Origin of the sequence: Marinobacter sp. CH_CUG1437-1, from assembly GCF_037029655.1 — a bacterium.
Taxonomy (GTDB): Bacteria; Pseudomonadota; Gammaproteobacteria; order Pseudomonadales; family Oleiphilaceae; genus Marinobacter; species Marinobacter salsuginis.
Genome location: NZ_JAYMEW010000001.1, coordinates 57,672 through 283,411, shown reverse-complemented (window position 1 = coordinate 283,411; position 225,740 = coordinate 57,672). Strand labels below are relative to the sequence as shown.

Here is a 225,740-nt window from a genome sequence, read left to right as displayed (position 1 = left end):
TTGAGCGCCGTGATATCAGAGAACGCTGCCACGTGGTAATACTGCCCCGGTTCCTCCAGATGGACACGGCTGATGGAAAGCAGTTCAACATACTCTTCACCGTTTTTCCGCCGGTTCCAGATTTCGCCCCGCCAGTGGTCGGTTTTCTCGATGGTGCGCCACATGGAGCGGTAGTACTCACCGGAGTGGCGGCCAGAGCTGAGGATCGCCGGGTTCAGTCCCAGAACCTCCTGCCGGCTGTAGCCGGTGATCCGTGAAAACGCGGGATTCACATCCAGGATCCGATTGGACTGGTCGGTGATCAGGATGGCTTCGTGGCTACGATCGAACACGCTGGCCGCGATGCGCAGGCCCCGTTCGCCGTGCTTCCGGTCCGAGATATTGTTCTGAATGGCGATAAAGCCGGGTGCGACGCCCTGTTCGTTACCGATTGGAACGCAATAGGTATGCACCCAGTAAGGCTCGCCGGCCCGGGTGTAATGGAGGATGTCTTCCTCAATGACCTCGGCCTTGTGCAGCTTCTGGTTGATGCGTTTGATGGTGTCAGGGTCTGTGTCCGGCCCGTACAGCACTTCCTTTGGCAGACGTCCGCGCACCTCCTCAAGCTGATACCCCGTGTGCTCCTCAAAACTGGGGTTTACCCATTCAATGCGACCGGCATCATCCAGCATCACCAGAAAATTGGGTGTGACCGACGCAATCATTGCCAGGCGATTGGGGTCGATGTCTGCGGGCGGTGCAATCGTGGTGGGGGATCTGGGCATGAGAGTCAGTAATGTGTGCGCCGGTGTGTCAATTTACGAACTCCCCTCCCTGTGAGACCTGTCGTAAGTGTCAGGGCATGCTACCGGAATAGACCTGAAAAGCCATGGGTAAATGGTCTGGATGAGTTGATAGATGTCAGTTTTGCGCCAATTACCTATCGGTCAGCGCCAGCGCGAGTGTTTCTGGAGTTTGCGTTGCAGGGTGCGGCGGTGCATGTTCAGAGCCCGGGCCGTGGCAGAGACGTTGCCCTCGTTCTCGTTGAGAACCCGCTGGATATGCTCCCACTCCATTTCCTCGACTGAAGGCGGCTCCGCCCGGAGATCGGGTGGTGCATCGATCGGCTCGAATCCGGCCAGCAACTGGCTGACCGTGACCGGCTTGCAGAGGTAGTTTACCGCGCCCCGGCGCATGGCCTCGACCGCTGTGGCGATGCTGCCGTAGCCGGTGAGCACCAGTATTTCCAGATCCGGATGCATATCCAGGAGCTCTGGCAGAAGCTGGAGCCCGCTTTCGCCTGCAAGGTTCAGATCAAGAACGCACCGATGGAAATGTCCTTCCGACAGGAGAGTTTTCGCCTCCTGGTGCCCATGCGCCAGCCGGGCCTCAATGCCCTGGCGACCCAGGGACCGCTGAAGCACCTGCAAAAAGGCGTCATCGTCATCAATCAGCAGCCAGACCCGTTGTTCGCTCACGCTTGACCTCCCGTTGCGATGTTGGTCTCTGCCGCAACCGGCAGATCGATGATGATAGTCGTGCCTTCCGCGCTGCCCCGGGCTTTCATGTTACCCCCAAGGCGCTGGATGGTGGCATTGGACAGAAACAGCCCAACGCCGAGACCATTTTCCGAACTGACCACCTGGTCACCGAGAGTACCTTCAGGTGTGGACTCCAGGCCATCGCCATGGTCTTCCACAACCAGCTCCACCCGGTCCCCGTCGCCCTCGCGGGCAGCCACAGCGACCCAGGCCGGGCTGGCGGTAACTGCGTTGGCGAGTACGTTCAGCACCGCCTGATCCAGGGTGGCGTCCACGGCCACCGGGCAGTCCGGCACCGGCTGTCGCCATTGAATGGCTGCACCCGGCCATAGCAGAGTCGCAGATTCCCGGAGTCGGGCAACCCAGTCCCGGGCGCTCAGGGTCTCCAGTTGTGCGGTTTTGGCCTGCATGGCGGCGGTGGACAGCTGTTGCAGGTGGCCGCTGCACAGCCCCAGTTGCGTTTCCATCAGGGTAAGGTCGTCCGCCAAGGGGTCGTTGCCGGCAACTGCCGATTTCATTTCCTCCACCAGCAGGGTCATGGTGTTCAGTGGTGTGCCCAGACGATGGGCGACGGCAGCGGCGGACAGCCCCAGGGCGATGATCTGTTCATCCCGAAGCCGAGTCTCCCGTATCTGGGCAAGCTGGGCCTGTTGCTGACGCAGACGACGGGCCAGCGCGCCGACAACCAGGAGCAGGATAGCGGCAGTGGTGGCGAAGGTGACCCACATGCCAACAAGATGCAGTTGGGCGAGGTTGGCACTGTGATGTTCGTGGGTTATCGGGGTATGCCAGATCACCAGGCCGGTGTAGACCGCCACCCCTGCGACGGTGACGGCAATACTCTGGCCCAGAGGCACCAGCACAATGGCAACGGCGATGGGCAGCAGTAACAGGGAAACCAGAGGGTTGGTGTAGCCCCCGGTCAGGTAAAGCCAGGCTCCGATCAGAAGCAAATCGACGATCAGCGCCAGGCTGACGGCCTTGGTCGAGCGCGGCGGGCGCCGGGTGAACCAGAGCCAGGCCAGGGTCGCCAGAACGCTATAGGCAAGAGGCAGGATAACCGCTTCGGCCCGATGTGCCAGGGTTACCATGGTTTCCGCCACGGCAATAGAAATCAGCTGCAGCGCAACAATAGTCAAACGCATGCCCAGCAGATAGCGGGCAGTCTGTTGAAAACCCGTCTGTGAGTGGGTTAGCCATTCCATGCATCGGATTCTATCAGCAGTGCCGCCAGAGCGGCGGGAAATCGCATCCCAGATTGCCTGGCGTCAATCGGCGAAGAAACAGGCCAGCTGCTGACGCACAACATCACCTCGCAACTGCAGCGGTCGGTTGCCGACATCATAAACCCTCACGGCAGCGGCTGGTGCTGTGGAGCGTGTTCCGATTTCGGGAGATTCGCCAAGAATGTCCGGAGAGTACCGGCACTGATCGGCCTCCGGGAACAGAGCAGCAAAGGCAATGCCTGTCTCGACCAGATCCTGGAAAAAATGCGAGCCATAGGAAAGGTCTGGCACCATGTGCCCGGCGTTCTCCGATACTTCCACCAGAGCGGCTACCCCGGCAATGTCCGAGAAGCGCACGGGAACGCCCAGTTCTGGGCTGGACGTGCCCCAGCGCCCGGGCCCGATCAGCAGGGTCGGAGCATGTGTTGACCGAACCTGCTCGCCAACAAGGCGGGCTACCTCGAAGCGTTCGCTGGTTGAGAGCTGGCTGTAAATGCCTGCATCCACGCGGATGACCCTGTTCAGGGTCAGGTTGATGTTGCCTCCCATGAAGTGCCCCTCGGTGCGGAAAAGCAGATTCTTCCCGGGAATGTTGTCTGGCAGGTTGACCGGTCCGGTTTCCCCCACGGTAGCCAGGGGGCGGCACTGAACCAGATTGAACGACGGATCGCCACCTTGATCGAGATGCAGCGTGAATTCCACATCGACCGGGTGCCGGTAACCTGCTTCCAGGGTTTTCAGCAGGCAGGAAAGTCTTTTGATAAAGGCGCCCTGCTGTACCAGCGGCCGGAATGTCAGGCGCCAGACCGGGCCTTGCAGGCCTATTCGTTCGGCCCGGTTGGTGGCCTCCCGGTCCACTTCCGCCAGGTGTGACATGGGCAGCTCCACGGCGCTTTCCAGCACCTGGCTGAGTGGCCGGGTATCGAGTGCGCCGTCCTGCAGGTCTAGAAGGTCCACCAGATGTTGGGAGAACCGGTAGGACTCATCCTGGTTGCGAAAAGGTTGGCGCAGGGGATGGTCCAGTGCCATGACACAGGCATGGTCGCCTTCGATGCGGTCCACCGCCCGGGTTCCCAAGCCCATCACCAGCCGAACCATGCCCGCTTTCGGGTCCATGTTGCTGTCCCAGGCAAAGGTGTTGCGGGAGACGCCAACGCCGGCTGCATCGGGGAGATAGTAGCGGCCGTGGAAACGGCCGTTTACCCGTTGGATCAGCAGTGCCATGGGCTCTTCCCGCTGATCCAGGCCTCGCTGCTTGCGGTAATGCAGAGCGTCTTCACTCATGGACGATGCATACACCTGTCGGATGGCATCTTCCAGAGAGGCCAGACGATCTTCCGGTGAGCCCTGGTTGACCAGGAACACGCTCTCGTACTTGCCGGCGAAGGCGTTACCGAAACCATCTTCCTGCAAGCTCGATGAACGCACCAGAATCGGATACTGGCCGTAATGATCCAGGAGCCGTTCCAGCTCGGGCCTGATCTCATCGGGAAACTGGCCAGCAAGAATAGCCTCCTGCAATGCCGGCGCCTCTGCCAGGTAACCGGCTTCCGAACGCTGGCGCATGATTGCCGGCCACAAACCGTTGTGCACCAGGAATGCGTAGTAGGCATCGGTGCCGAGGTAACTTGAATCGTGAGGCTCCAGGTAGTGTTGCCACAGCGCCGGTTCTTCCTTCTGCAAAATATTTCGCGCGATCAGCATGCCGGTTGCCTTGCCCCCGATGGAGCCACTGCCGACCAGACGGCTTCGAATCCCGAGCAGGTCTTCCAGCGACAGATAACGTCTGGCCAGCTCCAGAATTTGCGGATCGCGGCTGATCAGCACTTGCAGAACCTGGGTCTGTAACTCGGCAATGCCGTTTTCGTCCTGTTCAGACAGCGCCCGGCTTGCGTCCTGAAACAGGCGGTCCCAGTAGTCGAGCAGAGGCTGGCGGTGCAGGTGCTCCCGTTCCAGGCTGGCCTGCAACCGGGTTGCATCGCTGCTGTCGGTGATTGGCTGGAAACGACCATTTTCCTCGCGGTGAGGCAGGAACATGGTGGGCGATTGCCGGCGCCACGCCTTGATGGGGTGAATCTGGACGTTGTCGCCATGGCGATGGACGTCGATCATTACCTGGGTGGTTTCGCGAATGCGGTCCAGAGTCATTCGGGAGTGCCGGTCCGGGTGCAGGGCAAACCAGGCAACGGTATCCAGTTCAAACAGGAACGGGCAGATTACCCGGAAGAAGTTGCCCACCATGGCATCTGTGGCCCAGGCATTGAGCAGTTCGCTGAGGCTGTCGCACACGTAAAATGCGCCCCGGCCATGCTGCTCGATCAAATGCCAGACCCGGCTGGTAAAGCTCTCGAAGCCTCCGAGCGCGTCGATCTTGATGGTCCGAACCGCGTCGTGCTCTTCGATGATGGGAGGGTGCTCGCCAAAGCGCAGATAAATGATCTGCCTTCCGGCATCCGCGGCGGCGTTCAGAAAGGGCAGTACGAACCGGCGATAATCTTCAAGGTCGGAGACCCGCCAGACCACGTTATCGCCGATTCGCAAACGATCGAGAACCTCATCCAGCCCGGCCAGGCCGGTGGAGACCTTATCGGCAGGCTGGAGAGGTTCTTTGTTGCTCATGGACAGATCAGATCACGCCCATGGCGTTCATCGCCCTGGCCACACGGAGGAAACCGGTGATGTTGGCGCCCAGCACATAGTTGCCCTCGGAGCCGAACTCGGCGGCGGTTTCAAAACAGTTCTTGTGGATATCGATCATGATTTCCTCAAGGCGCTTCTGGGTGTAGTCGAAGGTCCAGGAGTCGCGGCTGGCGTTCTGCTGCATTTCCAGGGCAGAGGTGGCAACCCCGCCGGCGTTGGCGGCCTTGCCCGGGCCATAGGCCAGCTTTGCGCTCTGGAAGATGTCGATGCCCTCCGGTGTAGTGGGCATGTTGGCACCTTCGGCAACGGCAATGCATCCGTTCTCAACCAGTGTCTTGGCATCTTTGCCGTTGAGTTCGTTCTGAGTGGCGCATGGCAGGGCTACGTCACAGGGCACACTCCAGATATTGCCGCCTTCAACGTATTTTGCGTCTTTGTGAAACTCAGTGTAGGCGCTGATACGACGACGCTCTACCTCTTTGATCCGTCTGAGCGTCTGCAGGTCAATGCCTTTTTCGTGCACGATCATGCCGCCCGAATCGGAGCATGCAACAACCCTGGCGCCCAGTTCGTGGGCCTTTTCGATGGCGTAGATAGCCACGTTGCCGGAGCCTGAAACCACCACGGTTTTTCCGTCCAGGGAGTCGCCACGGGCTTTCAGCATTTCCTGGGTGAAGAACACCGTGCCATAGCCGGTTGCTTCGGTACGGGCGCGGCTGCCGCCCCATTCCAACCCCTTGCCAGTGAACACCCCGGATTCATAGCGGTTGGTGATGCGCTTGTACTGGCCGAAGAGATAGCCAATCTCGCGGCCACCCACGCCGATATCGCCGGCTGGAACGTCGGTATACTCGCCGAGATGACGATAGAGCTCGGTCATCAGGCTCTGGCAGAAACGCATGATTTCATCGTCGGATTTGCCCTTGGGATCAAAATCGCTGCCGCCCTTGCCGCCCCCGATGGGCAGGCCGGTCAGGGCGTTCTTGAAGATCTGCTCGAAGCCCAGGAACTTGATAATGCCCAGATAAACGGAGGGGTGAAAGCGCATGCCGCCTTTGTAGGGGCCCAGGGCACTATTGAACTCGACGCGGAACGCACGGTTGATGTGGATCTCGCCATTGTCGTCCTGCCAGGGCACACGGAAGATGATCTGGCGCTCGGGCTCGCAGATACGCTGGATGATTTTTTTCTCGGCGAACTCGGGGTATTTCACGAGAACAGGGCCGAGGGTCTCAAGAACCTCATGGACAGCCTGGTGAAACTCGCTCTCCCCCGGGTTGCGGTGCAGTACATCCTGGAAAATGGGTTCCAGTTTTTCGTCGAGTTTTGCGGTCATGTCTATTCGGCCCTCGGAATACGCGTATTGAATGCCACGAAAAAGTGGCGTCATCAGAAAAGGGCAAAGATTGCACCACAGAGGTGCATATTTTGGCAAGCAGGTTCGTGGGAAGGCCTGTTCCTCATATGGAGTACCTCCAAGAGGGTGCGGCATTGTGTCTCAAGCCAGGAGTAGCAAAGCGTCATACACTTTCGTCGTCAACGTTCTCCCGTTAATCGAACCGAACGATCACAAGGATTTCCTTAAGATGCATACCAGACACATGGCTCGTTGTATCGGCTTCGCCCTGGCCGGTTGTGCCTTGTCCCCGCTTGTTCAGGCCGAGTTGGAACAAGCGGATCAGATGCTTATCCGGGTGACGGAGGGGCAATCTTCGGAAATCGCCCGGCTGAATGAATCGGCATTAAGCCGGGAGCCGATAGCGCGTCTTTCCGGCGACCCCTCTGTGTCGCTGTCCCGTATGGGCGGCAGAGGGCTTGATCCCGTGGTACGGGGACAAAGCCAGGAGCGGGTGGATGTGCTTCTGGACGGTATTCGCGTTGAAGGGGCCTGCCCGAATCGCATGGATCCGCCAACCAGCCGCCTGAGCACGGCGCTGGCGCCCCTGCTGGAAGTGCGGACCAGCAACCAGACCCTGCGCTGGGGCCCTATTACCGGTGGGCAGGTGGTGGCCACTACGGCAGCGCCGGTTTTCGATGGCTCCATAACCGCAGGCCATCTGAGCGTTGGTGGTGCTGACAACGGCAATGGCAAGCTGGTCAATGGCAGTGCCGCAGTGGGCAGCGACAGTGCCTGGCTTCGCCTCGCAGGGGGATACGACGAGGCGGACGATTACGAGGACGGCGACGGCAACGAGGTCCGCAGCGCCTACAAGAACTCCGAGGCTCGCCTGGATGCGGCGTGGAAGGCGGATAATGGTTTCTTCATCAAGGGTCTGGTGAGCCGGCAGGAAGAGCGGGATGTCAAATACGCCGGCTCCGGCATGGATGCGCCGAAAACCGATACCGACATCATGCGCCTGGAGCTTGGTTCTCCGGTGGCGAACGGCAACTGGAACCTGCTGGCCTGGCAGGCGGATGTCGACCACATCATGGATAACTTCAGTCTCCGTGAATCCATGATGAAAATGCTGACGGATTCCGAGACCGAAACCCGGGGTTTGCGTCTGACCCTGGATCAGAGCCCGGATGCCCGAACAGACTGGGCCATTGGCGCCGATGTTGAGACCAATAACTGGTACGCCGAACGGTTCGGCGGAGCCAATCTTGATGTGCTCACCTCCGTACTCTGGCCCGACGTGGATCGAGACCGCTTCGGCCTCTTTGCCGAGCGCTTCTACCGGGTAACTCCCGAATTGAAGCTTGGCGGTGGCGTGCGCTACGACCGCGTGGAAATGTCTGCAGCGGCAGCCGATGATGTGTTCGGCAGTGGCATGATGGCCATGTCCGCGGCCGACGCCTACGAGTCGATCTACGGCACCACGAACACCGATGTTGCCGATGATAATTTCAGCGGTTTTGTCAGCAGCGATTGGCGATTCTCTTCGGTCCAGTCGATGGTGGTTACGGCCAGCCACAGCGTCCGCAGCCCGGGCGTGACGGAGCGTTACATTGCCAGCTGGAACAACATGGACCCGTCCAGGCGCTGGGTGGGCAACCCTGCACTGGACCCTGAGACCCACCGCAAGCTGGAACTCGCGATGCCCGGCCAGAGTAACGGCTGGAACTGGCGCCCGGCCGTGTGGGTGGATCAGGTGAATGATTTTGTCCTGCGTACTCGTAATGCTGACCAGGTCAGCGTCTACCGCAATATTGATGCGCGCCTGATGGGCGTTGAAGCAGAGCTTGGGTGGAGCAATGGCACCTGGAACACCAACAGCAGCCTGGCATCGGTTCGGGGTGAAAATCGCGACGATAACCAACCGCTGCCGCAGATTCCGCCGGTGCAGTTTGTTCAGACCCTTGGCTGGCAGCGCATGGGCCATGCCCTTGAACTGGAGTGGGTGCTGGCCCGCCGCCAGGATCGGGTGGATCTGGAATCCGGTCAGGATCCCGGCACGTCTCCGGGTTATGGCGTGCTGAACCTGTCCGGCAGTCACCCTCTTGCAGACTATCTGAGTGTTACCTGGGCCGTGGATAACCTGTTCGACAATACCTGGGCACCCCATGTCAGTCGGGCCAACACTGATCCATTTAATCCCGAAGCCGTAAGAGTTAATGAGCCTGGCCGGACCCTGCGTGCCGCACTGACAGCCAGGTGGTAAGACCATGTATGGCGGTTACCCGTTTCTCATAGCTGGCGGGTGACATTGATGCCCCGGGTGGATCCAACTCCTCCACCCGGGGCTTTTTTGTTCCTGCTCAATGTAAGCCCTGCCTCAGCCTGTTAAACTTCTTGTTAATTAAAGAATATGCTTATAACCAAAACAAGGTGGCTGTATGCATCCGGCGGGACGCTTTTTCAATGTGATTGTGTTGGCGCTCATGCCTGCGTGGGCAACGGCTCAACCGGATTACGAGGTTGTGGAACGAGTCACTCTCCGTGAAACGATCCATCTCGATGGCGTCATTGAGGCCGTACAGCAAAGTACCGTCTCTGCCCAGACCAGTGGCACTGTCCAGAGCCTTCCCTTCGATGTGGATGATTCCGTGACCGCCGGTGAGCTGATTGTCCAGCTGGAGGACAGTGAGCAGCGATCCCGTTTGCGCCAGGCACAAGCCGGGCTGGAAGAGGCCGAGGCAGCACTGGTGGACGCACGCCAGCGGTTTAACCGGATTGAGACAGTCCACGAACGGGGGCTGGTATCCCGGCAGGAGTTCGATCAGGCCCGCAACAACCTGGCCGCTGCCCGGGCCCGGGTAGAGCGCGCCAGTGCCGCCGTTTCCGAGGCGCAGGAGCAGCTTTCCTATACCCGTGTGGTGGCGCCCTATGGCGGCATCCTGACCGAACGCCACGTTGAGGTTGGCGAAGCGGTCAATCCCGGCCAGCCGCTGCTCAGTGGCTTGTCTCTGGAACAGCTTCGGGTTGTCGTCGATCTGCCCCAGAAATACGCCGAACTGGCGCGTACGGAGCGTCAGGCCCAGGTTACCCTGGCCGACGGCCGGGTGCTGGAAACCGGTGAAATGACTTTCTATCCCTATGCGAATCCGCAAACCCATACTTTCCGCCTGCGCATGCGCCTGAGTGAGCCCAACGGTTCCCTGTTTCCCGGCATGCTGGTGAAAGTCAGCGTGCCGGTTGCCACCCGGGAGGCCCTGCGGGTGCCGGCCAGCAGCCTGATTCAGCGCAGTGAACTCAGGGCGGTATTTGTGCTCGATGATCAGGATCAGCCCAGGCTGAGGCAGGTTCGCACCGGGGCGCGGGACAATGGCAGGCTGGAGATTCTTGCGGGCCTGAGCGAGGGCGAGCGAGTAGTCACAAACCCGTCTGTACTGGTGGGCAGCGAGCGCCTGAATCCGCTTGAAAGAACGGGCGAGGAGTCGAACCCGTGAGCCGTGATCTGCCGCCCGTTGGTCCATCTGGTGCCATCGCCCGGGTTTTTCAGAACAACCATCTGACACCGCTGCTGGCCATTCTGGCAATTATTCTGGGCATCCTGGCCGTGGTGTTCACGCCCAAAGAAGAAGAGCCCCAGATTGACGTCACCATGGCCGATATCATGGTGGCCTTTCCCGGCGCCAGCACCCGGGAGGTGGAAAGCGCGATTGCCACGCCCGCCGAACAGGTGATGAGTGAGATCCAGGGCGTCGAACACGTCTATTCGGTATCCCGCCAGGGCCAGGCCGTGATCACGGTGCAGTTCGAGGTGGGTATTCCACGGCAGGAAGCCCTGGTGCGGCTCTACAACCAGGTGTACTCCAACCAGGACTGGTTGCCGCCCAACCTGGGCGCGACCCAGCCGGTGATCAAGCCCAAGGGCATCGATGATGTGCCGGTGATGACCCTGACCCTCTACGATCCGGTCAACGGCCATACGGGTGAGGAACTGACCCGCCTGGCGCACATGCTGGAAGTCGCCCTGAAACGGGTTCCCGGCACCCGGGATGTCTATACCACCGGTGGCATTCCGGATCGCGTGGATATCCGCTTCGATCCGGCGTTGCTGGCGGGGTTCAATCTCACCATCGACGATATCCGTAACGCCCTGGCGGCGGCCAACACCAGCAGCCAGGAGGCCCGGATTACCCAGGATAACCTGTCGATACCTGTCCAGGCCGGAACGCTTCTGGAAACCGTGGAGGATGTCCGGCGCCTGGTGGTGGGTATGTACAACGGCGCAGCGGTGTACCTGGAAGATGTGGCGGATGTCAGCCGCGGTGGCACCGTGGTGGACCAGAGCGTGATGACCGGATTCGGGCCGGCCCACGAGGCCGGCCAGGCCGGCCGGCCCGGTGAGGTTTACCCGGCGGTGACCCTGGCCATCGCCAAGAAGCCGGGCGAGAACGCCATCAACATTACCACGGCCATTGAAGAGCGTCTGGCGCAGCTGCGCAACCGGGCCCTGCCGGAATCCGTGGAGGTTCTGGTGACCCGGGACTATGGTGTGACCGCTTCCCAGAAAGCCCGCAAACTGATAACCGATCTGATCTCCGCCACCCTCTGCGTTGTGTTGCTGGTGCTGGCGGCCATGGGCTGGCGCCAGGCGCTGATTGTCGGCATTGCGGTGCTGATCACCCTGCTTCTGACCCTGGTGTTCTCCTGGGCCTGGGGTTTCACCCTGAACCGCGTCTCCCTGTTTGCGCTGATCTTCTCCATCGGCATTCTGGTGGACGACGGCATCGTTATCACCGAGAACATCAACCGGCGCATCCAGAACTCCCGGCGGGCGGTGAAGGACATTATTCCCGTTGCCGTGGACGAGGTAGGCACCCCCACCATTATGGCCAGCCTCACCATCATGGCGGCGCTGATTCCGATGGCCTTTGTCAGTGGCTTGATGGGCCCTTACATGAGCCCGATTCCGATCAACGCCTCGGCCGGCATGGTGCTGTCCCAGATCGTTGCTTTCGTGGTGGCGCCCTGGCTGGCCTTCCGGTTGCTCAAGCACAAGAAGGGTGAGCAGGCCGCCGAAGCCGAGGAGGCTTCCAGCTCGGCGGATGGCGTCAGTCCAGTGTCCCTGCGAATTTTCCGGACGGTGCTCGGGCCCTTCCTGGGCGATCATCCCTGGCGGCGTCGTGTGCTGGCCCTGGGCGTGGTGGGGCTGACCCTGGCGGCCACGTCGCTGCCGGTATTCCAGGCGGTGATCCTGAAGATGCTGCCCTTCGACAACAAGTCCGAGCTGCAGGTGGTGGTGGATATGCCCGAGCGCACGCCCATGGAGCAGACCCAGCGGGTGTTGATGGAAATGGGCAGCTACCTGGAAACGGTGGATGAAGTGGCCAACTGGCAGACCTACGCCGGTACCGCGTCGCCGATCAATTTCAACGGTCTGGTCAGGCAATACTACCTGCGTGGCGACCCTTACCACGGCGATATCCAGGTCAATCTGGTTCATGAGGAGTACCGGGAACGGCAGTCCCACGCAATTGCCCAGTCCCTCCGGGGTCCGCTGACTGAGATCGGCAAGCAGTACGGTGCCAGCGTCAAGATTGTGGAGGTTCCGCCTGGTCCGCCAGTGCTGTCACCCTTGGTGGCGGAAATCTACACGGTGGATGAAACCCGCCGGGCGGAACTGGCCCGGCAGGTGGCCGAGGGCATGACCGAGGTGGATGGCCTGGTGGATATCGATACCACGATGGAAGCGCCCACTCGGCAATGGGAAGTGGTTGTGGATCGGGCCCGCGCGGCAAGGCTTGGCGTGTCCCAGGCCCAGGTGGTCGGTGCCCTCCAGACGGCCCTGGGCGGTACCAGTGTCAGCTTCCTGCACGATGACCATGCCAAGTACCCGGTTCCGATCCGGGTGATCCTGGGTGAGGGCGACAAGGCCCAGCCTTCGGTCCTGCTGTCCCTGAACGTGCGCAGTCGTGATGGCAACCTGGTTCCTTTGGCGAGTATTGCCGAGGTTCGCGAGGCGGACTGGATGGGCGCGATCTACCACAAGGATCTGCTGCCGGTGACCTACGTGACCGCCGACATGGCGGGCGAGGTCGATTCACCGCTGTACGGCATGTTTGCCATGGTGGAGCGCCTGAACCAGCAGGAGGGGGCGCCGGAGCAGTACTTCATTGATCAGCCGCCGTTGCCGGAAAAAGGCACCCTGAAATGGGACGGTGAATGGCAGATTACCTACGAAACCTTCCGGGATATGGGCGCGGCCTACAGCGTGGGGGTCTTCATGATCTTTGTGTTGCTGGTGGCCCAGTTCCGCTCCTACATCCTGCCGCTGGTGATCATGGCCCCCATTCCCCTGACGATGATCGGGATCATGCCCGGCCATGCCCTTCTGGGGCGGGAATTTACCGCGACCAGCATGATCGGCATGATTGCCCTGGCCGGAATCATCGTGCGCAATTCCATCCTGCTGGTGGTGTTTATCCGGCAGTTGATCGAGGAAGGTGTCGAACTGGACGAAGCGGTGGTCCTAGCCGGTGCGGTGCGCATCAAGCCCATTGCCCTGACGGCGATTTCGGCGATGGTTGGTGCTTACTTCATCCTGAATGATCCGATTTTTAACGGCCTGGCGATATCCCTGGTCTTCGGCCTGGCCATGTCCACGTTACTGACCGTGCTGGTGGTGCCGCTGCTTTATTACACCCTGGCGCGCTGCAAGTGGGTGTGATTCGGGGCGTTTACGCCTGGCATGGCACCAGGACGCTGTCGGAACTGATGATCCGGTTCCGCCCCGCGTCCTTGGCGTTATAGAGGTACTCGTCGGCACGGCCGATCAGGCTGCGAAGGTCGGCGCCGTCCGGACCAAACTGGGCAATGCCGCCGCTGATGGTGAGCCTGATGGCCTGGTCCTGATAGGACACGGGGTTTGACTCGATCTCATTCCGGATCTTTTCGGCCACCCGATGAGCCTGGTCTGCGGTGGTGTTGGTGAGCAGAATGGCGAACTCTTCACCGCCCAGTCGTGTGGCAAGATCGGTCGCTCTCAGCGATGCCCGCAGTGTGCCGGCAACATGCCTGAGCGCCCGGTCGCCCGCCTCGTGACCATGTTGATCATTGACCTGTTTGAAGTGGTCCAGGTCCAGCACCAGCATGGACAGCGGGGTTCCGTTGCGGAGGCTGCGCTTGCGCTCCTGCTCGAAAACGTCGCTCAGGCGTGCGCGGTTGGCGAGACCTGTCAGCGCATCGGTCTGGGCCATTTTCAGCAGGCGCGATTCGGATTGCTCCCGGGTGATCTCGTAAATATGGGAGAAGGCCAGAATGGTCAGGGACATCAGCCCCATGTTGGCAATCGGAAGCGGCTGCATCAGCTCCGGCGCATCGTGGAATTTGAAGAAGAAAATCACTGCCGCCGTAACCATGAACACGGCTGATACCAGAAGACCCAACCGCCGCCCCATCAGAAGATGGGAAAGGATGGGGATCAACAGGACCCAGGCGAATACGGTGGTTGTGGCGCGGGGCGATGTGAGTGCGAACATCATGGTGATGCAAAAGGGCAGGATGAACGCCAGGATCCAGCGTTCAAGGTGCTTGGTGTTTCGGATCGCCCAGAAAATGACAACCGAGTAGCACGCCATGCCAATCTCGGCAAAGGCCAGGGGGTAGTTCCCTCTCTGCATGTTGAGCATAAAGAAAAGCAGGCCACTGACGGCGGTCAGTATTAGCAGCGTTTTTAACACCGCTTTGCGGTACGGACGGGCAAGGTGCTTCTGTGATTCCGTATAGCTTTCCATGGGTCTGGTCTGGGCATCCGGTGCACTGGAGTGATGTGTACAAAGTGGTTGCACATGCTGCAAGCTCCGGCCATTAGATCAGAAATCCGGCAATGTAGCCGTCTGCCTTAGACTAAAGTCTAGGGTGCAGGGGTTCCTCAACGAGTCGGCCAGTAGCGCTGCATTTCCACGAACAGGAACGAGGCGCTCCAGGTGATCAGAACCAGTCCGGCCAGCGCCTCTATGCCGGTGAGAAAGCGCAGAATACCGAAAGGTTCGATATCGCCGTAGCCAAGAGTCGTGAAGGTGGTGAAGGAAAAGTAGGCGCAGTCCAGGATGCTGCCGCTGAAATTACCGGTTAAATGGCCCCAGCCCTCGGCGTGGTGCATGAAATAGAAGGCACTGGCAAAGATCCACACCTGGAGGGTGTGCGCGGCAAGAATGCCGAAGACGGCAGCGATCAGTCGGAAACGGTGACTCTGGCGCATTCTCGACAGAAGACTGCTTAGATTCAGGAGCACTTCGTGATGGATCAGCACCACAACGGCAACGATCAGCCCGTTAATGAGCGTTGCGTTGAGGAGATTGACATGATGTTCTGCTGCCAACAATGATGCTCTCCGTTGCCATGACTGAAAAAGCACTGCGTAAAATTGACGCAGGAATTCGGCTTGTCCGATCCGAAAACGAGCCCTGATTGTATAGTAGTCTGAACCCGACAGCCCAATGGGCTTTATTTACCTTAGCTGGCCTGCAAGTAATGTCCAAAAGACTGATTCCCCTGTTGATTCTCGCCGTCGGTATCGCCGGTTTCATGATTCTCAAAATGACCCGCCCGGAGCCTGCAGAGGTCAGTGCCACCGAGCGCAGTTGGCGTGTCCAGGTTCAGGAAATTGAGCCGGGCACGCATACCCCGGTGCTGCCCCTGTATGGCGAAGTACTGGCCCCGGAGCAACTGACGGTGACAGCAACCCTGGCCGGTCGAATCGGTACGCGGCCCGTGACCGAGGGGCGGCGGGTCAAGGAGGGCGAGCTTCTGGTGGCACTGGACGATGCCGATATCCAGCCTGCGCTGGCCCAGGCCGAAGCACAGGTCAAAGACCTTGAAGCCCAGATCCGGTCGGAGCAGGTCCGGTACCGGAATGATCAGACGGCGCTGGCCAGCGAACAGGCCATTCTGGAAAACGCCCGGCGGCAGCTGGAGCGTACCCGGTCGTTGGTGAATCGCAACCTGGCTTCCCGCGAGGCACTGGAAGCGGCCACGGACGCCGCGGCCAGAGCAGAGCTGACGGTAAATGCCAGGCAACGGGCAATCGAAGAGCATCCGGCGCGGCTGCAGAGCCTTCAGGCGAAACTCGCCCAGGCAGAGGCAAACCTGCTCAGCACCCGACGGGATGCCGAACGGGCCCGGATGACGGCGCCCTTTGACGGCATGGTGACCGACATCCGGGTGGCCGAAGGTGACCAGGTCAGCCGCAATGAACCTCTGTTATCGCTGTACCCCGTAGATGGTCTGGAACTCAGGGCCAGGGTGCCGGAGATGTTCCGGGACGAACTTCTGGATGCCCTGCAGCGGGGGGAAACACTGATTGCCACCAGTGCCGGAGATCAGCACCGGTTTCGTCTTGCCCGCTTTGCCGGAACCAGTGATCCGTCCGGAACCGAAGCCATTCTCGAACTGCAGGGGGATCCCCGTGGGATCCGTCCGGGCGGTTTAATGCCCGTCACGCTTGAACGGGCGGCACGGAGCAATACCGTGTCGATTCCGTTCAGTGCTCTTTATGGCGCCGACAGCGTTTACCTGATGTCTTCAGACGGCCGGATGCAGCGCGCCCGAATAGAACGTATTGGCGAGGCCCGGGGCAGCAATGGTGAGCGCCGTCTGCTGGTATCCGGTGAAGCGCTGGTATCTGGCGCGCAACTGATTACGACGCATCTGCCCAACGCTGTCACCGGCCTCAAGGTGGATGCGGCAGATTCCGGAGTGGCATCGCAATGAGGCGGAAAAAGGGCGTCATCGGCTTTTTCGTTCATCACCGGGTTGCTGCCAACCTGGTCATGCTGGTGATGCTGCTCGGTGGCGTGCTGGCTCTGACCCGCATGAACATCCAGTTCTTCCCCACCTTTGCCCTGGACGTGGTCAGTGTCCGGGTGGTCTGGAGTGGTGCTTCCGCCGAAGACGTGGAGCAGGGCATTACCAACCCTCTGGAGCAGCGCTTGCGCAGCGTCGATGGCCTGAAAAAAATGACCTCCACCTCGGCCCAGGGGGTTTCCTCCATAACCCTCGAATTCGAGGAAGGCACCAATCCGATCCAGGCCCTGGACGACGTACGCCAGCAGGTGGATGAATTCACCAATTTCCCGGCCGAGGCGGAGGAACCCCAGGTAACCCGCATTGAACGCTACGAGCCGGTGGCCCGGTTGCTTGTGTTCGGCGATGTGGATCGCAGTGAGCTGCGGCAGATGGCCTACCGTTTTGAAGATGAACTGCTCCAGCGTGGTATTGACCGGGTTTCGATCCGCGGCCTGCCGGAGCAGCAGATCAGCATTGATGTGCCGGTTGAGCGGCTGGAAGCACTGGGGCTGTCACTGGAGCAGATTGCCGAGCGCGTGGCCGCCATCTCCCGGGATCTGCCTGCCGGCATGATGGCGCAGCAGGATGCCACCCGGGAACTGCGGGCCGTGGAACAGCGCCGAAGCCCCCAGGAATTCGAGAACATTCCGGTGCTCAGTGGTGAGCGGATCCAGCTCAACCTGGGCGATGTGGCGATTATCCGGCAGGAAGCCCGAGAGAGCCAGGTGACTCTTGAGAAGGACGGCAAGCCGGCGGTTGAGCTGCAGCTGCAGCGATCGGAAAACGGCAATTCGCTGGCAGCGGCCCAGGTACTGGAAACCTGGCTGGCGGATACCCGGCCGGTGCTGCCGCCGACGGTAAAGCTGGAGGTGTACGACGAGACCTGGCAGCTTCTGGATGATCGTATCTCGCTGCTGGTGAACAATGGCCTGGGCGGTCTGGTGCTTGTGGTGTGCCTGCTTTACCTGTTTCTCCCCGGTCGGGTTGCCATGTGGGTGGCTGTGGGTATTCCGACGGCGTTTCTGGCGGCCATGGCGGTTCTCTGGCTGATTGGGGGTTCCATCAACATGATTTCCCTGTTCGCCCTGATCATGGCGTTGGGGGTGATCGTCGACGATGCCATTGTGGTGGGCGAGGATGCCGACGCCCACTCCCGCATGGGCGAGGAGTCCATTTACGCCTCGGAAGGGGCAGCCAAGCGTATGGTGTGGCCCGTGCTGGCCTCGTCTCTCACGACGGTTGCGGCCTTCATGCCCCTGCTCGTGGTGGGCGGTGTCATTGGCAATATCCTGGGCGATATTCCGCTGGTGATGATCTGTGTTCTGGTCGCGTCCCTGCTTGAGTGTTTCATCGTATTGCCGGCGCACTTGCGTCATGCCTTCGTGCCCAGACGCAAGAAAAAAGCGGGAGAGACAGAACCCGAGCCAAAAGCACCGGGTCCCGTGGAGCGCTTCCGGCGGGGTTTCGAGCAGCGTTTCGACCGTTTCCGGGAAGGCCGGTTTCGCCGGTTCTCACGGTATAGCCTGGAACACCGGGGCGCTACCGTGGCGAGCGCGGTTGCCCTGGCGATCGTAACGGTCGGTCTGCTGGCTGGTAGCCGGCTCGGATTCAACTTTTTCCCAACACCGGAGCCTTCGGTCTTCTACGCCAATGCCAGCTTTGTGGCCGGCACGGATCGCGGCACCGTTGAGGAGTTCCTGACCCAGATGCAGCGAACGCTCAACGAGACCGAAGAGGCGCTTGGCGGTGATTTCATTTTGCATGCAGTGACCACCCGGGGCGCAACCCAGGGTGCCGAGGGCAGTTCCCGTAGCGGCGATGAACTGGGTTCGATGATGATCGAACTGGTGCCCTCCGACCGCCGCTCGGTTCGTAACCCGGAGTTCATCACGGAGTGGCGCAGCCGGCTGGAGACACCGGCCGGGCTGGACAATCTGACGATTTCCGAACGTCAGGCCGGGCCGCCGGGCCGGGATGTGAATGTGCGTTTGACCGGCGACAATGCGGAGAATCTGAAGCGTGCCGCGGATGAACTGGGGCAGGCGCTCTCGACGCTGCCCGGTGTGCTGGACGTTGAGGATGACATGCCCTGGGGCAGGGAACAGCTGCTTTACCAGGTCAGCGCTTATGGCGAGGCACTGGGATTGACCACCTCCGATCTCGGGCGCCAGCTCAGGGCTGCCTTCGACGGCCGGATCGCCCAGATCTACCAGGATGGCCGGGATGAAGTCGAAGTTCGCGTGCAACTGCCCAAGGATCAGCGGGAGCGCTTGTCGACGCTTTCTCGTATCACCGTGCGGGTGCCGGACGGTCGCTTTGTTCCCCTGACCCAGGTCATGAACCTGGACCACCGTCAGGGCTTCCAGGCCCTGCGACACGCCGAGGGCCGGTTGGCGGTTGAAGTCACCTCTGGGCTGAACACCCGGGTCAGCACCACCGACCAGATTCTGACCAGCCTTGAAGCAGACGCACTGCCGGATATCGCCAGTCGCTACAATGTGCGTTACAGCTTCGAGGGCCGTGCGGCCGACCAGAGGGAGACCCTGGGAGACATGCAAACCGGACTGGTTATCGGGCTGGCGCTGATGTACGTGGTACTTGCGTGGGTGTTTGCCTCCTGGAGCCTTCCGCTGATCGTTATGGCCATCATCCCGTTCGCCCTCGTGGGCGCGTTGCTGGGGCACTGGCTGATGGGGCTGCAACTGACCATTCTTTCCCTCTTCGGGTTGTTTGGTCTTTCCGGGATTGTGGTCAATAACGCCATCATCCTCGTAGCTTTCTACAACCAGCAGCGGAAAAAGGGCCTGGGAATCGCCGATGCGCTTAACGAGGCCGCGGTACAGCGGGTTCGTGCGGTTATGTTGACTTCCCTGACCACCATCGGCGGGCTATTGCCGCTGATGTTCGAAACGTCCCTGCAGGCCCAGTTCCTGATCCCCATGGCCACCTCAATTGCCTTTGGCCTCGGGCTATCGACTTTGCTGGTCCTGTTGGTCATACCGGCGTTGCTGTCCTGGCTGGAGCAGTTCCGCGAGTGGCGTGCGCGCCGGCACGGAACCTATGCTGATCCTATCGGGGCGGCGGATTGACCACCTGGTTCTGATTGACCCGGGCAAAGCCGTCGCCTCAACTCGTCAGACAAGGAAACTATGGTGGACTCTCTGCTTTCGGCTCGTGGCCTGAACAAGCAATTCCGCAGCGGTAATGAACCGGTGCCCGTGCTCAGGGGGCTCTCTCTGGATCTGGAACGGGGTCAGTCACTGGCGCTGACCGGTCGATCCGGATCCGGCAAGAGTACCTTGCTGAACATACTCTGTGGTCTGGAGAAACCGGATTCAGGGGTGGTTCAGGTGCTTGGCGAGACGTTTGATGCCCGGTCAACGGAGGCCGAGAGCAAGTCTGAACGTCGCTGGGGGACGCTTCGCCGACAGCAGATCGGGGTAGTCTTTCAGGAAGCCAACCTGATGCCGGCCCTGTCTTTGCTGGACAACGTCCGTTTTCGCGCCCGGCTTGCCGGCCAATCCGAGGATGGATGTCAGGACTGGCTCGAGCGCCTGGGGATCGGCGAGCTTGCCGACCGATACCCGGATCAGGTGTCCGGGGGACAACGCCAGCGCGCGGCACTGGCCATGGTGTTTGCCATGAAGCCGGCCCTGATTCTTGCTGACGAACCCACAGGCAGCCTGGACCGGCACACGGCAGAGGCCGTGATCGGGCAGCTTTTCGAATTGCAGGCCCGCCATGGCTGCGGACTGATCCTCGCCACCCACGATCCGGAACTGGCTGCCCGCTGCAGCCAGCATCTGGATCTTGGCCACGTGCCGCAAACCTGAGCCCGCCATGACCCTGTTGGCCGCCCTGTTCAGTCATTACCGCCGCCATCCGCTTCAGCTGCTGGCCCTGGCAGCCATGATTGTGCTCGCCACCATGCTCTGGACGGGCGTGCACCATCTCACCAGCCAGGCCCGGGCCAGTCTTGATCAGAGCGAATCGGCGGTGGCCGAACGCCAGCAGATTGCCCGCCAGGACGGTAAACCCCTGACTGTGGACGATTTTGTCGAGCTGCGCCGAGCAGGGCTCTGCGTGATGCCCTGGTGGGAAGTGCCCTCGCCGCAAGGCGGTCGGGTGGTGGGTATCGACCCGTTGGCGGCCGGATGCTTTGAGAGTCCCAACAGCGAAGAGGCGCCCTGGCAGGGTGAACTGGATGGTCGTCCCTTTGTTGATATCAGTGAAGCGGCTGAACTCGACGGGAAGAACGAAGGTGGATTGTCGTTGCTGATCTCCGATGCCCACAGTGACGGGTCACTTCCTGACGGGTATCGATTGGCGCCGTTTCGGGTTGGCCCGGATACCGGAGAGCTGGGCGACAGTTTTCTGCTGAATCTTGACGCGCTGGGCGTGCTGGTTTTGCTGATTACCGCCTTGCTGGTTCGCAGCGTGTATCTGCTGGGGATGGCGCAACGTCGAGACAGCTTCGCTTTGCTACACCGGTTTGGCGTTCCTCAAGCCCGAATCAACCGGCTGCTGGTCGTGGAAATTCTGTTGTTGGCCCTGCTGTGTATTGTGCCTGGTATCTGGCTGGGTCGCTGGCTGGCGACCGGGCTGGGTAGCGGATTCGGGCGGGCCCTCGAGGGGCTGTTCGATCAGCCGTTGTACGCGGGTCAGGGTGGCAACTGGCTGGTTCCTCTTGCAACCATGCTGGCAGTGGTTCTGGTGGCTTGCCTGGCCGATTTACTCCGTCCATGGGCCCGAGCGTTTGCGGGAAGTAGCCGCCGGTCCGGCGTTTTGGTGGTGTTGGTGCTTATCGCTGGCCTGGCCTTGTCAGCCTGGGTTACGGATCTGCTCTGGCTTTTTATCGCCGTGGCCCTGGTGTTTGTGGCTGCCGGGATCCTTGCGCCGAGACTGATTGCCTGGCTTGCGGATTGGCGGTCCGGGCACGACCGGAATCTGCAGGCCCGTTGGCGCCATCGGGAGGTATCAGTGCTGGCGCGGCGTCTGGCACTGCCATTGGTCGCTCTGCAGTTCGCCATGGCCATGGTTCTGGCGGTTCAGGCTCTGGTGACGACCTTTGAAAGTACATTTGATCGATGGCTCGCGCAGAGACTGGAGGCGGATTATTACATTGAAGTTCCTGAGTCAGCGGATGCGACCCTCGCGGTGGACTGGCTCGCTGAGCAACCGGAACTCGCAGCGTCTGGCCTGTGGCACCGGGTGATTCGCGGCCGTGCAACTTTGCCGGGCAACGGGGATGAGGCAGGCACAGAGGTGGACGTCTTTGCCATCGGCCCTGTAGGCCCACTGGTGACCGATTGGCAGTTGCTTGAGTCAGCGTCACGGCCCTGGCAGCGACTGCAGCAGGGCCAGGGCGTGATGGTGAATGAACAGCTGGCGCGCAGGCAGAATGTACAGGTCGGCCAGTCCCTGGAGGTAACCCTCGGAAGCGGTTCGTTCGAGTTTCCCGTGCTGGCCACCTACCCGGACTACGGTCGCCCCGCCGGCGAAATCCTGATTCATCCTTCGGTGCTTCCTGAAGACTTCGCAACCGGTTTCCAGAGCCTGTCGGTATCGCCCGGAAATCTCGACATCGAGGAAGTGACCGGTGGATTAAAGCGGGTATGGCAGGTGGATGAGCTGACGGTCCGGGACAATCGGGCTATTGAAGAACTCGCCACTGCCATCTTTGACCAGACCTTCCTGCTGACCCGGGCCATGACTACCCTGACCCTGATACTGGCGGCCATTGCCCTGTTGATGATGGGCTGGGTCTTCTTCTCCACCCGGGCCTGGTATTTCCGGCTTTTGGTCGTCTGGGGACTATCCGTGCGACAAGCGTCGGCCCAACTGATCCGGCTGTCAGTGTCGTTGACCGCTGCAATTACCCTGCTGGCCCTGCCGCTTGGCATCTGGCTGACGTGGGTTCTGGTGCATCGCATTAATCCTATCGCGTTTGGCTGGTCCCTGCCCATGGCGGTCTATCCCCGGTTCTGGCTGGAGCTTGGGGTGTTGAGTCTGCTGATTGGCCTTAGCATCGGCCTGCTGATGATGCGCCAGTTGAAATCACCGACGGTTGCCCCTGTGAACGCCAACGCGCTGGCGGGAGGTGAGCGATGAGACGCTGGATACTGATGTTGTCCATCGTGGCTCTGGCCGGTTGTTCGGAGTCACAACAAGAAGCAGGGTTCGCCGGACTGGCGGGTGTCGCAGAAAACGACGCCGAAGTGCCCTTCCTTCAGCCCGGGCCGGGCGACCGCCTGATATTTCCCGATGATTTCGGCCCGCACCCGCAACACCGGATCGAATGGTGGTATCTGACCGCCAATTTGAGGACTGAAGAAGGTGAGCCGTTGGGCCTGCAATGGACCCAGTTCCGCCAGGCAATTACGCCCAGGCCGGCAGATGCTGAACCTCCGGAGGCAGCCGACTGGCCCCTGGAAGCGGCCTGGATGGCCCATGCCGCGGTGAGCTTTGATACCCGGCACTACTTTGCAGAGAAGTTGGCCCGGGGTGATGTCGGTCATGCCGGCGCACAGGCGCAGCCACTGGCCGTCTGGCTGGACGACTGGCAGCTTGAGGCAACATCCGAAAGCGAGTCATTGCTCTTGCAGGTGGCGGCGGATGGCTGGTCCTACGATTTGTCCCTCTCGATCAATGGCAAGCCTGTTGCGCACGGTGATAACGGCTTCAGTGCCAAATCCGCTGATGGTGAGGGTTCGATGTATTTCAGTCTGGTGGACCTGCACATCGAGGGTACGGTCACGCTGGGTAATGAGACACTTGAGGTTGCGGGCAAGGGCTGGTTCGACCGGGAGTGGAGCAGTCAGTTTCTCAAATCTGGCCAGCAGGGCTGGGACTGGTTTGCGCTGCACCTGGAGTCGGGTGACAAATTGATGGCTTTCCAGCTTCGGGAAGAAGGCGGAGGTTTTCGTTCCGGAACCTGGATTCCGGAGGATGGCGAGCCCGTAGCGCTTCAGCCCAGTCAGCTTCGCATTCGCCCGGAGGAACCAGACGCCCGGGGCTTTCCCCGCCTTTGGCGTCTGGAGGTTCCGGATTATGGGGTGAGCCTTGAAATTTCGGCTCCCCCTGGAAACTACCTGAATGACGGGCTTTACCCTTATTGGGAAAGCCCTGTCACCGTCGCCGGCAGCCACTCTGGCGAGGGCTACATGGAATTGACCGGCTACGGCGACTGAACACTCAGTGCTTATTCGACCGCGGTTGCACCGATCCGGTGGATGCTCAGGTCCGCCCCGTTGAACTCTTCCTCTTCAGTCAGACGCAGTCCGGAAATGGCGTTGATAACCCCATAGACAATCAGACCGCCCACAAAGGCCACAACCACGCCGGCCACCGAGCCGATGATCTGGGACATCAGGCTGACGCCGCCGAGACCACCAAGCGCTTCCTGACCAAAGATGCCGCAGGCAATCGCGCCCCAGACACCACAGACACCGTGCAGGGGCCAGACACCCAGGACATCGTCCAGGCGTTCGATCTTGGCCTGGGCCCATTCGAACAGATACACGAAGATGGCGCCGGCGACACCGCCGGTTACCAGGGCACCCACCGGGTGCATCAGATCAGAGCCGGCACAGACGGCTACCAGTCCTGCTAGCGGACCGTTGTGGATAAAGCCCGGGTCCTTGCGGCCCAGCAGCATGGAGACGAGGATACCGCCGACCATGGCCATCAGGCTGTTCACGGCCACCAGGCCGCTGATGCCGTCCAGGGTCTGAGCCGACATGACGTTGAAGCCGAACCAGCCGACGGTCAGGATCCAGGCGCCCAGGGCGAGGAACGGAATGTTGGAGGGAGCAAAAGCCACCACCTTGCCATTGCGGTAGCGCCCATTTCGTGCGCCCAGAACCAGTACGGCCGCCAGAGCGATCCAGCCGCCCACAGCGTGCACTACAACGGAGCCGGCAAAGTCGTGGAAGGATGCACCAAACTGGTTCTCCAGCCAGCCCTGGAAGCCATAGTTGCCGTTCCAGATCAGCCCCTCAAAGAAGGGGTAGATAAAGGCGACAATCAGGCCAGAGGCAATCAGCATCGGATAGAACTTTGCCCGTTCAGCGATACCACCGGAGACAATCGCGGGAATGGCTGCGGCGAAGGTCATCAGGAAGAAAAACTTCACCAGATCATAGCCGTTGGCGGCGGTGAGCTCGGCGGCACCGCTCATGAAATGGCTGCCGTAGGCAATGTAGTAGCCGATGAAAAAATACGCCACGGCAGAGATGCCAAAGTCGGTCATGATCTTCACCAGGGCGTTGACCTGGTTCTTGTGGCGAACGGTGCCTACTTCCAGAAAAGCAAAGCCGGCATGCATGGCCAGCACCATAATGGCGCCGATGAGGATGAACAGCGTGTTGGCGCTTTCAGTCAGGGTGTGTACTGCACTCGTGATGTCCACGGGTTTTCGCTCCTGATGTTGTGTGTCCGGCCTCTAGCGGGCCGCTTTACGTTAAGTTGTGCATTGATGAGGTGCAGCTAAAGCAAGAGCTGTTCCAAAATAATGCATTTCAAGAGCGGAAGGGCAGTTGGGTGGTTCTGGAAAGATGTGAGAGACGTGTTTTAGAGCCAAAGTGCACTAGAATTGTGCGTTTTGGTGTCTCTCGCACCAAAATAGAGTGCGTTTACCAGCTGATTTCGTTTGATGTCGAGCTGTCGGATTCGATCCCGAGGGCGGACTGGTCATCGTCCGATTCGGACTGGATCAGTTCCCGGAGGCGAACCTCCTGTTCCTGCATCGGGCTGGAGAGATCAATGATGATTTCCACGCGCCGGTTCTTGGCCCGGTTTTCTGCTGAGCTGTTCGGAACTCTGGGTTCGGTATCCGCCAGTCCGGTGACGGAAAGCCGGGTGGGTTCAACCTGGTCCCGGGCGACCAGCACGTTGGCTACCGCCGCGGCCCGGGCAGCCGACAGATCCCAGTTGCTGTAGAAGCGGTCGGTACGGATAGGCACGTTGTCAGTGTGGCCCTCAATGGTCAGGTCGCCGGGGATGCCCTCAATAACCTCGGCCATGTCCAGCAACAGGCCCTCAAACTCCCAGGTCAACTGAGCCGAACCCGAGGGAAACGAGCCTTTTTCCTCCACCCGGATTACGATCCGCCGCTGATCCTCGCTCACATTGATGCGCCCATCGGCGATCGCCGGCTCCAGCACCCTGAGGATTTCGTCCATGGTTTCCTGCAGTTGCTCTTCCATGGCAGCCTCCACTGCCATGTCGGTGGGGCTTTTCAGGGTCTGCAGCTCGGGGGCTTCCTCTGTGGTGGTCTGTTTGACCTCGTTGACCACGGTGGGCTCGGGCGGTGCGGGAGAAAACTTGTCGAAAATGGGGCTGGTACCCTTGGGTATTTCCAGGGCCGGCACGTCCCGCTGAACGCCGAAGGCTTTGGAGAGTTCACCGGCGATCTGCTTGAACTTCTGGGCATCAATCTCCGAGAAGGACAGCAGCAACACGAAGAAGCACATCAGCAGGGACATGAGATCGGCGAAGGTAACTACCCACGCCGGAATCCCCGGTTTTTCCTCTTCAGGCAATTCATCCATGGTCAGGCGCCTTCAGCTGCAGCCGCTTTCTCGCGTTCCTTGGGGGGCAGGTAGCTCGACAGCATCTGCTCGATGATCCGGGGATTGGTGCCTTCCTGAATGGCCACCAGGGCATCAATGTACAGCGACTGCATGCGCGCTTCCTCGGTCATCCGCAGGGAGAGCTTGTCGGCAATCGGAGTCGCGATCATGGTGGCAATCATGGCGCCATACAGTGTGGTCAACAGTGCGACCGCCATGGCAGGGCCGATGGACTTCGGGTCTTCCATGTTCGACAGCATCTGAACCAGACCAATCAGCGTGCCGATCATGCCCATGGCCGGCGCCACATCGGCCATGGCCGTGAATACCTTGGCGCCAGAACGGTTGTGGTCGAGGGTCATCAGGCGCTCCTTGTTCAGGAGCTCCTTGATGGTCTTGCCGTCCTGACCGTCCACCAGCATCTGTATACCCTGGGCCAGGAACGGGCTGCTGATCTCTCTATCCTCCAGCCCAAGAACGCCCTCTTTGCGGGCCACGTTGGCGATATCCACCAACTCTTCAATGCTGGCCTGGGTTTCGGGCAGCTTGAACTTGAAGGCCCGGGCGGCCGCTTTGAAGGCGCCAAGAAACTGGGCGACGCTGAACTTGGCCAACACCACGAACATGGTGCCACCCACGACAATCAGCAATGAGGCAGGGTTGATAAATACAGAAGGTGAAACACCAAGAATAACGGCGGATGCAATCAGCAGAATAGCGCCGGCAAGACCGATGAGAGTGGCTAAATCCACGACAACTCCAGATTTGATTCAGGTGTTCCTACAGCAGGGGCGGGAGAATACCGTCAGTTCAGAAATTAATCAATTCGCACTGACCCGGTTTTCAGATTCTTCCTGATGTTCCTTCCACGCAGCGTAGCGGAGCAGATCGGATTCTACCAGTTTCAGACACAGGGCCACGACGCCGGCATCGTCGATAAATCCGAAGCCGAACAGAAGGTCGGGAATGACATCCAGCGGATTCAGCACGTACAGGAGTGCCCCTGCCACTGCCGCGATTGTCTTCCAGGGTACGCTCCGGTAATTGCCGTACCAGTAGTCGCGGATCATGGAAAACATCAGCTTGATGTCGCCGCTGAAGCGTGCCAGCTTGCCGCTACCCTTCACCTTTTCTTCAATCGCGCGTTGTCTTTCAAGCAGAGTCTCAAGGTCGGACCGGTGTACCTTGCTGGCCTCGGCATCGAGTTGTTCCCGGGCATCTTTCTGGTTGAACACTGCCATTGCGTAGGTTCCTTGCTTGTTACCTGAGTGTTCATGATCGCGCAGCCATGCCTGCAATGCCAATGGTGCGACGCTTACCGATGCTTGTACTGGGTCGGGCAATAGCCCCGGCTCACCCCTTCGGGCCGCAACTGGCGGTGTTTGGTGCTGCGTCCGGTTACCCGCTTGCGCCAGAGCCGGAAGCTTGAAGGCTTCAGCTCACGTCGCATCAGGCGGATGACGTCTTTCTCCTGAAGGCCATAGAGGGCTTCGATGGCCTCGAAGGGTGTGCGATCTTCCCAGGCCATCTCGATAATGCGGGAGAGGTCTGCAGAGTCGAATTGCGCGGACATGGGGTGCTCTCGGTTTGTTCAGGTCTCCGGAGATTACGTCCGCATCGGCTGCTCGTCTCACCCGCATCGGTTTATTGATAATGCTTGTGCAGCCGGGCCGGAATCTGGGCGAGCTGTTTGTCCACCAGTGAGCGCATGGCCCGGGAAATGGGCCGGGTATCCAGGCCCGGCTCGACCACGTTCAGCAGATAGGCAACCGCCTCTGCTGAGGCCAGGTGTTGCTTGCCCGGGGCCTTTCGGATGGCGTAGGCAGACGCTGGAGGTTCCGCCAAATGGAAGCGTGGCAGCGCCGCCAGGGCAGGATTCTGATGCAGGATCTTTGCGGCCTTACGCCAGGTGCCGTCCAGAATGATCCAGTGATGGATGTCATGGAGGTTTGCGCATTCGAGCGTGTCGCTGCCGGGACCGGGGAACAGCAGTGCGGAATGTCCGGCTTCTTTGTGTGGATTGAAGCCGGCCTGGTCAAAATCGTCTGGCGTCTCGCCCTGGAACACGTCGACTCTGGCGAGGCATTGGGCCAGTATGCGCACCGTACCCTTGGGGTGACCAACCTCGGTTGGGTGTTGAAGGACTGAAACCCGGGTGCGGTTCGGCACCGGGGCACAGGCTTCACAGACACAGATATTCAGGTGCATGCCGCAATCGGCACAGATCGGCCTGGGCAACGCCTGTTACCCCACAAAAATACGTTTTGCCAGCCCGGCGCCGCGCCAGCCCTGGATGGCCAGGGTGCTGACAAGCCCACCAATCATCGCGCCCACCACGCCGCAGGTCAGGATGTCCTGGCCGGTGAGATAGAGCCCGGGAATGTCGGTTTTCGGTTTCAGCCAGTCCTGTTCGAAGCGCTCAGGGTTGTGGTCCAGACCGTAGAGCTCGCCCCGACCATAGCGGCAGAACCAGGCGGTAGACAGCGGCGTGGAGGTCTCCACGTAATCCACTTTGCCCCGAAGCTGCGGGAGTTTCTCGTACATCACTTCCAGCAATTGGTCGGTAATTTTCTGCTTAAGGATCTCATAGTCTTCCCCGCGCTTGCCCCAGGTAGTGTCCTGCCAGGGCTCGAACATCTCCCAGGTGGTTGGTGCGACAATCTCTATGGTGGAGGTGCCAGGCCAGCGGTTCTGGTAGTCCGGGTCCTTGGCTGCCGGGAAGGAAATATACACCACCGGAAACTCGGTGTTTTCCGGATCATCCAGGAACTGTTGCACGTTGCTGTCGTGATCGGCGCTCGGGTAGATCCAGAAATTGGTGCGCGGCAGCCCGAGCGCTTCCGGAGTTCCTTTCAGGCCGATGTAGAGCCCGATATGGGGCATGGAGGGAATAATGTGCCGGCGTTTGCGCTTGTAGCCGATTTTTTCTGCGGCCTCTGCCGGCAGCAATTTTTCAAAGGTGTTGATCACCCCGGCGTTGCTGATGACCATCGGTGCCCGGATTTCCTCACCGTCGGCCATGCGCACGCCGGTTGCCTTGCCCTTCTCGACCAGGATGTCAGTCACATCGGCGTAGGTGAATACCTCACCACCGGGCTGCTGGATGACGGGGATGATGGTTTTTGCGATCTCCGACGCGCCGCCAACCGGATAGAAGCCACCGTAAAGGTAGTGCTTGGCGATCAGCGCATGAACCAAAAAGCTGGATTGCTTCGGTGTGACGCCGCAATCGCCCCACTGGCCGGTGATCGCACCGATCAGTTCCTGGTTGTCGGTCAGTTCGCTCAAAACGTCCCAGGTGGTCTTGTTGAAGTAATCCGGTAAGGCCATATCCAGGCCTTTATGAACGAGCGGGCTCAGAAGTCCGGGCGTGAGCTTGGAAAGCGTATACCACTGCATGCCGTCGGCTACCTTCCCCAGCAGTTTTACATACTGGTCGATGGCTCCCTGTTCATCCGGGAAGGCATCCAGCAAGGAGAGCCGAAGGCCCTCCTTGCCGGCACGCAGATTGACGACCTTGTCTCCCAGAAAGAAACGGTCGTAATTCTCATCCATGGGTGCCCATTCCAGTTTGCCGTCGGTAATGTAATCGAACAGTCGCCGGCCCAGGGTATGGGGTGAGCCCATATCGCCGATATAGTGAACACCCACGTCCCATTCGTAACCGTTGCGGGCGTAGCTGTGGGTGTAGCCGCCGGCGGTGTAATGCTGTTCGAGTACCAGCACCTTCTTGCCGGCCTTGGCCAGGCAAGCGGCCGTTGTCAGGCCGCCAATGCCGGAGCCGATTACAATGGCGTCGTAAGGGCCTTTCAGTCGGTTGGCCCGGTAACGGGTACCGATCCGGATCGTACTGGGTTTGAGTTTTCGGGAAGACGGACTGCTCACTTCTGCGCTTTCTACCACCATGCTTTGCCCCACATTTCCGGATTGGCCCAGTTCTCTGGATTGTTCCAGGCCCGCTTGTGGTTGTAAGTATCCAGATTGTAGGTGTACAGCGTCAGTGCACCGTTATCATTTTCCAGTTCGGCATGGCGACGGAAGCCAAGGCCGATGAAGTCCGTAAACGCCCAGTCGGGAGCCTCTCCCACAAGAACCGCAATCTGATGGGTGCCATAGTTCCTGAGTTGTCCCAGCAGAAGGGCGCCTTCGTCATGGGGCAGGTGTTCGAGGGTTTCGGTAACGAGGGCCAGGTCTGCCACCCGGTCCAGGAACAGGTGGGCATTGGGGTCGATGGTGTCCAGTGTGTGAACGTCAACGCCCTTCTGATGTTTCTGCCAGATCCGTGAGACTTCGGTCGCGAGGTTGCCGCAACTCAGCAAGGTAGAGGGAGAGCTGGTATCGATGATGCGAGCCAGGGTCTCACGTGCCGTATTGCCGTTATCCTTCCTATCCGTCATGGCGGTTCGCCTTATTGCTACAAGGGCCAGTCTGCCGCATCCACTGTGTGTAGACCTACGGGCTGTTCCGCGTGTCCGCCCCAGCGGTCTGTAAAGGTGCCGGTGGGATCGTACTGCTGCGTCTGTTTTTCCAGATTGAATTGCCGCAGGCCTCTCGGGTCCGCCCCCACGCCAGCCAGGTACTGCCAGTTGCCGTAGTTGCTCCCTACATCATAGTCGATCAACTGCTCTTCAAACCATGCCGCTCCGTATCGCCAGTCGAGGCCCAGTTCGTTGATGAAACAGCTTGCCACCAGTTGCCGGGCCCGGTTGCTCATGTAACCGGTTTCACGCAGCTGATTCATGGCCGCGTTTACGATTGGGTATTCGGTGTTGCCCTGGCACCAGGCCTTGAAACGGTGGCCATAGAAGGTGCCGTGTCGACGCTTGCGCTGGACGCCATCCCGGCGGAACAGGTTGGCGCCGTGTTTCAGGGCGTACCAGTAGAAGTATTCCCGCCAGAGCAGTTCGAACCAGAGCCAATAGGTGGATTCGTTTTTGGTCTCACTGGCTTCGTACTCTGTGATGGTTTCCGCCACTTCGCGAACCGAGAGACTGCCGTTGGCCAGCCAGGGCGAGAATTTTGAGGAGGCGTCCCAGGAGTCCAGGGCGTTGCGGGTCTCCTTGTAGCGGTCAATGCTGTGGTTGCCGTACAGGAATTCCCGAAGCCGCTCCACGCCGGCTGTTTCACCCCCCATAAACTGCAATGGATGCATCGGCTCTGGTATCGGCGGGCAGTCGCCGCGATTGTCCTCCGGGAACCCTGGTGGCGGAGGCAGGGCTGTCAGAGTGCGGATACGCAAACGCTCGGTACAGCGTTCTCCGGTTTTCTCAACCTGCTTGCGGAACTGGGAAAAGGTGTCCGGCAGATCCTGCAGGGTCATGGGCAGGGAGCCCTCGGTAAACAGGCTCAGGGTTTCGAATTGCTGGAACAGGGTCTGTGGCAGTTTGTCCTTGATCGCGCGCCACTGGCCAGCTTCCCGGGTGCCCGGCAACCGCGACCGGACAACCCGGGCAATACGGTGGGCATGCACCAGCTCGGGGACCACGGCTTCCGGCTCGCCATAGGCAATATGCAGGCGCTGGCCAAGCGTCCGCAGGGTTCGCTCCAGCGCCATCAGGCTCTGCCAGAGGAAGCGCCAGCGATGATCGCCCATGGCTTTGCTTTGCAGTGGCCCCGGTGCGAACCAGCGGGGATCAACAACGTAGACACATAAAAGCACGTCGGACTTCGAGGCCGCCAGCAACGCGGCGTTGTCGTGCAGGCGAAGATCCCGGGTAAACCAGTAAAGCGTATGCAAGGTTGATGCTCCTTGGCCTTTTGATTCAACCCTTCAGATACGTACCAGATTCGGAAAAGTTTTTGGGGGCGCAACAATGATATGTGATGTGCGTGGGAACTTCGCAGGTAGGTGGTGATCTTTCGAGGATTTTGATGAGACTGGCCGTGGATCTCTTGCACCAACGCTGCCCTTGCGGGGCAGCATGGTGCAGGGTTCGAGGATCGAGAGAAGTTCTACAGCTCCTGAGCCGTCGGCCGCAGGATGATTTCATTGATATCGACATCCGCCGGCTGCTCGATGGCATAGACAACTGCCCGGGCCACGGCATCGGAATCAATGGCGACTTCGTAGAGCTCATCCGCCGCCTTTTTCGCGTCGGGATCAGTGATGGTGCTGGTGAGCTCGGTGGCGACGGCACCCGGCGAGATGTTGGTGCTGCGGATCTCGTCGCCGCCTTCCATACGAACGCCTTCGGACAGCGCCTTCACCGCATATTTGGTGGCGCAGTAGACGGCGGCACCGGGGAAGACCTTGTGCCCGGCGACCGACGACAGGTTGAGGATGTGCCCGCTGTGCTGTTCCCGCATGGTCGGCAGTACAGCGGCGATACCATACATCACGCCCTTGATGTTGACGTCTACCATCTGTTCCCACTCATCAACCTTGAGGGCGTCCAGCGGTGCCAGGGGCATCAGCCCGGCGTTGTTGACCAGCACATCGATCCTGCCAAACGCCTCTTTTGCCGCAGCGGCCAGAGACTCAACCTGATTGCGGTCGGTCACGTCGGTGACCTGCCAGATGGCTTCGGCGCCCCGGGATTTGAGATCTTCCGTCAGGTCTTTCAGGCGGTCCTCCCGGCGTGCTGCGAGTACCAGCTTGGCGCCCCGGTCTGCCAGGCGGCGGGCCGTGGCTTCACCGAGACCACTGCTGGCGCCGGTAATAATCACTACTTTGCTGTTGATCGGGTCATTGGTGTTGCTCATGGTTTGTCTCCTTTGGGAATGAAAGCGCTGTTCAGGCGCTTTTTTCGAGTTCTATCAGTGTCGGGTAGTCGGTGTAACCGTGTTCATCACCGCCATAGAAGGTGCTGTCGTCCCAGTCGTTCAGGGGCGCGTTCTGGCGGAAGCGCTCCGGCAGATCCGGGTTGGCGATAAACGGGCGGCCGAAGGTGACCAGATCGCACCGGCCTTCGTCGATACGCTTTCGGGCCTCGTCGGCGGTGTAGGCGCCATTGGCAATGTAGGTGCCCTTGAAGCCGGCGCGGATCGCGTCGATGACTTCTTCCGGGCGGCCGTTCGCGTGATTGCCCTGGAAGGAGTCTTCCACCACTTCGATGTAGGCAATGCCCAGGTCGTTCAGGTGCCGGGCGAAGGTACCGAAGGTTTCGGCCGGGTTGTCGTCGTCCATGGCATTGAAACTACCCGTGGGGCTGACGCGGACGCCGACCTTGTCCTTGCCCCAGACGTCGATAACCGCTTCGACGACCATCAATGGCAGGCGCAGACGGTTTTCCACCGAGCCACCGTATTCGTCAGTGCGATGGTTACTGCCGCTCTTGATGAACTGGTCCAGCAGATAGCCGTTGGCCGCATGGACTTCAACGCCGTCAAAGCCGGCTTCTTTTGCGTTCAGTGCACCCTGGCGGTACTGCTCGACAATGTCGGTCATTTCCGCGGTTTCCAGGGCCCGGGGCTCCGGGATATCCACCATGCCGGAGTCGGCACTGATGAAGGTCTTGGCACCTTCGGGCTTGATGGCAGAAGGCGCAACGGGCTTTTCACCGTTCGGTTGCAGGTCAGGATGGGAAATCCGGCCCACGTGCCACAGTTGCATGTGAATTCGGCCGCCGGCCATGTGCACCGCCCCGGTTACCTTCTTCCAGCCTTCAATCTGTTCCTGCGAATGAATGCCGGGGGTAAAGGCATAGCCCTTGCCTTGCGGCGAAACCTGGGTGGCTTCACTGAGAATCAGGCCAGCGCTGGCCCGCTGCTGATAGTAGCGGGCGTTCATGTCGTTGGGGATATCCCCGGGCTGGCTTGAGCGGGAACGTGTCAGTGGTGACATCAGAATCCGGTTGGGCAGGGCCAGTTCGCCCAGATGGTGCGGTTGAAAAAGTGGATCGTTTTGGTTGCTCATCGGGCATCCTCCTTCAGGATCAAATGATATTAATTAGACCAGTCTACTAGTCGGCAATCGAAAAAAATTTCAGCCGATGTTCAGGCAGTGTTTGAAAAAGACTCGCACGAACCTCTCCATGGGTTCGGTGGACTTGAGGACCTTCGAACGCAGGATGGCGCCTTCCCAGCCGGACAGAAGAAAACTGGCGGCGTCTGCCGCGTCGATGTCGGCGCTGATGTCTCCGGCCTGCTGGGCAGCACGGATGCAATGCTCAAAGCGTCTTTCCCAGCTGGCGAAGACCGAGTCCAGCCTCTGCCGGAAGGCTTCGTTCTGTCCCGCCAGTTCCTGGCCCAGGTTGCCGATCAGACAGCCCCGGGTGTACTCGCAGCTGGTCATGGTTTCAAAGCCGGTGTCGAAGTAGGCGCGCAGCCGGTCGACGCAGGAGCGGCTGGTGTCATTGAGAATCCGTTCCAGTTTGGCGTCGTATTCCTCCGCGAAGGTATCAATGACCGCCAGGCCGAAATCATTCTTGCTGCTAAAGTAGTGGTAGAACGACCCCTTGGGTACGCCAGCTGCGGTCAGCACGGCGTTGATGCCTGTCGCACCAAAGCCTTTATGGCCGATCAGGTCGGCGCCGGTGTGAATAATGTGAGTGCGGGTGTCGGTTGACGTCATATTTGCTATAGTAGACCAGTCGTCTAGTAATCGTCAAACCGTCAATCTGTCAATTCATCATACAAAGGGAATCAGCAATGCCCGAGATTCCTGACAGAACCAGAGGAGCATGCCAGTGATCAAATCCCGTGCCGCGGTGGCCTTTGAAGCCAACAAGCCGCTGGAAATCGTTGAAGTGGATGTCGCCCCGCCGCAAAAAGGTGAAGTGCTGGTGCGCATCGTTGCCACCGGCGTCTGCCATACTGATGCCTACACCCTGTCGGGCGCCGACCCGGAAGGCCTGTTCCCGACCATCCTCGGCCACGAAGGCGGTGGTATTGTGGAGGCCGTGGGCCCGGGCGTGAAAAACCTGGAAGTGGGTGACCACGTGATTCCGCTTTACACCGCCGAGTGTGGCGAGTGCAAGTTCTGCACCTCCGGCAAGACCAACCTGTGCGGCGCGGTTCGGGCTACCCAGGGCAAGGGCGTGATGCCGGACGGCACCTCCCGCTTCTCCTACCAGGGCAAGCCGCTGTACCACTACATGGGTTGCTCCACCTTCTCCGAGTACACCGTGTTGCCCGAGATCTCCCTGGCCAAGATTCCCAAGGAAGCGCCCCTTGAGAAGGTGTGTCTGCTCGGTTGCGGCGTGACCACCGGCATCGGTGCGGTGATGAACACGGCCAAGGTGGAAGAAGGGGCAACGGTAGCCATCTTCGGCCTGGGTGGTATCGGCCTGGCGGCTATCATCGGTGCCACCATGGCCAAGGCCAGTCGCATCATTGCCATCGACATCAACCCGGGAAAGTTCGACATCGCCAAACAGCTGGGTGCGACCGATGTGGTCAATCCCAACGACTACGACAAGCCGATCCAGGAAGTGATCGTTGAAATGACCGACGGCGGCGTGGACTATTCCTTCGAGTGTATCGGTAACGTCAAGGTGATGCGCGCCGCCCTGGAGTGTTGCCACAAGGGGTGGGGCGAATCCGTCATCATCGGCGTCGCCGGCGCCGGCGAGGAAATCAGCACCCGTCCGTTCCAGCTGGTCACCGGCCGGGTCTGGAAAGGCTCAGCGTTTGGCGGCGTGAAAGGCCGTACCGAGTTGCCGGGCTACGTGGAAAAAGCCGAAAAGGGCGAGATTCCGCTGGATGTGTTCATTACCCACAACATGCCGCTGGAAGACATTAACAAGGCGTTTGACTTGATGCACGAGGGTAAGAGCATCCGGTCGGTTATTCATTTCTGAGTCGGTCGGGAGCGGGTCAGCGCGGCCTGGCTTGCTCCCTGACTTTGCTCTTGTCAGGCATCCATGAATCGTTCGCTCAACGGGAGGGTCCCTTCTGTCGGGGAAACAACCAGAAGGCGAACCATTTTGTCATTCTGGGCATCAACACATAACTCATTAACCCCATCACCACGATTGTGACGATCATCGTCCGCAGCAAGAGTGGCACCTGGGCCAGCAGGTCCCCGAAAATCACGAATACGAGCGTCACCGCTGGATAGAGTGCCAGCCAACTGACAATGGTCATCTTCCATTTGGGTGGCGGTTGCACCGGGTTCTGGCCGGGCAGGGTGAACCAGGTCACGATGCCGGAGGTGACTTCCCGTTCGCTGGGCTGCACCAGCAGGCTTTCGATCTGTTCCAGCAGCTCGGCGCGTTCTTCCGATTCCTCCCAGGCGGTCAGGGTTTCCCGGTCCCGGAACTTGAAGACAATCCGGTACTCGGGATCGTCAGGGGAAGCTGGCCGGAACATGGCCGTGCCCAGGTAACCTGGAAAACGGGATGCCCGCTCGGTCATCTGGCTACTTAACGCTTCAAACGCTTCTTGCTGGCCCTTCCTGACCCTCCGCGAAACAACTACGGTGAGGGGCGCCGTTGAATCCTGTTCGCCAATGGCAGACTGATTATCGGTCATGTTCGATATCCTCCATAGTCCAAAAAAGGGGCCCGCCGAAGCGGGCCCGAAAGAGGAGCAACAATGATGCCCGGTTAACTGCCCGTGGCGCGCAGGTACTGAACGTTGAACATGTTGGGCGGCGACATTTCAGGATCCACCTGGCCCTTGAACTGGCCGGTGGTGCAGTGGCTGGCCTGAACGTCGATCATGCTGAAGCTGTCGTCGATGGAAACACCGGTGCCCTTGTTCTTGGCCAGGTGATGGTCCGGATGGGCCTGGCCAATGGTGAAGGTCTTCCAGAGGCTGCCTTTACGGTCATAGGAGACGGTGCGGGGAATGGTGAAGGTCTGCGCGTCCATGAAGTGCACGCGCTTGGACAGCGGATGGCTCTCATCGACCGGCACAGACTCGACCTCATAGACCTTGCGAAGCTGCCAGGTGATATCCGGGAAGCATCCGCCTTGGCCACTGAAGGCAACCACCTGGTAACCGTCGCTGTCACTGTGGGTTTCAGAGTCCAGCTTGAGCTCATTGTGGTTGTAGAACGGCATCAGCATGTAACGGGTACCCTTGTAGGTCCAGTTCATGTCTGAAATACGGCCGTTGTAGCCTTCAAAGTCCTCAATCATCAGGTCGGAGCCCAGGAACGCATCAGTGACCTGGCCGGTGGCCAGACGACGTACCCGGCGCTGGAAACCCAGATAAAGCCAGCTGTTGTCACGCTTCAGGTCGTCTGCGGCACGATGGATCAGCAGCTGGGTGTCGCGCACATCGGCAGGGTCCAGCACCTGCACGTAGATGGCCCGGAACAGGTCGGAGGGGTTCGGAGTGATTTCCGGCGTGGGTTCCTGGTTCACCCGACCCTTGTAGTTGAGGAAGTGGAAGTTGAACTTGATGGTCCGCTCCACGTCGCCCGAATTCATGTCACGGTACTTCCAGTAGAACGGCGAGATAGCGGCGCTGTCGCCCCAGTTGTAGCCGTACTTGTAGTTCCAGGCGAGCTTCTCACCGGCACGAGGATCTTCGGCACTCGGCTCTTCCGGGAAGGGCCGGCCGGCCTGCCAGCCGTTGATCTCACCCACCTGATCACCGAGGGTTACCTGATCCATGGCCACCCGGGTAGCCTCCACGTAGCTCGGGTGCAGGTCGAATGAGGTGGTTTCGCCTACAACGATGGTGGTCCAGCCCTGTTCGATAAAGCCGTAGAAGGCCGGATCGATAATGTCCTTGAATTGGGCGACATTGGTCTGGTTGATGACCATGCCCGGCTCAAGACCTTCGAAGCTTGGGGTTTCGGTCTTGTAGGGATAAAAAGACTCGGTAATCACCGCCTCGTCCGCGAACGCGGTGGTGGCTAGGAAGCTCACGGTGCAGCCCGCGAGCAGTGTGCGTTTGAAGGTGTTCATTGTTCTGTTTCTCATGATGGTACCTCGTGATCAGAAGCTGTAGCGAACGGTCAGTTGGACTTCGTCTTCTTCCTGCGCCATACCGATCGGACCGGACTTGAAGCGGCCGAGGGGCTCAAAGCCACCAAGGCCCGCGGACTCACCTGGTTGGTGATTGACCACACCCGGTGTTTGGGTGAACGGATCCCAAGGGTTACAGGATCGGCAGTCGTCGAATTTGCGGGCACCGTCCCCGACTTTCACGTTCGCGCCGGCGGTAACCTTGAACCGGTCGGTCACGATCCAGTCCACGCTGGGCGCAAGGGTGGTGGCCTGGGCGCGGAAGTCGTGGGCGGTGATCAGTTTCGGAATCAGACGGTTGTTCATATAGAAGCCCTGAATCAGCAGGGTGCCAATCCAGTTGTGCTCCCAGTCCGGAATGCCGGCCTCACCATAGGTTCTCTGCTCACGCTCATGATCAAGAATGTGCTGGCCGAAAATCTGGCCGGAGAACAGGAACGACTGGTTTTCGTTCAGGAAGGGAATGAACACGTTCTTGTCTGCGCCAATAACGTAACGTGCCACGTCAGACTCGGAGTAGAGCCTCTCGCGCAGGGTGTTGGCAAACTCCTCGCCAGAGGTGTAGGCGGTCTCGAACCGGAACACGGTATCGATGCCTTGGGAGTAGTAGTCCAGGGAGCCACCCACCAGGTTGACCCGCGGGAAGTGGATATCAAAGGCGATCAGAGACGGATAAACGTCTGTTGTACCGTCAAACGGGTTCTGGGCTGGAATGCCGCCACGAAGCGAGGGCAACTGGGAACGGTAGGTCAGGGCGTTCAGGGAGAATCCGAAATCGCCATAGACACCTTCCAGTTTCAGGCCCAGCTGGGTATTGGACAGCTTCCAGCTCGGCATATTGGCGCGGCGGATACCGATCTGCCCGGGGCCGAAGTCGGTGGCCAGACCACCATCAGGTGTCGCGCCTGCAAAGTTGGCCACGGTGCTGCCATTTTCCCAGAGGTTGTTCATGCCCCGGAAGAAACAGCCGGCGTCGAGGATCACGTTAGGCTGGCCGCACTGGCCGATGTCGTGGGGACGGAACTCGTCGAAGTTCCACACCACCTGGAAGTTCAGGTCGTCAAAGGCAAAGCCTTCGAACACTTCCGTCGGGCCCATACGGTAGTCCGTTTTCAGGATCCACATGGGAATCCGGATATCTTCCAGCTCGTCGTAGATGTTGTTGCGGGAATAGTCCACCGGGTTGATCACATCCAGGACCCGGAACAGATCGGTGCGGCCCCAGATGACCTGCTGTTTACCCAGACGGGTGCTGAGTACGTTGCCACTGTCGAAGTTAAGATCGAAATCAACATAGAGTTCCCGGATGAAATCCAGACGGTCATTGAACTCCTGGAAACGCAGCTCATCTTCGTCCTTGTCGAGGTAGTCATCGATACAGCCGCGGCTGTCGACGTCACAGGGACGTACGGGTACGCCAAAAGCAACGCCGTTGTCCTGATCATGCAGGTGCTCGCCGAGAACTACCATGCCGTCGTTGGGGTTCTCATTGATGTCGAAACCGAAGAGCGGTGTGGGCGCAATACCGCCTCCGTGAGGAACCGAGCCCTGGGCAATGTCCTGGAGCTGAATCGGCCCGCCGGCTTCACTGCCGTATTCGTCATCATTGAGGTCGTAGACACCGTCGTAAGTACCGCGAAGCGTGCCGTTTACGGAGACATTGCTGAAAATGCCCACGTTCCCTATCCGTTTTTCCCCCTCGAGCTGAATGGTGTTCCGGAATTTGGAGAGCCCCACTCCGTCACGTGCGTAGGTTGCGTTCTCATAGAAGCCATTGATCCTGGTGTCCTCCGCGGCAACAGTGCCGGGCAGCGCAGCCAGGGTGAGTGCAGTGGTGCTGGAGAATACAGCGCACCACAGACTCAGGCCTTTTATTTTTGTTTGCATGGCAGATCCTCGTTTGGGTTGTTATGGAGGCTTGCCCCGGGTCAGGCCCGGGACGTTGCTCCGGCTACGTATCCTTCACCGTCCTGACGGTTGCTGGCCGGTGATGGAGTCGGTTCGGGACGTTGACGGTCGGCATGGAGAATGCCGTCTTCGTCTGCGTAGACGTTGGTAATGAAGCGGGGTTTGAACACCAGCACCCAGGAGGGCACCAGCAGCATGGCGGCGATGCCGTTGATCACGATCATCACGCACAGCAGCATGGCGGCGTCGGACTGGAAGCGCAGGTCAGAGAAAATTACCCACATGATGATGCCGGCCATCAGGGTGAGCGCGGTGAAACTGATGGCCATGCCGGTAGTGGCGATGGCCCGGCGTACCGCTTCGCGCAGCTCGCCACACTTGGCCATCTCCTCGCGTATGCGATCCATCATGTAGATGGAGTAATCAATGCCGACGCCTATGCCGACGGCAATCACGGGCACGGTATTGATGTCGATACTGAGTCCGTACAGGCCCATGTAGGCATAGGTCAGGGTGGTGGCGAACAGCATTGCCAACAGCATCATCAGGCCGGCGTGCCAGGAGGTATAAAACAGCATCACGAAGGCGAAAATGAGCAGGAACACTAGCGGCAGCACGATCATGTTGGTGTCGAACGCCGATTCGTTCATGGCTGCGGCAACGCCGAGCGTTCCGCCGGCCAGCCGGATGGTCAGTCCCTCGACGCTGTCACCGTTTTCGGCGATCCATTCCTTGGCCATGTGAATGGCCCGGCGGATGGTTTCGCCCTGGCGGTCCTTGTAGAAGAACACCAGATTGGCGACACGGTCGTCGGTGTCATTGAACTCATCCAGGGCGCCGGGAATCGGGCTTGAGGCCATGTAGGTAAACATCAGGCCGCCCACATAGCGCTGATCGTGGGGAATCTGATACCAGCGTGGATCGTCGTTATGCATCAGCCGGTTTACCTGCTTTACCAGGTCGGGCAGACCCTTGGATCCGCCAACACCGGGATCGGTGAGCATGTGGGCCTGGAAATCTGACAGTGCCTTGAGGACTTCCGGCCGCTTGAGGCCGCCTTTCTCGTCGGTTTCGGCGATCACATACAGCTCCTCGGAACCGGGGAAGCGGTCATTCACCACGCGGGAGGAGATGTTGTAATCGTGGTCCGGGTACAGGATCGGAGAACCGGGTTCGGAGTCGCCGATCTGGACGTTGGACGCCGCAAGGACGCCGGCACCCATCAAGACTGCCGCCGCTGCCAGTACAATTTTTGCCCGTCCGGGGCGAGTCACGGTTCGTGAGCAGCTGCTGCCGATATAGCGCAGGGCGGTCTCGCGCATCTCGGCATTCTTTGGTGTGGGCAGGATCGAAAGCAGCAGGGGAACACCGATCAGAACCGTGAAGACAACGGTGATGGCCCAGAGAGAGGCATAGATCCCCAGGTGGGTGTTCAGGGGAATCGAGCCAATGGCGATCAGTGACAGGCCGATGGCGTCAGACACCACGCCTAGGGAGCCGGGGCGGAACAGGCTGTCAAAGGTAGCCTTGGCGGCCTTTGGGCCCTCGCCCAGCTCGCGGGTTTCTGCGTAATAACGTTCTACCAGCTGAACACCGTGGCTCATGGCCCGGGCAGCAATCAAAAAGGGGATGACCAGCCCGAGCGGGTCCAGGTTGTACCCGAGCAGGCTGATGATCCCAAGGCCCCAGATCGTGGAGATCAGAACGCCGCCCAGGGGAATCAGCACCCCATAGGCTTTGCGGAAATGGAAAACCAGCAGTGCCAGCATGGCCAGAACGGTGAAGATGAAGATCTGCAGAATCTGGTCCATGTAGGTGTAGGCCCAGCCAACAAGTACGGGCTGGCCTGTGGCGTAGATGGTGACGTCGTCACCGGCCTCCTGCTCGCGGAGCTGCTGCAGTTGCGCGAATGTCTTCTCGTAGTCGAGCTTGCCTTCGATCAATTGTGCTTTGACTAGAGCCATTCTGAAATCCGGAGACACCAGAGGCCCATAGACTCTTGGGTTTGCGGCCACTGCAGCCTTCATTTCACTCAGGGCCTGTTCGGAATACTCGCCTCGGGTGGAGTCGTAGTAGGGCTCGGAGTTAATGCTGCCTACTTCAGTCAGCCAGATCTCCCGGGAATTGCGGTGCGTAACGCTCGCAACCAGGTTGTGGTTCACGCCGGGCAGGTTATCGACCGCCTGTGTTACTCGGTCGATGGTTGCCAGGTTCTCATTGGAAAAGATGTCGCCTTCGGCGAATTCAACACCGACCACCAGAACGTTGGCGCCGCCAAAATCGTCCTTGATGCTGTTGTGCAGCTCGATGTAAGGATGCTGCTGGGGCAACAGATCGGCGAAGTCCGTGAAGATTTTCAGCCCCGGAATCCGTAGCGCGAAAAACAGCGTCAGGATGGCGATCAGCGACAGGACCTTCCGAGGATTCCTGAAAATCCAGAGTTCCAGCTGGTGCAGGAAGTGCGTGAATCTGTGCAGTCCGGCCATGATCAGTTACCTCGGTTGTTGCTGGCCACTGAGGCCACGGGAATGTCGAGTTGAAGGAGCAGACCGCGGCCTCCGGCTACCAGGAGCTGGTTGTCTGCGAGAACCACGCCGTCGCGCAGGTAAAGGGGCTGGTTGGGTGTTTCAAGACCTGTCCAGCTGCCTCCGGACAACGCCAGAACCGTGGCGTTATCACCCAGGGCAAACAGGGCATTGCCGGCCTTGACGAAGCCAAACACCGGCATGCTGGTGTCGGTAGGCTGGCGGTCCCAGGTTTCTCCGCCGTCGGTGGTGTGGTAGATAAAACCGTTCAGGCCACCAACCCAGCCTTCGTCTGCTGATTCGAAGTAAGCTGCATGGGGATAGAATTCGTCCGGTAGATAGCCGGCGTAATCCCAGGTCTCGCCACCATCCAGGGTTTTCAGAACCAGGCCATATTCTCCGGTCGCAAGTGCCGTTTCCGGATCGAGGAACTGGAGGTTGGTCAGAATGGCGTCCTCATTCAGGGAAGTTTCCTGCCAGGTCGTACCCTGATCCGATGAGCTCTGCAGCGTGGTGAAACTGCCGCCCGCCCACCAGGTGCCGTCGGGCGCGCAATCGGCGGTCATCATCTGCTCCTGGCTCGGAAGCTCATGGGCAGTCCACTGGGTACCGGCAGGGTTCCCGTGCCAGAGCTGATTGTTGAAGGTCAGGGCGATGAAACTGCCGTCCGGGCAGGCATCAAGGGAAAGAAAACTCTCGGTGGTTTGCACCGGGACCCGTTGCCAGTCCGAACCGCCGTTCTCGCTCACAAGCAACGCGCCGTTGTTGCCGGCGATGGCGACAATTTGATCGTTCCGGGCGACGGACTGGAAAAAATCGGTTCGCTGAATGGCTTGCTGGGACTGTTGTCGTACCGCTTCAAGATTCAGCGGCGCCTCGCAACCGGTCAGCAGCGCGGACGCACTCGCAAGAGCGAGCGTGACTGGAACTTTGCCGCGAGGATATTCCATGGGGTATGGCATGTTATGTCACCGTCTTTGTTTTTGTGGAAAAGCGACTGACGGTGGTTCAGCAACGGCTGTGCCAGAACGGATTTAAACGATCTAAGCTTTTGAAAATAAAATTAAAAATGCTTTGTGCTTGGCAGGTTTTGATTTTCGATAACGTGGGATCACAGCGTTGATTTTTATCAAATGATCAAGCGCTGGGCTGGGTTGTCCATTTCGTCATAGTCGGTGTGAAGGAGGTGCAACTTCCATGTCGCAGATACTCTTTGAAGAATCAGCTTTCATCGAGAATGCCAGTTTTTTTAAGGCGATAGGCGAGAGCGGGACGGGTCAGCCCCAGAATTCGAGCAGCCCCTGAGACATTCTGATTCGCCTGTTCCATGGCCTGCCGCATCAGCGTTTCTTCCACTTCCTCCAGGCTGATTCCGCTGTTGATGATATGATCAGACCAGCTTTCCTCCTTGTTGGCAGCCTGGCCGACGCAGACATTACCGTCTGCATCGATTCGTTCTATGGGCATTGGCTCCGATGGAGGAGGCGAGACGAACAGGGCATCCTGACTGATGGATTCGTTGTTGTCAGTTAGGATGACACCGCGCTCGATGACATTCTCAAGCTCCCGTATATTGCCCGGCCACTGATAGTTCATGCACAGCGCCAGGGCTTTGTCCGATAACCCCAGAGTGCGTTTTTCATACTGGGCGTGGAATTTTTCCAGGAAGTGGCCGACCAGCAAAGGCAAATCTTCAAGTCGTTCCCGCAAAGGTGGGATTCTCACCGGGAAAACGTTCAGGCGATAAAATAGGTCGGCTCTGAAGCGGCCGTCCTCGACTGCCTGTTCAAGGCTCTCGTTGGTGGCGGCGATCACTCGAACGTTGACCTTTCGGGTGCGATTGTCGCCCACTCTTTCAAGTTCACTTTCCTGTAATACTCTGAGCAGAGTGGCCTGGGCTCTGGGGGTGAGCTCCACAACCTCGTCCAGAAAGATCGTTCCCCCGTTGGCGCGCTCGAAACGCCCTTCTCTCGACTGGTTTGCACCTGTATAGGCGCCTTTTTCAACGCCGAAGAGTTCCGCCTCGATCAAGTCAGGCGGAATGGCCGCGCAATTCACGGCGATGAAGGGGCCATCAGCCCTTGCGCTCCGCAAATGAACGCTGCGGGCTATTACTTCCTTGCCGACGCCTGTCTCGCCCAGGAGAAGTACCGACACCTTTCCCTGTGCGGCCTTGTCAATCATCCGGCACACCTTGTTATAGGATGCGGACTGGCCAATGCCGTAATACTGGCCTTCTTGCCGCTGAAAGGAGCTTCGCAGGGAGTTTAATTGTGCCTGAAGATCGTAAAGCTCTTCGATGATCGGATCCGCTTTGAAGTAGCGGGAGAACTCTTTCCCGTCCTTCCATTGCTCAGCAGGTTTACCCTCGATCATGCATTTCTCATCGCCACAGCCCCGGCAGCTGACTTCCCGGAAGATGATTTCCCGGCCCATGAACGATGAGGTATAGGCGCAGGCATACCCCAGCAGTACCCAGCAGGCCGGTTCTTTCATAAGACCCAGCTCGGTCTTGCAGATCTCCACTTCCCAGGAGTCGATCCATTCAAAGCGTCCGTAAAAATCTCCGGTTTCCTGGTCCAGATCGATCTCCAGGGGAACGACTTTCACCATACCCTTCAGCGAGTGAAGTTGCGGACCGGCCAGAAAAATATCCAGCTCACTGCAATGAGGCCTCAGCTTGCGGGCCAGCTCAGCATCCTTGAGCCCAGAGAGATAGCCAAGCCTCAGGAAGAATCCCTTGGCTCTCTCAATGCCCATGCTATTAACGATCTCGCGACGGAATGCTGCCAATGAACTGAGATTCATCAACAGCATACGCTGTTCGCCAAACCAGATTTTGCCCTCCGTGGATTGAAACTGGATCTGGTCCGTGAGATCCCTGAAGTCTGAATAACTCAGCTGTGGCTTGTAGCTTACAGCCATGGTGTTCACCCCTTTTGTTGTTGTCGGCGGGGACTGCTCTTTTCGGAGAGCCTGTTGGCATTTCGCTTAAATAGTTAATACCTGATAGATGTCACAAATCAACCAAATGATAAAAAACTGCTTGCAGCAGGGCGAGATCAGGGCGTCTCAGCATTTGGTTATTCGGGTGGGGGAAATTGATCATTTAGTAAAAAGATAGCCGCGGAAGCAGCAGGTACTCTCCAAGAACTATTCACGCTGATTCATTTCGAATGACTGATAACTGTTTGAAAAACAGTTGGATGGATATTTACGCTCGGCTTTTTGACGGGTTTGGCACACGCGTTGCTCGTCCCCTCCCAGACAACAACAAACCCAGTGGTGCAAATCATGACCAGCGAGACACGAGCCAAATCCTTTGACGAGATGACCCGCTATATCCGGGTTCGCAGCGAGCCGGGCGACAAATTCGTGGAATTCGACTTTGCCATCGGTCACCCGGAGCTGTTCGTCGAACTGGTTCTACCCAGGGACGCGTTCCAAATCTTCTGCAAGCACAACAACGTGGTCCACATGGACTCCGACATGATCCGCCAAATCGACGAAGACATGGTCAAGTGGCGGTTCGGGGAGCGCGGCCAGCGTTAATGAGCAACATCCATCAACGTTCTGTTCCACAAAAACAACACGGTAAGGTTGATATGACTATCGAAATAAAGACCAACTCGGTGGAGCCCATCCGTCAGACCTACGGCCACATCGCGCGCCGTTTCGGAGACAAACCCGCCACCCGCTACCAGGAAGCAAGTTACGACCTGGAGGCGAAAACCAATTTCCACTACCGCCCCCAGTGGGATCCGAATTACGAGCTCAACGACGAGCGGCGTACCGCGATTCGCATGGAAGACTGGTATGCGGTGACTGATCCGCGCCAGTTCTACTACGGGGCATACGTCGGCAATCGCGCCAAGATGCAGGAGGCCGCCGAGACCAGCTATGGCTTCTGCGACAAGCGTAACCTGCTGACCCGTCTGCCGGAAGAAACCCGCACCATGCTGCTGCGTCTGTTGGTTCCCCTGCGTCACCTGGAGCTGGGCGCCAACATGAACAACAGCAAAATCGCAGGTGAGGCCACCGCAACCACGGTGTCCCAGATGCATATCTACCAGGCCATGGACCGTCTCGGTATCGGCCAGTATCTCTCGCGAATTGCCCTGATGATTGACGGCACTACCGGGACCGGACTTGACGAATCCAAAGGCTACTGGATGGACGATGCGCTCTGGCAACCCTTGCGCAAGCTGGTGGAAGACACCCTCGTTGTCCAGGACTGGTTCGAACTGACCCTCATTCAGAACGTGCTGATGGACGGCCTGCTGTTCCCCCTGGTTTACGAAAAAATGGACCAGTGGTGGGAAGAGCAGGGTGCCGAAGACGTTTCCATGCTCACCGAGTTCATGCGCGACTGGTACAAGGATTCCCAGCGCTGGACCAACGCCATGGTCAAGGTGGTTGCCGGCGAAAGTGAAGCCAACCTCCAGCAGCTCCAGACCTGGGCCGACCAGTGGGAGCCGGAAATCTACAACGCTCTGAAGCCGCTGGCGGAAGCCTCCGTTGGCGTGGAAGCCCTCGATGAGGTCAGGGCGCAACTCGCCACCCGTCTGAAGAAGTTCGGGCTCAACACCCAGGGAGTATCGGCATGAGCCAGCTCGTATTCATCGCATTCCAGGACAACGACAACGCCCGCTACATGGTGGAAGCCATTCAGGAAGACAACCCTGAAGCGGAGGTTCAGCACCAGCCGGCAATGATCCGGATCCAGGCCGAAAAGCGCCTGGTGATCAACCGGGAGACCATGGAAGAAAAGCTGGGCCGCGACTGGGATGTCCAGGAAATGCTTATCGATGTCATCAGTATTGGCGGCAACGTCGACGAAGACGATGACCACTTCATCCTTGAGTGGAAATAATCGGGAGACACATCATGGCTGTTAAAAACAAAAAGTTGAACCTGAAAGACAAGTACCAGTACCTGACTCGGGACATGGCCTGGGAGCCCAGCTACCAGAAGAAAGACGACATCTTCCCGGACGAGCAGTTCGAGGGTATCAAGATCACTGACTGGTCCCAGTGGGAAGACCCGTTCCGTCTGACCATGGATGCCTATTGGAAGTACCAGGCGGAAAAAGAGAAGAAGCTGTACGCAATTTTTGATGCCTTTGCCCAGAACAACGGCCATCAGAACATTTCCGATGCCCGCTATGTCAACGCCCTGAAACTGTTCCTGACCGGCGTATCACCGCTTGAACATGCGGCGTTCCAGGGTTATGCCAAAGTAGGCAGACAGTTCAGTGGTGCCGGTGCACGCGTGGCCTGCCAGATGCAGGCCATTGACGAGCTGCGTCATTCCCAGACCCAGCAGCACGCCATGAGCCACTACAACAAGCACTTCAATGGCCTGCACGATGCTGCCTACATGCACGACCGGGTTTGGTTCCTGTCGGTGCCCAAGTCGTTCTTTGACGATGCTCGCTCGGCCGGCCCGTTCGAGTTCCTGACCGCTATCTCGTTCTCCTTCGAGTATGTGCTGACCAACCTTCTGTTCGTGCCCTTTATGTCCGGCGCCGCCTACAACGGCGACATGGCCACGGTGACCTTTGGTTTCTCGGCTCAGTCTGATGAGGCGCGGCACATGACCCTGGGCCTTGAGGTGATCAAGTTCATCCTGGAGCAGCACGAGGACAACGTGCCCATCGTTCAGCGCTGGATCGACAAGTGGTTCTGGCGCGGGTTCCGCCTGCTCAGCCTGGTCAGCATGATGATGGACTACATGCTGCCGAACAAGGTTATGAGCTGGGCCGAGGCCTGGGAAGTCTATTACGAGCAGAATGGCGGTGCCCTGTTCAAGGATCTGGAACGCTATGGTATCCGTCCGCCCAAATACCAGGACGTGGCCAACGATGCCAAGCATCACCTGAGCCATCAGCTGTGGACCACCTTCTACCAGTACAGCCAGGCCACCAACTTCCACACCTGGATTCCGGAAAAGGAAGAAATGGACTGGATGTCCGAGAAGTACCCGGAGACTTTCGACAAGTACTACCGTCCCCGCTACGAGTACCTGGCGAAAGAAGCCGCCGCTGGCCGGCGCTTCTACAACAACACCCTGCCGCAGCTATGCCAGGTGTGTCAGGTACCCACCCTGTTTACCGAGATGGGTGCGCCCACCAAGCTGAGCCATCGCCAGCTGGTGCATGAAGGCGAGCGCTACCACTTCTGCTCCGAAGCCTGCTGCGACATTTTCAAGGATGAACCGGAGAAGTACGTCCAGGCCTGGTTGCCGGTGCACCAGATCTACCAGGGCAACTGTGAGGGTGCCGACGTCGAGACAGTGGTGCAGAAGTACTACCACATCAATATCGGCGAGGACAATTTCGAGTACGTAGGGTCCCCAGACCACAAGCATTGGCTTTCCATCAAGGGCCAGAAACCGGCTGACCAGAGTAAAGACGCAGCCTGACAGTGACCCGGGAATCGCCCGGCTGCCTGGGGCGTCGGGCGAACCACGCACAAAAACAACAAGGTGACCACCATGAGTGTTAACGCGTTATACGACTACAAGTTCGAACCGAAAGACAAGGTTGAGAACTTCAATGGCATGCAACTGCTGTATGTCTACTGGCCCAATCACTTGCTGTTCTGCGCGCCGTTTGCGTTGCTGGTGCAGCCGGATATGACGTTCGGCGATCTCGTCGAGACCGTTATCAAACCGGCAGCTGCCGCCCATCCGGATGCCGCCAAAGCCGACTTCCTGAATGCCGAGTGGCTGCTGAACGATGAACCGTTCACGCCGCGGGCTGACGCCAGCCTGAAAGACAACGGCATTGATCACAAAAGCATGCTCACGGTCACCACGCCGGGGCTGAACGGCATTGCCGACGTCGGTTACTGAGCGGGGAGAAGTGCCATGAGTCATACCGTGACTATCGAGCCTATCGGCGAGCAGATTGAAGTGGAGGACGGCCAGACCATCCTCCAGGCCGCGCTCCGCCAGGGTGTCTGGCTGCCCTTCGCCTGCGGTCATGGCACCTGCGCAACGTGCAAGGTCCAGGTGTTGGAAGGCGACGTGGAGATTGGCGACGCCTCGCCCTTTGCCCTGATGGACATTGAGCGGGACGAGGGCAAGGTGCTTGCCTGCTGTGCCACCGTTGAAAGTGACGTGACCATCGAAGCAGATATCGATGTCGATCCGGATTTCGAGGGATACCCGGTGGAGGACTACACCGCTACCGTGACAGACATCGTCGACCTGTCGCCCACCATCAAGGGTGTTCATCTGAAGCTGGACCGCCCCATGACGTTCCAGGCCGGCCAGTACATCAATATCGAATTGCCGGATGTGGACGGCCCCCGGGCTTTCTCACTGGCCAACCCGCCCAGCAAGTCCGACGAAGTGGAGCTGCACGTTCGCCTGGTGCCTGGCGGTGCTGCCACCACCTACATCCATGAACAGCTCAAGGTCGGCGAAGAGCTGAACCTGTCCGGCCCCTACGGGCAATTTTTTGTCCGCAGCTCCCAGCCGGGCGATCTGATCTTCATTGCCGGCGGCTCCGGCCTTTCCAGCCCGCAGTCCATGATTCTGGACCTGCTGGAGCAGAACGACGAGCGCAAGATCACCCTGTTCCAGGGTGCCCGGAACCAGGCCGAGCTCTACAACCGCGAGTTGTTCGAGGCACTGGCCAGGGATAACGAACATTTCACCTACGTGCCCGCATTGAGTGACGCCGACGACGATGCTGATTGGCAGGGCTTCCGCGGCTACGTCCATGAAGCGGCCAAAGAGCACTACGACGGGCGGTTTGCCGGCAATAAGGCCTACATGTGTGGACCGCCTCCGATGATCGATTCCGCGATTACAGCATTGATGCAGGGACGGTTGTTCGAGCGGGACATCTTTATGGAGAAGTTCCTCACAGCGGCAGACGGCGCGGAAGACAACCAGCGTTCAGCGCTGTTCAAGAAGATCTGATGCGGAGGAAGCATGGCGGTATTCCATGTGATCAACCGCACGACCGGCGACCGGTTCCGGTGTGACGAGGACCAGAGTGTCCTCAAGGCCATGGAGCTGGTTGGCAAGAAGTGTGTCCCGGTGGGTTGCCGGGGCGGCGGCTGCGGGTTTTGCAAGATCCGTGTTGTTGAAGGTGAGTTCCGGTGCGGAAAGATGAGCAAGACACATTGCCCCCCGGAGGCTCTTGAAAAAGGGGAAGTCCTGGCCTGCCGGATCTACCCGAGAACCGATTTGATGATCGAGTGTATGCCGCAACCTGCAGCGCCACTCGCCGAACAGACAAAAACAAAACCGTAGAGGTAATCGTCATGAAAAAAGGTGTTATGCGTCCCGGCCACGTTCAGATCCGCGTTCTGGACATTGAAGAAGCGGTAAAACATTACACAGACCTGATGGGCCTTATTGAGACAGACCGAGACGAACAGGGTCGGGTTTATCTGAAGGCCTGGACCGAAGTGGACAAGTTCTCGGTGGTACTGATTGAAGCCGATGAGCCCGGCTGTGATTTCATGGGCTTCAAGGTTGTGGATGAGGCAGCGCTTGTTCAGCTGGAAAAAGACCTGGTGGCTTACGGGCTGGATGTAGAGCAGATTCCCGAAGGCGAGCTGAAAGACTGCGGCCGCCGGATCCGCTTTACCGTGCCTTCGGGCCACGCGTTCGAGCTATACGCCGACAAACTCTACACCGGCAAATGGGGTGTTACCGAGGTTAATCCCGAGGCCTGGCCCCGTGGCCTTTCCGGCATGAAGGCGGTGCGATTTGACCATTGCCTGTTCTACGGGCCGGAACTGGCGGCTGTGTATGACATCTTCGTGAACGTGCTCGGGTTCCATCTGGCCGAGCAGGTGCTGGACCCGGAAGGCACCCGGATTGCCCAGTTCCTGACCGTGTCCATGAAGGAGCACGACATTGCTTTCATTCACCATGAAGAGAAAGGCAAGTTCCACCACGCGTCCTTCTTCCTCGAAACCTGGGAAGACGTCCTGCGGGCCGCAGACCTGATTTCCATGACCGATACCTCTATTGATATCGGGCCCACACGGCACGGCCTGACCCACGGCAAAACCATCTATTTCTTCGATCCGTCGGGCAATCGCAACGAAGTCTTCTGTGGCGGTGACTACACCTATCCGGACCACAAACCGGTGACCTGGCAGGCGGAGCAGCTCGGCAAGGCCATCTTCTATCACGATCGCCAGTTGAACGAGCGGTTCCTGACGGTTCTGACCTGACACCATCCAGCAACAGGATTTAGCAGCAATGAAAGAGATCAAACACTACATCAACGGTCAGTACGTGGGCTCCGCCAGCGGCAAGCTGTTCGACAACGTGAACCCCGCCAACGGCAAGGTCATTGCCAAGGTGCACGAGGGTGGTCGAGACGAAGTCGACGCCGCTGTGAGGGCAGCCCGGGCGGCCTTGAAAGGCCCCTGGGGCAAGATGACTCTGGACGAGCGCACCCGCATTCTGCATCGGGTGGCCGATGGCATCAACGAACGCTTTGAGGAATTCCTGGAAGCCGAGTGCCTGGATACCGGTAAGCCGAAATCCCTGGCTAGCCACATCGACATCCCCCGGGGTGCGGCCAACTTCAAGGTGTTCGCGGACATGATCAAGAACGTGCCCACGGAATCCTTCGAAATGGCCACGCCGGACGGCGCGGGTGCCCTGAACTACGCCGTTCGCCGTCCCAAGGGTGTGATCGGTGTGATCAGCCCCTGGAACCTGCCGCTGCTGCTGATGACCTGGAAGGTCGGGCCGGCCCTGGCCTGTGGCAATACCGTCGTCGTCAAACCGTCGGAAGAGACACCGACCACCACCGCCCTTCTGGGCGAGGTGATGAAGGAAGCCGGTGTGCCGGATGGCGTCTACAACGTTGTTCATGGCTTCGGTGGTGATTCCGCTGGCGCCTATCTGACCGAGCACCCGCAGGTTGACGGGTTCACCTTCACCGGTGAGACCGGCACGGGTGAAGTCATTATGAAGGCGGCTGCCAAAGGTATCCGGGATATTTCCCTGGAGCTGGGCGGCAAGAATGCCGGCCTGGTATTCGCCGATTGCGACATGGACAAGGCCATCGAGGGCACCATGCGCTCTGCTTTTGCCAACTGTGGCCAAGTCTGCCTGGGTACCGAGCGAGTTTACGTTGAGCGGTCGGTTTTCGACGAGTTTGTCGGTCGCCTCAAGGAAGCCGCGGAAGGTCTGAAGATTGGCCCGCCTGATGATGCAGAAGCCAACCTGGGGCCGCTTGTCAGCCTCGAACACCGCGAAAAGGTGCTCTCTTACTACCAGAAAGCCGTCGATGACGGAGCAACCGTTGTGACCGGTGGTGGTGTTCCTGAGATGCCTTCCGAGCTGGCGGGCGGAGCCTGGGTCGAGCCCACCATCTGGACCGGCCTGCCGGACGATTCGGCGGTCGTTACGGACGAGATCTTTGGACCCTGCTGCCATATCCGCCCGTTCGATACCGAAGAAGAGGCAATCGAGCTGGCCAACAGTCTCCCCTACGGCCTGGCATCAGCAATCTGGAGCGAAAACATCACCCGCGCCCATCGCGTCGCGGGCCAGATTGAAGCCGGCATTATCTGGGTAAACAGCTGGTTCCTGAGAGACCTGCGGACACCGTTCGGTGGCAGTAAGCAGTCAGGGGTCGGTCGTGAAGGTGGTGTGCACTCCCTCGAGTTCTACACCGAAATGAAAAACATCTGCGTCAAATTGTGAGGGCGTCATGAATGCACCTGTAGACAGCCCTGAAATCGGGCGTGAAATTGTTGCCGCAGGCTACCGCACCAACGTGCACGACCATGGCGAAGGCGGTTTCCCCGTGATGATGATTCATGGCTCCGGCCCCGGTGTGACGGCCTGGGCAAACTGGCGCCTGGTGATTCCGGAACTGGCCAAACACCGTCGCGTTGTGGCGCCGGATATGCTGGGCTTCGGCTACAGCGAGCGCCCGGAAGACCAGATCTACAACCGGGAGCGCTGGGTCAAGCACGCCCTGGGCGTGATGGATGAGCTGGGCCTGGAACAGGTCGACCTAGTGGGGAATTCCTTCGGGGGAGGTTTGGCCCTGGCGCTCGCCATTGAGCATCCGGAGCGGGTACGCCGCCTGGTGCTGATGGGCTCAGCAGGGGTCAGCTTCCCGATTACCAAAGGCCTGGACGAGGTGTGGGGGTACGAACCTTCGCTTGAGACCATGCGCCGTTTGATGGACGTGTTTGCCTTCAACAAGGGCCTGCTGACCAGCGAGCTGGCGGAGATGCGCTATCAGGCCAGCATCCGGCCCGGTTTCCAGGAGTCGTTTTCGGCCATGTTCCCGGCTCCTCGTCAACGTTGGGTCGATAACCTGGCTAGTAACGAAGACGACATCCGGGCGCTTCCCCATGAAACCCTGATCCTCCATGGCCGGGAAGATGAAGTCATTCCTCTCGACGCCTCTTATCGACTGGCTGAACTGATCGACCGCGCCCAGCTGCATGTATTCGGTCGCTGTGGCCATTGGACCCAGATTGAGCATGCCGGCCGGTTTGCCCGGTTGGTCAATGATTTCCTGAACGAGGCCGATCAGGCCGCTGCCGGAGGTAACTAATGGAACAGACTAAAATTCACGCCTTTGGCGACGAGCTCTATCAGGCAATGATGAAAAGGGAGGCGGTCAGCCCGCTGACCAGCCGTGGTGAGGATATCACCATTGATGATGCCTACCACATTTCCCTGCGCATGCTGGAACGTCGTCTGGCGGATGGCGCCTCGATTATTGGCAAGAAGATTGGCGTTACCAGCAAAGCCGTACAGAACATGCTCAACGTCCATCAGCCGGATTTTGGCTATCTCACCGACGACATGGTGTTCAACAGCGGTGAGGTCATGCCCATCAGCGACCGGCTGATAGCACCGCGCGCAGAGGGCGAAATTGCCTTCATCCTGAAAAAGGACCTGACCGGTCCGGGCGTGACCAACGCCGACGTTCTGGCGGCCACGGAATGCGTGATGCCCTGCTTCGAGATTGTCGATTCCCGCATCCAGGACTGGAAGATCGCCATTCAGGACACCATTGCTGACAACGCTTCCTGCGGTCTGTTTGTGCTCGGGGACCAGGCGGTATCGCCTCGCAAGGTGGATCTGGTTACCTGCGGCATGGTGGTCGAGAAGAACGGCAGTGTGATCAGTGCGGGCGCCGGGGCAGCGGCCCTGGGTTCGCCGGTGAATTGTGTCACCTGGCTGGCGAACACGCTGGGTGAGTTCGGTATTTCCCTCAAGGCCGGCGAAGTCATTCTTTCCGGCTCGCTGGTACCCCTTGAGCCGGTCAAGGCCGGTGATTACATGCGGGTCGACATCGGCGGCATCGGTAGCGCATCCGTGCGCTTCGCATGACCGAAAAGAACAATGAGGAACAGGCTATGAGCAAGAAAATAAAGGCAGCGATCATCGGCTCGGGCAACATCGGCACCGACCTGATGATCAAGATCCTGCGTAATGGCAAGCATATTGAAATGGGTGCCATGGTGGGTATCGACCCGGAATCCGATGGCCTGGCCCGTGCCAACCGCATGGGCGTAGCCACCACCCACGAAGGCGTGGATGGCCTGGTGAAAATGCCGGAATTTGCCGACATCGACATCGTGTTTGACGCCACCTCCGCCGGTGCCCACATGCACAACGAAGTGTTCCTGCGGGGCCACAAGGAAAGCCTGAAGATCATCGACCTGACGCCCGCGGCCATCGGCCCTTATTGCGTACCGGTGGTGAACCTGGAGCAGAACCTGCACGAAGGTAACGTGAACATGGTCACCTGCGGTGGCCAGGCCACGATTCCGATGGTGGCTGCTGTGTCCCGCGTGGCCAAGGTGCACTACGCTGAAATCGTGGCCTCGATTTCCAGTAAATCGGCCGGCCCCGGCACCCGTGCCAACATCGACGAGTTCACCGAAACCACCTCCAAGGCCATTGAAGTGGTGGGTGGCGCCCAGAAGGGCAAGGCCATCATTATCCTGAACCCGGCCGAGCCGCCCCTGCTGATGCGCGACACCGTCTACGTGTTGTCTGACGCGGCTGACCAGGCCGAAGTGGAAGCCTCCGTTGAAGAAATGGTGCAAGCCGTGTCCTCCTACGTACCGGGCTACCGCCTCAAGCAGAAAGTCCAGTTCGACGTAATTCCTGAAGACCAGCCCATGAACGTGCCGGGACTGGGCCGCTTCAGTGGCCTGAAAACCTCCATCTTCCTGGAAGTGGAAGGCGCTGCCCATTACCTGCCCGCCTACGCCGGCAATCTGGACATCATGACCTCCGCAGCTCTCGGCACCGCCGAGCGCATTGCCGAATCGCTGGTCAAGTGAGGAGACTGAATCATGACTTATAACCCTGGCAAGAAACTCTATATCTCCGACGTGACCCTGCGCGACGGCAGCCACGCCATTCGTCACCAGTACTCCATCAAGAACGTGCAGGACATCGCACGGGCCCTGGATAAAGCGAAAGTCGACAGCATCGAAGTCGCCCACGGCGACGGCCTGCAAGGTTCCAGCTTTAACTACGGCTTCGGCGCCCACACCGACCTGGAGTGGATCGAAGCGGTGGCCGAAGTAGTGGAGCACGCCCAGATTGCCACCCTGCTGCTGCCCGGTATCGGTACCGTCCACGACCTGGACAACGCCTACAAAGCCGGTGCCCGCATCGTACGTGTGGCAACTCACTGCACTGAAGCTGATGTGTCTAAACAGCACATCGAGCACGCCAGAAAGCTCGGCATGGATACCGTCGGCTTCTTGATGATGAGCCACATGCAGACCCCACGGGGCCTCGCAGAACAAGCCAAACTGATGGAAGACTACGGTGCTACCTGCCTGTACGTGGTGGACTCCGGCGGTGCCATGAACATGAACGACATCCGGGACCGCTTCCGGGCCCTGAAGGATGTTCTGAAACCGGAAACCAAAACGGGCATCCACGCCCACCACAACCTGGCGCTGGGGGTGGCCAACTCCATCGTCGCAGTGGAAGAAGGCTGTGACCGCATCGACGCCAGCCTCTCCGGCATGGGCGCCGGCGCCGGTAACGCCCCGCTGGAAGTGTGCATTGCCGCTTTCGACAAGATGGGCTGGGACCACGGCACCGACGTGTACGCCCTGATGGACGCGGCTGACGACATCGTGCGCCCGCTGCAGGACCGCCCGGTGCGTGTAGACCGCGAAACCCTGGCGCTGGGCTATGCCGGTGTGTACTCCAGCTTCCTGCGCCATTCCGAAGTGGCCGCACAGAAGTACGGCCTGAAGACCGTGGATATTCTGGTAGAGCTGGGCAAACGCCGCATGGTGGGTGGCCAGGAAGACATGATTGTGGATGTGGCGCTGGATCTGCTGGCGGCGCAGAAGGAGCAAAAAGCATGAGCAAGACATTGAGCCGTGAACAGGTCCTGGCCCTGGCGGAGCACGTGGAAAACGCCGAATTGCAGGCCCATGACATCACCAAAGTCACCAACGACTTTCCAGACATGACCTTCGAGGACGCCTACGACGTGCAGTGGGAAATCCGCCGTCGCAAGGAGGCCCGTGGCAACAAAGTCGTTGGCATGAAAATGGGCCTCACGTCCTGGGCCAAGATGGCCCAGATGGGTGTGGAAACCCCCATCTACGGCTTCCTGGCCGATTACTTCAGCGTGCCCGACGGTGGAGTGGTGAATACCAATGAACTGATCCACCCGAAAATCGAGGCGGAGATAGCGTTTGTCACCAAGGAGCCGCTGAAGGGCCCGGGCTGCCACATTGGCCAGGTTCTGGCCGCCACCGACTTCGTGATTCCCGCGGTAGAAGTCATTGACTCGCGCTACGAGAATTTCAAGTTTGATCTGGTGAGCGTGGTAGCGGATAACGCCTCCTCCACCCGCTTCATCACCGGCGGCCAGATGGCTGATGTTGCCGACGTGGACCTGAAAACCCTGGGTGTGGTGGTCGAGAAAAATGGTGAGGTAGTGGATGTGGGTGCGGGTGCGGCCGTACTGGGCCATCCGGCTTCCAGTGTTGCCATGCTGGCCAACCTGCTGGCCGAGCGAGGCGAACACATCCCCGCCGGAACCTTCATCATGACCGGCGGTATTACCGCAGCCATCACGGTTGAGCCCGGTGACAACATTACCGTCCGGTACCAGGGTCTGGGTACGGTATCCGCTCGATTCGAATAAGGAGGTTTTATGCCTGTCGCCCAGATCAACATCCTGGAAGGCCGGTCTGATGAGCAAAAGGAAGCGCTCATCAGAGAGGTTACCGACGCACTTTGCCGTTCGCTTGGGGCGCCCGTAGAGAGTGTCCGAATCATTATCAATGAAATGCCGAAGCAGCATTTCGGTATCGGTGGCCAATCTGCGAGGAAGCTGGGGCGATGAGCCGCAGCTTTGAGCGGGCCTGTTTTGGAGGAAGTCGTGGACAAACTGCCGGTGTTATTTGTCTCCTGTAATGCACGAAGTCTGGAGTCTCAGCGAGAGGCTGCCTCCGGACCCGCGCGGATGATCTGGGGGCAGAGCGTCAGGAGTGTTTTGCTTTTAAGCACGGACGCGAGCCTTCAGGCGCCCGTGGTTACCCATTTGAAAGGTGACCATGAGTGCTCGGAGCGTGTTTTTTCTCTGCTCAGTTCCCAGGGCTTTGCACCGGGGATTCAGGATGAAATGACCGAAGGGAGAGAGAAGCTTCTTCGGGCCTTGCTTTCCGAAGAGCCGGCGGATCTTTGTGAACTCCGACTCAATACCGGGATGAGTGAAGATGAGTACCGGCTTGTCGGGCAGTGTCTGGAAACCATTCGTGAGCAGGGTGTCCTCGTTATCTGCCTGGATGACAAACGCGAAAGCCAGGTATCGCTGCATGACCGACATTTGCGTGAGATGCTTAATGGCTGGGTTCAGGACCAGCAGTGGGGTGCCGCGATTTCCTTCAAGGGGGGGCTGTCTCGCAACAAACGTAGCCCTAAGCTGGAAGATCCAACTGTGTGCCTCCTTAACGCCGCGTTTACGCTTGGCGGGTGCAAGTTCCCCCAGCGGATGTTCAGCAGTGGTATGAATAATGCCGGCCAGATGCTGTCCGGATTTGGCTGGATGAGGTAATAATAAGGACCGGCACTTACGTTCCCTGAGCAATGAGGTTCCCTTGGCAGGTCTGAAGATTCTGATGATTGGTGCCGGTGGCATCGGTGGGTATTACGCTGCAAGACTCGCACGAGCGGGACACGAGCTGGTTCTGACTGCGCGTGGTGATCATCTCAACGCTCTGAAAGCCCAGGGTTTGACTGTTGATTATGAAGGGGAAGTTCTGCATCAGGCACTGCCGGCCTTTTCCCACACAGAGCTGATCCAGAAGCATGAGCCCGATGACTTCGATTTGATTGTTATTGCTTTGAAGTCAACGGCCACTGCTCCGGTAATGGCGGAGCTCGCCAGCTGGCTGGAAAGTGCCGCTGTTCCGGTTCTCTCGCTTCAGAACGGAGTGGATAACGAGCCGGTGATTGCGGAAGTGGTTGGTGAGGATCGAGTACTGGGTGGGCTTGCGGTGCGCATTGGCGGCCACATTACCGAACCCGGGCAGGTGTTCGCCGAGGGCGTTGCCCAGGTTGTGATGGGTGCCTGGCCGAGGCAGCGACCTGACGATCTCCGCATTTCCCTGCTCCGACGGTTGGAAGCATTGTTCAATGCCGCCGGTATTCCAACAACCGTCTCCGACAACATCCGTTACGAGCTCTGGCGCAAGCTGGTGATCAACAATGGCGTGAACCCGCTCTCGGCCCTGACCGGCCTCGATACCCGGAGCCTCACGCACCACCCCGAGTTCGGGAAGATTGTCCATGGAATGATGGCGGAAACCGTAGCAGCGTCGAAGGCAGACGACGTGAACCTGGGGCCTGAGGACCTGGCCGAGATGTTCGACCTGATCAGCAACTTCAACGCCATCAAGACGTCGATGCTCGTCGACAAGGAAAAAGGGCGGCCCCTCGAGCTGGACAGTATTGCCGGCGCGGTCCTGCGACGTTGCGAGAGCCTGGGCATTAAGGCGCCCTATACCATGACGGTGAACGCCCTGCTGGCCCATTCGCAGGGCTAACGATCCGTCAGCTTGAGCTCGATTCTGCGGTTTCTCTGAAGCGCTTCCGGTGAGGTGCCTTCCGCCACCGGGAAGAACTCGCCAAAGCCGGCGGCTGCCATTCGTCGTTCCGGAACCCCCTGGTCAGCCAGGTAGCGAACGACGGCAACCGCCCGGGCGGTGGACAGCTCCCAGTTCGATGGAAAGCGCGGTGTATTGATGGGCAGGATATCGGTGTGGCCGTCGATGCGCAGTATCCAGTCCACGTCCTCGGGTATTCGTTCGGCCACATCCAGCAGCAAATCCGCAAGCTTGTCCAGCTCTCGCCGGCCTTCCTCGCCCAGTTCCGCCGAGGCGGAGGCAAACAGCAGTTCCGAGGGCAGCAGGAAGCGGTCGCCGACAATCCGCACGTTCTCGTTACCCGCCAGAATATCCCGGAGCCGGGCAAAGAATTCCGACTGGTACTGTTCCAGCTGGCTGACCCGCTCGGCGAGCAGGGTGTTCAGCCGTCGGCTCACCTGTTCCAGCTCCTGCTCTTTCTCCGCCGTCATCTGTTCCTGCAGCTCCAGGGCCGAGGCAATCTGTCTGAGTTGTTCCCTCAGTGAGGCGATCTGATTGGATAGCCGCAGGATCATGGCCTGCTGGCTTGCGGACATCTCGTCTTTTTCGTCAATGGATTCTTCCATGCCGGCCAGTCGTTCTGATTGCGCATCGGCGATGGCGGTCTGCTGCATCAGCCGCTCACGGGTAGATTCCAGCTGGTCGACCAGGCTGTTGTTGCGGTCTTGAACGCTGGTCAATTGAGCTTCCAGTGCCTCACTCCGGCTTTCTTCCAGGCCAAGCATCTCCGAGAGTTCGTTCAACTGGGCATTCAGGCGGGCCAGCTGGGTATCCCGGTCAGACAGCGTCTGGGACAGATAGAGCTGGCTGACCACATACACCAGCAGCATGAAGATCACCAGCATCAGCAGTGCCGACAGGGCATCCACATACCCCGGCCAGACGTTGGTGGTGCTTCGGCTTCGGCGCCTGGATCCGATCATGACAGGTCTTTCTCGCTGTCTACGCGGTCTACAAGATTGGTCACGCCGGTCAGCCACTCCTCAAGGGCGTCATAGAAGCGGTTCTGGGCATGGCCGGCCTGGATGTCGAGAAAACCAAGAATCAGCGAGCCGCCAAGGCCCAGCAGGGAGGAGCTGAAGGCCGTGCCCATGCCCTCAAGCGGTGTGAGCAGGCCTTCCTGCAGTTCGGCAAACACCTTGCCGAAATCCTCCTGGCTCATATCGAGGCCGGTGATCACCTGGCCGACCGAGTTGATGGTGCCCAGCAGGCCCCAGAAGGTACCCAGCAGACCGAGGAAAACCAGAAGACTGATGAAGTAACGGGTGATCTCCCGCTGCTCATCCATACGCGAGTGAATGCCATCAAGTACGGTCCGCAGGGAGAGCGTAGACAGTGTGAATCGGTCCTTGGTTGCATCCTCTCCGAGCTGTCTTGCCAGGGGCTTCAGCAGTTTAGGCTCCTGGACCACCGACAGTCCGGCATGCCCGGTCCGGAACTGGGCAATCCACTTCAATTCCGGAAAAAGGACAAATACCTGCCGGTAGGTGAGGGCGATACCGACGATCAATACTCCGAAAATCAGCAGGTTGAAAACCCAGTTGGCCATGAAGGCCGAGATCAGAGGTTTGTGGATCAGGGCGCCGACGATGACGACCACGCCGAGGAACAGCGTCATCCAGAAAAGGGTGTGCTTCGGGTTGCTCATAGCGGTGGCCAGCTTTTTTGAGATATTCCTCAAAACGTTAGCACAGATATGAGAAGCTGTTGGCGACAGTAACTGAACTTTAATCGGAGCGCTTCATGGCTGGTGATCTGCCTTTCCGCTTTCGCTTCCGGGTTCGCTATGGCGAATGCGATGCCCAGGGTGTGGTGTTCAACGCCCGCTATGCGGATTTCGTTGATATTGCAGTGAATGAGTATATTCGCACGCTGTTTGGCGACTACCAGCATCTGCTGGATCAGGATCTGGATATTCAGGTTGTGAGCCTCACCGTGAACTGGAAAGCCCCGGCGAAGTTCGATGATGTGCTGGAGGCGCGTATTCGGGCGGGGCGAATCGGCAACACTTCGTTTACATTGCATCTGGAGTTTTTCCGATACGGGGATAAGGCGTTTATCGCCGATGCCGATGTGACCTACGTGTTGATTCAGCCTTCAGTGATGGGAAAAGTGACGATACCGGATCATATTCGTGAACTGCTGGAGCAGGGCGCTCCTGGCCAGTTGATCAGTCACGCGGGGGAATGAACTCGAAGCGTAAGAAAAAGGCCAGATGAGAATCTCACCTGGCCTTGGGTTCATCTTCCGGTCTTTACCGGATCAGGCCTCCTGCAAAGCCTGCACAACGGCTTTCGCGGCGCCCTCGGAGGATGCCGGGTTCTGCCCGGTGATCAGCTTGCCGTCCACCACGATGTGCGGAGCCCAGTCGTCACCGCGGGTGTAGGTGGCGGTATTTTCCTTCAGCATGTCCTCGAGCAGGAAAGGCACCACACCGCTGAGGCCTACCGCTTCTTCCTCGCTGTTGCTGAAGCCGGTGACTTCCCGGCCGCCAACGATGTTCTGGCCCGGCTTGACTTCCACGTTCTTGAATACGGCTGGCGCATGACAGACGGCACCAATGACTTTGTCCTGCTCGTAAGCCGTTTTGATCAGGGCAATGGACTTGTCGTCATTGACCAGGTCCCACAGCGGTCCGTGGCCACCCGGATAGAAAATCGCGTCGTACTCGTTCATGTCCACATCACTCAGCTTCTTGGTGCTGGCAAGGGATTCCTTGGCGTGGGCATCCTGCTGGAAACGACGGGTGGTTTCCGTGAGCGCCTCTTCCGCCTCGCTGTTGGGATCTACGGGAGGCTGGCCGCCTTTCGGCGAGGCGATGGTGATGTCGGCACCGGCATCCCGGAAAACATAGTAGGGCGCGGTGAATTCTTCGAGCCAGAAGCCGGTCTTGTGGCCGGTGTCGCCCATCTGGTCGTGTGAGGTGAGAACCATCAGAATCTTCATGGTGTCCGTCCTTATATGTTGACGAATGAATGGCACTTTCGACAGCTATTGGTAAATAACGTGCAGCCGGTTTGGTGAATCACTTCTTGACTGATCTGGTAACCGATCTTGTGCCATGGGTGGTTGATTTCAACCGTGATTACGTAAATCCGACGTTCCCGGATCTTGAACCGTCTATACTGGACACAGATGACCAGACTGCATAAGAACCTGAAAGGCTCACAGGCAAGGACGACAGGAATGCGAGTGCTAACAGCCGCCCTTCTGATGGTGTTGGTGTTTCCCGCTTGGGCACAGCAGGGCACAGAAACTGTGGAACCTCTTACCATCACCGTAGGTGCCAACCATGCCCCCCCATACCGGATTCTCCAGGGTGGTGAGCGAACCGGCCTCTACGTGGAGATCTTCGAGGAAATTGCCCAGCGGCTGGGCTGGGAAGTGCATTACCGGGAAGCCCCGTTCAGGCGCGTGTTGAGAATGGTCCAGCAGGGCGAGGTTGATGTCATGCTTGGTCCTCTGGAAACCGAGGAGCGATCCGAACTGATTGAGTTTGTGGCACCGGCGTTTCCGCCAGAACGACGATTGTTCTTTTATCTGAACAAAGAGCACCGCATTGACCGCTACGCCGATCTGTACGGCAGGGCCATTGGCGTGCTGGAAGGTGCGTCGTATTTTCCGAGGTTTGATGATGATGAGGACCTGCTCAAAGAGCCGGCGCCCCGATATGAAAACCTGATGCTGATGCTGCAGAAGGGCCGGGTGGATGTGGTGATTGCGCCAGAACTGGTGGGTTTGTACGCGGTTGAGAAACTGGGTCTGGATATTGAGGTCTCGCCGTTCTTTGTGCCCGGAGAGCGCTCTTACATCGCCGTTGCGAAAAACTCGCCGGTGATTCAGTACGCCGACGATATCCGGGCGGCGCTGAAACTGATTGAAATGGAAGGCATACACGAGGACCTGGTGTTGAAGTATCTGGACCGAGCCGCCGAATGATTCCTGCGCAGTCTGATCTCTGGTTTCTGCCCCTGGGAGGGACCGGCGAAATTGGCATGAACCTCAACCTCTATGGCCACGACGGTGCCTGGTTGATGGTGGATTGCGGCGTCACCTTTCCAAAGCCTGGCCGTATTGCCGCTGACGGAACCGTGCACCACCGGGGGGAGCCGCCGGTACAAATGGCGGATCCCGCTTTCATCGCTGACCGCCGTGACCGCTTGGCAGGCCTGATTATTACCCATGCCCATGAGGATCACGTTGGAGCCGTACCCTATCTCTGGCCGCTGTTGCAGTGTCCGATCTACACCAGTCGGTTCACTGCGGAAATTCTGCGACGAAAACTGGCGGAGTTCGATCTGCTGCACCGGGTTCCGATCATTGAAGTGGAGACCGGCCAGAGCAAACAGATCGGGCCGTTCAGCGTGCAGTGGCTGGCGCTGACGCATTCCATTCCAGATCCCAACGCCCTGATGATTCGAACCACCGCAGGTAACATCTTTCATAGCGGTGACTGGAAGCTGGATGAGCAGCCGCTGGTCGGCCATGGCTATTCGCCACAGACCTTTACCGATCTGGCGAAAGAGGGTGTGAACGCCATGGTATGCGACTCCACCAACGCAACGGTGTCAGGTCACTCGGTGTCCGAGGCGGCCTTGCATGCCGGATTGTTGCAGGCTATACGATCCGCTGAGGGGCGCGTTGTAGTGACCTGCTTCGGCAGCAATATTGCCCGCCTGCATACGCTCTCTTCGATTGCGCGACAAACCGGGCGCTATATGGGGCTGTTGGGCCGTTCGCTGATCAATATGAGCGGCGCCGCCAGGGCCGCCGGGCTGTGGGATTCGGCTGACCAGTTGATCAATCCCGCTCATCTTGGTTATCTGCCCCGGGATGAAGTCATGGCCGTGGCCACCGGCAGTCAGGGTGAACCCAGAACGGCTCTGCGCAGACTGGCTGCTGGTACGCATCCGGATTTCGAGCTGGAAGCCGGCGATACAGTTATCTTCAGCGCCCGTGCTATTCCCGGCAATGAAGAAGCCATCGAGGCGCTCGTGGCGAGACTCAAAGAGTTGGGTGTCCGGGTTATCACCGCCGAAGATGCGGATTTGCCAATTCATGCTTCAGGTCATCCTGCGCAGGAAGAACTGGAGTTAATGTACAAATGGGTCAGGCCTGCCATTGCCATTCCGGTGCATGGTGAGGCTGAACACATGGAAACGCACGCTGACATAGCCAAAGCAACTGGTGTACCCCGAGCCATGGTGGGCAGAAACGGCGATCTTTTCATGATCCGGCCAGTGCCGGGGATACGTCGCCAGGTTGTCGAAACCGGCCGTCTGGGCTGGCACAAAGAAGGTCTTGTCAGAGTTGAATAAGCTATTGTTTTCTGTTGTTGGTAAGTCACTTGTCTTTTTTGCAGCCGCGATGATTCTTTCGCCGACTAATGCCACGGCAGTAACCCCGTGCGACACACTCACCGTGAGTGGTAATCCGGAGTATCCGCCCCTGCTCTGGCGAGACGAGCAAAATCCTGGTTTCCTGAATGGCGCCGTACCTGCTTTGCTCCGGGAAATTACCCAACCCCTCGGCGTAACCGTGGAAGTGAAAGATATCGGTTCCTGGGCCCGGGTCCAACGGATGGCGCGCGAGGGGGAGATTGATATGGTAGCCGGGGCGTTCATCACGTCGGAACGCATTCGCTACATGGATTATCTGCTTCCTCCGGTCACGCACTTGCCAACAGCGGTCTGGGTGCCCATCGGGCGGGAGTTCGTCTATCGCCACTGGCCAGACCTGAAGGGCAAGCGCGGCAGTACCCTGATCAACAACAGCTTTGGCCAGAACTTCGACCGGTATGCAGAGCAGAATCTGCGCATTGAAGGTGTCCGGTCCATTGAGCAATCCTTCCAGATGGCGTTGGTTGATCGTGTTGATTATGTGCTCTATGAAGTCCTTCAGGGAGAGGTGAAACTTGAATACATGGGCATTGCTGACGATTTCGTTCCGCTGGAAACGCCGGTTAGCCGTGAGGGCCTGTTTCTGACTTTTTCCAAGGCTTCGCCGTGTAATTCTTTTGAACTGAGAGAGCGCATTGCGGACCGGCTTTATGAGCTCGTGAACTCTGGCAGGGTCGATGAGCTGATCCTGCAGTATAAAGCTCGTTATACAAAAGCGAGTTGAGAGGCTACCGTTAGCGCTAGCACATGAACTTTTGAGGGGCACCCGTCGTAACTCAAAACAGGTACCCCCGGTATAAAATAAAATTTATGGGCAGTATTGCTGGGAAGGAGTCCGTAGCAATGGTGAACGCTGTAACTCCGGGCCACAGGGATTTCGTGTACAGGTTGTCGCTCAACCTTGCCCGCTCGAAGATTGACGAACTGGATGGTTGCATCCACGGGGTTATTGCTGAGCTTGGCGATTGGCTCGGATCTGATCGCGCCTACCTGATCAATTTCGAAGAAGCCACCCAGACAATTTCAATCTCCCATGAAACCTGCAGAGACGGCGTCACACCCCAACGGGATGCCATTCAAAATGTTCCGAAGGACCGATATCCCTGGCTTATGGAGCAGCTTCAGATCCTTCCGGTTCTGGTGATCCCCGAAGTCGAACAACTTCCCCCGGATGCAAAAGAAGAGAAACTGGAATTCCTTCGTGAAAGTATCCGGAGTCTGGTTCTCGTTGGTTTGAAGCTGGAGGGACAAGTCAGCGGTATTCTGGGGTTCGATTTTCTTTACCATTCCTGTGCACTGGATCCGGGTACAGAGGAATTTCTGCTCCAGGTAGGCGAAGTTCTGGGGGCTTCGGTGCACCGACAGATATTGGCCAGTCGCAATGTGCGATTCGAAAACAGCCTCTATCGGTATTCAGACCAGTTTCCGGGGGTTATTTTCCAGTTCAGGATGTACCCCGACGGGCAAACTACGTTTCCCTTCATCAGTGAAAAAGTGAAGGAGCTGTTCGGACTCCCGGCCGATGCACTCAGCTTCGATGCGAAGCCTCTTTTAGACCTCATTGATCCAGAAGACAAGAAATCCTTCGACGAGGATGTAGATGAATCAAGGCGGCAAATGACGCCGTTTGAAACAAACTTCCGGGCCAGGAAACAGGACGGAACAACGGCCTGGATGGAAGCGCGCTCTGTGCCTGCACGGTTAGCCGATGACAGTATGATCTGGCATGGGTACTTCTACGATGTGAGTGACCGCAAGCAATCGGAATCAGAGATAGAAAAACTGGCGTTCTACGATTCGTTGACGGGCCTTCCAAACCGGCGCTTGTTGCGGGATCGCCTGGCCCAGGCGTTAACCGGAAGCACCCGAGATCATAGCCACGGCGCCCTGGTCTTTATCGATCTGGACCACTTCAAGAATATCAACGACTCGGCGGGCCATATGACCGGCGATGAGCTGTTGATTCAGGCCGGGCAGAGGCTGAAACAGACGGTACGTGAATGGGATACCGTCGCCAGGCTGGGTGGCGATGAATTTGTACTCATTCTGAAGGGGTTTCCGGCCGATGCTTCCAGCGCTGCCGCCCGCGTGGAAAAGGTCTGTGAAAAAGTCCGGGAAGCGCTGAACGAACCCTATGAACTGAATGGCCTTGAGTACACTGGTACGCCAAGTATTGGTGTCACCCTGTTTTTTGATCACGATGATTCCCTCGAGGAGCTCCTTGGTCAGGCCGACATGGCCATGTTTCGTGCCAAGGAAGACGGTCGCAACTGCATCCGTTTTTACGATGCCATGATGCAGAAAAAGGTATCGGAGCGTCTGGCCATGGAATCCGACCTTCGACTGGCCATTCGGAAGAACCAGTTGGCAGTGCACTACCAGGTTCTTGTTGACGAGAAAGGTAAGCCGATAGGTGCCGAGGCGTTGCTTCGATGGCGTTGTCCGGGCCGTGGCATGGTGTCTCCCGCCGAGTTCATTCCGCTGGCAGAGGAAACGGGCCTCATTGAATCGGTTGGCTACTGGGTACTCGAAGAGGTCATGTCCACGATAGCCAGTTGGAAAAAACGGGGCGGTGTTCTGGCACGGCTCCAGGTGTCGGTAAACGTGAGTGCGAGGCAGTTCCATCTGCCGTCTTTTTGCTCAACTGTGATGGCATTGCTCAGAAAAACGGGGGCATCCCCCAGAAACCTGAAAGTGGAAATCACCGAGAGTGCACTGGCTTACGATCTTGAGTTGGTGGAAGAAACACTGCGAACCCTGAGAAGCATGGGCATACGAATTTCCCTGGACGATTTCGGCACGGGCTATTCATCCCTTGGTTACCTGAAACGCCTCTCGCTGGATGAACTGAAGATTGACCAGGGGTTTGTCCGGGACATTCTTGATGATCCCAATGACGCAGCCATCGCCGAGACGATCCTGGCCCTTGCCTCTGCCCTGAAGTTGTCCGCGGTGGCCGAAGGTGTCGAGACCAAAGGGCAGTTGGAACGCCTGGTGAGCATGGGGTGCACCCGCTTCCAGGGCTACTATTTCAGCCGGCCACTGCCTGCGACTGAGTTTGAGAGGTTGCTCGAAAAGTCCGGGACAGGTGAGCAAAGAAGGGCTTGGTAGTTCGCATCCTATCTGTATAAACTGGGCCCTTGCGTTTTTCCTGTTTCCAACAATATCGAGAGCAATTCCCCTATGGCAATCTGGACCCGCACTCCCAACCTCGAACAACTGGCCAAATCCAGCGAAAACACCGCCGTCAGCTACATGGGCATCGAGTACCTTGAAATTGGCGATGATTACGTGAAGGGTCGCATGCCCGTTGATGAACGTACGGTTCAGCCATTCGGCATTCTTCATGGTGGCTCCTCGGTGCTGTTGGCGGAAACCCTGGGCAGTATGGCCGCCAATTGCTGCCTGAAGGATCCGGAAACCGTCGCAGTGGGGCTGGATATTAACGCCAACCACATCCGCCCGGTCACCAAAGGCTGGGTGTATGGCACAGCCAGGGCCATCCATATTGGTAGCGCTACCCAGGTATGGGAAATTCTGCTTGAGAACGAAGAAGGTAAAACCACCTGTATTTCACGGCTGACCATGGCGGTTACCAAGCGGCCAGGGTGACGTGTGTGACTTATTCCGGGTGCGTTTCAGGGGTTGATTCGCACCTGGCTCCTGCCAAGTGCTTTTGACTCATACATGGCGTTATCGGCCCTGGCCAGAAGGTTTTTGAGATCTGGCTCCTCGGGGTGAAGTGCTGAAATGCCGAAACTGGCAGTTGGCCGGATACGCATGTCACGGTACCGGACTGGCGTTTTCTGCATGAGTTCCAGTAGCCGCTCTGCCAGCTCTGAAGCCTGAACCGCATGAGCATCGGCAAGGAGGATAGCGAACTCTTCGCCGCCAATGCGCGCCGCAATATCCGCCTCACGTACATTGCTTTCCAGAAGCTGCCCGATGTGCCGCAACACCTCATCTCCGGCCTCGTGGCCGTGGTTATCATTGATCTTTTTGAAGTAGTCCAGATCAAACATGATGATCGCCAGGGGCGAACCGTTTCTTCGGGATTGCTTCAAAAGCTGGTTACCCAGTTCGAAAAAGGCTCTTCTGTTTCGAAGTCCGGTAAGATCGTCCTCCAAGGCAGCAGCCCGGGCTTTTTCATGGGCTTCCTTGAGTGCCAGCTCCATTTCTTTTCGCCCGGTGATGTCGGTAGCGATCTCCAGGCGGACCAGCCGGCCATCTATCCAGGGAATTGCCTGATCCCGGCACTGGTACCAGCGTTGGTCCAGTCGGTTCTGGAATTCCCAGATGTGCGGGGGAGACGGGGTGCCTTCGGCATCAATCAAAAGGTGATTGGTACAGAAGTCGCAGGGGCTGGCGCTATCCTGCAGGACCTCCCAGCACTTTCTACCATCTATGGAACCCCAGATTTTCCGGCCATAAGCATTCATGTACAGAAGATCATGGGTTTCAAGGTCTGATACGTAAACCAGGGCGTCCAGGTTGTCGAGCACGGCTCTCAGCCCCTCGACAGGGGTGCCCCCTAGAAGCTGCACGTCTTCTGGTGTGGTGGGAATATTGAGGGACGGTATGCCGGAATCCATGTCTTGTTGTGCCGGAGTCTGTTTGGCCAGCAGTATAGCAAGGCGTTCCGGATTGAAAAGTAACCAACTGTCGCTTTTATGTGGTCTTGGAGCCAGAGTGGGGCTTTGGCTTGGTGACAATCAGGTCCTGATCGACAAACTCCTGAAGAACGATTTCATAGGTTCCGTCCGGGACTTCCCGGGCGATACGATACACTTCACCAGCGGCATCTTCTGCGCTGGCCTTCAGGTCGACCGTGCGATAGGGATTCATCCGGGTTTTGTCAGCTTCTCTGACCAACAGAACGCAGGGTTTAAGTTTATGATCTGGCCGGCTCTCGATGACGATGCCAACCTCGCCGTTGACCATTTCCACAATGGAGCCGGGCGGATAAATGCCAATGAGCTGAATGAATTGATCCGCAAGTTCCGCGTCAAACTGGGTGCCCCGGTGCTTGTGGATGATATCCAGCGCCTGCATCGATGCCCTGCCTTTGTCGTAGACACGATCACTGGTAATCGCATCGTAGGTATCGACCAGCCCCACGATCTTCGCGAAATAGGGAATTTGATGGTCGCTGAGGCCTCTGGGGTACCCTGAACCGTCCATCCTTTCGTGATGACTGAACGCAACATCGACAGCCGTATTCAGTGAATGACTGGTGCCCATGAGAATGGTTCTTCCGTGAGTCGTATGGTGCCTCATCAGCTCAAATTCTTTAGGAGTCAGGGCGCCCGGTTTGTTCAGGATTTCGTCCGGGATTTTTGTTTTGCCAACATCATGCAACAGGCCGCAGAGCGCCAGGCTCTCGATTTCCCCATGCAGTAATCCGAGGTGTTTCCCGAATGCCGCGCAAAGGATCGAAACATTGATGCAGTGCTCGGCCGTGTAGGCGTCCTGATGCTTGATCTTGGTAAGGAGCATCAGGGCATTTTCGTTTCTTAGCACGCTCTCAACGCACCCTTTGACAACTTTGCGCGCGTTGTTGATGTCCAGCGTGCGTCCCACGCGCAATCCAGACATGATCGACTTGGCCGTGTCCTGGGCGTCCTTGAACCGGATCCTGGCCGTGGCCATTTCAGTGCCCGCGTCGACCTTATTGATGTAGGTGACCCGCTTGCGCGGCACAGGCGGGGCCTTGGGTGTCGGTTCGGGGGCGGACTTGCGTTTGAACAGTCCCAGCAGCCCCGATCGCTGACCGTTCCGCGAGGTGGCCTCCCGGGGGGCGCGCGCTTTTTGGACCCGCCCCTCAATGAAAACAAACGCGCACTGGGCCCGTAGGGCATCAATGTCCGCCTGGTCTTTGATCACAAAGCCCTGAATCAGAAAATCGGTCTCCTCCCACGGGCGGTCCAGCCGAGTAACATGCATGCCAATGGCAAGCTCGGCGACATCCACCTGTGTTTCAACAATTTCCTGATGGCTTTTGTTCATGACTCGGTCCCATTACCTACTTCAGCCATTTTGACCGAATGAGTTGGTAAAAGAGGAGAATGAATTGCAAAATCTGGTCAAATAGTGTTCGCTAATCATGCTGGGGTCAAGCGCCTGAGCATCTTCGATATTCGTTTCTCGATACCTGAACGGGAATCGTCCATCATGTCGGATCACCGCTTTTTCCACCTCTGGTGGCTTGCACTGGCTGCGGCTCTCATTCCGCTGGTAACGATCCATGTCACGTTCTTTGTTTCGGTGCTGGAGGGCCACGTTGAGCTATGCATTCCCTACTGGGATAGTTGCACCAGCATCAGTCGTACCGGCCGTCACGGAACGTCTTACTTCATTTTCAAAGGTACCATGCTGCCGGCGGCCTTGCTCGGGATTCTGTTCTGGTGGCTCAACGGCCGGTGGTTGCGCCAGCTTGGCGTTCATTCGTCCGGGGTTGCCTGGATCCCTTGGCTGGGCATGGTGGCCAGTGTGTCGCTTGCTGCCTATACCCTGGCGCTGGGGCATGCTGGTGACGGCTTCAATCTGATCCGCCGTGTTGGTGTGGTTCTGTATTTTTCTCTCACCTTCATCTGTGAGTTGCTGGTAAGCGCTGGCTTGCGCAGCCATCCACTGTGGAAGCACACGGGCATGAGGCTGTTGAATCTCTGCCAACTGACCCTTGCCGTGGGGATTCTTTCCGTGATCCTGAATGGCGTGGCCCCGGAGTTCTATAGCCGCAAGGATGACGCCTTCGAGTGGATCCTGGCCTTCCTGATTAATTCCCATGCCATATGGCTGGCGTTGCTCTGGCGCAAGAATCGGTTCCGTGTCCGGCTCTGGGCCGATTCCTAGAGCGAGAGCAGGCCGCGAATGAGGGCTGCGGTTCCGGCGATGGCCGCGATGCCGAGAATGACCGGGCGAAGGCCTTCAAAGGGCATGCGGTTGACGAGTTTGCCGGAAAGCCAGAAGCCCAGGAATACGCCCGGGAAGGTCACTGCGAACAGGAACAGCTCCCGCGTTCCCAGGTAGCCGGAAGCGAGCAGGCCTGACAGGCTCAGGACGCTGGCCGCCAGAAAGAACGCGGACATATTGGCCCTGACCAGAGGCCCCTTTTCATTCTGGTAGATCAAGGCGATCGGTGGCCCACCCACTGCGGTAATCGTGCCCATATAGGTCGAGGCGGCTCCGGCCATCACGCTGTTGCGGGCGTTCAGCGCAGGCTTTAGCCCACCAATGCTGAGCGCTACCCCGGCGAGAATCAGCACACCAAAAATCAGCTCGAAGCCCGCCGTCGAGATCACCAGCAATGTCAGAGCCGCCAGAATTGCGCCGACAACTCCGCCCACAATGGCAAAGCGCACTTCCCGGACCTGCAATGCGCCTCGATTGCGTATCAGCATGAAGACAGTAAGCAGAGTGGCATTCAGGATCAGGGGGCCGGGAACGAACACCGGGCTGATCAGAAACAGCAACGGCGCAGCCAGCGTTCCAATGCCGTAGCCAGCCACGCCTTGCAGACAAGCCCCGGCAAGAATGGCGAGGTTGGCCAGAAGAATCTGTAACAGAGATACATCCGTCAAAGAGGATCACCAAAAGTCGGTAGAGAAGGCCGGAGCAACACCGGTTTGATATTGATACACTGCCGGACTACGAGCATAGTCGAAAAGATTGAACCCCGATGACGCAGCAGCCTGAACACCAAAGTTGCCCTTGTGGCAGCGGCAAATCCTACCTTGAATGCTGCCGACCCTTCCATCAGGGTGAACCGGCACCATCGCCAGCGGCACTAATGCGGTCCCGTTACGCAGCGTTCGTTCTCGATCTTCCGGATTACCTGCGAGCCACCTGGCACCAGAGCACACGACCACAGACGCTCTCTCTGGCAGACTCGCCGGAATGGACCGGTTTGCAGATCCTGGACACCAGTGAGTCGGGCAATCGCGGCACGGTTCATTTCCGAGCGCTCTACCGCCTGGGTAAGGGCTGGGGCTTTCTCGAAGAGAATTCCGATTTCGTTCAGGAGCAGGGCCGCTGGTATTACCTTCGGGGAGACACCAGCGAGGGCCAGTTGAAGCCCGGTCGGAACGACCCCTGCCCCTGTGGCAGTGGCCGGAAGTACAAGGCCTGCTGCCTGTAGGCGTCCATTACTCGAACGAGGGCAGTTCCGGCTTGGCGACCGGTTTGCCTGCTTCCTGCCAGGCATCGAATCCACCGGCGATGGACTGCACATGCATGTAGCCCATTTCCTTCAGGGCTTTGGCGCTCAGGGCGGCTCGCCCGGATGTCTTGCAGTAGCAGACAATATTCATGTCGCGGCTCTCAAATGCCGGATCGTTGGTAAACTTGAACTCCAGCAAGCCGCGGGAAATGTTCACCGCGCCCGGTATATGGCCAGCCCGGTATTCATCCGCATCACGCACATCCAGCAGAAGATCGGCATTCTTGATGGCATCGTCCGCCTGATCCAGGGGCACTTCCTGGATTTCTTTCTTGGCGGCTTCTACAAGGTCATGGGCAGTTTTCATGGCTGAGCTCCTCAAACTTATGGAATAAGGTTATTCCAGAGGATAAGTGATTGGGCCGCAGTGAGTCACCCGCAGATATACGAAGGAGGTCCGATGAAGCAACCCATTACAGGCTATCACAAGGACGAAGAAGACCACTGGGTGGCCCAGTTAGCGTGTGGGCATAATCAGCATGTGCGCCACACGCCGCCCTGGGTGAATCGCCCATGGGTGACTACGGAAGACGGACGGGCATCCATGCTCGGGTTTGAGCTTGAGTGCAGCAAATGCGAAGAGGGGGCGCCGCCTGATTAGAGGCCAGCCTTCCACCATTAGGCCGCCCTGTTGTCGCCAATGGCACAGGCGTATTTCCGTTCATACCGCTTGTCTGCCCATTTCCCGTAGATTCGCGAGGCAATCTGGAAGATGCCGGGCCACAGCAGGGGCTTGAACAGAAAGCCATAGGGCGTGTGGGACCAGGCCCGAACGTTTGCAGGCAAGCCGATGACCCATTCCCCGGTCCAGGTCATCAGGTGCAGGCGTCGCAGCAGGGTTTCATGGCTCGGCAAATTGCCGCTGCCATCACGCTGTTCGTGAATGTCTGCAAAAATCAGGTTGCCCCGTTGGAGTTTGCGCAAAGTGCGAATCTCCTTGGCACACAGTGGGCATTGTCCGTCGTAAAACAGGGTGTCATAACGGGGCTCCATCAAGTCCTCCAAGGGTCAGAATCTGTTTCCGGGCGTCCGCTTTACACTCTTCCAGGGTTTCCAGGATCCCGTCGAGGGCAGCGGGTAAGACCTCCGGGGCCGCCTTGCGGAACTGGTCAAGCAGTTCGATCTGAACATGTAGATCCTGGAAGCGGCCATACAGCTTTTGGCGTGCTTTCATCGTTTTCAGCTCGGACTTCCAGGTTTTCGAGTCCAGCTCCATCAGGTAACGGATTCGCTTGAGTTGCTTGCGAAGCCGATGAATATCCTCATCCGGGGAGGTATGCATCAGCTCAGCGGTCAATCTGTTGAACCCTTTTATACGGCTCTCCACCGCCTTTCGGATGTCTTTTGCCCTCAGCGTCTCCGCCAACTTCTGGAACTTTCGGGACTCAATGAGGTTCAGCCAGTGCTCCATGCTGTCGTGATAGCGCTTGCTCTGCAGGCGCTTGACCAGTTTTTTGTGGCGGTTGGCGGCTTCCTGTTCGAACCAGATCTGCAGGGCTGCCCGGATTTCCGAATTGTCGCCACACAATTCAGGCAAGTCCTGGAGAAAAACATGCAGATCGCGTAACGGTCCCGTCGCACGGGCATGACGTTTCAGGGTTTTAACCGCTTTTGCCAGCGTCTTGTCACCGGTCACTTCCTGCACCGATTCGGCAATGGCCCGGCTGCGCCGAATCGCAATCCGGTATTGGTGCAGGAATTCGTCGTCCAGGCCCAGGATAACGCCACGCTCCAGTTGCCATAGCCGATCATGTTGGTGGTGAAGGGCCTTGGGGATGTCCCTTGCCGGGTCGTCTCCCTCGGTTCTGGCTTTCTTTTTAAGTCTCCGTTCGAAGTGGGCATAGCTGTAATCCTGTGGCGTCATCAGAGCCACCAGCTTGCCCTTGCCCCGGTCTAGCTGGTGCCAATGTTTGATCGGGAGGCGGATGTGAATGAAGCTGGCGGTAGGTAGCTGTTCGGGAGGATGTTTCAGCAGCCACTGGGCCAGTTCCAGCAAGGCAGGATTGTGACCTACAAGCGTGATTCCGGAATCAGCGTCGCGATGTTCCAGCCAGGCGAGCAGACGCCGGTAGTCAAAGGTGTACAGCTCGGCAAGATGCTGGCAGCGCTCGCGAGCAGCCATCTCAGGCACTGCCCCCTCAAGTGTGGCGATGGCGCGGGTGGCATCACTGGTGAAGATCTCGCCCTGGAACGCGCCCGCTGCTTCCAGAGCCTTGCCCAGAGGTACCAGTTGACTCTCGCCCCGGGCGTTCAGTGGCCGCTCCCGGTCACAGAGCGTTTCATCGGCCCAGCTGGATTTGGCATGGCGTACCAGAAACAGGTGCTTCATTGGCCTACCTTCGTAGTGGTCCTTTAGTCTGACGCTTGCTCAAGACATTTACGTTACTGCCGTTACTCTACTTGTCTGAAAACATTGGCGGAAGGTCCGTTTATCCGTAGCGCTGAACACGCGCAGAGAGAGTCAGTGAAATCTCTTTTAACAAACTGGAACAGATCACCTGAGTTGGTCTGTGGATAATCCGCATCAATAGCAAGTTCCCGGGAGTTTGAAAGCATGAATGTTCTGAGCCGGTTAAAAATCCGAAGCCGCTTACTTATCGCCGTACTGATGCCTGTACTGATAACGGCGGCAACTCTCGCTTGGATCACCGCCAATCAGATTCAGGCGAACGGAGAAGCCGAACTCAAACGCCTGGAGACCAGTCTTCTCGAGGCACGCAAGACCGGGCTGCAGAACCTGATTGATGCTGCTGAGGCAGTGGTGTTGGAGGCCAAGAACGACCCCTCAATGACAGAAGCAGAGGCGAAGGAGGCGGCTGCAGCGCGTCTGCGTTCTATCCGTTTTGACGAAACCAATTATGTATTCGCCTACACCCGGGATGTTTTCAACCTGGCGTATGCTCCAGATCCTTCGAAAGAAGGCCCCACGTCAAACCCGGTTGTCAGGAAACTGGTTGGCAATCTTTTCGACGCGGCCCGCGGTGAGGGCTTCTATGGCTATGACTGGATGAACCCGGCCTCTGGCAATGAAGAACCCAAGATGTCCTACTCCACGATCATCCCGGACTGGGACTGGATGATCGGTGCCGGCGTCTACATTACCGACATTGATCGCCAGGTAGCAGCAGCTCGCGAAGAAATTGAAGCCGGTATGGCCGAAACCCTGGGCTTTATCCTGCTGGTGACAGTGCTGGTGGTCGTGATTGCCCTGGTAATCGGCATCTTCGTGGGTCGTAGCGTGACCCGGCCACTGAAGAGCGTGAGCAACATGATGCAGGAAATTGCCGACGGTGAGGGTGACCTGCGCCAGCGACTGCCAGACGAGGGCAATGACGAACTGGCCGAGCTGGGCCGGCGTTTTAACGCCTTCGTGGTCAAGATCCAGGACACCATGCGTGAGGTGGGCGCGACAACAGACCAGGTGGCTTCTGCAGCGGAAGAACTGAGCCGGGTTGCAAACGAGACCCGGGCTTCGGTTCAGGAGCAGGGGTCCGAGACGGATCAGATTGCCTCAGCCATCAACGAAATGGCCGCCACCATCCAGCAGATTTCCGGTAATGCCAATGAAGTTGAAAGTTCGGCCTCAGACGCCGATCGCATGGCCCGGGAAGGTGGCGAAACCATCAGCAGTGCCCAGGGCGCCGTGAACAAACTGTCCGAAGAAATCGAAGATACCGCCCGGAGCATCAATGCTCTGGCGGAAAAATCCGATGAGATCCAGCAGGTGCTCGACGTCATTCATGCTGTGACCGAGCAGACCAACCTGCTGGCCCTGAACGCTGCCATCGAGGCTGCACGGGCTGGTGAGCATGGACGTGGTTTCTCGGTGGTTGCCGATGAGGTTCGTCAGCTGGCGAAACGCAGCGCCGAGTCTGCTGATCAGATTCGCACCATGATTGACGGCTTTGTTACCGAATCCAAGGCATCGGTAACAAAGCCGTCAATCATGCAACCAGCGCGTTGCGAACCATCGAGACATCGGTCGGCAAGATTCATGATCAGGTGACTCAGATCGCCACAGCCTCAGAGCAGCAGAGCCAGGTCGCCGAAGAGATTAACCAGAACGTGGTCCGTATTGTCGATGCTGCCCAACGCAGTGATACCGGCGTAAACCAGACCAACGAAGCCAGCCACGAACTGGCGCGCCTGGGGGAGAGCCTTCGGGAGCTAGTTGGTCAGTTCAAGGTCTGATCAGCGGCTGTCGGTCGCATTGATGAGCTCGCGCAACCTTCGGGAGCGTTTGGCACGGGCGCGGACCGTGGCGGTCAGGTAGTCGGTGTCGAACGGCTTCAGGACGTAGTCGTCGCCTCCGAGGGCAACACTCAAGGTTTTCTCATCCTGATGAGACTGTGACGTCAGGAAGACGATGGGAGTGGCATCGAATTCACGGTCCTCCCTGAGGATGGCAGCGAGTTCCGTCCCGGAGACGTTGGGCATCACAATATCCAGAATGATGACATCTGGCCTGATCGCCCGCGCAACTGTCAATGCCTGCAGAGGTTCCTCGCAGGCATGTACCTCAAGCCCAACATATTCCAGCTGTATTTTTGCGGCCTGCAGGGCGGTTTGATCGTCATCTACCAGCAGAACGCGGTAGGTTGTCGTGTGCTTGCGCTCGGCGAATTCATGGGCGAGGTCCATAAGGCGGTCTTTGGTGACCGGTTTGACCAGATAGCGCGAGGCACCCGCCCGGAGCGCTGCAAGCCTGGCGGGCATTTCGTCATGGATGGAAAGAAAGATAACCGCCGGCATTCTCCCCAGCCGGTTGCGAAGCTGTCGAATGATGTCCGGCCCCGCGCTCATGTCCTCGCCAAAGGCGACGTCCATAATAATCATGTCTGGCCGGGCAAGCGTTTCAAATATATCCAGATAAACCGACGAAGACAGGAAAACTTCCGCATCAAATCCGGCCTCAATAAGCCAGGTAAGCATTTCCTGAGCCACCAACTCGTCATCGTCCACAATGTGGATTTTCCGAGAGCCGCGTTTACTGGGTCCAGGGCTTTCCTCAACCGGCTTCAGGTCGCAATTTCGCATGGTCTCGACCAGCGTATCCATCGTTTCTCTTTTCGAAAGAGCGTCGAGAGGATGCGTGTGCCAGTTCTCGGCAAGAGACAGCAACTGCCTTGCTGCTGTAGAAACATACTCAAGACCGAGAGAACCGGAAGTGCCAGCGAGCTTGTGGGCCTCCTGGTATAGCAGTCCGAGTGAGGCGTTCAGGTTGTCGAGCCCGAATGCATCACTCGGGTCGGTCGGTATCGCGTCGATGAGCGCTTCGAGACGTTCAAACGTCTCGGGCAACTTTTCCACGTAGGCGGCCCGGAGGGCCTCTAACTGTGCCCGATGTCTGGAAAGCTCGTTGTCTGGCATGGACTGTATCCCGGATCCCTGGAATTACTGCAATCAGTGGTATTCAACATAGTCAATAAACGCCCGGGTGACCAGATTTTGGCCTTTTTTAAACTCTCAGGTTACTATCTCCGAGGCATCAAAAATCACAACATAACAATGAAATAGAGGTTCAACCACAATGACCCACCTGCTGAAAGCAACGGTAGCGTCGGCGCTGCTTCTCGCAAGCAGCATCGGCCTCGCCGAGGAAAACTATACTCTGCGCCTTGCGCAAACCTGGGGGCCCAATTCTCCGGTACTGGGAGAGACGGTTCAGCATATGGCGGACATGGCGGAAACCATGTCGGACGGCCGTTTGCAGATCCGCATAGATCCGTCCAACAAGCACAAGGCGCCGTTCGGGATTTTTGATCTGGTGCGGAACGGCCAGTACGACATGGGGCACACCGCGTCCTACTACTACAAGGGCACCATCCCGAACGCCATGTACTTCACCACCATCCCATTCGGGCTGATTGCGCCTGAAATGTACGCCTGGTTCTATCACGGCGAGGGCATGGAACTGATGCAGAAGGTCTACGAGCCGTACGGCATGCTGTCTTTCCCGGGCGGTAATACCGGTAACCAGATGGGTGGCTGGTTCCGCGAGGAAATCAACTCGCTGGAAGACCTGCAGGGTCTGAAGATGCGCACCCCCGGTTTTGCCGGCGAAGTCATGTCCGAGCTGGGGGTTGCCGTGACCAACCTGCCGCCGGGTGAGCTCTATACCGCACTTGAGCGTGGCACCGTGGATGCCGTTGAATGGGTCGGTCCCGCCCTGGATTTCCAGATGGGCTTCCATCAGATCGCCAAGTACTACTATTCGGGCTGGCAGGAGCCGGGCGCGGAAGTCCAGTTCCTGATCAACAAGAAGACCTGGGAAGAGCTGCCAAAGGATCTTCAGGAAATCCTGCGTGTGGCCATGCGCACCGCCGCCTATGACATGTACATCCAGAGCACCCACCAGAGTGGCGTGGCCTGGGATCGGATGAAGGAAGACTACCCGGATGTGACCCACAAGGTGTTCCCGCCGGAAGTCATTGATGCCCTGCGTAGCACCACCAACCGGCTGCTGGCCGAGGCCGCTGAGAACGATCCGCTCGCGAAGGAAATCATCGAGTCCCAGCGCGACTACCTGAAGCAGGTTCGTCAGTGGACCAACATTTCGGACAAGGCCTACCTGAACAGTGTGGCTGAGGACTGAAGCCTGACAATACCTGAGAGCCAGCCAAAGGCTTGAGGGCTTTGTCAGTCAAAGGGGCGCCGGGGCTGTAATACCCCAGCGCCCCTTTTTGTTTGCGTCGGTTTCTGGAAAAATAGGCCGCTCATTCTTTGGGCAGCGCCGATGAAACAGACACTGCTATCCCTGAGCAATCTTTCCAAGCAATTCGGTGGCAAAACGGTGCTCGACGGTCTGGATCTTGAGATCTACGACGGCGAGTTCATTACCCTGCTGGGCCCTTCCGGGTGCGGAAAAACCACCCTGCTGCGGCTGATGGCCGGTTTCGAACATCCCGATGAGGGCAGCATCACCCTGGCGGGACAAGATCTCACCCACACTGCCCCGGAAAATCGTCCCCTCAATACCGTATTCCAGCATTACGCGCTGTTTCCCCACATGTCGGTGTTCGACAACGTGGCCTATGGCCTGAAGATGGAAAAGCGCCCGAAGGACGAGATTCGCCAGCGAGTCGATGAAGCGCTGGCCATGGTCCAGTTGCAGGATTTTGCCCGCCGTAAGCCGCATCAGTTGTCCGGCGGCCAGCAGCAGCGGGTGGCCATCGCCCGGGCAGTGGTCAAGCGGCCGAGGCTGCTACTGCTCGATGAACCGCTCTCGGCCCTGGATTACAAGCTTCGCCGTACCATGCAGGTGGAACTGAAGCGTCTGCAACGGGAGCTGGGCATCACCTTCGTATTCGTGACCCACGATCAGGAAGAGGCCCTGTCCATGTCGGATCGCGTAGTGGTCCTCAAGGATGGCCTGGTGCAGCAGCTCGGTACTCCACGGGAGGTCTACGAGCGACCGGCCAACCTCTTTACCGCGCGGTTTGTAGGGGAAACCAATTTTTTCCCGGGCACGGTCGAGTCGGTTCACGATGGCTCTATTACCGTGGATGTCTTTGGCCTCAAACGAACCCTGCGCCGACCGGACTTCGCGGTAAGCGAAGGCCAGCCCTTGAGCGTGCTGCTGCGGCCTGAAGACATCCGGGTGCTGGATCCGGCCGATGCGCAGGGTGTCGCGGGCAAGATTGTCGAGCGTAACTACAAAGGCAGCACGCTGGATTCTGTCATTCACCTGGACGACGGCACCGAGGTATTGGCCAGCGAATTCTTTGATGAGGACGATCCCGCCTTCGATTACCGCCTGGGCGAGCCGGTCAAGGTCAGTTGGGTGGATGGCTGGGAATGGCTGCTGCCCGGCGAAACCGCAACGGAAGAGGAACTTGCGGCCGATGCATAGCGTTATGCAGCAGCCGTTCAAAACCGCCGTCCTGATCCTGGTCTGGGGTTGGCTCCTGTTTCTGGTGTTGGCACCGAATCTCCTGGTGGTAGGCGCCAGTGTCATGACCCGGGATCCGGCAACCTTTCTGTCCCTGCCCCTGAATCTGGATGCCTATCGCCAGCTGTTTGACCCGCTGTATCTGGAGGTTTTTCTCCACTCCCTGTACATGGCGGCGATGACCACCCTGGTGTGCCTGCTGATTGGTTACCCGTTTGCGTGGGCCTTGTCCAAAGTGGGCAAGCAGCGACAACTGATCCTGATCTTCCTGCTGATCGTGCCCTTCTGGACCAATTCCCTGGTGCGCACCTACGCCCTGAAGCTGATCCTGGCTACCAACGGTCTGCTGAACAGCGCCCTGATGTCGATCGGGCTGATTGATGAGCCCCTGCAGCTCCTCTATACCGAGGGCGCGGTGATCATCGGGCTGGTGTATCTGCTGCTGCCGTTTATGATCCTGCCGCTGTATTCGGTGTTCGAAGACCTGAAGCAGGAGTTGCTGCTGGCCTCCCACGATCTGGGCGCGGGTCGGCTGTCCACCTTTATCCATGTGATTGTGCCGCTCACCCTGCCGGGGGTCCTGGCCGGCGTGATGCTGGTCCTGTTGCCCGCCATGGGGCTTTTCTTCGTGCCGGACATTCTTGGCGGTTCCCGCAATCTGCTGGTGGGTAACGTGATCAAGAACCAGTTCCTCGATGCCCGCAACTGGCCCTTCGGGGCGGCGGCCAGCATTGTACTGACCCTGACCATGGCGTTCCTCATGTTCGCCCATCGCCTGAGTAAACGGCGAATTGGCGAGGAGGGTGCCTGATGACACGATGGTTGCCCCGCACCTATCTGACCCTCGTCTACATTTTGCTCTACGTGCCCATCGTGGTGCTGGTGGTGTTCTCCTTCAACGAATCCCGCACCGGCTATGCCTGGGGCGGGCTCAGCCTGCGCTGGTACGAGGCGCTGTTCGATAACCGGGCCATGGTCAATGCCATGTGGAATTCCCTTTGGCTGGCGCTGTCTGCCGCCACCGTGTCCACGGTGATTGGCGCCCTGACCGCCCTGGCCCTGCATCGTTACCGGTTCCGGGGCAAGAAGCTGCTCAATGGCATGCTGTTTGTGGTGATGATGTCGCCGGAGATTGTCCTGGCCATTTCGTTGCTGGCCCTGTTTCTGTTGGTGGGGCTGCAGCTCGGCTATGTATCGCTGCTACTGGCTCATGTCACCTTCTGTCTTCCGTTTGTGGTGATCACGGTGATGGCGCGGCTGAGCGGATTCGATGAGAGTCTTCCAGAGGCCGCCCGGGATCTTGGTGCTTCTGATTTCACCATGACCCGTACCGTGCTGATCCCGGTGATCATGCCGGCATTACTGGCAGGCTGGCTGCTAGGGTTTACACTGTCCCTCGATGATGTGGTAGTGAGTACTTTTGTGAGTGGCCCGAGCTACGAGATTCTGCCCCTGCGCATTTACTCCATGGTGCGTGTGGGCCTGAAACCCGAGGTGAATGCCCTGGGCACACTGTTGCTGGTGTTTTCACTGGTTATGCTGATGTTGTCTCAATGGATTCTGATAAGGAGCAAACGATGAAGAAACTGGCACTGGCCGGCTTGCTGGCAGTGGGATTGACGGGGTGCAGTTCTGAGGAGCCCCAGGTTCTCAACCTCTATAACTGGTCCGAGTATATGCCCCAGGAAGTGCTCGACCGCTTCACTGAAGAAACCGGTATCCAGGTGGTCTACACCACCTACGACAGCAACGAGGCCATGTATGCCCGCTTGAAATTGCTGGATGACAGTGCAGCCTACGACCTGGCGGTACCTTCTACCTACTACGTCAGCAAGATGCGTCAGGAAGACCTGCTGCTGCCGATCGATCGCAGCAAGATCGAGGGCTTCGATAATCTGGACCCGGAACTGGTGAACCTGGATATTGATCCGGAGAACAAATTCTCCGTCCCGTACCTCTGGGGTACCACGGGGCTGGCCGTGGACACCGCAGACATCGAAGGTGAGCCTGTCACTGCCTGGGAAGACCTGTGGGAAGACCGTTTCGATGGCCGGGTGATGCTTACCAACGACATGCGGGAGGTTTTCCACGTTGGCCTGCGGGTATTGGGCTACTCCGGCAACAGCACCAATCCGAATGAAATCGAGGCGGCCTATGAAAAGCTGTCCGAACTGATGCCCTCGGTTCGTACTTTCAATTCCGATGCGCCCCGCATGCCTTACCTGGAGGGTGAGACCGACGTGGGTATGATCTGGAACGGCGAAGCCGTGATGGGCAAGGACACCATGGAGTCGCTGGAGTACGTCTATCCGGAAGAAGGCATTATCGCCTGGCTGGACAGTTTCGTGATTCCGAAGAACGCGAAGAATCCGGAAGCGGCCCACCAGTTCATCAGTTTCGTGTTGCAGCCGGAAATCTCCGCTTTGATCAGTGAGGAGATCGGTTATGCCACTCCGAACCTGGCAGCGCGGGACTTGCTGCCGGACGAAGTGGCGAATAACCGGGCAAGCTATCCGAACGCCACCGATATGATCAATGCGGAGTTCCAGACCGACATCGGCGACGACGCCCTGCAGGTCTACGCCAAGTACTGGGAAATGTTGAAGTCTGGCCGCTAAGCGCGCGGATTGTTAATGGTCCTGAAAAAGCGGAGGCTGCGGCCTCCGTTTTTTTGTATCGGGTTTCACAAAACTGCAATACATGGTCTATAACTTCCTGATAACAAATGGTTAGCAAACTTCTGAACTTGCCATCAGTAAGGACACGTTATGATCATGCCCTCTCGCTCGACACGGAACCGTGCTTTTTTGCTGTCTGCAGCCCTTGCCACCACAGGTTTTTCTGGCAGTACCCTGGCAGAAGAGCTGCGCCTGATTACCTGGGGTGGCTACGCCCCGGATGATGTGGTCGCCCAGTTTGAGGAGGAGACCGGCATCGATGTGAAGGTGACCCTCTCCAACAATGAAGACATGATTTCCAAGCTCCGTGCCACGGGCGGTGCCGGGTTTGACCTGGCCCAGCCGAGCCAGGACCGGATTGTTGGTGTGCAGCGCCAGTTCAATATCTACAAGCCGATCGATTTCAGCCGGGTGAACACGGATCAGTTGCAGCCGTCCATGGTCAAGGCGACCCAGGATTCCACCGAACTGGATGGCCAGTTTTATGGGGTGCCCTCGGTGTGGGGAACCAGTGGTCTGATCGTGCACAGCTCGGTAGCGGATACCGTGTCTGACTATACCGACCTGTGTGATCCTGCTGTCGAAGGACAGGTCAGCTACCGCCTCAAGCGACCCACACTGATCGGTTTTGCCTTTGCGATGGGTTTGGATCCGTTCGCAGCCTACGATGACCGGGACCAGTACGAGTCGATCATGGCAAAGGTTGAGGACAAACTGATCGACTGCAAAAGCAATGTGAAAACCTACTGGACCGGTGGCGACCAGTTGCTGGCCCTGCTGCGTACCGGTGAAGTGAAAGCGGCCATGGCCTGGGATGCCGGCGGCTGGAAGCTCAATGCCGAGAACCCGGACATCCGGTTTGTGGCCCCCGAATCCGGTGCCCTCGGCTGGATCGACACTTTCGCGATTCCCCGCCGTAGCGAGAACGAAGAAGCTGCCTACAAGTGGATCAATTTTGTGATGCAGCCTGAGATTGCGGCCCGTATTACCAATGCGTCAGGCAACTTTACCGCCTCAAAAGGTGCGGATGAGTTTGTCAAAGCTGATCTGCGGGACGCTTATCGCGAAAGCTTTGATGAAGCCGCCATCAACAATATCAAGTGGTATCCGCCGGTTCCCCCGGGACTGGAAACCATGGAGGGCCAGGTGCTGGATCGCGTCCAGGCCGCGAACTGATCCCTATGGGAATGGATTCGGACCTGTTCTGTGAGGGACTGGTCCGCCGCTTTGGCAGCAATGCGGCGGTGGATCACGTTTCCCTGGACGTGCCGGCGGGCACGTTTTTCTCCATTCTGGGCCCCTCCGGTTGCGGCAAGACCACGTTGTTGCGACTACTGGCCGGGTTCGACAAGCCCGATGAAGGAGATATCCACATTCGTGGCCAGCGCATGAACGATGTGCCACCAAACCGGCGGCCCGTGAACATGGTGTTCCAGCATCTGGCCCTGTTTCCCACCATGACGGTCGGCGACAACATCGGTTACGGGCTCAAGCGACGGAAAATGCCGCTGGCAGAACGTCGAAAGCGCATTGCCCGGGTTTTGGAGCAGGTCGGCCTGCCTGATCTTGAGCACCGCAACCCCCAGGAGCTTTCCGGTGGTCAGCGACAGCGGGTGGCCCTGGCGCGTTGCCTGGTACTGGAGCCCACGCTTCTGCTGCTGGATGAGCCCCTTGGTGCCCTCGACCTGAAACTCCGTGAGCAGATGAAGGTGGAGCTTAAGCACCTGCAGAAGCAGTTCGGCACCACCTTCGTGTACATCACCCACGACCAGTCGGAAGCCATGGTGATGTCGGATCAGGTGGCCGTCATGCGGGACGGGCGGTTTGATCAGGTGGCGCCACCGGAGGAACTTTACCGGGAACCGGCCACACCCTTCGTAGCCGGGTTCGTCGGCGATAACAATCGCCTGTCCGGTGAGCTGGTAGCGGTGCGGGATAATCTGGCAGACATCCGTCTGGATGACGGTGTTCTGGTTCAGGGACGGGTGGCATCGGACAACCTCAGAACCGGCCATCGGGCCGAACTGTATATCCGGCCCGAATCGCTGGTGCTGTCAGGTGATGCCCTCAGTGCCGGTTTCTCCTCGATGCAGGCGAAAGTGCGAACCACCCTGTTCGATGGTGCCAACAGTCGGATTGAGGCAGAGAGCTGTGGCCAGCCGGTGTATGCCCGCCTGCCCCAAGATGGTTCGGCACCCCGGCTGTCTGCCGACAGTTCAATCCGGCTGGCCTGGAATCCGGCTTTGGCCAGGGTCTTTGGAGCCGACAGTCCGTGAAGTCATCGGTCAGTCGCTTATCCCTCTGGTTGCTGCTTACCCCATTCCTGCTCTGGATCGTGTTGCTGGTGTTGTTGCCCCACCTCCAGATGTTACGGGTGTCGTTCCAGGTGCGGGAAAGCTGGGACACCATTGCCTGGGGCATTGAGCAGTATCAGAACTTCTTTACCGAGTCCTATTACTGGCGAACGTTCGTGCGTACCGGGGTGATGTCGTTGTTCACGACCTTTTTGACGCTGATCATCGCCTTCCCCATTGCCTGGTACATAGCCCGTCTTGCGAGGGGGCGCTCCAAGGGCATTCTGTTTCTGGCCTGCCTGATTCCGTTCTGGGCGAGTGAGTTGGTACGTACTTACGGTTGGATGATCCTGCTGCGTGAAAGTGGCCTGTTCAGTTCCTGGCTACAGGCCCTGGGCTGGGTGGATGGTCCGGTGGAAATGCTCTATAACGACGTGGCGGTCATTATCGGTCTGGTCTACAACGGGCTTCTGTTCATGGTGGTGCCACTGGTAACCACCCTCGATGGCATGGATGAGAACCTGGTGGAAGCCGGCTACGACCTGGGTGGCGGCCACGGTACCGTATTGCGCGAAATCGTTGTGCCCTGGGCCATGCCCGGCATTGTTTCCGGCTGCATCGTCGTGTTCATGCTCACCCTTGGCAGCTATCTGACTCCGGTGCTCATGGGCGGGAAGGATAGCGCCTGGTTTACCGAGCAGATCTTCACCCAGTTCATTACCCGCTTTAACTGGGAGCAGGGCGCCGCACTGGGTGTTCTGCTGCTGGTGCTGTCTTCGGTCATCGTCTGGCTCGGGCTGAAAATCTCCGGTCAGTCGTTGCGCAAGGTGATGGGATGAGGGTGAAGCCATGATCCGTTCCGTCCCCCGGTCCCGTCTGTTCGATTGGCTCTACTTGGCGTACCTGGTGGCGTTTTTCGTTTACCTCGCACTGCCGCTGCTGGTTACAGCCGTGTTTGCCTTCAATGACGCGCCGTTTCCGTCGCTCCCATGGAAAGGCTTCACTCTGGACTGGTATTTCGCCGATGGCAGCGACGGCCGCACCGGACTATTCCACGACGATGGGCTTCTTACAGCGCTCTGGGTCAGTGCCAATATTGCTTTCTGGGTAACGCTGGTGAGCGTTGCCCTAGGGTGTGTTAACGCCGTGTTGTTTGAACGGGTTCAGTTCCGGGGCAAGGAGTTCCTGTACCTGCTCATGCTGCTGCCTTTAGTGATTCCCGGTGTCATTCTGGGGGTGTCCATACTGGTGTTTTACAGCGGCATGGCCAATGATATGTCGGCCGCCTGGGGCATCGAACTGGACCTGTTCCGGCCCGGTATGACGCTGGTGGTAATGGGGCAGGTGACCTTCATCGCGACTCTGAGTACGTTGGTGATCGCTGCCCGTCTTCGCAAGTTTGATCCCCAGCTGGAAGAGGCTGCCCTTAACCTGGGCGCCACGCCCCTGGTGGCCTGGTTTACCGTTACCCTGCCATGGCTGTTGCCATCCATTTTCGGAGCGGCCGCCATGGCCTTCCTGATGTCATTTGAAAACTTCAATACCACCGTTATGCTGACAGGTAGTGATACACCATTGACGGTGGCCCTCTTCAATCGCCTTCGGGAAGGGTCGACGCCCGTGCTCAATGCGGTGGCACTGTTGCTGATGGTGGGCTCTGCGCTCCTGGCGTTGCTGGTGATGGGTCGCTCCTCACGTTAACGGTGTTCGCCGCCATCATGGGATAACGCGACCCGATTGAGCCGGCAGTCACCGGGAGGTCTCATGAAATTTATTTTCGAAGTGCATATCCGGGAAGGCCATACTGCCGAGGAATACGCGGATGCCTGGGTAAGAGCGAGCGAAATTATCCAGCAGGCGCCGGGGGCCCGCGGCACCGAGCTGCACCGCAAGATTGGCGACCCCAATACGCTGATTGCTATCGCCTCCTGGGAGAGCAAGGAACAGCGGGATGCCATGGAAGGGCAGCATAACCCCGAGGTGGCCGCGATCATCCGCAGCGCTGCGCCTTTCGTGAATATCAAACCCATCGGTGAGTTTGAGGACCCGGAATGGGTGGTGGAGCCGCCTCGATCATCGCATGGTCACGAATCGCCTTGAGCGCACCGGTCGTATGCCCCGAAAGAGTGCTCCGGATTTTCGGGGACTGGACTATAATCAGATCTGATCGCCCCACAACTCAGGTTTGCCTTCCTGATGCCACAGATTAGCCTGCTTCGTCTGGTTACCGCGTTTCTGGCCTTGATACTGCCTGCACTTACCTATGGAGCGTCTCAGCCGGTAGCCGAAGGTTGGGAGTATCGCTGGGGTGATTCTCCCTTTACCGAGGACGGTGTTCCGGAGTGGGTGGTGCAGGATGCACCCGAAAAATGGCAAAGCATTGGTTTTCCCTCCAATCCACCCGGCCGTGAAGGGCGTGAGAATGTCTGGTTCCGGGTCACCCTGCCAACCGGCGAGTGGCAGGAGCCCGTCCTTTACATCTTCAGTGTCGATCTGATCGTTCAGGTCTGGGTTGAGGATGAAAAAATCTACCAGTATGGCGAGTTTGATGACCAGGGCCGGGGCCGGTTTGAGGGCTGGCCGTGGCATGAAATCGTGCTGCCGGAGAACTATGAAGGCAAGCCGGTGTATTTCCGGATTTTCTCCAATTACACAGATATCGGGCTGTGGGGCGAAGTCTCCATCATGGATCATCCGGATCTGGTTCTCTACATTCTCAAGAATTCCCTCGAAGCACTGGTAATTGCGGGTTTCGCCACCTTGATTGCGTTGTTGGCAATCATTTTTGCGCTGTTGCAGGCAGAAAAGAAAACGTTTGCCAGTATTTCATTGTTCACCCTCGCTTCGGCCCTGATGCTGGTCTCAGAGAGCCAGGCCAGTCTTCTGATCGCCTACCAGCCGTTGATGTGGGACTACCTGGCTGCCGGCTCCTATTACATGCTGCCGGTGGCCCTGGCACTGCTGCTGGAGCAATGGCTGACCAATCATCGCCCCTGGGTGATAAATCTGATCTGGAAAGTTCATCTTGTTTACCTGGTGGGTGCATTGCTGGGCGCGCTGGCGGGCGTGTTTGATCTCTCGTCTACGTTCCCGCCATTTGATGCCATGTTTCTCGTTTCTCTGGTTATTATTTTTGCCGTCGTGCTGCGTCGTATCGGTAAAATGTTGCGCGAGCAACAGGTACTGCTTTTGGCCTTCGGCTTTTTCTGCGCGTTGCTGATTGTGGATATGGCAGTGGCCCATGGTGTGCTTCCCTGGGGCCGGGTCCCGGTCAGTTGGGGAATGCTCCTCTTCTCTCTGGCGGTGGTGATTATTTCACTGTGGCATTACGCAGGCACCCAGGAGGCGTTGAAGCGGCTGAACGTGTCACTGGAAGAAAAGGTTGCCGAACGTACCGCCAAGGCGGAGGCTCTGGCCCGGCGCGAGCAGGCGCGGGTCCGGATGCTGACCTTTGAAAATGAGAAAAACCGGATTCTGGGCGACGTGATTACCGAGCTGCAGGACTGTCTGGGCCTGAAGCAGGCGTTCGGGTTGCTTGTCCGGGCGCTCCCGGATATTTGCAGCCCGCTTAAAGGCGCCTTTTATCAGCGGGGCTCGGGAGAGCGGTATGATCGGGTTGCCGTCTGGGGATTCAGTCGCCCGGTTCCGCTTCCGGTGATTCTGGATGCCCGCAAAGGCCTCCCGGAGCCCTCCAGGCTGCCGCAACTGAAACAGTGGCAGGGCGCCGATGGGGAGGGGAGAGAGGCCGAGAGCGGTAACTTGTGTTTCTGGGTAAATGTGGAGTCGGCCAGTGCCGGCAATGTGACTGAAGGTGTGCTTCTGCTCGAGGGCGATGGCGTTTTCGGAAAGGCAGAGAGCGAGTATGGTTCGGCACGTCTGCTTACGGCGCTGGATCAGGCCATCCAGAGAATCGGTATCACCCTCTCAAGCATTGCCCTGCGGGAAGAGTTGCAGAAGTTTTCCTACGAGGATGCACTCACCGGTCTGAAAAACCGCCGCTACTTTGATCAGCTTTTCGAACATGAAAGCGCCGTCGCGCAGCGTAACGATTTGTCGCTATCCCTGTTGATTGTCGACATCGATCACTTCAAACGGTTCAACGATACCCACGGCCACGAAGCGGGAGACCATGCCCTGAAGATCGTCGCCGGCATTCTTCAAAAGCAGTTCCGGGAGAGTGACATAGTTTGCCGGTACGGTGGTGAAGAGTTTGTGGTGGTCATGCCGGGAGCAACCTCCGAAGCAGCCCGGGACAAAGCGAACCAGCTGTGCGAAGCTGTTCGCAAGGTACCTATTATTCATCGGGAGCAGGATCTTGGGGCACTGACGGTCTCGGTGGGTGTTGCCAGCTGGCCTGACGATGCTGAAAAGCCACTACAGATTCTGACCCTGGCCGACAAGGCGCTGTATCGCGCCAAGGAAGCCGGCCGCAACCGGGTCGAAATCTCGGTTTAGACGGTTACACCACCAAAACCGGGCATTTGGCGTGGGATGCAACCCGGTGGGAAACGCTGCCAAGGAACATGCCATCCTTGTCGCTGTGCGTTCCTTTGGTGCCCACGACAATCAGGTCTGCGCCCTTGTCTTTGGCAAAATCGATGATAACTCTCGACGGCCTGCCCGCCTTCACGAAGCCCCGAACGTGGGTGGCGCCACGTTCCTTGGCAAGTTCCTTGGCGTGATTGACGACTTCCTTGGCGTATTCCGACAGCACCTTGTCCGGGATATCCATGTCGTCCGGGCGTCCTATCGACAGCGACGCCTCAAACAGGCTGTGGTGTTTGTAGACGCAGAGGAGAAAAATCTCTGCGTCGGTCAGTTTTTGCAGCTCGATGGCCTTGTTCAGAGCATCGAAGGAGGTCATCGAGCCATCGACTGCCACCAGAATCCGTTTGAACATCTTGCTCTCCTTTGTATTCACCCTTCAGGGTGATCAGATCACCTGAAGGCCAGGTCGCGCAGGAACAACGCAATTTGCGGGAACGCAATCAATAACCCGGCAGCGGCTATCAGCATGATTACGAACGGCGGCGTGCCGCGAATAACCTCCAGATAGGGGCGCTTGAATATCGCAATGGCGGTAAAGATGTCACAGCCGAACGGCGGCGTTGCCGAGCCGATGGCTACCTGCAGGGTAATGAGCACGCCGACCAGTACCGGGTCGATCCCAGAGGCCTCGATGGCTGGCGCAAAGATTGGCGTGAGTACCAGGATAACCACAATCGGGTCAACGAACATGCACGCAATAAAGAAGGCGATACAGATGGTAATCATCACGCCAATCGGGCCCATATCACTGATTCCGACTGCGTCCAGAATAGCCTGGGGGATTTGGGCAAAGGAAATAATCCAGGAGAAGCCGGTGCCCACGGCTACCAGAATAAATACGACAGCGGTGATTAAGCCTGTGGACTTCGCGATCCGATAGATGTCAGCAAGCTTGAGTGATCGGAACACCACGAACTCAAGCAGGAAGGCGTAGAGTACGCATACTGCTGCAGCCTCTGTCGGACTGAAGATCCCCCCGTAAATGCCGCCCACGATAATGACCGGGAAAAACAGCGGCCACAAAGCCTCGCGCATGGCTACGGCTCTCTGGCTCCAGGTGGACTTCTCCTCGGTGGGAAGGTTGTTGACGCGAGCATAGATCAGGCAGTAGATCGAAAACATTATCAGAATCATCAAGCCTGGCCCGATACCGGCAATGAACAGCTCGGCAATGGAGGTCTCCGAAATAACGCCGTAGATAATGAAGCCGATGCTCGGGGGTATCAGAAACGCAATGTCACTGGAGTTGATAATCAGCGCGAGCGAGAACGGATCCGAATAGCCGGCCTTGAGCAGTTTGGGCCGCAATGGCGAGCCAACCGCCACAACCGTTGCCTGGGTAGAACCTGATACGGCACCGAAAAGGGTGCAGGAGGTGGCGGTACTGATCGCCAGGCCGCCTTTCACGTGGCCGATGAACGCCATGACCATATTGATCAAGCGGTCAGCGGATTGACCGCGGGTCATGATGTCTGCGGCGAGAATAAACATCGGGACGGCAATGAGAGAGGCTGGCCGGATGCCACCCATCATCTGCTGGACGAAGGTGCCCATCTGGCCGAAGCCATCAAACATCATTACAAAGCCGACCACAGCGCCGGTGATCAGGGGAATCATCATCGGGAAGCCCAGCAGCAATAGCCCGATCATGATCAACATCATTATAGTTGCCATGATTTCTTATCCTTCCTTAATATCAGCTGCAGGGTTCATACTTCCGATTCGGTATCCGCGTAACCATCCACAACGCCGGTCGACAGGTACACGTCCTTGCTGGTGAAGTTCTTGATGGCCGTGAGGAGGTACTGAATTCCCGTAATGGCAAAACCGATGGGCACCCAGATATAGATCCACCAGATTTCAAAACCCAGCGCAGGCAGAATACGGCCTCGGCTGTACAGGGTCTGGATATATTCGAATGAGTGATAGCAAAGGAAGAACATAACCACCGAGGTGAACAAAGCGATGATGATCATCAGCACTTTTCGCCCCTTGACCGGAATGGCGTCGTAAATTGCAGACATCCGGATATGCCTGCCATGGCGGGCCGCATAGCCGATGCCGGCAAAGGTGATCAGGATAATGAGAATCCGGTTGATTTCACCGGAGAAGAAAAGGCCTTCGCCGAACACATACCGCGCAATAACATTCACACAGGTATTGATGGCCATCAGGATGACGCCAACGGCCAGCATGAACGCCTCGACCTTGGCAATTATTTCATCGATGGTTCCAAGAAATCCGGGCAGGCCGGACTCGTAGATGCCGGTATCGTCTTCAAGATCCGGGGAATTCTCGGACATGGGGTCTGCTCCAGAGAATGTCGCTCCCGGCCGGTAGGAAGTCCCCGGCGGGGCGGGGTTAGCACAGCTTCCCGCCGGCAGAAGCCGGCGGGAGTGGTTCCATCAGGTTCAGTTGTTCTGAACTTCTTTCAGGTCTTCCTTGAACTGGTTCAGCAGTTCTTTGCCGCTCTCGCCAGTCATCTCAATGAACTTCTCTTCAACCTGGGGCGCTCGGGCCTTGAAGGCTTCGATCTGTTCGTCGGTCAGACGGGTAACGGTGACCTCATCGCTTGCTTTCTGGATCTTGGCCAGGGCTTCGTCGGCAAGACCGTCGATGTGCACGATGATTTCTTCAAAGGCATAGTCAGCGGCGTCTTGCACCAGCTTCTTGTCTGCATCAGACAGGCCGTTGTAGAAATCCTGGTTGGCCATCATGGCAGTGGTGAACCAACCGTGCTTGGTGAACACCAGGTTCGGAGACACTTCGTACAGACCGCCGGACTCGATCCAGAAAATGGGGTTTTCCTGACCCTGGATCATGTTGGTCTGCAGTGCGCCGTACACTTCGCCCCACGGCAGCGGTGTGGGCGTCGCGCCGAAGGCAGAATAGGTCTCTGACAGAAGCGGGTTGGTCATAACCCGGATCTTCTTGTTATTGAAATCTTCCGGCTTGGTGACCTTCTCGTCCACGGTCACAACCATTTCACCTTCAGGATACATCTTCAGAAGTTCGAGGCCCTTTTCTGCGTAGAGCTCCGGGAAGTCTTCGTTTATGGCTTCACTCGTGCGGAAGAACTCGATAACCGTATCCATGTCGGTCGGCATCAGGTAGGGAATGAAGAAGATCTGGGCTTCAGGAATCAGGGAACCGGTAAAGCCGGGCGACTGGTTGACGAAGTTCAGGATGCCCGCCTGGGTCTGCTCCATGATGTCGTCGGACTCACCCAGCTCGCCAAAACGGTAAACCTGCAGGGTGTGGTCGGAATTTTCCTCGATGTATTCCTTGAACTTGTAGGCGAACACATCCTGTACGTCGCCCTCGTATTCCTCGTGCGCGTACCGCCAGTTTGCGGCGTTTACAGAATTCGCCATGGTCATCGCAGCGAACGCGAACGCTGAAATTCCGGCCAGTTTTTTGAACTTGCTCATGCTGCTCATCGGGTTTTCTCCGTTCGTTTTTTTGCTGAAATTTATTGTTACATTAATAAAGACTGGCAAAACAAAGTGGTTTTCGCAAGAAAATGGCCAAAACAATAAATTCCGAAGCGGTCGTTTTCCCGATTTCGCAAGTTCATGAAATCACGGTTGATTCATATCTGAAAGGCAGGTTTGGAGGAATCCGCGGAACTCACTGACAACCCGATCGAGACTGTTTTCCAGCCGGTGGCCATCGGGCAGAACCAGTATGGGAAGGCCCTGCTCCCGTGCCAGGTCAAAAACCGGAGCGACCGGCACTACGTCATCCTTCCAGCCATGGATGATCTGGCAGTGGCGGGCCCGGATGATTGGGCTGGACTGGGGGTACCGGGCCATGGCAAGAGCTGGCGCCAGGATAAAGCAGCCCAGAACCGGAGTGTCAGAACTGGTTTTAGCGCACACCCAGCCGCCCATGCTGGAGCCGGCCAGTATGGTGTTTGCCGGATTGGCGCCGCTCTGAGCCATGGCCTCCTGCATTTGTTTCAGGCGGGTGGAAGGATCCTTGGTATTCCTGTGATCAATCGCATGAGCCTTGATGTTCGGGAAGGTTTCGGCTTCGGCTTTCATGGCCTGGATTTTCGTGCTGCCAGGGCCGCTTTCCAGGCCGTGGGAGAGGAAGACATGGATCGGGGTATCGGTCATGATGAAAATGGCTCCTGCTTTGAACACTGTTTACCCGGGATGATGGGCAGCCGAACCCTTTATGTCCACTTTGCAGGCTGAGCCAGCCGTCCGGTCGGCGCGTATAAAAAACAGCGAAGCGAACAGGGAAACGGGATCCATGAAACACCTTAAAAGCCTTCTGATGATGCCGGCAGTGGTTGCCAGCCTTGTGGGCGCGCCTGTGGCGCAAGCCGAGAGCTGCCCGGCGTTTCTCGATCATGAAATGCGCAAGCTGCACTCCTCCGACACCGTTAATCTCTGCGACCTGGCGGCCGGCAAGCCGATGCTGGTGGTCAATACCGCCAGCCGCTGCGGTTACACCGGCCAGTTTGGGGGGCTCGAGGCCCTGCACAAGCAATACGCGAAGGATGGGTTGGTGGTGGTCGGTTTTGCCAGCGACGATTTCCGTCAGGAGGCAGATTCGGAAGCCGAAGCAGCGACTGTCTGTTTCAAGAACTTCGGTGTGACCTTCACCATGATTGCCCCGGGCGCGGTTACCGGACCCGGGGCAAACCCTGTGTTCCAGGCCATTAACGAGCAGAGTCAGCCCCCGCGCTGGAATTTCACCAAGTATGTGATTGATCGATCAGGCACGGTGGTGGAGAGCTTCCCAAGCCGGGTGCGTCCCCAGGATCCGGAGCTGATCGATGCGGTGGAGTCTGTGCTCTAGGATAGTGCCTGCGGGGCCTTTCTGGTTTGACCAAGGATATCGAGCGCATGCCTGCGCTTCGCGGGATCGTAAATGTCCACGGTAAACATCAATTCATCGACCTCAATGCCTGAAAGGATCTGTTCAAGCTGGCGCTGGATGGTGTTGGCATCGCCGAGCAGCTGGAGCCCGAGGAAATCCTTTACGCTGGCTTTTTCGCCGGCGTTCCACAATCCCTCCATGGTGTCCACGGGAGGCTTCATCCAGAGTGGCTGGCCCCGGAACAGCGCGAGAATACGCTGGTAGCTGGTTGTGGCCAGATGCTCGGCTTCCTGCACCGAGTCCGCCGGAATGGCCGGCAGTGCGAGCATGGCGTAGGGCTTTTCGAGTCGCTCCGAAGGTTGGAAGTTGTCGCGGTAGACTCGCAGGGCTTCCCGATACAGTCTGGGGGCAAAATGCCCGGCGAAGGCATAGGGCAAGCCTCGCATGGCGGCAAGCTGGGCACTGTAAAGACTTGAACCCAGCAGCCACAGAGGCACGTTGGTGCCGGCCCCGGGTATCGCCTTCACGGGCTGGCCAGGCTGCAGAGGGCCAAGCAACGACTGAAGCCGCGCGACATCCTCCGGAAACTGTTCTGCCCCCAGGCCATCACGCCTGAGAGCCCGTGCGGTTACCGGGTCAGTGCCGGGTGCGCGGCCGAGTCCGAGATCAATCCGGCCAGGGTACAGGCTTTCCAGCGTTCCGAACTGCTCGGCGATCACCAGTGGGGGATGATTTGGCAGCATGACGCCGCCAGAACCGACCCGGATAGCTTCCGTCTTGCCCGCGATGTGCCCGATCAAAACCGAAGTAGCGGAGCTGCTGATGCCCTCCATGTTGTGATGTTCGGCCAGCCAGAAGCGCTTGAAGCCGAGTTTCTCAGCCCGTTGGGCATAGGCCACACTGTTGGCAAGCGTGGTGCCGACCGAGTCGCCCTCGCGGACGGAGGCCAGTTCGAGCAGCGAGTATTCAGGACAGTCAGGCATGGAGCTCCCGTTGCAGAAAAGTCATTCGCGAACTCGCAAACATGGTGCCTGCGGGCGCTGGTTTCAAGATTAGCCCCAATCGGTGCTACAGATCGATCACAATCGGCGGGTTCAGAGGCTTGAAGCTCCCATTACAGGTGCTGGCGTTCACGTAGAGGCAGTCACCGATCTGTTCCCGGCCGTGGTCTTCGTGAATATGGCCGAAGATATGCAGCTTCAGAGTCAAGCTGGCTACGCGTTCGGCCAGTGCTTCGCAGCCGGGACGAATAATGCCGGTGGGCGAATCGATTTTGTCCCGGATACCCGCCGGAGGACCGTGGGTGATCAACACGTCGGTGTCTTCGGGAATACGGGCCCAGCGTTCGGCAAGAGCATCGCCCCGTTCAAGGTTGAACGCCCAGTTGAAGAACACCGGCGTCCATGGGCTTCCCCAGAACTTTAGGCCTTCCAGTTCCACCGGGCTGTCCTGCAAATAATGGGCATGGCGTATCAGTTCGCGAGCTTCGGCCGGCTCATCCTGGAAACACCAGTCGTGATTGCCGGCAATCAGGATTTTGTTTCTGTGGGGTAACTCGGAAAACCACCGGTCGAGATCCTCCAGTTCATCGAGGGTCCCGACGCCGAGGCAGTCGCCGGCATGAATCAGCAGGTCGCCGTCAGGCACCTGGATCTGGCGATGCATGCTGTGGGTGTCGGAGATGCAGACTATTCTCATGGTGTTGAAGGTTCCGATCGGTGGCATTCGCGCATTATTGTTGAAACTACGATAGCATTTACGGCCCGTTCAGCCCTCATGATTTTCCAGTGATGCCATGCGATTGATTCTGAGCCGGAAGGGGTTCGATTCTTCTGCCGGTGGTTGTCCCAGCCCGGTTTTACCGGACGGTTCCCTGTGTGTACTGCCCATTCCGGATGCCCAGTCCCGAATCCGCTACAGCGAAGTCGTTTTCGAAGAACGCCGTCTGGGCAAGATCGCCCGGGATCTCACCGGCGGCAGAATTCGAGGCGGGGATGGCGCCCACCTGGACCCGGACCTGGTGGCTGATGCCTACCCACGTGAAAATGGCTGGCGACCTGTATTGGGGCAAACCGGTTCTGCCCAGGGGCATTTGCGCAATCAGGGGATTGAACCCGGAGACCTGTTCCTGTTCTTCGGGGTCTTCCGGCGCGCTGAACTGCATAATCGTCGCTGGCGCTTTGTGCCCGGTTCACGCCCGTTTCATGCCATCTGGGGCTGGCTGCAGATTGGCCAGATACACGTTATTGATGAACTGGAACCAGGTGCCTTGCCCTGGGCCCGATATCATCCGCATTTCCACCGCCAGCCGGACGCTGGCAACACGCTCTATGAGTCTTCTGATGCCTGCCAGTTGGCAACCGCGACGGAGGTCTTTCCCGGCAGTGGCGTGTTCTCGATGTTGCGGGATGATCTTGTTCTCACGGACCCGCAAAGCCGGCTGCCGACCCGATGGCGTCTGCCGGCTGCATTTTTTCCCGGCGAGGACCGCCCGCCCCTGAGCTATCACACCAGAGCGGACCGCTGGCAGCTCGATTCACCCTGGTGCTACCTGACTTGCGCGGCCCGCGGACAGGAATTTGTGCTGGATATGGATGCCTATCCGGATCTGATCGACTGGCTCGCGAGCCTACTCAGAACTGGCCGTGGCGGCCAGCCCCCTCTTTGAATTTCCGGGCCCCGGTAATGGCCTCTTCGAAAACCACCGGGTAGCCCGCGGCCCCCTCGGCTTGCAGGGCTTCCCGGGTATCCAGATCCCATTGATGAATGGCAGACGCCCTGTCTGCCCGCATGCAGCGTTGCGGGAATCCGGCAATGGTTGCGGCCAGTTCCTGGGCCGCTTGCAGTGCCGTCCCGTCCGGAACGACCCGGTTTGCCAGTCCCATTTCCAGGGCCTCCTCTGCGTTGACGGGGCGCCCGGACAGAATCATGTCCATGGCTCGCCCATGGCCGACAATGCGGGGCAGCCGGACGGTGCCACCATCAATCAGGGGAACGCCCCAGCGCCGGCAGAAAACGCCAAACACCGAAGAGGCTTCCACAACCCGCAGGTCGCACATCAGCGCCAGCTCCAGACCTCCGGCCACGGCATAGCCGGAGACGGCAGCGATCACTGGTTTGGTAAAGTGCATACGGGTCGGGCCCATGGGGCCGTGGCCGGTGCCGTGGGGATCAATCCGGTTGCGCCGCTGCTCATCGCCGATCGCTTCCAGGTCGGCGCCGGAGCAGAAATTTCCCCCGGTGCCGCACAGCACCGCAACCTTCAGGGCATCGTTTTCCTCAAACTCGATGAATGCCCTGCGTAGCGCATCGGCTGTCGGGCCGTCCACTGCGTTGCGTTTGTCGGGCCGGTTGAGCGTGATGGTGCAGATGCCGTCATTGATACTGGTCAGAACCGCGTGCTCGGTCATTGCTTTACCCTGCAGTTGATCTGTCTGTGTGATATTCACCTAAGATAGTAGAACAACGCGTCTCAGGGAGAGGGATATGTATCGGTACAGTCTGGGTGACCGGCGCTGGCAGTTCGCAACGCTGGCGGAATTGATGGCGAAGGCCACGCCGGCGCGTTCCGGTGATCGCCTGGCGGGCGTCATCGCGGGTACGGCCGAGGAAAGGGCGGTGGCCCAGATGGCTCTGGCGGATCTGCCTCTGAAAACCTTCCTGAGCGAAGCGCTTATTCCCTATGAGCAGGATGAAGTCACCCGACTGATTTTCGACGATCATGATCCTGTGGCGTTCGAGCCGGTTTCGCATTTGACCGTCGGCGATTTCCGCAACTGGCTTCTCAGCGACCACGCCACTCCGGAGATGCTCGCAAGCATCCGGGCGGGTATCACACCGGAGATGGCAGCGGCGGTCTCCAAAATCATGCGCAACCAGGACCTGATCCTGGTGGCGGCAAAATGCCAGGTGCAGACTGCCTTTCGCAGCACCATCGGCTTGCCGGGGCGACTGTCGACACGGCTCCAACCCAACCATCCAACCGACGACATGACCGGCATCGCCGCCAGCATCCTGGATGGATTGCTTTACGGCAGTGGCGATGCCGTTATCGGGATCAATCCCGCGACTGACAGCGTGTCCCAGAGTGTCCGGCTGTTGCAGATGATGGATGAGGTGATCCGACAATACGAGATTCCGACCCAGTCCTGCGTCCTGACCCATGTTACCAACACCCTGGAAGCCATCGAACAGAAGGCGCCTGTGGATCTGGTATTCCAGTCCATCGGCGGTACCGAGGCGACTAACCGCAGCTTCGGATTTGATCTGGCAACTCTGGCCGAGGCCCGGGATGCGGCGCTCTCGCTGAACCGAGGCACCGTGGGCAACAATGTGATGTATTTCGAGACCGGCCAGGGCAGTGCGCTGTCCGCTGATGCCCATCACGGTGTGGACCAGCAGACCTGTGAAGCCCGGGCGTACGCCGTGGCCCGCAAATTCCAGCCGCTTCTGGTGAACACGGTGGTTGGATTCATCGGCCCCGAATACCTGTTTGACGGCAAGGAGATTACCCGGGCCGGCCTGGAAGATCACTTCTGTGGCAAGTTGCTGGGCCTGCCCATGGGGTGTGATATCTGTTACACCAATCATGCCGAGGCCGACCAGAACGACATGGACAACCTGCTCACACTTCTGGGCGTAGCCGGCTGCAATTTCATCATGGGCATACCCGGCTCGGATGACATCATGCTGAACTATCAGACCACGTCGTTTCACGATGCCCTGTACCTGCGGCGGGTTCTGGACAAGCGACCGGCGCCGGAGTTCGAACAGTGGCTGACCAGGATGCAGATCTTCGGCGATACCGAAGGCAAGGTGCCCTCCGAGGGCTTACCGGAGGCGTTCCGGGAGAGCCTGGGCCGGTTGCCGGAGGGGCAGGGCCATGACTGAGCGCAAACCGGTAGTTATTGAGAACCCGTGGCGCCGGCTGTCAGCCTGGACCGATGCCCGGATTGGTCTGGGTCGCGCAGGTGTGAGCCTGCCCACCCGGGAGATGCTGGCGTTTCAGTTGGCTCATGCCCAGGCCAGGGACGCGGTGCATCTGCCATTGGATACCGCTGCGTTAATGGCGCAACTGGGGGATCTGAGCGAACCAGGAAAATCACTGCTGCCACAGGAGCCGGTTCATCTGCACAGTCAGGCCGACGACCGGGTAACCTACCTGCAGCGCCCGGACCTTGGTCGCAGGCTCAGCGCTCAGTCCTGTGAGAAGCTGGATCGGTTGGGCCACACCGGCGACTCGCCCGTCGACCTGGCACTGGTGATCGCAGACGGCCTGTCCTCCTTCGGTGTGCAGCAAAATGCCCTCGGCCTTCTCGATGCGCTACTGACAGATCTTGAAGCCGACGATCAGACCTGGGAACTGGCGCCCCTGATCGTTGTCTCTCAAGGACGGGTCGCGATCGGGGACGATGTGGGTCACCGGCTCAACGCCCGCTGTGTGGTGGTGCTGATTGGCGAGCGTCCCGGCCTGAGTTCTCCGGACAGCCTCGGGCTTTACCTGACCTGGGCGCCTGAGCCCGGGCTGACCGACGCCAGCCGGAACTGTATATCGAACATTCGGCCGGCGGGGCTGTCGTGGGCCGAGGCGAGCCGGCGGCTGATGTATCTGCTCAAAGAGGCCCGCCGACAGCAGGTTTCCGGGGTGCCGCTCAAGGATCGCTCGGAAGAGACGGTTATTGATCAGGGCATTGGCAACTTCCTGTTAGGCTAGCGATAACCGTTGAACCATTCAGGGTAGGAGAATTCCCTTGCAGCAAGCCGCGTACTATGAAAACGACACCACCCTCGCCCAATACCTGGAATTTCACTTTGGCGAACGGTGGCATGGTGAGGCCAACTTTCCCAAGGCCCTGGCCGACGCTGCTATGCATGCCATGGATGGAAGGCCCCTGGATCGTGCGCTGGATATTGGCTGCGCCGTTGGCCGCACCAGCTTCGAGTTGGCCCGGCATTTCCGTCACGTAGACGGCATTGATTATTCCAACGCCTTCGTTAACAAAGGTCAGGAAGTGGCCCGGGAAAAACGAGTGCGCTATGCCCGTCCGGAAGAAGGTGAGCTGGTGAGTTTTCAGGATCAGAGCCTGGCATCCCTCGGGCTGGAGGAGGCCGCCAACCGTGTGGCTTTTCACCAGGGCGATGCCTGCGATCTGCCGTCGCAGTTCGCGGAGTATGATCTGGTGCTCGCGGGCAACCTGATCGATCGGCTGTACCAGCCATCGCTGTTTCTGGAGACCATCCACGAACGGATTAACGAGCTCGGGCTTCTGGTGATTGCCTCACCCTACACCTGGCTGGAGGAATACACGCCCAGGGAACACTGGGTCGGTGGTTTCAAAAAGGATGGTGAGGACTTCTCGACGTTCGACGGCCTGAGGGAAATGCTGGCGCCACATTTCCGCCTGCTGTTCGAGCCCTGGAGTCTGCCGTTTGTTATACGGGAGACGAGAAACAAGTTTCAGCACAGCTTCTCCGAGCTGACCGTCTGGGAGAAGGTAAGTCAGTGAACAGGGAAAGTTTAACGATGGCCTGCCGGCTGTCATCAAACTGTCACCGGAAAAGCCTAACCTGAGATCTCATCAGGACGACATGCATTGTGTTGTGCATCGTGTGAATGCTTTAACCGGGGACTTCCCCGGTTTTTTTATGCCTGGATAAAAGGATCTGACAGGATGAGGACCATTGCGTTTTACAGTCTGAAGGGCGGTGTTGGCAAAACCGCCGCTGCCGTGAACATCGCTTATCTGGCCAGCCAGGCCGGGTATTCGACACTGTTGTGGGATCTGGACCCTCAGGGCGCTTCCAGCTGGTACCTGGCCGGTGCCGACAAGATCAAAGGTCACAAGTTGTCGCAGTTGCTCAAGGGGAAGACGCCCATCGCCGAGTTCATTCACGAGAGCGACTATGAAAACCTGGACTTCATCCCGTCCCACACCAGTTTCCGTAATCTGGATGTCAAACTGGACCAGGAGGATGGCAGTAACCTGATCAAACAGTGGCTGGCACCTCTGTCCGAAGAAACCAGTCTGGTGATACTGGATTGCCCGCCGTCGCTGTCCCGGCTTTCGGAGCAGGTGCTAAAAGCGGCAGACGAGGTGTTTGTGCCGGTGATTCCCACCTGGCTGTCCCTGAATAGCTGGAAACAGCTGGCGGAGTTTGCCAAGGACAAGAAGCTGAAGCCGGGTAAGCTGCACCCGTTTTATTCCATGGCCGACCGGCGCAAAGGGCTGCACCGGGAGCTGATCAATGCCCAGGATGAGATCCTGCCCAAAGGCCTGAAAACCATCATCCCGAACGCCAGTGTGGTGGAAAAAATGGGCGAGGAGGGCACACCAGTGGAGCTACTGGCACCCAGTTCCGTGGCTGCCGATGCCTATCGCAGATTGTGGAAAGAGATCAATCGAATGCTCTGAGCACCGGACAGGGCTTGTTCAGGTTCGCGCCAGTTTGTCCCGCCGCAGGGACCGCTCCAGCCGACGGTTATTCTCGCTCCGTTCCGAGAGCACCTGCTGAACGTACAGAATGTGCTTGCCGGCCAGTTCCCGGGCTTCGTCGGCCCTACCTTCCGTGATGGCCTCGTACAGCATTCGATGCTGCTCCACAAGGCCCTGACGGGTCTCCGCCTCCCTCTGGTACATGCCGCCAATGTTGGTCACTACGTTGCTCTTCAGCATGTTGAAGAGGTTGCGAATGGTATGCAGAAGGATCACGTTGTGGCTGGCCTCGGCAATGGCCAGGTGAAAGCGTGCGTCCGCCGCGCCTTCGGCTTCCAGATCCCGCTCCTTTTCGGTGCTGTAGCAGGCTTGCAGCGCCTCATAGGCGGTTTTCAGGTGGGCGCGGTCCACCTCGGTGGCCCGCAATGCCGCGTAGTAGGCGCAGTCCGCTTCCAGGGTGCGTCGGAACTCCAGCAAATCCCGTTGGGCATCCGGCCGGTTTTCCAGCAAGGGAATCAGCGGGTCACTAAAACTGCCACCCAGGGACTCGGTGACATAGTTGCCGCCGCCCTGGCGGCTCACCAGCAGGCCCCTGGCCGTCAGTCGCTGGATAGCCTCGCGCAGCGAAGGGCGTGACACTCCGAATTGCTCTGACAACACCCGTTCTGGCGGCAGTCGCTCGCCTGGTTGCAGGGTGCCCTCCAGAATCATGGTTTCCAGCTGTTCCACAATGGTGTCTGCGAGTCTTTTCGGCGCGATCTGTCCGATGGCCATTCCTGATGTACCCGTATCGAAAATTTATTGGTAATACCAATATCACAAGAGACTTTATCGGCCAAGGGTTAGCATGAAGAAGTCCTTCAAAGTGTGTCTTTTGCACCAAAAACTTTTGACATTGGCGGACATTTTCCCATACCTTGGTTAACTATTGATGTCAATTGGTATTACCAATTTATAAATTGGTCAGTTTGAGAGCGTATTGAGGCACCAGCCAATGAGCGACCTGTTTTACGATGCCGCCCCCAATGCCACCCGGGTAGCCCCGGAGCGGGAGCCGGAGAGGCATTACCCTGAAAAGCCTGAGGCCGTCACCCTGTTTGGCACCTGTGTGGTGGATCTGTTCTTCCCGGAAGCCGGGCTGGACGCCATTCGCCTGCTGGAACGTGAAGGCGTCCGCGTGCATTTCCCTCGGGAGCAGAGCTGCTGTGGGCAGCCTGCCTGGACTTCGGGATACCGGGATGAGGCCAAAGCCGTGGCCCGTGCCCAGCTGGAGATCCTGGATCGTTCGGGTCTGCCGGTCGTTGTGCCGTCCGGCTCCTGTGCCGGTATGTTCCGGCATCATTACCGGGCGCTGTTTGCCGACGAGCCGGACACACTCAAGCGGGTGGAAGCGCTGGCCGAGCGCACCTTCGAGCTGACCGAGTTCCTGCTGAAAGTCTGCAAAGTGCAACTGTCGGACCGGGGTGCACCCAGCAAGATCGCCCTGCACACGTCCTGCTCGGCCCGGCGGGAAATGAACACACACCTCCATGCGCGTGAGCTTCTCCAGCAGCTCGAAGGGGTCGAGCGTGTCGACCATGACCATGAGAGTGAATGCTGCGGGTTCGGCGGCACCTTCTCGGTTCGGATGCCGGAAGTCTCGGGTGCCATGGTCAAGGACAAGACGCGCTCGCTGATGGATTCCGGCGCGGTGGAAATGGTTACTGCCGATGGCGGCTGCCTGATGAACATCAATGGTTCCCTCGAAAAACAGAAAGAGCGCTTCCGGGGACGGCATCTGGCCAGCTTCCTGTGGGAGCGAATCAATGGCGCCAGCGAAGGGGAGGTGGCATGAGCCAGCGTATTCCGGTGACCGAGCTGACTCCGGGCTTCCGGGGGCGTGCCGAAGAAGCCCTGGCGGATGGGCAGCTGCGCAACAATTTCCGGGTGGCCATGGACTCGCTGATGACCAAGCGGGCCAACGCGTTTCCCGATGCTGATGAGCGTGAAGGGCTAAGGGAGCTGGGCAATCGTCTCAAGGCCGGTGCCCTGTCGCGGCTTCCGGACCTGCTGGAGCAGCTGGAACAGAAACTCACTGAAAACGGCGTCAAGGTTCACTGGGCGGAGACGGTCGAGGAAGCCAACGAACTGGTGCACGGCATCATCGAAGCCCGCAAGGGCAGCCAGGTGGTAAAAGGCAAGTCCATGGTCAGCGAAGAGATGGAGATGAACGACTATCTGGCGGAGCGGGGCATCGAATGCCTGGAATCCGACATGGGGGAGTACATTGTCCAGCTCGATAATGAAAAGCCGTCCCACATTATCATGCCGGCGATCCATAAGAACGCCCGGCAGGTGTCGAAGCTGTTTCACGACAAGCTGGGGGAGCCGGAGACCGAAGACGTCAATCAACTGATCCAGATCGGCCGGCGAACCCTTCGTCGGAAATTCATGGATGCGGATGTGGGTGTATCCGGAGTGAACTTCGCCATCGCCGAAACTGGCACCCTGTTGCTGGTGGAAAACGAGGGCAACGGTCGCATGAGCACCACGGCACCGCCGGTTCACATTGCGGTAACGGGCATTGAAAAAGTGGTGCCGAACCTGAGGGATGTGGTGCCGCTGGTTTCCCTGCTCACCCGTTCGGCCCTGGGGCAGCCCATTACCACCTATGTGAACCTGATATCCGGTCCCCGCAAACCGGACGAACTGGACGGCCCGGAAGAGGTACATCTGGTATTGCTGGATAACGGCCGTACCGGCGCTTTTGCTGATGCCCAGATGCGTCAGACCCTGAACTGCATCCGCTGCGGCGCCTGTATGAACCACTGCCCGGTGTATACCCGGGTGGGCGGCCACACCTACGGTGAAGTATACCCCGGCCCCATCGGCAAGATCATCACACCGCATATGGCTGGCCTCGACAAGGTGCCAGACCACCCAAGCGCCTCCTCCCTGTGCGGGGCCTGCGGTGAGGTCTGCCCGGTCAAGATTCCGATTCCCGAGCTGCTTCAGCGTTTACGGCAGGAAAATGTGAAGGATCCGGAGCAGCCGCAGCAGGTGAAAGGTGGCGGCGCCAAACATTCCCGGGCAGAGCGCTGGATCTGGCGCGGCTGGCAGATGCTGAATACCCGGCCGGCGCTGTATCGCAGTTTTCTCTGGGCCGCGACCCGCTTCCGGGCGCTGGCTCCGAAAAAGGCCGGCCCCTGGACCGAGAATCACAGTGCACCGGTGCCCGCCCGTCGTTCCCTGCACGATCTTGCGGCTCAACATCTCGACCAGAAGGGAGGCCGGCCATCATGACCGCCCGCGCGAATATCCTTGGTAAATTGAGAAACAGCCTTGCCGGCACGACACCCCGCCCGGACGAATTCGACGAGGGGCTGGTAACCCGGCCCTGGCGCTACGCGCCGGAAGACCGCGTCACCCGGTTGCGCAGCCTGATGGAGGCGGTCCACACGGAAGTGCACCAGTGCCATTCTGACAGCTGGCCGGACCTGGTGACGCAGCTGCTGAACAAACGCAATCTCCGAAATCTGTTGTGCGCACCCGGCACAGACCACGGCCGCGCCTTGCAAGCTCACGTTGAGGCCACGGAGCAGACGATCGAGTTACTGGCCTACGATAAGCCGGTGGAGGCCTGGAAGGAAGAGCTGTTCTGGAATGTGGATGCCAGCCTGACCGGCACCCTGGGTGGTATTGCTGCCACTGGCACAATCGTGCTCTGGCCGGATCGCCACGAACCACGACTGATGAGCCTGGTACCACCGGTGCACATTGCCCTGCTCAAGGCCAGCGAGATTCACGACAATCTGTATGACATGATGGTGTCTCAGGACTGGGCAGCCGGGCTGCCCACCAATGTCCTGTTGGTGTCCGGCCCGTCCAAGACCGCGGACATCGAACAGGTGCTGGCTTATGGCGCTCACGGGCCTCGTGAGCTCATCGTGCTGGTGTTGGAGGACCTATGAGCTTTTCCGCAGCCACATTGGCCGATATCCGGCAACGGATTCCGGAAAACCGGGTGTTCAACGATCCGGTGTCCACCCTCGCGTTCGGAACCGACGCCAGTTTCTACCGGCTGATCCCCAAAGTGGTGGTGCGGGTTCAGGATGAGGCCGAGGTGGTCGATTTGCTGGCGATTGCCCGCAACCACAAGGTGCCGGTGACTTTCCGGGCCGCCGGTACCAGCCTTTCCGGGCAGGCCATCAGCGACTCCATCCTGATTGTCCTTGGCGACCAGTGGAACGGCCACGACATCCGCGCTGAAGGCCGCCAGATTCGCCTGCAGCCGGGTGTGATCGGCGCCCAGGCCAACGCCTGGCTTGCGCCCAGGGGTTACAAGATCGGTCCCGATCCTGCTTCCATCAACGCCTGCAAGATCGGCGGCATTGTTGCCAATAACGCCAGTGGCATGTGCTGTGGCACGGCCCAGAACAGCTACCACACCCTGGCTGGCATGCGCCTGGTGCTGGCAGACGGCGCCGTGCTGGATACCGAGGACCCGGCGAGTGTGGCGGCGTTCCGCGACAGTCATGGCGAGTTGCTGGCGGCCCTGAAAAAGCTGGCTATCAATACCTGGGAGAATCCGGAGCTGGCGGAACGTATTCGGCACAAATACCGCCTGAAAAACACCACAGGGTTGTCCCTGAACTCCCTGGTGGACTTTGAGGATCCCATCGACATTCTCACCCATCTGATGGTGGGCTCCGAAGGCACCCTGGGTTTCGTGAGTGCTGTCACCTACAACACCGTGCCGGAATACCCCGACAAGGCCACGGCGCTGCTGGTGTTCCGTAATGCCGAGACCTGCTGCCGGGCGGCGTCGGCGTTGCGGTCGCAGCCTGTGGCGGCGGTGGAGCTGCTGGATCGCCGCAGCCTTCGCTCGGTGCAGGACAAGCCCGGCCTGCCTGACTGGATTCATGATCTGTCGGAGGATGCCTGCGCGCTGCTGGTGGAGACCCGGGCGCCCTCCTCGGAGAGTCTGGATGAACAGCTGGCCTGGATCAGTGCGTCCCTGGCGGATTTTCCGCTTGAGCAACAGGTGGATTTCACCCGCGATGCCAAAGTCTCTGACCAGCTGTGGGCCATTCGAAAGGGTACCTTCCCCGCTGTGGGCGCAGTGCGACCGAACGGTACCACCGTGATCATCGAGGATGTGACCTTCCCGATCGATCAGCTATCCGAGGGGGTTACCCGTCTCCAGGAGCTGTTTGTGAAGCATGGCTATGACGACGCGATCATCTTTGGCCACGCCCTGGAGGGCAACCTGCACTTCGTGTTCCCCCAGGGATTTGACGACCCTGCGGAAGTCGCCCGCTATGAGGCCTTCATGCAGGATGTGGCGCAGCTGGTGGCGGTGGAGTTTGGTGGTTCTTTGAAGGCGGAGCACGGGACTGGCCGCAACATGGCGCCGTTTGTGGAGCTGGAGTGGGGGCATGATGCCTGGCAGCTGATGTGGCAGATCAAGCGGCTGCTGGACCCGGAGAATCTGCTCAATCCGGATGTTGTGCTCTCGGAAGACCCGCAGATCCACCTCAAGAATCTGAAGCCCCTGCCGGAGGCCGATCCTCTAGTTGATAAATGCATTGAATGCGGTTTCTGCGAGCCGGTGTGTCCCTCGGAAGGGCTCACCCTTTCGCCTCGCCAGCGCATCGTGATCTGGCGGGATATCCAGGCCCGCCGCCGTGCCGGTGAAGATACGGCTGAACTGGAGAAGGCCTACCAGTATCACGGCCTGGATACCTGCGCCGCCACCGGTCTGTGTGCCCAGCGCTGTCCGGTGGGTATCAATACCGGTGATCTGGTGCGTAAGCTGCGTAGCGAGAAAGCCGGCGGCCAGTCCGTGGCCAATCAGCTGGCGAAGCATTTTGCCGGCGCACTGAAAGCCACCCGTTTTGTCCTTGCCAGCGCCTCCATGGCCGAACGGCTGATGGGCGCGCCAATGCTGACCCGTCTCAGTGCGGGCGTCCGAAAGGTGTCCGGAGGCAAGGTCGCCCAATGGGATCCGACTCTGCCCCAACCGGTGCGGCTTGTGTCACCAGCAGCACAGGAGGATCCGGCCGATGGTCGGCCCCGGGTGGTGTATCTGGCCGCCTGTGTGTCCCGGACCATGGGCCCGGCCCGTAGCGATAAGGCGCAGGAGCCGTTGATCAGCGTGACCCGGAGGCTGCTGGAGAAAGGTGGTTACCAGGTGGTGTATCCGGAGGCGCTGGACAGTCTGTGCTGCGGCCAGCCATTTGCCTCCAAGGGCTATCCGGACCAGGCGGCATCCAAAAAAGATGAACTGATTTCGGCGCTGTTGTGGGCCAGCCGCAATGGTGTGGATCCGATCTATTGCGACACCAGCCCCTGCACCCTGCAGATCCGTGAAGCTGCCGAAGAGGCCGGGCTCACACTGTTCGACCCGGTCCGGTTTATTCGTGATCATCTTTACGAGCGCCTGGATTTCGAGCCGGAGCAGACCCCGCTGGCCGTGCACGTCACCTGCAGTACCCAGCATCTTGGGGAATCACAGGGTCTTATCGATATCGCTCGCCGCTGCAGTAGTAATGTGGTGATCCCCGAGGGCATCCACTGCTGTGGCTTTGCCGGGGATAAAGGCTTCAACGTGCCGGAGCTGAACGCCCATTCCCTGAAAACCCTGGCTGAACAGACGGCCGGCTGCGAGGAGGGTATCTCCACCAGCCGCACCTGCGAGATCGGCCTTAGCCGACACAGCGGCATCGACTACCACGGCCTGGTGTATCTGGTGGATCGGGTCACCCGGCCAAAAGCCACTGCCTAGCGGCTATTTCATCTCGAAGCCGCATTTGCGCAGGAAATCGCGCATATGCGGCCGCAGTTTCGAGGTGAACAGCGGCTTGAGCTGCTCGGACCAGGTGGTGTCCTTGTTGCCTCCGGTCCGCTCCCGGTAGTACTCGTTCATGGTGCGATCAAAGCCGGCCACCAGTTCTTCGTCACGGGCATCGGAGTAGTAGTCTTCCCTCAGGATGGCCTCCACCGGCAGCCGGGGTTTCACCTCCGGGTTCTGGTCCGGGTAGCCCAGACACATGCCGAACACCGGATAAACGTGTTCCGGAAGCCTGAGAATCTCGCTGATTTGGGCCGGGTTGTTGCGGATGCCACCGATATAGCACAGCCCGAGCCCTTCGGATTCCGCGGAAATCGCCACGTTCTGGGCCATCAGACTGGTGTCGATGGTGGCAACCAGTAACTGTTCCGTCATCCCTCGCACCACGTCAGCCCCGGCCCGTCCTGCGGCATCGGTTGAGCGCCGCATATCGGCACAGAACACCAGAAAGTCCGAGCAGTCAGCAATGTAGCTCTGGCCCCCGGCAAGTTCCGCGATTTTCCGGCGGTTGTCGGGGTTGATCACGTGAATGATCGAATAGGCCTGCACATGATTCGAGGTGGCGGCGCACTGGCCGGCCCGAATCAGTTCCCTGAGCAGGTCAGGCGGGATCTTTTCACCGGTGAATTTGCGGATGGAGCGGTGGGATTTGAGCAGTTCTATGGTTGGATTCATGGGGTCTCGCAGTGAGTTCATGGATGTCGCGCCAGTCTGTGACAATTATCATACCAAACGCTACACATTACTCGCGCATGTGCGGAAGCCAAACTGATACGCTGACAGATCATACCGTCTAGCCTGGAACGCTTTGCCTTTATGGACCTGAACCTGCATCTGCCAACACTGCTGGTCACTTCGGTCATGATCAACCTCCTGATCGGCGGCATGCTCTGGGCGATCTATCACCTCCGCCATCGGGAGCGCTGTTTTCTGCTCTGGGCCCTAGCCTGCCTGACCTTTGTGTTGGGTACCGCATTCGCAGTAGCCAATGAGTGGCCCGGCGCTCCAGGGGGGCTGATATTCGTCGCCCACCTGTTTCTTGGTGCTTCACCGCTGTTGGTCCTTGCGGGTATCCACGCACTGATGGGGTTGCCAATAGCGGGCAAGAGACGGTCATCCCGTCTTATCCATGGCGCCTTGCTACTCTATCTGTCTGGCCTGGCTGTCAGCGCGGGTTGGGATCCGGTGGTGGCCAGATTCCTGACTGCGCTGTTCTCGGCATTGATCTTCAGCCTGGCGATCTACCGGCTGGGCTCAATTGGGCACAGGCCCAGACTGCCCCTTCGCATTCTGCAAACACTGTTCGGCATCCACGGGACGCTGATGATGACCCAGGTACTGGTAATCGCAGTCTCCATGAGCGGAAGCGTACAGCTGGATCTTCAGGGGCTGTTGAAACTCATTCTGATGAACCACCTGCTGCTGGTGAGTGCCACGGCCATGGCGCTTCCGTTATTGGCATTCACCCGTTCCGAACAGGCTCTGGTGGTGCTGGCGGAGCGGGATGGGCTTACCCAGCTGTACAATCGCCGGGCGTTCTACCGGGAAGGTGAGCTGGCATTTGAAAAAGCCCGGCGGGCCGGGGACCTTGTCACCGTGCTCATGATCGATCTGGATCACTTCAAGCAGATCAACGACCGCTGGGGGCATGCCACCGGCGATGAGGTATTGAAGGTCGTTGCCAGTCTGATGAAAGCCGAACTCAGGGATGACGACATCGTTGGCCGCGTTGGCGGTGAAGAGTTCGCAGCCGTGCTTCGCAACAATAATCGCGAAGCGATCGAGGCGATAACCGGGCGCCTGTTGCAAAGAATCGTTGAGACTGGCCGGGAGGTCCACGGTGTTCCGGTGCATCTTTCGGCCAGCATCGGTGGTGCGACTCTTACCCGGGACCATGGCTCTTTTAAGGACGTTATGGCGTCGGCGGACAAGGCGCTTTACCGGGCCAAGCACAATGGCCGTAACCGGGCCGAACTTGTTCCGACGTCAGCGGCCACGGAACTCTGACGGCCGTTTGGCCAGAAACGCCGAAACACCCTCCGCGAAGTCTTCAGTACGGGTCATTTCGAGGAACGCAGCACGTTCCGCCTCCAGATGGTCGGCCAGCCGGTCACCGTTGGCCTGATCGATCAATTTACGAAAGACGCCATAGGCTCGGGTTGGTCCCTGAGCGACCTTCTCGATCATCCGGTTCAGCCGGTTGTCGAATTCGCTGTCGGGGGCTACTTCGTTGACTATGCCCCAGTCCCGGGCTTCAGCAGCGCCCAGGGTGCGGCCCAGCAGCATCAGTTCGGCCGCCCGGCCGGCGCCGAGTTTGTGGGCCAGGGCCCAGCTGCCGCCACAGTCCGGAACCGCGCCAATGCCGTTGTAGGCCACCAGGAATTTTGCCTCTTCCTCGGCGATCACCAGATCGGCCATCAGGGTGAGACTCAGCCCTGCGCCGGCCGCCACGCCCCTGACTGCGGCAATTACAGGCGCATCCATGCTGCGCAGAAGCAGGATGGCGGGGTTGACCGCGTCCAGGATGGCGCTGATGGCTGCGCCAGCCTGCTCCGACGTGCCCGCCATACTGGATACATCGCCGCCCGCCATAAAGGCTCGCCCCGCGCCTGTCAGAACGATGCAACGAACACCGGAAAGATCCCGGATCTCCCGCACCGCCGCGAGGAAGGCCTCTGCCAGGGGCACATTGATGGCGTTGAGGGCCTTCGGACGGTTGAAGGTCAATCTGGCGACCCCTGTTCCGGCATCAAATGCGGTGGTTACCAGTGAATCTGCCATGGTCACATGCCCTCCCGGTAATGCAGGTCTCACGGTCAGAAACCTGCGTACTGATTTCGTGGTCTTTGGGATAACAAGATAGAGCGGTTTGCCTAATGTTGCCCGAATGGACTACTTTAAATCTGAATCGGGGTTCACCCCGACGACAAGAAAAAACAAAAAATACAATCATCTTCGGGCGTGGGATGGGTACTGTCAGGGCGTGTTCGCGTGCCTGTGTGCCCGGCGCCAGGGGTGCCGGGAGGAAGTTTGAGCATCCTTGAAATCAGTAACCTGTCTCTGTCATTTGGTGGTGTGAAGGCGCTGCAGGACGTGAGTTTCCGGGTGCCTGAGAACACCGTAACCACCATTATCGGCCCTAACGGCGCTGGCAAGACGTCGCTGTTCAACTGCATCTCCGGGTTCTACAAACCCCAGCAGGGCACGATTCACTATCAGGGGCAGCCACTGCCGGGCAGCATCAAGCCACCGAAGCGAGCCGCAATGGGGCTGGCCCGAACCTTCCAGAACATTGCCCTGTTCCGGGGCATGACAGTGCTCGACAACATCAAGCTGGGCGCCCACGTGCATATGAAGAGCGGTCTGCTCAGTGCCCTGGCCTATTTCGGCCCGGCCCGACGCGAGGAAATGGCCGTTCGTAAAGATGTGGAAGAGCGGATTATCGATTTCCTGGAGATAGACCATATTCGCCGCCAGCCTGTGGCAAGTCTTTCCTATGGTCTACAAAAGCGCGTTGAGCTGGCCCGGGCGCTGGCCATGCAGCCGAAAGTACTGATGCTGGACGAGCCGGTGGCGGGCATGAACCGGGAAGAAAAGGAAGACATGGCCCGCTTTATTCTCGACATCCGGGAAGAGTGGGGTGTCACCGTGCTGATGGTGGAACACGACATGGGTATGGTGATGGATATTTCCGACCACATCGCGGTGCTCAACTTTGGTCAGGTCATCACCGAAGGCCTGCCCGCGGAGGTTCAGAACAACCCGGAGGTGATCAAGGCCTACCTGGGCAACAGTGATATCGAGAGCCTCCGCAAGAAGCTCAACGCCGAGGGGGAGGCCGCCTGATGGATTGGTTGTTCTTCGGCGAAATCAGCCTGGCGGGCCTGGCTATGGGCGGCCTGTATGCCCTGATCGCTCTGGGTTTCGTGATCATCTATAAAGCCACGAGGGTCATCAATTTCGCCATCGGCGAGATCATGATGTTCGCGGCCTACCTGTTTCTGGCATTCGCCGGCGGCATGGAGCTGTCGCCCTGGCTTGCTCTGCCGATGGCGGTGATCGGCGGTAGTATTCTCGGCGGTGTCATAGAGAAAACCATGATCCGGCCGATGCTGGGGGAACCTCCGATTTCCGTGGTGATGGTCACCATCGGTATTGCCAGCATCCTGGTGGGTCTGGTGGAATTTATCTGGACCGCTGATCCGCAACTGCTGCCCAACTTCCTGCCTCGGGAGCCGGTGTTTATCGGGGAACTGTATCTGGCACCCAAGATCGCTTACGGCTTTCTCATTGGTTCCGCCCTGCTGATCATTTACCTGCTGTATTTCCGGTTCTCCCGGGGTGGCGTGGCCCTGCGAGCCACCGCCTCGGATCAGGCGGCAGCCTATTCAATGGGTATCAACGTGCGCCGTGTCTTCAACATGGCCTGGGTGTTCGGTTCGCTTGCGGCGTCCCTGGCCGGCGTGCTGGTGGCGGCCACCGGTGGGCTGAGCCCGCAATTCGGGATCATCGGCCTCAGTGTACTGGTAGTGGTGATCGTGGGCGGCCTGGACAGCATTCTCGGCGCCCTGGTGGCCGGCGTATTCATCGGCTGGCTGGAAACCGTGGCGGGCGCCTATCTGGGCGGCGAGTACCGGATGCCGGCAACCTTCCTGGTGCTGGCGATCATCCTGGTGATCCGCCCCTACGGCCTGTTCGGCACCCACGAAATAGAGCGAGTGTAAGATGCGCATCGGTGACGCGAAACAGAGTTACGAGGCCGATGAGGCAATCTGGACCAGCCAGACCCAGAAGCTGTGGTTGGGGCTGTTCCTGCTGATTCTGCTGGTTTTCCCGTTTGTGGTGAATTCTTACCTGCTTTACCTGGGGTGCCTCGTGGGGATTGCCGTGATCAGCACCACCGGCCTGAACATCCTGACCGGTTTTACCGGCCTGATTTCCCTCGGGCAGGCCGGCTTCATGGGCGTGGGCGCCTATACCGTGGCCTGGTTATCCCTCAATACCGCCCTGCCGTTTCCGGTTACGCTTCTGATGGCCGGGCTGATGGCCGCCGCCGTGGGCATTCTGGTGGGCCTGCCCTCGCTTCGGGTCAAGGGCCTGTACCTGGCCATCGCCACCCTGGCGGCGAGCGTGTTCCTGCATTTCATTTTCGCCGAGTGGGAATCGGTGACCGGCGGGATGGGCGGTTTGAGCCTGGAGCCGGCGCACCTGTTCGGACTGACTTTCCAGAGCGATTTCAGGATGTATTTCATCATTGTGCCGCTGGCGGTGCTGATGGTGCTGGCGGCCCGCAATGTGTTCAGGACCCGGATTGGCCGGGCGTTTATCGCCATTCGCGACCGGGATATTTCCGCCGAGATTCTCGGGATCAACTTGCTGCGTTACAAGCTGATGTCGTTTGCCCTCAGCTCGTTCTATGCCGGGATCGCCGGTGGCCTGTTCGCCTATTTCTATCGGGTGGTGACGCCGGAAAGCTTCCCGCTTTCCATGTCGATTTTCTATCTGGCGGCGGTGATCGTCGGGGGCATGGGCAACCTGCTGGGGGGCATTCTCGGCGCCGCCTTCATGACTTTGGTGCCGGAAGCCCTGAAACTGCTGACCGCTGCGCTGACGCCTTTTTATCCCAACGCCCCGGTGTTCATGTCGCCGATGCTGGAAATTATCTTCGGTGCCCTGATCGTGGGCTTTCTGATCTTTGAACCCCATGGCCTGGCGGAGATCTGGCACCGCATCCGCCGGTTTTTCCGGCTGTGGCCATTCAGGAATTAACCGTGTTTCAACGGGCCTGGTACACAGAGCCCATGCACCACCAACAACAAGAAGCAGCAAGGAGAAGAAACATGTTCAGAAACATCCTCGAAAAAGGTCGCCGGCTTGCCGGGCTTGGTAGCCTGGTCGCTGCGCTGACCGTTGCTGCCCCGGCGATGGCTCAGGACAAAGAGCCCATCGTGTTCGGCGGCTCGATCCCGCTCTCCGGTGTTTTTGCCTTTGCAGGCATTCACCTGCACGCCGGCCTGACGGATTACACCGACTGGATCAACAGCCAGGGCGGTATCAATGGTCATCCGGTGGAATACGTGATGGAAGACACCGCCTATGAGGTGGACAGGTCAGTCGCAGCCTTCAAAAAGATTTCCGGCAGCAGCTCCCCGGCCACCTACTACGGCGACAGCACCGGTTTCATGAAAGCCATTGCCTCGGAGCTCAACAGCCAGGGCAATACGCTGATGAGCGGCGCGTCTTTCGCCACCGTACTGACCGACAATGAAACCTATCCGTACCAGTTTATCCCGGGCCCTAACTACAGCCAGATGTTCGGGATCATCCTGGAGTACATCGCCTCCCAGGGTGAGGATGGCGAGATGCCAAACGTGGCGTTTGTCTACAGCGATACCGAATTTGGCAAGGACCCGATCGAGAATGGCAAAGCCCGCGCGGCTGAGCTGGGTATCGAAGTGGTGGAAGAGATCGTCACCAAGCCGGGTAGCGTCGATGTCTCGGCCGAGGTGCTGAAGTTGCGCCGGGTGCGCCCGGATTACGTGGTATTCCACGGCTATGTGCTGTCACCGATCAACGAGTTCATGGTGCAGATGCGCCAGATGGGCCTGGACACCCAGTTCATGGGCACCTTCTGGTCCTCCGACAAGCTGATCATCGACAAGATGGGCGCGGATGCCGACGGCTACATGGGTGTGATGCCTTACAACTACTACGACAGCGAGGAAAGCGGTCCGATGCTTGATGCCCTGAGGGCTCAGGCAGAGAAAAGTGATCCGGAGGCTGGCTATCGTCCGACCGGCTATATTCAGGGCTGGTTCAACGCCATGGTCTGGACGGAGGTGATCAAGCGCACCCTGGATGCCGGGAAAGAGCTCAACGCGGACAACATGGCCGAAGCCCTGGCTTCCATTGAGGACTGGGACACGGGAGGCATCATAGGCATTCCGGTCACGGTGAAGGATATGTCGTTCCCGGTGGGCCGTATCTGGCGTGTGAACGCCGAGGCGGGCCGTTATGAGCCGGTATCGGACTGGATCCACCTCGACTGAGGGGCTGTATGGAAGCCTTACTGGAAATCGATAATATCGAGGTGGTCTACAACAAGTCAGTGCAGGTCCTCCGGGGTCTGTCACTGCGGGTGCCGGAGGGGGCCATTGTGGCGCTCCTCGGCTCCAATGGTGCTGGTAAATCCACCACCCTCAAAAGCGTCTCGGGGCTTCTGACCCTCGAAGACGGGGAGGTCACGGCCGGCGAAGTACGCTTCAGGGGTAAGGATGTAAAAGGCGTTCCGCCGGAGCGGCTTGTGCGCGACGGACTCTTCCATGTCATGGAGGGCCGAAGAGTGTTCGAGGACCTCACGGTGGAGGAAAATCTCATCGCCGCCACTTACGCGCTCAGCGGCAGTAAGCCTTCCCTGAGTGACAGCTACGAGTTGGTTTATAACTATTTCCCGAGACTGAAGGAGCGCCGTAAGCAGCTGGCCGGTTATCTCTCAGGCGGCGAGCAGCAGATGCTGGCCCTGGGGCGGGCGCTGATTGCACAGCCGGACCTGATCATGCTGGATGAGCCCTCGCTTGGTCTGGCGCCGCTGCTGGTGGAAGAGATCTTTACCATCGTGGCCAGAATCAACCGGGAGCAGGGCACTGCCATCCTTCTGGTGGAACAGAACGCCGCAGTGTCACTGGCAATCGCATCCTACGGTTACATCATGGAAAACGGCAAGATTGTGATCGACGGCCCGGCGGACAAACTCACGGCCAATGAAGACGTTCAGGAATTCTATCTGGGTGTGGGGGGCAAGGAAGGTGAGGCCCGCAGTTATAGAGACATCAAGCACTACAAACGCCGTAAACGGTGGCTGTCATGACAATGCCTTCCATCCCTGACCTGACGCTGACCCAGATGCTGCGGGCCCATGCCCGGGAGCGCCCGGACGCCCTGGCCCTGCGCCAGAAGGACTTCGGTATCTGGCAGGCCTATTCCTGGCAGGATTATTACCGGCGGGCCCGGCACTTCGGGCTGGGGCTTCGTGCCATGGGGCTCGAACCAGGTGGCCATGTGGCCATTATCTCGGAAAACCGGGTGGAGTGGGTCATCGGCCAGATGGGCATCGGCCTGGTGCAGGGCATCTGTGTCGGGGTCTATCCCACCAGTCCCTGGAACGAGGTGGCCTATGTTCTTGAGCACAGCGACGCGGAGTTCGTGATCTGCGAAGACCAGGAACAGACTGACAAGGTGCTGGAAGCCTGGCCAGAACTTCCCAAACTGAAGCACTGCATTGCCATCGATATGAAAGGCCTGCGCTACTACCCGGAGCCGCCGGCAGCGTTCGAGGATATCGAGGCCAGGGGCCGGGAATTCGAAAAGCAACATCCCGGGTTGGTGGATGAACTGCTGGACAGCCAGCAAATGGATGACACCGCCCTGATGATCTATACATCCGGATCCACTGGTCGACCGAAAGGGGCGATGATCAGTTGGCACAATCTGCACGCCGCGGCGCCGGGGCTCATCAAGCTTTTACAGGCCGATGAACATGGGTCCACACTCTCTTACCTGCCCCTCTGCCATGTGGCCGAACAGGCCTTTACCAACATCGCACCGGTTTATGTGGGCAGTACGGTCAGCTTTGGCGAGAGTCTGCGGACCATTCAGGAGGATCTGCGTGAGATAGCCCCGACCTTTTTCCTGGGCGTGCCGAGGATCTGGGAGAAACTGCACTCGTCCATCTATATCAAGATTCAGGAGACAGGGCGATTGCGGCAGGCATTGTTCAACTGGGCGATTCGGATGTGTTCACCCATGGCCACCAAACCTCGCTCGGAGTGGAGCCTGAAGGAGAAATGCCTGTACGGCATCAGCTACTGGCTGGTGTTGCGCGCCTTGCAGAATTTTATCGGCCTGCGCCGATGCAGCATTGCCCTCACCGGGGCGGCCCCTATATCAACGGGCATACTGGAGTTCTTCCGGACCATCGGCATTCCCCTGGTAGAGGTATATGGCCAGACGGAAAGCACCGGCGTTGCCACGGCGCAACCCGTTGATGACGTGCGCTTGGGAACGGTGGGTGTCGCTGTGTCCGGGGTTGAGGTAAAGCTCGGAGAACACAACGAGATCATCATGCGTGGTGGCAGCATGTTCAAAGGCTATTACAAGAACGACGAGGCCACCGCCTCAACCCTGAAAGACGGCTGGCTGCACACCGGCGACGTGGGTGAATGGCGGGATGGCCAGCTCAAGATTGTCGACCGCCTGAAAGACATCATGATCACGGCTGGCGGCAAGAACCTGTCACCGACGGAAATCGAGAACACCATCAAGGCCAGCCCCTACATCAAGGAATGCATTGTGATCGGTGAGGCCAGAAAGTATGTGTCTGCGCTGATCCAGATTGATTTCGATACGGTGGCCAAGTGGGCAGAGCAGGAGAGAATTGCCTACACCACCTTCCGGAGCCTGACCGAACAGCCACAGGTGAATGAACTCATACAGGCCGAGGTGAACAAGGGCAACGAGCAGCTACCGCAGGTGGCGCAGATCAAGCGTTTCCATTTGCTGACCAAGGAGTTGGACCACGACGACGACGAGGTTACAGCGACCATGAAAGTACGCCGCAGCAATATCTACGAGAAATACACCGAAGTAATCGAGTCGCTTTACGCCTGATGGGAAGGCGCCTAGAAACGGGCGCCTTCTTCCACCCGGATGCGTTCCATGTACTGGGTCATGGCGGCATTGAGTATCGCCAGAACCAGGAACAGCAGGATGCCCTTGGGGACCAGAGCATGAATTTCAGGGTTGGGTGCGGTGCTGGCGGTTACCAGGATCAGGCCCAGGATATTGCGGGCCAGACGCAGGGTGAGCATGGCGCACAGATACCCGGACTGAAACGCCGATTGCGCGCCCTTGAGCAAACGGCCGAAAGCCGGCATGAGGTGCACGGTGTTGAGCAACAGAACAGAAAAGATGATTAACTGAACAACACTTAAAATGGTCATGACCAGAGACTACCAAACGACTCAGCTGGTTAAAAAACGGGCCAAATTATCCCCGATTGGGTAAATTTAATCCAGTTCAGGGCCCGGTTGCTTAATAACTGCTGTTCAGAAGGTCGTGATAGTCACTTCGAAATCGTTGGAAACTCAGATAGATATTTCGGTGGTCCACCAAACCTGCAGAATTGAACGCTTCCACAAAGGCCCGGGACTCTCCGGTGGTGACCTCGCCGTAGAAACCGCCGTCCCAGTCCAGCAACTGCACCATTTCCAGCAATACCGTCATCGCGAGGGCGCCGTTGGCTTTTTCCAGGTACCGGTAGGCCAGTCCGTAATGCTCGAAGCGATACGGAGTGTTTGCAGCGTCGGCGGCGGTGATATCCCAGAGGGGATCGTAGTCATAGTGCTGATACACCGGAGCAACGGACTCCCCTGCTGCAACGACGGCCTGTCCCTCCGCGAACCAGTAGGGCAGAAGGCTGTAACCCGCATCATACCGGGACAGGTTTTCCTGGACGAAATGGGCCAGCTCGTGGGCAACAAACTGGCCGGTCTCATGGGGCCACTGACCGTAATACGGGTTGAACGCTACGGCGGCCATTGAGGCCGACACAAACTCAGTGTGTGGCACCTCTGGGCTGAGGCAGCCGATAACCTGTCTGGGATAGGGAACTGCCGCGCTGCGGTCCTCGACAAAATCGGGCCAACGCAACTGGAACCGACTCAGCACACCGTCGACCCTGCGTTCAAGCTCCGACGCGGCAGCCCGGAACGAGGTCTCGCTGTAGGCCGGTGAGCCATAGACCCGCACCCGGCCGCTGTGGGTTTCGAAATACAGAGGTTCGTTCCGACAGGCCTCAGTGTCTCTGCCCAGTGCCCAGGAGCTCGTGGGGTAGTGCCGGCCGGTATCCCGTGCGTCATAGAAGAGCCCGGATACAAAGCCATCGGAATCCGGGTAATGGAGACTGTCAGAGGTAGTGACCTTGCAACCGGTCAACGTCAGCACAAGAACACTGAGTACCAGCGTGGCTTTACTGGTTGTCATAAGAGACTCCCGAAACGATCCTGTTGTCCAGAATGATCGCAGGGTTTTCGTGGAGGCTCCGTCAACGGGGTGTAAAAATCAGGTAAAGCGAGCTAGCGTAGTGATTGATATGGACGAGGGAGAACAGATAGATGGACTACATCGCTCCTGTCAGCAGCGCCATCATGGCAATTGTCTGGATTGTTTACTTCCAGCTGTTTTTTCTGCAATACAAACGGAACAACCGTCCCTACCTTGTGATTCACCATGCCCAGAATGAAAACCCGGATGCCCTGTGTCTGCTGGTGAACATGGGTAAGGAAACGGTGCACGTGCAGTGCGTTCAGGTGGTCCTCCACACCCGTGCGGGTGAAGAGAAAGTCATGACGGTCACCGAGTATCGCCGGGTCGGAGCGGACGATGCGAACGTGCACCAGGTGTTGCGCCAGGGCCCGTTGCAGCCCGGTGGGTATCTGGTGCTGGGCTCGTTCAGGAACATCATCCTGGGCCGACGCAGCGAAGAAAGTGACAGCGATTACCTGTTCGAGGACATCACCGGTGTTGAGATCCGGGCCGCTGTGATTCACGGGCCCACAAAGTATCCGGTGGGTGTGCGGCGGAGTTTTACCCTCAGCCATGAGGGTCGGCCCGAGATTTTTCCGCGCAATATCCACAGCGAACAACTGGTGCGCCGGAAAGACCGACATCAGGTCAGGCGCTGGGTTGAAGAGGAGCTTCGGCCAGAATGCAAAGGGAGCTCTGAATCTGACAGCTCGGATCAATCTTCGCAGTCGCATTGAGTCAGGCAGAGGCGGATGGGGTCGCTTGCGTTTTCGGTTCTATTTCTTGAGGATGTGCCGTGACACTCGCCAACGATGCAAAGGAGGCATTACATGTCATTGAAAGACGAACTGATCAGAAAGGCGGAAACGCAGCTGGAAGAATGGGAAAAGCAAGCCGATTCCCTGAAGGCCAAGGCAAAAGCGAAGGAAGCCGAAGCCGAGAACGAGAAGGCGAGCGCCGATATCCAGCAGAGTGCATCGGACGCGCTGCGCTCGGTAGAGAACAAGATCTCGGATGGCCGTAAAAAACTGGATGAGCTCAAGCAGAGCGGTGAAGACAACATCGACAGCCTGCGCAAGCAGCTCTCCGATCTGGTTGGGCCTGACGATAAACGCTAGGCCGCCCCTCTGCGGAACGCCGGGCTGCTTTTACTGGAATTGGGTATAGCAGCGCTGCCGTTTCGTCTGCCAGTCCCGCCATTGGGGCTCCCGGTGGTGGAGCTGGTAACGTTCCATCACCGCCATAAACCTGCCCATGTAGTCGCATTGACCGGATGTAGGCAGCCACTCGCCGGGACCACGTCCGTTCCGCAGAACACTGTCAGGCTGACTCAATCTGATCTGGTTCTCCGGGTCGCTCAGAAAGCGTTCTTTCTGCGAGGTTGGCCACTTATCGGCTCCACGCTTTTCGGCAAATGCCAGGGGTACCACCTGAGTCGAGGCCCAGCTTTCCGAAGCAGCCGGGTCCTCCCGTGTCACCGCCGCCAACACAATCAGGATCGCTGCGATCAGTAATGCCAGCCTGGTATCCTTCATGCCTCACCTTGTTCGTGCGTTAAATACACCAGAACCTACGAGCAGGATGGCCAAAGGGCCTACCTCGACCCGGGCAAAACTTTGTGACCAGGCAACTCTGAATCGCCGGTCTCAACGTACGGTTAAGCTCATCTGTGATGCACACAGACTGGTCAGTAGCGGAGACGAGTATGCCCGAGGGTCCTGAAATACGGCGCATGGTGGATGACATTCACAAGGCCGTTGGCGGCAAGAAAGCGCAATCGGTATTTTTTGCCTTTGAACACCTGAAGCCTTTCGAGAGCGCTCTTCGGGGGCGCAGAGTCGAGAGGGTGGAAGCGCGGAGTAAAGCCGTGTTGGTGTTCTTTGAGGCCACGGATGAAGACGGCCCATGGTGCGTTTACAGCCATAACCAGCTCTATGGCAAGTGGCGCATGGGCAAACCCGATCGGGAGCCGAGTACCAATCGGCAACTGAGATTTGCGATTATAGGTTCGAAGAAAGCCGCCCGGTTATACAGTGCGTCCGATATCCAGCTGGTTCGGCCCGACGAATTAAGTGAGGTGCCCTATCTGTCACGGCTGGGACCAGACCCTCTCAATCAGGATGTCAGTGTCGATCACCTTCTGGCGGTGTTTGACGACAGGCGTTTCCGGGGCCGCAACCTGGGTGGCTTGCTGCTGGACCAGGGCTTCGTTGCCGGTATTGGCAATTATCTGCGCTCGGAAATTCTCTTTGAGGCTCGTATCTCACCGAAGGCCCGGCCTCGCGACCTTGATGTCGATCAGCAGGTGAGATTGGCCGAGGCCATTTTGACACTGGTGCAGCGGACCTACCGGTTGAAGGGCGTCACCAATTCGCCCGAGCGGGCAGAGCGGCTAAAACAGGAAGGATGGACGTTCGGTCAGCGCCGGCACATGGTGTTTAACCGCGATGGCCAACGCTGCCACGATTGCGCGTCGCCGCTTGTCAAAACCATGATGGCCAGCCGGCGGCTGTACTATTGCCCCGGTTGCCAGGGTGTGCCAGCTTAACCGAACTGTTCGGTACAGGCCCGTCCCAGCCGATCGTGGACGGCCAGCCACCGGCTTTCCCTTGGCGGGAGCTCGATGACGATTCGATCGACATTCGCCTGGTCCATTGAGTGCATCGCGGTGTAGAGCATGCGGGAATACTCGTTCGGATCGGCGCTGAGCATGATGGACTCGGAGGCCAACTCGCCCGGTGCTGACTGCCACCAGATCACGCCAATCCTTTCGCCTGACGGCGTGATTTCTGGTAGAAGCCGCGCGAATTGATCCGTTGCTACGCCAACGGTGGGCGTGACCGGTTGGTAGTGGCGCTTTACGCTTCCTGGTACCACCTGGCTGGCGCCTTTGCCCGGTGCCAGTGTGATTCCGAGGCAGGCTTCGATGTCGCTCTGGCTGATCTGCCCCGGTCGCGCGATGACCGGGGTTTCGCCGGTCAGGTCGACAATGGTGGATTCAATGCCCACCGAACAGTCGCCACCATCCAGAACCGCCGCGATTTTCCCGGATAATCCCCCGAGCACGTGCTCTGCGGTAGTCGGACTGATCCGGCCATAGGGATTGGCGGATGGGGCTACCAGATCCCGACCAAGCTTCTCCATGGTTGCCACCGTGGCCGGGTGCGCCGGCATCCTGACCGCCACGCCGGGATTGCCGCCGGTGATGAAATCGCTTACGTCGCTTTTCTTTGGAAGTAGCAACGTGAGCGGCCCTGGCCAGAAGGTGTTGATCAGCTTTTCGGCCGCCTCTGGCACCCGATCGACCCAGTATCTGATGCGTTCGGGCGAGGCTACGTGCACGATCAGCGGATGTCCGACAGGGCGCTGCTTTGCCTCAAACACTTTTCTGACCGCCTGTTCGTTGCTGGCATCGGCCGCCAGTCCATATACTGTTTCGGTTGGCATAGCCACGAGGTGGCCGGCAAGAAGCAGCGAGGCGGCTTTCTCGATGTCAGTCGTTTGTGTTGCGTCTAGTTTGATGGTTTCGGGCATAGGGTCTCACGGGTTGCTGGTCGGGCTGACCGCAATGGCTTGCCATTGATTCTTGTAAAAACGCTCGATCGAGGTTTGCTCATCGTCAATCCGGAACAGATACAGCCAGTCGTTGTCGATGAGGTCCTGAACGACCTGGTGCTTCTGGGCAATCTCGGCAATGGCTTCTTTCGGTGCGGCCAGATACACGCTCAAGCGCAGGGGTTCGTGAACCCAGCGTTCGCCATCGTGTACGGACTGCAGCGGCAAACCGATGCGCAGATCACCACCGTTGCCTTCAAACACACCCAGGTGACCGCCAACCACGTTGTGCAGCACTTTATTGCCGCTGCCGTAATGCAGGTTGTCGGTGACCGACATGAAGTACTGCAGGTTGATCCAGTGGGTGACCACCATGGGCGCGGTCATGATCAGCTCAAGAATCTTGAACCCTTCATCGTTCTGCCAGCGGTAATCGTGCAGGAAGCTGCGTCCACCCAGATCCAGGTGCCGGGTGGCCGAGCGAGGCGCCACGATAAAGCTGGCGTTGCCGGCCAGGCCCCATTCCGGGCGTACTTCGGACCAGTCCTGGCTGCGTTTTCTGATGGCGCTGTCCACGTCGTTGTCGCTTGCGACACCCAGACGAACGGCGCGTTCGCGACGGGCCTGGGCTCCGGCCTTGGCCAGGAATTTCCGGATGTCGTCGGGAACCTCACCGGCGCACTCGACCTCGTCGGTAGTGGTGTTATGCAGTGCTCCCACGAAGCGGGTTTCGGGAGGAATCGAGAGACCCTGTTCCGCCAGGGCCGCACGCACGTCCTTGTCGTTCAGTATGTTGGCAAGCACACGAACATTCACCGAGCCGGTCTGGCCGCCGCAGGCGCCGCAGTCCAGGCCGGCGGCGTGGGGGTTGTTGCGGGTGCTGCTGCCGTGCCCGACCAGCAATACCGTGGGGGCAAACCGGTCGGTCAGGGTCATCGCCCTGAGGATACCGCCAGCCAGTTCCGCTTTCTCTTTCGCTCCCAACAGGGTGCCATTCTGGCGGATCTCGAAGTTGGTATGTCCTTTATGGAGCTGGTCCACGGGCTTGGCCGATGACTTGCCAAAAAAGGTCTTGCGAACCATACGCCCCAGACCTGCCAGCCCCATACTTTCTATAAAGCTGAAACTGGCCGGACCCGCGTTGGAAAACTGTGACCAGTGGGTATGGTTAGCCAACGATTGCTGGCTGAAGCGGCCGGAGGATTCGGCCTCTGTGACTTCAAGCGCGGGTGCCAGCAGTCCCGGCAGTTGGGGCCGGGAAAATTCAGTGCCCTTGGGGCGATACGAAATCGGCAGCCCGAAGAAACCGGCGAACCCGAGTGTCTGGATCGCAGGGTCCTGGGCTTCCAGTGCACGGCGAAAGACCTCCGAGCGAACATCAATGCAGAATGCGGCCTGCAGTTTGAGGGGCTCGTCGCCCGGCAACGGTTTTTCCGGCTTTGACAGAAGCTTGTCAGCCAGCTGTGACTGATAGGCGGCCTCCGCTTCTCTCAGCTGGCGCCAACCTGTGGTTTGAGACTGCTCATGGATTTCCTGCATTTCCGGCCAGGCGTCCCACTGTTTCAGCCAGTCCCGTTTCAGCTCAGCGAAGATGGCGCCGCCAACGTGCTGGACATGCCGCCAGATGGCCAGCTCCCAGGCCAGCCGGATTGCCAGAAGGCCCGGGAGAAGGTCCTCCTCGCTGCCACGCAGCCGTGCCTGCCAGCGCAGGTAAGCGGCCCAGGATGACCACCCGTTGATATCCAACAGTAGCGCGTGGGCATAATCGGCAGTGTAGGAGGGTTGCGCCGCGAGAGCGTTGAACGCGTCGGTGATCAGTTTTTCATGATCATTGGGCAGAACCTGAAATTGGGAAGGCAGGGATGGCTCTTCCATAACAATGGCAATGCCACGGTCCGCGCGGGTCATCTCCAGCCAGCTGTGATACAGATCCTGTGCATCCGCTTTGAAATCTCCCGCATCGAGGCGCTGGAAGTAGTCGCCGCAGAACTGGCTGATCTGGTGTACAACCTCATCCTGCCAACCCACGTGATGAGCGGTATCGCGGTTGCGATCCAGTTGCGCGCTGAGGTTCTGCCAGTGCTCCGGCATGCTGGCGGTCTCGGCGGCGACTACGCCATTACCCTGATGATCAAGCGCTGCCTGATTCTGGCAGCAGGTCCCATTGAGTGCCGCCATACGAGAGGCGACTCTGGAAAAGGGCAAGTCCCGCATTTCCCAGAACGGGTTGACCGCGATCATCTGATCCAGGGGCCAGGACGGTGCGATTCGCCGGCAGGCATCCGAGACAGCTGCCTGCCAATCCGGTGTCTGTCTGTTCTGTTCAATCGATGGATCGAGTTGCCTTGCTTGCATTATGCAGACTCCCTGGAACCGGAAGTTGAAGAAACGCTGACCATGGCCCTGGGACGCACCACATCAGGCAGTTTTGCTGGCCAGATTTTCAGGGTCAGGCGTGTGGACCACTCATCAAGGTAGCCCGCGGCAAACAGAAATCGGTAGAGCCTGGCGCCTGCGGAGGTGAACCGGTGATAGCGGATCTGGTAATAGCCGCGCACGAGCAGAGCGATAAGAACAGCGACAAACCCCACGGCTTCCAGGCCCGCCTGACTATCGGGTGGTGTCAGCACCAGACCAAAGAAGGTTTTCTGCAGCCAGTACAACGCCCAGAAAACCGCTCCAAGGAGTAAGCCCCTGCCAAGGGTAAGAACGCCGCCTGATGCAGACAGGAACTCTGAAAGCAGAATCGTCAACGCGATGCCCGGCACGACCCATGAAAACAGATCCGCCGGCGCTGACTCGTTGGCCAGGAAAACCGTCGGCAGCATGAACAGGGCCGCAAAAGAAGCAGCTGTTAGCCACTGCCGCGGCCCGGGCTCGTTGATCGCAACGAGTCGTTTCTTCATCGACAACTCAACCGTGTTGCCGGCATTGAGGAAGGTGTGGGCTTTGTAGGCGGAATGGGCCACCAGGTGCAGGAGTGCCAGCTCGTATAGACCCAGAGCGCATTCAACCAGCATCCAGCCCATCTGGGCGCAAGTCGACCAGGCCAGTTTCACCTTGATGGAAATGCGCGTCATCATGACAAGGCTGGCAAAGACCGCCGTGGGGCCCGCTACCAACAGCAAAAGCCATTGTGCAGCGCTTGCCTGGACAATCAGAGGCGCCATCAGAATCATCAGGAAACCACCCAGGTTCACAACGCCAGCGTGAAGCAGGGCGGAGACCGGCGTGGGCGATTCAACCACCTGGATCAACCAACCGTGGAAAGGCATTTGCGCGCATTTGAAGAGGGCCGCCGCCGCCATCAGGATCGCGGCAGCGTGCGCTGCGGCGGGCAATTCTGGTGACGCTGAAACCTGTGCCAGGATTCGATCAATGAACGGCGTGTCGTACTGAACATAAAGCAGCAGGAACCCCGCGCCCAGGCAGAGTTCCGCAATGCGCGCAAAAATGAACTTCTTGTGGGCGGCGAGGGCGGCACGCGGACGATCGGGGAAAAACATCAACAACTGATGCAGGCTGATGCTGATGGCGATCCAGCTGATGAGGAACACCAGCAAATGGTTGGTGATCGCGATAAAGGCAACACTGGCAAGGATCACCTGCAGCCAGACCATAAAGCTGCGCTGGCCCGGATCCCCCGCAAGATACCGTTCCGAGAAACGCCCCAGCACCATTCCCAGCAGAGTGATCAGCAACAACATGATAGAGGCCAGTGGCCCGTGGCTGAACCAGACGCCAGCTACGGGCCACAACCAACTTGTAATGGCGGCGGCCACAGCGGAAACGAAGGCGAGTTTGAAGGTCAGCGATCGTACGAGAAGGTTGTTCGGTTTGGTTGCCAACCCCGTCGCCACGGCCCCGGCGCCGTAAAGCAGCGGAACCAGCAGGTAGAATAAGGATTCGATCGCCTGAACGTCGAACATGTGAGGGCCTCGGAATCAAACGTGTGTGTACGCGTAGTATCCGAGGGTTTTGATGTGAACAAAAATATATATATCTGATCGATTCGTTCACCTAAGGAGAATGGTTGGCAGGGGTCAAGTTACGAGGCTCCTGTTTGAGGGAACAGCGCTGGTTTGAATAGGATGACCTTTAACTGTCATCGGTCTCAATGCGTGCAGGGGCTATTGCGTTACTCTGCGCGTACTATTCGGTTTTTGCCAGCGCGCTTCGCCGTGTATAGAGCAGAATCTGCTCTCGATACAACGGCAGTCAAGGTTTCCGCTGGCCTGACTGGAACAATTCCAGCACTGAAGGTGAACTCCTGACTCGACACTTCGTCTCCTAAGTCAAGTTCTCGGAAATGACTTGCAATGCGGCTGAGAACGGTCTCCGCCTCATCCGTTGAAGTGTGATTAAACAGAAAGAGAAGCTCTTCTCCGCCCCAACGAGCCACGGCGTCTGTCTCCCTCAATTCATGCCGGCACAACGATGCCAGTTCCACCAGAACGCGATCTCCAGCGTCGTGACCAAGGCTATCGTTGATCTTTTTAAAGTTATCGATGTCCAGCAACCCAGCGGACATGGTGAGCTTGTAACGTGCAGCCCTTGCGCTCTCTGTTTTGAACCAGCGTTCGATGCTTCTGCGGTTCAGTAAACGGGTCAAGGGATCTTCGGAAGCCAGTCGCTCCAATTCATGTTGGGCTCTCTCGAGGGAGTTGATATCGCCCTCTCGGGCAATTTCATGACCGATCCAGCTGGCAAAAAGCTCAATGACCTCGAGGTCTGTCGGCTCGAAAGCAGTTGTAGGTTCTGGGCTTGAAAAAGTGATGGTGCCGAAACGAGTGCCATCCACGTATATCGGGGCACCAATATAGGCCTCAAGTCCGAAGTGATGAAAGCAGGTATGGGATTTGGAGTGAGATTGCGAGAAGTGGTGATAGCCCACCGCTTTGTCTGCCTTCATTACGCGATCGCAGTAGGTGTCTGCAAGATCAAAGGTCATGCCCGGCTGCACCTGATGCTTAGGGTCGATGACATGCATGACAGTGTAAAGCTTACCTTCGACTCGACTCAGGCATGCAATAGGTAGCCCGAAATGCCCGACGCCGAGACTCAGGATTTTTTCGACGCGTTGCTCGAACGTAAGATCACGGCTGGACGTAATGCGCTGCAGAGCTTTCAGGGTTTGCTCCATCCCGGGCTTTCCCAAAATCTGGAGAACCACGAACAGAATGTATTCGACCGAACCAGCACAATTGCGGATTGGGCTCTGCTGAATCTCACAATTTAATTGCCCCGGAATCGTCCGGGCGCTAAACCTCATAGGCGTCTGGATAACTGAGTTCCAGTTTGTCTGGTTGTCTTCGGTCTGCTCGGTGTATTCGGTAAGTTCGGTTGTCGAAAAGAGTGTTCGGATGGATGAGCCAATCAGTTTAGTAGTGCCTGTTCTGAAAAATCGATCTGCGGCGGGGTTGGTGAAAACAATTCGCTGTGAAAGATCCGATATCAAAACGGGGCTTGGCGAATTTTCGAAAAGCGCCTGAAGATTGAATGCCTTTTCTTTATCGTCGACTGAAAGTAGGACGTTCTCTATGGGCATACCCTGTTCCAGACGATTATTGTGCCTGCTTGAATGTACGGCGGTGCGGGTTTACGGATTATCTGTGCAACGCCTTTACGAGCTACAAGTGTACAACTCATTTAAAGGGATATGTCTGAGTTTAACCCCTATTTACCGTCCAACGTATATTAATTGACTGGTTCGGTCGTTAAGGGTCGCGCCGGCCTTGATAACAAGCCCAGCAGCCGCATGAGACTGAACCGCTCTTGCGAGGTATATGAGAGGTAAAACGAAAATGCATCGCTATCTAGTGAGTGTAATTTTGTTGGTCGCGATGTCTGCGGAAGCAGGCGCAGTCACTCCGGAAATTCGCGTGGGCGTCGGCGCAGAGTTTGAAAGCGTGGTGTCAGACGAAAATGGGCGGTTGAAAGGAGTGATAGCGGAGCCTTACAACTGCCTTTTGGAGGGGGCCGGCTATTCCTATGAGTTCGTAACCTTACCCCTTGCGAGGCTCGTTCATGAATTGCGCGCGGGTAATATCGACGTTGGACTCCCTCTTGTGCATGATTCCTCCAGAGACGACTATGCAACGTTTGGCAATACGGTTATAAAATCCAGCTATTTGAGAATCTCGGTGCGTTCCAACCAGCAGAAGCCCGATGAGCCCGAAGCGCGATATGTATACGTTCGTGGTTTCGCTGGCCGGGCGTTGCTCAGAGGGCTTGATGGCCGGTCCTTCGAAGTCAGCGAGTGGAGCCAGGCGATTGCCATGCTCAGAAGACAACGTGCCGATTATGTTCTGATTACGGAAAAAACCTACGGCGCACTTACTGAATTTCGGAAAACCGATCTAATTGCTGAAAAGGTCAGTGACCTGAATGTCGCATTCTATGTCAGGAAAGCGTTGCCGAAGCTGGCAGAGGCGTTAAATCAGTCCAATAACCAGTGTCAGACGGCGAAGTTAGCGGAGACTTCTGGGTAATTGGCAGTCTCCGCGTCAGAGGCTTCATTGTCCTGAGGCGCAGTTCAGGTTTTGTAAGAGTCCAACTGAGACTTCAGTTTTTCCGCCAGTTGCTTCAATGTTTCTGCCGCCTCATTGGTTGATGCGGCGTTCTCCTGGCTGCTGCCAGCCATTTGTCGAATGTGCTCAAGGCGCTGGTTGATGTCCTCAGAAACCTGGCTTTGCTGCTCGGCGGCGCTGGCCATTTCGATGTTGGTATCCCGAATGGTTCGAACGCTCTCGCGCAGTGCGTCGATCGCGTTACCGGTTTTGCGGATCATGTCGTTGGTGTCAGTAGCCAGCTGGCTGCCAACCTCAATAACGTTTGTGACACCGGCAACGCCTTCCTGCAGGTGATTGATCTGGTCCTGGATCTCCTTGATGGATTCCTGGGTTCGACGGGCCAGGTTTCTGACCTCGTCGGAGACAACAGCAAAACCTCTGCCGTGCTCCCCGGCTCGGGCTGCCTCGATCGCTGCATTCAGGGCCAACAGATTGGTCTGCTCTGAAATGTTTTCGATCACGGAAAGAATATTGCCAATGTTATCCGATGCTGCCCTCAGTGAAGCGCTGGTTTGCACGGAGCTTTGGTTGTTATCGAGCTGGCTCTGTATTTTTGCGGTGGTTTTGGCAATGAGCGACTGGCCACTTTCGGCCAGACCATCCGCCTCCTTTGCAATGTTTTCGGCTCTGGATGCGCTTTCGGCAACGGTTTGAGCGGTTGCTGTCATTTCATTCATGGCGGTTGCAACCTGCTCTGTCTCCTCGGTTTGTTGCGAGACCACGCTTGCGGAGTCCGATGCAATGCCCCTGAGACTCGACGAGGCCTCAAGCAGGCTTTCTGACGAGCCTTTGGTTTCTGAAATCGTGGTTTGTAACCGGTCAAGCAAGCGGTCGAAGCCCTGGGCCATGACGTCCAGTTCGCTCTTTCCGGTTGCGTTGAACCGCACCGTAAGGTCGCCTTCCCCGCTGGCAATGTCGTTGATGGCATTGATCATTCTTTGGAGAGGGCGAGCTACAACCAATTGTGCCAGGGCACTCAGGCAGCCGATCAGCACCAGTCCGCCGATTAAAATGGCAATGATTGTCCTGATGGTCTCATTGCGGACCATGCCTGAGACCTCGTCCTCTGAGTAGCCGGTTACAATCTGGTAGCCCCACGGATCGAAAGCAGTACGCACAAGATTCCAGCCCTCGGGCTCATTTTCCAGAAGGCTCTGCAATTGATCGGACGCAATGGTGTTGGAATGCATGCGGAGCCGGCCTTTGTCGTCTACCAAGGCAAGAAATCCCCGTTCGAGCAGGCTGGATGAGGTGATGGCCGCTTCAAGTTCTTCAAGGTCCGCTGAATAGCCCACATACCAGATGCCAATTATCTGGTTTGAGGCGTTACGGATCGGGCTGTAGGCGGTGAGGTAGGGGTTGCCGAGGATATCGACCTGCCCAAAGTAGGCTTTGCCCCGGCTGATGGCCTGCCCGGCGGCCCCCGCCATATTCAGCTTGGTGCCGATGGCACGGGATCCATCATCTTTCTTGACGTTCGTGGAAACCCTCACAAAGTCCTGCCCGTCGCGAACGAAGAGTGTGGCTGTGCCGTCCATGACCTGGGTAATCCCGTCCACCAGATCAAAGTTGTTGTTGATCATGGTGTCGCCCAGAAACAGTGCTGGCGCCGATTTGCCTGCGACGGGTTCCGTTCCCTGAACCCTGGCGGTTCCCATTTGCTGACCACGCTCAATCAGCAGGTTCAGAGAATTCTTTACCCGTTTCGACATGAGCTCGTCGGTGATGGAGAGCATCCCGGTGATCTCCTCGACCAGGTCACTCTGCTTTTCAGCGACATCTGCCGTGATTGTTTGCTCTGTGTTCAAAGCGATCACAATGCTTGCAAGCAATGCGATGACCAGCAGAACAATGGCAATCGAGACGATGAACAGTTTTCTGATAGACATGCCGATTCCTCAGAATCTAAGAGTTTGACGGACTGTTGGAGCGCGCAAACCGCTGCAATCTATTTTTATATCGGCCGGGCTCGAAGATTTTTTAATCATTATTTCCTCATTTCGGCCCATTTCCAGAACTCTCACTGTGCGTGTGATGTCCAGCCCGAAGAAATCGGTGCCTGGCTACATCGATCTGGTTGCAGGTTTGTAAAACCTGCACTCAAACACCATATTTCGGCGTTCTCGACATGATGCACTGACTGCGCCGGAGAACATTACCTGGCTTCCAATTGGTCGACATGCGTAAAAGAAGTGAAAACTGGAAAAGACTGGGGCAAAGAAGTGGATTATGAAAAAAAAGGGGCGGTCCTGGCGCGAAGGAAAAAACACTCGACCTTGACCGCGGGGGTTTACCATCCGAAACCGGAAGCAATAACGGCTGAGTGCTGGGGTGTCTTTGTAGATAGTACGCCTTACATACTGTTGATGTCTGACGACGAGCGCAGCGCCCGGGAAAAGGCCGAGCGGCTGGCCGAATCCGCGAATTTTCGTACGCTGCTTGAAGCGACCCTGACAGCCTGTGAACAGATTGAGGCCAGGCGTGTTGATGGCCGCGCAATAAACGGGGACGAGCAGCTCACCGTGATCAGTGCCAGTCGTTCTGGCGATGTTGAAACAGGGACGACGGAAATTGGTGAGATCAGGGCAATCCTGATGCCCGGCTGCCACCAAGCGGTGGCGGACACCCTCTGTATCGACGACGCGCTGGCCGCATTGATCGATTCAAAGTTCCCGCGGGTTTCGAATTTTGACGATCTTCCGGAACTCTCTGATAGGGACGTGAAAATCTCGCTAGGTAATCTGGAAGCCCGAAAGCATCCGCGAGGTGGTCACTAGGAGCAGGCGCTCCCGGAAACATCCAACCTAACCGTTTGGCCGGATTGCTCTTGTCCTGGTAAGGCACTTGCAAGTGCCAGCAGAAGATCGGTGGTGTGGCTCATCTGCTCGGTCAAACCGACATAGTCGGCAACCTGTTCGTTTTCAGATTGGGTAGCGGCCAACAGGTACTGCTTTTCGAGGATAATGTCTTGAAGCGTGATGATCTGCTCAGTGGTCAACAGCACCGGCGTTTTGTCGTTGCCCATAACGGATGTCCTTGGTTATAAATTTCTATGAGGGGGCTTCTACGGAAAGTTTATCGCTATGGATCTGCTGGCTGCCCGGGGAAACTGTGTATCAAGCCAAGCGAATGCGATACCGGGTAACGCCGTCGTTCTCTTCCTGAATCCCTTCAATATGGTGGCCAGTGATATCACAAAGGGCCTGAAGATCCTGACGGCCAGTGGGATCATCCGCCAGAAAATCAACCTGGGTTCCACTAGGCAGGTCCTTGGTGCGTTTTTTGAAGCGCAGGATGGGAAGGGGGCATACCAGACCGACGGCGTCGATCTGGTATGCATTGGGCTGATCAGTCAAGGCGAACGCTCTCGGCGCTGGTTTGTGCGGCCGACGACCAGCCAAACTGGTTAAGCACCAGCGGTGCCGCCGTAGCAATCAGTAGAGCTGCGACAAACGCGGAAATCATGACCTTCACGATGATCCTCCTTTGCCTTGTTTGGCCTCAACTTCAGCTACCCACAGGTCGTGGTGCTGGCGAGCCCACTCGAGATCAACCTGCCCGTTGCCCATGGCGTCGAACGCGCCTTCCATACCGACGGAGCCGATGTAGATATGGGCGATGATAGCCAGCATCATCACAAACGCTACAATCGAGTGCCAGATGTTCGCGTACTGCATCTCTTCATGGGGTGCGAGATCGGTCGGGAAGCTGGTTCCCAGAACGCTGTTGATCACCGCGAATGTGTCGGCAAACATCGGCATCTGGAACGGAAACAGTAGTGACAAACCTGACAGGGATACCGAGAAGCCCAGAATCATCACCGTCCAGAAAATGATCTTCTGGCCGGCATTGAACTTCTTCGCGGAGGGGTGGCCTTTGGTAAAGATACCGCCGCCAGCTTTGATCCACTGCCAATCGAGTTTGTTGGGTATGTTATGGGCAACCCACATCACGAAGGTCATCACCAGGCCGAGCATGAACGCCCAGGCCACGTTGTTATGCAGCCATTTGGAACCGGCGGCCAACGTGGCAAACGCGTCCGGTCCCATAACCGGAATCAGGAAGCTGCGTCCCATCAGGGTGATCAGCCCCGTCAGGCCGAGTGCGATGAACGAGCCGGCCAGCAACCAGTGACCAAAGCGCTCGACAGCCTTGAACCGCTCAATGGTGGTACCCGCAGGCCCGCCATCAATCATGATCCTGCCTCGAACGAAATAGAACACCACCAGCAGGCCGATGATCGCGAGCAGTGCGCCGCCGCCATAGGTGATGATCGGGCCTTCCCGAAGCTTCCACCAGGGCATGCCGCCGTCCTGAATCAGCACATCGGCGGCTGGGCCGCGTACCTGAGTGGTTGGCTCAATTTCGTTATAGCGAATAGCCCGCCAGTTTTCCGAATCGGAGACGCCGCCTCGGGTTCCCAAAGGCGCCGAGATAGAGGGTGCGTTCTCCGGATTACCGATGTTCTGAGAGCGGAAACTATCGTCCACTTTCATCTGTTCCTGACGACGCAGAATGTCCTCGAGGGTTTGGGCACCTCCGGTGGCACTGCGGTCAGGTTCGGGAATATCCTGCGCCCAGACAGGATTGAATAACAGCGTCGCTAGCACCAGGGCGACGACGCCTATCAGTTTTTTGTTCATCTAGAGCACTCCAGCGGAATCAGCAAGAAGAAATCTATGCCGTAACCGAATTCGGGGCTCCGAAGAGCCCCAAATCCGTCAGGCCAGTTTATGCACCCTTCTTCTCGTAGGCAGTGCCCCATCCCCACGCACCGGAACCGAAACCACGGTTCACAATACGCTGGCGATAGATATCCGCAACCTCGTCGCCGTCACCGGCCAACAGGGCTTTGGTTGAGCACATTTCCGCACAGATCGGCAGTTTGCCCTCAGCAATACGGTTACGACCGTACTTCTGGAACTCAACAGTGGAATTGTCTTCTTCCGGGCCGCCAGCACAGAACGTGCACTTGTCCATCTTGCCCCGGCTGCCAAAGTTGCCCGCTTGCGGGAACTGGGGCGCACCGAACGGGCATGCGTAGAAGCAATAGCCACAACCGATACACAGGTCCTTGGAGTGGAGCACAACACCGTCCTCGGTCTGGTAGAAGCAATCAACCGGACAGACAGCCATGCAAGGGGCGTCTGAACAGTGCATGCATGCTACCGAGATCGAACGCTCTCCCGGTTTGCCATCTTCGATGGTTACCACCCGGCGACGGTTGATGCCCCAGGGAACCTCGTGCTCGTTCTTACAGGCCGTTACGCATGCATTACATTCGATGCAGCGCTCGGCGTCGCAAAGGAATTTTGCTCTTGCTTGTCCTTCAAGTGCCATGGTCTACACCTCTTGTTATGCCGGCATGATCGAACACAGGGTTGCTTTGGTCTCTTGCATCTGCGTGACCGAGTCATACCCGTATGTTTGAACCGTGTTGGTGGATTCGCCCAGAACGATGGGGTCGGCGCCCTTGGGATACTTGTCCCGCAGGTCCTTGCCCTGATAATGACCGCCGAAGTGGAATGGCATGAACGCCACGCCTTCTCCGACCCGTTCTGTGACCATGGCCTTGACCTTGATCTTGGCTCCTTCTGGGCCATGCACCCAAACGTCACTGCCATCACGGACGTTCAGATTGTTGGCGTCGCGAGGATTGATCTCGATGAACATATCCTGCTGAAGTTCCGCCAGCCAGGGGTTCGAGCGGGTTTCGTCACCACCACCCTCGTACTCAACCAGACGGCCGGAGGTAAGGATGATCGGGAACTCCTTGCTGAAATCCTTCTGCTGGATGGATTCATACATGGTCGGAACCCGCCAGAAGGTCTTGTCTTCGTAGGTCGGGTAGTCGGCCACGAGGTCGCGACGGTTGGTGTACAGGGGCTCGCGGTGCAGCGGTACCGGGTCCGGGAAGTTCCAGACGATGGCACGGGCCTTGGCATTGCCGAACGGCGCGCACTCATGCTTGATGGCCACTCGCTGGATGCCGCCAGAGAGGTCGGTTTTCCAGTTGGTGGAGGGGCCTGCCACTGCTTCAATGCTGGCTCGCTCTTCGGCGGTGAGGTCACCATCCCAGCCCAGGTCCATCAGCATCTGCATGGTGAACTCGGGGTAGCCATCCTTGATTTCCGAGTTCTTGGAGTAAACACCGTCTGCCAGAATGTTCTGGCCGTTGTGTTCAACACCGAAACGGGCCCGGAACGTCAGGCCGCCCTCGGAGACTGGCAAGGACATGTCGTACAGGTTGGCAGTGCCCGGATGGTTCATCTCGGGGGTGCCCCAGCACGGCCACGGCATGCCGTAGAAATCACCATCGCAAGGTCCACCCACGGCACGCAGTGTGGTCTTGTCGAAGTGATGCTGATACTGCATGTGCTTCTTGAGGCGCTCTGGAGACTGGCCGGTATAGCCGATGGTCCACATGCCGCGGTTGAATTCGCGGGTGATGTCTTCAATCGACGGCTCATCTCCGTCAATGGCGATGTTGCGGAACATGCGATCGGTAAAGCCGAACTTGTCCGCAAACAGCTTCATGATTTCGTGGTCGACCTTGGAGTCGAACAGCGGTTCAACCACTTTTTCCCGCCACTGCAGTGAGCGGTTGGAAGCGGTCACCGAGCCGTAAGTCTCGAACTGGGTCGTGGTGGGCAACAGGTATGCGCCCTCCTTACGATCATGCAACACCGCAGAGACAGTGGGGAAGGGGTCAACCACGACCAGCAGGTCGAGTTTCTCCATGGCTTCCTTCATTTCTGTCATCCGGGTCTGTGAGTTGGGCGCGTGGCCCCACAGAACCATGGCGCGGGTGTTATCCGGCTGCTCAAGGTTTTCCTTGGCTTCCAGAACACCGTCAATCCAGCGGGAGACCGGAATGCCCTTCTCGTTCATCATGGCCCGGGACTTGCCGTTTTTATCCCAAACAGCAAAGCGGCCTTTCAGCCAGTCGAGGTCCTCTTCCCAGACTCGAGCCCAGTGGGCCCAGGAACCAGCAGACAGTCCGTAATAGCCAGGCAGTGTATCGGCGAGCACGCCGAGGTCGGTAGCGCCCTGAACGTTGTCGTGGCCGCGGAAGATGTTAGTACCGCCGCCTGCTACGCCCATGTTGCCGAGGGCCAGCTGCAGCACGCAGTAGGCGCGGGTATTGTTGTTACCGTTGGTGTGCTGGGTACCACCCATGCACCAGATGACAGTGCCGGGCCGGTTGTTGGCGAGAGTGCGAGCTACACGCTCAAGCTGTGCGCCAGGCGCACCGGTAACACGCTCCACTTCTTCGGGGTTCCAGCGCTTCACTTCCTCGCGGATGTCCTCCATGCCGTATACACGGGTACGGATGAACTCTTTGTCTTCCCAGCCGTTCTCGAAGATGTGCCAGAGAATACCCCACACCAGTGCAACGTCTGAGCCCGGACGGAAACGCACAAACTCGTCGGCATGGGCTGCTGTGCGGGTGAAGCGCGGATCGCAGACGATCAGCGGAGCATTGTTTTCTTCCTTCGCCTTCAGTACGTGCAACAGCGACACCGGGTGAGCTTCCGCGGGGTTGCCCCCGATGATGAAGATCGCCTTGGACTTGTGGATGTCGTTGTAGGAGTTGGTCATCGCGCCGTAGCCCCAGGTGTTGGCTACGCCGGCAACCGTGGTCGAGTGACAGATACGGGCCTGATGATCAACGTTGTTGGTGCCCCAGTAGCCGGCAAACTTCCGGAACAGATAGGCCTGCTCGTTGTTGAACTTGGCACTGCCGAGCCAGTAAACGGAATCGGGACCACTCTCCTCGCGGATTTGCAGCATCTTGTCGCCGATTTCGTTGATGGCCTGGTCCCAGGGAATCTTCTGCCACTGGCCGTTGACCAGCTTCATGGGACTCTTCAGACGGCGCTCGCCGTGAGCGTGCTCCCGAACCGATGCGCCCTTGGCGCAATGGGCGCCCATATTGAAGGGGCTGTCCCAGCCGGGTTCCTGGCCGGTCCAGACGCCGTTCTGTACTTCCGCTTCGACGGTACAGCCGACCGAGCAGTGCGTACACACTGATTTCTTGACGACCACTTCACCGCCACCGGTGGCTGGAGCTGCCGCTTCAACCCGACCCGATGTCAGCGACAGTGCCGCCAGACCACCCACTGCGACACCAGACGTTGTCAGGAATTGACGACGATCCAGCGTTTTCGCAGCGAGAGAAGAAAGCAAAGAGCCTGCACGGGGGCCTTTCGCTACCCCGTTGGTCTTCTTCCTTAACATGTCGTATACCTCTCTCTTTTATTATTCTCGTTTTTCCGGAAAGCTCAGTCTCTCAAGGGCCTTTCGCAACCTTGATCAACTCAGACCACCGTTAAAAGCGAGCCGATTCGAAATATTTACGTGTGTGTTCGGTATCACGTAATCCGCGGCTTTTCGGTGCGTCTGTTCTGACGACCTCGGCTGCGGCGTTCGGTGCAACCGTCACTGCCACCGCAGCTGGAGCTGCGAAAGCGGCCATTTTCAGGAAATGGCGACGGCTGTTTTCACGCTTCGGGTTGTCCATTGGACACCTCCCCCTGGGTTAAGGGACCTGTCGGTCCCGGTTACTGAATTGCAAAGGCTTCGGCTTCCACTGCCATGAAGGCCCGGCCAAGCGAGCCCACCGGCGCATAGAAGATGGCACTTTGCGCTTCTTCCAAGTCGGTAAAAAACAGTTCTGCCCACTTCGCCAAATGGGCATCAAAAAAAGCTTTCTGGGAGGCCACACCGCTGTCGCAGGGAAATTCGCCGGTGATAATCCCGGCCATGATTTCACACAGGGTGCAGATGTGGTCTTCCGGTTCCTTGACGTCGCTGCGGGCTTTAATGCCACGTGACCTCAAATCACTCCTGAGCTCGGCCAGGGGCTTTTCGTTCAGGAAGCCGGTGAGGTAGTAGCTGGCATAGGGAAGGAGCTCACCGCGGCCCAGGCCGACAAACAGGTTATTGAACTCCCGCTCGAGATCGTAGGGGTTGGTGCGTTCTGCGAGCTTGGCCAGATTCTTCGAGGCGGTGCCCAGGGGCGTGTCGTCCCCCTGCAGCGAGGCCAGACCTTGCAGCAATTCCGCCGAGGGTGGCCGGTCAAGCAGGACGCCCAGCAGCTGATAGATTTGGGCCCGCGCTCTATCTTCGTCAGTGATTGAGCGCGGGCACTGGATTTCGGCCGTGTCAGTCAAGTCGTTTTCCTTCTAATTATTATGTGCGCTCTCTCACACTATCTTAGTACACAAACAAGAATAGTGGGGTAAGCCACGTTTATTTCGCCAATAGGTGAAATGCATTCTGCTAATAGTCAAAACGCATGCGAGGGCGGAATCGCGGTTCCGGCACCTCTTCTGATTGGCTGTTCTCCGGTTGTGCGGGCACTCGGTTGGTCAGCTCCGCCTGCCCGGTATGGTCGTCCAGCTCAATGGCTGCCTGTTCATCCTCATGCTCGTCAGCTTGCGCCTGCCCGGTGACCGTGGATTCGGCATCGGCCGGGGAGGGTTGAGCCAACGACTGCACTGGTTCATCAATGACATCCGCCGCCTTCTTGGCTTTATCCACCAGCCCTTCGCCGACCCGATAGAGTGATTTCACGGTTTGCCCGGCCGTCGACGCCAGGGTGTAATCCTCGTCGTAGTCATTCAGCCCATCGAGAACAGCCAGCACCGGATTGGATTTCCAGAGGCTTCTCAGGGCCTTTCGGCGCAGGAACTCGGGTATTTCCTTGCGCATGAAACCGGTGATATCCGTTCCGATCTCAATGGACGACGGATCAGGCAGTCCGTACTTCTCCAGAAGCTCCGGTTCAGACAGGCTCTCGTTAACGGCGAGTTCCTGTTCCTCCGGGGCCGGTTCGGCTTGCTCCGGCGCCGGAGGCGGCGTGGGTTCTACCGTTCTGTTGGCTTCGGCCTTTTTGCGCGCCCAGCGCTGCCAGCGTGATTCGACCATTACTGTAACCTGGGTTTCTTGATGTTGGCGGGAGCCCGGTATACATCGCTTTCCTGCCGAATACGTGGATCACCCTTGGCGTCTTCCACCGCGTCCACGCGCACCTCATCCCGGCGCCGTTTCTTGAACGGCTCCTCGATGTAATGCATGTCGACAAATTCCTTGATCCAGGCGGCCAGGGATTCCGGGATGGGGACGGCTTCAACAATGCTTTCGCCGCTGTCCAGGGAGTCCAGAGCCTCGTGGGCGCTGGCGGTAACGGTGCTGACCGCCCAGCCTGAGGGCGACTGGCCGGTGACGTCTCGGTCCAGGATGATCCAGACGGAAGGCGTGCTCATGTTGAGGGAGACGAGATAACCTTCGACATCGGCACGGAACAGCTCCATAGTGACCGTGCCGGCGTGGTAATCGACCACCTCGCCCTCGCGTACCAGTTCTTTCCAGAAGGCGTCCGGTGCCCCGGGGATGACAGCAACAGGTTTCCAGACGTGTTTCGCCCACCGCGTTACCCCCGGCGATCGGCGAACAACGGCACCCACCTGCAATGCTCGTTTCCAGTGATCGGTTCTACTGCTCATGATGTGTCTCTTTTTGTTATAGATAAAAGCTAGCAGGGCTCCAACAATTATCCAATTGTCCGAAAGTAGATGGCTGTGGCATGCTCGAAATAAGAGAGTGATTCGTATACGTATAACAACAACGAACAGAGTAAAGTTCCTGATGACATCAAAAAAATCTCTATTGCTGTGCACCTGCGACAAGAGCCAGGGCTTCAATTCCGAGGCCCTTCAGGCGGTTGCGGGTGCCGAGCAGGTCGTCGCGGTAGACCAGCTGTGCGGCAACGATATGAAAGTCGCAGCCGAGCACCTGGGCGCCAGCAACGACGTGCTTATCGCCTGTGGCCAGCAGGCAGCGCTGTTCGAGCGCCTGGCCGAGGACATTCACGCCGAGATCCAGCATGTAGCGCCACTGCACACCATCGATATACGTGACCGGGCGGGTTGGAGTTCTGCCGATGCCAACCCCAAGCGGTTGGAAGCCAAACAGGCGGCCCTGGTGGCCGCAGCCCAGTTGCCAGGGCCCACCGCCCCGGCGAAAAGCATCCAGTCCAACGGCGTCTGTTGCATCGTGGGCCCCACCGAGCAAGCCATCCGCATGGCCGGGTTGGTACAGGATGAGCTGGGCGTTACCTGTGTGGTCAACGATGCCGGCCCCATCCAGTTGCCATCGGCCGCCTACGACGTGGCCAAGGGTCAACTGACCAGCGCTTATGGCGCCCTCGGCAACTTCAAGCTGGAGTTCGCCGGGTTGCAGACCCTGCATCCGGCCGGTCGGGGTGAGCTGGGTTACACGCCGGCGCAGACAACGGCTCGCAGCGAGTGCGACGTGTTTATTGATCTGCGCGGTGGCGCGCCGGCCTTCCCCAGCCACGAGAAGCGCAATGGGTATTTCTGGGCCGATCCGAACAAAGCCGGCGAGCTGGAACGCATTGCCCTCACAGCCAGGGAAATGGTGGGCGAGTTCGAAAAAACCGTCTTTTTCCGGCTGGAAGAGTCCCTGTGTGCCCATTCCCGGGCTAACAAGCCGGGCTGTACCCGGTGCCTGGACGTTTGCCCCACGGAAGCGATCTTCTCTGCCGGCGACCACATCCAGATCGATTCTGACATCTGCGCAGGTTGTGGCTCATGCGCGGCGGTTTGCCCCACATCCGCAGTCACCATGAACGAAACGCCCTACGAGGCTATAGTCAAAGTCATGGACGTGATGGCGAAGACCTATCGCGAGCAGACCCACGAATCGCCACGCCTGGTATTCCATACCCTGGGCGCCGGCTCGGAAGCCATCACCTACCTGGCTCGCTACGACGATGGCCTGGCCGACGATCTGATCCCACTCGGACTGGAGCATGTGGACCGTATTGGCCACGCCGAGATCATGGCAGCGTTCGGTGCCGGTTATGCCGAAGTGCTGATTCTGGCAGACAACGAGCTGGATCGTCGGGCCCTGGCGGCTGAAGTAGAGCTGGCCCAGGCCATGCTCAAAGGCACCCACAACTCGCCAAGTCGGGTTCGGGTAATTGATGCCATCGAGTTGTCCGCGCCGGGCGACAACGCGGGACGAGTCAGTGAGCCGGTGCTGCTGGTGGGCGGCCGTCGCGACATTACCCGGGTGACCGCCGCAGCCATGGCGGAGAAGGTGGACGAGCCGATTCCATTACCCAAGGGCGCGCCCTACGGTGCCATCGAGATTGATTCAGACAAATGCACTCTGTGCCTTGCCTGCGTTTCCCTGTGCCCCACCGGCGCACTGGGGGATCATCCGGACCGGCCGGAAGTGCAGTTCACCGAGAACGCCTGTGTGCAGTGTGGTATCTGCGACAGCACCTGCCCCGAAACGGCGATCACGCTCAAGCCGCAGCTGGATCTGTCAAAGGCCGCGCTCAGCCCGAGGGCTTTGCATGGCGAAGAACCGTTCGAGTGCATCCAGTGCGGCAAACCGTTTGGTGTGGCCAGTACCATCAACCGGATTGTCGAAAAGCTGGAGAACCAGCACTGGATGTACACCAAATCTGATAATGTCCAGCTCATCAAGATGTGCGACGACTGCCGGGTGAAGGCACAGTTCCATGGCGACACGGCGCCTATGGCCGGAGCCGCCAGACCCAGGGTTCGCACCAGTGATGACTACCGGGACAATTGATTGATAGACAGGAATTTCCATGGTCCAGTACACCGAAGTAGGAAAAAGTAACCTGATTGGCACCGATGCGCCCCGCCCTCAGGACAAGAACCCCAGGGGCGTGGATCGGATCATTGCCGTTGCTTCCGGCAAGGGCGGCGTTGGTAAATCGACAGTGTCGTCCAATCTGGCGGTGGCCATGGCCTCGAAAGGCCTGAAAGTGGGTCTGCTGGACGCCGACGTCTACGGCCCCAGCCAGCCGCGGATGCTGGGTGTGTCGGGCCGACCTTCCAGCCCGGACGGCAACACCATCCTGCCGCTTCGCAACCACGGCGTGACCCTTATGTCACTCGGGCTGATGACCTCCGAAGAGGAAGCCATTGTCTGGCGCGGACCCATGCTGATGGGCGCTCTGCAGCAAATGATGAACCAAGTGGACTGGGGAAGGCTGGACGTGTTGCTGGTGGATCTGCCGCCGGGCACTGGCGATGTCCAGATGACCCTGAGCCAGAAGTTTTTCGTGGCCGGCGCCATCGTGGTGTCGACGCCCCAGGACATTGCCCTGATGGATGCACGCAAAGGCATCGACATGTTCAAGCGCATGGACGTGCCATTGTTCGGCCTGGTGGAGAACATGGCTTCTTTCATCTGCGATGGCTGCGGCAAGGAGCATCATCCCTTCGGCCACGGTGGTGCCCGGGCTGAGGCCGAGAAGCTGGGGGCACCGTTCCTCGGTGAAATTCCTCTGGATCTCGATATCCGGATCGGCTCCGATGGCGGGGTGCCCATTGTGGTGTCCAAGCCCGACAGTCCGCAGGCCCAGGCTTTCCAGCGGCTGGCCGATCAAATCATTGCCTCCGAACAATACGCCCGGGCCGTCCAATGATCATTGAGTCTCCCCGTTTCCCACCGCTACTGAGCGGCGAGGTTGTGCCCCCGCATACGGATCCTTTCGATAAGGCCGTCAGCCGTGCCATCGCCGGCGTGGATTCCGGCACCATTTTCTATTCCGAGGCCGTGGATACCCTGCGCGCGGCACTGGTGCTGGCGCCCGAGACGCCGTTGGAAGAGGCCATTCAGGCGGTGTACGTGGCCCAGATAGGTCTGGCCGAGAGCCTTGGCGCACTGGCGCCGCCCGAGGTGCCGGTGCAGTTCCAGTGGCCTGACCGCATCAAGGTCAACGGGGCCCTGTGTGGCAGCGTCAGGTTTGCGGCCGATGTGTCCGACCCCAAAGAAACGCCGAACTGGCTGGTGATCGGTATCGTGGTGCCCTTCACCCATCCTGGCGGCGAGCCGGGTGAAACGCCGGATCAGACTTGCCTGTACGAAGAGGGCTGTGTAGAGATAATGCCCATGGCGTTGCTGGAGAGCTGGTCCAAGCATACGCTGTTATGGCTGACCTATTTTCTGGACAGCGGGTTCGAGCGGGTTCACAACGAGTGGCGTCCGCGCTGCGATACTATTGGCAAGCGCATCGAGGAACCCCGAGCCGGCCTGTTTGTGGGGCTGGACGAAAAAGGGCGCATGCTGTTGCGCCAGGATGTGATGACCGAAACTGTTAGCCTGATTGATTATGCGGAGCACCTATGAAACTGGCCCGAACCCTGAGACTGGACATTTCCGATGAAAACGTCTTCGAGCGGCCGGCACCCAGTGGGGAGTGGGCCATTTCTGGCGGCTTCGAGTTTTCCAACTGGACCGAGGCGGACCTGACAGGCAAAGCCCGGCAAGCCTTCACCAATGGCTGGTACAGCATTGAGTCGGGTGGTCGTGCCAGCTTTGTCGGCGTGTGCGACATTACCGAGCCGGAGCTGGAGCGGCTACGCCAGACGCTCGCGCAGACTTTTGTGGAGATCTATGGCGCGCCGGACATCGAGGCCGCTTACCCGGTGGCCTGTGAAGAAATCGACCAGATGCGCAGCATGTGCGAAGACTTTGAGGACAACACCCTGCTGATGGTCAGCCGCACCCTTACCGACCTGGGCGTTGAGGAAACCTACCGCTCCCGTGGCCCGCAGGATGCCTCACTGGAGGCCTTTGCGGTCCACGGCAGCGTTGACTGATTACAGGCCGAAGCTGCCGTAGGGAATAAACCGGACGGGGGTGCCGGGCTCGATCTGCTGGGCGCTCTCATCCAGTTCCACCAGACCCTCGGACCAGGCCAGACCGGTCACCCGGCCAGAGCCTTCCGACCCGAATACCTCGACCTTCCCATCGCGAACCCGTGCCCGCAGCATCTCGCTGCGCCCGGGTTTTTTGTTCTTCGAGAAGTCAGCCGGCATGGTATACGCCTGGGGCTCGAACCATTCGGCCCCTGCCAACAATGCCATGGCAGGCGCACCAAATCTCAGCGCACAGACCCAGGCGGCCACCGGATTACCCGGCAGACCGACTACCGGCGTGCCCCGGAACATGGCAAGCGCCAGAGGACGGCCGGGTTTGATGGCAATGCGCCAGTTACTGATGTCACCGTGTTCTTTCAGGGTTTTCGACACATGATCTTCGTCTCCGGCGGACACGCCGCCGCTGGTCAGGATCAGGTCACACTGCTCCGCGCCCCGCTCCAAGGCTGCCTTGACCTCCTCGGCCCGGTCCAGCACATGGCCAAGATCCACGAGTTCGTAGCCGAGTTGTGATACCAGGGCGCTGAGCATAGGGCGATTGGCGTCGTATATCTGCCAGTCTGTGACAGGTGCGCCCACCGGCTTCACCTCATCACCGGTGGACAGCACGCCCACCCTTAGCCGCTGATAAACATCAACGGCTTCCACGCCCACGCTGGCAAGCACCGAAATCTGGGTCGGACTGAGCCGGGTTCCGGCAGTGAGAATCCGGTCCTCGGCTTTGATGTCTTCACCGGCTTTGCGGGCATTGGCGCCTGCTTTTAGCGTACCGTTCAAATGCAACTGGCCATCCCGGACTTCGCAGTCTTCCTCCAGAACCACGGTATCCGTGCCGGCGGGAATAACCGCGCCTGTCAGAATCCGGATTGCGTATCCCTCGGGCACCTGCCCCATGTAAGGCTCACCGGCGGCGCTGCGGCCGTCCACCAGAGGCAGGGTGCAGGGCACGTCCGTTAGCGGCCCGGCAAGAGCATAGCCATCCACGGCGGAATTGGTGCTTGGGGGATGAGCCCGGGGCGCATAGACATCACTTGCCAGGATTCGGCCGTTCACCTGTGAGAGAGGAACCTCACGCTCCACTTCCACCACGGGATGCAACCTTGAACGCAACCGCTCAAGGGCTTCTTCGACCGGCGTCCAGTTCACGCCCGGGGGAAGGGCAAAACAGTCGTTGCGAAGCGGCTTCATGACTCTCTCGCTGGTGGCTGTACATGATCAATAATAAAATCGGCAATGCCGGTGATGTCATTGATATCGAACAAAGGCCCGGAAAAATCGGCGGCATAGTCGCTGGCAACGGCGATGATGTTGGCGTCTTCCCGGTAAAGAGGCGTGCGGTCCGATTGCTGCCGGTGCACTTCTATTTTCGGGTGCGCATGGGTTTTGTACCCTTCCACTACCACCCAGTCGCAGGCGGTCAGGCGGGCCAGCAAATCCTCCAGTGAGGGCTCACCTGCGCCCCGCAGCTCTTGCATGATGGCAATGCGCTGACCTCCCGCCAGGATCACCTCGCGGGCACCGGCTTCACGGTGTTTGTAGCTGTCCGTTCCGGGCTGATCCACGTCCACCATGTGGTGGGCGTGCTTGATCGAGCTGACCGTTAAACCCCGGCCGGACAGTTCGCGAATCAGAGCGGCTGCCAGTGTGGTCTTGCCGGAGTTTTTCCAACCTACGATGCCTATAACGTTCACTTCAGATGCTGCTCCGCCCAGGCCAGATCGTCCGGGGTGTTGATGTTGAAAAAATCGCCTTCGTCAAAAACCACCAGAGTTTCGCCCTGGGCCTGTGTCCACTGGCGGATCTTGCGTACGCCCTCGTTCAGGGCGGCTCTCAGATCGTCCCTCAAAGCGACCCGCCAGCGCCCGAAGGTCGGCTGTGGCAGTCGGCCGCGCTCTGGGTCTGGCGTGGCTGCCAGCACCACCGGGGTGTCATGTTCCGCCAGTCTGGCAGCCAGATCCCTGGGAAAGGACGGTGTGTCGGCGGCCACGCTGATGAGCCATTCGTGGCCCTGTTCGGCGGCCCAGTCCATGCCCGCGAGTACGCCGGCAAGCGGGCCGGGGAAGCCTTCGATGGAGTCCGCCACCACCGGCAGATCCAGGTCGTCGAACCGGCTTAAATCCCCGTTGGCATTCAATACCACGGCATCGACCTGCGGGGTGATCCGCTCGATTACCCGCTGGATCAACGACTGGTCGCCGAGCATGAGCCTGCCTTTGTCGCCACCACCCATGCGGTTTGCCTGGCCGCCGGCCAGGATAACTGCACATTGGCTCATGCAGTGCCTCCGTCAATCATGTTGAGCGCCTTTGCGACGTAGCTTCTTGTCTTCATCGGGTACCTGCGACAAGTCCTGATCGAACACCAGGCGGTGCTGGCCGCTCAGGCAGGTGAATTTCTTGCCACGCATCCGGCCGATCAGGGTCAGCCCGACCTGGCGGGCAATGTCGACTCCCCAGGCGGTGAAGCCCGAGCGGCTGATCAGAGTGGGAATGCCCATCAGGGATGTTTTAATCACCATCTCTGAGGTCAGGCGGCCGGTGGTATACAGAACCTTGTCTGCGGCCGAAATGTTGTTCAGGTGCATCCAGCCGGCAATTTTATCGACCGCGTTGTGCCTTCCAACATCCTCCATGTACGCCAGGATTGTTTGTCCCTGGCAAAGCGCTGTGCCGTGGATGGCGCCGGTTTCCATATACAGGCTAGGCGTATGGTTGATCTGGTAGGAGAGATCGTAAAAGGTGCTGGTGTGCACTGGCGTATCCGGCAGTGACAGACCTTCCAGCCCGGCCATCATGTCACCGAACACGGTGCCCACGGCGCAACCGGAGGTGCGGGTTTTCTTTTCCAGCTTGTCCTCGACATCGGTAACGCCTGACGTGCGCACCACCGCAACCTCGAGTTCTTCGTCAAAATCGATCCCGGTGACCGTGTCTGTTTCTTTCAGCATGCCCTGGTTGAGCAGGAAGCCGAGGGCCAGATACTCCGGATGGTCGCCGATGGTCATGGCTGTGACGATCTCCTGGCTGTTCAGGTAGATGGTCAGGGGGCGTTCCTCGATCACGCTGATCGATTTGGCCTCACCGTTCTCGTCCACGCCCTCCACTGGGCGAGACAGACGGGGATCCTTGGGATCGGGAAGTATGGGATCAATCGTCATTTTTGTTATAGCCGTTTCCTGGTCGTACTGGAATGGATGTTGTACGGAGATTGCCAGAGATTAGCCTATTTGGCATTGAGGAAAAACAGCTGCTTTTTGCCAATAAAAAACCCCGGCAATGCCGGGGTTCGATCTGGGCAGGGTAAACAGACGCTCAGTTCAGTCGCCCTTGATCCTTTTGCCTCACTGGGCGTTCGGGAAGAACAGTTGCTGCCCGTCCACTTTGAAGTCGGCAATCGCCTGCTGGCCTTCTTCCGACAGCAGCCAGTTGTGCCACTGGGCTGCCAGGTCGTGTTTGAGGTGTGGGTGCTTTTCTTCGGAGAGCAGCAAGCTGCCGTACTGGTTAAAAAGTACTTTGTCGCCCGAGAACAGCAGCTCGAGATTCTGGCGATTTTCGAACGCGACCCAGGTAGCACGGTCGGACATCACATAGGCGTCCATGCCGGCGGCGGTGTTCAGGGTCGGACCCATGCCGCTACCCAGTTCCCGGTACCAGCTGCCGCCCGGTTCCACGCCGGCGTTTTCCCAAAGCCTGAGCTCGGCCCGGTTGGTGCCGCTGTCATCGCCTCGCGATGCAAACGGTGCCTCTGCTTCGGCGATGGCAGAGAAGGCTTCGGCGGCGCTTTCCGCGTTACGGATTTTGGCGGGATCGTCTTTCGGGCCGATCAGCACGAAGTCGTTGTACATAACGTCTGCCCGCTCGGTGGCAAAGCCGTTCTCGACAAACCGTTTTTCCCCGGCGGTGTCATGCACCAGCAGGCTGTCGGCGTCGCCCCGGCGGGCGAGCTCAAACGCCTGGCCGGTGCCGACGGCTACAACGCGAACTTCAATACCGGTCGCCTCCTCAAACTTGGGCAGGATCGAGTCGAACAGGCCGGAGTTCTGGGTGGACGTGGTTGAGGCCAGCGTAATGTAGTCGTCGGCCTGGGCACTGAAGGTCAGGCCCATGGTCGTTACGGCTGCCAGAACCAGATTCAGGGTTTTTTTCATCTTGTTCTCTCCTTTGTCGTGTCTTATTCGTAGAGCGAGCGATGGTTCGGTACGTTTATTTTCTTGGTGGGTGATCAGGCCACGAGCTCTCCGCTCAGGAAGGCTTGTGCCTGGCGCGAAGCAGGGGCGCTGAAAAAGATGTCGGCCGGCGTGTGCTCCTGCACTTTTCCGCCGGCGAGAAACAGCACGTCCCCGGCCAGCCTCCGGGCCTGATGCAGGTCATGGGTTGTCATTACGATGCGTGTTCCTCTCTCGTGAAATTCCTGAACGGCGGCTTCCACGTCCTTTATGGCAGCGGGGTCCAGTGCGGAGGTGGGCTCATCCAGAAACAGTACCGAGGGTGAAAGAGCCCAGGCCCGGGCCAGAGCGAGGCGCTGCTTCTCGCCACCCGATAACACCCGGGCGGGCGTATCGGCACAGGAGGACAGGCCGAAGCGTGCCAGGGCTTCCCGTGCCAGCTCTGCACGCCGCTTGCGTGGGACGTTATTGACGGCCAGCGCGTGCGTGAGGTTGGCCAGTGCGGAACGGCGCAGAAGAACCGGGGTCTGGAATACCATGGCCTGGCGGGGTGTTTCGTCACCGGACCAGGTTATGGCTCCCTCCGTTGCCGCGAGCAGCCCGTGAGCCAGGCGGAGCATCAGGCTCTTGCCCGCGCCATTGGGGCCCATCACCAGTGTGGGGCCGGGGCCGTCCAGCGTGAATGAGCAGGGGCCAAAAAGCTGGTGGCCGAGAAGGTTGAACTCGACGTTGTCAAAGCGCAGCGACGGCGGTGCACTGAGTTCGATTGGTCTGTTAACGGGCACGTTCAACGATGTCATCCCATGCGCCTCTTGGCCGTTTCACTCAAAATGTACGCAGTAGCGTTGATCGCCATGACAAGCGTCAGCAGGACAATGCCGAGGCCTAACGCCAGGGGCAGGGCGCCCTTGCTGGTCTCAAGCACAATGGCCGTTGTCATGACCCGGGTGACGCCGTCGATGTTGCCGCCAACCATCATGACCGCGCCGACTTCCGCGCTGGCCCGGCCGAACCCTGCGAGCAGAATCGTCAGGAGGGCAAAGCGGGCGTCCCACAGCAGTGTGGGCATCATGCGAGCCTTCGACATGCCCAGCGAGACGAATTGCTCGCGATATTCGCCCAGCAACTCCTCCACTTTTTGCCGCGAGAGCGCGGCGAGAATCGGCAACACCAGTATCACCTGCGCAATTACCATGGCCCCGGGCGTGAACAGAAGACCCAGTTCGCCAAGCGGTCCGGCCCTCGACAGCAGCAGGTAAACGCCTAGCCCTGCCACAACCGGCGGCAGCCCCATCAGCGCATTCAGCGCGACAATAACCCCGCCGCGTCCGGGGAACTGCCATAACGCAACCGCAGCGCCCAGTGGAAAACCCAAAAGCGCCGCTATCAGGACCGCAACGAGCGAAACCTGCAGCGATAGCACCACGATCTGGTACAGCGAAGCGTCGAAATTCACCAGTAGCGAGAGCGCCACGTAAAGCGCGTTTTCTTCCACAGCTGCGTCTCCTTAGTCTTGAGCATCGTGGCGTTTTTAACTACGCTTTGCGATGCTTGCCGTAAATAATGCATCTAAAAACAGCATTATGCGTATCAATTGACTCCGGAGGTTCGATGTCTCTGCCTGACTATCTCACTACGGCCGAGGCTGCCGAGTATCTGCGCCTGAAAGAACGCAAGGTCTACGATCTGGTGGGCCAGGGCGTGATCCCCTGCGTGCGGGTGACGGGAAAGCTTTTATTTCCGCGCCAGCGTATAGATCTCTGGTTGATGAATCATCTGGAGGGTGACGAGGGCGTCAGCGCGCCAACGCCGCCCGTGCTGGTGGGTAGCCAGGATCCGCTGCTGGAGTGGGCGGTGAAGGAGAGTAATGCCGAGCTGGCGATGCTGTGCCAGGGCAGCGGAGACGGGGTGCAGCGCCTGGTTGACGGTCGCGCCATGGTTGCTGGCATGCATATCTGGCACGCGCAGACTGAGCGTTACAACGACCCGGTGACCCTGGGCTTGAGCGGGATGCGTGACCTGGTGCTGATCCGCTGGGCCAAACGCCGGCAGGGTCTGCTTCTGGCGCCGGACAACCCCCACGGAATTGTGCAGCTGGAAGACATCGCCCGGCCGGGCCTGCGTCTGGCCCACCGCCAGCCCGAGGCCGGTGTCAGTCATCTGCTGCAAAGCCTGCTAGCCCGCTACCGTATTGATGGCAGCCGGCTTGCCTGGGCCGAACATCCCTCGCTCAGCGAGGACGATCTGGCTCTGGCTGTTCGTCAGGGGGAAGCGGATGTGGGTGTGGGTATCGAGGCGGCGGCCAGGCGCCAGGGCTTGGCATTTATCCCCCTGCAGCAGGAGCACTTCGACCTGGCCATGCGCCGGCGCCATTATTTCGAGCCGGCCATGCAGCGTTTGCTGGCCTTTGCCGGTAGCGAACGATTCGCGCACCGGGCCGAGACATTGGGCGGGTATGATGTCAGTGAACTTGGTAAAGTAGTGTATAACGCTTGAACGACAACAATAAGCAGACCATTCAGGCAGGAGCCCTCATGGGTTCGACAATGAAGAAGGTGATCAGTGAAAGCAGCGGCGCGCTGGGTGATATTGGCACATTGCTGCCCTTGACTCTCGGTGCCATTGGCGTGGCCGGACTTGCTCCAGTACCGGTACTCCTGGGTTTTGCCGTGTTTTACATCGTGACAGGCCTGTATTACCGCCTTCCTGTTCCGGTACAGCCCATGAAAGCCGTGGCCGCGTTGCTGTTGACCACCCAGGTCAGTGCCCAGAGCCTGATCGCCAGTGGCGTTCTGATCGGTGCCATCCTGTTGCTTCTGGGGTCAACCGGATGGATCAACCGGGCGGCCCGCCTGGTGCCGGGGTCGGTATTGAGCGGCCTGCAACTGGGGCTGGGTTTGTTGTTGGCCAGCATGAGCCTGGAATTGATGGCTACCTCCCTGCCGCTGGGCCTGTTCGTGCTGGGGTTGCTGGTGGTTACCCTGAAACTGTTCCCCAGCTGGCCGGCGGCGCTGATGGGGCTGGCGTTGGCCATGGTCCTCGGTGCGCTGCTGGGTTCACCCGGGCTGCCATTGCCGGCGGATCCCGCCATCTTCTCGATGCCCACATTGCCCTCGATGGATGAGTGGCAGCAGGGGTTCTCTATCCTGGTGTTGCCGCAACTGGCGTTGACTATCACCAACGCCATCGTTCTGACAGCTCTGGTGGTGGGGGATTATTTCGGAGATCAGTCCCACCGGGTCTCACCGGCACGGCTGTCCGTCACAACTGGCCTGGCCAACCTGTTCCTGGTGCCGTTCGGTGCCTTGCCCATGTGCCACGGCGCCGGTGGTGTTGCGGCCCATTATCGCTTTGGCGCCCGCACCGGTCTGGCGCCGGTCCTGCTGGGCACGGGGTTACTCCTGGTGGCGATCGTGCCCGGTGGCCTTTCTTTCATTGCTGCCGTGCCCGCGGCGGGGCTCGGGGCTCTGCTGATGGTCGCAGCTGTCGAACTCGGCCTCACCAAACGTCTATGGACCGCCAAACCCTCCTGCTGGCCGGTGATTGGCATCACGGCTCTGATCACCTTCTGGGCTGACCCGTTTTTCGGCTTCCTCGTCGGGGTGGCCGCGGAGACGTTCCGGTCAGCCTGGTTGCGTGGGAGGTTTAGCGGTGCCCATCAGGATTGAGGATATCGTCCGATTCGGCTGATACACTCTCCCTACCACACCCACCACACCCACCACACCCAGTGAGGGTTCAGCACTCGTAATTCTGAACACTTCATCTTTTGAAATGATATCCTCGTAAACCGCTATGAGGGACGCAAATCAATCCTGAATGCCGACCTCTTTGAAGCAATCTTAAACTGGAAACCCGGAGCTTTAACCGTACCCATGAGAGTCGTTATCCGTTATTTTTTCCGAACGCTGCGCCTGATACTGACACCATTCATGCTGCTCAGTGAAAAACTCAGCACGCCGGAAAGCGTCAGCCGTAGCGCTGATGAGCAGGCCAGGGCCAACGAGGCCAGCAAGGATCTGGCTCTTTACCAGTTCAAAGCCTGTCCGTTCTGTATCAAGGTAAGGAAGGAAATCGCCCGGCTGGGCCTCAACATCGAAACCCGCGACGCCCAGCATAACCCGGAGCATCGTGCAGAGCTGGAGGCTGGCGGCGGTCAGGTCAAAGTGCCCTGCCTGAAGATTCAGCAAGAAGATGGCAGTGTCCGCTGGCTGTATGAGTCTGACGATATCAAGGCCTGGCTGCAGGAGCGGTTTGAGCCGGCCTGATCGCCGGTTCTGGTTGGATCGTCCTCGTCATTTATCCCGCATTATTTCTCTGGGGTGGCAGAGTCCAGGGAAATATCGATAAGTTCATGCTGCAGCTTTTTAAGAAGGTGCAGCAGGCTGACGCTGTCATCAAAACTCATCCCCTGCATGGCCTGCCGGTAAAACTCGGCAATCGAGTCCTGCAGCCGATCCCAGAAGGTCCGGCCAGATTCGGTCAATACCACCAGTCTGGCCCGCCGATCCTGGGGGTCCGGTATCCGAATGACATGCCCGTCCCGTTCCATTCGTTTGAGCACGCCGTCGAGGTTCTGGCGGCTGACGTACAGGTACTCTTTGAGCTGATTGAACGAGGTGCCTTCCTCGAAACCCTCCCGTGACAGCGCCCCGAGCACCGCCCACTGGACGGCGCTGATGCCCATTTCATTCTGAACCTGGCGCTGCAGAATGTTTCCGGTCTGGAACAGGCGGAAAAACAGGCGGTTGGGAATGCCTCCGGATTCGTTGACGATCATCTTTGCTCCTTTGGTGCCCCGCTGGCGGTTGGGCCGGCGAGGGCGGTTCTCGGCGTCCTGAATCACGGAAGGCATGGGACGCGTCACTTCGGCAGGTACTCGCGGGCGATAATGTTCTTCATGATCTGCGCGGTACCGTCACCAATCTGCAGGCCCAGGACATCCCGCAACCGTTGGGCAAAGGGCAGGTCCTCGCCCCAGCCGGTATGGCCATGGGCCAGCAGGCACTGTTTCACCACATCAAACGCGAGCTTCGGGCCCCACCATTTGTTCATCGCCGCCTCGGCGTTGTGGGGCAGGTTGTTGTCCTTGAGCCAGAGCGCATGGTAGCACTGCATGCGCGCGGCATGAACGTAGGTCTGGTATTCCGCCAGCGGATGAGTCAGGCCCTGGAAGGCGGACAGGTTCTGGCCAAAGGCAGTACGCTCGGTCAGCCACTGCCAGGTTTCTTCCAGGGACTGCTGGGCCACCGCCAGGCACTGCAGGCCGATCAGGGCGCGGCTGTAGTCGAAACCCTGCATGACCTGTTTGAAGCCTTTCCCTTCCTCCCCCATCATGTGGCTCGCGGGTACTTCCACGTTATCGAAGAAGATCGAACCGCGGCCGATGGCACGTTGGCCATTGTCCTCAAAGCGGGTGGTGGTGATGCCCGGCGTGTCCATGGGCACCAGGAACGCGCTGATGCCGGAGGCCCGTTGCTCCACCGTGCCGGTGCGGGCGAACACCACCGCCACGTCAGCCTGGTCGGCCATGGAGATGGAGGTTTTCTCGCCGTTGAGCACGTAGATGTCGCCCTTTTTCTCGGCTTTCAGGCGCAGGTTGGCAGCGTCCGAGCCACCATGGGGTTCGGTCAGTGCGATGCAAGCCACCTTCTGACCGGTAGTCATGCCGTGCAGCCATTCCTTTGCCAGGTCCGGCGCGGCGTGGCTGGCGATGATCTGGCCGTTCAGGGAGGTCAGTAGCGGAATGTAACCCACGTTGAAATCCCCTTTCGAGATCTCCTCGATAATCAGGCCGCTGGTGACGCAATCCATGCCGCTGCCGCCGAATTCCTCGGGCAGCTCGCCACCGAGCAGGCCCATCTCGCCGAGCTGGCGGATCACGTCCCGCTCGATCACGCCTTCCCGGTCCCGCTTGCGATAGCCCGGGGCCAGCACCTCGGCGCTGAAGCGGGCCACAACCTCGCGGATCGCGTTTTGTTCTTCATTGAATGCGAAATTCATGGTGTTCTCCGGGCTATCGAGCCGTTACTTGTAGTACTTGCGGAATTCCGGCTTGCGCTTTTCCTTGAAGGCGTTGACGCCCTCTTTGGACTCGTCGGTGTCGTAGTACAGGCTCAGGGCCTGCATGCCGAGGGCACCGATGCCGGCGATGTTGTCGCTGTCGGCGTTGAACGAGCGCTTGGCGATGGAAATGGCGGTCGGACTCTTCTCGAGGATCTCGTCACACCACTTGCGCACTTCCTCGTCCAGCTGCTCCGGGGGTACCACGGCGTTTACCAGGCCCCAGTCCAGAGCCTGTTGTGCGCTGTACTTGCGGCACAGATACCAGATTTCCCGGGCCCGTTTCTCGCCCACAACCCGCGCCAGATAGGCGGTCCCGAAACCGGGATCGACGGAGCCGACCTTGGGGCCAACCTGACCGAAAATGGCGGTTTCCGAGGCGATGCTCAGGTCACAGATCACGTGCAGCACGTGGCCGCCGCCGATGGCGAAGCCGTTGACCCGGGCAATCACCGGCTTGGGGACCTCCCGGATCAGGCGTTGCAGTTCTTCCACCGGCAGGCCGATCAGGCCGCGACCGTCGTACTGGCCCTCGTGGGCGCTCTGATCGCCACCGGTGCAGAAGGCTTTCTCGCCGGCGCCGGTGAACACTATCACGCCGATGTCCTTGTTCCAGCCGGCGCGGTGGAAGGCGTCGATCAGTTCCATACAAGTCTGGCCGCGGAACGCGTTGTAGCGGTCCGGACGGTTGATGGTGATGGTGGCGACGCCGTCGGTTTCGTCGTACAGGATGTCTTCGTAAGTCATGGTGTGTTCTCCGTGTTCTTGAAAGTGGGCGTTAGCCGGCCATGGTCAGGCCGCCGGACACGCTGATCACCTGGCCGGTGATGAAGTTGGCGTCGTCACTGGCGAGCAGGGCGATGATGCCGGGGTAATCGTCCGGCTGGGCCAGTCGTTTCATGGGCACGGCGTTGCGGAAGGCTTCCAGCAGCTTTTCCGGGTTGGGTGCGGATTCTGCGACACCCTTGAGCAGGGCGGTGTCGGTCGGACCGGGGCAGACCACGTTCAGGCACACGTTCTTGGTGGCCAGTTCCCGGGCCACCGTCTTGCTGAAGCCCACCAGCCCGGCCTTGCAGGCGGCGTAGACGGACTCGCCGGAGGAACCGACCCGGGCGGCATCGGAAGCCACATTGATGACCTTGCCGCCACCGGCGGCCACCATTTTCGGCAGCACCACGTGGTGCATGTTCAGGGCGCCGGTGAGGTTCACTGCGATCAGCTGGTCCCACAGTTTCGGTTCGGTCTTGAGGAACGGCATGAAGCGGTCGAAACCGGCGTTGTTCACCAGCACCGTGGGCACACCCAGATCGCTTTCCATCGCAGCCACGGTCTCAGTGATCGCGGCATAATCGGTGATGTCTGCGGCGTAGGCCTTGGCCTCGCCGCCTGCCTCGGTAATCAGGTCTACCGTGGCCTGGGCCGCGTTTTCGTCACGGTCCAGTACGGCCACCAGGCTGCCTTCCCCGGCAAAGCGCTGGCACACGGCGCGGCCGATGCCGCCCCCGCCGCCGGTCACGATGACTGTTTTTCCATTAAGGCCTCTCATGTGGACTTGCTCCTGTTGTTGTTCAATCAATGGGATCAACCGCGCCTTGCCGGTTCCAGGCGAACCTCTTTGGCCTGTTCGCGCAGCTTGAATTTCTGGATCTTGCCGGAGGCGGTGCGAGGCATGGCCTCAATCACTTCCAGGTATTCCGGCAGGTAGTTTTTGGACAGTTGCTGTTCGGTCAGGTAGGCCTTGACCTGGTCCAGGGTCAGGTCGGTGGCGTTCTCGTCCAGGGTCACGTAGGCACACAGGCGCTCACCCAGGCGTTCGTCGGGGCAGCCCACCAGGGCAACATCGACGATGCCCGGGTACTTGTAGAGCAGGTTCTCTACCTCCACCACCGGGATGTTCTCGCCGCCCCGGATAACCACGTCTTTGGTGCGACCGGTGATGCGGATGTAACCGTCCTTGTCCATGCGGGCGAGGTCACCGGTGTTGAACCAGCCGTCCTCGTCCACGCCATAGAGTTCCGGGCGCTTCAGGTAACCGATAAACAGGCTGGAGCCGCGAACCAGCAGGCTGCCCTCTTCTCCGGCCGGTAACTCGTTACCCTGGAAGTCGGTGACTTTCACTTCCATCCAGGGCAGGGCCTTGCCGTCGGACTGGCTGGCCCGCTCGGCCGGATCTTCCGGGCAGGTCATGGTGACCGCGCCGTTTTCAGTCATGCCCCAGGCTGAGACAATTTTGGCTTTCAGCACCTTGCCGGCCTGCTCGACCACAGCGCTGGGGATGGGGGCGCCGGCGGAAACGAAGATGCGCAGCGAATCCAGTTCGCCCTCGTGCTTGGGCGCGGTCTTGACCAGGTCGGCCAGGAAAGGTGTGGCGGCCATGGTGAAGGCCGGTTTCTCGGCGGCAATCACCCTGCACACGTAGTCCGCGTCCCAGATGTCCTGGAGGATGGCGGTGGTGCCAAGGTAAACCGGCATCATGATGCCGTACATGAAGCCGGTCTGATGGGCCACCGGTGAGGCCATCAGCACCTTGTCATCCGGGCTCAGGTGCAGCCGGTCGGCATAGGGCCGCACGTTGGAGAACAGGGTGTTGGAGGTGTGCATGACGCCTTTGGGCTCGCCGGTGGTACCGGAGGTGTAGAGGATCTGGATGGCGTCGTCGGCGGTGAGCTGGCGCTCGGCAAACAGGGCCCGGGTGTCCTGCTTTTCTTCCCAGGCAGTTTCTACAAGGCGCTGTTCAAAGCTGCGTTCGCCCTCTCCGCCGATCACCAGCAGGGTTTCAAGGTTGGGCAGTTCGGCACGGATACCGTCGATCATGGCTTCGTAATCGAAGCCCCGGAAGACCTTGGGAATCACCAGCAGTTTTGCTTCGCCGTGCTTTAGCATGAAACGCAGTTCCCGCTCCCGGAAAATAGGCATCATCGGGTTGAGGATGGCGCCGATGCGCATGCAGGCCAGGTGCAGAGCTGTGGTCTGCCACCAGTTCGGCAACTGGCAGGCCACGACATCGCCTTTGCCGATGCCCATGGCCGCCAGGCCCGCTGCCATACGGGTGACCTTGTTATTGAGTTCCCGATAGGTGAGAGCGGTGCGGGTGTCACCGGTGACCTGGTAACCGACGATGGCTTCCCGGTCCGGGGTGCTGGCCACGGCCTGGTCCAGATAGTCGGTAATGAGCTTGTTGTTCCATGCGCCAATCTCGACCATGGCGGCGCGGCGTTCCGGATTGAGAGTGATGCCTGTATCCATCTGATTCACCTGTTGTGTCCGGTTTGTTGTTGTTGGGAGGTCTGACCTAAAAAGCGGGTCATTACCTTGTCAGTTTCAAGATACGCCTTCTCAAAATAATATGTCAACATGTTGCCTTAAAAAATATTCGGGTGTAGTCTTTTTTAAATCGGAGGGCTCAATAAAAGAGCTTTATTAGGCTAATTATAAGAAATCGCCTCTTAGTGGAGATGGTTATGAACTACAGCAACATATTGCTTGAAAAGTGCGAGGCTGTGGCCCTCATCCGGCTCAACCGTCCGAAGGTGCACAATGCGCTGAACAATGAACTGATGAACGAACTGACGTCGGCTCTGGAAACCTTCGAAGCGGATAACGCCATCCGTGCCATTGTCATCACCGGCAATGACAAGGCGTTTGCGGCCGGTGCGGACATTTCCGAAGTCCATGCCCAGGATTTCTCCCGGGCCTACCGTGAGCGCTTCATCTCGGCGAACTGGGAAACCGTGACTCGCTGCCGCAAACCTGTGATAGCGGCAGTGGCTGGTTTGGCACTTGGTGGCGGCTGTGAGCTGGCGATGATGTGCGATCTGCTGATAGCGGCCGATAACGCCCGCTTCGGACAGCCGGAGGTGAAGATTGGCACCCTGCCCGGTGCCGGGGGCACCCAGCGTCTGGCCCGGGCCATCGGCAAGGCCAAGACCATGGATCTGTGCCTGACCGGGCGAATGATGGATGCGGAGGAGGCCGAACGCAGTGGCCTGGTGAGTCGGGTAGTGCCGGCAGAGCGGCTGCTGGAGGAGGCGCTGGCCGTGGCAAACGAAATCGCCAGTTACTCTCTGATGGCCACCATGATCAATAAGGAGGCCGTGAACCAGGCCTTCGAGACCTCACTGCGCGCCGGGGTGGAATACGAGCGCCGTCTGCTGTGGTCCAGTTTTGCCAGTGAGGATCGCAACGAGGGTATGACAGCCTTTCTCGAAAAACGTCAGCCCGAGTGGAAGCACCGGTAACCTTCAAAAGCTCAGGAGCGACTATGGATATTCATTTCACCCCCGAAGAGCAGGCTTTCCGCAGTGAGGTACGGGCATTTCTCGAACAGAATCTGCCGGCTGATATTGCCGAGAAAGTCCGTTTGGGCCGTCGACTCTCGAAAGAGGACCACCAGCGCTGGCAGAAGATCCTCAACAAGCAGGGCTGGTATGCCGTTAACTGGCCGGTGGAATATGGCGGCACCGGCTGGTCCGTGGTGCAGAAGCACATCTTTGACGAGGAGTGTGCCGCTGCCGGAGCGCCCAGGTTAGTCGCCTTCGGCGTGAATATGGTAGCGCCGGTCATCATCAGGTTTGGCACCCAGGCCCAGAAGGATTACTACCTCCCACGGATTCTGCGCAGCGAGGACTGGTGGTGCCAGGGCTATTCCGAGCCCGGAGCCGGTTCGGATCTGGCTTCCCTGAAAACACGGGCCGAGCGCGATGGTAACTATTATGTGGTTAACGGTCAGAAGACCTGGACCACCCTCGGCCAGCATGCCAACCGGATTTTCTGTCTGGTCCGCACCGATTCCGCAGCCAAGAAGCAGGAGGGCATTTCCTTCCTGCTGATCGACATGGATACGCCTGGCATTACCGTGCGACCGATCATCACCCTGGATGGTGAGCACGAGGTCAACGAAGTGTTTTTCGACAACGTCCGGGTGCCGGTGGAAAACCTGGTGGGCGAGGAGAACAGGGGCTGGACCTGTGCCAAGTACCTGCTCACTTACGAACGCACCGGGCAGGCCGGCATCGGACTCTCCAAGGCGGCTCTGGCCCACCTGAAAGACATTGCCAGCGCCGAGACCGTGGCCGGACGGCCACTGATTGACGATCCGCTGTTCCGCGCCCGTATTGCCGAGGTGGAAATGCGCCTGATGGCGGTGGAGATGAGCACCCTACGGATTCTGGCCGCCACCCGCGACGGCGGCGTACCGGGCGCTGAGAGTTCGTTGCTGAAGATCCAGGGCTCTGAAATCCGGCAGGCGATCAGTGGTCTCATGCGCAAGGCGCTCGGACCCAATGCACTGCCGTTCCTGGAGCCCGAACTCGAACCGGATTTTGAGGGCGAGCCGCTGTACCGGGATTACAGTGCCTCCCCGGCGAGCCAGTATTTTAATCTGCGGAAATTGTCGATCTACGGCGGGTCCAACGAAATTCAGAAGAACGTCATCGCCAAGCAGGTTCTGGAGCTGTAGGAGGGCGCCATGAATTTTGAATTGAATGAAGAACAGCAGATGCTGGCGGACACCGTTGAGCGTCTGGTCCGAAACACCTATGGCTTTGAGCAGAGAGAGGCTTTTTACCAGAGTCCCCAAGGGTACAGTCCCGAGTTCTGGCGGCAGTTATCGGAGCTCGGCATCACCTCCGTACCGATTGCGACTGACTACGAAGGTTTTGGCGGCACCGGCGTCGAGAACATGCTGGTGATGAAGGAACTTGGGCGTGGCCTGTGCCTCGAACCCTACCTGCACTCCCAGGTATACGCGGCCGGCCTGATCCAGCAGCTTGGCTCCGTGGAGCAGCGACATAATATCCTGCCGTCGGTGGCATCAGGCGAACAGTTGCTGGCGGTGGCGGACGAAGAGTCGGGCACCCACTCCCATTCGGAGGCCAGCGAATGCGCCGCCATTCCCTGTGAGCGGGGCTGGCGTCTGAGTGGCCACAAACGAGTGGTTATCGGGGGCGAGATTGCCCACACCATTCTGGTAACCGCCCGGATGAATGAGGGAGACGGGGTCAGCCTATTTTTACTGGATCCGGCAGCGGAGGGTGTCTCTCGCACCGGCTACCCCTGCATTGACGGCCCCAGGGCTTGTGATCTGGAGCTCTCCGACGTCTACGTTGAGGCGGATTCCCTGATCGGCCCTGTGGGCAAGGCAGGGCCGGTACTGGCCTACCAGCGCGGCCGGGCTTTGGCGGCGCAGTGTGCCGAGGCGCTGGGCAGTATGGAAGAGGCCTTCCGCCTGACTCTGGAGTACCTGAAAACCCGCCAGCAGTTCGGCTCGCCGATTGGCCGTTTCCAGGCCCTGCAGCATCGGATGGCGGAAATGCGTGGAGAGCTGGAGCTGGCCCGCTCCATGACCATTCTGGCGGCATGCGTGGCGGACGACCCGGATTCGAGCGAGCGGAGCCGCCGGCTGGCAGCCGCCAAATTTGTCGTCGCCCGGGCGTCGGAGCTGATTGCGGAGCAATCCATACAGTTGCACGGAGGCATCGGCATGACCTGGGAATATTCACTGGCGCACCACGCCAAGCGCCTGGTGATGCTCACCCATCAGTTCGGGGATGACGATTTCCACCTCGGACAGTATTCGGCTCTGATGGAATTACCACGGCAGTCATCACGGCAGGTGGCCTGAAAGCCAACCAACAAGACAAGATCCACAAACGGAGACAAACGACATGGCCAACCAAGCAAGTTTCAATTGGGAAGACCCGCTGTTGCTGCACCAGCAGCTGACCGAAGAAGAGCGCATGGTGCGCGACAGTGCCCGCCAGTTTGCCGAAAGCAAACTCCGCCCCCGGGTGCTGGAAGCCTTCCGTAACGAACAGACCGATCCGGCGGTTTTCCGGGAAATGGGTGAGACCGGTCTGCTGGGTTGTACCATTCCCGAGCAATACGGCGGCAGTGGCCTGAACTACGTGTGCTATGGCCTGATTGCCCGGGAAGTGGAGCGGGTGGATTCCGGCTACCGCTCCATGATGAGCGTGCAGTCGTCCCTGGTGATGGTTCCCATCTACGAATTCGGTAACGAGGAGACCCGCCAGAAGTACCTGCCGAAACTGGCCTCCGGCGAGTGGATCGGCTGCTTCGGCCTGACCGAGCCGGATCACGGCTCTGATCCCGGCAGCATGGCGACCCGGGCGCGCAAGGTGGACGGCGGCTACCGCCTGACCGGCAGCAAGATGTGGATCACCAACAGCCCGATCGCCGATGTATTCGTGGTCTGGGCCAAGGACGACGACGGCCAGATTCGCGGCTTTGTTCTGGAGAAGGGCTGGGAAGGCCTGAGTGCCCCGGCCATTCACGGCAAGGTGGGCCTGCGTGCCTCGATCACCGGTGAGATCGTGATGGATGGGGTGTTTGTGCCGGAAGAAAACGCGTTTCCCGAGGTACGGGGCCTCAAGGGACCATTCACCTGCCTGAACTCGGCTCGTTACGGCATTTCCTGGGGGGCGCTCGGGGCCGCCGAAGATTGCTGGCACACGGCCCGCCAGTATGTCCTTGACCGCAAACAGTTTGGCCGGCCGCTGGCGGCCAACCAGCTAATCCAGAAGAAGCTGGCGGACATGCAGACCGACATCACACTGGCTCTTCAAGGTTGCCTGCGGCTTGGACGAATGAAGGACGACGGTACAGCCGCTGTTGAGATCACATCCATCATGAAGCGCAATTCCTGTGGCAAAGCTCTGGATGTTGCCCGCCTGGCCAGGGATATGCTCGGGGGTAACGGCATCAGTGATGAATTCGGGGTGGCTCGCCACCTGGTCAATCTGGAAGTAGTGAATACCTACGAGGGTACCCACGATGTCCATGCCCTGATTCTTGGCCGGGCTCAGACGGGAATTCAGGCCTTCTTCTGACGGGTTTGCGTGGGTTGAACGCTACTGAGCTGTAAAAACAAAAAGGGGCCAAACTGATGGTTGGCCCCTTTTTCTATTTGCACGTCCGCAATCGTCAGCTCAGGTGCTTGAGAAGCAGATCCGCGAACGCATGCGGGCTTTCCACCGACGGGACGTGACCGATATCCTCCAGAATCACCGGATCGGGAGAGCTGCTGAATTGCGCAAGGGCTTTCAGTGACTCCGGCGGTGTGGCCAGGTCCTCGGCGCCGCCGATCAGCAGTAACGGCACATCGCGGCCGTGGAGTTTATCGCGAAAATCCGCCTTGCCCAGCATCTCGCACAGCTGCGCATAGCTATTGTCGTCACCGCGCCCCATGATCACTTTCCAGCCTTCGAGCAGGGCGGGTTGTTCCTTGCAGGCCGCCCGACCGAACCAGCGCGGTACGATCTCCCCGGCCATGGCGGCAAGACCCTTGGCGCGAACGTTGGCGGCACGCAGATTCCACGCTTCCGCGGTGCCGATGATGGCGCCGGTGTTGGTCAGCGTGGCCGAAATGAGTCTGTCGCTGTGTTCGGCAAGCAGCTGCTGGCCGATCACTCCGCCGATAGACGTACCGGTAAAGTGGAAGGCCTGGGCTCCGACCGCCTGGGCGAGGGTCAGCGCTTCCCGGGCCAGATCATCCGGGGTGATTTCCCCGGCGTCCTCCGGCCAGGCGCTGCTGGCGCCGTGGCCGGGGAGGTCCCAGGTCAGTACCCGAAATTTGCCCAGCAGGGCCGGCAGCATGTCGTCCCAGACACCCTGGGTCATGCCTAGCGGGTGGGCCAGTACCATCAGGGGCTTCTCGCTATCACCGAGCAGGCGGTAGCAGATGGTTCGGCCGTTATGGTTCAGAAATGACATGGAAGCTCCTTCGGTCAGACCCGTTCAATCAGTGTAGCAATACCCTGACCCACACCCACACACATGGTGCACAGGGCATACCGGCCGCCGGTGCGTTGTAGCTGGTGGGCGGCCGTCATCAGCAGGCGGGCACCGGACATGCCCAACGGGTGGCCAAGGGCGATGGCACCGCCGTTAGGGTTCACCCGGGGATCGTCATCGGCGATGCCCAGTTCACGCAGAACCGCCAGGCCCTGGGCGGCGAAGGCTTCATTCAGCTCGATCACGTCGATGTCCTCGATGCTGATGTTTTGCTTTTCCAGCAGCTTCTGAACCGCTGGTACCGGGCCGATGCCCATAATGCGGGGTTCGACACCGGCGGTGGCCATGCCCAGGATTTTCGCCATGGGCTTGAGGCCCTGCTGTGTCACTGCCGCTTCGCTGGCCACCAGCATCGCGGCGGCGCCGTCGTTGACGCCGGAGGCATTGCCCGCGGTCACACAGCCATTGTCACGGAAGGGCGTGGGCAGGGAGGCAAGCTTTTCCAGGGTAGTGCTGCGGGGATGCTCGTCGGTGTCGAACACCAGCGGGTCCTGCTTCCGGCGCGGGATGGCGACTGGCACGATTTCCTCGGCAAATACACCTTCCTGCTGTGCCCGGGCGGTTTTCTGCTGGGAACGGAAGGCGAAAAGATCCTGATCTTGCCGGGAAATATTGAACTGTTCGGCGACGTTCTCCGCTGTTTCTGGCATGGAGTCGATGCCGTACTGCTTTTTCATCAGCGGGTTCACGAAGCGCCAGCCGATGGTGGTGTCCTCAATCTTCTGGCCCCGGGAGAAGGCGCTGTCCGCCTTGCCCATGACGTACGGGGCACGGGACATAGACTCCACGCCGCCGGCCAGGACCAGATCCATTTCACCGGCGCGGATGGCGCGGAAGGCAGTGCCCACGGCGTCCATGCCGGATCCGCACAGCCGGTTGAGGGTGGTACCGGGCACGGACGTGGGCAAACCGGCCAGCAACGCGGACATGCGAGCCACGTTGCGGTTGTCTTCACCCGCCTGGTTGGCGCTGCCCATCATGACCTCGTCGATGGCCGCCGGGTCCAGATCCGGGGCCTGCTCAAGTACGGCCCTGAAGATATGTGCCGCCAGGTCATCCGGGCGCACACTGGCAAGGGTGCCGCCGAAGCGGCCAATGGCCGAACGGCGGGGATGGCAGAGAAATACGTCAGTCATGGTGAGCCTCACTGTTGACCGGAATGGTGGGCATTGGTGCGGGCTTTCAGGTCCCGTAGCACTTCCAGTTCTTCGGCAGTTGGCGCCTGGGTCGTTTCCAGCTGGTCCGCGAAGCGGATGTCCCAGCCGGTGGCCTCGATCACGTCTTCCCGGGTCACATTCGGGTGCAGGGAGGTGACCACCAGCTCCTTGGTTTCCGAATCCGGCTTGAGGATACACAGGTCGGTGATAACCACCGTGGGGCCGCGGCCGATGTTCGGGACGTTGTCCCGGGCCTTGCCATCACGGCCGAAGCCAACGGTGGTCACGAAGTCCACGTCCTTCACGAAGGTGCGCTTGGAGTGCTTCACGGTAATGAACACTTCCTTCGCGTTAGTGGCAATTTCCGGGGCGCCACCGCCACCGGGCAGACGAACCTTTGGTTCGCGGTAATCGCCGATCAGGGTGGTGTTCAGGTTGGCGAAACGGTCGATCTGGGCGGTACCCAGGAAGCCGACGCTGATGTGGCCGCCTTGCAGCCAGTACCGGAACATCTCGGGTACGGAAACCGTGGTCAGGGCCGATTCGCACAGCTCGCCGTCGCCGATGGACAGGGGCAGCACGTCCGGCTTGGTCTGCAAGGTGCCGGATTCGTAGATCAGGGTCACATCCGGAGCGTGGGTCAGACGCGCCAGGTTAGCCGCCTCACTGGGCAGGCCGATACCCACAAAGCAGGTCATCTCGTTGGTCAGCGCCCGGGCGGCGGTGACGCTCATCATCTCCGAGGAAGTAAATTCAAGGCTCATCTCACGCTGCTCCTTTCTCGAATACGTTGTCTTTCAGCCACGCCTGGAAGGTGTCGCGGTCGCGGGCGATGCCGTCCCAGTCCTTGTAGAAGGAGTTGTCACGGTCGTAATAGCCCAGGGCGTAGGAGGGTTTGGCACCTTTCGGAGCTTCGGCAATCGCGGTCACCGCCCAGGACGGCAGTACGCAGGCGTTCGCTGAGGCGCCCAGGTCGTCCACTATTTCCTCAACAGTGACAATGCTCCGTTTGGCGGCCAGCACTACTTCTTTCTGAATGCCGACAATGCCTTCAACCAGTACGTTGCCTTTGCGGTCAGCCCTCTGGGCGTGTATTACCGCCACATCCGGGCGAATGGACGGAACCGCCGCCAGTTTTTCGCCGGTAAACGGGCATTCGATGAACTTGATCTGGTCGTTGACTTTGGGCAGGTCGCTGCCCACGTAGCCGCGAAGCACTGCCAGCGGAAGGCCGGCGGCGCCGGCCTCATAGGCATTGGCCATAGCGGCGTGGCTGTGCTCCAGAATTTCCAGTTTGTTAGGCCAGCCTTTCTCAACGGCATCCCGCAGACGATGCAGGGAGCCGACGCCGGGGTTGCCGCCCCAGGAAAAGATCAGTTTCTTCGCGCAGCCGGCACCGATCATCTGGTCATACACCAGATCCGGGGTCATCCGGATCAGGGTCAGGTCGCGCTTTTCCTGGCGGATGATTTCATGGCCCGCAGCGAACGGGATCAGGTGGGTAAAGCCTTCCATCGCCACGGTATCACCGTTGTTGATGTGTTTGCTCACCGCTTCCTGGAGGGAGAGGAATTCAGCCATCGCAGTGTCTCCATCGTGTTTCGGTTGAAAAGTTCGATATCCGAACATATGTTTAATATGCGAACATAATGGCGCGATTGGTTTTGTGTCGTCAAGTACAAATTTTCACCAGTTGGCAAAAATGCACGGATGTTCGGAGAGCGAACCAGCTGCTACCATGCGCCAGTACTGATATGCGATGGTCTGAATAAGGGGGCTAAAGGAGCCGGAATGGACGAACAGATTCTTAAGCCGGGAGACCGGGATTACGTGGGTGCTTTGGCGTCGGGCCTGGAGGTTCTGCAGGCGTTTGATGGTGAACATCCGCGCATGACCCTGAGTGAAGTGGCCGCCAGGACCGAGATGGACAGAGCCAAGGCGCGGCGATTTCTTCTTACCTTGCATGCATTGGGATTCGTGAAGCGTCTGGGTCGCCAGTTTGAGCTGACCCCCAGGGTTTTGCAGCTGGGCTACGCTTATCAGGCTTCGAACCAGTATCGGGCAGTCATTCAGCAGTATCTGGAAGATATTACCGCCGAGCTTGGAGAGTCTTCCTCGCTGGCCGTTCTGGATGGTGATGAGGTGGTTTACGTGGTGCGATCGGCAGCCCGGCATCGTCTGATGGCTATCACGCTTTCGGTGGGCACGCGTCTGCCTGCGGCTTACACTTCTATGGGGCGGGTGTTGCTGGCGCAGTTATCGAAAGAGGAGCTCACAGCATTCCTGGAGCGGGTGCGGTTGGAGCGATTCACCGATTCCTCGGTGACCGACAAGGATGCGTTGCGCAACGCGATCGACCAGGCGCGGGAGCAGGGCTATTCCATTGTCGATCAGGAGCTGGATTCGGGATTGCGTTCTGTGGCTGTGCCGGTGTTTGCCGGCAATGGTGAACTGCTTGGCGCGATCAATATCAGCACGAACGCTGCGCGAGTGGATATGGAAACGTTAATGAAAGTCTACCTGCCCAGGCTGCAGGAAGCCGCTGAGGCCGTAAGGAAGACGACACGTTAAGCGTGTCCTATTACGGGTAGCGCCCTGTCAGCCGGTTTTCCACCAGTTCTCCCAGAATGGTATTGGCCAGGCGCATAACCGCATTCGGGTTCTCGCCCCGCCGCCGAGAGGCGATCACCGGTGTGGTGATGTTGTTGTCTTCCAGAGGCATGTATTCCACACCCTCACGGTTCAACTTTCGAACCTGTTCTGGTACCAGGGTAAAGCCCATGTCCGAAGCCACCAGAGACAGCGCGGTCTGAAGGTCGTTGACCTGCTGGCTGACATGGATCTTCAGGCCGCGACGGTGAAACAGACCCTGGGTGATGTCCGCAAAGTTCGGGCCGGGGCCGGAAGGGAAGGTGACCATCGGCCATTCCGAGAGCTCTTTCATGGACGGTGGGTGACGACTCAGTGGATGGCCTGCCGGCAAGGCCGCAATAATCGGCTCGTCAAACAGGTTTTCCTGCTCGACATCCGGATCTTCAATTCTCAGTCGACCGAAGCCAATATCGATCTTGCCCGACTTGAGCGCCTCCACTTGCTCACGGGTTTTCAGCTCGTGCAGAACAATTTCGAGATTCTTGTTCTGCCGCAGCCGACGCACCATCAAAGGTAATTGCCCGTAGAACACGGACGGAACGAAGCCAATTGAGAAAATGGTTTTCCGGTGCTGGGCGATACGTCGGGTGTCCTCAACCGTGGCGCCAACCTTGTCCAGAATCTGCCGGGCCTGTTCCAGAAAGTAGTCACCGCCGGTGGTCAGATCCAGCCCCCTGGGTTTGCGGATAAACAACTCGACGCCGATCTCTTCTTCCAGCTGTTTAATCGCTCTGGTCAGGGGCGGTTGCGCAATAAACAGTTTTTCTGCCGCCCGGGTCAGGTTGCCCGCTTCTGCCACGGCAACGAAGTACCGCAAGTGTCGCAGCTCCATCCATACCTCCAGGGTATCGGTTGTTACTTAATCAATATTGGTTCACATTGGTGAAACTTCGTACTGTTCGAATCACAGGATTTTTAACTTGCGATTCGGAGAGCACATGTCCGCCACCATTCAGTCCATTGAAGCGATCCTGGTCGACATCCCGACCATCCGTCCTCACAAGCTTTCCATGACAACCATGGGGGTTCAGAGCATGGTGATCGTGCGGATGAAAGACTCCGACGGCCTTGAAGGCCTCGGCGAGGCGACCACGATCGGCGGTCTGGCCTACGGCCCGGAGAGCCCCGAAAGCGTAAAGCTTACCATTGAAACCTATTTCAAACCGCAACTGATTAACCAGCCCGCAGACAACATCAATACCCTGAGGGTAATGCTAAACCGCTCAACCCGCGGTAACAACCTGGCCAAATCTGCCATCGAGACTGCACTGCTGGATCTGCAGGGCAAGCGCCTGAACCGTCCGGTCTCGGACCTGCTTGGCGGTGCCATTCACCAGCACCTTCCGGTGCTCTGGACCCTGGCAAGTGGCGATACCGACAAGGACATCAAAGAGGCCCTGGGGCTGATCGAAACGCGCCGTCACTGCGATTTCAAGCTCAAGATCGGTTCCCGCCCGGTGATGGACGATGTTCGCCACGTCGCCGCAATCAAGGCAGCCGTGGGTGACAGCGCCAGTGTCCGTGTGGATGTGAACCAGGCCTGGGACGAAGCCACTGCCGCCAGGGGTATAGCGGAGCTGCAGGCTGCCGGTATCGATCTGGTTGAACAGCCGACTCCGATGAAAGACCACGCTGCGCTGGTGCGCCTGTCCGATAAATTCCATCTGCCGATCCTGGCCGATGAGGCCGTGGCGGATGCCAAGGATATGTACAACCTGGCCGCTGCCGGTTTCGCCGGTGCGGTCGCCATGAAGATTGCCAAGGCAGGAGGCCCAGCCCGGGTGCTGGAGCAGGCAGCGGTGGCTCAGGCCGCAGGTATTGGGTTGTACGGCGGTACCTTGCTCGAAGGCACCATCGGCACAGCCGCTGCACTACATGCCTGGTCCACTCTTGAGACCCTGAATTGGGGCACCGAGATGTTCGGCCCCCTTCTGATGAAAGACGACATTGTCGTCAATCCACTCAATTTCCACAGCAACGGTGTCGACTTGCCGCAGGGCCCGGGCCTGGGTGTCGAGATTGATGAAGACAAACTCAACCACTACCGCCGGAAAGCCTGAGGCGCCGGGACATTCCGAAAAACGGAGGAAAGCACATGCTGTTCAAAGTCGAGATGAAGGTAAATATCCCCCACGACATGCCCGCGGAAGTGGCCGCGGACATCAAGGCGCGGGAGAAAGCCTACGCCCAGGACCTGCAGAAGCAGGGCAAGTGGCGCCACCTGTGGCGGGTGGCCGGCAGCTACGCCAACGTCAGCATCTTTGATGTGGAAGACAACGCCGAGCTGCAGGACCTGATCAGCAACCTGCCCCTTTTTCCCTACATGGATATCTCTGTCGCGCCACTGTGCCGGCATCCGTCCTCGATTCACGAAGACGACCGTTAAGAAATCAATACACCGTTGCCAACTGATGAGCTGAATTGAGCAACAACAAGAACGCACCGAGGAGACCAACAATGACCGTCAAGACCATGCAAACTGCGGAAGTGAAGGACCTGCTGGAGAAAGTTGCCGGCTTCAACCAGGAAGGTGGCAACGAGCGTGTGAAGAAAATTGTTCACCGCCTGATGCACGATATTTTTCAACTCGTTGAAGACTTCGACGTTACCCCCGAAGAGTTCTGGCAGGCCGTCTACTACGTGGGCGATCTGGGCGCCAATGGCGAAGCCGCCCTGCTGGCCCCGGGCCTGGGTATGGACAAGTACCTGGACATCCGGATGGACGCCGAAGACGAGCAGGCCGGCCTCAACGGTGGTACTCCGCGCACCATCGAAGGCCCGCTGTACGTGGCTGGCGCACCGCTGAGCGAAGGCTTTGCCCGCATGGACGATGGCTCCGACGAAAACGCCGAGACCATGATCCTGACCGGCCAGGTCACCGACGAGAACGGCGAGCCGATCGCTAACGCCGTGGTTGATGTATGGCATGCAGACACCAAGGGTGCCTACTCCTACTTTGATCAGTCCCAGAGCGAGTACAACCTGCGCCGTCGCATCAAGACTGACGAAAACGGCCGCTATACCGCGCGTTCCATCATTCCGTCCGGTTATGGCTGCCCCCCCGAAGGTTCCACCCAGGCCCTGCTGAACCAATTGGGTCGTCATGGTAACCGCCCGGCGCACATCCACTTCTTTATCTCCAGGCCGGGCTACAAGCACCTGACTACCCAGATCAACCTGGCTGGTGACGAGTACACCTACGATGACTTCGCCTTCGCCACCCGTGAAGAGCTGGTGGTTGAAGCCAACCGCATCGAGGATCCGACCAAAGCCGAGCAGTTCGGTCTGAACAAGCCGTTCACCGAGGTGGAGTTCAACATTCAGCTGGTGTCCACCGACAAATCCGAGCTGCAAACCCGCCATGAGCGCAAGCGTGCTCTCGAAGGCGAAGCCGCGTAAGGAGGATTCATCATGACTCGTCAACTCGACAGGCTTGAAAAGCAGATTCGCGGGGCGGTGGAAGCCGACCCGAAAACCGGCCACTACCGCTGTGACCGCAGCATCTTCACCGACGAAGAACTGTTTGAGCTGGAGATGAAACACATCTTCGAAGGCAACTGGATTTTCCTGGCCCACGAGAGCCAGATCGAGAACCCGGGCGACTACTACACCACTATGGTGGGTCGTCAGCCGGTCATCATCACCCGGACCAAGGATGGCGAGCTCAAGGCGATTCTGAACACCTGTACCCACCGGGGTGCCACACTGTGCCGCAAGAAGCGCGGCAACAAAACGTCGTTTACCTGCCCGTTCCACGGCTGGACCTTCAAGAACGACGGTAAGCTGCTGAAGGCGAAGGACCAGAAGAAGGGCGGTTACCCGGACAGCTTCAATGTCGATGGTTCCCACGATCTGAAGCAGCTGCCGAAGTTCGAGAACTATCGTGGCTTCCTGTTCGGCAGCCTCAACTCCGACGTTCTGCCGCTGGAAGATTACCTGGGCGAGACCACCAAGGTCATCGACGCCATCGTAGACCAGGCTCCCGAGGGTCTGGAGATCCTGCGCGGCGCGTCCACCTATACCTATGAAGGTAACTGGAAGCTGACCGCCGAGAACGGCGCCGACGGCTACCACGTCAGCACCGTGCACTGGAACTACCTGTCCACCATGGGCCAGCGTAACTACGAGAAGGGCGGCACCGAGGCAGTAGACGCCAAGAGCTGGTCCAACGAGGGTGGTTTCTACTCCTTCGAGAACGGTCACATGATGCTGTGGACCCGCCTGACCAACCCGGAAGTGCGCCCGGTATACAACCAGCTGGAGCGCCTGGAACAGGAAGTGGGTGAGGCGCAGGCCGACTTTATCGTCCGCACCACCAAGAATCTGTGCCTGTATCCGAACGTGTACCTGATGGACCAGTTCTCCACCCAGATCCGGGTGCTGCGCCCGATCGACGTCAACAAGACCGAGATCACCATCTACTGCTGGGCACCCAAGGGTGAATCGGCCGAGAACCGCGCCAAGCGCATCCGCCAGTATGAAGACTTCTTCAACGTCTCCGGCATGGGCACCCCCGACGACCTGGAAGAATTCCGGGGCTGTCAGGAGGGCTACTACGCCAAGGGCGTGAAGTGGAACGACATGAGCCGTGGCGCCCAGCACTGGATCGAAGGTGCGGATGACTGGGCCAAGCGCATCGATATGAAGCCGATTCTCAGCGGCGCCAAGCCGGAGGACGAAGGTCTGTACGTGACCCACCACCAGCATTGGGTGGAAGAGATGACCAAGGCTGTCGAGACCGAGCGTGCGCGTTTCATTTCTCTGACCGAGGAGGCTTCCAAATGAGTATGTCTTTCGAGCAGATCCAGGCGTTTATCTACCGGGAAGCCCGTTTGCTGGACGACCGGGAGTGGGACGAATGGCTCACGTGCTACCACGAGGACGTCACCTACTGGATGCCGGCGTGGGATGACAACGACGAGCTGACCGAAGATCCCCAGACCGAGATCTCGTTGATCTACTACCCGAATCGTAACGGCCTGGAAGACCGGGTCTACCGGCTCAAGACCGAGCGTTCCGGCGCCAGCTCCATTCCGGAGCCGCGCACCGTGCACCTGACCAGCAACCTGGAAATCCTGGAGCGGAGCGGTGACACCGTGAAGCTGCGGTTCAACTGGCAGACCAACAGCCACCGGTACCACAAGACCCAGTCCTTCTTCGGCGTGTCTTTCTACACCCTGGACTGCAGTGGCGAGCAGCCGCTGATCACCGAAAAGAAGGTGGTTCTGAAAAACGATTACATCAATCAGGTGATTGATATTTACCACCTGTAATTGATGGGGAGAGCATCATCATGAGCTATAACATTGCACTTAATTTTGAAGACGGCGTTACCCGTTTTGTGTCCTGTAATGAGGGTGAAACGGTTCTGGATGCCGCCTACCGTGCGCAGATCAATCTTCCCATGGACTGTTCCGACGGTGTCTGTGGCACCTGCAAGGGCGCTTGCCGACAGGGCGAGTTTGACATGGGGGACGAGTATATCGACGAGGCACTGTCAGACGAGGAAGCCGAACAAGGCATGGTTCTGACCTGTCAGATGGTGCCCTCCAGCGACTGCGTGGTGGAGGTGCCGGTTGCGTCCACCATGTGCAAGACCGGTAACGCTGAAGTGACCGGTACGGTGGCCGAGGTAAACCTGATTTCGCCCACCTCGATCGAACTCAAGATCACGGCGGAAGATGACATCGCCTTCCTGCCCGGGCAGTACGTGAACATCCAGGTGCCGGGCACCGACCAGACGCGGGCCTATTCATTCAGCTCCAAGCCTGGCAGTCGGGACCTGAGTTTCCTGATCCGCAATGTGCCGGGCGGGTTGATGAGTTCCTGGCTGGTAGGCAAGGCCCGCACTGGCGACAAGGTCACCCTGACCGGTCCCATGGGCAGTTTCTACCTGCGACCGATCGAGCGCCCGGTACTCATGTTGGCGGGCGGCACTGGCCTCGCGCCTTTCCTGGCCAAGCTTGAGCACATGAAGGCCAACGGTTGTGATCTGCCGACGCATCTCATCTATGGCGTGACCAATGATGAAGATCTGGTGTGCCTCGATATCCTGGATCGGTTTGCCGAGGAGCTGGATAACTTCAGCTACATCACCGTGGTAGCCGGCGAAGAGAGCACCCATCCGCGCAAAGGGTATGTGACCCAGCACATGGATGAGGCTCCGCTGAATGAAGGCGATGTCGACGTCTACCTGTGTGGTCCGCCTCCCATGGTGGACGCGGTACTGGGCTACTTCCGCGAACAGGGCATCGAGCCCAACTCGTTCCACTACGAGAAGTTCACCCCGAGCGTTCCCGCCGCTGAGGAGAAGGTGGCATGACCCCGCGTTTCACCAATAAGGCGATGGTCGTCACTGGTGCGGTACAGGGCATTGGCCGGCGGGTGGCTGAGCTGGCCGCCGCTGAAGGTGCCCGACTGGTCCTGGTGGACATAGCGGACTACGTGCAGGGCGTTGCTGCCGAGCTGCGCGACCAGGGTGCTGAAGCCCTGGCCGTGCAGGCCAACCTGGAAACCTGGGAAGGCGCGGAATTGGTGATGGCCAAAGCCCATGACCAGTATGGCCGCATCGACATCCTGATCAACAACGTCGGTGGCACCATCTGGGCCCAGCCGTTCGAGCACTACCAGCCGGAACAGATCCAGAAGGAAATCCAGCGGTCCCTGTTCCCGACCCTGTGGTGCTGCCGCGCGGTTCTGCCCTACATGGTGGAGCAGAAGGGCGGTGCCATCGTGAATGTGTCTTCGGTTGCGACCCGGGGCCTGATGCGAGTGCCCTATGGCGCTGCCAAGGGCGGGGTCAACGCCATGACCGTGAACATGGCCTTTGAGTATGCCGAACACGGTATTCGGGTGAACGCCACAGCGCCAGGTGGCACTGAAGCGCCCCCGCGGCTGACTCCGCGTAACAGCGAAGAGCAGGGTGAACAGGAGAGAGCCTGGTACCAAACCCTGATTGACCAGACCAATACCAGCAGTTTCATGCACCGCTACGGAACCCTGGATGAACAAGCAGAACCGATCTTGTTCCTGGCCTCGGATGCGGCCAGCTATATGACCGGAACCATCCTTCCGGTAGCCGGCGGCGACTGCGGTTAACAAAGAAACGTTTCATCGGAACTCTCGACAAAAACAACAGCACTCGGAGAAACAGACCAATGAGAAACATAGACGTCAACGACGTTATCGATAACGCAGCATTCAACAAGTTCCACTGGAAGGTGCTCTTCTGGTGCACCCTGATCATCATTTTTGACGGTTATGACCTGGTGATTTATGGCGTGGTGCTGCCGCTGCTGATGGACCAGTGGAACCTCAATCCATACGTGGCCGGTTTGCTGGGCAGCAGTGCCTTGTTCGGCATGATGTTCGGTGCCATGGGCTTTGGCATGCTTTCAGACAAGTGGGGCCGCAAGAAAGTCATACTAATGTGTGTGGTCCTGTTCAGTCTGACCACCGTCATCAACGGCTTTGCCACCAACGCCTGGCAGTTCGGTATCCTCCGATTTATTGCCGGCCTTGGAATCGGCGGTGTGATGCCCAACGTGGTGTCGCTGATGAGCGAGTATTCGCCTGCCCGTAAACGCAGCACGCTCGTGGCGCTCATGTTCAGCGGCTACGCCGTGGGCGGCATGATGTCGGCAGGCCTGGGTATCTGGATCGTGCCCAATTTCGGCTGGGAGATCATGTTCTATCTCGCCATTGTGCCGATGTTGCTTCTGCCCCTGATGATCAAATACCTGCCTGAGTCGGTGGCATTCCTTATGGCGCAGAAACGTGAGGGAGAGGCGCGGGACGTTCTTTGCGAGGTGGCGCCGTTCAAAGCCATTAACGAGCAGGACGTTCTCATTGTTCCGCCGACCACAGAGAGCAAGGCGCCCGTGCTGGAATTGTTCCGGGGTGGTCGTGCCATGAGTACGCTGATGTTCTGGGTGGCTTTCTTCAACTGTCTGCTGATGGTGTACGCACTTGGTTCCTGGTTGCCGAAGCTAATGTCCGCTGCGGGGTATCCGCTGGATTCGAGTCTGATGTTCCTGATGGTGCTGAACATTGGCGCCATTGTTGGGGCCGTTGGTGGTGGCTGGTTGGCCGACCGGTTCTCGCTGCGCTCGGTTCTGGTGAGTTTTTTCATTCTGGGCTCGGGTTCGCTGATCACCCTGGGCTATGAAAACCCAATGTGGTTCCTGTATACCCTGATGGGCATTGCCGGCGCCACGACCATTGGTTCCCAGATTCTGCTGTACGCTTATGTGGCCCAATACTACCCAACCAGCATCCGGTCGACCGGGCTGGGCTGGGCTTCCGGGATCGGTCGAAACGGCGCCATTGTTGGCCCCATGTTGGGTGGCACTCTCCTGGCATTGGCACTGCCTCACCAAGTGAACTTCCTGGCGTTGGCAATCCCGGGCGCCATTGCCACCGTCGCCATTGCTCTCGTGGGCCGGAGATTTGGAGAGAAGTCTGTGCAGTCGGAGCCGGAGATGGTACTTGCCCCGACTAATTAATTGTGGAGCGTTGATGCACCCCTGAGGGAGACTGTCAGTCGAACCCCTCGTTTGCCCCGGCGCGTGAGTGTCCGGGGCTTTTTTCCGTTCCCGAAGATCAGATGAGAAGGAATTGAGCATGCCGCAGCTTTTCCGAGACATGTCCTTATCCGCCGTTGCGGCCGGTTTCCTGGCGGTGTTGGTTTCGTACGCTGGACCTTTGGCCATTTTCTTTCAGGCCGGCGCGGCGGCAGATATATCAACCCAGATGATGACGTCCTGGGTCTGGGCCATATCGATGGGCGCAGCGGTGTCCGGAATCCTGCTGTCGCTCTGGTTGAAGGCGCCCGTTGTAACCGCCTGGTCGGCCCCTGGCACGGCGCTTCTGGTCACACTGTTTCCGGAACTTTCCCTGAATGAGGCCGTAGGTGCTTACATCACAGCCGCTGTTCTCATCTTTTTCATTGGGGTCTCGGGCACGTTCGATGCGTTTGTACGAGCTATCCCAAAAGGCGTGGCGGCCGGGATGATGGCCGGGATTCTGTTCCAGTTTGGGGTTGAGGCGTTTACGGCCATTGAGTCCACTCCGGCGCTTGCAATTGGCATGGTGTTGGCCTACGTAGTGTTTCGGCGTCTGGTGCCGAAATATACGCTGGTTCTGCTTTTGATTGTCGGGATTGTGCTGGCTGTTTTGCTTGAGAATGCATCACTGGCGGGTGTCCGGCTGAGCATGGCAATCCCCCAATTCATCATGCCCGAATGGAATCTGGCTTCTACGCTGAGCCTCGCCATTCCTCTGGTGCTGGTCAGCCTGACAGGGCAGTTTCTGCCGGGCATGGCAATTCTGCAAGGTGCCGGGTACCGGGTGAAGGCCAAGCCGGTGATCGCTATTTCCAGTCTGGTATCACTTCCGATGGCCTTGTTCGGCGGGATAACAACGGTGGTTGCCGCCATTACCGCTGCGATCTGCACCGGCAAGGACGCCCATGAAGATCCCGCAAAACGTTACGTCGCCGGCGTGTTCAATGGCGTGTTTTACCTGGTCGGTGGCCTGTTTGCCGGCACCATCGTCGCGCTTTTTACCTCCTTGCCTGCTGCCTTTGTGGCAGTCCTGGCCGGCCTGGCCCTGCTAGGGGCCATTGCCAATAATCTGTTTGCGGCGCTCGAGGATGCGGGCCAGCGGGAGGCGTCACTGATTACGTTTATCGTGACGGCTTCCGGGCTGTCGCTGTTCGGGTTGTCCTCTGCCTTCTGGGGCGTGGTGATTGGTTTCGGATGCCATGCAATCGCACGAACCGGCCCAGCTAAACCCAGGTAAACGGAGTCCAAACGAAGAATATGATAAGCATGAATACATGCAAGGAGATGTTATGAATCAAAGTTTGGCTGCGATTGTAAATGCGCGGTTGCAGGGGCGGGAAGGTTTGTACCGACTGGCAATTGCCGAAGACCGATTCAGCGAAATCACGGCTCAGGAAGCGCCGGAGAAAGCTTCAGACAACGAGCTGGATGCCGGCGGTAACCTGGTTGTACCGCCGTTCGTTGAGCCACACATCCATCTTGATGCGGCCATGACCGCGGGTCAGCCCCGGTGGAACCAGAGCGGTACCCTGTTTGAGGGTATTGAATGCTGGTCCGAGCGCAAAGCCAGCCTGACTCATGATGATGTGATTGGCCGGGCTGAGCAGACGCTGAAGCTGTTCGCCGATAACGGAATTCAGCATGTTCGCACCCATGTGGACGTCACAGACCCCAAGCTGACGGGCCTGAAAGCCATGCTGGAGGTGCGTGAGCAAACCGCTGACACCGTAGATCTTCAGATTGTCGCTTTTCCCCAGGAAGGTCTCTGGTCATTTCCGCAGGGCAAGGAACTGATGGAGGAGGCGGTGCGTTTGGGCGCCGATGTGGTCGGTGGCATTCCTCACTTTGAATTCACCCGTGATTACGGCGTTGAATCGGTCCAGTGGCTGGTGGCGTTGGCCCACAAGCATGATCTTCTGGTGGACGTGCATTGCGACGAGATCGATGACCCCGAGTCCCGCTTCCTGGAAGTACTCGCTGCCGAGGCACTCAAGTTGGATTATGGCTCCCGGGTTACTGCCAGTCATACCTGTGCCATGGGCTCCTATAACGATCATTACTGCAGTCGGCTGTTCCGGTTGTTGAAAAAATCCGGTCTGCGTTTTCTTTCGATGCCTACCGAAAGCCTGCACCTGCAGGGGCGATTCGATGGTTACCCGAAACGTCGTGGCCTGACCCGTGTTCCGGAACTGTTGGATGCGGGACTTAAGGTAGCCTTCGGCCAGGATTCCATTCGTGATCCCTGGTACCCGCTGGGCAATGGCAACATGCTCCGTACCCTGGATGTTGGTCTGCACGCCTGCCACATGCTGGGTATGGGCTGGATTGACCGGTCGCTGGAGCTGATTACCGACAATGGTGCTGCGGCACTGGATTTAGAAGAATACGGTATTGAGGAAGGTCTTCCGGCTCGTTGTGTTGTGTTGAATGGCCAGTCGCCGTACGAGGTTCTGGTGGGGCAGTTGCCTGTGCTGGCGTCGGTACGTGATGGGCGGGTTTTGGTGAAGCGGCTTTAACCCTTCGAGTTCTGGTATCGGCCGCCAGGCCAGACTCGAGTCGTGGAGACCGCGCTATACTGTAAGCACGGTTCGTAACCCGGTGATGAATCCATGCGCAAGATAGATTCCTTAGCGTATTGGCAGAAGCAAGGCCCAGAGTTTTTTCGAGAGCTTTCCAGCTTTGGTGCCATGCCCGACGCGGTTATAAAAAAGCTCCTGGAAGAGGGGCGCGTGCTTAGCCTCAGTCCCGGCGACTCGCTTTACTCTGTTGGCGACCGAAGCGAGGCATTCTACATTGTGCTCAGCGGCAGAGTTGGTACCTGGATGCCGAGGAAAGATGGCGGCATGACCCTTGCCCGCTCTCACGAGCCGGGTGACGACATGGGGTTTGTCCCCATGATTGCGTTGGCAGATAGGCCTGCCAGTACCAGGGCCGATGAAGCATCGGTTGTTCTGGAAATCAGCTGTGTCCAGTTCCTTGATTTCCACCAACAAGATCCGGATGCCTTTGGTCTGATGCTCCTGAACCTCGTTCGTGGTATGGCCAGATCCATCATTACCATGGCGAGCGTGTTGGCGGAACAGGATGAGCAACTGCATCGGATGTATTCGGCGCCGTTCTCGCATCGCTCCAGATAAGCTGGCCCGCAATATGAGTAATTTCATGGGATTGTTGAGGACGCGGATATCAGACATTTTGATCGTTTCTTTTCTTCGTAAACTGAGCTAATTTAGCTTCCTAACATTCTTTTTTGGGCCACTGAACTTTTAAATGAAAACCGGTGTTTATGCCAATCACTCTCTCTACTCAACGGTAGCACTTCTAGCTGCCGGGCTGCGCCGTATTCGCCATTCCTTTCGCTGAATTCGTCGAAGAATCGTCGAATTCGGCGAGACCCTCTGAACACATCCTTTAACTTATTCTTGGCTTTCAAGCCTCAAGGAATCGGTATGTCTGAACGTCCAGCTATTTATGTGTTGGAACAGGATTTTGATCGTTTATCCGCCATGTTGGAGAAACAGCCACATGGCAATGAAGCCGCCCAGGCGCTTGCGCTCGAGCTTGATAGAGCAACTCTGGTGGATGCCGCGAATCTGCCTACCGGCACCGTCACCATGAACTCCTTGGTCCATTTTAAAAATGAAAGTAACGACGCGGAGTACACGATGAGGCTCGTTTACCCGAGTCAGCGAGAGGCAGACGAGGAATGTGTGTCCGTTCTGGCTCCAGCGGGTGCCGCCCTCCTGGGGCTTAGGGTAGGGGACCGTATTGATTGGCCATTCGCCGGCAAGAAGCAGCTTCGTCTGAAAATCATTGATGTAACCCAAGCAAACTGAACAAGGAAGACGCATGAATCAAACAGGCACCCTTGGCGAGCTGTACGAGCAGATCGTCCTTAGAAATCCAGCGGAACCTGAGTTTCACCAAGCAGTGTTGGAGGTCCTGGAATCACTATCGCCAGTCATAGAGAAACATCCCGAGTACAAGGAAGCGAAGCTCCTCGAGCGCATTTGTGAACCCGAGCGGCAGATCATTTTCCGGGTGCCGTGGGTGGATGATTCTGGCACGGTACAGATCAATCGGGGGTTCCGGGTTGAATTTAACTCGGCTCTTGGGCCGTACAAAGGGGGCTTACGATTTCACCCTTCCGTCAATCTGGGCGTGGTTAAATTTCTTGGTTTCGAGCAGATATTCAAGAATTCCCTGACCGGCATGCCGATTGGCGGAGGCAAAGGTGGTTCGGACTTTGACCCCAAAGGGCGATCTGACAACGAGATCATGCGGTTTTGCCAATCCTTCATGACTGAACTGTATCGGCACATTGGTGAGTATACCGATGTGCCAGCAGGCGATATTGGTGTGGGAGCCAGGGAGCTTGGTTTCCTGTTCGGCCAATACAAACGTCTGACCAATCGCTATGAATCCGGTGTTCTGACCGGCAAGGGCCTGGGATGGGGTGGTGCCCGTGTCCGCAAGGAAGCAACGGGCTATGGCACAGTTTATTTTGTGCGGGAGATGCTGGCCGCTCAGGGGATAGACCTTGAGGACAAAGACGTGGTGGTCTCTGGTTCTGGAAATGTTGCGATATACGCGATGGAAAAGGTCCAGCAGTTCGGGGGCAATGTGGTCGCCTGTTCCGATTCGAGTGGTTACGTTTATGACCCAGCCGGCATCGACGTTGCGCTGGTTCGCCAGATCAAGGAAACCGAACGTGGTCGAATCAGTGATTATGCGGCTCGTCGGCAGAATGGCAGTGATTTTGTTTCCGGAGCGTCTATTTGGGAGGTGCCCTGCAAAGTGGCCCTTCCATGCGCAACTCAGAACGAACTGACAAACTCAGACGCGAAAGCGTTGATTCGTAATGGCGTCCTGGCCGTCGCCGAGGGTGCCAACATGCCGTGTACCCCGGAGGCCATGAAATTGTTCCGCGAGGCAGGCACCTTGTTCGGTCCTGCAAAAGCCGCAAATGCCGGTGGCGTCGCAACCAGTGCTCTGGAAATGCAACAGAACGCCTCCCGAGATTCCTGGAGTTTCGATTACAGCGAACAGCGCCTGAAAGACATCATGACCGAAATTCATCGGTCCTGTTTTGAAACCGCGGAAGAATACGGCCGGCCGGGGGACTATGTGTTCGGTGCAAACACGACGGGGTTCTGTCGGGTGGCTGATGCGATGCTGGCGTTCGGGGTGATTTAACACCCCATGCCAGCTTCTTAACTTTTTAGACTCATGTGTTCTCGCAGGAGAGAGGGCCGTTGGCCCCGCCGAAGGCGCAAACTCCCATAAACGCTCAGGCAAAGGTACTGCGAGGCACCGTTCAAAGCCGTCTGGAGAGCGACTGCCAACGCAGTCCACCGAAGGGGCAAGCAGAGCCGGGCTCTGTAAACTCTCAGGTATCAGGGACAGGGGGAGAGGCCGCAGAAACTCAGGAGTCCTCTGTGCTCATCTCTATCTATATGATTGCCATTACCGCCGAAGCCATGTCAGGCGCACTCGCTGCCGGGCGTAGAAATATGGATCTCTTCGGCGTTGCTGTTATTGCCTTTTTCACCGCGCTGGGTGGCGGAACTGTCCGGGACATTCTCCTGGGTAATTTTCCAGTTACCTGGACCCAGCACCCACGCTATATCTACATGACCATTACAGGTGGGCTGGTAACGATCGTGATCGCCCGCTTTATGCGCCACCTTCGTCAGCTATTTCTGGTGCTGGATGCCATAGGCCTCGTGGCCTTCACGGTTATTGGTTGCAATGTTGCCCTTGAGCTGGGTTATGACACAGTCGTTGTTGTGATGGCCGGCATCACCACCGGCATTTTTGGCGGTATCATCCGCGACATCCTGTGCAACCGGACCCCGCAGGTATTGCGCCATGAACTTTACGCCAGTGTTTCACTGGTGGTCGCTTTTCTGTACCTGACTCTGCTTCGTCAGGGCGTGGATGAGAGCGTGACCCTACTGGCCGCATTCAGCCTGGGCCTCCTGCTCCGTATGGCCGCCATTCGCTGGCGCTTGTCGCTGCCAGTGTTCAGCTATTCGCAGGCCCGCTGGGAGTGAGGGCTCCTCGGCTTCTTGTTTGCGGAATCTGGAGCAATCGGGAGTTGGGCCAGCGTGTGATTATCTCTCGCGAAACGCTTGCTTGATGTGCTCGGCCAGAACGTCGCTGGCATTGTCCCGGCCCGCGCGCTTCACCAGCATCACTTGATAATCTGCCAATGGTGGCAGTGATTCATGAGTAAGAAGGGTGAACGGTGGCCGGATCAATCGCTTCGGAAACGCTGTAATGGCGAGGTCCGCCATCATGGCTGCCTCCTGGCTTGCGCAGTGATCACAGGCGTAGGCGATTCGATAGTCGATTCCAGCGTTATTCAGAGCGTTCAGAGCGATTCTTCGCCATGTACATCCATGTTTTGCCAAAGTGACAGGTAGTGGTGTTCGTAGGACTGCATCGCCATCTTCGCGACCCACCCACACCAGCGGTTCGGTGAGAATCGCCTCACCTCGCGAGGCGGAACCGGGTTCTCCGCCCATCACGAGGGCGAGATCAAGCTCTCCCTCATCAAGTTTTGGGATTAAATCCATGCTATGGCCTACCGCAACGTCGACCTGAACAGCGGGGTAGGACCTGGCAAACTGAGCCAACACATTGGGCAGGATGTGTTCTGCTACCGCGTCAGTGATTCCCACGCCCACGCGCCCTTCCAGGGTGGGCGCCAAAAATTTTGAAACGGCTTCGGCGTTGAGCTTGAGGAGGCGGCGACTGTAGCCCAGGAGCATTTCACCCTCCGCATTGAGTCGCACGGATCGCGCCTCGCGAACAAACAGCGTTTGTTCGAGCGTGGCCTCCAGGCGCTTGATCTGCATGCTCAACGCCGAGGGCGTGCGGAATAGCTTTTCGGCGGCCCGGGTAAAACTGCCGCATTCAGCGATAGTGACAAAGGTTCGCAACACATCGCTGTCGAGAAGCGGTAGTGCGGCGCGATTGAGCTTCCTGGTTGACTGCCTTTCCATTGCTCCACCTTTAAGAAAAAGTGAACGGTCAGTCTAAAACTTTTCGTTTGATTGATCCAACTGGAAGTAGCAAGCTAACAAAAGAGGTCGCGACCCTCTCATTGAAAAATCACTTGGCATGGGTGCCCGGTCGTTGCACGGGACGTTTTGCCAAACAGCAAATGAAAGCGGAGGCACGCGATGAACCAAATAAACCCAACCGAACAAGCCCTCCAGGCATGGGAGAAAGCGAATCAATTGGAGCTACCTCCAGAGCCACCCGAGCTGTTGTTCTACATGCCGGCGACGCCACCCAGGAACTTCTTGAGGGCGTTGGACAGAGGGTGGTGGCTATGCAAGCGTCGGTGGCTTTTCCGGCGCCACATAGTGCCACTGCTGGCCTTTGGCAAAGAGGTAGAGCGGGCGATCGGCCTTCGGCGAGAGGACATCCTCTGGGCCAACCAGCTCCCGCTGACGGTCGATGTGATCCAGGCATTAAAAGCTCGAAAAGAGAAGGTCTCCTAGTCAAGAAAGACAGGAGCACTTGGGCTTCGGACATATGAGTTCCGGGCCCTTCAGGCGCGAATCCGTTTAATCGTGTTGAAACTAACCGGGGATATACTTCCCCGGTCCTGGCGCTCGTGAAATACCGGGAATTTATTAATCGAGAGGTAGCATGAATCCAGTATCAGGGTCCGGTGTCTTTTTGTTGTCTGCAGCGTTTTCGGCCATTTTCATGGGAACGATTGGCGCGATTTCTGTTTTCGCGGGTGCCGGAGCGGAAACGGTCACCTTCTATCGGCTGTTCATCGGAGCGGTCCTGATGGCGGTGTATCTGCTCGCATCGGGTCAACGAGCAAAGATTTGTGTGTGGCCTGGAACCAAGGTACTTATGACTGGGGCTTTCCTGGCCGGTTTTGTGGTGTTTTATATATTGGCGATGGATTTCACCGCGATGGCGAATGCCGTCATGGTGCTTTATCTGGCGCCAGTAACGGCGTCTATAGCCGCCCATTTCTTTCTTGGTGAGCGCCTTACGTCTGCGAGTGTCGGGCTGGTCGTATTCGCCCTGCTCGGTTTTGCCATGATGATGGAGTTCGATTTCAACCTCAGCGGTCGTGCGGAGGAAGCAATCGGTCTTGCTTATGCGTTTTGCGCCATGCTCTGCTACTCGGCGTTCATGCTGACCAATCGGTCTATTGACGAGCGTGTGCATGTTTTCACTCGCAGTGGTTACCAGATGTTCGCCGGGGCCCTGTGTATGCTGCCATTGATGCTGCTGGAGGCAGAAACCATCTCCAATGCGCAGTGGGGCTGGTTGATTGCCGCCGGTGTGGTGCCGGGTTTCCTGGCTATCATGTTGGCCGTAATTGCTCTGAATTCCCTGCCCGCGGCCACGTTCGGCACGCTGGCCTATCTGGAACCGATTACCGTAGTGGCACTTGCCTGGGTGCTTTTCGATCAGAGCCTCAACAGCCTCCAAATGGCCGGCTGCGCCCTGATTATTCTTGCCGGGATTGCGCAGGCGTTGTTGATGAACCGACGTTGGGGAGCTGAGGCAGCATCGGAAATGCCAGCGGGTCTCGATTCCAGAGTCTCCTGAGGAATTTTTTATCAGTTCACCCGGCTTTACCCCTTCCAGCTGTGCAAAGAGCCTCGACTGACTTGGAGAATGATATGAAACAGATCAAAGCGTTTATTAAGTATGCGCTTATGAGTGCAACCCTGATCGGCCAGAGCATGACCGCGTTGGCCAGTGAGCACCCTGCGGTCGTCGAGTCCCTCATAGATCGCGGCGTAACGATCAGCGGTACCTTCGATGCGCCGGGTGGCATGACCGGCTATGTTGGAAGTATGGAAGGCTGGCCGGTTGCCTTTTACCTCACCACAGACAGGCAACATGTAGTTGTCGGTCCGATGCTGGACTCCAACGGAGTGAACCTGACTGAGTCCAAGCTCCGGGAACTGGTTTTCGAGCCGGACAATGACCCCCGCCTTTATTAGGTGTTGGCGGGGGGCAATCATATTGCTTTGATGAGCCAGGGAGGAGAGCAGCAATGAGAACCATACTCCAGGTAGATTTTCCGTATGAGGGCCCTTTTGGCGATGAGATGGCAAGTTCGATGGCCGAGCTTGCCGAGTCTATTGCCAGGGAGCCGGGGTTCCTCTGGAAAATATGGACAGAAAACAGCGAGACGTGCGAGGCAGGTGGTATCTACCTGTCCGAAGATGAGGGCAGTGCGAGGGCCTATCTGGAAAAGCACACGGCCCGGCTGAAGGAATTTGGGGTGCCGAGAGTGAATGGCAAGGTATTTCAGGTGAACGAGCAGCTGTCTGCCATCGATCATGGCCCGATTTGAGGCATGTTTGTGGGAATGGCTAAGCGCTACTGACAGAGCTTCCGAAGTTTAGCCAGACTGGTTCCTCAGGTTTATCGGCTAACGCAAGTCCTGAACTTGCGATAGTTAGGCAAGCGCCCCAGAAAAAGTTCGCTCCTAAACAAAAGCGAACATTCGCGAATCTTTAATTTTTTCGTTTCCCGCTTGAAATAAGACAAACATATTTTCTTCATTTCCTAGGAGCGCGTTTTGGGATCACATCGCGGGCTGTTCTCCCCCAATTGGGACCGACTTCGACACGAATGTCCCGAGCAGTTATTTCCTCACCGCATTCGGAGCAAGTAGTCACCGGAGACATGCGGTGGCCGCAGGATTTATGGATGTGTATCAGGGGAACCCCACGCTCATCGGTCATGTAAGTGTTGCCCCAATGCACCAGTGCCATGATTACCGGGTGTAGGGCTAGCCCTTTTTCGGTCAGCCGATATTCCTCTCGAAGTGGTTTTTCCTGATACGGAACTTTGGTCAGTACATCGTTCTCAACGAGCTTTTTCAGCCGGTCCGTTAAGACATGACGGGTAATGCCAAGCCGGCTTTCGAACTGATCAAATCGACGTACTCCCAGAAAACAGTCCCGCAGGATGATGAGTGTCCAGCGATCACCGACAACAGCCAAGGCTCTGGCCACTGAACATGGCTCTTGATCCAGCTCTTCCCAACGCATTTCTTAACTCCTCTTGGATTCCGCCTTCAGTTTAACTTGACAGGTTCCAAAAAGGAACTGACTATTAGTTAGTTCCAAAAAAGAACCCAAATGTAGCAAGGGGCAAAGAGTTATGACAAATGACGAACAACAAGTGGCTGTAGTGATCGGTGCCGGCGACGCCACTGGTGGGGCGATTGCACAACGATTTGCCAGAGAGGGCTATTTGGTCGTTGCAACAAGACGTCATCAGGACGCCTTAGCTCCGCTCGTCCAAAAGATTGAAGAAAATGGCGGTAAGGCCATCGGACTGGGCTGCGATGCTCGTGACGAAGAGGCTATGTGCGGTTTGTTCTCAAAAATTGAGTCAGAAATCGGTGAAGTAGGTGTTGTGGTGTTCAACATCGGTGCCAATGTTCAGTTTTCGATTACCGAGACAACCGGACGTGTTTACCGAAAGGTGTGGGAAATGGCCGCATTCGCGGGATTCCTTGCTGGCAGGGAGGCGGCCAAAGTCATGCTGCCGCGGAGCCGGGGAACCATCATCTTTACGGGTGCTACGGCTTCCATGCGGGGCGGTGCCGGTTTTGCCGCGTTTTCCAGTGCCAAGTTCGCCTTGAGAGCCCTGGCTCAGAGTATGGCCAGAGAACTGGGACCCAAAGGTATTCACGTGGCGCACTCAATCATCGACGGTGCGATTGACACCGCCTTTATCCGCGATAACTTTCCAGATCGCTACGCGCTTAAAGCGCAGGGCGGTATCCTCGATCCCGACCATATTGCAGAGCAGTATTGGCGGCTCCACGAACAACCCAGAGACTGCTGGACCCATGAACTGGACCTCCGGCCCTGGATGGAAACCTTTTAAGGAGTGACGCCATGACTCAAATAATTGATTTCTATTTTGATGTGGGAAGCCCTGCCAGTTACCTGGCCTGGACACAGCTGCCCGCGCTGGCTCAAAGAGCAAACTCGGATATACGCTGGAAGCCCATGCTGCTGGGGGGCGTCTTCAAAGCTACCGACAATCAGTCGCCAGCGATGAATCCAACGAAATCCCGCTATACACGCATGGATATGGAACGTTTTGCTCGGGCTTACGGTGTGACCCTGAACTTCAATCCCTATTTCCCGATAAACACGCTTTTACTGATGCGGGGTGCCGTTGGCTTTTTGGGGGCTCAAGAGTTCCATCGGTATCTGGAAGCGGTGTTTCGCGCGATGTGGGTTGATCAGAAGAACATGAACGACCCCGAAGTCGCGGCTGACGTGCTGTACCAGGCAGGATTCAATCCCGACAAGGTGCTGGCTCTTTGTGAAGACCCGTCCGTAAAGGCGGAACTCAAACAGTTCACCGAAGAAGCGGTGGAGCGTGGTATCTTTGGCGCTCCTACGTTTTTCATTGGGGACGAGATGTTCTTCGGACAAGATCGAATGCCACAGTTGGAAAATTACCTTTCAGATAGGCAGGGGGCAGAGTTTTGAACGCTTCCCCGGGCACCTATGATCGGCTGATCAATCCTGTCCTGATCGCCGGGTGCATTATCATTCTGGTCAGTTTTGCGGTTCGCGCATCGTTCGGGCTGTTCCAGTTGCCGATTGCCCTGGAGTTTCAATGGCCCAGGGAGTCGTTTTCACTCGCTATTGCGATTCAGAACCTGTTCTGGGGCATCGGGCAACCGATCTTTGGCGCATTCGCGGAACGCTATGGGGATCGAAAGGCGATTCTGGGCGGTGGCGCTTTTTACGTCGTCGGGCTGGTGTTGTCAGCATTTGCCATTACCCCTGGGCAACACCAGTTGCTGGAAATGCTGGTCGGTTTCGGCATTGCCGGTACGGGGTTCGGGGTCATCCTGGCAGTCGTCGGGCGTGCGGCTTCAGACAAACACCGGTCGATGGCGCTCGGGATTGCCACGGCCGCAGGCTCTGCCGGCCAGATTGTCGGCCCCCCAGTGGCCAACGCTCTCCTCAGCGAGATGCCCTGGCAGTCGGTTTTTATTGTCTGCGCAGGCTTTATCATGCTTTCCATGATGGCTTTGTTGCTCATGCGAGCACCGAAGCCACAGAAGCCCACGGGAGACGAAGAACCCATGGGTGTTGTCATCAAGCGTGCGGTGCGAGATCCGTCGTTCCTGTTTATTTTTATCGGTTTCTTTTCCTGTGGCTACCAACTGGCCTTTATCACTGCACACTTCCCGGCCTTCATTACGGAAATGTGCGGCCCGATTGCCCCGAACAGCCTGCTCTACACGCTTGGGGTAACGTCGGCTTCCGGTCTTGGCGCCATTTCCATCGCACTGATTGGGTTGTTCAATATTGGCGGAACACTGTGCGCTGGTTGGCTGGGGAACAAGTACTCCCGGAAATACCTGCTGGCCAGCGTCTACCTGCTGAGAACGCTCGTGTCGGCGGCCTTTATCATGACCCCGATCACCCCAGAAACGGTGGTGCTGTTTTCCGTTGCCATGGGTTCGCTCTGGTTGGCCACCGTACCGCTGACATCGGGACTCGTCGCTCATATTTACGGCCTGAAATACATGGGTACGCTCTACGGCCTGGTATTCTTCTCCCATCAGTTAGGCGGGTTTTTAGGTGTTTGGCTGGGTGGTGCGATGTATGACATCTACAACGACTACACTCTGGTTTGGTGGGTTGGCGTGGGAGTGGGAGCTATCTCAGCGGTCATTCACTTGCCGGTTAAGGAGTATCCTTGGTCCCAGCGAGACAAGACAGCGCTGGCCACTTGATCCAGCCTTGCCTCATTCATCTTTCTGAGAGTGTGCGCAGCAGAGTCAGTCTCACGTGAGCGGAGATGGTTTATGCCGCCAATTTCTTACTTGAAGCCAATTGTCGCTTGACCTCCTATGGTCGCAGCTGCGACGGACTGGAGCCGTATCGCGCCTGGATGAATGTGATTCAGTGCTTTCCGGTGTGAAAGAACCCTGGCCGAAAACAGACCACTGACAAAGCCCAAAAAGAGATAAGAACAGGAGGAATCTCACGTTAAATTTGTGAGACATTACTCCGACTAACACAAAAGTAGCCGTCCAGCCTAAATGTTCGCTTTGCGACCAACGGTCGCATTTCAGTCCAACTCTCGTTTAGGTCTTAAGCTAAATATATTAAATGAATTGCTGCTGACTAACGGAGAGGGCGAACAAAGAGCGTGTGGAGGCTTCGTCCTAGAGCGCCTTGAGTATCAAAAACTGAGGTGGTGACTGCGCCGACCCCTCCGGAATCGATTTGTGTCCGAGCATCCATCCCGACCCAAGGACCTTCGGGGAGTCGGTGCATATTCAGAGTGAGATCGACAGGCACGAAGCTCCAGCTGTTGATATCCAGTTCGGCGCTGATACCGTTGGCCGAGTCCAGCATCAATAGCAGCGCATCGAGGCTATGCGGGGTTGCATCTTTAACCAAGGGGATTCTTGGGCGGGCCCACACCGTGGCCGGCCCTTGCCTAGAAAAGCAGCCTTCGGTGAAGCGCCACTCAATAGCTTGGGCGTAGGGAAAGGGCCCCATGCCGCTGAAGTAGCGCTGGGGTTGCTCCTCTGGTAGATCGGGGGGAGTGAAGGGATCTGGCACTGGTTCTAGACAATTGGGTTGACGCTCAAGCAGCCATGCATGGGCCAAAAGGACAGTTCGATCATTACACCTCATTTCAGCCTGAAGAAGTTCAATTCGCTTGCCAGGCCGTAGGGTCCTGACGGTAATTTCGCAGGGTTCGACAGGAATAGGCCCTAGAATCTCAGCCGTTATTCGGGCTATCTCTAACTCGGGCGGTGCAGGATAGGAACGAAGAGCACGGGAGATCAGGGCGATGGGAGGGCCGCCGTGCTGGGTGAGTGATGACCATGGGCCGATTGTTGCCTCGGTGGGCAGGAAGCGCCCCTCATCTTGCTGATGATAGAAGGCGTCTGGTAGTGAGAAAGGGCTCATGGTTGCTCCTTCAGTCTTTTTATTTGCTGAGCTATTGAATTATTTCGTCAGTTTTTAAAAAAAACTATTCCCATTTCAAGTATGCATCGTTATAGGCAATATCGCCTGCCACATACAGCAGCAACAACGCCATACTCAAATTCAGGAAACGAAAATAGTGTGGCTGACTAATCCTTTTTCCCAGACGTGCACCGATCAGCAGGTATGCGCTTGGCGCACCGAACGCTAGAATCGATAACAGTAATGACCAGATCAAAATCGAGCTGCCAGCGATCTCCGCCGCTGGGAACTGCACGGTCACGATAGGCAAAATAGCAATGTAGGACTTAGGGTTGAGCAACTGCATAACTAGCCCGGTTCTGAAACTCAAATTGCTAGCTGGGGCTTTTGACTGTTCTGTGGAGTTCTCTAAAGAGGGGTTGATGCTGGCTTGAGCGATCGTGTACGCCAAGTAGGCAATATAGAGACTGCCGGCACAGCTGATAAATAGTTGGTAGTTTGGGTTCACCAACCAAGATCCGGTATATCCGAAGACAAGGAATAGCAGCAGCATGGCGAACCCAACACCCATACTGAAGCGTAAGGTAGAACCGACCTGAGAATTGAGACCGGCATTCAGGCTTAAAAGATTTGACGGGCCGGGTGTGTACATAATGCCAAACGCGTACGCTAGCATTTCAATCATAGTGAATACCCTGGAATTAGAAAAAGAAATTGGGGATTAACGACGTTGCCCAATCGTTGCTGTTTTAGTAACGAGGTTTAGATCAACCGCTGAGAAAGTGTTGCTGATATTCTCTTGGCGTGGTGCCGTAGATCGGTTTGAACCGGCGGTTAAAGTGACTGAGGTCGCTGAATCCGTAGTTAAATACAACGTCATCAAGCGAGACGCCTGACTCCAGATCTTCACGAGCACGGTTGATTCGGCAATTGAGAACATATTGGTGTGGCGTCATGCCAAATTGCTGCCGGAACATGCGCAGGAAATGGTATTTTGAGAGGCTTGCGTGTTGGCTTATTTCATCCAGAGATAAATCTGTCTGGATATTCGCATGGATAAAATCTCGGGCTCGAAGCAGCAGGCTGTCGGTCTTTCGGCCGCTGTTATCGAGGGCGAGGCTTTCATGACGCTCCGCGACACGTGCTGCCAACTGATAAAGCTCGCACTCTTGCTGAAGCTCACTTTCGGCGTGAGTTTCAATCAACAAGGCAATATTGAGAATATGCTGACGTAACAACGGATCATCCAACAGGGTATCCTTGATTCGGAAATCACTGCTTTGCTTTACACCTGCACTGCGAAGCATTGGTTCCAACTGGTCAGGATGTATATAGAGCATGCGGTACAGCAGTGCATCATCCACACCTGAATGACCATCATGTACCTCACCTGGGTTGAAGATGATGATATTTCCTGGGTAGCTGCGATGAAACGAACCACTGGCAAAGAAATCCTGACGGCCAGCCAGTGTTACGCCAAACGAATACTCCTCATGAGCATGTTTCCCATAAGAAAAGTCCCTCATCTCGGCTTGCAATGCAGTTACCTGATCAAGGTGTTGGCTTTTAGCATATTGGAATAGATTGTCTTGCTTCATAACAACTCACCGTTCTACGCATCAGGAAGCGTCTACAGGTTACGATGTAGTATAGGGCTGAGCACAGATGCATTTCTTGGACAAAATTGCGCATTGGACTGAATAACTGTATTGGGTGGCGGCTGGATCGGGTTCTACCCCGTTACTGCGGACATTCCTAAAAAAGCTGTGGACTTACCCCCACCGAGCGTGAAACCGCTATGCCCCAAACGGAGGACTGTGAAAAGTCTTTGATCGCCCGTTCTGAACGTTCGCTTTGCGACCAAAGGCTTCGACAACAAGGCGTCTTGGGTTCATAGATAACGCGGAGTGGCTGTGCCTTGGAGATGGTGATGTGGAAGCCGTGCAAGGGGCCTTTTACTGAGTGAGATAGCAGCGGCTTAAAGAGACTGGGCACCAGCAAGACACAACTTGGACATAGCCAAATAAAAAAGGCCTGCGTTTTCACGCAAGCCTTTGAAATAATGGCCCGCCCGATAGGATTCGAACCTATGACCTTTGCCTCCGGAGGGCAACGCTCTATCCAGCTGAGCTACGGGCGGAACGAAAGTCAGCAGTGGTGTGCCGATTTCGAGTGCGCAATCTTACGTGCGAAGCAGGTCGCTGTCCAGCCCCTGAGGGCAAGTACTGCCCTCAGTTTTGAGGCAGTACTTGCTCGGGAGTAATCGTTACCAGATTGTTGTCGTTGCTGAAGGTTACCTCGCCATCCTGGATGGTTACCTGGAAGCTCATGGAGCGGTCGGCTAGCTCGGCCAGCGCCTCCGTATCATCGCCGGGCAGGTGGATGATGGTGAGGTTGTTGAAGCGTTCCAGTTTGCCATGATGTTTGTCCCACCAGACCGGGAAGGCGCGGTCGCCATAGGTGTACAGAATCACTTTGTCTGCGCGGTTGCTGGCTTTTCTGAGTCGATCTTCTTCCGGTAGGCCCAACTCAATCCACACTTCAATCTCGCCGGTCAGGTCTTTCTGCCACAGCTCGGGTTCGTCATCGGTGCTCAGGCCCTTGGTGAATTCCAGGGTGTCGCTGGCGTTCAGTGCAAAGGCTAACAGCCGGATCATCATGCGCAGGTCGGTTTCCGACGGATGCTGGGCGACGGTCAGGTGATGATTGGCGTAGTACTGGCGGTCCATGTCGGCGATGTTGAGCGTCGCCTTGTGGATGGTTGCTTTGAGCGCCATGGGCTTCCTGCATTGGTATCCATGTGGTGGTTTGGGCTAGTGTAATGCAATTCTTCCCCGGGTGAGTGTAAGCGCATGCCGATGTTGCGTGGTTTTCTGGTTCTGGTGTTGTTTTTCATTCTTGGCGAGTCTGTGCGCCTGCTTCTGGCGTTGCCGGTGAGTGGCGGCGTGCTGGGTATGGTGGTTATTACGTTTACCCTGATGGTTAAAGGCAGTGTCAGTGATGATCTGGCCCGGGCCAGCCAGGGGCTGATTGCGGTGCTTGTACTCCTGATCATGCCGGGAGTTGTGGGGGTGTTTTTCACGGCGGACCAGTTCTCGGGCCAATGGCTGGCGGTTGCGGCGGCGCTATTGGCGGGCACCTTCCTGAGTGTTCTGACGACTTTGGTATTAATGAAGGCTGTGACCGCCAGGGGAGTGAGCGATCGTGAGTGACTTTCTCGCCCGCTTCCAGGCGTTGCCGGAGATGCTTGCGGCCACGCCCATCCTTGCGATCGGTTTGACGCTTGGTGCCTTCTTCGCCGGCAACTGGCTGTTCTCCCGCATTGGCCGCCCTCTGTGGCTTCCGCCGGTGGTTCTGTCGGCGTGTCTGCTGTCTGGCGTTATCGCCGCTCTGGCGGTGGACTACCAGGACTACCAGCAAGGCGCGCGCTGGCTGACGGTATTGCTGGGGCCGGCCACCGTGGCGTTGGGGATTCCGCTTTACCAACAGATGCACCATATCCGTGCCATGTGGCGCCCGATTGTGGTCACCCTGCCGATTGCCGCCACCATGGCCGCCGTGTATGCGGTTGTGATTGGCTGGGCGCTGGGGGCCACGCCGGAGGTGCTGGCGTCACTGGCGCCCAAGTCGGTAACAGCGCCTATCGCCATCGGAATAACGGAGCAATTGGGTGGTTCCGTGCCCCTCATGATGGGTGGGCTTCTGATTACCGGTGTGGTGGCAACCCTCTTCGTTGACCTGCTTGCGCGGCTTTTGCCGGTTAAAGACGAGCGTATCCTCGGGTTTGCCCTGGGTTTGAATGGTCATGCGATTGGCACGGCGCGGGCGTTTGAAATCAGTCACGCCGCCGGTGCCTTTGCCTCGCTCGGGATGGGGCTCACTGGCGTGTTTACGGCCCTGATCTTACCTCTGGTTTTCCGGCTGTAAGTCTGCGCCAAATCAGGTCATTCACCTGGCGTATAGCCCCTTGTCGTAATTTCGATTGCCCTAAGTGTTTTCCGAGACTAGCTTGTTGGCCAGGCATTCGGCGCCGTTCTGCGCCGATGTTCCGTGAAAATTCCTAAAACAGCGACGGAAAACGCGATGAAAAAACTGATTGCAGCATTTGTCGGTTCCATGGCCCTGGCATCGGCACCGGTAGCCCTCTCTGCCGAGGCGACCAAGGAACTGAAAATGGCGTACGACGCCGACCCCGTGACCCTCGATATTCATGAGCAGCTGTCTGGCGGCATCCTTCAACTGTCCCATATGACCTTCGATCCGCTGCTGCGCTGGACCAAGGATCTTGGCTTTGAGCCGCGACTGGCAGAGAGCTGGGAGCGGATTGACGAAAACACCATGCGCTTCAAACTGCGTGAGGGCGTTAAGTTCCATTCCGGCAACGAGCTGACGACCGCCGATGTGAAGTTCACCTTCGATCGCCTGAAGCAGAGCCAGGATTTCAAGGCCATCTTCAAGCCTTTCAGCAGCATTAACATCATCGATGATTACACCTTCGAGCTGGTGACCAGCGAGCCGTATCCGCTGCTGCTGAATACCGCCACCTATATTTTCCCGTTCGACAGCGAGTTCTACACCGGCCAGACCGAAGACGGCAAGGACAAGAGTGCCATCCTCAAGCACGGCAACTCCTTCGCGTCCGAGAATCTGTCGGGTACCGGTCCGTATACCGTGACTGAGCGCAAGCAGGGTGTGCGCGTCGAGTTCGAACGCTTTGACGACTACTGGGATACCGAGTCTCCGGGTAACGTCGGCAAGATCGTGCTGACTCCGATCAAGGAGAACAACACCCGCGTTTCTGCCCTGCTGTCTGGTGGCGTCGACTTCATCGCGCCGGTTCCGCCCAATGATCTGGAGCGTATCCGCAACGACAAGAACGCCAGCCTGGTCACCATGAGCGGTACCCGCATCATCCTGTTCCACATGAACCAGGAGCGTGTGGAAGCCTTCAAGAACCCGAAGGTTCGCCAGGCAATCGCCTATGCGGTCAATCAGGAAGGCATTGCAGCCAAGATCATGAAGGGTTTCGCAACCCCGGCCGCCCAGATGTCCCCAGAAGGCTACCAGGGTTATAACGAGTCTCTGAAACCGCGCTTCGATGTGGCCAAGGCCCAGCAACTGATGAAGGAAGCCGGTTATGAGGATGGCTTCACCATCACCATGATGGCGCCGAACAACCGCTACGTGAACGACGACAAGATCGCTCAGGCAGTGGCCGCCATGCTGGCGCGCATCAACATCAAGGTGGATCTGAAAACCCTGCCGAAGGCCCAGTACTGGCCGGAGTACGACAACCGTGCGGCGGACATGATGATGATCGGCTGGCATGCGGATACCGAGGACTCCGCCAACTTCTACGAGTTCCTGACCTTCTGCCCGGATGCCGACAGCGGCGCTGGCCAGTACAACGCCGGCAACTACTGCAACCCGGAAATCGACGCCCTGGTACAGAAGGCCAACGTCGAGACCGACCTGGACAAGCGCGCGGCCATGTTGCAGGAAGTGGAGCAGCGTCTGTATGACGACGCCGCCTTTGTTCCGCTGCACTGGCAGGACCTGGCCTGGGCTTCGAAGAAGAATGTGAAGATTGAGCCGGTGCTCAACGTCATGAACTTCCCGTACCTGGGTGACCTGGTTATCGAGTAATCGCCTCTAACGGCAGGCCGGTGCTGGAGTGATCCGGTGCCGGCCTTTTGTTTGCAAGCCTTATCCGGAAGCTTTCCATGTTAGCGTTTTTGGTTCAGCGGATTTCCCAGGCGTTTCTGGTCATGTTTGTGATCAGTGTGATTGCCTTTGCCATTCAGGATGGCCTCGGGGACCCGCTTCAGGAAATGGTGGGGATGTCCGTCTCCGAGGAGGAGCGGGAAGCCATTCGAGACGAGCTTGGCCTAAATGACCCGATGGTGGTGCAGTACCTGCGTTTTGCGGGCAATGCGCTGCAGGGTGACCTGGGCAACTCCTACTTCTACAGCAAACCGACCTTGGAAGTGATTGCCGAGCACCTGCCGGCAACACTGGAACTGGTCATCGGTGCCAGCCTGATTATTGTGTTTCTATCTGTGCCGATCGGTGTCTATGCCGCGATCCGGCCCCAGGCGTGGTTATCCAAATTCTTTATGGGCGTCAGTACCGTGGGTATTTCCATCCCGGTGTTCCTGACGGCCATTGTGCTGATTCAGCTGTTCTCCATTGGTGTGACGGTGAGCTGGTTTCCGTCGGACACCGGCTGGGGGCAGTGGCTGAACGAGTTCTTTTCCACCGAGGGCGGGTTGCCCTCCTATGGTCGCGGTGATGAGCTGACGCACCTGTTCGGCACCTGGGAATCCGGCTTTTTCTCAAGCGGTGGCCTGATGCACCTGATCCTGCCATCGGTGTCGCTGGCCTCGATCATGCTGCCGCTGTTCATCCGGCTGATCCGGGCCGAGATGATGGAAGTGTTGCAGAGCGACTACGTCCGCTACGCTCGTGCCAAAGGCCTCAGTGCCGGCCGCATCAACTTCCTGCATGCGCTCAAGAACACCATGCTGCCGGTGATCACCGTCGGCGGTGTGCAGATCGGCATCATGGTGGCTTACACCATCCTCACGGAAACCGTGTTCCAGTGGCCGGGCGTGGGCCTGATGTTCCTGGAAGCCATTACCCGCAGCGACATCCCGCTGATCGTGGCTTACCTGATGGTGGTGGGCCTGATCTTCGTGATTACCAATACCCTGGTGGATCTGATCTACGGACTGGTGAACCCCACCGTCAAACTGACAGGAAAGAAAGCATGACAACGGCAACGGTTTCCCGCTGGGACCGCTTCCGCGAGTCCTTCTTCTGGTACAGCTTCAAGCGCGACAAGGTGGCCATTGTCAGCTTCGCCGTGTTGCTGCTGATGGTGCTGGCGGCGGTGTTTGCGCCCCTGCTGGCACCCGCCGATCCCTACGATCTGGCGCAGATCAATATCATGAATTCCGAGCTGCCCCCGGTGGGCATGAGCGGAGCTGATCCGGCCTTCCCCCTGGGCACCGACGCTCAGGGCCGGGATCTGCTGTCCACCATTCTGTACGGCACTCGCGTCTCGCTGATGATCGGCTTCGGGGCGGTGGTCCTGCAGGCGTTTCTGGGCATTCTGTTCGGCCTCCTCGCCGGCTACCTGGGTGGCAAGGTAGACGCGGTGCTGATGCGTATTGCCGATGTGCAATTGTCCTTCTCCACTCTAATGGTTGCCATCATCGTGGGCGCAGTATTCAAGGCCAGCTTCGGCAACCTGATGTTCGGTGAGATCGCCATCTACATGCTGATCTTCATCATCGGTGTCGCCGAGTGGCCCCAGATTGCCCGCACCGTTCGTGCCTCGGTGCTGGCGGAGAAAAAGAAGGAATACGTCGACGCCGCCAAGGTGATGGGCTTCGGGACACGTCGGATCATGTTCCGGCATATCCTGCCCAACACGCTGTCGCCCATCTTTGTTATCGCCACGGTCCAGATTGCCAACGCCATTATCTCCGAGGCGGCCCTGTCGTTCCTGGGGCTTGGCATGCCGGAGACCCAGCCGTCGCTGGGCTCGTTGATCAAATCCGGCTTCGACTACATCCAGAGCGGTTCCTGGTGGATCACACTGATCCCGGGCCTGGTGCTGGTGGTGCTCGTGCTGGTCATCAATCTGTTGGGTGACTGGTTGCGGGATGTGATGAACCCACGGCTGTACAAGGGGTAACACCATGGCACTGTTGGAAGTAAAAGATCTGGATGTGCGTTTTGCCGTTCGTGGTGGCGACCTGACCGCGCTGCGCGGTATCAGCTTCACCCTGGACAAGGGCGAGCGGCTGGGCCTGGTGGGGGAGTCTGGTGCCGGCAAATCGGTGGCCGCCTTTTCCATTCTCAACCTGATTGCCAAGCCCGGGTATATTGCGGGCGGGCAGATCCTGTTCGAGGGCAGAGATCTGGCCGCCATGAGCGAGCGGGAACTGCGGAAAATCCGTGGTAACCGCATCGCCATGATCTTCCAGGACCCGATGATGACCCTGAACCCGGTCCTCACCATCGGAACCCAGATGGTGGAGGCTATCCTTGCCCATCGAAAAATCAGCAAAAAAGAAGCCCGTGCCATTGCCCTGGACCGGCTGCAGAAGGTGCAGATTCCCTCCCCGGAGAAGCGTCTGGATCAGTACCCCCATGAGCTGTCCGGGGGCATGCGTCAGCGGGTGATCATTGCCATTGCCCTGCTGCTGGACCCGGAAATCATCATCGCCGATGAGCCCACGACGGCTCTGGATGTCACCATCCAGGCCGAAATCATGGATCTCCTGCTGAACCTGTGCGAACAGGAGAACGTGGCGTTGATGCTGATTACCCACGATCTGGGCGTGGTCTCCCAGGTGACCCAGCGGATGCTGGTGATGTACTCCGGCCGGATCATTGAGCAGGGCCCGACCCGGGAAATCATCAACGATGCCCAGCACCCCTACACCCAGGGTCTGATCAACGCGCTGCCACAGATGGGCGAGCCCGGCGAGCGGCTGTTCCAGATTCCCGGCTCCATGCCGTCGCTGAAGAACGTGCCCTCGGGCTGCCCGTTCCATCCCCGCTGCAAGTTCGCCACCGAGCAGTGCAAGCAGGCGATGCCGGAGTATGTCCGTTCGGGCAATGTGAATGTGGCCTGTTACGAAGTCGCCAACCTGATTGAGCAGGAGAAACGCATGCAGGAGGCCGAATCATGACCTCCCCTCTGGTAAGTATCCGCGGTCTTGAGAAACGCTTTGACCTCTCCGGCAGCCTGCTGGAGCAGATTACTTTCGAGGGTGGCCGTTTCCGCCGCAAACAGGAAGCCGTGCACGCTATCAACGGCGTGGATCTGGAAGTGCAGAAGGGCGAGGCCCTGTGCGTGGTGGGCGAATCCGGCTGTGGCAAGTCCACGGTCGCCCGCACCGTCATGGGCTTGCTCTCTCCCAGCGCCGGCGAGATCCACTACGACGGTCAGCGTATCGATAATCTCGAGCGCAAGGATTCTCTGCCCTACCGTCGCAAGATGCAGATGATCTTCCAGAACCCCTATGCCTCCCTGAACCCGCGCATGACCATTCAGCAGACCCTGGAGGAGCCGATCCGTTTCCACCATCCGGACTGGTCGCAGGTCCAGGTGCGGGACAAGATCCACGAGGTAATGCATTCGGTGGGCATTGATCCGGATTGGGGCAGCCGTTTCGGCCATGAGTTCTCCGGCGGCCAGCGCCAGCGGATTGCTATCGCCCGTGCGCTTGCAGTAGACCCCGAATTCATCGTGGCGGACGAACCCATCTCGGCCCTGGACGTATCCATCCAGGCCCAGGTGCTGAACCTGCTGATGGACGCCCAGGAAAGCCGGGGACTGACCTATCTGTTCATTACCCACGACCTGGCGGTGGTGGAGCACTTCGGCACCCGGGTGGCGGTGATGTACCTGGGGCGGGTGTGTGAGCTTGCGGATACCAAGACGCTGTTTTCCGCCCCCCGACATCCATACACGCAAGCGCTGCTTTCTGCGATTCCGAAACTGGAGGACGACCGCCCCAACCACATCCGCCTCAAGGGGGAAGTGCCCACACCGGTGAACCTGCCATCCGGCTGCGTCTTCCATGGGCGCTGCCCCTATGCCAACGAGCGATGCCGGCAGGAAATCCCGCAGCTGATCACCACGGATGGCGGTACCCAGGTTGCCTGCCACGCGGTGGAAGAGGGCCGGTTGTAACGGCGCCGCTGCGATAGGCTATGATGCCAGCAGCAGAACTCGCATCGATACAACGACATACCCTCAGGGGACTCCATGGAAGTACGCTGGTTGGAAGATTTTCTGGCGCTGGCCCGAACGCGCCATTTCTCACGTGCTGCTGAATTGCAGCACGTGAGCCAGCCTACGTTCAGCCGACGGATCAAACTTTTGGAAGAGGCTATGGGTAGCACGCTGATCAATCGTCAGACGCTGCCCCTCTCATTGACGCCTGCCGGCGAGATATTCCGGGAACTGTGCGAGCGGATTACCCGGGATGTCCGGGATACCCGTGATCGCATTACCGCCCTTGAAGCCGAGGTGTCTGCCAGGATCAGTGTGGGCTCCACCCAGGGCCTGTTCTCGCACTTCTACCAGGGCTGGGCCCGGGACGCCGGCATCGCTGAACGTCTGCAGCTAAACCTGAACGCTACCAGCTGGGTGGGGGAGCAGTTCCTGGAGGCGCTGGACAGTGGCGAGTGTGATCTGGTTCTGTGTTACTGGCACCCGGATCTGCCCTGGGGCGGCAGGCTGACCGCCGACAGTTACGATTGGCTGGTGCTGGCTCGTGAACACCTGGTACCGGTCAGCGTTTCTGACGATCAGGGGCATCCCCGGTTTGCCTTGCCGGGCAGTTCTGAACAACCGGTACCGCTGATTGCCTACCACAGTCGTGGTTTCCTGCAATCTGCGATTGAAGGCCATCTTGTTCGCAGCAGGCTGACCGCCAACCTGTTGCCACTCAATGAGAATACCCAGTCGGCCAGTATCAAGGCGCTGGTCAAACAGGGTTTCGGCATGGGCTGGCTGCCCCGGCGCATGACCGAAAAAAGCGAACAATTCGGCAGTCTGGTGCGTGCTGGTGATGAGAGCTGGGACGTGCCCCTCGAAATCCGCCTGATCCGTCTCCGGGATACCCGCTCGGAAGATCTGTTAACCCTCTGGAAAACACTGGAAGATGGCTATGCCTGATGATGCCCTGTTGCACCTGCAGATCGATCACCTGAAAGAACTGCAGGCCCGATACGAATCGGCGCTGGCGGAGCATGGTTACGACAGCCTGCTCATCTCATCCGGCGCCGCGCCATACCGCTATGGTGATGACCAGGCGTGGCATTTTCAGGGTTACGGTCCGTTCCTTCACTGGACCGGGCTGACCGGTCGCGAACACTGCTGGCTCTGGATTCGGTCGGGGCACAAACCTGTGCTGTGGCTGTATGAGCCGGTGGATTTCTGGCACGCCAATTCGCCTTTGGCGGAAGAACCCTGGCAGCAGTTTATCGAGGTTCGCAGCAGCGATTCACCCGAGGCACCGTTGTTGGATGATCCCGACAGCCTGGCGGTGATCGGCGACCCCGCACTGATCAGTAATGTTCCCGGAGACACAAACCCGGGCGATCTGCTCCGGGAACTGGACGAAACCCGGGTGCGCAAGACTCAATATGAAATCGAGTGTCTGGCGCAGGCCAACAGTCTGGCTCTGGAAGGCCATGCCGCCGCCAGGGAGGCGTTCCTGGCCGGTGAAAGCGAATTCGGCATCAACCTGGCCTACCAGAAGGCAACCGGTCAGCGGGAAGCCGAAGCGCCGTATCACAGCATTATCGGGCTGAACGAGCACGCAGGGACGTTGCACTACCAGTATTACGATACGCAGCCGCCGGGGCAGCCCCGCAGCCTGCTGATCGATGCCGGCGTCCGTTTTCGGGGCTACTGCTCCGACATCACCCGCACCACGGCAGGCCCGCAGGAGTCACACTTTGCGGCGCTGATCCAGGGTCTCGACCGACTCCAGGTCAGGCTCTGTGACATGGTCGCGCCGGGGGTGGACTACATCGACATCCATCGCAAGGCGCATCAGGGGCTTGCCGCCCTGCTGTCGGCCACCGGTCTGGTGTCTGGCCTGGACGATGATGCCATCGTCGAAAAGGGCATCACCCGTGTGTTCTTCCCCCATGGCATCGGTCATTTCCTGGGCGTACAGGTTCACGATGTGGCTGGTAAACCAACGCCGCCTCCGGAAGACGCGCCGTTTCTCCGCCTCACCCACAGGCTGGAACCCGGTATGGTGGTCACCATCGAACCGGGTCTCTATTTTATTCCTTCCCTGATGGATCCCTTGCTGGAAGGGGGGTTGGGGCAGTACCTGAACCGCGAGTTGATTAGCCGGTTGAGGGGCTGCGGGGGCATTCGTATCGAGGACAACGTGGTGGTCACCGAAAACGGCTCGCGGAATCTGACCCGAGGCTCATGAGCCTCGCAATACAAAAAGTTGCACAAAATTAAGTCAGAAGGCTTGCATTTCGAGATGCCAATGACAATAATTATCACTAACTTTTATTGTCATTGGTGATTCACTGCTATGTACGTTTGCCTTTGCCACGGCGTAACCGACCGGGAAATTCGCGAAGCTGCCGATAACGGCGTGTCATCCATGCGTCAGCTTGGCAAAGAGCTGGGTGTTGGCACGCAATGTGGACGTTGTGCCTGCACCGCCCGCGAAATATTGCGCGAGAGCCGCACGCCCGACTACCTGGCCATGGCCAATATGCTAGCCCAGCCTGCCTGACCGGTACGATTGTCCGGTTCTATTTTTCTCTTGTCCGATAAGGGGCTATCCTAAGAGGCTGACACATTCGGCCATCAGGGAGCCCTATCATGAAAGGCGATAAAAAGGTCATCCAGCACTTGAACAAGGTCCTCGGCAACGAGCTGACCGCGATCAACCAGTACTTTCTCCATTCCCGCATGTACAAGGATTGGGGCATTACCAAGCTGGCCGCCAAGGAATACGAAGAGTCCATCGACGAAATGAAGCATGCAGACCTGCTCATTGAGCGGATCCTGTTTCTCGAAGGCCTGCCCAATCTCCAGGATCTCAACAAGCTGTTAATCGGCGAGAACGTCGAGGAAATGATCTCCTGCGATCTGAAGCTGGAAGAAATTGCTCACAGCGATCTGAAAGAAGCGATCCTCTATTGCGAGGAAGTTCAGGACTTTACGAGCCGTGAGCTGTTCCGCAGCATTCTCGATAGCGAAGAAGAGCACATTGACTGGCTGGAAACCCAGCTGGAAATGATTTCCCAGATGGGCGTCCAGAACTACATCCAGCTTCAATCATCCGCCGCGGAGTAAAGCCAGACAATGGACTTGTCATGTTTCAAGGCCTACGACCTGCGAGGCCGGGTGCCGGATCAACTGAACCCGATCCTGGCTGAGAAAATTGGCCGCGCCTATGTTGAGATAACCGGCGCGAAGAAAGTGATCGTCGGCTACGACATTCGTCTCTCAAGCCCGGACATTGCCGAAGCGCTCAGCTCCGGCTTGATGGCCGCGGGCGCGGATGTGTTCGATATCGGTCTGTGCGGCACCGAACAGGTGTATTTCGCCACCAGCCACTACAAGATGGACGGCGGTATCATGGTGACCGCCAGCCACAACCCCAAAGATCACAACGGCATGAAAATGGTCGGCCCCGAATCCCGGCCCATCAGTTCCGATAATGGGCTGAATGAGATCCGAGATCGGGTGCTGGAACCTTTTGCTGATGCTGCAGAACAGGGCCGGTACGAGCCCCTGGAAGTGATGAGCGCCTACGTTGATCACCTTCTGGGGTACATCGATGCCGGTTCTCTCAGCCCGCTGACGATTGTTTGCAACGCCGGTAATGGCGGTGCCGGCCTGGTTATCGACGAACTCGAACAGCACCTGCCTTTTGAATTCGTCAAAGTGCACCATCAGCCAGACGGCCATTTCCCGAACGGCGTACCTAACCCGATCCTCCCGGAAAACAGGGCGGCCACGGCCGACGCCGTTATCGCAGAAGGTGCCGCCATGGGCATCGCCTGGGACGGCGACTACGACCGCTGCTTCTTCTTCGACGAAAACGGCCGCTTTATCGAGGGCTACTACATCGTCGGACTGCTGGCCGACCAGTTCCTGCACAAAACCGGCGGCGGCAAAGTCATACACGACCCCCGCCTGACCTGGAACACCCTGGATCTGGTGAAAGCCGCCGGCGGCGAAGCCATCGAAAGCAAGACGGGCCACGCCTTCATCAAGCAGAGAATGCGTGACGAGGACGCGGTCTACGGCGGCGAAATGAGCGCCCACCACTACTTCCGCGACTTCGCTTACTGCGACAGCGGCATGATCCCCTGGTTGCTGGTTGCCGAACGCCTCTGCCAGTCCGGCCAGACATTGTCGTCGCTGATTGATGCCCGAATCGAAGCCTACCCGGCCAGCGGCGAAATCAACCGCACCATCGCCGATCCCCCCAAGGTTATCGCTGCGATTGAAGCCAAATACAGCGTCGGCGCCAATAGCGTCAGCCACGTGGACGGCGTCAGCATCGAATTCGACGACTGGCGTTTTAACCTCCGGATGTCCAACACCGAGCCGGTTGTCCGTCTGAATGTGGAATCGCGGGCGAATATCCCCTTGATGGAAGAGAAAACCGAAGAATTGCTGGCCGAAATGGATCGGCTGAACAAAGAAGGCTAACTCAGCGGCTGGCTCTGTCCCTCACTACACCGAAACGGTCAGAGCCAGTCGTTCAGCATAATCCCGATACCAAACCGCTGAATTCGATGGTTATAGTCAATCAGGCTCTCACCATACCCGTTGTAGTACTGGAAAAACCCTTTAATCGTATCCCCCATCGGAAAGCTGTACCCGAACTCCACCGACGTCTTGTTATTCTCCGATCTCAGGTTATTCATCAGCCGTAACGAAAACGTGCGATCTTCGGTCAGCTTGTATACCGCGTAGTAATTCGCATGCCCCAGATAACGTTCGATATCGGCATTGTCGTCTTCACTGTTCTCCGGAATCCGGTACCAAGGCTGAACCATAAACAGCCATCGATCATAGCTGTAGGCGGCAGACCCCATAATGCGGTTCCAGCTCCGGGAGCGCGGCTCTGACTGGCCGTTTGACTGGTGGTTGAATCCCAGGGTCACGCCATTGAGCCGGCCCGGTCCGATATCCCAGTCAGTCTGGTATCGGGCGAATATCTCTGGCTCGTAATTGGTCTCCCGGAATGGCGCCGAATCATCCTGGTTATATACCTGCCAGAACGAGGTCTGGGTATAGCCGAACCAGAGCGTTGTACGGTCATCCAGAATGCCCGTCAGCAGCGGCACCTTGAAGCTGATCTGGTACTTGGCTTCTTCCCGTTCCAGATCATAGTCATAGCCGATGGACCCCAGCCTGGGGCTGGAAGGGGATTCGTTCGGATCTTTCACCCAGCTTACGGGCAGGATATAGGTGGGACGGTGGCCCACAAAACTGCCAGAGAACGAAAATACGGCCTTTTCAGCCGCCACATATCGGTCCACCAGTGCCGCCATGACGCCCGCATCGGAATCGCCCTCCAGCCCATTGCCGGCTACGGCATCGAGATCTTCGCCATTCGGCGCCAGTTGCTCCGCACTTTTCTCGGCCTGTTCTTTGGCGCTTTCGGGGGCCTGGGCCTGACGCTCCCTAGGCTTGTAGAGACTGTCAAAGCAGGCCAGGCGCTTGATCCCGTCGTCGATCAGCGCGCATTGCTCCGGTGAGTCAATCGAGGGACTCTCTTCAGTCTGCGCCTGAACGATAATTGGCGCTGACAGCAATGCGAAAGCAATGAAAGCCGACGATCGCGTCAACAGGTAGGCGGGTGTCATGGGGCGGTCTCCTAGCTGGCAGTCAGGCTGAACCAGGTGTTGGCAATGCCGTAGATCCAGACGCCGATCAGCGTGACGGCCAGAAGCGAGAAAACAAGCTTGTGCCTGAACCGGTTGCCACTGTCTGCCGAGGCAACCCAACGAAGGTACATCAGACCGATAAAGCTTATGAAAACCCCCAGGCTGGCGAAGGCCGGGATGAGCAGCCAGGCGGCGCTGATTGTCTGGCCGCTACTGGTCTGGCTGGAAAACCACCCCATGGATCCAAGTAAAACCGCCAGCGCCGTGAATTCGGCGATCAGCAGTGGTTTGCGCAAGGGGTGGGGCGAAGTCGGTTCCGTATTGGTCATGAAAACAGGTCCTGGATGGTAGAACGTCGGCGAACACCATGGTAACCGGATTGCTCGCGAAACACCCCCAGACTTACGAAATCGCAATTAAAATGGTTGAAATCAATTTATGATTTTGCTGTTTGGTTTTTTTGCCAGGTTTCAGTCGCTATAATGCGGCGACCGAAGATTATAACGCTCAAATGCGAGGTGCATTGTGAAGATGAAGAGAGTCCTGGCTGCTGTATTGGTCGTTGCAGGCCTGACAGCTAGCGCCGTAATGGCAAGCGTCGAAGATGAAATCCGCGCACGTATCAGCCCGGTCGGTGAAGTATGTCTGCAGGGTGAAGAATGTGGCGAGGCTGCGGCGGCCACCGAAACTGCCAGCTCTGGCCCTCGCTCCGGCAGCGAAGTGTATGATGCTGTGTGCATGGCCTGTCACACTACCGGCGCCGCTGGTGCACCTGTGATCGGTGATGCCGATGCCTGGGCTCCCCGTATCGACAAGGGTCTGGAAACCCTGGTGAGTCACGCGATCAATGGTTTTAATGCCATGCCGGCGAAAGGCGGCTGTGCCAGCTGCCCAGACGAAGAAATTCAGGCAGCCGTTGAACACCTTGTCGAGCAAAGCCAGTAAGCACCGCGGTTTTGTTTGTTGAAAAAGCCCCGTAAAGGGGCTTTTTTGCATCTGGGTATCCGGGCATCTGGATAGAAACTAGAGGCCCAGGTCACCCAACAGGGCGCTGAGGGTCGCCTTACCTTTTTTCTGGTTCGCCTCCGCATCCAGGTCACCCATGCCTTCCCACTTCAGGTCTTCTTCGGGCAGTTCATCCAGGAATCGGCTCGGAATGGTTTCCAGCTTTTCGCCGTACTGCTTCCGGGTGGCCGCATAGGTCAGCGTCAATGTCTCCCGGGCGCGGGTAATGCCCACGTACATCAGTCGCCGCTCCTCCTCGATGTTGCCTTCCTCGATGCTGCTGCGGTGCGGCAGGATTTCTTCTTCAAGCCCCATGATGAACACGTGCGGGAACTCCAGGCCCTTGGAGGCGTGCAGGGTGAGCAGCTGGACCTTGTCGCTGTCGTCCTCTTCCTCCCGCTGCTCCATCATGTCCCTCAGGATCAGTTTGGTGATGGCATCTTCGATACCCAGTTCGTCGGCGGTTCCCTTACCGTCATCAAGCATGCGCTGGATGGATTCCACCAGATACCAGATGTTTTCCATCCGGCGCTCGGCCTGCTTGGGTGTCCCGGAATGCTGATGCAGCCACTCTTCGTATTCGATGTCCGTGAACAACTGCTTGATGACGGGAACCGGGTTCTCGCTGTGCAGTCGCTCGCAGGTGGCATCCACCCAGTGGGCAAAGCGCCGGAGCCGATCCAGCCCCTTTTCCGTCACATGGGTTTCTGCCCCCATGTCGCCCAGAGCCTTGAACAGGCTCACGTTGCGTGAGCGGGCGTAGTGGCTGAGCTGTTCCAGGGTGCGCGGACCGATTTCCCTTCGCGGCACGTTGACCACTCGCAGGAACGCCGCATCGTCATCCGGGTTGATCAGCAGACGCAGGTAAGACATGGCATCCTTGATCTCGTTCTTCGAGAAAAACGACTGGCCGCCTGAGATCCGATAGGGAATCTGGTAAGCCTGCAATTTCATTTCCAGCAGTCGCGCCTGGTGGTTGCCGCGGTACAGCACAGCGAAGTCCCGGAAATCGAGGCCTTTCTTGAGCTTCTGGTCGAGAATTTCCGTGGCGACCCGGTCGGTTTCCGCGTCCTCGTTGCGGCACCGGACAATCCGGATTTCTTCGCCGATGGTGTGATCACTCCACAGTGCTTTCTCGAACACGTGGGGGTTGTTGGCGATCACCGTGTTGGCACTGCGAAGGATTCGTGCGGTGGACCGGTAATTCTGCTCCAATTTGACGATTTTGAGGCTTGGAAAGTCTTCTTTGAGCTGGGCCAGGTTTTCCGGTCGGGCACCACGCCACGCGTAGATTGACTGGTCGTCGTCGCCCACCACGGTAAACGCGGCCCGCTCGGCTACGAGGAGTTTGACCAGTTCGTACTGGCAGACGTTCGTGTCCTGGTATTCATCCACCAACATGTAGCGGATTTTCCGGCGCCACTTGGCCAGCACGTCCGGGTGTGAGCGGAACAGCATTACCGGCAGCAGGATAAGGTCGTCGAAGTCCACTGCGTTGTAGGCTTTCAGGTATTCGTTGTATTTCTTGTAGATTATGGCGATACGCTGTTCCCGCTCATCGGCAGCCTTGCTAAGGGCCTCTGCCGGGCCGCGCATGGCATTCTTCCAGGATGAGATGGTCATCTGGATGTCGTTGAGCTCGTCGCCGGCCTCGGCACTGGCCTCCCGGAGCATCAGATCCTGTAACAGGGCCTTGGCATCTTCGGCGTCGAAGATGGAAAAGCCGGGGTGGTAGCCGAGGTGCGTGTGCTCCTCCCGGATCATGTTGAGGCCAAGATTGTGAAAAGTGGATACAATCAGACCCCGGGTCAGCTTTCGGTCAACGATCCGGCCAACCCGCTCCTTCATTTCCCGGGCGGCCTTGTTGGTGAAGGTGACTGCGGCAATATGACGCCCCGGAATTCCGAGCTGCTCGATCAGGTAGGCGATCTTGCGGGTGATCACACTGGTCTTGCCGCTGCCTGCGCCGGCCAGCACCAGCATGGGGCCGTCGGCATAGCGCACTGCTTCGCTTTGTCTCGGGTTGAGCTTGTTCACAAATACATGGCCAGAATGGAACGAAATGGGGATAAAGGACGTGGCCTTATTCTACACCAGTCAGAGTTCCTGTACCTTGGGGATCTATAGACTATGATTAATGGAATGGACTCGGTTGTTCACGCATAAATGGATCCTGCTTGATGACATTGCCACTGGAAACCATGAGGCCCGGACAGTTGCGCCTATTGGTTCTGACACCAGATTATTCTGATTTTCTCTGGCTGAATGCTCTTCTGGCGGGCGACGTCGAAATCAGTGCGGACGCAACCTGGTGCCCGGATCTGGTGGATTGCGATGATCTGATCCGCAACGCCAGTTTTGATGTTATCGTCTGGGATTGCGTGTTCCACAGTGGGTCCGAGGCCTCCTTCCTGCAGTACCTGGCGGTCGCCAGCAATGAAAAGCCCGTACTGGCCCTGAGTGCCGAGCCTCCCGGGGAGCGGGCGCCCGAATTGCTTGCTGCCGGCGCCGCTGACTACCTTTGCCGCCAGAATCTGGACCACTGGGATTTCCGTCGGGCCCTGAAATGCCTCTGGTACCGCGATCAGTTATCCGAATCTGCCCACGGACAACTGGGCCGTGAGGTGGCCACCGGTTTCATCAATCGGGATCTGTTCTTCGATCGTCTTCAGCAGGCCTTGCTGCGGGCCGAGCGGGCAGGCCATCGGCTGGCTTTGCTGCACCTCAACATTGATGACTTCCGCAGCATCAACGAATCGTTTGGCTATCAAAAAAGTGACCAGTTGATGATGAAACTGGCAGAACGGCTTCGTCATTCGCTGCGGCGCGTGGATTCGCTGATGCGAATCGGCGGCGACGAGCTGGCCATCATTGTCGAGAAGGTTGAGGACTCCCTGGATATCACCCAGATCATCCGCAAGGTGGTTAACGCCCTTGATGAGCCGGTTACCATAGACGGCCAGACGGTCGTGGTCAGTGCCAGCCTCGGCGTAGCAACCTACCCGGAAGCCGGCGACACCGCCGAGAACCTGTTGCGTCGGGCCAACCGTGCCATGTTCGAAGCCAAGCGTGACCCTGGCACCAGCTACCGCTTCTACGACCGCCAGTTGCACATTTCCGCCGGTTACCAGCTCCGCCTGGAAGCAGATCTTCGCAATGCTTTACGAGGCAAGGAGCTGGAGCTGTACTACCAGCCGAGGATCGACCTGGCCACAGAGGAAGTCCGGGGTGTGGAATGCCTGCTGCGCTGGAATCATCCGGAGCGGGGGCTGGTAGGGCCGGACGAATTCATTCCGGTGGCCGAGCGCAGCGGGCTGATCGTGCCCATCGGTTACTGGGTGATCGAACAGGCCTGCAAGCGTCTGCAGGAGTCGGCCGAGATGGGCTTCCCGGGCCTGGTGTTCGCCGTCAATCTGTCGTTCCGGCAGTTCCACGACCGCAAGATGACCGAGACCATTTTCCGCATCATCTTCAATGCCAACGTGGATACCAGCCTGCTGGAACTGGAGCTGACGGAGAGCGCCATGATGCACGATCCGGAATACGCCCAGCGCTGCCTGCGGGAGTTGAATCAGCTGGGAATCAGTTTTGCCCTTGACGACTTTGGAACCGGCTTTTCGTCCCTGAGCAATCTTCAGCACTTGCCGATTTCCCTGGTGAAAATCGACAAGTCGTTTGTGCAGGAGCTGGGTAACTCGGCAGACGCTGAACACATCATCCGGGCCATCATCAGTCTGGCCCACAGTCTGCAGATCAGCGTGGTGGCCGAGGGTGTGGAAACCGAAGGCCAGTTGGAGTTCCTGCGCCAGCAGCATTGCGATGAAATCCAGGGCTATTACTACGCCCGGCCCATGCCCTGGGCCGATCTTGTGCAATTCCTGAACAAGCGGGGCCAGGCCGCTTGCCTGCAGCAGTAAGCCGCTGTACCTTTGCTGGTTTATTGGCAAAGCATCAGACAGAGGTTGCATGAACAGTATCTCCAGGCGCATCGCCGAGGAACTCGGTGTCCGCGAGCAGCAGGTTAATGCCACCGTCGAACTGCTCGACGAGGGCGCGACCGTTCCGTTTATCGCCCGCTACCGGAAAGAGATCACAGGCTCACTGGATGACAGCCAGCTGAGGAACCTGGAAGAACGTCTGCGCTATCTGCGGGAACTGGAAGACCGTCGTGCCACCATCCTCAAGAGCATTGAGGAGCAGGGCAAACTGACCGACGAACTCAAGGCCACCATCCAGGAGGCCGACACCAAGAACCGTCTGGAAGATCTTTATCTGCCCTATAAGCCCAAGCGCCGGACCAAGGCCCAGATTGCCCGGGAGGCGGGTCTGGAACCGCTGGCTGACGCGCTCTATGACGATCCGACTCTGGACCCTGAAACGACGGCCCAGGGCTACCTGAATAAAGAAGCTGGTGTGGAAGACACCAAGGCCGCCCTGGATGGCGCGCGCTATATACTCATGGAGCGGTTTGCCGAGGATGCCGAGCTGTTGGGCAGCCTGCGGGACTTCATCTGGCAGGAAGGCCAGCTGAAAGTGACCGTGGTGGAAGGCAAGGAGAATGAGGGCGCCAAGTTCCGGGATTACTTCGATCATGTTGAGCCCCTGAAAAAGGTTCCCTCCCACCGCGCTCTGGCCATCCTTCGGGGCCGGAACGAAGGCGTTCTCGGCTACACCATCGTGGTCGGCGATTCAGATGACGACCGTCGCGCACCCCATCCGGCCGAGCAGCGTATTGCCGCCCGCTGGAACATTCGTGACAACGGCCGCGCCGCCGATAAATGGCTTTCGGAAGTCGTTCGCTGGACCTGGCGGGTGAAGCTTTCCACCCAGATTGAAACCGATCTCATGGCGCAGGTGCGAGAGGCCGCCGAAACCGAAGCCATCAACGTCTTTGCCGCTAACCTCAAGGATCTTCTGCTGCTGGCGCCGGCTGGCCCGCGCCCGACCCTGGGCCTGGACCCCGGGTTGCGTACCGGGGTGAAGGTGGCTGTTATTGATGGCACCGGCCAGGTGGCCGGCCACGGCGCCATTTTCCCTCACGCGCCACAGAACCAGTGGGACCGTTCCATCGAGCAACTTGCGGCCTGGTGTCGGGAGTACAAGATCGAGCTGGTGGCCATTGGCAATGGCACCGCGTCCCGGGAGACTGAGAAGCTGGTCGCCGATCTCAGCAAGCGTTATCCCGAATTGAAGCTGGCACGGATTGTGGTCAGTGAGTCCGGCGCGTCGGTTTACTCGGCGTCCGAGTTCGCCTCTAAAGAACTGCCTGATCTGGATGTCACCATCCGTGGCGCGGTATCCATTGCCCGCCGGTTGCAGGATCCACTGGCAGAGCTGGTAAAAATCGAGCCGAAATCCATCGGGGTGGGGCAGTACCAGCACGATGTCTCCCAGGTGCAGCTGTCCCGCAGCCTGGATGCGGTGGTGGAAGACTGTGTAAACGGCGTGGGCGTGGACCTGAATACCGCCTCAGCGCCATTGCTGGCACGGGTCTCGGGCCTGAACCAGACCATCGCCCAGAACATCATCGAGTTCCGTAACCAGAACGGCATGTTCCGTAACCGGAAACAGCTGCTGAAGGTTACCCGGCTGGGTGACCGCACGTTTGAGCAGGCGGCGGGCTTTCTGCGCATTGCCGGCGGCGAGAATCCCCTGGACCGGTCGTCGGTTCATCCCGAAGCCTATGGCGTGGTCGAGGCCATCGCGAAGAAGAATGGCCGCAAGGTGGACGATATTATCGGCGATTCTGCCTTCCTGCGTGGTCTGAATCCCCAGGATTACGTAACAGAACAGTTCGGTTTGCCGACTATCAAGGACATTATCTCGGAACTGGAGAAGCCGGGGCGGGATCCTCGCCCTGAATTTCGCTTTGCCAGCTTTGAGGAAGGGGTTGAGACCCTGAGTGATCTCAAGCCGGGCATGGTGTTGGAAGGCTCGGTGACCAACGTTACCAATTTTGGCGCGTTCGTGGACATTGGCGTGCACCAGGACGGTCTCGTGCATATCTCCGCGCTGTCACACACGTTTGTCAAAGATCCCCGAGAAGTGGTCAAGGCCGGGGATATCGTCAAGGTCAAGGTGATGGATGTGGATATCCCGCGCAAACGAATTGCCCTGACCATGCGCATGGATGACCAGCCCGGCGAGAAGAACGAGGGCAAGCCAATGGCCTCCAATCGCTCTGGGGCCAACCGTAAAGGCGGTAATCGGAACGCCAACAGTGGCGGTTCCGGTCAGAAATCCCCGCAGGGCGCCATGGCTGGCGCGCTGGCCCAGGCGCTTGCCTCGGCGCGCAAGGACAGCTGACGGGTTTACAATCTTTTCATCGGCCGGTTGTTCAGAAGAGCAAGCCGGCCGCAGCAGGAGTCGACCATGGCTGAATCCCGCCATTCCGTATTTCGTCAGTTCGCTGCCAGCGACTGGGATGGTTTTCTCAAGGGTGTCGAAAAAGAAGGGCTGCGGGTGGATCGCAATGGCTTCATCGCCCAGACCCCGCATCCCGAAGCCCTGGGTTCGGCACTGACCCACCCGAGAATTACCACCGATTATTCAGAGGCCTTGCTGGAGCTGATCACGCCTGTGTTCAACAGCACCGGGGGGATGCTGAAGTCGCTGCGTGACATCCACACCTTCGTGCAGCAGAACCTCGGTGATGAGGTCTTCTGGGCAGCGAGCATGCCCTGTGAACTGGATGGCGATCCGAGTATCCCCATCGCCGAATACGGCAGTTCCAACATTGGCCAGCTCAAGCACGTATACCGGCAGGGGCTGGCGGTAAGGTATGGGCGGATGATGCAGAGCATTGCCGGCGCCCACTACAACCTGTCGCTACCCGATAGTTTCTGGCAAAAGTGGCAGGAATTGCTGGGCAACGAGCAAAGCCTGAAAGACTTCAAGTCAGATCAGTATTTCTGGCTCATCCGCAACTTCCGCCGCCGTAGCTGGCTGCTGATGTTGCTGTTCGGTGCCTCGCCAGCCCTGGATGCCAGCTTTGTTGCCGGCGTAAACCATGATCTCTCGCGATTTGACCAGCGCACCTGGTACGGTGAGCACGCTACCTCCCTGCGGATGGGCGATCTGGGCTACCACAACAATGCCCAGGCCTCACTGAATATCTGTTTCAATGAGCTCAGCACCTACACCCAGACTCTGGACCGTGCTATCCACACCAGCTGGCCGGCCTATGAAGCCATCGGCACCCGCCGGGGCGACCAGTTCATCCAGATCAACACCAGTGTCCTGCAGATCGAAAACGAGTATTACAGCGCCGTGCGCCCCAAACGCACCACGCAGCGGGAAGAAAAACCCATCCAGGCCCTGGAAGCCCGGGGTGTGGAATACATCGAGGTACGGTGTCTGGACCTCGATCCTTTCTCACCGGTGGGCGTGAACGAGGCCCAGATCGATTTCCTCGATCTGTTCCTCCTTGATTGCCTGCTGTCAGACTCGCCCCGTATCGGCGATGAAGAGTGCGAGCGTCTTGATGACAATTACAAGGATGTGGTGGCCAGCGGCCGTTACCGGGAATTGAAGCTTTGCCGTGGTGGATCACGTACCCCGGTGGCAGACGCTGCTACCGACATTCTGGCACAACTGGAACCACTGGCCGAGTTGCTGGATAGCTGGCGGGGGGATGACACCTACCGTCGCGCACTGGCTGCCCAGCGCGAGACCTTGAGCGGTGAATGGACGGTACCCTCTGCCCGGGTTCTGGACGCCATGCGCTCGTCAGGCCTGGGCCACCGGGAGTGGGGCATGGAAATGGCCCAGCAGCATCAGCAAACCCTCAGGCAGGAAGGCCTGGATGCCAGTGTGCGCCAGGCCTTTGAGGCCATGACGGCGGAGTCCCTGGCCGAGCAGGCGCAGATGGAGCGTGCCGATACCCTGCCGTTCAGCGAGTTTCTGGAACAATACCTGCGTTCCTGAGCAGTGAGCTGGTGCGCCGTCTCACAAGTCTGCGGACCTGACGCACAGAAACCGAACAAAGATTTGTCTCCTCCCGATCCGGCTGTTAATTTTTGTAACATCAGGATCGGGGGAAGCAGCTATGGCAAGGGATATCAAACTCGGCTGGGATGTGGAAGCGCTCAACAAGGCTTACCGTCAGGGCTACATGGCTGCGACCATGGGCATGGATAAAGCCCGCTGCCCCTATCGGGGTGAAGTTGTCATCGCCGCCTGGGAAGCCGGCTGGGACGACGCCGATCAGGTGGCCCGGGATGACCGGGACCAGGCAGACGATCTGTTTTCACGGATCGCCTGATTCACTGGCCGGGCCCGGCCTTACTTCTGCACCACGAATTCTGTAAACAGCACACCGGCTATGCTCTCGCCGGTTTGTTGTTCCTCCAATACCGCATTGATCCTCTGTTTGGCTTCTTCGCGCAACGCTACCTGCCCTTCCATAGATGTAAGACGATCCGTATCGGTTTGTTCACCAAACAGCATGACCAGTTCGTGTCTCAACCGTGGCATATGCGCTTCCAGGGCGGGTCGTGCGCTGGTACTCCGGGCCCTTAGTGTCACGGCAGCTTTCAGGTAGGTTGGCTTGCTACCGGGAGTGCCAACGTGGGTCACGAACGGTGGATCCATGCTGATGTAATCGGTAACGCCGCTTTCCTCTTCAGCCACTTCCTCCTCGGTATTCTCCTCATCCTGGGAAACGGCGGGTAAGGGCATCATGGCAAACAACAGAAACAGAAGTGTCAGAACGGATTTTGGCTGGCGTGTCATAGGCTTGAAGTTGGTCGTGGTTTAGGGTTAAGTGACGAGAATAGCAGGCCCCGTGGCCGCTTGCAGTTTCAATTCACGATTCGAGGTGTTCTTTTGACCAGCAGATGGGTGTTCGGGCTTGTTTTCCTTGTTTGTGCCGCGCTTCTGGGTGTGGCGTTCTATATGGAGCATGTGATGGGCCTGGAGCCCTGCCCGCTATGCTGGCTGCAGCGCTTTGGCTTCATGGGTGCCGGTTTGGTTAGTTTCCTGGCCTTCCTCCAGGGGCCCACCGGGTTCGGTGTTCGCATTTACGGCTTTCTTCTGGTGCTGACTTCCGGAGCCGGGCTGGGTATCGCAGGGCGGCAATTGTGGCTGCAGAGTCTCCCGGCGGACCAGGTGCCTGCCTGTGGCCCTTCCGTTGACTACATGCTTGATGTCCTGCCCTGGTTTGAAGTCCTGTCTACCGCTCTCCGGGGTACCGGGGACTGTGCCGAGGTGGTATGGCGCTTCCTGGGGTTGAGTATCCCCGGCTGGACGGCTGTGTTTTTCTCACTGCTGGTCATCACTGGTCTGGTGTTGATGTTTCGCCGGCAAAAAGCCCGGGAATGGATTCGGGGCTGAAACGGTTGCGGGCGACCGCAGCCATGGGGTAACTTGATCCAAACCTAATAAAAATCAAAACCTACACAGAAGTACCGAAGACAAGCGGAGAACAGGCGTCATGTTGGAAAATTGCCGAAATGCCAGGGAGCGCTGGGGTGGCGTCAGCGAACTGATTGATCGCTGGCTCAAGGAGCGTCAGGAGCTCTTGGTGCATTACTGCGACCTGTCCGGGGAGAATGACTTCTCGCAGACAGAAGCGCTGAAAGAAAAGTTCGTGCGCCTGTGTGAAGTGTTAGTGGATTATGTCTCCACCGGCCACTTCGAAATTTATGAGCAACTGGTCCGCGAAGCCCGGGAATTCAACGATGGTGGCCTTGAACTGGCTGCCAAAGTTTACCCCCGGATTGAGCAGACCACCGAGGTGGCCCTTAACTTCAACGACCGTCTGGATGGCCGGGACTTGTCGGAAGAAGATGTCAAAGAGTTGTTTGGCGAGCTGTCGAAGCTGGGTGAAACCCTGGAGACCCGGTTCGAGATGGAGGATTTCCTGATCGAGCACCTTCACAATGCCCATGCCGGCAAAGTGGCCTCTGCCTGAGAAATCTCGGAATCTAAAAAAGCCCCAGCCGGTCATGCCGGTCTGGGGTTTTTTTGTGGCAGGGCCAGAACTGACCGCTGCCTGTCCGGAACTTAGTCTCCTGAGCCCGGGTTGACCTCCAGCAGCTCGACATCGAACACCAGGGTTTCGTTGGGACCGATCGCCCGGTTGCCGCCCGGACCGTAAGCCAGATCTGATGGAATGTAGAGCTTGTAGCGGGCACCCTCGTTCATCAACTGAAGACCCTCGGTCCAGCCGGGAATGACCTGGTTCAGGGCGAAGGTAACTGGCTCACCACGCTCGCGGGAGCTGTCAAACACTTCGCCAGACAACAGTTCGCCGGTGTAGTGCACCTGAACCGTATCGGTCGCTGCGGGCTTTTCGCCGTCACCCTGTTCAAGGATCTCGTACTGGAGGCCGGACTCGGTGGTTTCCACGCCTTCACGCTCGGCATTTTCTGCCAGGAAGGCCTCACCCGCTTCAAGATTCTTCTGGGCCAGTTCTTCCATCTGCTTGCCCTGTTCTTCCTGCAGCTGCTGCTGATAGGTCATCAGAGCCTGCTGGATTTCCTCGCGGCTCATACGCTTGGCTTCCTCGTCGCCGGCGTGGCCATGCTGGATGCCCTGAAGGAACTGGTCCATCTGCAGGTTCGGCAGGTCGTTGCCCATGCGCTCACCCAGAACCAGGCCCATGCCATAGCTGACCTTCTGGTCCGTTGAATCCAGTTTCGGTTGTTCCGGGGCTTCGGGCGGTGTGGAACAGCCGGCAACAAGGCCGGTCACTGCCAGTGCAAGGAGTGTTTTCTTCATTGCATTATCCTTTAACGTCGGTGCTCGGGGCGTGGCCCCGCGATGTGTTTATCAGAACGCAGAAGGTAACGGGTTCCGGCGCCAGATGCCACTGAACATGTGTTAAGAAACCGTACGCGTCAGCTCAGCTGCCGTTGGTTCCGGCGGCGGATGGTCCCAGAGAGAAAGGGGCGCTATAGGGGGATCGCCAGTCTGTTTCCGGCTCCGGGGATTGGAGGCGCGGGAAAGCCTTGTCGCGCCGCTCAATGGCGAGGGTGTTCCAGCGGCCCTGTTCCGGCGGCTGGTCAGCATAGTGCCAGTTGCCATCGGTGTCCTGCCATTTGAACACGATCTCGGGGCCCTCGGTGGGAATCGGTGAGGGTACCAGACCCTCGAAAGCAGGAATTTCCGGTTGTTCCTCTTCGGCCACTGGTTCGGAGACCTGCTCCGGATCGTTCAGGCCGAAGAAAATCAGCAATAACAGTAATCCGAGAGCCGGAAACGAGAGCCGTATTAGCCATTTCATGATCATGGCTGGTGGTCTCCCTTGGGGAAGTGGGCCAGGGTGTCGGCCAGTGTATTCAGCAGGAGCCTGGCACTGTCATCAACCGGTGATGTCGGTGCCGCCGCAACGAGATTGGATATGATCAGCGTGTCGCGTCCCTGCATGTCATTGTGTTCCGGGTTGTTGGTCATTAGCGTTCGCCAGCTCAAGGCCAGTTCGATCTGTTCGGCTTCAAGCTCCAGGCTGGCGATGCCGCTTCGGAGCTTCTGACAATTGTCGGCGTTTCGGGGCAGTGACTTCCTCGCCCTGCGCAGCGCACCGGTTACACGGTCGCGCCACTCTGTTACCGTAGCGTCCTCGACCCCGGTGAAGGCCCTTTCAGAGAGAGCCAGCCAGGCCGCACTGAGAATGCGCGTTACGCTCCAGCCCTTATCCTGAAGCGCCAGGCAGCTGGTCTGAACGTCCGGGTATTTCCAGAACGCCAATGCAAAACGCCAGAGCGGGTTCTCCGGTTCCAGGTCTTCCGGCAACTCAAGCGGCGATGTCGAAAAATCCGGGATGGTAGCCGAGCCGACCGACATAGGCGCTGTGCCTTCCCTGAACACTATACGTTGATAAAATGAAAACATGTTAACGATAACCGATCTCAGTTTACAACGGGGTGGCGTCTGGTTGCTAGAATCCGTCGACCTCACCGTGCAGCCCGGACAGCGTGTCGCGATCGTCGGTGCCAATGGTGCCGGCAAGTCCAGTCTTTTCCAGCTCTTTCTGGGCCAGTTGGCCCCGGAGCAGGGAACAGTCTCACTGCCCGGTGGTTGCCGCATTGCCCACATGGCACAGGAATTCGAGGCAACCGACCGGAGTGCCCGGGATTTTGTCCTGGATGGCGATCTGGATCTGCGCCGCCTGGAAGCCGAGCTTGCCAGGGCGGAAACGGCCGGGGATGACCATGCCATTGCCCGCATACACGGAGAGCTAGATGTGCACGAGGCCTGGTCTGCAGCACGCCGGGCGGAGGCGTTGCTGCGTGGGTTGGGCTTCTCGGATGAGGACGCCGACCGACCGGTATCGGCGTTTTCCGGTGGCTGGCGGATCCGGTTGAATCTCGCACAGGCCCTGATGCGACCGTCCGATCTGTTGCTTCTGGATGAGCCTACCAACCACCTGGATCTTGATGCCTGCCTGTGGCTTGAGAACTGGCTGCGTCGCTACCCCGGCACCTTGCTGTTCATCTCTCACGACCGTGATTTCATGGATCGGGTTGCTACCCATGTGGTGCATTTCGATCGGCGCAAGCTGGAATTGTATACGGGTAATTACTCAGCCTTCGAAGGCCAGCGCAGTGAACGTCTTGCCCAGCAGCAGGCCGGTTTCGAACGCCAACAGGCCCGGATTGCCGAAATCCAGCGTTTCATCGACCGGTTCAAAGCCAAGGCTACCAAGGCCCGCCAGGCCCAGAGCCGGGTCAAGGCGCTGGAGCGGATGGAGCGCATTGCCCCGGCCCATATTGATTCGCCTTTCAGCTTTGAGTTTCCAGTGGCGGAAAAGGTCTCCAACCCGCTGTTGTCGATACGCAATGGCAAGGCCGGCCACGGCAATACCCCGGTCCTCAATGGTATCAATCTGACCTTGTTGCCCGGCAGCCGGATTGGCCTGCTGGGTCCCAATGGCGCCGGTAAATCCACGTTGATGGATGCGCTTCGGGGCGAGGGCACCTTTTTATCCGGGGATCGGACCTGTGGCGAACATCTGGCCATTGGTTACTTTGCCCAGCATCAGCTGGAGTCGCTCGATCTCGATGCCAGCGCGTTCCTGCACCTGCAGCGGCTGTCGCCAAAGGCGTCAGAGCAGAGTATCCGGAACTTTCTCGGCGGTTTCGATTTCCATGGCGATGAGGCCCTGAGTGCCATCCGCTCGTTCTCTGGCGGTGAAAAGGCCAGGGTGGCGCTTGCCGTGATTGCCTGGCAGAAACCGAACCTCCTCCTGCTTGACGAGCCGACCAACCACCTGGATCTGGAAATGCGCCAGGCCCTGACCATGGCGCTGCAGAACTTTGAAGGCGCCATTGTGGTGGTTTCCCACGACCGGCACCTGCTGAGAAATACGGTGGACGAGTTCTGGCTGGTCAATGATGGCCGGGTGACCGAATACCAGGGCGATCTGGAGGACTATGAACGCTGGCTGGCGGACCGCCGGAAAGACGAAACCGAGGCACCGAGGAGAATGCCGGTCGGCCAGGAGGGTGCGCGCGAGGCCGCTGAGGCTGTGGGCGAGAGCGCCGAAGATCGCAAGGCGCGCAAGCGGGCAGAGGCGGCCCTGCGCCAGAGACTGAGTCCCTATCGCAAGAAGCAGGGTGCCCTGGAAAAGGAAATGGAGCAGCTTCAGCAAACGCTGTCGGCTCTGGAGGAGCAACTGTCTGATCCGGGTCTGTATGACGACGGCGGCAAGGCGCGCCTGAAAGAACTGCTGGGCGAGCAGGCCGCTGCAACCGCGCGCCTGGAAGAGGTGGAGGCCCAGTGGCTTGAAGTCAGTGAAGAGGTGGAATCCCTGGAGGCGGAGCTGGCTGGCTGAATGCCGTCAGCCGCCGTTCAGCTCCAGGACAAAATCCTGTTTGGCAAGGTAGTCTCGCTCGTTCTCCAGGTCTGCCAGGGTCAGTGGCCTGTCGTCGAGCCAGCCATCCGGAAACTCCAGCACCAGCTTGTCCTTGTGAGCAGTCAGGGTAAAGGCCGGGGGTAGTTCCATATTGCGCGGGTGTTGGATCAGAACGGCCAGACGGACCAATACGCACAGGTAGCGCAGCCTTGCGATGTCTTCCGGGTCCAGGCCTTCGAAGATAGCCGAAGCGAACTTGCGTCGGTGGCCACGCACCAGGGTGGCCAGATCCCGCTGGAACTGTTGGGTGAAGCCGGGCAGGTCCGAGTAGCGCAACAGGTAGGCGCCGTGCTTGTGATACTGGCTGTGGGAGATGGTCAACCCGATTTCGTGCAGGCGGCAGGCCCAGCGCAGGACCTCTTCATCGGCCGCCGTGTTCAGGCCCCAGGCGTCGGCCACCTGCTGCCAGGCGGCGACGGCGGTTTCCTCAACGGCGGCACCGTGTTCCTGGTCCACATGGTAACGCTCCTGTAGCGCGGATATGGTCCGCTCCCGGACGTCCTCATGCTGGATGCGCCCGACAATGTCGTAGAGCAGGCCTTCCCGCAGTGCGCCGTCTGCGAAGGCCATATCCCGGATGCCAAGAGACTGGAATGCCCCCATCAGTATGGCGAATCCCGCCGGGAAAATGCTCTGGCGGTCCGAGCGTACACCCAGGTCTCCCAGTTTTTCCGTCTTACCCATATCCACCAGCCGCTTGCGAAGCTCCTGCATGGCCGCGAGCGTAATGGTGCCGTCAGTGATTTTCAGGGTCGCCAGGACGCTGGCAATGGCCTTGATCGAACCGGACGAGCCCACCGCACTCTGCCAGCCCACCGAACGGTAGTGCTGTCGGATGTTGAGCAGTTCCTGCTCGGCATGGGTCACGGCCTTGTCCATCTGCCGTTTGGTGATCTTTCCGTCCGGGAAGTACCGGTTGCGGAATGACACGCAGCCCATGTGCAGGCTTTCAAGCTCCTGGGGTTCGAACCGCTGCCCGATGATGAATTCGGTGCTGCCACCGCCAATGTCGATCACCAGTCGGCGGCCGATATCGTCAGACAGTGTGTGGGAAACGCCCAGGTAAATCAGGCGTGCTTCTTCGCGACCGGCAATGATCTCCACCGGATAACCCAGGACCTCTTCGGCCCGGGTCATGAACTGATGGGCGTTTCGGGCGACGCGAAGCGCGTTGGTACCCACAATCTGTACCGCCTCCGGTGGCATGCCCTTGAGCCGCTGTGCGAAGCGTCCGAGGCACGCCAGGGCTCGCTCCTGAGCCTCTTCCGTGAGCCTATTGTACTGATCCAGTCCGGCCCCGAGCTGAACCTTTTCACCCATCTTTTCGAGGGTCCGGATTTCCCCATGCACTAGTCGGGCAACCACCATGTGGAAGCTGTTCGAGCCCATGTCGATGGCTGCCAGTACCTCGGGTGAGGCGGCAGCGTTTTCGGCGGTGGATGCGGCCGTCACGTGGTCGGAATCCTTTTAAGGTGAACGTGCGAGGTACTATAAGCGAAATCCCTCAGGGCTGTCAGTAACCGGAAAACCGCGTATTTGACCAGGGTCAGACGCGGATCGTTTCTTACCGCTTCACATCCGGCTGATCAATCGCGTAAAGTATGTCTTACCGTGATTTGGGTGAAAGGCTGCTTGCAACACCGGGCGGCCTTCAACGACAGTCAACAGCACCTGTGCCCCGGTATGGTTATCCCGGAAGAAAATACCGTTGTGCAGCAGTAGTGCATGAATCAGGAAAAGGTAATGAGCGGAAATATCGTAAATGTAACCGACGCTTCTTTTGAGCAGGATGTACTGCAGTCAGACGTTCCCGTACTGGTGGACTACTGGGCTGAGTGGTGTGGTCCCTGCAAGATGATTGCGCCGGTGCTTGAAGAGATTGCCGACGAATACGACGGCAAACTGAAAGTCTGCAAGCTCAACATTGACGAAAACGAGCAGACCCCGCCGAAGTTCAACATCCGCGGTATCCCTACTCTGATGCTGTTCAAGAACGGCAATGTGGACGCCACCAAAGTCGGCGCCCTTTCCAAGTCCCAGCTGGCGGCCTTCCTGGACAGCAATCTCTGATTGCCGTCGGGTCACCAGAAAACCGCCCCTGAGCCAAGGCTCACGGGCGGTTTTTTTATGGCACTTACTCCCAGTCCCGGGATCGCGCCAAATCCGAGTCTTTCTGTTCCACCCAGTGTTCTCCGCCTGAAGTAATCTCTTTTTTCCAGAACGGCGCTGATGTTTTCAGGGCGTCCATGATGAACTGGCAGGCTGCGAACGCGTCCCCGCGGTGAGCGCTGCACACGCCGACAAAGACAATCTGGTCGCACAACGCCAGTCGCCCCACCCGGTGGATCACGCGGGCCTTGCGCACGTCCCAGCGTTTCGAGGCGTCATCGATAAGCCCCTGAATGACCTGTTCGGTCATGCCGGGGTAGTGCTCAAGATAGAGCCCCGTGACGCCCTGCAGGTCACCGCTGTCGCGAACCAGGCCGGTAAACGTGGCGATGGCACCGGTGCCGGCACCGCTGTCACGGAGTGCGGCGTATTCGGCGGCTACATCAAAATCCTCAGACTGGACCGAAATCATCTCAACCTCCGGTTACCGGCGGGAAGAAGGCCAGTTCATCACCGGGTTTGACCTCAGAGCCCGGCTTCGCCATGGCCTGGTTGATCGCAATCATCACCGGCTGGTCGCCCTGTAACTGGCTCCAGGCCCCGCCCTGATTCGCCAGCTCTGCCAGCACATCGCCGGCTGTCAGGCCCGGCCTGGCTTCGATGGCCAACTGTTCAGTTTTCAGTTCCTCGCGCAGGCGGGCAAAAAAACGCACCGTAATCGTGTTATCACTCATGCTCAGCTCAACAGTTCCGCAAACGAATAGTAGGTTAGCAGGTCGCCGGGGTTCACCGTGGTGTTTTCGGGCACTACGGCCAGACCATCTGCCCAGCAGGTAGAGCTCAGGATACCGGAGCTCTGATTGGGGAAGGCGGCGACCACAGGCTCCGATCCCCGGATTTCCTTTCGGGCCCGGACAAACTCCCGGCGCACCGATGGCGACGAGACGGAAAAGTCTGCCGGTATCCGCTCGCCCGAGAGAGGTTTGGGGCTGCGGCCCTGGCGTTTCCGTATGTAGGGCATGCCCACCATCAGGAAAGTGACCAGCACAGATCCGGGATTGCCGGGCAACCCAAGTACGGGCGTGCCGCCGATCGCACCAAAAGCCACGGGTTTGCCGGGCTTGATCGCCATCTTCCAGAGTGACAGGCCGCCGGATTCCTCTAGCACCGCGCGCACATGGTCTTCTTCACCAACGGACACGCCCCCACTGGTGATGATCAGATCGGCCGACTCCGCCGCACGCAGCAGCGTTTCCCGGGTCGCCTCGCGTTTGTCTCTCAGGGTCTCGCACAACACCACCTCGCAGCCGGCCTCGGCAAGTAGTCCCATCAGGGTGAAGCGGTTACTGTTGTAGATCTGTCCCGGCCCGAGGGGCGTTCCGGGGTCTACAAGCTCGTCGCCGGTGGACAGAATGGCGACTCTCAGCCGCGCCAGAACATCGAGCCGGGCAACGCCCATGGAGGCCAGCAGACCCATCTCATTGGGGCGCACCTTTGTACCTTTTGCCAGCGCAAGGTCGCCCCGTGCCAGATCCTGGCCCCGGCGACGTATATTCTGGCCCTCTTCCACCTCCGCCTCCACAACGATGCCGGCATCGGTCACCTGGACCCGTTCCTGCATCACCACCGAGTCTGCCCCTTCGGGAATCTCCGAACCGGTGAAAATTCGCGCGGCGGTGCCCGGTGCAAGGGCGGTTGGCGCTTCACCAGCCGGAATCCGTGCCGACACGGGTACGGGTTGGTCGCCACTCAGGTCCTGCTTGCGCAGGGCGTAGCCGTCCACGGCACTGTTGTCCGCCGGCGGAACGTCCGCTGGAACATGGTGGTTTTCTGCAAGCACCCGGCCCAGGGCGTCGGTCAGGGCGACGGTTTCAGTTTGCGCGACCACCGGCGCTTTCGACAACAGGTGTTCCAGGGCATCTTTCAGGGGCGTGAGGTTTGGGTTGGCCATCAAATCTGAGCTCCGGTCGGTATGTCTTCTCGCCTCAGCGCTTGGCGCGCTGTCCAATCACTTCGTTGAGTCGCTCCATGGGCTTCTCGGGTTTGCGCAATACGAGCCCGGAAAAATTGCACGGTGTGTGACGGCTGTCCAGTTGACTGAGAAGAATGCCTTCCCAGCCGGTGCGGCAGGCACCGGTCGAGCCGGGCAGACAGAAAATCACCGTATGGTTAGCCATTCCCGCCATCGCCCGCGATTGCACGGTAGAAGATCCGATCTCAGCGGCAGAGAGACGACGGAATTCCTCGCCAAAGCCTTCTACGGTTTTGTCCAGCAATGGCCTGACGGCCTCCGGCGTACTGTCCCGTTCAAGCAGGCCGGTGCC

At 58.4% G+C, this 225,740-nt stretch carries 221 protein-coding genes, 1 tRNA gene, 1 pseudogene and 2 riboswitches (2 of these 225 cut by a window edge); of the genes and pseudogenes, 123 read left to right on the top strand and 100 right to left on the bottom strand.

Going from position 1 to position 225,740, the window contains the following annotated elements; translation table 11 throughout:
- From WA411_RS01345 to gdhA (WA411_RS01325), 5 genes are all read right to left on the bottom strand, one after another.
- Nucleotides 1-764: the start of a GGDEF and EAL domain-containing protein gene (locus WA411_RS01345; RefSeq protein WP_291905416.1), read on the bottom strand. It extends 1,369 nt beyond the left edge of the window; the window shows 764 of its 2,133 coding nt (coding positions 1-764); the start codon lies at nt 762-764; its stop codon lies beyond the left edge, outside the window.
- 162 nt (nt 765-926) lie between these two features.
- Nucleotides 927-1,457 carry a response regulator transcription factor gene (locus WA411_RS01340; protein ID WP_291905418.1) on the bottom strand — a complete coding sequence of 177 codons (531 nt, stop codon included), beginning with the start codon at nt 1,455-1,457 and terminating at the stop codon, nt 927-929.
- Nucleotides 1,454-2,725, bottom strand: a complete 1,272-nt coding sequence (locus WA411_RS01335) for a sensor histidine kinase (RefSeq protein ID WP_291905420.1) — start codon at nt 2,723-2,725, stop codon at nt 1,454-1,456. Before WA411_RS01335 ends, WA411_RS01340 begins: the two co-directional genes overlap by 4 nt.
- Nucleotides 2,726-2,788: 63 nt before the next feature.
- The gene (locus WA411_RS01330; RefSeq protein ID WP_291905423.1) at nt 2,789-5,365 is read right to left on the bottom strand and encodes a PEP/pyruvate-binding domain-containing protein; all 2,577 of its coding nucleotides are present in this window, start codon (nt 5,363-5,365) and stop codon (nt 2,789-2,791) included.
- Nucleotides 5,366-5,372: 7 nt separating this feature from the next.
- Nucleotides 5,373-6,722, bottom strand: a complete 1,350-nt coding sequence (gene gdhA / locus WA411_RS01325; RefSeq protein ID WP_291905425.1) for an NADP-specific glutamate dehydrogenase — start codon at nt 6,720-6,722, stop codon at nt 5,373-5,375.
- A gap of 250 nt (nt 6,723-6,972) precedes the next feature.
- Here gdhA (WA411_RS01325) and WA411_RS01320 point away from each other — a divergent pair, with 250 nt between their 5' ends.
- The 3 genes from WA411_RS01320 to WA411_RS01310 all read left to right on the top strand — a co-directional run bounded on the left by WA411_RS01320 (nt 6,973) and on the right by WA411_RS01310 (nt 13,443).
- Nucleotides 6,973-8,988: a TonB-dependent receptor domain-containing protein gene (locus tag WA411_RS01320; protein ID WP_291905426.1), complete on the top strand. Its 2,016-nt coding sequence runs from the start codon at nt 6,973-6,975 to the stop codon at nt 8,986-8,988.
- A 175-nt stretch (nt 8,989-9,163) separates the two neighbouring features.
- Nucleotides 9,164-10,216: an efflux RND transporter periplasmic adaptor subunit gene (locus WA411_RS01315; protein WP_291905428.1), complete on the top strand. Its 1,053-nt coding sequence runs from the start codon at nt 9,164-9,166 to the stop codon at nt 10,214-10,216.
- Nucleotides 10,213-13,443 carry an efflux RND transporter permease subunit gene (locus tag WA411_RS01310; RefSeq protein ID WP_291905430.1) on the top strand — a complete coding sequence of 1,077 codons (3,231 nt, stop codon included), beginning with the start codon at nt 10,213-10,215 and terminating at the stop codon, nt 13,441-13,443. The genes WA411_RS01315 and WA411_RS01310 overlap by 4 nt, the downstream gene beginning before the upstream one ends.
- Nucleotides 13,444-13,453: 10 nt before the next feature.
- Here the strand turns inward: WA411_RS01310 and WA411_RS01305 are convergent, their stop codons facing one another.
- Nucleotides 13,454-14,509, bottom strand: a complete 1,056-nt coding sequence (locus WA411_RS01305; RefSeq protein ID WP_291905433.1) for a GGDEF domain-containing protein — start codon at nt 14,507-14,509, stop codon at nt 13,454-13,456.
- 137 nt (nt 14,510-14,646) lie between these two features.
- Nucleotides 14,647-15,096 carry a potassium channel family protein gene (locus tag WA411_RS01300; protein WP_136630730.1) on the bottom strand — a complete coding sequence of 150 codons (450 nt, stop codon included), beginning with the start codon at nt 15,094-15,096 and terminating at the stop codon, nt 14,647-14,649.
- A gap of 152 nt (nt 15,097-15,248) precedes the next feature.
- Between WA411_RS01300 and WA411_RS01295 the strand changes: the two genes are divergently transcribed.
- From WA411_RS01295 to WA411_RS01275, 5 genes are read left to right on the top strand one after another with little or no spacing between them, the layout of a single operon-like run.
- On the top strand, nt 15,249-16,487 hold the full coding sequence (locus WA411_RS01295) for an efflux RND transporter periplasmic adaptor subunit (RefSeq protein WP_291905436.1): 1,239 nt from the start codon (nt 15,249-15,251) through the stop codon (nt 16,485-16,487).
- A complete protein-coding gene (locus WA411_RS01290; protein ID WP_291905438.1) occupies nt 16,484-19,651 on the top strand; it encodes an efflux RND transporter permease subunit in 3,168 nt (1,055 codons plus the stop codon). Before WA411_RS01295 ends, WA411_RS01290 begins: the two co-directional genes overlap by 4 nt.
- 60 nt (nt 19,652-19,711) lie before the next feature.
- Nucleotides 19,712-20,395, top strand: a complete 684-nt coding sequence (locus WA411_RS01285; RefSeq protein WP_153634289.1) for an ABC transporter ATP-binding protein — start codon at nt 19,712-19,714, stop codon at nt 20,393-20,395.
- A gap of 7 nt (nt 20,396-20,402) precedes the next feature.
- Nucleotides 20,403-22,673 carry an FtsX-like permease family protein gene (locus WA411_RS01280; protein ID WP_291905441.1) on the top strand — a complete coding sequence of 757 codons (2,271 nt, stop codon included), beginning with the start codon at nt 20,403-20,405 and terminating at the stop codon, nt 22,671-22,673.
- Nucleotides 22,670-23,752 carry a lipocalin-like domain-containing protein gene (locus WA411_RS01275; protein WP_291905443.1) on the top strand — a complete coding sequence of 361 codons (1,083 nt, stop codon included), beginning with the start codon at nt 22,670-22,672 and terminating at the stop codon, nt 23,750-23,752. Before WA411_RS01280 ends, WA411_RS01275 begins: the two co-directional genes overlap by 4 nt.
- Before the next feature lie 11 nt (nt 23,753-23,763).
- Here WA411_RS01275 and WA411_RS01270 read toward each other — a convergent pair whose 3' ends face one another.
- The 12 genes from WA411_RS01270 to WA411_RS01215 all read right to left on the bottom strand — a co-directional run bounded on the left by WA411_RS01270 (nt 23,764) and on the right by WA411_RS01215 (nt 34,646).
- Nucleotides 23,764-24,972, bottom strand: coding sequence for an ammonium transporter (locus WA411_RS01270; RefSeq protein WP_069182647.1), 1,209 nt, complete (start codon nt 24,970-24,972; stop codon nt 23,764-23,766).
- A 223-nt stretch (nt 24,973-25,195) separates the two neighbouring features.
- Nucleotides 25,196-26,113, bottom strand: a complete 918-nt coding sequence (locus WA411_RS01265; RefSeq protein ID WP_291905446.1) for a flagellar motor protein MotB — start codon at nt 26,111-26,113, stop codon at nt 25,196-25,198.
- Nucleotides 26,114-26,115: 2 nt separating this feature from the next.
- Nucleotides 26,116-26,886 carry a flagellar motor protein PomA gene (pomA, locus tag WA411_RS01260; RefSeq protein ID WP_069182649.1) on the bottom strand — a complete coding sequence of 257 codons (771 nt, stop codon included), beginning with the start codon at nt 26,884-26,886 and terminating at the stop codon, nt 26,116-26,118.
- Nucleotides 26,887-26,955: 69 nt separating this feature from the next.
- Complete coding sequence (locus tag WA411_RS01255; RefSeq protein WP_069182650.1) at nt 26,956-27,375, bottom strand: YkvA family protein; 420 nt, start codon at nt 27,373-27,375, stop codon at nt 26,956-26,958.
- 74 nt (nt 27,376-27,449) lie between these two features.
- Nucleotides 27,450-27,707 (bottom strand): TIGR03643 family protein, encoded by a 258-nt coding sequence (locus WA411_RS01250; protein ID WP_069182651.1) that lies wholly within the window; start codon nt 27,705-27,707, stop codon nt 27,450-27,452.
- A gap of 71 nt (nt 27,708-27,778) precedes the next feature.
- Complete coding sequence (locus WA411_RS01245; RefSeq protein WP_291905449.1) at nt 27,779-28,372, bottom strand: tRNA-uridine aminocarboxypropyltransferase; 594 nt, start codon at nt 28,370-28,372, stop codon at nt 27,779-27,781.
- Nucleotides 28,373-28,378: 6 nt separating this feature from the next.
- Nucleotides 28,379-30,040 carry a phytoene desaturase family protein gene (locus WA411_RS01240; RefSeq protein WP_291905451.1) on the bottom strand — a complete coding sequence of 554 codons (1,662 nt, stop codon included), beginning with the start codon at nt 30,038-30,040 and terminating at the stop codon, nt 28,379-28,381.
- Nucleotides 30,031-30,531, bottom strand: a complete 501-nt coding sequence (locus WA411_RS01235) for a DUF6231 family protein (protein WP_222465925.1) — start codon at nt 30,529-30,531, stop codon at nt 30,031-30,033. The genes WA411_RS01240 and WA411_RS01235 overlap by 10 nt, the downstream gene beginning before the upstream one ends.
- A 17-nt stretch (nt 30,532-30,548) precedes the next feature.
- Nucleotides 30,549-31,871 carry a DASH family cryptochrome gene (locus tag WA411_RS01230; protein WP_291905455.1) on the bottom strand — a complete coding sequence of 441 codons (1,323 nt, stop codon included), beginning with the start codon at nt 31,869-31,871 and terminating at the stop codon, nt 30,549-30,551.
- Nucleotides 31,872-32,086: 215 nt separating this feature from the next.
- Nucleotides 32,087-32,836: an SDR family oxidoreductase gene (locus tag WA411_RS01225; RefSeq protein WP_069182655.1), complete on the bottom strand. Its 750-nt coding sequence runs from the start codon at nt 32,834-32,836 to the stop codon at nt 32,087-32,089.
- A 31-nt stretch (nt 32,837-32,867) separates the two neighbouring features.
- A complete protein-coding gene (locus tag WA411_RS01220; protein WP_069182656.1) occupies nt 32,868-33,989 on the bottom strand; it encodes an alkene reductase in 1,122 nt (373 codons plus the stop codon).
- Nucleotides 33,990-34,058: 69 nt separating this feature from the next.
- Entirely contained in the window at nt 34,059-34,646 is a 588-nt protein-coding gene (locus WA411_RS01215; RefSeq protein WP_291905457.1) for a TetR/AcrR family transcriptional regulator, read from the bottom strand.
- 115 nt (nt 34,647-34,761) lie between these two features.
- On the opposite strand from WA411_RS01215, the gene WA411_RS01210 reads away from it, so the two are divergent.
- Nucleotides 34,762-35,874, top strand: a complete 1,113-nt coding sequence (locus WA411_RS01210; RefSeq protein WP_069182658.1) for an S-(hydroxymethyl)glutathione dehydrogenase/class III alcohol dehydrogenase — start codon at nt 34,762-34,764, stop codon at nt 35,872-35,874.
- A 76-nt stretch (nt 35,875-35,950) separates the two neighbouring features.
- Here WA411_RS01210 and WA411_RS01205 read toward each other — a convergent pair whose 3' ends face one another.
- The 6 genes from WA411_RS01205 to WA411_RS01180 all read right to left on the bottom strand — a co-directional run bounded on the left by WA411_RS01205 (nt 35,951) and on the right by WA411_RS01180 (nt 45,353).
- Nucleotides 35,951-36,547, bottom strand: coding sequence for an antibiotic biosynthesis monooxygenase (locus WA411_RS01205; RefSeq protein ID WP_291905459.1), 597 nt, complete (start codon nt 36,545-36,547; stop codon nt 35,951-35,953).
- A 74-nt stretch (nt 36,548-36,621) separates the two neighbouring features.
- Nucleotides 36,622-37,950: a DUF1329 domain-containing protein gene (locus WA411_RS01200; protein ID WP_291905461.1), complete on the bottom strand. Its 1,329-nt coding sequence runs from the start codon at nt 37,948-37,950 to the stop codon at nt 36,622-36,624.
- Nucleotides 37,951-37,965: 15 nt separating this feature from the next.
- A complete protein-coding gene (locus WA411_RS01195) occupies nt 37,966-39,882 on the bottom strand; it encodes a DUF1302 family protein (RefSeq protein WP_153634296.1) in 1,917 nt (638 codons plus the stop codon).
- Between the two features lie 41 nt (nt 39,883-39,923).
- The gene (locus tag WA411_RS01190) at nt 39,924-42,389 is read right to left on the bottom strand and encodes an efflux RND transporter permease subunit (protein ID WP_069182662.1); all 2,466 of its coding nucleotides are present in this window, start codon (nt 42,387-42,389) and stop codon (nt 39,924-39,926) included.
- A 2-nt stretch (nt 42,390-42,391) separates the two neighbouring features.
- A complete protein-coding gene (locus tag WA411_RS01185; protein WP_083231746.1) occupies nt 42,392-43,390 on the bottom strand; it encodes a WD40/YVTN/BNR-like repeat-containing protein in 999 nt (332 codons plus the stop codon).
- Nucleotides 43,391-43,649: 259 nt separating this feature from the next.
- Nucleotides 43,650-45,353, bottom strand: a complete 1,704-nt coding sequence (locus tag WA411_RS01180) for a sigma-54-dependent Fis family transcriptional regulator (RefSeq protein ID WP_291905469.1) — start codon at nt 45,351-45,353, stop codon at nt 43,650-43,652.
- Between the two features lie 369 nt (nt 45,354-45,722).
- On the opposite strand from WA411_RS01180, the gene WA411_RS01175 reads away from it, so the two are divergent.
- The 17 genes from WA411_RS01175 (at nt 45,723) to WA411_RS01095 (ending at nt 59,479) form a co-directional block, all read left to right on the top strand.
- Complete coding sequence (locus tag WA411_RS01175) at nt 45,723-45,980, top strand: phenol hydroxylase subunit (RefSeq protein ID WP_291905470.1); 258 nt, start codon at nt 45,723-45,725, stop codon at nt 45,978-45,980.
- 53 nt (nt 45,981-46,033) lie between these two features.
- Nucleotides 46,034-47,035 carry an aromatic/alkene monooxygenase hydroxylase subunit beta gene (locus tag WA411_RS01170; protein ID WP_222465933.1) on the top strand — a complete coding sequence of 334 codons (1,002 nt, stop codon included), beginning with the start codon at nt 46,034-46,036 and terminating at the stop codon, nt 47,033-47,035.
- Nucleotides 47,032-47,301 carry an MmoB/DmpM family protein gene (locus WA411_RS01165; protein ID WP_069182666.1) on the top strand — a complete coding sequence of 90 codons (270 nt, stop codon included), beginning with the start codon at nt 47,032-47,034 and terminating at the stop codon, nt 47,299-47,301. The genes WA411_RS01170 and WA411_RS01165 overlap by 4 nt, the downstream gene beginning before the upstream one ends.
- 14 nt (nt 47,302-47,315) lie before the next feature.
- Nucleotides 47,316-48,851, top strand: a complete 1,536-nt coding sequence (locus WA411_RS01160) for an aromatic/alkene/methane monooxygenase hydroxylase/oxygenase subunit alpha (protein WP_222465935.1) — start codon at nt 47,316-47,318, stop codon at nt 48,849-48,851.
- 72 nt (nt 48,852-48,923) lie between these two features.
- Complete coding sequence (locus WA411_RS01155) at nt 48,924-49,283, top strand: phenol hydroxylase subunit P4 (RefSeq protein ID WP_069182668.1); 360 nt, start codon at nt 48,924-48,926, stop codon at nt 49,281-49,283.
- Nucleotides 49,284-49,298: 15 nt separating this feature from the next.
- Nucleotides 49,299-50,360, top strand: a complete 1,062-nt coding sequence (locus WA411_RS01150; protein ID WP_069182669.1) for an NADH:ubiquinone reductase (Na(+)-transporting) subunit F — start codon at nt 49,299-49,301, stop codon at nt 50,358-50,360.
- A 12-nt stretch (nt 50,361-50,372) separates the two neighbouring features.
- Nucleotides 50,373-50,696 (top strand): 2Fe-2S iron-sulfur cluster-binding protein, encoded by a 324-nt coding sequence (locus WA411_RS01145; RefSeq protein WP_153634298.1) that lies wholly within the window; start codon nt 50,373-50,375, stop codon nt 50,694-50,696.
- Between the two features lie 11 nt (nt 50,697-50,707).
- A complete protein-coding gene (locus WA411_RS01140; RefSeq protein ID WP_069182851.1) occupies nt 50,708-51,631 on the top strand; it encodes a catechol 2,3-dioxygenase in 924 nt (307 codons plus the stop codon).
- A gap of 28 nt (nt 51,632-51,659) precedes the next feature.
- A complete protein-coding gene (locus WA411_RS01135; protein WP_153634299.1) occupies nt 51,660-53,120 on the top strand; it encodes a 2-hydroxymuconic semialdehyde dehydrogenase in 1,461 nt (486 codons plus the stop codon).
- Nucleotides 53,121-53,127: 7 nt separating this feature from the next.
- A complete protein-coding gene (locus tag WA411_RS01130) occupies nt 53,128-53,988 on the top strand; it encodes an alpha/beta fold hydrolase (RefSeq protein ID WP_136630693.1) in 861 nt (286 codons plus the stop codon).
- Complete coding sequence (dmpE, locus tag WA411_RS01125) at nt 53,988-54,773, top strand: 2-oxopent-4-enoate hydratase (RefSeq protein WP_069182673.1); 786 nt, start codon at nt 53,988-53,990, stop codon at nt 54,771-54,773. The genes WA411_RS01130 and dmpE overlap by 1 nt, the downstream gene beginning before the upstream one ends.
- Before the next feature lie 26 nt (nt 54,774-54,799).
- On the top strand, nt 54,800-55,735 hold the full coding sequence (locus WA411_RS01120; protein WP_291905480.1) for an acetaldehyde dehydrogenase (acetylating): 936 nt from the start codon (nt 54,800-54,802) through the stop codon (nt 55,733-55,735).
- Nucleotides 55,736-55,747: 12 nt separating this feature from the next.
- Nucleotides 55,748-56,785: a 4-hydroxy-2-oxovalerate aldolase gene (gene dmpG, locus WA411_RS01115; protein WP_291905482.1), complete on the top strand. Its 1,038-nt coding sequence runs from the start codon at nt 55,748-55,750 to the stop codon at nt 56,783-56,785.
- Nucleotides 56,782-57,576 (top strand): 2-oxo-3-hexenedioate decarboxylase, encoded by a 795-nt coding sequence (gene dmpH / locus WA411_RS01110; RefSeq protein WP_291905484.1) that lies wholly within the window; start codon nt 56,782-56,784, stop codon nt 57,574-57,576. The genes dmpG and dmpH overlap by 4 nt, the downstream gene beginning before the upstream one ends.
- A gap of 9 nt (nt 57,577-57,585) precedes the next feature.
- Nucleotides 57,586-57,777 carry a 2-hydroxymuconate tautomerase gene (locus WA411_RS01105; RefSeq protein ID WP_209399206.1) on the top strand — a complete coding sequence of 64 codons (192 nt, stop codon included), beginning with the start codon at nt 57,586-57,588 and terminating at the stop codon, nt 57,775-57,777.
- A gap of 150 nt (nt 57,778-57,927) precedes the next feature.
- Nucleotides 57,928-58,488 (top strand): hypothetical protein, encoded by a 561-nt coding sequence (locus WA411_RS01100; RefSeq protein ID WP_222465939.1) that lies wholly within the window; start codon nt 57,928-57,930, stop codon nt 58,486-58,488.
- A gap of 43 nt (nt 58,489-58,531) precedes the next feature.
- Nucleotides 58,532-59,479 carry a ketopantoate reductase family protein gene (locus WA411_RS01095; RefSeq protein WP_291905486.1) on the top strand — a complete coding sequence of 316 codons (948 nt, stop codon included), beginning with the start codon at nt 58,532-58,534 and terminating at the stop codon, nt 59,477-59,479.
- Here WA411_RS01095 and WA411_RS01090 read toward each other — a convergent pair.
- The gene (locus WA411_RS01090) at nt 59,476-60,501 is read right to left on the bottom strand and encodes a peptidoglycan -binding protein (RefSeq protein ID WP_291905487.1); all 1,026 of its coding nucleotides are present in this window, start codon (nt 60,499-60,501) and stop codon (nt 59,476-59,478) included. The genes WA411_RS01095 and WA411_RS01090 overlap by 4 nt on opposite strands.
- Complete coding sequence (locus WA411_RS01085) at nt 60,498-61,226, bottom strand: MotA/TolQ/ExbB proton channel family protein (protein ID WP_291905489.1); 729 nt, start codon at nt 61,224-61,226, stop codon at nt 60,498-60,500. Before WA411_RS01085 ends, WA411_RS01090 begins: the two co-directional genes overlap by 4 nt.
- 95 nt (nt 61,227-61,321) lie before the next feature.
- Here WA411_RS01085 and WA411_RS01080 point away from each other — a divergent pair, with 95 nt between their 5' ends.
- Complete coding sequence (locus tag WA411_RS01080; protein WP_291905491.1) at nt 61,322-61,768, top strand: acyl-CoA thioesterase; 447 nt, start codon at nt 61,322-61,324, stop codon at nt 61,766-61,768.
- A 72-nt stretch (nt 61,769-61,840) separates the two neighbouring features.
- Here WA411_RS01080 and WA411_RS01075 read toward each other — a convergent pair whose 3' ends face one another.
- Entirely contained in the window at nt 61,841-62,524 is a 684-nt protein-coding gene (locus WA411_RS01075) for a type 1 glutamine amidotransferase domain-containing protein (RefSeq protein ID WP_291905493.1), read from the bottom strand.
- 240 nt (nt 62,525-62,764) lie between these two features.
- Here WA411_RS01075 and WA411_RS01070 point away from each other — a divergent pair, with 240 nt between their 5' ends.
- From WA411_RS01070 to WA411_RS01050, 5 genes are all read left to right on the top strand, one after another.
- The gene (locus tag WA411_RS01070) at nt 62,765-63,517 is read left to right on the top strand and encodes a substrate-binding periplasmic protein (RefSeq protein ID WP_291905495.1); all 753 of its coding nucleotides are present in this window, start codon (nt 62,765-62,767) and stop codon (nt 63,515-63,517) included.
- Nucleotides 63,514-64,896 (top strand): ribonuclease J, encoded by a 1,383-nt coding sequence (locus WA411_RS01065; RefSeq protein WP_291905497.1) that lies wholly within the window; start codon nt 63,514-63,516, stop codon nt 64,894-64,896. The genes WA411_RS01070 and WA411_RS01065 overlap by 4 nt, the downstream gene beginning before the upstream one ends.
- A 49-nt stretch (nt 64,897-64,945) precedes the next feature.
- Nucleotides 64,946-65,701, top strand: coding sequence for a substrate-binding periplasmic protein (locus WA411_RS01060; RefSeq protein WP_153634306.1), 756 nt, complete (start codon nt 64,946-64,948; stop codon nt 65,699-65,701).
- A 119-nt stretch (nt 65,702-65,820) separates the two neighbouring features.
- Nucleotides 65,821-68,088, top strand: coding sequence for a putative bifunctional diguanylate cyclase/phosphodiesterase (locus tag WA411_RS01055; protein ID WP_291905499.1), 2,268 nt, complete (start codon nt 65,821-65,823; stop codon nt 68,086-68,088).
- A gap of 72 nt (nt 68,089-68,160) precedes the next feature.
- Nucleotides 68,161-68,589 (top strand): hotdog fold thioesterase, encoded by a 429-nt coding sequence (locus tag WA411_RS01050; protein WP_291905501.1) that lies wholly within the window; start codon nt 68,161-68,163, stop codon nt 68,587-68,589.
- Between the two features lie 26 nt (nt 68,590-68,615).
- On the opposite strand, the gene WA411_RS01045 is transcribed toward WA411_RS01050, so the two are convergent.
- Together WA411_RS01045 and WA411_RS01040 are read right to left on the bottom strand one after the other, a co-directional pair.
- Nucleotides 68,616-69,569 (bottom strand): GGDEF domain-containing protein, encoded by a 954-nt coding sequence (locus WA411_RS01045; RefSeq protein WP_291905503.1) that lies wholly within the window; start codon nt 69,567-69,569, stop codon nt 68,616-68,618.
- 76 nt (nt 69,570-69,645) lie between these two features.
- A complete protein-coding gene (locus tag WA411_RS01040; protein WP_291905505.1) occupies nt 69,646-70,983 on the bottom strand; it encodes an HD-GYP domain-containing protein in 1,338 nt (445 codons plus the stop codon).
- A gap of 84 nt (nt 70,984-71,067) precedes the next feature.
- On the opposite strand from WA411_RS01040, the gene WA411_RS01035 reads away from it, so the two are divergent.
- Nucleotides 71,068-71,829: a hypothetical protein gene (locus tag WA411_RS01035; RefSeq protein ID WP_291905508.1), complete on the top strand. Its 762-nt coding sequence runs from the start codon at nt 71,068-71,070 to the stop codon at nt 71,827-71,829.
- Here the strand turns inward: WA411_RS01035 and WA411_RS01030 are convergent.
- The gene (locus WA411_RS01030; protein WP_222465952.1) at nt 71,826-72,557 is read right to left on the bottom strand and encodes a sulfite exporter TauE/SafE family protein; all 732 of its coding nucleotides are present in this window, start codon (nt 72,555-72,557) and stop codon (nt 71,826-71,828) included. The genes WA411_RS01035 and WA411_RS01030 overlap by 4 nt on opposite strands.
- A gap of 209 nt (nt 72,558-72,766) precedes the next feature.
- Here WA411_RS01030 and WA411_RS01025 point away from each other — a divergent pair, with 209 nt between their 5' ends.
- Nucleotides 72,767-73,114 carry a YchJ family protein gene (locus tag WA411_RS01025; RefSeq protein WP_291905511.1) on the top strand — a complete coding sequence of 116 codons (348 nt, stop codon included), beginning with the start codon at nt 72,767-72,769 and terminating at the stop codon, nt 73,112-73,114.
- A 7-nt stretch (nt 73,115-73,121) separates the two neighbouring features.
- Here the strand turns inward: WA411_RS01025 and WA411_RS01020 are convergent, their stop codons facing one another.
- On the bottom strand, nt 73,122-73,502 hold the full coding sequence (locus WA411_RS01020) for a rhodanese-like domain-containing protein (RefSeq protein ID WP_136630706.1): 381 nt from the start codon (nt 73,500-73,502) through the stop codon (nt 73,122-73,124).
- Between the two features lie 93 nt (nt 73,503-73,595).
- Between WA411_RS01020 and WA411_RS01015 the strand changes: the two genes are divergently transcribed.
- On the top strand, nt 73,596-73,796 hold the full coding sequence (locus WA411_RS01015; RefSeq protein ID WP_291905514.1) for a DUF3565 domain-containing protein: 201 nt from the start codon (nt 73,596-73,598) through the stop codon (nt 73,794-73,796).
- A 17-nt stretch (nt 73,797-73,813) separates the two neighbouring features.
- Here the strand turns inward: WA411_RS01015 and WA411_RS01010 are convergent, their stop codons facing one another.
- The gene (locus tag WA411_RS01010; protein ID WP_069182694.1) at nt 73,814-74,188 is read right to left on the bottom strand and encodes a thiol-disulfide oxidoreductase DCC family protein; all 375 of its coding nucleotides are present in this window, start codon (nt 74,186-74,188) and stop codon (nt 73,814-73,816) included.
- The gene (locus WA411_RS01005; protein WP_291905517.1) at nt 74,172-75,524 is read right to left on the bottom strand and encodes a CHAD domain-containing protein; all 1,353 of its coding nucleotides are present in this window, start codon (nt 75,522-75,524) and stop codon (nt 74,172-74,174) included. The genes WA411_RS01010 and WA411_RS01005 overlap by 17 nt, the downstream gene beginning before the upstream one ends.
- Before the next feature lie 225 nt (nt 75,525-75,749).
- On the opposite strand from WA411_RS01005, the pseudogene WA411_RS01000 reads away from it, so the two are divergent.
- Nucleotides 75,750-77,386, top strand: a pseudogene (locus WA411_RS01000) (methyl-accepting chemotaxis protein).
- On the opposite strand, the gene WA411_RS00995 reads toward WA411_RS01000, so the two are convergent.
- Nucleotides 77,387-78,565 (bottom strand): response regulator, encoded by a 1,179-nt coding sequence (locus tag WA411_RS00995; RefSeq protein WP_069182697.1) that lies wholly within the window; start codon nt 78,563-78,565, stop codon nt 77,387-77,389. It lies immediately after the preceding pseudogene.
- Nucleotides 78,566-78,725: 160 nt separating this feature from the next.
- On the opposite strand from WA411_RS00995, the gene WA411_RS00990 reads away from it, so the two are divergent.
- The 11 genes from WA411_RS00990 to WA411_RS00940 all read left to right on the top strand — a co-directional run bounded on the left by WA411_RS00990 (nt 78,726) and on the right by WA411_RS00940 (nt 90,513).
- Nucleotides 78,726-79,790, top strand: a complete 1,065-nt coding sequence (locus WA411_RS00990; RefSeq protein WP_069182698.1) for a TRAP transporter substrate-binding protein — start codon at nt 78,726-78,728, stop codon at nt 79,788-79,790.
- 141 nt (nt 79,791-79,931) lie between these two features.
- Nucleotides 79,932-81,047 carry a spermidine/putrescine ABC transporter ATP-binding protein PotA gene (potA, locus tag WA411_RS00985; RefSeq protein ID WP_291905521.1) on the top strand — a complete coding sequence of 372 codons (1,116 nt, stop codon included), beginning with the start codon at nt 79,932-79,934 and terminating at the stop codon, nt 81,045-81,047.
- The gene (potB, locus tag WA411_RS00980; protein ID WP_136630711.1) at nt 81,040-81,897 is read left to right on the top strand and encodes a spermidine/putrescine ABC transporter permease PotB; all 858 of its coding nucleotides are present in this window, start codon (nt 81,040-81,042) and stop codon (nt 81,895-81,897) included. The genes potA and potB overlap by 8 nt, the downstream gene beginning before the upstream one ends.
- Nucleotides 81,897-82,667, top strand: coding sequence for a spermidine/putrescine ABC transporter permease PotC (gene potC / locus WA411_RS00975; protein WP_222465960.1), 771 nt, complete (start codon nt 81,897-81,899; stop codon nt 82,665-82,667). The genes potB and potC overlap by 1 nt, the downstream gene beginning before the upstream one ends.
- Nucleotides 82,664-83,704 carry an extracellular solute-binding protein gene (locus tag WA411_RS00970; protein WP_291905523.1) on the top strand — a complete coding sequence of 347 codons (1,041 nt, stop codon included), beginning with the start codon at nt 82,664-82,666 and terminating at the stop codon, nt 83,702-83,704. Before potC ends, WA411_RS00970 begins: the two co-directional genes overlap by 4 nt.
- Before the next feature lie 156 nt (nt 83,705-83,860).
- Nucleotides 83,861-84,940 (top strand): extracellular solute-binding protein, encoded by a 1,080-nt coding sequence (locus WA411_RS00965; RefSeq protein ID WP_370686230.1) that lies wholly within the window; start codon nt 83,861-83,863, stop codon nt 84,938-84,940.
- A 5-nt stretch (nt 84,941-84,945) separates the two neighbouring features.
- Entirely contained in the window at nt 84,946-86,040 is a 1,095-nt protein-coding gene (locus WA411_RS00960) for an ABC transporter ATP-binding protein (RefSeq protein ID WP_291905526.1), read from the top strand.
- Complete coding sequence (locus WA411_RS00955; protein WP_174805025.1) at nt 86,037-86,897, top strand: ABC transporter permease; 861 nt, start codon at nt 86,037-86,039, stop codon at nt 86,895-86,897. Before WA411_RS00960 ends, WA411_RS00955 begins: the two co-directional genes overlap by 4 nt.
- Nucleotides 86,898-86,907: 10 nt before the next feature.
- Nucleotides 86,908-87,759, top strand: a complete 852-nt coding sequence (locus WA411_RS00950) for an ABC transporter permease (protein ID WP_291905529.1) — start codon at nt 86,908-86,910, stop codon at nt 87,757-87,759.
- Between the two features lie 63 nt (nt 87,760-87,822).
- A complete protein-coding gene (locus WA411_RS00945; RefSeq protein WP_291905531.1) occupies nt 87,823-88,158 on the top strand; it encodes an antibiotic biosynthesis monooxygenase family protein in 336 nt (111 codons plus the stop codon).
- A gap of 96 nt (nt 88,159-88,254) precedes the next feature.
- Nucleotides 88,255-90,513, top strand: a complete 2,259-nt coding sequence (locus tag WA411_RS00940) for a sensor domain-containing diguanylate cyclase (protein WP_291905533.1) — start codon at nt 88,255-88,257, stop codon at nt 90,511-90,513.
- A 4-nt stretch (nt 90,514-90,517) separates the two neighbouring features.
- Here the strand turns inward: WA411_RS00940 and WA411_RS00935 are convergent, their stop codons facing one another.
- The 5 genes from WA411_RS00935 to WA411_RS00915 form a co-directional block, all read right to left on the bottom strand.
- Nucleotides 90,518-90,958 carry a universal stress protein gene (locus WA411_RS00935; protein WP_291905534.1) on the bottom strand — a complete coding sequence of 147 codons (441 nt, stop codon included), beginning with the start codon at nt 90,956-90,958 and terminating at the stop codon, nt 90,518-90,520.
- Between the two features lie 38 nt (nt 90,959-90,996).
- Nucleotides 90,997-92,280 carry a TRAP transporter large permease gene (locus WA411_RS00930; protein ID WP_069182709.1) on the bottom strand — a complete coding sequence of 428 codons (1,284 nt, stop codon included), beginning with the start codon at nt 92,278-92,280 and terminating at the stop codon, nt 90,997-90,999.
- Between the two features lie 35 nt (nt 92,281-92,315).
- On the bottom strand, nt 92,316-92,909 hold the full coding sequence (locus WA411_RS00925; protein ID WP_069182710.1) for a TRAP transporter small permease: 594 nt from the start codon (nt 92,907-92,909) through the stop codon (nt 92,316-92,318).
- A 108-nt stretch (nt 92,910-93,017) separates the two neighbouring features.
- Nucleotides 93,018-94,046: a TRAP transporter substrate-binding protein gene (locus WA411_RS00920; protein ID WP_291905536.1), complete on the bottom strand. Its 1,029-nt coding sequence runs from the start codon at nt 94,044-94,046 to the stop codon at nt 93,018-93,020.
- 141 nt (nt 94,047-94,187) lie between these two features.
- Nucleotides 94,188-94,727, bottom strand: coding sequence for a YqiA/YcfP family alpha/beta fold hydrolase (locus tag WA411_RS00915; protein WP_291905538.1), 540 nt, complete (start codon nt 94,725-94,727; stop codon nt 94,188-94,190).
- A gap of 139 nt (nt 94,728-94,866) precedes the next feature.
- Between WA411_RS00915 and WA411_RS00910 the strand changes: the two genes are divergently transcribed.
- A complete protein-coding gene (locus WA411_RS00910) occupies nt 94,867-95,418 on the top strand; it encodes a glutathione peroxidase (RefSeq protein WP_291905539.1) in 552 nt (183 codons plus the stop codon).
- On the opposite strand, the gene WA411_RS00905 is transcribed toward WA411_RS00910, so the two are convergent.
- Both WA411_RS00905 and WA411_RS00900 read right to left on the bottom strand, forming a co-directional pair.
- Nucleotides 95,415-96,422 carry an LLM class flavin-dependent oxidoreductase gene (locus WA411_RS00905; protein ID WP_291905540.1) on the bottom strand — a complete coding sequence of 336 codons (1,008 nt, stop codon included), beginning with the start codon at nt 96,420-96,422 and terminating at the stop codon, nt 95,415-95,417. The genes WA411_RS00910 and WA411_RS00905 overlap by 4 nt on opposite strands.
- Nucleotides 96,423-96,507: 85 nt before the next feature.
- On the bottom strand, nt 96,508-97,137 hold the full coding sequence (locus WA411_RS00900) for a metallophosphatase domain-containing protein (RefSeq protein WP_194838955.1): 630 nt from the start codon (nt 97,135-97,137) through the stop codon (nt 96,508-96,510).
- Nucleotides 97,138-97,234: 97 nt separating this feature from the next.
- Between WA411_RS00900 and WA411_RS00895 the strand changes: the two genes are divergently transcribed.
- On the top strand, nt 97,235-98,107 hold the full coding sequence (locus WA411_RS00895; protein WP_291905541.1) for a hypothetical protein: 873 nt from the start codon (nt 97,235-97,237) through the stop codon (nt 98,105-98,107).
- Here WA411_RS00895 and WA411_RS00890 read toward each other — a convergent pair.
- Nucleotides 98,073-98,849 carry a crotonase/enoyl-CoA hydratase family protein gene (locus WA411_RS00890; RefSeq protein WP_291905542.1) on the bottom strand — a complete coding sequence of 259 codons (777 nt, stop codon included), beginning with the start codon at nt 98,847-98,849 and terminating at the stop codon, nt 98,073-98,075. The genes WA411_RS00895 and WA411_RS00890 overlap by 35 nt on opposite strands.
- 76 nt (nt 98,850-98,925) lie before the next feature.
- Here WA411_RS00890 and WA411_RS00885 point away from each other — a divergent pair, with 76 nt between their 5' ends.
- The 4 genes from WA411_RS00885 (at nt 98,926) to WA411_RS00870 (ending at nt 102,851) form a co-directional block, all read left to right on the top strand.
- The gene (locus WA411_RS00885; RefSeq protein ID WP_291905543.1) at nt 98,926-100,329 is read left to right on the top strand and encodes an ethanolamine ammonia-lyase subunit EutB; all 1,404 of its coding nucleotides are present in this window, start codon (nt 98,926-98,928) and stop codon (nt 100,327-100,329) included.
- Nucleotides 100,322-101,152, top strand: a complete 831-nt coding sequence (gene eutC, locus WA411_RS00880; RefSeq protein WP_291905544.1) for an ethanolamine ammonia-lyase subunit EutC — start codon at nt 100,322-100,324, stop codon at nt 101,150-101,152. The genes WA411_RS00885 and eutC overlap by 8 nt, the downstream gene beginning before the upstream one ends.
- A 37-nt stretch (nt 101,153-101,189) precedes the next feature.
- Nucleotides 101,190-101,945: a putative 4-mercaptohistidine N1-methyltransferase gene (locus WA411_RS00875; protein ID WP_291905545.1), complete on the top strand. Its 756-nt coding sequence runs from the start codon at nt 101,190-101,192 to the stop codon at nt 101,943-101,945.
- A 165-nt stretch (nt 101,946-102,110) separates the two neighbouring features.
- On the top strand, nt 102,111-102,851 hold the full coding sequence (locus WA411_RS00870; protein ID WP_209399169.1) for a ParA family protein: 741 nt from the start codon (nt 102,111-102,113) through the stop codon (nt 102,849-102,851).
- A gap of 18 nt (nt 102,852-102,869) precedes the next feature.
- Here the strand turns inward: WA411_RS00870 and WA411_RS00865 are convergent, their stop codons facing one another.
- Complete coding sequence (locus WA411_RS00865; RefSeq protein ID WP_069182721.1) at nt 102,870-103,646, bottom strand: GntR family transcriptional regulator; 777 nt, start codon at nt 103,644-103,646, stop codon at nt 102,870-102,872.
- 220 nt (nt 103,647-103,866) lie between these two features.
- On the opposite strand from WA411_RS00865, the gene WA411_RS00860 reads away from it, so the two are divergent.
- Genes WA411_RS00860 through WA411_RS00845 form a run of 4 tightly spaced genes read left to right on the top strand, consistent with a single transcriptional unit; the run spans nt 103,867 to nt 109,638 of the window.
- The gene (locus WA411_RS00860) at nt 103,867-104,706 is read left to right on the top strand and encodes a (Fe-S)-binding protein (RefSeq protein WP_291905546.1); all 840 of its coding nucleotides are present in this window, start codon (nt 103,867-103,869) and stop codon (nt 104,704-104,706) included.
- The gene (locus tag WA411_RS00855) at nt 104,703-106,154 is read left to right on the top strand and encodes a LutB/LldF family L-lactate oxidation iron-sulfur protein (RefSeq protein ID WP_291905547.1); all 1,452 of its coding nucleotides are present in this window, start codon (nt 104,703-104,705) and stop codon (nt 106,152-106,154) included. The genes WA411_RS00860 and WA411_RS00855 overlap by 4 nt, the downstream gene beginning before the upstream one ends.
- On the top strand, nt 106,151-106,822 hold the full coding sequence (locus tag WA411_RS00850) for a LutC/YkgG family protein (RefSeq protein WP_069182724.1): 672 nt from the start codon (nt 106,151-106,153) through the stop codon (nt 106,820-106,822). Before WA411_RS00855 ends, WA411_RS00850 begins: the two co-directional genes overlap by 4 nt.
- On the top strand, nt 106,819-109,638 hold the full coding sequence (locus tag WA411_RS00845; RefSeq protein WP_291905548.1) for an FAD-binding and (Fe-S)-binding domain-containing protein: 2,820 nt from the start codon (nt 106,819-106,821) through the stop codon (nt 109,636-109,638). The genes WA411_RS00850 and WA411_RS00845 overlap by 4 nt, the downstream gene beginning before the upstream one ends.
- 3 nt (nt 109,639-109,641) lie before the next feature.
- Here WA411_RS00845 and nfsA read toward each other — a convergent pair whose 3' ends face one another.
- Nucleotides 109,642-110,379 (bottom strand): oxygen-insensitive NADPH nitroreductase, encoded by a 738-nt coding sequence (gene nfsA, locus WA411_RS00840; RefSeq protein ID WP_153634446.1) that lies wholly within the window; start codon nt 110,377-110,379, stop codon nt 109,642-109,644.
- A gap of 141 nt (nt 110,380-110,520) precedes the next feature.
- Here nfsA and WA411_RS00835 point away from each other — a divergent pair, with 141 nt between their 5' ends.
- Nucleotides 110,521-111,711 carry a GGDEF domain-containing protein gene (locus WA411_RS00835; protein ID WP_291905549.1) on the top strand — a complete coding sequence of 397 codons (1,191 nt, stop codon included), beginning with the start codon at nt 110,521-110,523 and terminating at the stop codon, nt 111,709-111,711.
- Here WA411_RS00835 and WA411_RS00830 read toward each other — a convergent pair.
- Nucleotides 111,691-112,485 carry an enoyl-CoA hydratase/isomerase family protein gene (locus WA411_RS00830; RefSeq protein WP_291905550.1) on the bottom strand — a complete coding sequence of 265 codons (795 nt, stop codon included), beginning with the start codon at nt 112,483-112,485 and terminating at the stop codon, nt 111,691-111,693. The genes WA411_RS00835 and WA411_RS00830 overlap by 21 nt on opposite strands.
- Nucleotides 112,486-112,734: 249 nt before the next feature.
- On the opposite strand from WA411_RS00830, the gene WA411_RS00825 reads away from it, so the two are divergent.
- From WA411_RS00825 to WA411_RS00800, 6 genes are all read left to right on the top strand, one after another.
- The gene (locus tag WA411_RS00825) at nt 112,735-113,550 is read left to right on the top strand and encodes an ABC transporter ATP-binding protein (RefSeq protein ID WP_069182729.1); all 816 of its coding nucleotides are present in this window, start codon (nt 112,735-112,737) and stop codon (nt 113,548-113,550) included.
- Nucleotides 113,550-114,428 (top strand): branched-chain amino acid ABC transporter permease, encoded by an 879-nt coding sequence (locus WA411_RS00820; RefSeq protein ID WP_291905551.1) that lies wholly within the window; start codon nt 113,550-113,552, stop codon nt 114,426-114,428. The genes WA411_RS00825 and WA411_RS00820 overlap by 1 nt, the downstream gene beginning before the upstream one ends.
- A gap of 1 nt (nt 114,429) precedes the next feature.
- On the top strand, nt 114,430-115,473 hold the full coding sequence (locus WA411_RS00815; RefSeq protein WP_069182730.1) for a branched-chain amino acid ABC transporter permease: 1,044 nt from the start codon (nt 114,430-114,432) through the stop codon (nt 115,471-115,473).
- A gap of 71 nt (nt 115,474-115,544) precedes the next feature.
- A complete protein-coding gene (locus WA411_RS00810; RefSeq protein ID WP_069182731.1) occupies nt 115,545-116,753 on the top strand; it encodes an ABC transporter substrate-binding protein in 1,209 nt (402 codons plus the stop codon).
- Between the two features lie 8 nt (nt 116,754-116,761).
- Entirely contained in the window at nt 116,762-117,571 is an 810-nt protein-coding gene (locus WA411_RS00805; RefSeq protein WP_069182732.1) for an ABC transporter ATP-binding protein, read from the top strand.
- On the top strand, nt 117,568-119,370 hold the full coding sequence (locus WA411_RS00800) for an AMP-dependent synthetase/ligase (protein ID WP_291905552.1): 1,803 nt from the start codon (nt 117,568-117,570) through the stop codon (nt 119,368-119,370). Before WA411_RS00805 ends, WA411_RS00800 begins: the two co-directional genes overlap by 4 nt.
- Before the next feature lie 11 nt (nt 119,371-119,381).
- On the opposite strand, the gene WA411_RS00795 is transcribed toward WA411_RS00800, so the two are convergent.
- Together WA411_RS00795 and WA411_RS00790 are read right to left on the bottom strand one after the other, a co-directional pair.
- Complete coding sequence (locus WA411_RS00795; RefSeq protein WP_291905553.1) at nt 119,382-119,702, bottom strand: hypothetical protein; 321 nt, start codon at nt 119,700-119,702, stop codon at nt 119,382-119,384.
- 91 nt (nt 119,703-119,793) lie between these two features.
- Nucleotides 119,794-120,744: a hypothetical protein gene (locus tag WA411_RS00790; protein WP_291905554.1), complete on the bottom strand. Its 951-nt coding sequence runs from the start codon at nt 120,742-120,744 to the stop codon at nt 119,794-119,796.
- Nucleotides 120,745-120,875: 131 nt separating this feature from the next.
- Here WA411_RS00790 and WA411_RS00785 point away from each other — a divergent pair, with 131 nt between their 5' ends.
- Both WA411_RS00785 and WA411_RS00780 read left to right on the top strand, forming a co-directional pair.
- Nucleotides 120,876-121,523, top strand: coding sequence for a hypothetical protein (locus tag WA411_RS00785; protein WP_069182736.1), 648 nt, complete (start codon nt 120,876-120,878; stop codon nt 121,521-121,523).
- Between the two features lie 93 nt (nt 121,524-121,616).
- The gene (locus tag WA411_RS00780; protein ID WP_136629978.1) at nt 121,617-121,904 is read left to right on the top strand and encodes a hypothetical protein; all 288 of its coding nucleotides are present in this window, start codon (nt 121,617-121,619) and stop codon (nt 121,902-121,904) included.
- A 30-nt stretch (nt 121,905-121,934) separates the two neighbouring features.
- Here WA411_RS00780 and WA411_RS00775 read toward each other — a convergent pair whose 3' ends face one another.
- Nucleotides 121,935-122,321, bottom strand: a complete 387-nt coding sequence (locus tag WA411_RS00775; protein WP_069182738.1) for a hypothetical protein — start codon at nt 122,319-122,321, stop codon at nt 121,935-121,937.
- A 170-nt stretch (nt 122,322-122,491) separates the two neighbouring features.
- On the opposite strand from WA411_RS00775, the gene nei reads away from it, so the two are divergent.
- Nucleotides 122,492-123,334 (top strand): endonuclease VIII, encoded by an 843-nt coding sequence (nei, locus tag WA411_RS00770; RefSeq protein WP_069182739.1) that lies wholly within the window; start codon nt 122,492-122,494, stop codon nt 123,332-123,334.
- Here the strand turns inward: nei and WA411_RS00765 are convergent.
- From WA411_RS00765 to WA411_RS00750, 4 genes are all read right to left on the bottom strand, one after another.
- Complete coding sequence (locus tag WA411_RS00765) at nt 123,331-124,320, bottom strand: L-threonylcarbamoyladenylate synthase (protein ID WP_153634346.1); 990 nt, start codon at nt 124,318-124,320, stop codon at nt 123,331-123,333. The two genes, nei and WA411_RS00765, sit on opposite strands and share 4 nt — an antisense overlap.
- Before the next feature lie 6 nt (nt 124,321-124,326).
- Complete coding sequence (locus WA411_RS00760; protein ID WP_291905555.1) at nt 124,327-126,696, bottom strand: YbcC family protein; 2,370 nt, start codon at nt 126,694-126,696, stop codon at nt 124,327-124,329.
- Complete coding sequence (locus WA411_RS00755) at nt 126,696-128,270, bottom strand: NADH-quinone oxidoreductase subunit L (RefSeq protein WP_291905556.1); 1,575 nt, start codon at nt 128,268-128,270, stop codon at nt 126,696-126,698. Before WA411_RS00755 ends, WA411_RS00760 begins: the two co-directional genes overlap by 1 nt.
- Before the next feature lie 209 nt (nt 128,271-128,479).
- Nucleotides 128,480-129,889 (bottom strand): diguanylate cyclase, encoded by a 1,410-nt coding sequence (locus tag WA411_RS00750; protein ID WP_291905557.1) that lies wholly within the window; start codon nt 129,887-129,889, stop codon nt 128,480-128,482.
- A 256-nt stretch (nt 129,890-130,145) separates the two neighbouring features.
- Here WA411_RS00750 and WA411_RS00745 point away from each other — a divergent pair, with 256 nt between their 5' ends.
- Nucleotides 130,146-130,832 carry a substrate-binding periplasmic protein gene (locus WA411_RS00745; RefSeq protein ID WP_291905558.1) on the top strand — a complete coding sequence of 229 codons (687 nt, stop codon included), beginning with the start codon at nt 130,146-130,148 and terminating at the stop codon, nt 130,830-130,832.
- Between the two features lie 44 nt (nt 130,833-130,876).
- Here WA411_RS00745 and WA411_RS00740 read toward each other — a convergent pair whose 3' ends face one another.
- The gene (locus WA411_RS00740; protein WP_069182745.1) at nt 130,877-132,802 is read right to left on the bottom strand and encodes a methyl-accepting chemotaxis protein; all 1,926 of its coding nucleotides are present in this window, start codon (nt 132,800-132,802) and stop codon (nt 130,877-130,879) included.
- A 387-nt stretch (nt 132,803-133,189) separates the two neighbouring features.
- Here WA411_RS00740 and WA411_RS00735 point away from each other — a divergent pair, with 387 nt between their 5' ends.
- Nucleotides 133,190-133,690, top strand: coding sequence for a hypothetical protein (locus WA411_RS00735; RefSeq protein ID WP_291905559.1), 501 nt, complete (start codon nt 133,190-133,192; stop codon nt 133,688-133,690).
- Here the strand turns inward: WA411_RS00735 and WA411_RS00730 are convergent.
- From WA411_RS00730 to WA411_RS00685, 10 genes are all read right to left on the bottom strand, one after another.
- Complete coding sequence (locus WA411_RS00730) at nt 133,687-133,938, bottom strand: hypothetical protein (RefSeq protein WP_291905560.1); 252 nt, start codon at nt 133,936-133,938, stop codon at nt 133,687-133,689. The two genes, WA411_RS00735 and WA411_RS00730, sit on opposite strands and share 4 nt — an antisense overlap.
- 91 nt (nt 133,939-134,029) lie before the next feature.
- Nucleotides 134,030-134,269: a sulfurtransferase TusA family protein gene (locus WA411_RS00725; protein ID WP_291905561.1), complete on the bottom strand. Its 240-nt coding sequence runs from the start codon at nt 134,267-134,269 to the stop codon at nt 134,030-134,032.
- Nucleotides 134,262-134,387, bottom strand: a complete 126-nt coding sequence (locus WA411_RS00720; RefSeq protein ID WP_264754179.1) for a hypothetical protein — start codon at nt 134,385-134,387, stop codon at nt 134,262-134,264. The genes WA411_RS00725 and WA411_RS00720 overlap by 8 nt, the downstream gene beginning before the upstream one ends.
- Nucleotides 134,384-135,556, bottom strand: coding sequence for a formate dehydrogenase subunit gamma (locus WA411_RS00715; protein ID WP_069182748.1), 1,173 nt, complete (start codon nt 135,554-135,556; stop codon nt 134,384-134,386). Before WA411_RS00715 ends, WA411_RS00720 begins: the two co-directional genes overlap by 4 nt.
- A gap of 88 nt (nt 135,557-135,644) precedes the next feature.
- Nucleotides 135,645-136,253, bottom strand: a complete 609-nt coding sequence (gene fdh3B / locus WA411_RS00710) for a formate dehydrogenase FDH3 subunit beta (RefSeq protein WP_069182749.1) — start codon at nt 136,251-136,253, stop codon at nt 135,645-135,647.
- A 15-nt stretch (nt 136,254-136,268) separates the two neighbouring features.
- Complete coding sequence (locus tag WA411_RS00705; RefSeq protein ID WP_291905563.1) at nt 136,269-139,154, bottom strand: formate dehydrogenase subunit alpha; 2,886 nt, start codon at nt 139,152-139,154, stop codon at nt 136,269-136,271.
- 91 nt (nt 139,155-139,245) lie between these two features.
- A complete protein-coding gene (locus tag WA411_RS00700) occupies nt 139,246-139,437 on the bottom strand; it encodes a twin-arginine translocation signal domain-containing protein (RefSeq protein WP_069182751.1) in 192 nt (63 codons plus the stop codon).
- A 40-nt stretch (nt 139,438-139,477) separates the two neighbouring features.
- Entirely contained in the window at nt 139,478-140,089 is a 612-nt protein-coding gene (locus tag WA411_RS00695; RefSeq protein ID WP_069182752.1) for a TorD/DmsD family molecular chaperone, read from the bottom strand.
- 109 nt (nt 140,090-140,198) lie between these two features.
- Nucleotides 140,199-140,846 carry a DUF3306 domain-containing protein gene (locus tag WA411_RS00690; protein ID WP_291905565.1) on the bottom strand — a complete coding sequence of 216 codons (648 nt, stop codon included), beginning with the start codon at nt 140,844-140,846 and terminating at the stop codon, nt 140,199-140,201.
- Nucleotides 140,846-141,424, bottom strand: a complete 579-nt coding sequence (locus tag WA411_RS00685; protein ID WP_069182754.1) for a DUF3305 domain-containing protein — start codon at nt 141,422-141,424, stop codon at nt 140,846-140,848. The genes WA411_RS00690 and WA411_RS00685 overlap by 1 nt, the downstream gene beginning before the upstream one ends.
- A 142-nt stretch (nt 141,425-141,566) precedes the next feature.
- Between WA411_RS00685 and WA411_RS00680 the strand changes: the two genes are divergently transcribed.
- Genes WA411_RS00680 through WA411_RS00665 form a run of 4 tightly spaced genes read left to right on the top strand, consistent with a single transcriptional unit; the run spans nt 141,567 to nt 145,588 of the window.
- Entirely contained in the window at nt 141,567-143,546 is a 1,980-nt protein-coding gene (locus tag WA411_RS00680; protein WP_291905567.1) for a 4Fe-4S binding protein, read from the top strand.
- A gap of 19 nt (nt 143,547-143,565) precedes the next feature.
- On the top strand, nt 143,566-144,411 hold the full coding sequence (locus WA411_RS00675; RefSeq protein WP_083231750.1) for an Mrp/NBP35 family ATP-binding protein: 846 nt from the start codon (nt 143,566-143,568) through the stop codon (nt 144,409-144,411).
- Nucleotides 144,408-145,115, top strand: a complete 708-nt coding sequence (locus WA411_RS00670) for a biotin/lipoate--protein ligase family protein (RefSeq protein ID WP_227514456.1) — start codon at nt 144,408-144,410, stop codon at nt 145,113-145,115. Before WA411_RS00675 ends, WA411_RS00670 begins: the two co-directional genes overlap by 4 nt.
- Nucleotides 145,112-145,588 carry a DUF6505 family protein gene (locus WA411_RS00665; protein WP_136629941.1) on the top strand — a complete coding sequence of 159 codons (477 nt, stop codon included), beginning with the start codon at nt 145,112-145,114 and terminating at the stop codon, nt 145,586-145,588. The genes WA411_RS00670 and WA411_RS00665 overlap by 4 nt, the downstream gene beginning before the upstream one ends.
- Here the strand turns inward: WA411_RS00665 and WA411_RS00660 are convergent, their stop codons facing one another.
- The 7 genes from WA411_RS00660 to WA411_RS00630 all read right to left on the bottom strand — a co-directional run bounded on the left by WA411_RS00660 (nt 145,589) and on the right by WA411_RS00630 (nt 151,308).
- Entirely contained in the window at nt 145,589-146,836 is a 1,248-nt protein-coding gene (locus tag WA411_RS00660; protein WP_291905571.1) for a molybdopterin-binding protein, read from the bottom strand. It lies immediately after the preceding gene.
- Complete coding sequence (gene mobB / locus WA411_RS00655) at nt 146,833-147,339, bottom strand: molybdopterin-guanine dinucleotide biosynthesis protein B (RefSeq protein ID WP_291905573.1); 507 nt, start codon at nt 147,337-147,339, stop codon at nt 146,833-146,835. Before mobB ends, WA411_RS00660 begins: the two co-directional genes overlap by 4 nt.
- Nucleotides 147,336-147,923: a molybdenum cofactor guanylyltransferase MobA gene (gene mobA, locus WA411_RS00650; protein WP_069182759.1), complete on the bottom strand. Its 588-nt coding sequence runs from the start codon at nt 147,921-147,923 to the stop codon at nt 147,336-147,338. The genes mobB and mobA overlap by 4 nt, the downstream gene beginning before the upstream one ends.
- Nucleotides 147,924-147,935: 12 nt before the next feature.
- A complete protein-coding gene (locus tag WA411_RS00645) occupies nt 147,936-148,805 on the bottom strand; it encodes a formate dehydrogenase accessory sulfurtransferase FdhD (protein ID WP_136629943.1) in 870 nt (289 codons plus the stop codon).
- Nucleotides 148,806-148,988: 183 nt separating this feature from the next.
- Nucleotides 148,989-149,795, bottom strand: a complete 807-nt coding sequence (locus tag WA411_RS00640; RefSeq protein ID WP_136629944.1) for a substrate-binding domain-containing protein — start codon at nt 149,793-149,795, stop codon at nt 148,989-148,991.
- Between the two features lie 74 nt (nt 149,796-149,869).
- Nucleotides 149,870-150,613: an ATP-binding cassette domain-containing protein gene (locus WA411_RS00635; RefSeq protein WP_291905577.1), complete on the bottom strand. Its 744-nt coding sequence runs from the start codon at nt 150,611-150,613 to the stop codon at nt 149,870-149,872.
- The gene (locus WA411_RS00630) at nt 150,610-151,308 is read right to left on the bottom strand and encodes an ABC transporter permease (protein ID WP_291905579.1); all 699 of its coding nucleotides are present in this window, start codon (nt 151,306-151,308) and stop codon (nt 150,610-150,612) included. The genes WA411_RS00635 and WA411_RS00630 overlap by 4 nt, the downstream gene beginning before the upstream one ends.
- Nucleotides 151,309-151,424: 116 nt before the next feature.
- Here WA411_RS00630 and WA411_RS00625 point away from each other — a divergent pair, with 116 nt between their 5' ends.
- From WA411_RS00625 to WA411_RS00615, 3 genes are all read left to right on the top strand, one after another.
- Nucleotides 151,425-152,309 (top strand): helix-turn-helix transcriptional regulator, encoded by an 885-nt coding sequence (locus WA411_RS00625; RefSeq protein ID WP_291905581.1) that lies wholly within the window; start codon nt 151,425-151,427, stop codon nt 152,307-152,309.
- 38 nt (nt 152,310-152,347) lie between these two features.
- Entirely contained in the window at nt 152,348-153,481 is a 1,134-nt protein-coding gene (locus tag WA411_RS00620; protein WP_291905583.1) for a putative sulfate/molybdate transporter, read from the top strand.
- A gap of 207 nt (nt 153,482-153,688) precedes the next feature.
- Nucleotides 153,689-154,081 (top strand): glutaredoxin family protein, encoded by a 393-nt coding sequence (locus WA411_RS00615; RefSeq protein ID WP_153634363.1) that lies wholly within the window; start codon nt 153,689-153,691, stop codon nt 154,079-154,081.
- Between the two features lie 41 nt (nt 154,082-154,122).
- On the opposite strand, the gene WA411_RS00610 is transcribed toward WA411_RS00615, so the two are convergent.
- The 5 genes from WA411_RS00610 to WA411_RS00590 all read right to left on the bottom strand — a co-directional run bounded on the left by WA411_RS00610 (nt 154,123) and on the right by WA411_RS00590 (nt 159,122).
- On the bottom strand, nt 154,123-154,593 hold the full coding sequence (locus tag WA411_RS00610; protein ID WP_291905587.1) for a MarR family winged helix-turn-helix transcriptional regulator: 471 nt from the start codon (nt 154,591-154,593) through the stop codon (nt 154,123-154,125).
- A gap of 83 nt (nt 154,594-154,676) precedes the next feature.
- Nucleotides 154,677-155,816: a cyclohexanecarboxyl-CoA dehydrogenase gene (gene aliB, locus WA411_RS00605; protein ID WP_291905589.1), complete on the bottom strand. Its 1,140-nt coding sequence runs from the start codon at nt 155,814-155,816 to the stop codon at nt 154,677-154,679.
- Between the two features lie 24 nt (nt 155,817-155,840).
- Complete coding sequence (locus tag WA411_RS00600; protein ID WP_291905591.1) at nt 155,841-156,623, bottom strand: enoyl-CoA hydratase-related protein; 783 nt, start codon at nt 156,621-156,623, stop codon at nt 155,841-155,843.
- A gap of 31 nt (nt 156,624-156,654) precedes the next feature.
- Complete coding sequence (locus tag WA411_RS00595) at nt 156,655-157,422, bottom strand: SDR family NAD(P)-dependent oxidoreductase (RefSeq protein ID WP_291905594.1); 768 nt, start codon at nt 157,420-157,422, stop codon at nt 156,655-156,657.
- Nucleotides 157,423-157,457: 35 nt separating this feature from the next.
- Complete coding sequence (locus WA411_RS00590; protein ID WP_291905596.1) at nt 157,458-159,122, bottom strand: AMP-binding protein; 1,665 nt, start codon at nt 159,120-159,122, stop codon at nt 157,458-157,460.
- Between the two features lie 215 nt (nt 159,123-159,337).
- On the opposite strand from WA411_RS00590, the gene WA411_RS00585 reads away from it, so the two are divergent.
- The 4 genes from WA411_RS00585 to WA411_RS00570 are packed head-to-tail and all read left to right on the top strand — an operon-like array spanning nt 159,338 to nt 163,723.
- Nucleotides 159,338-160,114: an enoyl-CoA hydratase gene (locus tag WA411_RS00585; protein ID WP_291905597.1), complete on the top strand. Its 777-nt coding sequence runs from the start codon at nt 159,338-159,340 to the stop codon at nt 160,112-160,114.
- Between the two features lie 23 nt (nt 160,115-160,137).
- Nucleotides 160,138-161,334, top strand: a complete 1,197-nt coding sequence (locus WA411_RS00580; RefSeq protein ID WP_291905599.1) for an acyl-CoA dehydrogenase family protein — start codon at nt 160,138-160,140, stop codon at nt 161,332-161,334.
- Nucleotides 161,335-161,343: 9 nt separating this feature from the next.
- Nucleotides 161,344-162,498 carry an acyl-CoA dehydrogenase family protein gene (locus WA411_RS00575; protein ID WP_291905600.1) on the top strand — a complete coding sequence of 385 codons (1,155 nt, stop codon included), beginning with the start codon at nt 161,344-161,346 and terminating at the stop codon, nt 162,496-162,498.
- Nucleotides 162,499-162,541: 43 nt separating this feature from the next.
- Nucleotides 162,542-163,723 carry an acyl-CoA dehydrogenase gene (locus tag WA411_RS00570; RefSeq protein WP_291905601.1) on the top strand — a complete coding sequence of 394 codons (1,182 nt, stop codon included), beginning with the start codon at nt 162,542-162,544 and terminating at the stop codon, nt 163,721-163,723.
- Between the two features lie 94 nt (nt 163,724-163,817).
- Here WA411_RS00570 and WA411_RS00565 read toward each other — a convergent pair whose 3' ends face one another.
- From WA411_RS00565 to WA411_RS00550, 4 genes are read right to left on the bottom strand one after another with little or no spacing between them, the layout of a single operon-like run.
- Complete coding sequence (locus WA411_RS00565; RefSeq protein ID WP_291905603.1) at nt 163,818-164,606, bottom strand: alpha/beta fold hydrolase; 789 nt, start codon at nt 164,604-164,606, stop codon at nt 163,818-163,820.
- A 14-nt stretch (nt 164,607-164,620) separates the two neighbouring features.
- Nucleotides 164,621-165,823, bottom strand: a complete 1,203-nt coding sequence (gene pcaF, locus WA411_RS00560; protein ID WP_291905604.1) for a 3-oxoadipyl-CoA thiolase — start codon at nt 165,821-165,823, stop codon at nt 164,621-164,623.
- Nucleotides 165,824-165,831: 8 nt separating this feature from the next.
- Nucleotides 165,832-166,608 (bottom strand): CoA-transferase subunit beta, encoded by a 777-nt coding sequence (locus WA411_RS00555; RefSeq protein WP_291905606.1) that lies wholly within the window; start codon nt 166,606-166,608, stop codon nt 165,832-165,834.
- A 1-nt stretch (nt 166,609) separates the two neighbouring features.
- Nucleotides 166,610-167,425: a CoA transferase subunit A gene (locus WA411_RS00550; RefSeq protein ID WP_291905608.1), complete on the bottom strand. Its 816-nt coding sequence runs from the start codon at nt 167,423-167,425 to the stop codon at nt 166,610-166,612.
- Nucleotides 167,426-167,635: 210 nt separating this feature from the next.
- Between WA411_RS00550 and WA411_RS00545 the strand changes: the two genes are divergently transcribed.
- Nucleotides 167,636-168,415 (top strand): IclR family transcriptional regulator domain-containing protein, encoded by a 780-nt coding sequence (locus WA411_RS00545; protein ID WP_291905610.1) that lies wholly within the window; start codon nt 167,636-167,638, stop codon nt 168,413-168,415.
- A gap of 10 nt (nt 168,416-168,425) precedes the next feature.
- Here the strand turns inward: WA411_RS00545 and WA411_RS00540 are convergent, their stop codons facing one another.
- Nucleotides 168,426-169,328, bottom strand: a complete 903-nt coding sequence (locus tag WA411_RS00540) for a LysR family transcriptional regulator (protein WP_291905611.1) — start codon at nt 169,326-169,328, stop codon at nt 168,426-168,428.
- 106 nt (nt 169,329-169,434) lie between these two features.
- On the opposite strand from WA411_RS00540, the gene WA411_RS00535 reads away from it, so the two are divergent.
- The 14 genes from WA411_RS00535 (at nt 169,435) to WA411_RS00470 (ending at nt 183,116) form a co-directional block, all read left to right on the top strand.
- Entirely contained in the window at nt 169,435-170,556 is a 1,122-nt protein-coding gene (locus WA411_RS00535) for a muconate/chloromuconate family cycloisomerase (protein ID WP_291905613.1), read from the top strand.
- Nucleotides 170,557-170,591: 35 nt separating this feature from the next.
- Entirely contained in the window at nt 170,592-170,882 is a 291-nt protein-coding gene (catC, locus tag WA411_RS00530; protein WP_291905614.1) for a muconolactone Delta-isomerase, read from the top strand.
- Between the two features lie 71 nt (nt 170,883-170,953).
- On the top strand, nt 170,954-171,895 hold the full coding sequence (gene catA / locus WA411_RS00525; protein ID WP_291905616.1) for a catechol 1,2-dioxygenase: 942 nt from the start codon (nt 170,954-170,956) through the stop codon (nt 171,893-171,895).
- A 12-nt stretch (nt 171,896-171,907) separates the two neighbouring features.
- Nucleotides 171,908-173,281, top strand: coding sequence for a Rieske 2Fe-2S domain-containing protein (locus WA411_RS00520; protein ID WP_291905618.1), 1,374 nt, complete (start codon nt 171,908-171,910; stop codon nt 173,279-173,281).
- Entirely contained in the window at nt 173,278-173,769 is a 492-nt protein-coding gene (gene benB / locus WA411_RS00515; protein WP_291905620.1) for a benzoate 1,2-dioxygenase small subunit, read from the top strand. Before WA411_RS00520 ends, benB begins: the two co-directional genes overlap by 4 nt.
- Before the next feature lie 20 nt (nt 173,770-173,789).
- Nucleotides 173,790-174,818, top strand: a complete 1,029-nt coding sequence (gene benC, locus WA411_RS00510) for a benzoate 1,2-dioxygenase electron transfer component BenC (protein ID WP_291905623.1) — start codon at nt 173,790-173,792, stop codon at nt 174,816-174,818.
- Nucleotides 174,815-175,594 (top strand): benzoate diol dehydrogenase BenD, encoded by a 780-nt coding sequence (gene benD, locus WA411_RS00505; RefSeq protein WP_291905624.1) that lies wholly within the window; start codon nt 174,815-174,817, stop codon nt 175,592-175,594. The genes benC and benD overlap by 4 nt, the downstream gene beginning before the upstream one ends.
- Before the next feature lie 59 nt (nt 175,595-175,653).
- The gene (locus WA411_RS00500; RefSeq protein WP_291905626.1) at nt 175,654-177,000 is read left to right on the top strand and encodes an MFS transporter; all 1,347 of its coding nucleotides are present in this window, start codon (nt 175,654-175,656) and stop codon (nt 176,998-177,000) included.
- A 118-nt stretch (nt 177,001-177,118) separates the two neighbouring features.
- Nucleotides 177,119-178,297, top strand: coding sequence for a benzoate/H(+) symporter BenE family transporter (locus WA411_RS00495; protein WP_291905628.1), 1,179 nt, complete (start codon nt 177,119-177,121; stop codon nt 178,295-178,297).
- A 52-nt stretch (nt 178,298-178,349) separates the two neighbouring features.
- Complete coding sequence (gene codA / locus WA411_RS00490; protein ID WP_291905630.1) at nt 178,350-179,576, top strand: cytosine deaminase; 1,227 nt, start codon at nt 178,350-178,352, stop codon at nt 179,574-179,576.
- A gap of 93 nt (nt 179,577-179,669) precedes the next feature.
- Nucleotides 179,670-180,197, top strand: coding sequence for a Crp/Fnr family transcriptional regulator (locus WA411_RS00485; RefSeq protein ID WP_291905632.1), 528 nt, complete (start codon nt 179,670-179,672; stop codon nt 180,195-180,197).
- 312 nt (nt 180,198-180,509) lie between these two features.
- Entirely contained in the window at nt 180,510-180,896 is a 387-nt protein-coding gene (rnk, locus tag WA411_RS00480; RefSeq protein ID WP_291905634.1) for a nucleoside diphosphate kinase regulator, read from the top strand.
- A gap of 13 nt (nt 180,897-180,909) precedes the next feature.
- Nucleotides 180,910-182,256, top strand: coding sequence for an NADP-specific glutamate dehydrogenase (gene gdhA / locus WA411_RS00475; RefSeq protein WP_291905636.1), 1,347 nt, complete (start codon nt 180,910-180,912; stop codon nt 182,254-182,256).
- 34 nt (nt 182,257-182,290) lie between these two features.
- A riboswitch (glycine riboswitch) is annotated at nt 182,291-182,376 on the top strand.
- 1 nt (nt 182,377) lies between these two features.
- Nucleotides 182,378-182,476: riboswitch (glycine riboswitch) on the top strand.
- Between the two features lie 22 nt (nt 182,477-182,498).
- A complete protein-coding gene (locus WA411_RS00470; RefSeq protein WP_418766799.1) occupies nt 182,499-183,116 on the top strand; it encodes a trimeric intracellular cation channel family protein in 618 nt (205 codons plus the stop codon).
- A gap of 60 nt (nt 183,117-183,176) precedes the next feature.
- Here WA411_RS00470 and WA411_RS00465 read toward each other — a convergent pair whose 3' ends face one another.
- The gene (locus WA411_RS00465; protein WP_291905638.1) at nt 183,177-184,070 is read right to left on the bottom strand and encodes a LysR family transcriptional regulator; all 894 of its coding nucleotides are present in this window, start codon (nt 184,068-184,070) and stop codon (nt 183,177-183,179) included.
- A gap of 180 nt (nt 184,071-184,250) precedes the next feature.
- Between WA411_RS00465 and WA411_RS00460 the strand changes: the two genes are divergently transcribed.
- From WA411_RS00460 to WA411_RS00445, 4 genes are all read left to right on the top strand, one after another.
- On the top strand, nt 184,251-184,574 hold the full coding sequence (locus WA411_RS00460) for a hypothetical protein (protein ID WP_291905640.1): 324 nt from the start codon (nt 184,251-184,253) through the stop codon (nt 184,572-184,574).
- 151 nt (nt 184,575-184,725) lie between these two features.
- Complete coding sequence (locus WA411_RS00455) at nt 184,726-185,652, top strand: DMT family transporter (RefSeq protein ID WP_291905642.1); 927 nt, start codon at nt 184,726-184,728, stop codon at nt 185,650-185,652.
- 74 nt (nt 185,653-185,726) lie between these two features.
- Nucleotides 185,727-186,053: a hypothetical protein gene (locus tag WA411_RS00450; protein WP_291905644.1), complete on the top strand. Its 327-nt coding sequence runs from the start codon at nt 185,727-185,729 to the stop codon at nt 186,051-186,053.
- Between the two features lie 53 nt (nt 186,054-186,106).
- Nucleotides 186,107-186,409, top strand: coding sequence for a monooxygenase (locus WA411_RS00445; RefSeq protein WP_291905646.1), 303 nt, complete (start codon nt 186,107-186,109; stop codon nt 186,407-186,409).
- Between the two features lie 208 nt (nt 186,410-186,617).
- Here the strand turns inward: WA411_RS00445 and WA411_RS00440 are convergent, their stop codons facing one another.
- Nucleotides 186,618-187,112, bottom strand: coding sequence for a winged helix-turn-helix transcriptional regulator (locus WA411_RS00440; protein ID WP_072677225.1), 495 nt, complete (start codon nt 187,110-187,112; stop codon nt 186,618-186,620).
- Between the two features lie 112 nt (nt 187,113-187,224).
- On the opposite strand from WA411_RS00440, the gene WA411_RS00435 reads away from it, so the two are divergent.
- The 3 genes from WA411_RS00435 to WA411_RS00425 are packed head-to-tail and all read left to right on the top strand — an operon-like array spanning nt 187,225 to nt 189,838.
- Nucleotides 187,225-187,959, top strand: a complete 735-nt coding sequence (locus WA411_RS00435; protein WP_072677226.1) for an SDR family oxidoreductase — start codon at nt 187,225-187,227, stop codon at nt 187,957-187,959.
- Nucleotides 187,960-187,970: 11 nt separating this feature from the next.
- On the top strand, nt 187,971-188,576 hold the full coding sequence (locus WA411_RS00430) for a 2-hydroxychromene-2-carboxylate isomerase (protein WP_291905652.1): 606 nt from the start codon (nt 187,971-187,973) through the stop codon (nt 188,574-188,576).
- Nucleotides 188,573-189,838: an MFS transporter gene (locus WA411_RS00425; protein WP_072677228.1), complete on the top strand. Its 1,266-nt coding sequence runs from the start codon at nt 188,573-188,575 to the stop codon at nt 189,836-189,838. The genes WA411_RS00430 and WA411_RS00425 overlap by 4 nt, the downstream gene beginning before the upstream one ends.
- A 394-nt stretch (nt 189,839-190,232) precedes the next feature.
- Here the strand turns inward: WA411_RS00425 and WA411_RS19075 are convergent, their stop codons facing one another.
- The 5 genes from WA411_RS19075 to WA411_RS00405 form a co-directional block, all read right to left on the bottom strand.
- Nucleotides 190,233-191,030, bottom strand: a complete 798-nt coding sequence (locus WA411_RS19075; RefSeq protein WP_291905655.1) for a thioesterase family protein — start codon at nt 191,028-191,030, stop codon at nt 190,233-190,235.
- A 64-nt stretch (nt 191,031-191,094) separates the two neighbouring features.
- Nucleotides 191,095-191,715 carry a LysE family translocator gene (locus tag WA411_RS00420; protein WP_291905657.1) on the bottom strand — a complete coding sequence of 207 codons (621 nt, stop codon included), beginning with the start codon at nt 191,713-191,715 and terminating at the stop codon, nt 191,095-191,097.
- Between the two features lie 82 nt (nt 191,716-191,797).
- Nucleotides 191,798-192,628 carry an AraC family transcriptional regulator gene (locus WA411_RS00415; protein WP_058340751.1) on the bottom strand — a complete coding sequence of 277 codons (831 nt, stop codon included), beginning with the start codon at nt 192,626-192,628 and terminating at the stop codon, nt 191,798-191,800.
- Between the two features lie 465 nt (nt 192,629-193,093).
- Nucleotides 193,094-193,170 (bottom strand) — tRNA-Arg (locus WA411_RS00410).
- A gap of 91 nt (nt 193,171-193,261) precedes the next feature.
- A complete protein-coding gene (locus WA411_RS00405) occupies nt 193,262-193,807 on the bottom strand; it encodes a YaeQ family protein (protein ID WP_291905662.1) in 546 nt (181 codons plus the stop codon).
- A 75-nt stretch (nt 193,808-193,882) separates the two neighbouring features.
- Here WA411_RS00405 and WA411_RS00400 point away from each other — a divergent pair, with 75 nt between their 5' ends.
- The 12 genes from WA411_RS00400 to WA411_RS00345 all read left to right on the top strand — a co-directional run bounded on the left by WA411_RS00400 (nt 193,883) and on the right by WA411_RS00345 (nt 205,260).
- Nucleotides 193,883-194,242, top strand: coding sequence for a CidA/LrgA family protein (locus WA411_RS00400; protein ID WP_291905664.1), 360 nt, complete (start codon nt 193,883-193,885; stop codon nt 194,240-194,242).
- Complete coding sequence (locus WA411_RS00395; RefSeq protein WP_291905821.1) at nt 194,232-194,957, top strand: LrgB family protein; 726 nt, start codon at nt 194,232-194,234, stop codon at nt 194,955-194,957. Before WA411_RS00400 ends, WA411_RS00395 begins: the two co-directional genes overlap by 11 nt.
- Nucleotides 194,958-195,113: 156 nt before the next feature.
- Nucleotides 195,114-196,676, top strand: a complete 1,563-nt coding sequence (locus tag WA411_RS00390; RefSeq protein WP_291905666.1) for an ABC transporter substrate-binding protein — start codon at nt 195,114-195,116, stop codon at nt 196,674-196,676.
- Nucleotides 196,677-196,753: 77 nt separating this feature from the next.
- Complete coding sequence (locus tag WA411_RS00385) at nt 196,754-197,803, top strand: ABC transporter permease (protein WP_153634830.1); 1,050 nt, start codon at nt 196,754-196,756, stop codon at nt 197,801-197,803.
- Entirely contained in the window at nt 197,800-198,732 is a 933-nt protein-coding gene (locus WA411_RS00380) for an ABC transporter permease (RefSeq protein ID WP_014575818.1), read from the top strand. Before WA411_RS00385 ends, WA411_RS00380 begins: the two co-directional genes overlap by 4 nt.
- 4 nt (nt 198,733-198,736) lie before the next feature.
- The gene (locus tag WA411_RS00375; protein WP_222466017.1) at nt 198,737-199,735 is read left to right on the top strand and encodes an ABC transporter ATP-binding protein; all 999 of its coding nucleotides are present in this window, start codon (nt 198,737-198,739) and stop codon (nt 199,733-199,735) included.
- On the top strand, nt 199,732-200,742 hold the full coding sequence (locus WA411_RS00370) for an ABC transporter ATP-binding protein (protein ID WP_064228475.1): 1,011 nt from the start codon (nt 199,732-199,734) through the stop codon (nt 200,740-200,742). Before WA411_RS00375 ends, WA411_RS00370 begins: the two co-directional genes overlap by 4 nt.
- Nucleotides 200,743-200,817: 75 nt before the next feature.
- A complete protein-coding gene (locus WA411_RS00365) occupies nt 200,818-201,732 on the top strand; it encodes a LysR family transcriptional regulator (RefSeq protein ID WP_291905681.1) in 915 nt (304 codons plus the stop codon).
- A complete protein-coding gene (gene pepQ / locus WA411_RS00360) occupies nt 201,725-203,011 on the top strand; it encodes a Xaa-Pro dipeptidase (RefSeq protein WP_291905683.1) in 1,287 nt (428 codons plus the stop codon). Before WA411_RS00365 ends, pepQ begins: the two co-directional genes overlap by 8 nt.
- Nucleotides 203,012-203,119: 108 nt before the next feature.
- Nucleotides 203,120-203,326 (top strand): bacterioferritin-associated ferredoxin, encoded by a 207-nt coding sequence (locus tag WA411_RS00355; protein WP_012139146.1) that lies wholly within the window; start codon nt 203,120-203,122, stop codon nt 203,324-203,326.
- 89 nt (nt 203,327-203,415) lie between these two features.
- Complete coding sequence (gene bfr, locus WA411_RS00350) at nt 203,416-203,892, top strand: bacterioferritin (RefSeq protein WP_136630861.1); 477 nt, start codon at nt 203,416-203,418, stop codon at nt 203,890-203,892.
- A gap of 9 nt (nt 203,893-203,901) precedes the next feature.
- A complete protein-coding gene (locus tag WA411_RS00345; protein WP_136630860.1) occupies nt 203,902-205,260 on the top strand; it encodes a phosphomannomutase in 1,359 nt (452 codons plus the stop codon).
- A gap of 38 nt (nt 205,261-205,298) precedes the next feature.
- Here WA411_RS00345 and WA411_RS00340 read toward each other — a convergent pair whose 3' ends face one another.
- Together WA411_RS00340 and WA411_RS00335 are read right to left on the bottom strand one after the other, a co-directional pair.
- Nucleotides 205,299-206,423, bottom strand: a complete 1,125-nt coding sequence (locus WA411_RS00340) for a phospholipase A (RefSeq protein WP_291905689.1) — start codon at nt 206,421-206,423, stop codon at nt 205,299-205,301.
- Between the two features lie 11 nt (nt 206,424-206,434).
- Nucleotides 206,435-206,773 carry a hypothetical protein gene (locus WA411_RS00335; RefSeq protein ID WP_069184705.1) on the bottom strand — a complete coding sequence of 113 codons (339 nt, stop codon included), beginning with the start codon at nt 206,771-206,773 and terminating at the stop codon, nt 206,435-206,437.
- Between the two features lie 202 nt (nt 206,774-206,975).
- Between WA411_RS00335 and WA411_RS00330 the strand changes: the two genes are divergently transcribed.
- A complete protein-coding gene (locus WA411_RS00330; RefSeq protein ID WP_069184706.1) occupies nt 206,976-207,389 on the top strand; it encodes a c-type cytochrome in 414 nt (137 codons plus the stop codon).
- A 78-nt stretch (nt 207,390-207,467) separates the two neighbouring features.
- Here WA411_RS00330 and rep read toward each other — a convergent pair whose 3' ends face one another.
- Complete coding sequence (gene rep, locus WA411_RS00325) at nt 207,468-209,486, bottom strand: DNA helicase Rep (protein WP_136631235.1); 2,019 nt, start codon at nt 209,484-209,486, stop codon at nt 207,468-207,470.
- 143 nt (nt 209,487-209,629) lie between these two features.
- On the opposite strand from rep, the gene WA411_RS00320 reads away from it, so the two are divergent.
- The 4 genes from WA411_RS00320 (at nt 209,630) to rmf (ending at nt 215,712) form a co-directional block, all read left to right on the top strand.
- Nucleotides 209,630-211,366 (top strand): putative bifunctional diguanylate cyclase/phosphodiesterase, encoded by a 1,737-nt coding sequence (locus WA411_RS00320; protein WP_291905694.1) that lies wholly within the window; start codon nt 209,630-209,632, stop codon nt 211,364-211,366.
- A gap of 49 nt (nt 211,367-211,415) precedes the next feature.
- Complete coding sequence (locus WA411_RS00315) at nt 211,416-213,755, top strand: Tex family protein (protein WP_291905696.1); 2,340 nt, start codon at nt 211,416-211,418, stop codon at nt 213,753-213,755.
- A 66-nt stretch (nt 213,756-213,821) separates the two neighbouring features.
- Entirely contained in the window at nt 213,822-215,375 is a 1,554-nt protein-coding gene (gene gshA / locus WA411_RS00310) for a glutamate--cysteine ligase (RefSeq protein WP_291905698.1), read from the top strand.
- Nucleotides 215,376-215,496: 121 nt separating this feature from the next.
- Nucleotides 215,497-215,712 carry a ribosome modulation factor gene (gene rmf / locus WA411_RS00305; RefSeq protein ID WP_069184711.1) on the top strand — a complete coding sequence of 72 codons (216 nt, stop codon included), beginning with the start codon at nt 215,497-215,499 and terminating at the stop codon, nt 215,710-215,712.
- Nucleotides 215,713-215,732: 20 nt separating this feature from the next.
- On the opposite strand, the gene WA411_RS00300 is transcribed toward rmf, so the two are convergent.
- The gene (locus WA411_RS00300; RefSeq protein ID WP_291905700.1) at nt 215,733-216,182 is read right to left on the bottom strand and encodes a flagellar basal body-associated FliL family protein; all 450 of its coding nucleotides are present in this window, start codon (nt 216,180-216,182) and stop codon (nt 215,733-215,735) included.
- A 93-nt stretch (nt 216,183-216,275) separates the two neighbouring features.
- Here WA411_RS00300 and WA411_RS00295 point away from each other — a divergent pair, with 93 nt between their 5' ends.
- The gene (locus WA411_RS00295) at nt 216,276-216,782 is read left to right on the top strand and encodes a disulfide bond formation protein B (protein WP_194839004.1); all 507 of its coding nucleotides are present in this window, start codon (nt 216,276-216,278) and stop codon (nt 216,780-216,782) included.
- Between the two features lie 100 nt (nt 216,783-216,882).
- On the top strand, nt 216,883-217,362 hold the full coding sequence (locus tag WA411_RS00290; protein ID WP_069184714.1) for an Rsd/AlgQ family anti-sigma factor: 480 nt from the start codon (nt 216,883-216,885) through the stop codon (nt 217,360-217,362).
- Between the two features lie 92 nt (nt 217,363-217,454).
- Here the strand turns inward: WA411_RS00290 and WA411_RS00285 are convergent, their stop codons facing one another.
- From WA411_RS00285 to WA411_RS00275, 3 genes are all read right to left on the bottom strand, one after another.
- Nucleotides 217,455-218,171 carry an FKBP-type peptidyl-prolyl cis-trans isomerase gene (locus tag WA411_RS00285; RefSeq protein WP_069184715.1) on the bottom strand — a complete coding sequence of 239 codons (717 nt, stop codon included), beginning with the start codon at nt 218,169-218,171 and terminating at the stop codon, nt 217,455-217,457.
- Nucleotides 218,172-218,295: 124 nt separating this feature from the next.
- Entirely contained in the window at nt 218,296-218,682 is a 387-nt protein-coding gene (locus tag WA411_RS00280; RefSeq protein WP_069184716.1) for a DUF4124 domain-containing protein, read from the bottom strand.
- Nucleotides 218,679-219,236, bottom strand: a complete 558-nt coding sequence (locus tag WA411_RS00275; RefSeq protein ID WP_291905706.1) for a TIGR02444 family protein — start codon at nt 219,234-219,236, stop codon at nt 218,679-218,681. Before WA411_RS00275 ends, WA411_RS00280 begins: the two co-directional genes overlap by 4 nt.
- A 46-nt stretch (nt 219,237-219,282) precedes the next feature.
- Here WA411_RS00275 and WA411_RS00270 point away from each other — a divergent pair, with 46 nt between their 5' ends.
- Nucleotides 219,283-221,226, top strand: coding sequence for an ATP-binding cassette domain-containing protein (locus tag WA411_RS00270; RefSeq protein ID WP_291905708.1), 1,944 nt, complete (start codon nt 219,283-219,285; stop codon nt 221,224-221,226).
- 6 nt (nt 221,227-221,232) lie between these two features.
- Here WA411_RS00270 and ppx read toward each other — a convergent pair whose 3' ends face one another.
- Entirely contained in the window at nt 221,233-222,759 is a 1,527-nt protein-coding gene (gene ppx / locus WA411_RS00265; protein WP_291905710.1) for an exopolyphosphatase, read from the bottom strand.
- A 291-nt stretch (nt 222,760-223,050) separates the two neighbouring features.
- Here ppx and trxA point away from each other — a divergent pair, with 291 nt between their 5' ends.
- On the top strand, nt 223,051-223,377 hold the full coding sequence (gene trxA / locus WA411_RS00260) for a thioredoxin TrxA (RefSeq protein ID WP_008169901.1): 327 nt from the start codon (nt 223,051-223,053) through the stop codon (nt 223,375-223,377).
- Nucleotides 223,378-223,441: 64 nt separating this feature from the next.
- Here the strand turns inward: trxA and WA411_RS00255 are convergent, their stop codons facing one another.
- The 4 genes in view from WA411_RS00255 to moaB are tightly spaced (at most 34 nt apart) and all read right to left on the bottom strand, a layout consistent with a single transcriptional unit that may run on beyond the window.
- On the bottom strand, nt 223,442-223,888 hold the full coding sequence (locus WA411_RS00255) for a molybdenum cofactor biosynthesis protein MoaE (protein WP_069184720.1): 447 nt from the start codon (nt 223,886-223,888) through the stop codon (nt 223,442-223,444).
- Nucleotide 223,889: 1 nt separating this feature from the next.
- Nucleotides 223,890-224,150 (bottom strand): MoaD/ThiS family protein, encoded by a 261-nt coding sequence (locus tag WA411_RS00250; RefSeq protein ID WP_153634846.1) that lies wholly within the window; start codon nt 224,148-224,150, stop codon nt 223,890-223,892.
- Between the two features lie 2 nt (nt 224,151-224,152).
- A complete protein-coding gene (locus tag WA411_RS00245) occupies nt 224,153-225,367 on the bottom strand; it encodes a molybdopterin molybdotransferase MoeA (protein ID WP_291905720.1) in 1,215 nt (404 codons plus the stop codon).
- Between the two features lie 34 nt (nt 225,368-225,401).
- Nucleotides 225,402-225,740, bottom strand: the 3' portion of a protein-coding gene (gene moaB / locus WA411_RS00240; protein ID WP_069184723.1) for a molybdenum cofactor biosynthesis protein B. The gene runs 234 nt beyond the window's last position; only the last 339 of its 573 coding nucleotides appear in the window; its start codon lies off the right edge, out of view; it ends in the stop codon at nt 225,402-225,404.

Coding starts and splice junctions, on each gene's coding strand:
- WA411_RS01335 (WP_291905420.1), bottom strand. CDS start 2,725: ATGGAATGGCTAACCCACTCACAGACGGGTTTTCAACAGACTGCCCGC.
- WA411_RS01330 (WP_291905423.1), bottom strand. CDS start 5,365: ATGAGCAACAAAGAACCTCTCCAGCCTGCCGATAAGGTCTCCACCGGC.
- gdhA (WP_291905425.1), bottom strand. CDS start 6,722: ATGACCGCAAAACTCGACGAAAAACTGGAACCCATTTTCCAGGATGTA.
- WA411_RS01320 (WP_291905426.1), top strand. CDS start 6,973: ATGCATACCAGACACATGGCTCGTTGTATCGGCTTCGCCCTGGCCGGT.
- WA411_RS01315 (WP_291905428.1), top strand. CDS start 9,164: ATGCATCCGGCGGGACGCTTTTTCAATGTGATTGTGTTGGCGCTCATG.
- WA411_RS01305 (WP_291905433.1), bottom strand. CDS start 14,509: ATGGAAAGCTATACGGAATCACAGAAGCACCTTGCCCGTCCGTACCGC.
- WA411_RS01295 (WP_291905436.1), top strand. CDS start 15,249: ATGTCCAAAAGACTGATTCCCCTGTTGATTCTCGCCGTCGGTATCGCC.
- WA411_RS01290 (WP_291905438.1), top strand. CDS start 16,484: ATGAGGCGGAAAAAGGGCGTCATCGGCTTTTTCGTTCATCACCGGGTT.
- WA411_RS01285 (WP_153634289.1), top strand. CDS start 19,712: ATGGTGGACTCTCTGCTTTCGGCTCGTGGCCTGAACAAGCAATTCCGC.
- WA411_RS01280 (WP_291905441.1), top strand. CDS start 20,403: ATGACCCTGTTGGCCGCCCTGTTCAGTCATTACCGCCGCCATCCGCTT.
- WA411_RS01275 (WP_291905443.1), top strand. CDS start 22,670: ATGAGACGCTGGATACTGATGTTGTCCATCGTGGCTCTGGCCGGTTGT.
- WA411_RS01265 (WP_291905446.1), bottom strand. CDS start 26,113: ATGGATGAATTGCCTGAAGAGGAAAAACCGGGGATTCCGGCGTGGGTA.
- WA411_RS01255 (WP_069182650.1), bottom strand. CDS start 27,375: ATGGCAGTGTTCAACCAGAAAGATGCCCGGGAACAACTCGATGCCGAG.
- WA411_RS01250 (WP_069182651.1), bottom strand. CDS start 27,707: ATGTCCGCGCAATTCGACTCTGCAGACCTCTCCCGCATTATCGAGATG.
- WA411_RS01240 (WP_291905451.1), bottom strand. CDS start 30,040: ATGGTGGTAGAAAGCGCAGAAGTGAGCAGTCCGTCTTCCCGAAAACTC.
- WA411_RS01235 (WP_222465925.1), bottom strand. CDS start 30,531: ATGACGGATAGGAAGGATAACGGCAATACGGCACGTGAGACCCTGGCT.
- WA411_RS01225 (WP_069182655.1), bottom strand. CDS start 32,836: ATGAGCAACACCAATGACCCGATCAACAGCAAAGTAGTGATTATTACC.
- WA411_RS01220 (WP_069182656.1), bottom strand. CDS start 33,989: ATGAGCAACCAAAACGATCCACTTTTTCAACCGCACCATCTGGGCGAA.
- WA411_RS01215 (WP_291905457.1), bottom strand. CDS start 34,646: ATGACGTCAACCGACACCCGCACTCACATTATTCACACCGGCGCCGAC.
- WA411_RS01205 (WP_291905459.1), bottom strand. CDS start 36,547: ATGACCGATAATCAGTCTGCCATTGGCGAACAGGATTCAACGGCGCCC.
- WA411_RS01200 (WP_291905461.1), bottom strand. CDS start 37,950: ATGAGAAACAGAACAATGAACACCTTCAAACGCACACTGCTCGCGGGC.
- WA411_RS01195 (WP_153634296.1), bottom strand. CDS start 39,882: ATGCAAACAAAAATAAAAGGCCTGAGTCTGTGGTGCGCTGTATTCTCC.
- WA411_RS01190 (WP_069182662.1), bottom strand. CDS start 42,389: ATGGCCGGACTGCACAGATTCACGCACTTCCTGCACCAGCTGGAACTC.
- WA411_RS01185 (WP_083231746.1), bottom strand. CDS start 43,390: ATGCCATACCCCATGGAATATCCTCGCGGCAAAGTTCCAGTCACGCTC.
- WA411_RS01180 (WP_291905469.1), bottom strand. CDS start 45,353: ATGGCTGTAAGCTACAAGCCACAGCTGAGTTATTCAGACTTCAGGGAT.
- WA411_RS01175 (WP_291905470.1), top strand. CDS start 45,723: ATGACCAGCGAGACACGAGCCAAATCCTTTGACGAGATGACCCGCTAT.
- WA411_RS01170 (WP_222465933.1), top strand. CDS start 46,034: ATGACTATCGAAATAAAGACCAACTCGGTGGAGCCCATCCGTCAGACC.
- WA411_RS01165 (WP_069182666.1), top strand. CDS start 47,032: ATGAGCCAGCTCGTATTCATCGCATTCCAGGACAACGACAACGCCCGC.
- WA411_RS01160 (WP_222465935.1), top strand. CDS start 47,316: ATGGCTGTTAAAAACAAAAAGTTGAACCTGAAAGACAAGTACCAGTAC.
- WA411_RS01155 (WP_069182668.1), top strand. CDS start 48,924: ATGAGTGTTAACGCGTTATACGACTACAAGTTCGAACCGAAAGACAAG.
- WA411_RS01150 (WP_069182669.1), top strand. CDS start 49,299: ATGAGTCATACCGTGACTATCGAGCCTATCGGCGAGCAGATTGAAGTG.
- WA411_RS01145 (WP_153634298.1), top strand. CDS start 50,373: ATGGCGGTATTCCATGTGATCAACCGCACGACCGGCGACCGGTTCCGG.
- WA411_RS01140 (WP_069182851.1), top strand. CDS start 50,708: ATGAAAAAAGGTGTTATGCGTCCCGGCCACGTTCAGATCCGCGTTCTG.
- WA411_RS01135 (WP_153634299.1), top strand. CDS start 51,660: ATGAAAGAGATCAAACACTACATCAACGGTCAGTACGTGGGCTCCGCC.
- WA411_RS01130 (WP_136630693.1), top strand. CDS start 53,128: ATGAATGCACCTGTAGACAGCCCTGAAATCGGGCGTGAAATTGTTGCC.
- dmpE (WP_069182673.1), top strand. CDS start 53,988: ATGGAACAGACTAAAATTCACGCCTTTGGCGACGAGCTCTATCAGGCA.
- WA411_RS01120 (WP_291905480.1), top strand. CDS start 54,800: ATGAGCAAGAAAATAAAGGCAGCGATCATCGGCTCGGGCAACATCGGC.
- dmpG (WP_291905482.1), top strand. CDS start 55,748: ATGACTTATAACCCTGGCAAGAAACTCTATATCTCCGACGTGACCCTG.
- dmpH (WP_291905484.1), top strand. CDS start 56,782: ATGAGCAAGACATTGAGCCGTGAACAGGTCCTGGCCCTGGCGGAGCAC.
- WA411_RS01105 (WP_209399206.1), top strand. CDS start 57,586: ATGCCTGTCGCCCAGATCAACATCCTGGAAGGCCGGTCTGATGAGCAA.
- WA411_RS01090 (WP_291905487.1), bottom strand. CDS start 60,501: ATGATCGGATCCAGGCGCCGAAGCCGAAGCACCACCAACGTCTGGCCG.
- WA411_RS01085 (WP_291905489.1), bottom strand. CDS start 61,226: ATGAGCAACCCGAAGCACACCCTTTTCTGGATGACGCTGTTCCTCGGC.
- WA411_RS01080 (WP_291905491.1), top strand. CDS start 61,322: ATGGCTGGTGATCTGCCTTTCCGCTTTCGCTTCCGGGTTCGCTATGGC.
- WA411_RS01075 (WP_291905493.1), bottom strand. CDS start 62,524: ATGAAGATTCTGATGGTTCTCACCTCACACGACCAGATGGGCGACACC.
- WA411_RS01070 (WP_291905495.1), top strand. CDS start 62,765: ATGCGAGTGCTAACAGCCGCCCTTCTGATGGTGTTGGTGTTTCCCGCT.
- WA411_RS01065 (WP_291905497.1), top strand. CDS start 63,514: ATGATTCCTGCGCAGTCTGATCTCTGGTTTCTGCCCCTGGGAGGGACC.
- WA411_RS01060 (WP_153634306.1), top strand. CDS start 64,946: ATGATTCTTTCGCCGACTAATGCCACGGCAGTAACCCCGTGCGACACA.
- WA411_RS01055 (WP_291905499.1), top strand. CDS start 65,821: ATGGTGAACGCTGTAACTCCGGGCCACAGGGATTTCGTGTACAGGTTG.
- WA411_RS01050 (WP_291905501.1), top strand. CDS start 68,161: ATGGCAATCTGGACCCGCACTCCCAACCTCGAACAACTGGCCAAATCC.
- WA411_RS01045 (WP_291905503.1), bottom strand. CDS start 69,569: ATGGATTCCGGCATACCGTCCCTCAATATTCCCACCACACCAGAAGAC.
- WA411_RS01040 (WP_291905505.1), bottom strand. CDS start 70,983: ATGAACAAAAGCCATCAGGAAATTGTTGAAACACAGGTGGATGTCGCC.
- WA411_RS01025 (WP_291905511.1), top strand. CDS start 72,767: ATGCGGTCCCGTTACGCAGCGTTCGTTCTCGATCTTCCGGATTACCTG.
- WA411_RS01020 (WP_136630706.1), bottom strand. CDS start 73,502: ATGAAAACTGCCCATGACCTTGTAGAAGCCGCCAAGAAAGAAATCCAG.
- WA411_RS01015 (WP_291905514.1), top strand. CDS start 73,596: ATGAAGCAACCCATTACAGGCTATCACAAGGACGAAGAAGACCACTGG.
- WA411_RS01010 (WP_069182694.1), bottom strand. CDS start 74,188: ATGGAGCCCCGTTATGACACCCTGTTTTACGACGGACAATGCCCACTG.
- WA411_RS01005 (WP_291905517.1), bottom strand. CDS start 75,524: ATGAAGCACCTGTTTCTGGTACGCCATGCCAAATCCAGCTGGGCCGAT.
- WA411_RS00995 (WP_069182697.1), bottom strand. CDS start 78,565: ATGCCAGACAACGAGCTTTCCAGACATCGGGCACAGTTAGAGGCCCTC.
- WA411_RS00990 (WP_069182698.1), top strand. CDS start 78,726: ATGACCCACCTGCTGAAAGCAACGGTAGCGTCGGCGCTGCTTCTCGCA.
- potA (WP_291905521.1), top strand. CDS start 79,932: ATGAAACAGACACTGCTATCCCTGAGCAATCTTTCCAAGCAATTCGGT.
- potB (WP_136630711.1), top strand. CDS start 81,040: ATGCATAGCGTTATGCAGCAGCCGTTCAAAACCGCCGTCCTGATCCTG.
- potC (WP_222465960.1), top strand. CDS start 81,897: ATGACACGATGGTTGCCCCGCACCTATCTGACCCTCGTCTACATTTTG.
- WA411_RS00970 (WP_291905523.1), top strand. CDS start 82,664: ATGAAGAAACTGGCACTGGCCGGCTTGCTGGCAGTGGGATTGACGGGG.
- WA411_RS00965 (WP_370686230.1), top strand. CDS start 83,861: ATGCCCTCTCGCTCGACACGGAACCGTGCTTTTTTGCTGTCTGCAGCC.
- WA411_RS00960 (WP_291905526.1), top strand. CDS start 84,946: ATGGGAATGGATTCGGACCTGTTCTGTGAGGGACTGGTCCGCCGCTTT.
- WA411_RS00950 (WP_291905529.1), top strand. CDS start 86,908: ATGATCCGTTCCGTCCCCCGGTCCCGTCTGTTCGATTGGCTCTACTTG.
- WA411_RS00945 (WP_291905531.1), top strand. CDS start 87,823: ATGAAATTTATTTTCGAAGTGCATATCCGGGAAGGCCATACTGCCGAG.
- WA411_RS00940 (WP_291905533.1), top strand. CDS start 88,255: ATGCCACAGATTAGCCTGCTTCGTCTGGTTACCGCGTTTCTGGCCTTG.
- WA411_RS00935 (WP_291905534.1), bottom strand. CDS start 90,958: ATGTTCAAACGGATTCTGGTGGCAGTCGATGGCTCGATGACCTCCTTC.
- WA411_RS00930 (WP_069182709.1), bottom strand. CDS start 92,280: ATGGCAACTATAATGATGTTGATCATGATCGGGCTATTGCTGCTGGGC.
- WA411_RS00925 (WP_069182710.1), bottom strand. CDS start 92,909: ATGTCCGAGAATTCCCCGGATCTTGAAGACGATACCGGCATCTACGAG.
- WA411_RS00920 (WP_291905536.1), bottom strand. CDS start 94,046: ATGAGCAGCATGAGCAAGTTCAAAAAACTGGCCGGAATTTCAGCGTTC.
- WA411_RS00915 (WP_291905538.1), bottom strand. CDS start 94,727: ATGACCGATACCCCGATCCATGTCTTCCTCTCCCACGGCCTGGAAAGC.
- WA411_RS00910 (WP_291905539.1), top strand. CDS start 94,867: ATGAAACACCTTAAAAGCCTTCTGATGATGCCGGCAGTGGTTGCCAGC.
- WA411_RS00905 (WP_291905540.1), bottom strand. CDS start 96,422: ATGCCTGACTGTCCTGAATACTCGCTGCTCGAACTGGCCTCCGTCCGC.
- WA411_RS00900 (WP_194838955.1), bottom strand. CDS start 97,137: ATGAGAATAGTCTGCATCTCCGACACCCACAGCATGCATCGCCAGATC.
- WA411_RS00895 (WP_291905541.1), top strand. CDS start 97,235: ATGCGATTGATTCTGAGCCGGAAGGGGTTCGATTCTTCTGCCGGTGGT.
- WA411_RS00890 (WP_291905542.1), bottom strand. CDS start 98,849: ATGACCGAGCACGCGGTTCTGACCAGTATCAATGACGGCATCTGCACC.
- WA411_RS00885 (WP_291905543.1), top strand. CDS start 98,926: ATGTATCGGTACAGTCTGGGTGACCGGCGCTGGCAGTTCGCAACGCTG.
- eutC (WP_291905544.1), top strand. CDS start 100,322: ATGACTGAGCGCAAACCGGTAGTTATTGAGAACCCGTGGCGCCGGCTG.
- WA411_RS00870 (WP_209399169.1), top strand. CDS start 102,111: ATGAGGACCATTGCGTTTTACAGTCTGAAGGGCGGTGTTGGCAAAACC.
- WA411_RS00865 (WP_069182721.1), bottom strand. CDS start 103,646: ATGGCCATCGGACAGATCGCGCCGAAAAGACTCGCAGACACCATTGTG.
- WA411_RS00860 (WP_291905546.1), top strand. CDS start 103,867: ATGAGCGACCTGTTTTACGATGCCGCCCCCAATGCCACCCGGGTAGCC.
- WA411_RS00855 (WP_291905547.1), top strand. CDS start 104,703: ATGAGCCAGCGTATTCCGGTGACCGAGCTGACTCCGGGCTTCCGGGGG.
- WA411_RS00850 (WP_069182724.1), top strand. CDS start 106,151: ATGACCGCCCGCGCGAATATCCTTGGTAAATTGAGAAACAGCCTTGCC.
- WA411_RS00845 (WP_291905548.1), top strand. CDS start 106,819: ATGAGCTTTTCCGCAGCCACATTGGCCGATATCCGGCAACGGATTCCG.
- nfsA (WP_153634446.1), bottom strand. CDS start 110,379: ATGAATCCAACCATAGAACTGCTCAAATCCCACCGCTCCATCCGCAAA.
- WA411_RS00835 (WP_291905549.1), top strand. CDS start 110,521: ATGGACCTGAACCTGCATCTGCCAACACTGCTGGTCACTTCGGTCATG.
- WA411_RS00830 (WP_291905550.1), bottom strand. CDS start 112,485: ATGGCAGATTCACTGGTAACCACCGCATTTGATGCCGGAACAGGGGTC.
- WA411_RS00820 (WP_291905551.1), top strand. CDS start 113,550: ATGGATTGGTTGTTCTTCGGCGAAATCAGCCTGGCGGGCCTGGCTATG.
- WA411_RS00815 (WP_069182730.1), top strand. CDS start 114,430: ATGCGCATCGGTGACGCGAAACAGAGTTACGAGGCCGATGAGGCAATC.
- WA411_RS00810 (WP_069182731.1), top strand. CDS start 115,545: ATGTTCAGAAACATCCTCGAAAAAGGTCGCCGGCTTGCCGGGCTTGGT.
- WA411_RS00805 (WP_069182732.1), top strand. CDS start 116,762: ATGGAAGCCTTACTGGAAATCGATAATATCGAGGTGGTCTACAACAAG.
- WA411_RS00800 (WP_291905552.1), top strand. CDS start 117,568: ATGACAATGCCTTCCATCCCTGACCTGACGCTGACCCAGATGCTGCGG.
- WA411_RS00795 (WP_291905553.1), bottom strand. CDS start 119,702: ATGACCATTTTAAGTGTTGTTCAGTTAATCATCTTTTCTGTTCTGTTG.
- WA411_RS00790 (WP_291905554.1), bottom strand. CDS start 120,744: ATGACAACCAGTAAAGCCACGCTGGTACTCAGTGTTCTTGTGCTGACG.
- WA411_RS00785 (WP_069182736.1), top strand. CDS start 120,876: ATGGACTACATCGCTCCTGTCAGCAGCGCCATCATGGCAATTGTCTGG.
- WA411_RS00780 (WP_136629978.1), top strand. CDS start 121,617: ATGTCATTGAAAGACGAACTGATCAGAAAGGCGGAAACGCAGCTGGAA.
- WA411_RS00775 (WP_069182738.1), bottom strand. CDS start 122,321: ATGAAGGATACCAGGCTGGCATTACTGATCGCAGCGATCCTGATTGTG.
- nei (WP_069182739.1), top strand. CDS start 122,492: ATGCCCGAGGGTCCTGAAATACGGCGCATGGTGGATGACATTCACAAG.
- WA411_RS00765 (WP_153634346.1), bottom strand. CDS start 124,320: ATGCCCGAAACCATCAAACTAGACGCAACACAAACGACTGACATCGAG.
- WA411_RS00760 (WP_291905555.1), bottom strand. CDS start 126,696: ATGCAAGCAAGGCAACTCGATCCATCGATTGAACAGAACAGACAGACA.
- WA411_RS00755 (WP_291905556.1), bottom strand. CDS start 128,270: ATGTTCGACGTTCAGGCGATCGAATCCTTATTCTACCTGCTGGTTCCG.
- WA411_RS00750 (WP_291905557.1), bottom strand. CDS start 129,889: ATGCCCATAGAGAACGTCCTACTTTCAGTCGACGATAAAGAAAAGGCA.
- WA411_RS00745 (WP_291905558.1), top strand. CDS start 130,146: ATGCATCGCTATCTAGTGAGTGTAATTTTGTTGGTCGCGATGTCTGCG.
- WA411_RS00740 (WP_069182745.1), bottom strand. CDS start 132,802: ATGTCTATCAGAAAACTGTTCATCGTCTCGATTGCCATTGTTCTGCTG.
- WA411_RS00730 (WP_291905560.1), bottom strand. CDS start 133,938: ATGGGCAACGACAAAACGCCGGTGCTGTTGACCACTGAGCAGATCATC.
- WA411_RS00715 (WP_069182748.1), bottom strand. CDS start 135,556: ATGAACAAAAAACTGATAGGCGTCGTCGCCCTGGTGCTAGCGACGCTG.
- fdh3B (WP_069182749.1), bottom strand. CDS start 136,253: ATGGCACTTGAAGGACAAGCAAGAGCAAAATTCCTTTGCGACGCCGAG.
- WA411_RS00705 (WP_291905563.1), bottom strand. CDS start 139,154: ATGTTAAGGAAGAAGACCAACGGGGTAGCGAAAGGCCCCCGTGCAGGC.
- WA411_RS00700 (WP_069182751.1), bottom strand. CDS start 139,437: ATGGACAACCCGAAGCGTGAAAACAGCCGTCGCCATTTCCTGAAAATG.
- WA411_RS00690 (WP_291905565.1), bottom strand. CDS start 140,846: ATGGTCGAATCACGCTGGCAGCGCTGGGCGCGCAAAAAGGCCGAAGCC.
- WA411_RS00685 (WP_069182754.1), bottom strand. CDS start 141,424: ATGAGCAGTAGAACCGATCACTGGAAACGAGCATTGCAGGTGGGTGCC.
- WA411_RS00680 (WP_291905567.1), top strand. CDS start 141,567: ATGACATCAAAAAAATCTCTATTGCTGTGCACCTGCGACAAGAGCCAG.
- WA411_RS00675 (WP_083231750.1), top strand. CDS start 143,566: ATGGTCCAGTACACCGAAGTAGGAAAAAGTAACCTGATTGGCACCGAT.
- WA411_RS00670 (WP_227514456.1), top strand. CDS start 144,408: ATGATCATTGAGTCTCCCCGTTTCCCACCGCTACTGAGCGGCGAGGTT.
- WA411_RS00665 (WP_136629941.1), top strand. CDS start 145,112: ATGAAACTGGCCCGAACCCTGAGACTGGACATTTCCGATGAAAACGTC.
- WA411_RS00660 (WP_291905571.1), bottom strand. CDS start 146,836: ATGAAGCCGCTTCGCAACGACTGTTTTGCCCTTCCCCCGGGCGTGAAC.
- mobA (WP_069182759.1), bottom strand. CDS start 147,923: ATGAGCCAATGTGCAGTTATCCTGGCCGGCGGCCAGGCAAACCGCATG.
- WA411_RS00645 (WP_136629943.1), bottom strand. CDS start 148,805: ATGACGATTGATCCCATACTTCCCGATCCCAAGGATCCCCGTCTGTCT.
- WA411_RS00640 (WP_136629944.1), bottom strand. CDS start 149,795: ATGAAAAAAACCCTGAATCTGGTTCTGGCAGCCGTAACGACCATGGGC.
- WA411_RS00635 (WP_291905577.1), bottom strand. CDS start 150,613: ATGACATCGTTGAACGTGCCCGTTAACAGACCAATCGAACTCAGTGCA.
- WA411_RS00625 (WP_291905581.1), top strand. CDS start 151,425: ATGTCTCTGCCTGACTATCTCACTACGGCCGAGGCTGCCGAGTATCTG.
- WA411_RS00620 (WP_291905583.1), top strand. CDS start 152,348: ATGGGTTCGACAATGAAGAAGGTGATCAGTGAAAGCAGCGGCGCGCTG.
- WA411_RS00615 (WP_153634363.1), top strand. CDS start 153,689: ATGAGAGTCGTTATCCGTTATTTTTTCCGAACGCTGCGCCTGATACTG.
- WA411_RS00610 (WP_291905587.1), bottom strand. CDS start 154,593: ATGATCGTCAACGAATCCGGAGGCATTCCCAACCGCCTGTTTTTCCGC.
- aliB (WP_291905589.1), bottom strand. CDS start 155,816: ATGAATTTCGCATTCAATGAAGAACAAAACGCGATCCGCGAGGTTGTG.
- WA411_RS00600 (WP_291905591.1), bottom strand. CDS start 156,623: ATGACTTACGAAGACATCCTGTACGACGAAACCGACGGCGTCGCCACC.
- WA411_RS00595 (WP_291905594.1), bottom strand. CDS start 157,422: ATGAGAGGCCTTAATGGAAAAACAGTCATCGTGACCGGCGGCGGGGGC.
- WA411_RS00590 (WP_291905596.1), bottom strand. CDS start 159,122: ATGGATACAGGCATCACTCTCAATCCGGAACGCCGCGCCGCCATGGTC.
- WA411_RS00585 (WP_291905597.1), top strand. CDS start 159,338: ATGAACTACAGCAACATATTGCTTGAAAAGTGCGAGGCTGTGGCCCTC.
- WA411_RS00580 (WP_291905599.1), top strand. CDS start 160,138: ATGGATATTCATTTCACCCCCGAAGAGCAGGCTTTCCGCAGTGAGGTA.
- WA411_RS00575 (WP_291905600.1), top strand. CDS start 161,344: ATGAATTTTGAATTGAATGAAGAACAGCAGATGCTGGCGGACACCGTT.
- WA411_RS00570 (WP_291905601.1), top strand. CDS start 162,542: ATGGCCAACCAAGCAAGTTTCAATTGGGAAGACCCGCTGTTGCTGCAC.
- WA411_RS00565 (WP_291905603.1), bottom strand. CDS start 164,606: ATGTCATTTCTGAACCATAACGGCCGAACCATCTGCTACCGCCTGCTC.
- pcaF (WP_291905604.1), bottom strand. CDS start 165,823: ATGACTGACGTATTTCTCTGCCATCCCCGCCGTTCGGCCATTGGCCGC.
- WA411_RS00555 (WP_291905606.1), bottom strand. CDS start 166,608: ATGAGCCTTGAATTTACTTCCTCGGAGATGATGAGCGTCACCGCCGCC.
- WA411_RS00550 (WP_291905608.1), bottom strand. CDS start 167,425: ATGGCTGAATTCCTCTCCCTCCAGGAAGCGGTGAGCAAACACATCAAC.
- WA411_RS00545 (WP_291905610.1), top strand. CDS start 167,636: ATGGACGAACAGATTCTTAAGCCGGGAGACCGGGATTACGTGGGTGCT.
- WA411_RS00540 (WP_291905611.1), bottom strand. CDS start 169,328: ATGGAGCTGCGACACTTGCGGTACTTCGTTGCCGTGGCAGAAGCGGGC.
- WA411_RS00535 (WP_291905613.1), top strand. CDS start 169,435: ATGTCCGCCACCATTCAGTCCATTGAAGCGATCCTGGTCGACATCCCG.
- catC (WP_291905614.1), top strand. CDS start 170,592: ATGCTGTTCAAAGTCGAGATGAAGGTAAATATCCCCCACGACATGCCC.
- catA (WP_291905616.1), top strand. CDS start 170,954: ATGACCGTCAAGACCATGCAAACTGCGGAAGTGAAGGACCTGCTGGAG.
- WA411_RS00520 (WP_291905618.1), top strand. CDS start 171,908: ATGACTCGTCAACTCGACAGGCTTGAAAAGCAGATTCGCGGGGCGGTG.
- benB (WP_291905620.1), top strand. CDS start 173,278: ATGAGTATGTCTTTCGAGCAGATCCAGGCGTTTATCTACCGGGAAGCC.
- benC (WP_291905623.1), top strand. CDS start 173,790: ATGAGCTATAACATTGCACTTAATTTTGAAGACGGCGTTACCCGTTTT.
- benD (WP_291905624.1), top strand. CDS start 174,815: ATGACCCCGCGTTTCACCAATAAGGCGATGGTCGTCACTGGTGCGGTA.
- WA411_RS00500 (WP_291905626.1), top strand. CDS start 175,654: ATGAGAAACATAGACGTCAACGACGTTATCGATAACGCAGCATTCAAC.
- WA411_RS00495 (WP_291905628.1), top strand. CDS start 177,119: ATGCCGCAGCTTTTCCGAGACATGTCCTTATCCGCCGTTGCGGCCGGT.
- codA (WP_291905630.1), top strand. CDS start 178,350: ATGAATCAAAGTTTGGCTGCGATTGTAAATGCGCGGTTGCAGGGGCGG.
- WA411_RS00485 (WP_291905632.1), top strand. CDS start 179,670: ATGCGCAAGATAGATTCCTTAGCGTATTGGCAGAAGCAAGGCCCAGAG.
- rnk (WP_291905634.1), top strand. CDS start 180,510: ATGTCTGAACGTCCAGCTATTTATGTGTTGGAACAGGATTTTGATCGT.
- gdhA (WP_291905636.1), top strand. CDS start 180,910: ATGAATCAAACAGGCACCCTTGGCGAGCTGTACGAGCAGATCGTCCTT.
- WA411_RS00465 (WP_291905638.1), bottom strand. CDS start 184,070: ATGGAAAGGCAGTCAACCAGGAAGCTCAATCGCGCCGCACTACCGCTT.
- WA411_RS00460 (WP_291905640.1), top strand. CDS start 184,251: ATGAACCAAATAAACCCAACCGAACAAGCCCTCCAGGCATGGGAGAAA.
- WA411_RS00455 (WP_291905642.1), top strand. CDS start 184,726: ATGAATCCAGTATCAGGGTCCGGTGTCTTTTTGTTGTCTGCAGCGTTT.
- WA411_RS00450 (WP_291905644.1), top strand. CDS start 185,727: ATGAAACAGATCAAAGCGTTTATTAAGTATGCGCTTATGAGTGCAACC.
- WA411_RS00445 (WP_291905646.1), top strand. CDS start 186,107: ATGAGAACCATACTCCAGGTAGATTTTCCGTATGAGGGCCCTTTTGGC.
- WA411_RS00440 (WP_072677225.1), bottom strand. CDS start 187,112: ATGCGTTGGGAAGAGCTGGATCAAGAGCCATGTTCAGTGGCCAGAGCC.
- WA411_RS00435 (WP_072677226.1), top strand. CDS start 187,225: ATGACAAATGACGAACAACAAGTGGCTGTAGTGATCGGTGCCGGCGAC.
- WA411_RS00430 (WP_291905652.1), top strand. CDS start 187,971: ATGACTCAAATAATTGATTTCTATTTTGATGTGGGAAGCCCTGCCAGT.
- WA411_RS19075 (WP_291905655.1), bottom strand. CDS start 191,030: ATGAGCCCTTTCTCACTACCAGACGCCTTCTATCATCAGCAAGATGAG.
- WA411_RS00420 (WP_291905657.1), bottom strand. CDS start 191,715: ATGATTGAAATGCTAGCGTACGCGTTTGGCATTATGTACACACCCGGC.
- WA411_RS00415 (WP_058340751.1), bottom strand. CDS start 192,628: ATGAAGCAAGACAATCTATTCCAATATGCTAAAAGCCAACACCTTGAT.
- WA411_RS00405 (WP_291905662.1), bottom strand. CDS start 193,807: ATGGCGCTCAAAGCAACCATCCACAAGGCGACGCTCAACATCGCCGAC.
- WA411_RS00400 (WP_291905664.1), top strand. CDS start 193,883: ATGCCGATGTTGCGTGGTTTTCTGGTTCTGGTGTTGTTTTTCATTCTT.
- WA411_RS00390 (WP_291905666.1), top strand. CDS start 195,114: ATGAAAAAACTGATTGCAGCATTTGTCGGTTCCATGGCCCTGGCATCG.
- WA411_RS00385 (WP_153634830.1), top strand. CDS start 196,754: ATGTTAGCGTTTTTGGTTCAGCGGATTTCCCAGGCGTTTCTGGTCATG.
- WA411_RS00380 (WP_014575818.1), top strand. CDS start 197,800: ATGACAACGGCAACGGTTTCCCGCTGGGACCGCTTCCGCGAGTCCTTC.
- WA411_RS00375 (WP_222466017.1), top strand. CDS start 198,737: ATGGCACTGTTGGAAGTAAAAGATCTGGATGTGCGTTTTGCCGTTCGT.
- WA411_RS00370 (WP_064228475.1), top strand. CDS start 199,732: ATGACCTCCCCTCTGGTAAGTATCCGCGGTCTTGAGAAACGCTTTGAC.
- WA411_RS00365 (WP_291905681.1), top strand. CDS start 200,818: ATGGAAGTACGCTGGTTGGAAGATTTTCTGGCGCTGGCCCGAACGCGC.
- pepQ (WP_291905683.1), top strand. CDS start 201,725: ATGCCTGATGATGCCCTGTTGCACCTGCAGATCGATCACCTGAAAGAA.
- WA411_RS00355 (WP_012139146.1), top strand. CDS start 203,120: ATGTACGTTTGCCTTTGCCACGGCGTAACCGACCGGGAAATTCGCGAA.
- bfr (WP_136630861.1), top strand. CDS start 203,416: ATGAAAGGCGATAAAAAGGTCATCCAGCACTTGAACAAGGTCCTCGGC.
- WA411_RS00345 (WP_136630860.1), top strand. CDS start 203,902: ATGGACTTGTCATGTTTCAAGGCCTACGACCTGCGAGGCCGGGTGCCG.
- WA411_RS00340 (WP_291905689.1), bottom strand. CDS start 206,423: ATGACACCCGCCTACCTGTTGACGCGATCGTCGGCTTTCATTGCTTTC.
- WA411_RS00335 (WP_069184705.1), bottom strand. CDS start 206,773: ATGACCAATACGGAACCGACTTCGCCCCACCCCTTGCGCAAACCACTG.
- WA411_RS00330 (WP_069184706.1), top strand. CDS start 206,976: ATGAAGAGAGTCCTGGCTGCTGTATTGGTCGTTGCAGGCCTGACAGCT.
- WA411_RS00320 (WP_291905694.1), top strand. CDS start 209,630: ATGACATTGCCACTGGAAACCATGAGGCCCGGACAGTTGCGCCTATTG.
- WA411_RS00315 (WP_291905696.1), top strand. CDS start 211,416: ATGAACAGTATCTCCAGGCGCATCGCCGAGGAACTCGGTGTCCGCGAG.
- gshA (WP_291905698.1), top strand. CDS start 213,822: ATGGCTGAATCCCGCCATTCCGTATTTCGTCAGTTCGCTGCCAGCGAC.
- rmf (WP_069184711.1), top strand. CDS start 215,497: ATGGCAAGGGATATCAAACTCGGCTGGGATGTGGAAGCGCTCAACAAG.
- WA411_RS00300 (WP_291905700.1), bottom strand. CDS start 216,182: ATGACACGCCAGCCAAAATCCGTTCTGACACTTCTGTTTCTGTTGTTT.
- WA411_RS00290 (WP_069184714.1), top strand. CDS start 216,883: ATGTTGGAAAATTGCCGAAATGCCAGGGAGCGCTGGGGTGGCGTCAGC.
- WA411_RS00285 (WP_069184715.1), bottom strand. CDS start 218,171: ATGAAGAAAACACTCCTTGCACTGGCAGTGACCGGCCTTGTTGCCGGC.
- WA411_RS00280 (WP_069184716.1), bottom strand. CDS start 218,682: ATGATCATGAAATGGCTAATACGGCTCTCGTTTCCGGCTCTCGGATTA.
- WA411_RS00275 (WP_291905706.1), bottom strand. CDS start 219,236: ATGTCGGTCGGCTCGGCTACCATCCCGGATTTTTCGACATCGCCGCTT.
- WA411_RS00270 (WP_291905708.1), top strand. CDS start 219,283: ATGTTAACGATAACCGATCTCAGTTTACAACGGGGTGGCGTCTGGTTG.
- trxA (WP_008169901.1), top strand. CDS start 223,051: ATGAGCGGAAATATCGTAAATGTAACCGACGCTTCTTTTGAGCAGGAT.
- WA411_RS00255 (WP_069184720.1), bottom strand. CDS start 223,888: ATGATTTCGGTCCAGTCTGAGGATTTTGATGTAGCCGCCGAATACGCC.
- WA411_RS00250 (WP_153634846.1), bottom strand. CDS start 224,150: ATGAGTGATAACACGATTACGGTGCGTTTTTTTGCCCGCCTGCGCGAG.
- WA411_RS00245 (WP_291905720.1), bottom strand. CDS start 225,367: ATGGCCAACCCAAACCTCACGCCCCTGAAAGATGCCCTGGAACACCTG.